The following is a 188,819-nucleotide window of genomic DNA, read 5'->3' as shown; positions in this document are numbered from 1 at the left end:
GACGGCACCCGGCTCGCCACCACCAGCTATGACCGCACCACCCGCCTGTGGGACCCCACCACCGGTCAGGAAACACTGCACCTGACCGGCCACACCGACGGGGTTACCGCTGTGGCCTGGTCCCCCCACGGCACCCACCTCGCCACCACCAGCCGCGACGGCACCCGCATCTGGGACCCCACCACCGGTAAGGAAATCTTGCACCTGACCGGCCACATCGGCGGGGTTACCGCTGTGGCCTGGTCCCCCGACGGCACCCACCTCGCCACCACCAGCCGCGACGGCACAACCCTCCTGTGGGACCCCACCACCGGCGAGGAAACACTGCACCTGACCGGCCACACCGACGGGGTTACCGCTGTGGCCTGGTCCCCCCACGGCACCCGGCTCGCCACCACCAGCCGCCACACCGCCCACCTGTGGGATCCCACCACCGGTCAGGAAACACTGCACCTGACCGGCCACACCGACGGGGTTACCGCTGTGGCCTGGTCCCCCCACGGCACCCGGCTCGCCACCACCAGCCACGACGGCACCACCCGCATCTGGGACCCCACCACCGGGAAGAAAACACTGCACCTGACTGGCCACTTCGGCGGCGGAGTTACCGCTGTGGCCTGGTCCCCCGACGGCACCCACCTCGCCACCACCAGCCGCGACGGCACCCGCATCTGGGACCCCACCACCGGAAAGGAAACACTGCACCTCACCGGCCACACCGACCGGGTTACAGCTGTGGCCTGGTCCCCCCACGGCACCCACCTCGCCACCACCAGCCATGACCGCACCACCCGCATCTGGGACCCCACCTCCGGTAAGGAAACCTTGCACTTGAACGGCCATACCGGCGGGGTTACCGCTGTGGCCTGGTCCCCCGACGGCACCCGGCTCGCCACCACCAGCCGCGGTACCGCCCGCCTGTGGGACCCCACCTCCGGTAAGGAAACCTTGCACTTGAACGGCCATACCGGCGGGGTTACCGCTGTGGCCTGGTCCCCCCACGGCACCCGGCTCGCCACCACCAGCCACGACGGCACCACCCGCATCTGGGACCCCACCACCGGCGAGAAAACACTACACCTGACCGGCCACACCAGCGGGGTTACCGCTGTGGCCTGGTCCCCCGACGGCACCCGGCTCGCCACCAGCAGCCACGACGGCACCCGCATCTGGGACCCCACCACCGGCGTCCAACTCGTCCGATTCGTTTGCTTCAACGACGGTGAGTGTGCGTCATGGCATCTAGTCGAGAACCGCGTCTGTCACGCGTCCCCCGGCGCATGGCGCTGGCTCCGCGCCGCCCTCTGGGACTCCGCCGGCCGTCTGATCTCTATCGAGCCATACGAGAACTACTACTAGACCTCTCCGATTAGTGGCCGCTCTACGGTGGAGGGTTCGCGATGGCGCCCCTGCCTCTAGATTGTCATCGTCGCAGGCGGGGGTGACCGTCGAGGCGCGCATAGTCTCCCCACAAACCCTGCTGAGATCGCCAGGGGTCGATCATCCAGGTTCGCCAGGGTGTCGCTAGTGCGTCGATGTCCAACGGAAACCATTTCCGACTCGGATGGTGGTGGCGGGTCGAGGGTTCATCGCGCACCACCTGGGCACTGCGCAACGGTGCGATAAATATCGCCGTCGCCCGCCACCGCGACGACCCCCTACACGGAGCGGCGGCGGGGCGGCAGCGGAGGCAGGCCAACCCTCTGCCGCGTCACCGCCCACATCCCGAACCCCGACGGACTCGGCTACGACCCGTTGAGATCGGCCGAACCGGCACCGAGCAGTTGCAACACATTCTGGATCAAGTCACATCCACCGGGCACAACAACGGGCTACTCATCACAGGCCGAAACTGGCACGGCCGCTTCAGAAGTGGCATGGACGTGGGCACTGGCACCACCGCCAACACACTGGCCAACGTGGCTACCGCGACCGATCCCCTCCCGAAAATACCTCAGTAATCCGCGCTTTCGACCTTTGGCTCATTGCAAAGCCGCGCGGATCACGCTACTCGGACGCCGCCCCAGCCTCCAGCCCCGTTGCGGGGCCATCGGATTTTCATGGTCGCGTTTTCGCCAGCACAGAGGTCGGGGTATCGCATCGACACCGCCTCAGCCATCCTCGGTGTAGAAGCAATTGGGACAAAGTCGAGTTCGTCGTGGACCGCACCCAGCCCGGTGAAGGGAACCCTCGTCAGCGGTCAGTGCGGATCTTCCACCGTCGGACGGCTGGCCGAGGTCGACATGGACGTGGCTGCCGGAGATGCTCGGCGGCAACATGATCGGCGTCTACAGCCTGTCCGAACCGCAGGCGGGGCGCGAGGACTGTGGGCCATCGACGCCCAGGAGACCTTGCACATTCTGAACGTCAACATCGTCGGCGCACCATACGGGATCAAGGCCGTAATGCCGCAGATGAGGGCATGGGCTCGATCCTCAACATCTCTTCCGCGGCCGGGCTCGTTTGAAACCGAGGGCTTGCCGCCTGCGTTGTCGATCGAAAATCACCATCTCGTCGGCTAGTACCATTCTACGAGCGCACGAGGAGCTCGCCAGCCATGTGATTGGCGCACTCGCCAATGGTCTCACTCGCGAAGAGATCGTCGAGGCGATCATCCACACGGCCGGGTATTGCGGTGCGCTCACAGCGCTTTCTGCCATGCGGATCGTGCAGCCAATATTCGACACCGTCATCGAGTAGGCGAGTCGATCACCACATGCCGCCCAATCACCCATCACAGGTGACTTACGGTATTCAGTCGAGGTAGCCGAGCAACGGAAACGAGCGCGCCGGGTGGCACAGTTTCGACAAAGTCTTCGCCTCGATCTGCCGGATCCGCTCGCCCGTCACGCCGAAGATACTTCCGATGTCGTCGAGTGTTCGTGACCTGCCATCAACTAGACCGAACCGCAACCTCATGACAGTGGCCTCTCGCTCGGTCAGGGAATCGAGCACCGACGCCATGTGACGCTGCATGAGAGCGAACGACACAGCCTCGACAGCGACCGCACCTTCAGAGTCCTCCACCAGATCACCGAGGCTCGTGTCCGCATCATCACCGATCATCTGGTCCAACGAGACCGGTTCGAGCGCCAATTGTTGTAGCTCCTGCACCTTCGCCGGACCGATACCCATCTCCGCGGCGAGTTCCTCGGTCGTCGGTGCGCGGCGAAGTTCTAGCACAAGGGCGCGCTGCACACTGCCGAGACGGTTGATCACTTCCACCCCATGCACTGGGATGCGAATGGTGCGTCCCTGGTCGGCCATCGCGCGGCTGATAGCCTGGCGTATCCACCATGTCGCGTATGTCGAGAGCTTGAAGCCCTTCTTGTAATCGAACTTCTCGATAGCACGAACGAGGCCGAGGTTTCCTTCCTGGACCAAGTCCAGGAAGTCCAGGCCACGCCCGTTGTACTTCTTGGCAATCGAAACCACAAGTCGCAAATTCGCCTGTAGCAGATGATCTTTGGCCCTGATGCCGTCTCGCACGAGCCACACCAAATCTCGCCGCATGGCAGCACTGAGAGACTTCATACCTTCTGAGACTTCCTGCAACTTCGCAGCGGCGACCAAACCTGCCTCGACGCGGATTGCCAGATCCACTTCCTGCTCCGCAGCCAGCAAGGCCACACGCCCGATCTGCTGAAGGTATGCCCGTGTCGAGTCCACCTCAACACTGCTTTCACCTCGAACACCACTGCGTACTCTTGCTATTGGCTTTGTTGCCATTTCGACCTCTTAAGATCTACGAGCGGCATCGCGACGTGAGAGCACGATCGCAGAGAGGCCGTGGAAGGTCCTCAGCCATTACGAAGACGGTGGCGGATATGCCTGCTAATCCGTTAAGCCACAGCCCGCAGCGGCCTTTCGATATTTAACTCACCGATCACCAATCAATCGAATTCCGGCACTCGTGGTGCTCCTCAGCTCGACGATCAACCCATCCACGGTCGTGGCTTGGATCATCTGTCGAGTCTCTCGGTCAACAGGTGCACAAACAACCAACCGACAGCACAGTATTCGGGGATCAAAAATGGGCGCAGCGCCCAATCCATCACAGCCAGGCAACCGACTTCGGCGATAGGCGGCCGCATATCCACACCTTCGTCACTGGCGAGCTTCGGCCGCCGTGCTCGCCGCTACGTCTTCTCACCGACCGTAGCGGCGAGATAGGCGGTGCGGCCACCGTTGCGGGCGATCTCCCGTGCGATCCTCGGATGCGTGTCGCGATCGTCCGTGTCGAACAGCCCATCGCTGGTCCGCGGGAGATCTCTTCGCGTTCGGCCATCGTCAGGTGCTGGATCCGCCCAGCATGCACGACGCACTCGCCATAGTTGAATACGAGATCTCACCAGTCGGCTACCACAAGCGGGCAGGTCGACCGACCGGGCCCGCGACGCGGGGCGGGCCATCGCGACGATGTGCACCGCGCTCTCCCAATGGTTCCGGCTCGACGGCCCGTCCTCCCCCGAACAGATCGCCACCGCGTACGCGGATTTCGCCCTCGGCCTGCTCGGCCTGGCTAACGCCGATAAAGGAACGGCTGGATCACCCAGAGACCGACAAACAGCACAGCCGCGACAATTCCCGCGATGACGCCCGCGGCGGTGCCGATGACCATATCGAAAATCAGCACCGCCATGCCGGTCAGCGCGACGCCGAGCAGCGCGATTCCCACGAGTGCCAGGCGGTGGGCGCCGATCACGAGCACGTCGAGACGATCGCGGCGGAAACCACCACGAGATGGACAACGCGCGACGGGGTGCTCAGGGTGTCGAACCTCGATTGGAACGGCAACGTCAGCAGGAAGCCGGTCAGCACCTGGACGCCGGTCTGCAGGACGCGCAATTCCTGCAGGAGCGGGGACCAGTTCCGATCGAGGCGCTGGGTGGTGTTCTCACCGCGCACTCGCACGTTCCACGCGGCGTGTCCATTCATCGCCGCTCCTCGCCACCGGAATAACTTCCGACCGATTCCGAGCAGACAGACCAGCGACGCACGGAAATACCCCCTTGCGCCGCTGATGGTCGAACGTCAGTTCACCGCGTACGGATGACGTGTCGGAGCGAGCCTGGAACGACAGGATCCGCCACCACCTTCAACTATGAGTCCTCCTTCGAGGACCCGCCGTTGAATCGGTGCCCTACCTCGCTCCACGTCAATGGAAGCGCTGTCGGGCGACCTCAGTACGAACACCCTCGACGGGCTTTTCCTGCCAATTCCACTTACGCCACCGCGTCAGCGCCCGGACACCGACGGTCCGGAGGCCTTCTGGCCGCTGCGACGCCCGGACGCGGGTGGGATGCGGTGGTGCATGACCTGCTCCCACCACGATTGCAGCGGGCTGGGGTCTGGCCATGACACGAACGCGGTATGGATAGGCGGTGCCGGTGAACGGCCTATCCGATATGACATGACGATCCTCGCCCGAGCAGTTTGGGTAAGTGCGAGTACCAACTCCGTGTGATCCCAATGTCGGCAAGCACGCGCTGTGGCAGCCCACCCCTAGCTGGAACTCCTCGGGACCTACGTCTGCACCGACGCCAATGCTCGGGCGCGACGCCGGTGAGACCGTCAAGCGAACAGGCCCTACGTCATCTGAGGTGGGATGACACGGCGAAAAGAGATCACATGCCGGTGGATCGACTGTCGGCCGAAACGGGCCGGAGGATTGTCGAACGCCCTCCTTCCGGAGTTATCCTCGGTAGAGGCGATCGCAACAGCGCACCGCCAGCGGGCGTCACCGAATCGAGCCGACATGGCTAACAACTCGCGGACACAGCGCAGCTCGCCCTCGGGGATCGGGGCCGAGCTGACCGCCGAGGGCTTCGAGGACGCCGAGGAGATCGGGCGCGGCGGATTCGGCGTGGTGTACCGCTGCGTGCAACCCGACCTGGACCGAGTCGTCGCCGTGAAGGTGCTGACATCCGAGCTTGATCCCGACGGGCTGCAACGGTTCGTGCGCGAGCAGCAGGCGATGGGCAGGCTGTCCGGTCACCCGAACATCGTTGCTGTCTTCCAAGCCGGCACCACGCACGGCGGACACCTCTACCTGGTGATGCCCTATCACGCGCGCGGATCGCTTGAGCAGCACATCCACACCATCGGACCACTCAACTGGACCGCGACACTGCGGCTAGGTGTCAAGATGGCGGGGGCGCTCGAGACCGCGCATCGTTCCGGAATTCTACACCGCGACGTAAAACCATCGAACATCCTACTCAGCGACTACAACGAACCAGAACTCACCGATTTCGGGATAGCAAGGACCCCAGGCGGGTTCCGCACGACCACCGGCATCGTTACCGGCTCCCCCGCTTTCGCCGCGCCGGAGGTACTGCGCGGTGGTTTGGCGACTCCCGCTGCCGACGTATACGGCCTCGGCGCCACCCTCTTTTGCGCGCTCACCGGTCATGTCGCCTACGAGCGCCGAATCGGCGAGAAGGTGCTGTCGCAGTTTCTGCGCGTTTCCGCGCAGCAAGGCCCCGACATCACCGACCAGGACATACCCGACGAGGTCCGCGCCGTCATCGAGCACGCAATGGCCACCGACCCCGCCGATCGGCCGGACAGTGCCGCCGCCTTCGCCGCGGAACTGGTTGCGGCCCAGCGCAGTACCGGCACACCGGTAGACATTCTCCGCGTTCCGAGCGCGCAACTGCGTGCCATGGCGCCCCTCGCGCCGTCGCCACGGCTGCACGGACGAACCACTGCACCAGCTTCGCCGACCACGAAGTACCGTCCTCCGACGCCTGCCCGCGCCACCTTCGCCAGGGAACGCTTGCTCGAGCACCTGCGCACCAGCGGCCACACGCGACTCACCGCCATCCATGCACCCAGCGGTTTCGGCAAGACCACGCTAGCTGCGCAGTGGCACGACGAACTGGTCGCACACGGTGCCGCGGTCGCGTGGCTAACTGTCGACGAGGATGACGACAACGTCGTCTGGTTCCTCACCCACCTCGTCGAATCGATCCGGTCCGCAGTCCCCACGCTCGCCAGCGATCTCGACCAGCTCTTGGAGGCCGATCCCGACGAACCAACCCGCGTCGTGCTGACCGCGCTCATCGACGGATTGCACACCGGCGATCAGCGTGTGACATTGGTGCTCGACGACTGGCAGCGGGTCACCGAGCCCGCGTCGGTGGCGGCGGTCCGGTTCCTGCTCGAGCACGGCTGCCACCATCTGCCCCTGGTCCTCACCAGCACCGTCCGACTCGAGTTGCCGCTGAGCAGGCTGCGCATTCATGGCGAGCTCACCGAAATTTATGCCGCCACTTTACGTTTCGATCAGGAGGAGGTGCGAACGTTCCTCGCCGAGGCAGGTGGTGTGCACCTGACGGCCGCCGAGATCGCCGCTCTCGCTCGCGCGACCGACGGCTGGGTCGCGGCGCTGCAGTTGGCTGTGCTGTCCCTGCGCGCGGGCGAGGATCCGGCGCACTTGCTCGAGAGCCTCGCTGTCCGCCCTGACATCGGGGATTTCCTCGCCGAGAACGTGCTCGACGGGCTGGATCCGGACACGCTCGACTTCCTCATGACGACCTCGATCTGCGAGCGGATCTGCGGCGGCTTGGCAACCGCGCTGACCGGGCGCATCGACGCCGCCGAGATTCTCGCCGACATCGCCGACCGTGGTCTGTTCCTGCTACCCGTGGGCCCGGACCGGGACTGGTATCGCTACCACCAATTGTTCGCGGGATACCTGCGCCGCAGGTTAGCTCAGGACCGGCCGGAGGAGATGGCATCACTCCGTCTACGGGCGGCGGATTGGTTCGCGCGTCACCATCTGCTCAACGACGCGGTCGAGCAGGCACTGGCCGCCGACGATCCCGAACATGCGGCCGATCTCGTTGAAAAAGGCGCAGCCTACCTGCAGGAACGGTCGAGAATGATGCTGCTGCAGGGCATCTTGGCCAAACTTCCCCCAGGCGTGTCCCGGGCCAGACCCCGCATCCAGCTGTTCAGCGTCTGGGCCAACCTGGCCTTGCGCAGAACCGCAGCCTCCCTCGCCCGCTTCGAGACCGCCCTGGCCTCGGCCGAACTCTCCGAGTCCGAACGCAACAGTCTGCGTGCCGAAGCCAATGTCGCGATCGCTGTCCGGGAAATGTTCGCCGACCGGGTATCGGAGCTGGAAGGCCTGATCGACGAAGCGTTGGCCAGGCCAGATGCTTTCCCTCCGCGAGTCCCAGGCGTGGCAGCCAACGTCGCCATCTATGCGGCGATCCAGCGCTTTGACTTCGACGAGGCGCGACGTCGGCAGCTCTGGGCGACACCGTATCACCAGGCGACGGGCCCGTTCCTGTCAATGTACGGTCACTGTTTCGCCGGGCTGGCGGCCAGGGAACAGCTCGACATCGCGGGCGCGGAGGACCTGCTAACCGACGCGTTCAACACCGCCAGCGCCACGATGGGCCCCGCCTCGCACGCGACCCGCGTCGCATGCGCCGTCCTCGGCGACCTACGTTACGAGACAGGCGATCTCGCTGCTGCCGCCGACCTCCTTGCGCAGAGCAGAGAGTTGTCCACCGAAGGCGGCGGCGGTGTCGACTTCATGCTGGCGACCTACGCGACCGGCGCCCGGGTCCGCACCTTACTCGGTGATCGCGAGGGTGCACGGGAACTTCTCGAAGAGGGCATGGAGCAAGCCGAACGCCTCGACCTGCCTCGCCTGGCCTCTCGGATCCACAACGAAGAAGTGCGGCTCGGCTTCGCCCTGGATCCCGGTGTGACCGCGATGCTTCTGTGTCCACGCCAGATCCGGCGCGACGACGGCATCGCCACCACCATCGATGAACTCGACGAGGACTCCGCGATCCGGCTGCTGCTGGCCGAGCCCGGCGCCGATCAGCACCGACTCGCCGTCGACCGGGCGATCACCCTCCTCACGGGTATCGACGCGGACCGCAGGCCGATGGCCGCGCTGCGCGCAGGATTCCTACTCGGAAGCGCACTGCATCGGGCAGGCAACGCGGCCGAAGCGGAACTCACACGCGCACCGTTGGTGCAACGCTGCGCGAGCCTCGGCCTGGTACGCCTGCCCACGGACGCGTCCGCATCCTGAACATTTTACGCGTGGGGCTTGCGAAAATCCGGCCCCACCCGTGGCTGCACACATTCGGTCGGCGCCAACAGAGGGGTGTGAGTCTGCGGCGATGGTGTTCACGTAATCACGGGCCGTCGACCTGGCCATTCTGAATGGCCGCCTGGTCTGACGTGCTATCACGATGGTCTCCGTCCAGTAGCGTCTGGACGATATCGCCGAAACGTAGCAACACCTGATCGAGATGAGCGGCAGAACTGGGCGCGCGGAAGATGCGCAGGGTGACGGCGAGGCCCATCAGCGCACTTACCGCCAACTCCGACCTCAATTCGGCGTCGTCACCGCCGCCGAGCCGTATGGCCAACGCATCGAAGTAGCCGCTGGCGAACTTCTCTTCGATCGGGTCGGGGTCGGGGGCGGTGAGCCGCAGCATGATCGCGCGTCCCATGGGTTCCACCGCGTTCGCTTGCATGCGTTCGATGATGTTCTGGACTAGTGCTCGGCCGAGTTCTTCGTCAGGTATTCCGGCAAGCTCGAGTGGCTGTACCTCGGCCACCTCGTGAAAGAGTTGCGCCTTGCTTCCCACTGCTTTCATCACCATCGCGGGCGACAGCTCCGCGGCCAGCGCGATATCTCGGATCGTCACATGGCGATATCCTCGCTCCGCGAACAGTTTCGTCGCCGCTGCCAGCGCGGCGGCCCGAGCTCGAGTCACGGCGCGGATACTGCGTCGATGTTCCGTGCAGTCGACCCCTGCACGGGGGACTCGAGAAGCTCGATGTCGATGGTACGGCCTGAACCCCAGATCGTGACCGCGTGCGCGGTCGCCAGAGAGCTTGTGAACGCGGTGATGATGTATCTCCCGTTTTGAGGAAGTGGCATTCGGTAATCTCCGATCGTACCGGTTTCGGTCGTGCCTACGACCTCGCCGGTCTGCCGGGTGAGTACTACATTGGCACCGCATACCGGCCCGCTCGCATCGACCACTGTGCCCGCCATCATCAATCGCTCTTTCAGTACTATCGCATCAATTCTGCCACCGGCCTCTATATCTATCAGGCGGGAGTCCGGCGTCCACCCGTCGGCTGCGGTGACCAGGAGGTAGCGGCCCGGGCCGGGAACGGCGACTGAGAACTGGCCCGCCGAGTCCACCTGACCCCAATCGATATGGTCTGCAGCGGGGGTGAATACGGTTACCACCGCGTGACGGATCGGGCGATCCGATTTGCTCATAACCTGCCCACCGACCACCGATTCATGCGATTGCTCGGAGTTGTCGAGTTCCTCGGTGAGCTCATCTCGCGGCTCTCGAAGTTTGGTCATCGCCAAGGCGATGATCGCTGTTGCGCAGCAGGCGCCTGCGGATATCCAGAACAGGACAGTGAAGGCCCCGAAGGCGGGAAACACCTCGTCAGCGACTCGGATCGTTGTCATGGTGGTCACTGCGGCCATGACTGCGCTGGACAAGGCCGTGCCGATGTAGCGCAGCAGGGTGTTCAGTCCGTTTGCGGACGCGGATTCCGTCAGCGGAACGGCCCGTATGATCAGTGTGGGGAGGGCGGCGTAGGTCATCGATGTTCCAGCACCGACAAGCACAGAGCCGACGACGATCTGCCAGAGATTGTCGCTGAGATACACGCGAGCTACGTAGGAACCAGCCATCACGAGTGTGCCGACCATGAGAGTCGCCACTGGACCGAATCGTCGAATGACCCTTGCGGACACCGGCGCCATCACGCCGAAAACCAAAGCGATCGGCGTCATCCACAGCCCGGTATTCAATACATCGTATCCGAGGCCGTAACCCGAACTCACTGGCAGTTGGAGCAATTGGGTGGTGACGAGCATATTCGCGAACATGGCGAAGCCGAGAAGCAGTGAGGCCACGTTCGCCAACAAGATCGTAGGTCGAGCAGCGATCCGGACGTTGACGAGCGGATTTCGGACTCGAAGTTCGAGAGGCACCCATGCGATCAACAGCGCTACCCCCGCTCCCGCACAAGCGAGAGTGGTGCCGGAGGTCCAGCCCCAATGTGCCCCTTTGGACAGCGCCAGCATCGCTGCCGTCAGGGCGACCGATCCTATGATCGCGCCCCGGTAGTCGAACGAACCGCCGGTCTTGACCGGAGACTCGCGGATCACCCGCCAGACGGCGGCAAGGACGACAGCGCCCACTACTCCGGTGACCCAAAATATGGCATGCCAGTCCAGATGCGCTGCTATCAGGCCCGACAACGGGAGCCCCGCACCGGAACCGATCGCCAAACTGGCACTCATCAGCGCTACCCCGAGCGGGATGCGGTCGCGAGGCAGCTCGTCGCGAAGAATCGCTATACCTACAGGGATTAGCGAAAGCCCAACGCCCTGCATAGCGCGAGCGATGACTATCGGGACAAGGTCGGTGCTGGCAGCGCCGAGAACCGAGCCGAGCACCATGACGGCGAGTGCAACCATCATCATCCGCTTCTTCCCGAACATGTCGGCGAGCCTGGTGACGGTGGGAATCGAAACCGCGCCGAAGAGCAAGGTTGCGGTCACAAGCCACGACGCGTTGTCGGCAGTCGTATTCAGCAGACTGGGAAGTTCTGGCAAGAGAGGGAGGACGAGCGTTTGCTGAAGGGAAACAACCGTGCCAGTGAGCGCTAGTGTCGCCATCACGGTCCTACTCCGTGAGCCTTCGAACTTTGTGCTGCGATCTTGCACACTCACGCGCGACCCTCTCGTTCGAGGTGAACAGACGTTCACCTCATGAGTGAACCAGTGTTCACCACATTGAGTCGAGCGTCGAAGGAGGATTGTGACGAATATAATCTCGGCTTCGCTGCAGACCCTGAACCTACGTATGGGAAGCCGAGGCTTCGGCTGGCAAATTCGCTCAACTCGGCCTGCGCATGTAGCCAGCTTGGCACCATCGGACAGGAACTGGCATGGCAGTTAGTTCCTGCATTCATTCGCTCCGCGCCGCCGTCGGCTCTGTGGCGCAGCGAAGAACCCGCCGACTCCAGTGGCGACAGCTGCATCTATGGGCGGGCGTGGCCAACGGGCTTGCTGTCCGTCCGCCAACGCCGAAGTCGCCTTCATACGTCTGTGAACGCTCCTATGCTCGGCCTCGCCCGGGCGGTCGATGACCGGAAGCGCACTGACGATCGGTGGTCGCCGCTACGCTTACACACAGCGCTGGTTGCGTTTTCGAATCGGTCGGCCGGTCCGGAGCTTGCGCTGCTCGGCACATTCTGGGGCCACCGCGTCCCGATACCCGTCCCGCCCGCCGTTTCAGTCGATCTCTCGGCTCACGGTCGGTGGCGAGCGTCCGAAATCAGTGGCGATCGTTCGAAACGACATACCGGCGCCGACTCCACGTGAGATCGTCTCTCGCTCTCCGATATTCAGGTGGCCCGCCCGCCCTCTGGCCGCTAGGGGCACGATCCCGCGGTGATGCTTGAGCACTGTGGATACCGATCCTGGCGACTCAGCCAAGACGCGCGAGAACCTGCTGTTCGGCTCACCTAGTCCTCCATCGTCGTCACACGTCGGCCTGCACCGCATCTGACAGCCCGGCCGACGAAACCTCGCCAAAACCCGACGCCATCAGCACCCGTTGCGTTGACCCGTTGAACCAAGCACTCCAGCTCGTGCAGATCACGAATCTCGGCCAGCATCCGCACCGCACGCTAACGGGGACAGGCCAACGCGTCCTAGTAGGATTCAGGCATGGTCGAAGTAAACGGTAAATCGGTCCGCACGAGCCGAGATATCGCGAAGCTCTCTGGCGTGTCACAGAGCACCGTGTCCCGAGTGCTCAGTGGTCACCCCAACGTCTCAGCCAAGACCCGTGAGGCGGTCACGCGGGTGCTCGATGAGACGGGGTTTGTGCCGAATGCAACAGCTCAGGCCATGCGGACTCATCGCACGAGGACGATTGGCGTCGTTGTGGGAACCCCCGTCAACCAGTACGGGTTGGAGGTGATGGGACACGTACATGAGCACATCGCCCCTCACCGCCTGCAATTGAGTGTGTGGTTGGCAGAAGAGGATGGCTATGCACCCGATGCCTTGCAAGCGCTGCGCGAGCGGTTGGTCGACGGGTTGATCTATACGACAGCGGTAGACCGGATGCCCAAGCTCGAAGCTGCGATCGACGCCGGTGCGCCGATCGTGCTCATGGGGCGCACTATCCGCGGTGTGGGAACGGACACGGTGGCAGGAGCGAACGTCCAAGGTGGTGCACGCGTAGCGGAATATTTAATGCTGAACGGCCGAAAGAAGGTCGCGCTGGTCGGGGGACGAGCCTTCAGTCCGGGACGCGAAATCGAGGATGGGTTCCGGCGACAGTTAAAGGTCCACGCCGTGCCGCTGGACGATAATCGTGTTGTCTACGGCGACCTCTTCTATGATTCCGGTGAGAAAGCGCTCGAAAAATTGTGGGAAGAAGATGACAAGCCTGATGCGATCTTCTGCGTCAACGATCTTATCGCCTACGGGGTACTCGATGCTGCTCGCGTGAGAGGGATTCGGGTCCCGGAGGATCTCTGGGTGATCGGATACAACGACATTCAGATGTCGACGTGGGCTCCATACGACCTGACCACTGTGCGACAACCGATCGGGCAAATGGCGGATCTGTGCGTCCGACTGCTCATGAAGCGGATTGACGGCCGGCCGACCGCGCCTCCGCAGCGACGGCGACTGGAGGGAAAGCTCATCATTCGGGGATCCACGGGGCACGCGCCCGCAGTACCGGAAGTAGGCGAGAACGGCCAACTGGTGCGCTGAGTCGTTAATTGACTTACAGAACTTATGCGGGTGTATTCGTTGACCTGTATGGCGCGCCCCAGGTCGACAGGTTGCTCAGACCCTGTTTCCGGATGCGTTGTGAGACATCATAGAACCACTGCTACCCAAGTTCACTTCCGCAGGGCGGTGGGACAGCCCAGCGGACGAGCGGTCGTTGGAGACTGCTGCGGCTTTGCGACTCCTAGCCTAGAGACCGCTTGGTCTCTCTTCTGTGAGTGCGGTGCGCGTTGTAGCATGCACAGCCGCTGCACCCGGTTCTCTTCGGCTGGTAGCCGAGCGTCGAGGGCCGCGTTGATCAGATGTGCCAGTTTGCGAAACATAGGGTCTTTCCGTCATTTCTCCCACTGGTGAGCCTTCGCCGTGATGACCCGCCAGTGGGAGAAGACACGGGATGGCACAGCCTCCTGGTGCGCAAGACCACCCACCGACTCGGCGGTGACCCAAAAACCTTGGGCGCCTGCGTGCAACGCGCTCGTAGGTTCGGCGATCTCCTGCCTGGATGCATCGACCGACGCCTGGACTACCACCGACGGATCCACACCGTCGTCCGAACTACTCGACCAGGCCGTGGGTGTGCTGGTACAGCAGTACTCCTCGCGCACACGGAGACCCTTGTGTCCGAATCTCGACACCGGCTCACCTGCACGATCGCCTCGAACACCTACGCGGGATCGCGCTCCGGTTCCGCTACCCCAGCCACCATCTCTTCCGAGGGAGCCGGATTGCGACGGCGACTCGTTGTGAGGGCACCCACGGCAGCCATCCCGGCCGCGGCGACCACCGCCGGAATCACGGCCAGCAGAAAGATCGTTTTCGCGGGCAACTGAGCCGCTAGCAGCGCCCCACCGATCGACGGACCGACCACCGATCCAATCCGCCCGACCGCGGTGAGAAGGCCCAGGCCGGTCGCCCGCAGCCAAGCCGGATAGATTTCGGTCGTCACCGCAAAGACACCCATCTGGGTGCCGGTCGAAAATGCGCCCACGACGAACAACGAGATCATCATCACGACCAACGAGCCCAGCGACAGGGCTGTCACCACAATCGCAACAGCGGCGACGAGGAAAGCCAGGCTCAGGATCCGATACGGATACCTACTGCGATCGATCCGAGTACCCAAAATTATACCGCCGATCATCGCGCCCAGATTGCAAATCGACGAGGCGAAGACGGCCTGCTCGGTCGAAAAGCCAGCATCAGTGAGGACCGACGGTATCCACGACAGCAGGAAATACATCAAGAGAACCGCACCGAAATAGACCACGCAGAAAAGCAGCGTAACCGAAGCGAATTCCCGGGCGAAAAGCAATCCGATCGAGGGTTTGTCGCCCTTGCGGGGGATTTCCACGGTCAGTGGCCCGGCGGAGGAGTCAACGGCTCGCGCGTCCACCGAGCGTAGGATGGACCGGGCCTCCTCGTGCTTGCCGGCGAGCGTCAAGAACTGAACAGTTTCCGGAAGCCAGCGCAGCAAGGCCGGAATCAACAGCAGCGGAAGCGTTCCTCCGATCACGAAAACCGTCCGCCATCCCAGCGACGGCACCACAGCACTTGCCACCAGACCGCACACGAATGCACCTGCCGTCGCACTCGCCGCGATCATCGTGACGACGGTGGCGCGAATCCGGCTCGGGGCGAACTCCGCCCCGTAGGCAAAACCATTCGAGATAACCGCTCCGAGCCCGATCCCTGCAAGGAAGCGCAGGGCAACGAGCTGCTCGATGTTCTGTACGGCACCAACACACAGAGTCAGTACTGCGAAAATCGCGACGCCGACGATCAGCACCGGACGCCGGCCATAGCGGTCGGCTCGCGGTGCCAGAAAAATTCCACCGGCGATCGTCCCGATCAAAGAGGCAACTATCGCGGGTGTCAAACTCGCCGTGGTCGTACCCCATTCCGCGGCAATCGAAGGCGCGGTGATCGCCATGACGAGAGCATCGACACCATCGCAGAAAAATGCCGCCATGGTCATCGCAATCGCCTTGCGCTGAACCGCGGACAGCGGCGCGTTGTCGATGATGCGCTGGACATCCAGCAAAGGGGGGGTAGGCATAGGCACGTGTCGGTCCTCCACAGATGATCAAATAGACTTCGGCGCATCCACCGAAAAGGGATTGGGACAAGCCGCACTCAGAAACCGGCGACTCACTTGGTATTCGTCGAGCGTCGCCGCAGGCTCTGGTCCCGTTGAATCCGTATGCATTACTTCCGGAAGGCTTCGTCAAGTCAGGGCCGATCAATACTCACGAGAGATAACCCGGGCCAATCCTCTGTCACGACGAGTGGATTCCCCTTCGACCGAGATCGGTTTGCGAGCGATGTGGGAGTAGAGCTCCTAGCTCCTACTCCCGGTATTCAATGGCTGCGGCGCAGGTGGTCAGGAGCCTCTGGAAGTTCACCCAGTCCTGCGTAGAGATATTCGGAGCCGGTTTCCGCCGTCAGTTACCGCCTCGCCGTCTCCTTTGTTGCAGCAATTCCGCCCCGCGTACGTATCAGGGTCGGACAAGAATTAGCCGTCAGGACAGTCACAGTGTCGGCGATCTCGAGAACTCGGGGCAATCCCGTCCCACCGGAGACCACATTTCGTTTACCGGCTTCAAGCGTTCCCGACCTCCTGCGCAATCCTCCCCAAGTCGCTCACGAACTGGCGCGTCGCACTGTCGTTCAGCATCGCAGGCAACGAGTAGACAACTCGGTCCAGTTCGAGGTCGACGTACCGCTCGACGGAGTCGAGCCGGCCCAAGTTAAGGGTGACCTCCATGTGCTTGCCAATGGCCGCCGCACGCTCGCGCAGTTCCGCGATCCGGTCGCCCAGGCTGTCGAAACTGTCGTCGGTGTGACCGGGGAACCAGGCGTCGGCGTGAGTCAAAGTTCTGTCGAGCACGGTGGCACCCATGCCACCCATCAGGATGGGCGGGTGCGGCTGCTGCACAGGTTTCGGCCACTGGAAGATCGGATCGAAGTCGACCTGTTTTCCGTGGTACTCCGCTCGTTCCTGGCACCAGATCTGCTTCATCGCGTCGATGCGTTCCAGCATGAGGCCGGTTCGGGTCTTAAGGTTCACCCCGTGGTTCTCGAGCTCTGCGGCGTTCCACGCCGCTCCCGCACCAACCCCGAATAGGAAGCGTCCACCAGTCAAACGGTCGATAGTAGCGATTTCCTTGGCCAGGATGATCGGATCGCGCTGGACGACAAGACAGATGCCTGTGCCCAACTGGAGTGTCGAGGTGACCGAACCCATCATCGCGAGCGAGACCAGCTGGTCGTAGTTGCGGTAGTACTCGCGAGGCAGGCCATTGGGCGACGGTGACTTGGCGAAGCGTCGCGCTCGCTCGTCCTCAACGCCACCATAAGCGGGCATGTTCTCGCCAATCACGCGCGAAGCCGCTGGAACGTGGGAATGGTCCGGTAGCCAAATCGACTCGATGCCGTTGTCCTCGACCATCCGGGCAAATTCCAGGGGCGGAAAGGTTTCATCAGTGTTGTAAAACTTGATGCCGGTCTTCACGCGCACTTCCCTTCACAATGACTTCTCCGCTGAGCTTTATCGGCTGATGCTCATACGGCTTCGAGTAGTCGGGGCCCGTCTGTGTTGCGAGCGAACTCCCTAGCAGCGCCGTGGAGCTGCACTTCATCGGGCGATCGAATCCTGGACAAGAGTCGCTTCAGTCCACGTGGCCAGCACCGCTGGTGCTCTGGCCACTGTGTTGTTGTCTTTCCATAGGCTTGGAGGCGTACAGTTCCAGCCTCGACTACTTGATCTTCTCGGCGAAGCTGTTGTCGATGGCATCAGAGGCGGGGACCTCGATGGATGCATCTGTGTTCGCTTCGGCCACCTCGACTATGGCGTCCCAAGAGGCGTCAGAGGTGCTGAAACTCTCCTGGAACAGGCTCTGCACCTGCGAGATGGTGTCGTTGTAGACCTTGTCGTCCATCTGTGATCCCACAAGCTTCTTCAGCGATGCGGCTTCCTCCGGTGACAGCCCCTTGAGGATGGACTGCTGTGCATCATGTAGGGCGCCGAGGAAGGACGGGATCATTTCAGAGTTCTTCTTGATGGTCGCATCGGAGGTTACTACGTTCTGATACGGCACTAGCTGGAGCGCCTCGCTGCCCTTCATCTTTGTCAGGTCCCAGACCACGCCAGCACCCTGCGCTACCGCTCCAGTCGCTGACCCTCCAAGCGCGCTGGCGAGCCCGTCCACCCTGCCGTGGGACAGCGCCGCCACCTGGGACGCGACGTCCGGCATGGCCTGGAGGGTGATGTTATCCCGTTCAGGGTCGATCCCGTACTGCGCCAGCAAGTACCGGTACGTGGCGGTGATCGAGGACCCGACCGGGCTCGTGCCCAAGGTCATTCCTTTGAGTGCTGCAAGAAGATCGGAGACAGACGAAGCTTCCGAAAGCCCTCGGTTCCGCAACGCCTTGTCGGTTTCAGGCGTGAACGCAATCTGAAGTGGAAAGGGAGCTTGGTGGGTGGCGACGATCGTCAACTTTCGTCCCGCGGCGCGAGCACTCGCCACGAGGGTTCCCGTGGCCATCGCCAGATCGGCACTATCGTTCATGACTGCCTGCGCCAGGTCTGACGCGTAGAGCGGTGGGGTCAAGGTGACGTCAAGCCCGTTCTTCTTGAAGAAGCCGCCCTCGATCGCCCACGCCAAGTCCGCGGATGTTGGAATCATGCCGGCGCTGGCCACGCGAACCTTGGTCAGACCGTCCGCGTTTACGGACTTGTCCTCACCACTGGATCCGCACGAGCTCAGCATAAGTGCCAGCAGGGTCGCCATCGATAAGCCGAGCACCCTCACCACACGGGACCGCATAGTACGTTTAATCACGTTCTTCTCCTTGAGAATTGCCCCTGGGCGGACCTCAGGGGACCGGCGCAGACCTACTTGCGGCACGCCGTGGATTGAGAGGGCTTACTCTCAGCAATAATTCGATTTCCTCCGCAGTCGAGGCTCAGCGTTCGCGGCCGATCCGCTCCGGTTTCCACCGGAGCAGACGCGACTCGAGAAGCCGTATCGCTCCCATGAGCAGGATTCCCATGATCATCAGCACGACGATGCACGCGAACACACCCGCGGTGTCGAACTGCGTCGACGAACGAATCAACAAGAAACCCATGCCACGATTGGACGAGAACATCTCAGCCGTCACGGCAGAAACAAGCGCGAACGGCCCGGAAACGCGCAGACCTTCGACTATGAAACTGGCCGCTGAAGGCAGGATCGCTTTCTGATAAATGCTGAATCGACCAGCACGCATCAACTTCATCCGGGCGATGACCTGGGCGTCCACTTCCTTCATTCCAGCAAAAGTGGCGTAGAAGACCAAGAAGAAGACGATACTCGATACCAGTGCGAGATTCGCACCGTCACCGATCCCGAACCACAAAAGGAAGACAGGCACCAGCGCCAACCGCGGGGTAGAGTACAGGGCCCCCAGAAAAGGAGACAATACATCCGCGAGATAGCGGCTCGACCCCAGAACAATACCTGTCAAGAATCCCGCGATGGCACCGATGGTGAAACCCACAATAGTGATTCGATACGACACCAGGAGGTTGCTCCAGAGTTCGCCGCTCTCCGCGAAGCCCTTCAACACCTCCCATATCGCCGACGGTTTACTGACCGTGTACTCATCGAGGAACTTGCCTGACTCACCTGTTTGCCCCGTGCCGAATTCCCAAACCACCAGGATCACTGCCAGTAGAGACAACTGCGAAACGAGGACCAGCACGCGGCGGCCGAACCACCTGTTGCCACTCCATCGGCTCGCGCGGCCGCGACGAGGCGGAGCCGCGCTCGGCTCACCCGCTCGCTCTCCAGCTGCTTGCCCTGCGCGCGTATGAACGGTTGTCATCACTGTGCTCCACTCGCATCGATCTGCGTCTCCAGCAGATGCCACAATCGCTTCCACATGTCGACGAACTCCGGCGTGGACCGCAATTCCATCAAATTGCGCGGCCTGTCGAAGTCCACGTTTTCCACGTGCAGTATGCGTCCCGGAGCAGCACCGAACACCACTACACGGTCAGCCATGAGGATCGCTTCCTCGAGATCGTGGGTGACGAACAGGATCGTCTTGCGGTCCCGCTCCCACATCTCCAGCAAATCCTCCTGGAGTTGAGTTCGAAGAAGCGCATCCAACGCCCCGAACGGCTCATCCATCAACAATGTGTGCGGTTCATACACCCATGTCTGCGCGAGCATGGTGCGCTGACGCATCCCACCAGACAACTGGCTCGGATAGTGATCGGCGAACTTCTCCAGACCGACTCGCCGCAACATCTCGGACACACGCCGCTTGCGTTCGACCTTCGAGACCTTGTGCAACTCCAACGGAAGGGCGACGTTCCGCTCCACGGTGCGCCACGCCAGCAAGGAATCCTTCTGGGTTACGTACCCCACATCAGTGTTGATCTCTCGGACCGGCCTGCCCGAGTAGGAGACCTCTCCTTCGCTGGGAGTCAGCAACCCCGCCGCCATGTTCAGCAGCGTGCTCTTGCCACACCCACTCGGTCCGATGATGCACACGAATTCACCAGCGCGGATCTGCAAGTCGATGTCTGTCACAGCAACAAAGGACCCCGTAGGACCATTGAAGGTCCGCGCAACTGACGCGTACTCCAGCTGCAACCACTCATCCGACACAGCTGCCCCCCGGGTCTCTGTTGAAGCCACAGGCATAGCAGCCGACTCGGATGTCAGCTCCGCCGCTAGGAGATCCACGTTTCTTCTCATGACCGATCCGTTCATATGGATTTGGACTCGCATCTATGAAGTCGTTGAGGCATCTTCACGCGCCCTCAGTGACCCTCATCACTCTATGGACGGTGACCGTATCGGACATTGGGTACGATGTCAACGAATGTTAGATACGTACCCAACCGCTGCCTGTGGGTATCTGAAAAGGGTTGCCGGGGAGCCCTGGTCAGTCGTCACGCGCCCGTTGGCGGCGTTGAATCGACCGAGGACATGAGGCAAGATCCAGGCAGAAAGTGTCCGAGGGGCTGAGTGAGCTAACCGCTCCGATAGCGGTGCAGTCCTCGACAACTCGGCCACCATGCCGCGCGATCGTACGAGTGGCCGAGCAGCACAAACGCTTCCCGCGGCCATGCGGAATGAGAGCCGAGTTCGACACCGCTTTGCCAAGGGTGATGGCACCACCCGATTGCCGGAGGTTAGGGACCATCGTCGCCAGGCGCTCGATCTCGGCGTCGACGGTGATGTCCAGGCGCGCCGGGCGGACCGGTTTGCCCGACCGCTCGATAGGACACCATACGACGGCGGATCGCCGTGGTATCCAACAGTGTTGCAGGACAGCTTTTTCGCCACTAAGGGTCCGAGGTTGATAGCAGCCAGGTGGGCGTCGAAGGATCGCAACGAGGTCAGATCTCGAGCAGCTTCCGGTCGTCGCAACGCAAGGCTTCGGGGTTTCAACTGTCGAACTGCATTGTGGGATCGAGCCGACTTCGGTTTCTCGCAAGGCCGCAGAACGCGATTCACATACAGCGAGGCAGGACATGGGCGCGCTCGCCATCGCACACCAGGGTCGGAGCGAGAGTTGCCGCGGCCGTCCCGGTGACTGGCAGCACTTATACGTTCTGTCGGCCGATGACGCCGCCTGGTTTGTCGGCAGCACGTGAAAACTGACCACCGCGCGGCAACTCAAAATGGATCACCTGGTCGGTGACCCTGGCTCTATCCGAGCCAGGGAGGACCGAAGGGATGCTTGCTGTGGAGGATTGGGCTGAGATTCGTCGTTTACACAGGTCAGAGGGGATACCGATCCAGGCAGTCGCCCGGATGTTGGGCGTGTCCCGCAACACCGTGAAGCGGGCCCTGGCATCGGACAGGCCGCCGAAATACCAGCGCCCGGCCAAAGGCTCGATCGTTGACGCGGTCGAGCCGCAGATCCGCGAGTTACTCAAGGCATATCCGAGCATGCCGGCGACGGTGATCGCCGAACGGATCGGCTGGACCCATTCGATCCGGGTGCTCTCGACCCGGGTTGCTGAGTTGCGGCCGGCGTATCTGCCGCCCGATCCGGCATCGCGGACCGCTTATGTCGCCGGTGAGATCGCCCAGTGCGATTTCTGGTTCCCGCCGATCGAGGTGCCCGTCGGGTTCGGGCAAATCCGCAGCCCGAAACAGCTACCGGTGTTGACGATGGTGGCCGGCTACTCGCGCTGGCTGATGGCGATGCTGATCCCGACCCGCCATGCCGAAGACCTCTTCGCGGGGTGGTGGGCATATTCATGGATTAGGTTCGGTCCCAAAGGTTTTGGTTTGGGATGGCGAGGGGGCGATCGGCCGTTGGCGCGGTGGTCGCAGCGAACTGACCACCGACTGCCAGGCCTTCCGCGGGACATTGGGCACGAAGGTCATCGTCTGCAAGCCAGCCGATCCGGAAGCTAAAGGCATGATCGAACGAGCCCACGACTACCTGGAACGATCGTTTCTTCCGGGCCGAACATTCACCAGCCCAGCCGATTTCAACAACCAACTCGCCGAATGGTTGAAGTTGGTCAATGCCAGACCGCGTCGCGCGCTGGGATGCGCGCCGACCGACCGGATCGCCGCAGACCGCCAAGCAATGCTCGCGTTGCCGCCGGTCGCGCCGCAGACCGGGTGGCGGCGATCTGCGAGGCTCCCACGTGATCACTACATTCGGTTCGATTCCAACGATTATTCGGTGCATCCCTCGGTGATCGGGCGGCGGATCGAGATCGTCGCTGATCTGGGCCGGGTGCGGGTGTTCTGCGAGGGTCGGGTCGTCGCCGACCACGAACGGATCTGGGCATGGCATCAAACTCTCTCCGATCCTGAACATGTCGAGGCAGCGAAGATATTGCGACGCAGTCGAATCGGTGTCGTTCGTCCCGCCGCCGAACCGCAAGTCGAACAGCGGTGCTTGACCGACTACGACACCGCGCTGGGCATCGTTGATATCGAAGGCGGGGTGGCGTGATGCCCGGCCGAACCCGAACTCCCGCGAAAACCACCACCACGACAAGGGATTTCACTGCCGAATTGAACTTCTTGACTCGCGCGTTGAAGGCGCCGTCGTTGCGCGAGGCCGCGCAACGGTTGCCTGAACGCGCTCGCGCCGAGAACTGGACCCACGAAGAGTTCCTGGTCGCCTGCCTGCAGCGCGAAGTCTCGGCCCGTGAGTCCCACGGCGGCGAAGGCCGGATTCGATCCGCTCGGTTTCCCTACCGGAAGTCGTTGGAAGAGTTCGATTTCGGTCATTCCCGCGGATTGAAACGCGACGTGATCGCCCATCTGGGGACTTTGGATTTCGTCACCGCGAAGGAGAACGTGGTCTTCCTCGGCCCGCCCGGAACGGGGAAAACTCACTTGGCGATCGGGTTGGCGATCCGCGCGTGTCAGGCCGGGCACCGGGTCGCGTTCGCTACTGCGGCCGAATGGGTCGCCCGTCTGGCCGAAGCTCACCACGCGGGCCGACTACAGGCCGAGTTGATCAAGCTCGGCCGTTACCCGTTGTTGGTGGTCGACGAGGTGGGCTATATCCCGTTCGAGAACGAGGCCGCGAACCTGTTCTTCCAGCTGGTGTCCTCACGTTACGAACGCGCCTCGCTGATCGTGACGAGCAACAAGGTCTTCGGCAGGTGGGGCGAGGTCTTCGGCGACGACGTCGTCGCCGCAGCCATGATCGACCGCCTCGTCCATCACGCCGAGGTCATCGCCCTCAAAGGCGACAGCTACCGGCTCAAGGACCGCGACCTCGGCCGCGTCCCCACGGCCGGCACAACTGAAGACTGAAACCATCAACCCCGCCGACCAGGTGGTCCAGATTCATTTGCCGTCAGGTGGTCCGGATTGGCGTGCTGTTGACATGGTTTGCCAGTCGGTGGCCCGGCCGCCGACTCCTCAAACGACCAGCGATCACTATCGGTTGCGATGAGCGCGGCGCTCGATGAGCCACCGGTGCCGGAGCGGGCCTGACAGCGATGAGGCAGCGCGCAGGACGGCGGCGCGAGAACGGATCAATCGTTTTTCGCGGCACACCCGCGAGTAGCGCATCAGATCGCTGACAACAGCGAAGCTCACTACGGACGCATAGTAGTAGCCGGCCCCTCGGATCGGACACACCACAGCAGTTTCACGCACCACGGTCCGGTCAGGAGGCCAGTTCGGCAGCACGACGGCGAGGCACTGGACACCCTGGTCGACGCATGAGCGGCCGCAGTCGTTTCGACGTGCTCACCTATAGCTCTGATAGGCGGGCACGCCAACGAGTGGCTCGCTTGCCTGCGGACCGCGATGGCGGAGGTTGACGCCGCTAGCCGCGGCGCTGAACCTCCAGCGCACATGCCGTGCCGACGGTCGGCCAAACAGCCACCTCATTCTTTCCGTCAGTGAGTCGCGATCTCGCGCGAACGTGTCGGGTCGTATGCGGAAGCAAGTGCCTGGTCAGGCTTGCGGACTTCCGGCATTCCGATTCCCCGCGTGGCCAGATCCTCGAGGACTTCGTCCGGAGTGCTTCGGTATGGGCTGATGACGGCCTCTGACTTGGCAATTCCCACACTGCGCCGAAGATCGACCAATGATTCGGCAAGTTTGATCATTGCTGGCAATGGCGTCACTACCGGCACCCCCGTGTTTGCCACTTCGTTGTATCCGACTTTGGACAGCGCGGTCCCATACGGCATGCAGCCACAGATGACAACATCAGCTCCGTCGCGCACGCACGCCAAGGCGTGCTTTTCGAACTCTTCGATCAGCCGATCGGGCTTGCCTTTGTATGCCTCAATCAAGAGGGAGGCCAAGGGCGGCAGGAACGGGCGTACAGGTCTATTCTTGATTGCCCTGTTCTCCCAGCCGAGAAGTCTGAGGTTCTGCTCTACTACATTATGTCCATACACAGGACCCTGAATATGGACGTCTTCCGTTGCCATGGTCACCACGGCGAAGTTCGCGCCTATGAGCTGCGCCATCACCATTGCTGATTCAGCTGGGCCGACAACAGGGATTTTGACCGCTTGGCGTGCGTCTTGCAGGAAAAATTCCCCATAGCAGACCCCCGGGAACGCTGCGTCGAAACCATCGAGCTCAGCCTGCTTGACTCTTTCCAGTATTTCTACTGCCAGAAGCGCTCGATTATAGCGCATATATCCCGCAAAATGCTTACCAACCGCTCTGTTCGGGAAATCCATGACAATCTCTGTCGTAGGCCGAGCAACGCTCTTCGCAAATTCGAGCATATTTTTCAGGATGAGTTCTTTGTCCTCCGCCGAGCTACCACCGCCGGTCTGCTCGAAGGTCGAGTCATATTGCCAAAGAATTTTGGTTTCCATGTTTCAATCTCCATCCCTGAATCGAACAGGCAGTCACCCTGATGGGGTGGGTGGTTGACCGCTATCTTCGAGCGTCCAACACGTTTCTCTCGCGGAATCCCTGGACCTGCGACCGCAATCAGGCGGCCGCATTGAAGATGCCCAAATCCTGCGCGAGGTCGCGATATAGTTCGACGGAAGGCTGCCTTGTACCGGCCAGTAGCTGGATGGCGACGTGGTCGGCGCCGGCCGAGTGATGTCCGCCCAGCCGTTCGGCTACCTCAGCCGAGGTCCCCTGCAACACGAGATCATCGATCAGCCGGTCGCTTCCTCCATCACGCAGCTCGTGTTCGGCGTACCCGAGCGTCACAAGGTTCTTCCGGTAGTTCAGCCGTTGCAGGTATGGATCGTCAACCGCTGATCGACCGACCGCCCGGGTGGATTGAGAGTCGGATCCTAGAACGACTTTCTGCTCAGGAGCCAGGAGCGGATGTGGACCCAGTAGATCCCGGGCATGCCTCGTGTGCGACGGCGTGGTGAGGTAGGGGTGAGCGCCCAGCGACCGGCGGCCCGACAGCCGCACCATGTCGTCGCCCAGGGCGGCTAGGACGCGCCGCTCCTGTGGGACGTCGGCGGCGTCCAGGCGGTCAAGGTAATGCTTCACTGCCGTGTAGGGCTTGTCGTAAGCGGTCTGATTGGACTCCCGGTGGCCGGCACCCACCCCTAGCAGGAACCTGCCGGGATAGCGTCCTTCGAGCCGGTGGAAGGCCTGACCCACGACATCTGGATCGGTAGACCACACGTTGATAATCCCTGTCGCAACGACGACGGAGCTTGTCGCCTCGAGCAGTTGCTCTGCGACGAGCAGTTCGCTGTCTTTCGAGCCTCCGATCCACAGGGCCCCATAACCCAGTGACTCCAACTGTTTCGCCAATGTTGGAGACCAGGTGTTTTCGACCTTCCATACCCCATAGCGCGACACTTGGTCTTTCATGCTTCTCCTTGGCGTATCACCCCGGCGACCCTGCCACCCACGAAGACACCGATTTCCCGTAGTGTCTCCCGTGCCTCGGACAAGAACGCCGAGAACAGCGGCCAGACATGCACCATGTCCTCGTACTCGCGAAAGTCGACGTGCACCCCTTCGCGCTCGAGCTTGACGGCCAGGTTGCGTGAGTCGTCGAGCAAGACCTCCGCGCCTCCCACGAACAGTAGGCAAGGCGGAAGCCAACCGAGATCGGACCGCATCGGAAACGCGGCAGGAGCATCCTCCGGCCCTCGCCCAGCGAGGTAGAACTCCGCGGCACGTTGAATCCCTTTGCGCGAGACGATCGGGTCGATGTCGGCGCGCTCGACGTAGCTGGCGTTCGTGACCGTCAAGTCGACCAGTGGCGAGACGAGGACGACGCACGCAGGCAACGGTCCGCCTTCGCGCCGCAGCTCCCACAGAGCACTGAGTACCAGGCCCCCTCCCGCGGAATCACCGATGGCGAAACACGATTGCGGTCCCACCTCATCCATCACCGCGGCGAAGACCGCGCGCGCATCCTCGATGCCCGCCGGGAACGGGTGCTCGGGAGCCAGCCGATACTCCGGAACGAAGACCCGCGCATTGGTCACCCGGGAGACCTCCGCGGCATACGCGCGATAGCCCTTGGCCGATCCTATGATGTAGCCGCCACCATGGAGCATGACGCCCACACGTCCGTCCGCCGCGCCGGCGGCCCGCACCCAGTACCCGTTTACACCTCCCACCGTGTCCGCAGTGATCGCCACATCACCAGGGATCGGCAGCCCGGCGAGCATCGCCTCGAAACCCTCCCGCCGCTCCTGGAGGGTTCCTCCACCCGCGGTCGGCAGCGCCTCGCGATACATCGCCGCTGCCCGGTCGACCGGAACCGGAGCCCTCACGTCAGTCTCTTTCACGACTACACACTCTCCTGACGAGCCGCCGACGCGGCCTGAGAACTCGGCAGCTCCTCCGGGATCGCTGATCCCGTTTGGATGCGCGGGCTGACCTCGACTTTTCTGACATCCAACGTCACGGTGTGCGTCCTATCAGATGACGGCGGCGACATCCATCGAACATTTCAGCTCCCGGATGGACGAACCGATAACGATGACTCTGCTCGGCGCCGTCGCTCATTCCGCCTCGCCCAATTGAACGCCGGTGTAGGCGACTTGGCTGTTGGGGACGTGGCGCCATTTATGGTTCTGGTCCTGTTCCTCGAGGAAGTGCGCGGCCAGCGAGAGTGATCTGGGCGCCATCAGAATGGGGCGGGCCAGGCGTGGGTCGAGGTCAAGGTCCGACAAGAGTGCGGCAGAGACGCCGTCGATGTTCGCTGCGATCCTTCGTCCGACCGCCGCCTCGAGCTCGTCCTCAATACACTCGAGTAGCAGGCAGTGATCGCCATACACACCGTGGCTCTTGCTGATGTCGATCAGCAACGGCACTCGCGGGTCCACATCGTGGTGCGGATGGCCGAATCCCTCGATAGGTTCGCGCGCCGCGCGTTTGTCCGCGACGAACCTCCGTGCCCTCTCGCGGATCGCGTGCGGTCGATCCTCCCCCGTCGTCTCGACGTCGGCGACACCGTCGCGGAGCCATCCAGCGATCTGTTCGCCGGCACCGCCGTGGTAGTCGCCGACCGTGAGCAGTCCGGCAGCGATGCCGACCTGGATAGGATTTCCGTAGGAAGCCATCATGCGCGTGACGGTTGTAGTCGGCGAGATGCCGTGCTCCATGACCGCAACCATGATGGCCTCCAGCACATGAGCTTGGCCTTGGGATGGCCAGCGACCACCGATGACGAGGAAAGCGAGCTCACCAAAACTGCGTTTCCCGATCATCGCTGTCAGCAGATTCCCGCGGATGAGGACGTCGTCGTCTCGCACTTCGGCGATCGCTGTCGACCATGTGTCGGTTGTTGAGGCCATGGGTTGTCCTCTCGGTGAGATGGCTGGACTTCCGGTTTGGGATCAGGAGACCGGTTCGCCTACGAAAGGCCTGCGAAACGACTTACCGTGGGCAGCGAGTTCGGCTTCGAAGACGGGGATCGCGCGGGAGCCGATCAGGTCGAGATCGCCGAGGTAGTCGTAGAGGTTGAGGCAGATCCCGTCGATGTCGTGCTCGATAGCCCACTGAGCCAATTGGGCACCGACGTCTTCGGCGCTTCCTACGATCGCGTCGCCGAGCAGGTAGTCGTGCACCGCACCGGGGGTGTTCAAGCGATCTTCGGCGGACTCGGCGGTCTCGGCGCCGCTGGTCACCCACATGTTGCGCAGTGCCCCTCGGTCTGCACCGCCGACGATCTGCTCGGCGCGGCGCTCTGCTTCTGCGGTGGTGGCGGCGATGATCACCGACTTGGTGCCGATGAACCCGCAATCGCTGCCCACCTCTGCTCGGATTTCGCGGAACTTCTCGGCGCGTTCGCCGTAGCAGAAGATGTAGTCAGCGCGCTCGGCCGAAAAGCGCATGCCGGTGTAGGACTGACCGGCATTGACGACCAGCGGTGAGACCTGCATGGGCCGAGGGCGCCCTGAGGCCTTGTCGACCTTGAAGTACTCGCCATCGAGAGACGCCTCACCGTCGCGCCAGAGCATCTCGACGATGTCGAGCCACTCGCGGGTGTATCGGTAGCGCTCCTTGTGATCGAGCAACTCCACGCCCATCGCCGCGAACTCGTGCGCGCCCCATCCGCTGACCACGTTGAGACCCCAGCGTCCGGCGCCGATGTGATCGAGGCCGACGCCGTACTTCGCGGCGACCACCGGGTTCAACAGGTTGGTGTTCACTGTGGTCAGGAGGGTGATGTGCTTCGTAGATGCCAACAGCGCCGCCGTCAACGTGATGGTGTCGAGGCTGGCCCCCCGCCACACGATCTCGTCGCCGGGCAGGCCGGCCCAGCGCGCGGCGGGGAACGCGAAGCTCATGCCGATCGCCTCCGCGGCGCGCACCGTGGCGAGGTTGTACTCGAAGGTCCACTCCGTCGGATTGGGCGCCAGCGTCGGCCACTCCCCGAACGCCTGGTTAGGCTGGAAGATGCCCAACATGACCGAGTTCTCAACGTTCGGCAGGGCCCGCTCGACACAGTGCTCGAGACCCGGCCGGGTGGCCGGATCGGCGTTCTCAGGGTAGTACCGCATCAGGAACCTCGCTAGAGTCGAAGGGGCTGTCAATTTGATCGCGTGAGCCATTCACGCCAGGTGTGCTGCGAAGGATGAAGTCCTCGCGGAATCCGCCGCGTTGGCGCCAGGAGTCGATCTGGTCGCGGAACTGGATCGTGCCGCCCGGATAGCCGGCGGCGACGACAGGAACACCGCCGCCAACACTTCCCTCATTGTTGTAATAGCCGGGTGTGCAATCGAGCATCACCTTCGCGATGTCCGCGCCACCGCGGAGCGTGTCTTGGAGTTCGCCCCAGGCCAGCTCGGCCTCGCGTGTCACTTCCATCGACGTCACGCCCGACTTGGACAACTCGGTGATCATCTCGACCACATGATTTACCTGGATGTACATCCGGTACGGGATATTGAACGTCGCGGCCGACTGACGGCTGCTACCGATGACGAACATGTTGGGAAACCCGTTGGTGTAGAGGCCGTGAAGCGAGGCGAACGCCTCCCCGCCCCACTTGTCGTCGAGCGTCACACCATCGCGCCCGATCACGTTGTACCGACCCGACTGCGACGGCGACTTGGCAAATGACTCAAACCCAGTCGCGTAGATGATGCAATCCACCTCATAGGCGGTACCGCCGAAGTGCACGGCGTGCTTGGAGATGCGCTCGGGTCCTTGACCTTCGGTGTCGATCAGCGTCACGTTCGGCCGATTGAAAGCCGGCAGGTAATCGTCGCTGAAGCAGGGCCGTTTGCAGAAACGCCCGTAGTACGGCATGAGACCTGCGGCGGTCTTCTCGTCGAGGACGATATCGGCGATTCGCTGACGAATCCGCTCCATCTGCTGGAAATCGAGGGCTTCCATCGCCTGCGCGGTTTCCTCCGGCGACATAGACCGCGCGTCCGGACGACCCCACATGTGCCCCCACTGATCCTGAACCAGGACACGATCGGGGCTCTTGCCCTCCAGCACAAGGTCGAAGTTCATCTGGCGGTCGGCCTGCCAGCCCTCGGTCAAACTCGCCCACCATTGCGCGTCTGTGGGCCCGTTACCTCGGGAATCAATGATCGACGGGGTCCGCTGGAAGACGTAGAGCTCCTTGGCCGACTCCGCGACACGCGGCACCACCTGCACCGCAGATGCCCCCGTACCGACCAGGGCGACCCGCTTGTCACCAAGGCCGTCCAGGCCACCGGTGTTATCACCGCCGGTGTAGTCGTAATCCCAACGACTGGTGTGAAATGAATGACCCTCGAAGCCGTCGATGCCGGGGATCCCAGGAAGCTTGGGGCGGCTGAACATCAGTCCCGAAGCCAGCACGACGAACTGCGCGATGATCTCGTCGCCGCGATCGGTCGTCACCGCCCACCGCTCATGCTCCTCATCCCAACGCAGCTCAGTAACCCGGGTATGGAACAGCGCGTCCTTGTACAAGTCGAAGTGGCGCCCCATCCGGCGGGCATAGTCCCAGATCTCATCGGTGCGGGTGTACCGCTCGGTCGGCATGTAACCGAGGTCTTCGAGCAGCGGCAGATAGATGTAGGATTCGATGTCACACCGCGCGCCCGGATAGCGGTTCCAATACCACACACCGCCGAAATCACCTGCGTCTTCGACGATCGCCAGATCCATCTGCCCTGCTTTGCGCAGCAGCGCACCAGCGGTCAAACCACCGAACCCGCCCCCCACGATCAGCACCTCGACCTCACGGGTGACTGCACCACGCTCGACATGAGGAGTGAACGGATCCTGCAGGTACTCCGAAGACGGGTCCAGCGTGACGTATTGCCCCGTGCCTTCCTGACGAAGCCGTTTATCCCGCTCCTGCAGATACCGCTCCCGCAGTCGCTCTCGCTCCTCCTTCGGCGGCACACCCATACCCTCTGCAATCATTGAAAACCTCCACTTATCGCGCTCATTGCCTCGTCATTCATTGCCTCGCCGCTCAGGCGACCTTCGCCGCCGGGATCCGTCCTGCCAGAACGCTCGATCGAGAGACTTCACGTCTCAAACGACCCAGCGCAGAGTCGATCTCGTAAGGCGACATGGTTTTTCGGATACCCGCGTGAGCTGACTGTGTCGATGTCATCGAGCCCGCAGACCCGCCTCGACCATCAGCGGCAGAATGTCGTCCTCCATCTGCTGCAGACCCTCGTCATAATTGACCCAGGACAGGGCCAGACCATCCAGACCAGCCTCGGACAACTCGACCATCGACGAGACGATCTGCTCCGGAGTACCGACCAACGTCAAAGCACCACGCCCAGCAGCCAACCGCTCGATCTTCTGCCAGTGCTCCTCCTGGCCGACCTCGAGACTCTTCGAGTTCGCCGAACTGGTCTCGAACAACCGCTCGATCGCAGCCACGTCGGCCTGATCACGATGAACCCACCGGAAGTACTCCCGAGCCTCGACCTCCGTCGAGCGACACACCACATGCGCCCGGCCGAAGACCCGAACCTCACGACCATGAGTCTCACGCGCAAGCTGCTTGATCTCCGCGATCTGACGCGTAGCGGTCTCGAGATCCTGCAGAGAGGCGAAGATCAGATCACTGTGCGTGGCCGCGAAGTCCCGCCCAGCACCACTGGTACCCGCGTTCATCAGCACCGGATAAGGCTCCTGCAACGGATGCGGATCCGAGAACGCGTCGACAGCGGTGAGGTGCTCACCGAGGAAATCGCGCGGACCGTCGCTGGTCCACAACTGCTTGAGCAGCCTCGTCCACTCATCGGCGTAGGCGTAGCGCCCCTCATGATCCTTCTGAGTGATCCCGAACATCGCGAACTCCTCGGGAAACCAGCCCGCTACGACGTTGACTCCGAACCGGCCACCGGAGACATGATCGGCAGTGGCCGACATCTTCGCCGCAAGCGTCGGATGGAAGATCGGCACATGAACGGTGGCGAACACCTGGATCCGCTCGGTCCGCGCCAGAAGCGCCGTGGCCCACGTGAACGGCTCGAAACTGCGGCTGGACAGATCAGCCTCGCCACCGAACCCACGCCAGCGCGCCACCGGGATCACGGCATCGAAACCGATCCGATCCGCATGCTGAGCCAGCCGCAGACTCTCCTCCCAACTGCCCACCACCTTGCCCTCGACATTGGCAAGGGTCACACTCCCGCGCATGTTGGTGGCAAACGTGGCCAGCTTCAACCGGTTCTCCTCGTTCAGCACCGGCGTCGACCACTTATCGACACGAACATCCACCGCCTCAGACGGCACGCTCCCCGCTGCCCCCAACGATCCCACCGTATTCGCTGACAATGTCTCCCACCTTCCCTAACGCTCCGCATACGACCGGCCCCGGCTCACTCCGAGCGCCACCTCGCCGCACCAAATGGTCTTTGAATACGATACCATAAACGCTTGGAACCGATTCCACAATGCCTTCGCGGCACTCACATCGGGTGATAGACCAGCCACCCAACAGCCGGGAGGCATCGCATCCCACGCCGATTCGCCTCCGATCGAGGAGATAACGCGGGCCAAGAGCAAGTACGCGTACAGCGCCGACCACCACAACTGGGACGACTTTGTCGGCCACCAACGAGCGCGTCCTAGCGCCACGTCGGCGTGTCTCAAGGCAATGGCTCCGGCACCGAGCGGCCGGCCATCGGGCGCGATGCGATTCGCGCCTATGCCGCGAGCACTGGTTCCATCGTGATCTGCGAAGTCACCGATCGGTAGATCCTGACGTCCTCCCTGATCCGAAGATGTTCGTATCGGCGGATTTTGACGTCGTGATCTTGGTTGCGTTCCAGACGAAGTACGGGGTCGGCTGGCGCGCAGTGAGCCGCGAGAATGCCGCTCGGCCGAACGAGCGCGGGAAGTATCCGACGCGAGGCTCCAAGCTCGACTCGTTCAAGCCATTCAATCGACGAAGTCCTGCGCGCGGATGTGCGGGCACCACGCAAGCAGCCCCGCACCATCAAATGTCTGCATGCCCGGCTGCTCGACGAACACGCATGGACGATGTCGCCCACCAAACGCTGCGCGACTACGTCGCCGAGCGAAAACCGCAGGTCCGTGCCGAGGAAGGCAAAGGCCCGGCGGAGGTCTTCATCCGCCAAACCCACCGCTTCGCAGAAGAAGCCGAGGTCGACTTCGGCGACGTGACGGTCCGGCCGCGCGGCAAGCTGGTGGTGGTGTGCTCGTTCGCGTTGCGGATGTCGTTTTGGGGCAAGGCCGTTCACCGGTGCTTCCTCTCCGCTGGTCAGGAAGGGTTCTTCGAAGGACACGTCCACGCCTTCGAGGTGTTGGGTGGGGTGCCGTTCGGCAAGATCCGCTACGACAACCTGCGGGCCGCGGTCGCCCGGGTGATCGGATTCGCCCGGCTGCGTGAGGAATTTGACTGTTGAACCACATTCCCAGTCGCACTATGACTTCGACGTGTTCTATTGCCGACCGGGTATCGAGGGCGCCCACGAGAAGGGCGGCGTCGAGGGCCAGATCGGGTGGTTCCAGAAATCACTTCGTCCCGATCCCCGAAGTCGAGTCGATCGACGAGCTCAACGAACTGGTCGACGCCTGGGACCTGGCCGACGAACAGCGCCGCATCGGCGCCCGACCCCGCACGATCGGGGACCTGTTCGCTGCCGAGAAATCGCTGCTCAAGCCACTGCCCGACGAACCACCCGAGACCGGGCGCTGGTTCACCCCGCGGGTCGACAAGTTTTCCCAGATCACCGTCCGCACCAACCACTACTCGGTGCCGGTCCGGTTGATCGGGCGCCAGGTCCGAGTGTTGTTGCACGCCAGCCACCTGGTCGTCTTCGACGGCCGCACCGTCGCCGCCCGCCACGAACGACTGCCCGCCAAGGGGCAGACACGCCTGGATCTGGATCACTATCTCGAAGGTCTGCTGCGCAAACCCGGTGCTCTGCCGGGCGCGACCGCGCTCGATCAGGCCCGCGCCGCAGGCAAGTTCACCCCGGTCCACGAAGCATGGTGGTCAGCGGCCCGGCACGCCCACGGCGAACGAGACGGCACCCGAGCGTTGATCGAAGTGCTTCTACTGCACCGATATCTGCCACACGACCACGTCGTCGCCGGCCTCGCGGCCGCGTGACCGCCGACGCGGTCGCCTTGGAAGCCCGAAAGATCGGCGAAACCCGCACCGGCGAGCCTGCGGTGGTCGAGTTCGACGAACCGGGCCCGGTCCCCTCGCTTACACAGCGCTGGCTGGCCGCACCCCACCGGATCGGCGGCCGCTCCCCTCGGTCGCGGCCTATGACCAATTGCTTGTCCGAACTCCGTCCACGACGAAAGGGAGCACCACAGCATGAGCATCACCGCACCACGACGCCACGGCCTGACCGATCAAACCGCCGACGCCGACGCCGACCAAGTCTGCCGAATGCTACGACTCCCCACCATCCGGGCCCGGTTCAACGAGATCGCCGAGGGTGCCACCCGCGAACAAACGACCTACCGAGCATTCCTGGCCGAGCTGCTCGTCGCCGAATGCGACGACAGCGCCCGACGGAGCAGCGAACACCGCATCCGAGCGGGGTTCCCGCGCGACAAGTCGTTGCGGGCGTTCGATTCCGATGCCAATCCCAACGCCGATCCCGCCACGATCCACACCTCACCAACGGCGAATGGATCAAGAAGGGGTTCCCGCTCTGGCTGATCGGTGACTCCGGCACCGGCAAATCCCACCTGCTCATCGCGTTGGACACCGAGGCCGCCATGCAAGGCCACCGGGTCAAATATACGCTGGCCACGAAACTGGTCAACGAGCTCGTCGAGGCCACTGACGGCAAACAACTCATCAAGATGATCGCCCGGTACGGGAGCGTCGACCTGCTCTGCATCGACGAGCTCGGCTACATGGAACTCGACCGCCGCGGCGCGGAACGCTGTTTCAGGTCCTGACCGAACGCGAGGAAAAGAACTCCGTCGCGATCGCCTGCAACGAATCGTTCTCCGGCTGGACCAAATCCTTCACCGACCCCAGGCTCTGCGCCACGATCGTCGACCAACTCACCTTCGGCGGCCATATCATCGAACCGGCACCGACTCCTACCGACTTGCCCGCACCGCCCAAGCCAAAGTCGCTGCTGGTAAGTGATGTCGCTATTCGCCGATAGTTCCCAGGTCAACACCCAAGAATCGGCCCGTCGCAAACAAGTGCCAGATGCTCGTTGTCAGCGAATCTGAGCCATTCAGATTAGTGCTGGTCACCGGAGCTGGTTAGCGACAAGTCGTCGGCCCCGCATCGCCTGGGTTCTCTGCACGTCGACCTCGCAGCCTAGCGAGGCCGGATCGAAACCGTGCTCAACCAGTCCGCCTGTGCGTGGAGTGCAGCTGATATGTGGTGGTACTTGGTAAGTGACAGAACGGAGGCGCCCCGGGGAACCGCCGGCTCCCCGGGGCGCCTCCGTTTCGGCCGATGGCCGGTGACGAACGATCGTCGCGGCGCTACCTGAGGAAAGGCTGAAAGAGCCGATTGACGGCGCCTACATGCGGTCCCTCACCAAACCACTTATGGAACACGGCTTAGAAAGAATGTGGCTCCACCAAGTCTACGGCGAACCCGATCCAGACCGGGTTCGGCAGAGCAGTGAGACCTTTTATCGAAGAGTTCAGTCGACGACAGCCGCGGGCCATGGCGCTTCCTGGCCGGTCTCCAGCACCTTGATCAGATCAGACCACAGCATTTCCATGAACTCGCCGTGATCAACTACCCAGGAATCCGGAGCAACGTCGGTGATCCACTCGAACCGACAGCGTCCGTCGCCGGTATCGAAGACCCGCATGGACCCGTGGTGATAGGTCGCTTCCCAGATCTCGGGCAGCGTGTAGGAAGCGTACCTGTGCTCGGGGTCTACCGTGATGTTCAGTTCCGAGTACTCGACGCCTCCACCGGACGTCACGGTTCGCAGGGGACCGTCTATGCGCAGCGCTTCGATGATGCCGAACACGCGAATGTCGGCCCGCATGAAACGATCAACGATGCCCCAAGCGGCGTCCGGAGAGACGCTCAGGTTTGCTGATTGCAGAATGATTGCCACGGGTGGCCTTTCGATAGCCCGACGAGGCGGGATTGGTCAGATTTGTGAAGTATTTCGCTGGGGACGAGCAGTGTTTCGGGTGGCTATGTCTAGTTCTGCCACTCTGCCTCCTGATTGCTGTCAGCTACGGATGCCCGGCTCGTGGGGAGCCGAGCACCCGTCGGGACCACCGCCGTGGCTTGTCGCGAACGGGTGTGGTCAGGCCTCGCGGCTTCCCGGTCCATCACCGCGGCGCACTCCGCTGGTCACCGCATCCGGCAGCTGCTTGCCCGGGTCCATGGAGATCGTGCGGCTGTGGAGATACTCGTCGACAGCCGTCGGGCCGTGCTCGCGTCCGATTCCTGACTTGCCGTACCCACCGAACGGCGAACCCAGATCGGATGTGATGGTGTTGACCGAGAACGTCCCCGTTCGGATACGCCGCGCTACCTCGAAGCCGTGGGCGTCGTCGGCGGTGAACACCGATCCCGCCAGGCCGTAGGGGCTCTCGTTCGCGATGCGGATGGCATCTTCCTCGCCATCGTGCGGTATGAGCACAGCAACCGGGCCGAAAACCTCCTCGCGGGCGACCTTCATATCGTTGTGAGCATCCGTGATGAGCGTGGGCTCGTAGTACCATCCCAACGGCAAGTCCGCAGGCCGCTGCCCACCAGTAGCCACCGTGGCACCCTCGCGGCGGGCCTCTTCGACGATCGACTCCACGCGATCTCGCTGCCTGGCTGAAACGAGCGGGCCGATCACGGTGTCCGGCTCCATCGGATCGCCGACCTTCAGAGACGAGAAAGCTTCCGTGAGCGCCTCGGCGTACACCTGATACTGCGCGGCAGGCACGATGAACCTGCTCTGCGCAACACAAACTTGTCCCGAGTTGGCACCGACGCTGGCGCCCACCAGCAGGGGTACGACTTCTTCCGGCCGCGCGTCGTCAAGGACGATCGCCGCAGACTTACCTCCCAATTCGAGCACGACCGGCCGAACCAACGCACCACAAGCGGCCGCCACCTTAGCGCCAACCGCATCCGATCCGGTGAAACTGACCATGTCGACACCGGGGTGCTCGACCAAGTACGCCGACTCGTCAGCGGCTGCAGCTACGATGTTCACGACCCCAGGGGGCAGACCCGCTTCCTCAAGGATCTCACCGTAGACGAAGGTGGCGAGCGGATTGGGCTCCGGAACCTTGAGCACAACTGTGCACCCTGCGATCAGCGCTGGACCGAGCTTCTGTCCGACTGCCGCAAAGGCAAAGTTGTAGGCGGGGAACGACGCCACCACGCCTACAGGCTCACGGACGACGAGGCTGTTGCCCGCCATGGGGACCGTGAAGCCACCCGTCGAACCACCGGTGAAAGGCGTGAGATCACTGACCCGCACCTCCTCCAGTTCCAGCGTTCGCCCGACTTCTGCGAAGTAGTTGAAGCTCATCACGGGCGCTACCGTCATGTAGAACTGTGAAAGGGGCAGAGTACAGCCGAGTTCCTCGGAGATGAGTGGCGCCAGTTCGTGCTGGCGCTTCTCGATCCCTGCAGCGATGCGGCTGAGGTACTCCGCCCGCTCCCCCGGGCTCATCCGCGGCCAAGGCCCGTCGTCGAAGGCGCGCCGCGCTGCGGCTACCGCGTCGTCGATGTCGGTTCGCGATGCGGCGGGAACACGTCCGACCCGCTGTTCCGAGCGTGGGGAGATAACGTCGAATGATCGATCGGACTTGGCGGCGCGCCAAGCACCGTCGATGAAAAAGGACGTGTGGTCAGTCGTCTGCATCAGTGCTCCGAATCATTTTTTGGTTCATTAGAATGTCGCGGCAGATCGCCCTCAGCCCTCTTTCGCGGGCTTGCCGGCGTCGGCCGTCAGCGCGCCCGTGTTGAACTTGGTGTGCTCGGAAGACACCCACAGGACCGCTCGGACACGTCGTTCGGTTCGCTCGAAGGCATGTCCGGCATTGCGCTGGGGGGAGGCGAACGCACCTCGTACGTAGTCGGAAGGAACAGTGCGTAAGCACCAGCTGTGTGGCACCGACCACGTCTTGCAATCGTATTCATAACTCCCGTGAGTCCGCAAGTACTTTCAGAATTCGTACCAGCTGGTGCCTGTTGGCGCCCTCCAACGACACGGTGCCTCCACCCACCTATTCGTACGCCGTGATGACTACACTCGACAATCCGAGTCTGCGGATGGCCCACTGCTCGCGGCGGGCGAATCCTGATCTCTCCAATTGGAATCGACTTGCAGATCACGCGTTTCGTGTATGGTGCATACCGGTGATGTGCGCATCGGCTGGCAACCCGGACCATCAGATTTGCCGTCTGTGGCCGGGTGAACGCTACAGTCGCGCTCTGTTGGCACCCGTTAGTCGATCAGTGCATGCTCAGCGGCTCGCTCGGCCAGGATTCTCGACTGGCGTCAAGTCAGGGCGACTCGGGCTCCTGCATAGAAGCAGCCAAGGGCCTCGTACTCAAGGTACTCGCCGAACACTTCTGGGATGCCCGCCTCTTTGTCAAGCTGCGAATCAATGCCGATGACAATCACGGAGCACTGGCCCTCGCGTGTGGGAATGGGATCCGCGGCGGACAGGGCCCACTTCAAGCACCTTGCCCATCCCGCGGTCACACCGCTCCCTTCAGTCACGCCGCGAACGCCGACCGGAGCGCGGTGTTGTCGCCGAGATTCGGCATCGCAAGTTGCCCCCGCGATCGCCTGGTCACGAACGAAGACTTTGCAACCTTGCGCGACTACCTGAAAGAGCGCCGACGCAGCCAAATCCTGGTACCGGGGCAGGTACCCAAATTCATCGATGACCGACAGTGTCGAACCGCATCGCTGTCCATGCCCGATAACACCGAGCAGCAAGACTCGCGTAAGTGGTGAAGTAGGTTCGACACGCAGGCTGCTGCACAGCACATGCCAACCCGAACGACTGATGCGTCCTCCGCACCCGCAAGTGCTCCGACGCAGCACATTCGTCGCGGTCTTCAATGATGTGCGAGTCGCGAAGTTAGTCGATGAGTTTCTTGTCGGCTTCGGCGGTTGCCATACTCGACGTTCTCCGTCTACGTGTTGAACACTCGATGCAGCTGCACCATGTAGTCCGCAGGACGGACAGGCGTCGGATCCCGCAAAATCTCGCGGTTCACCTCAACCATCAGGTCGCGCCGGCGGATCGACCGCGAGATGTCCGCCGCAGCGAGCACATCACTGATTTGATCCTTGGTGTGATCAGTACAGAAGGCCGGCGTCCCGGGCTGTTGCCGCCACGAGTTCTCAAGAAGCCCGGCATCGAACGCGTCGAATCCCGTCTCGTTGACCAGCGACATCGCCACAGCGCGATGGGCATCGTTATCCCCCGCAACGGGGATCGCGACGCGTGCAGGATCCCCAGGCGGCACCGCCTTGGAGTCGAATGAACCGGTAAAGATGGCGTTCCATGCCTTCGTCACCCTGCGGCCGAACTGTTCGCTTACCCACAAGCTTTCAACCTGACCACGGTCGACAGCGTCGATATTGCCATCACGGTGCGGGTAATAGTTTGACGTGTCTATGACAACCGCATCGTCCGGAAGCAGCTCGATCAACGTCCTGATTTCTGGGACCCTCGCAAATGGAACCGACGTGACGAGGACTTGCACATCTACGACGACCTCGCTCGCGGTGACGCCCGTCGCGCCCGTGCTCAACGCACGGGGCGGCAAGGTTTCAGGGCCTCGGGAGTTCGCGACCTTCACGTGGTGGCCTACCGAGGCGAGGCGGTTAGCCAAAGTGGTACCGATGTTGCCGACACCAAGGATTCCGATCTTCATAATGCTCTCCTATCAGTAAGCGGTCGATTAGTGACGAGGTACCGGGTGGACGAGATCGAGACCGATAACGTTCAGACCCTCGCTCGAAACGGGACTGTCCTGCACCATCCGGGACTGGGTGCCCCGAAATCGCACGGACGCTAGGTGCAATGTTCTAATTGCGTGACTCCCTGTCGCGCTGGCGGCGCGCGTCCAACGAGAGTACGTACAGGCCTCTGCGCGAGCACTTCCCGAAGGGCAGCAACCTCAACATCCACTCCGCCGCATCTGCAGGCCGTCGAGAACGAACTCGACCAAAGCCCGAGAGGTGCTTCAAGCCCGTTGTCCCGCAGAACTATTCGCCGTGCTGCTAGCCTCCGGACGAGCCAGTCCGACGTGCGACAATGACCAGAGAACCGCCTCGGCAGAATCCGATCCGTATTCAGTCAGCACCGACACCGCCTCCCGCCCGAGAGGGCATCAAATACGTTCGGGCCTCGATGCTGAACCAATCCAATGTTGCGCTCTACGAAGCCAAGCCGGCCGAGCGTTCACTGCCACTGTGCTCCTGGTGTTCGCAGCTCATGACCGTATCTTCACGCTTCTTTGGACGAACTCCGGTCTCGAACCGATGGCGTCGCCGTCGTACGCCGAAAACCTTGGCGAATCCGAAGATTGTTGCCCACTAGATCACCCACTCCGTTAGCGAAGGCCCATGCACGCGTGGCCTCTACATCCAAACGTAATTGACGAACCAGAGTGAGATCGTCGACGTACTTACGCTGCGGACGCAGTCGGGAGTGCAACTCTATGCGGACGCGCCTGCCATACAGGTCGCCTGAGAAGTCCAAGAGGTGAGCCTCGAGGAGCCGCAATGCGTTAGCGCCGTAAAATGTGGGGCGGTGCCCCACCGAGACAGCCGCGACGTACGACGGCCCGTCGTCGGTGGGTCCCACGTGAAGTATGCCTGCGTAAACACCATCGAGTCGGACAGCGTCGGGGTCATGGATGTTCGCAGTCGGAAACCCGAGCTCACGCCCGCGTCTATCGCCGTGCTGCACTTTACCTTCAACCACCGCAATCAGGTTATTTGTGTGAGACTCGATTGTCATCACCACCCTTCTCAACAAAGCTACGGCCGGGGCACTCTTCACTGTGGCCAGGGATTTAATCCGCCCGCGATAAATCGCGCCTGGCATTCGTACTACGACAAATCGGTGATGGTGGATCAGGACACGATCGTTGAGTCATCGCCTTGCCATACTGCCAGCACCTGGGGCGCAATCTTGGCAGCCTGTTGAGGTCCCACCATAAGATGATTCAACGCGATACGCGCATTCGCATTGAGCCGAGCAAAGATGCTATCTTTCGGGATTACGTCAGAACCCGCCCACAGCAATGCCGTTGACACGATTTCATCAAGGGCTCGATGAAGATGCAAGTTCGCCTGCTCGATCCGTACGGTGTGCAGATCAGTAACGCGACCCGCAGTAGCTGCATCCCACACCTCCCGGAACGCGTCGAGGACGAGCGCACGAGCAGCTTGGTACGACGACTCGATACGGACGAAATCGGCCTGAAACAGCGGGTACTGGTCCAGGGCGGGCACGTCTCCACGGCGCCGACCACGGGCCGACTTCGCGATCTCCTCGATAATTCGCTTCGCCAGTCCGAGGCCTACGCCGGCGTGATGCAGACTGGAAACCGGCGTAAAGCCCTGGGTGAAGGCCGGGTCATCGATAGCCCTTTTTCCAGTGTCTGTGCCCATCCACTTCGCTTCAAGGACGTGCTCTTTGATCCGGTAGGAACCCGAGCCGGTGCCCTCTAGGCCAGAGGCGTTCCAATCGTTGAGCCACTCGACGTTGGACGGGTCGACCCAGATGTAGACAACGATCGGGTTGCCATCGTCACCGATCGTCATCTCCTCGTTGTCATCGACCAGGGCGACCCGAGCCACCACTCGGTTTGCGTACTTCGAGCCGGAGCCGAACGGTCTAGGGCTCGTCTGCACGAGGTAGCCGCCATCGACCCGCTTCGCCGTGCCGAAGTTTCCACTAGGCGCGCCAGCGCCACAGGCGATGCCGTCACCGTTCGGGCCGAGCAACTCGCGGAAGGTCTCTTCACTCAGAAGCATCCCGGGGAACAACGTGCCTGTCTGGTGGTTGGCGTACACCCATCCCGCTGAGGCGTCCTGCCGGGAGATCTCCTCCGCGATCTCGATATAGGTGACGTTGTCCACGCCGCCACCTCCGAGATGCGTGGGCAGCAACACCCCGTACAGGCCGGCATCTTTCCAGGCCTGGACAACCTTCGGCGTGATGATGGAGTCCTTGCTGGCCTGCGGCACCTCGGACTCGACCAGCGAAGCGAGGGATCGCGCGATGTCGACCCACTTCCGTGCTGCATCGAATTGTGAGCGATGGGCTGCGCTAGTAGGTGCTTGAGTCGTAGTCGCCATAGTGCGGTCCTCCGTTGGACGAATATGTGTTGCTCGAGCGCATCCGCGAGGGAAGCTAGGCTGCTACCTGGACGAAGCGTCGGGGCAGGTGGTCGAGGGGTGGTTCAGCACGGAATAAGTAGCAAGGCCGCGGCAAATATTCCGACACGCTTGCCGTGCGGCTCAAGTTCTGGGACTACCGCACTGTCTTTTTCGATGTGTATGCGTCACCCTCACTCTTGGTAGCGGGTGGCCAGATCGCCCCAGTCGGGGTAGCGGATCGTTTCTTGGACGAACTTGACTGTCTCGGAATAGTCCCCGGCTACAGTGCCTGCGCTCTTGAGCTCCGCGAGTGTTTTGATGACCGCACCGTAGATCGCATAGGAAACCGGGACCGGTTCGAGCAGTAGCTTGACTCCGCCGCGGCGCGCGTGTTCGAGCTCCTGGGGAGTTGAGCTGCCCAGTCGGATGGGGACCATCATCACTGGTCGGCCGCACGCTTCCACCGCCTCCGCGGCGTCTTCGAAGGGAAAGTGCGTAGGCTTGATCACATCCGCCCCAGCATCAGCCAACAATCGCATCCGGATAAGCGACTCCTCCTTGGAAATCAGGGCGCCATCAGTCCGTGCAATAATGACCGTGGCGGGATTGCGTCGCGCCTCTACCGCCGCCCGAATCCGCTGCACCGCCGCCTCCCGCGACAGATGATGATTGTCCTCGAACTGCATGATCTTCCCCAACTCTTTCGGCGGGGTATGCTTAGGGTACGTGAAATCCGTGTCTTCGATCATGACGCCCGCAATGCCCGCCGCCTCCGCCAACTGTACGGCGTGTCGGACCTGGAGCGGATTACCGCCGCCATCGTCGAAATCCACGATCAGTGGAATATCAATTGCACGGGTAATTCCACGTGCCACATCAATCACATCTCGCGTTGAGATCATGGTCATGTCGGGTACCACGTGATATCCCACAGACACCGTGACTCCGCCACCCAGCGCCACCGCCTGAAAGCCCATCTCCTGTGCTGCCCGAGCCGAGAAAGGATCGTAAATGCCGGGAATCTGCACCAGCCCTTCCCCGGCGAGGAGATCCCGCAACCGGTGCGCTGGAGACACAAACTTTGGAGTTAGGTCACTTACCGACATTCCACATTCCCTTTCCGAGACGCGCGGGTTGGTCGCGCTGCCAGCGTGGACACGGTTGGTCTGTGCACGCCATCGCCCGGAGTGTGACGGCATGCGACGTCCTGTTTCGGGTATCTGCGAGCTGACTGTGTCGATGTCATCGAGCCCGCAGACCCGCCTCGACCATCAGCGGCAGAATGTCGTCCTCCATCTGCTGCAGACCCTCGTCATAATTGACCCAGGACAGGGCCAGACCATCCAGACCAGCCTCGGACAACTCGACCATCGACGAGACGATCTGCTCCGGAGTACCGACCAACGTCAAAGCACCACGCCCAGCAGCCAACCGCTCGATCTTCTGCCAGTGCTCCTCCTGGCCGACCTCGAGACTCTTCGAGTTCGCCGAACTGGTCTCGAACAACCGCTCGATCGCAGCCACGTCGGCCTGATCACGATGAACCCACCGGAAGTACTCCCGAGCCTCGACCTCCGTCGAGCGACACACCACATGCGCCCGGCCGAAGACCCGAACCTCACGACCATGAGTCTCACGCGCAAGCTGCTTGATCTCCGCGATCTGACGCGTAGCGGTCTCGAGATCCTGCAGAGAGGCGAAGATCAGATCACTGTGCGTGGCCGCGAAGTCCCGCCCAGCACCACTGGTACCCGCGTTCATCAGCACCGGATAAGGCTCCTGCAACGGATGCGGATCCGAGAACGCGTCGACAGCGGTGAGGTGCTCACCGAGGAAATCGCGCGGACCGTCGCTGGTCCACAACTGCTTGAGCAGCCTCGTCCACTCATCGGCGTAGGCGTAGCGCCCCTCATGATCCTTCTGAGTGATCCCGAACATCGCGAACTCCTCGGGAAACCAGCCCGCTACGACGTTGACTCCGAACCGGCCACCGGAGACATGATCGGCAGTGGCCGACATCTTCGCCGCAAGCGTCGGATGGAAGATCGGCACATGAACGGTGGCGAACACCTGGATCCGCTCGGTCCGCGCCAGAAGCGCCGTGGCCCACGTGAACGGCTCGAAACTGCGGCTGGACAGATCAGCCTCGCCACCGAACCCACGCCAGCGCGCCACCGGGATCACGGCATCGAAACCGATCCGATCCGCATGCTGAGCCAGCCGCAGACTCTCCTCCCAACTGCCCACCACCTTGCCCTCGACATTGGCAAGGGTCACACTCCCGCGCATGTTGGTGGCAAACGTGGCCAGCTTCAACCGGTTCTCCTCGTTCAGCACCGGCGTCGACCACTTATCGACACGAACATCCACCGCCTCAGACGGCACGCTCCCCGCTGCCCCCAACGATCCCACCGTATTCGCTGACAATGTCTCCCACCTTCCCTAACGCTCCGCATACGACCGGCCCCGGCTCACTCCGAGCGCCACCTCGCCGCACCAAATGGTCTTTGAATACGATACCATAGTGGGATGAATCCGATTCCACAATGGCGCGGCGCCACTGGGTCAGCAAGCATCTCGCCGGTCCAAGGTTTCACCTCACGGATCGCGCATGAGGTCAGCGCATTGCGCTACGAAGATCTGTCACCTCAGACCTTGGCGCGCGCGAGACACATGTTGCTCGATTGGCTCGGAGCTACCATCGCTGGATCGGTCGAACCAGCTGGACGGATTGCACAGGCCGTCGCACTCGAGGCCGATTGTCGGCCCGTGGCCAAGATCGTGGGAACCAACCTGCGCAGCTCGCCTCGTGATGCCGCACTCGCAAACGCTGTCGCCGCTCATGCTCTCGACTTCGACGACTCGAGCATGTGGGCCGAGGGCCACACCTCGGCAACGATCGTGTCGGCCGCGGTCGCGCTCGGGGAAGGGATGCAATCGACCACCGCGCAAGTGGTTGAAGCGATTGTTGCCGGTCTGCAAGGGCAAGTGCGCATCGCACTCGCAACCGGTCCATCAGCGTACGAGAAGGGCTTCCACGGCACGGGTACCTATGGGACTTTCGGCGCCACGGGCGCCTGCGCACGCCTCTTGGGGCTCGATGCCGAAGGGCTCGCGCAGGCCTACGGTCTGGCAGCCACCCAGGCGGCCGGCCTCAAGATCAGCTTCGGAACCATGGGCAAACATCTCAACGCAGGGAAAGCAGCAACCAACGGCATGCTGGCGGCTCAGCTGGCAGCAAAGGGCTTCACAGCACCGTCGGACGCGATCGAGGGGCGTCAGGGCTTTGCGTGGACCCAGAGCACATCCTTCGACCCGGCGCGGCCTCAGGAGGTCATGGGCGACCGATTGGCAATCGAGTCGGTCCTCTTCAAACGGCACGCCTGCTGTCATGGGACACATTCGGCGATCGACGGCATCGCCCAGATCCGCACCCAACGCTCGTTCTCCGACGATGACATCGTCCACGCCCGATTGACAGTATCCGACAAGATGCTTGACATCTGCTGCATTGCCGATCCAGTCACAGGACTCGAAGGCAAGTTCAGCGTGCGCCATGCCGCAAGCCTGGCGCTGGCAGGTTTCGTCACCGGTCCCGATGCATTCACGGACGAGCGCGTCCGCGATCCGCGGCTCGTCGCCCTGCGCAATCGAATCGAGGTGGACCCGAGGCCGGACAGACCCTTGGTCGGGCCGACACACGTCGTCGTCAATCTCACGAGTGGCGAGCGCCTCGAGGCCGAGGTCGACGTCTTCCAACCGTCCACCGACGCCGAGCTTCCGGCTGAGTGGGACGCGCTCGTGACTAAGTTCGAGGCGCTGGCGTCCCCAGTCGTCGGCGGATCAATGACGCAAGACCTGGTGCGACGCATCGCCCGATTGGATCCGGACTGCCCGATCGACCAGCTGCTTGGACTGCGAGACATCGCGTGATGCCCGATGCCGGGTGTCCCGACACGTACGCGGAATCGGCGGCGACCCGTCCGGCGACCACGTCGGCGTCCAACCCACGGGCGATCATCGTCGCTGCCGACCCCGCTTTAGAGCGTGTCTCATGTGGCGTTGCGTGCCATGTAGAGCTTCTTGTAGCAGGTCAGTGCCGCTGCCAGGGTTAGGAACCCACAGTAGTGGGTGCCCTTGCAGTCGTAGCGAATCGAGAGCCGGTGATAGCCGCCGAGCCAGGCGATGGTGCGTTCGATGACCCACCGATGGCGGCCGAGGTGTTGGCTGGATCGATCCCTCGCGGGCGATCCGGACACCAATTCCTCGATCGCGCACCCAATCCCGCAGTTCGCAGTGGTCATCCGCGTGCCACCCGCCGCACCACATCACCTTTGACTAGGAAACCCTTCATGCATGAAGGGGGTCGAATCGTCCAGTGAACCTTCCACCGCGTTGCGAAATGTGTTGCACGCCTTTGCTGTTCACCATGCCAGAGGGCATACCGGCGCCAGGACCGTAAGCTACGAACCGTCCTCGCTCACTCCCGAGCACAACGCCGAGGTCCTCGACATCCACCACCGGATCGACCGGGAGATTCGCGAACTCGTCGAGCGCGGCGTCACGGCGGGCGCCTTCGACACCCCCAGTCCGCGCATGGCCACAGTCGCCCTGCTCTCGCTGGGCATCGACATCGCCCGCTGGTACCGCGACGAGGGCGAACGGAGTCCTGAGGACATCGCCGCCGCCTATGCCGACATGGCTCTACACATCGTCGGGGCGCGCTGAGCCAGCCGCGAAGTCCCGTTTAGAGATGTTCGACAACGCGGTCAACGTGGCCAAAAACGATGTGAGCGGCATCGATCGGCGATATTGCCGATCCCGCGCGAGCTGTCGTGCGTGCGTGCGTAAATGCGTTCTGCGAAGGCCGTTTCCAGCCCCGAGTCACACATCCTTGACGGGGTAGTAGGGGCTGAAGTCGACAGCCGCAGCGCGTCCTCAGCTCGGGACCGCATCATGCAGTCCTCCGCGCTACACCCTACGGCGATCATCAGGAAGGCCATCGCCGCGAACGGCGAGTAGATCGGCCCAGGATCATCGTGGCAATCATGGACCTGGCCGTCGGCATCGAGTGGATCCGGCGAGGCCATCAGGGGATCACCCAGTTACGTTCACAGGGAAGGCGCGGCAACAACAATGCAGCGGTGTCGGCGCACATGGTGGCGATACCGTCGGTGTGAGTGGCGTTGAACGCCACGACAAACCGGCATGCGGCGCTGACACAAGCCTCGTAGAACAGATCCAATACCTCGCCCCCGATATCAGACCAGTGGATCCGGACTATGACATCCGGCTCTGCGATTTTTGGTGTGAAGTGCTCGACCATGGTGTGACCAATGAGAGTAGTTGCCGAGACATGGGCACATGTGGCGATGCCACCGTGCGTCCCGAACGCAGCGGGTCGCCGCCGAGAGGGCTCTCGGCGGCGGTGTTTGGCTACTTCGCCGGAGTGTAGGGCTGATTGATGGTGGTGAAGTACTGCACTGCCGCCATCACCGCTACCGGAGCGGTCACCAACAGCTGACCTGCCACCGTGCCAAGAGCGCCGATCGCGACGATGCCGCCCAGACACCCCACTGCCGCCGCCGGAATGAACGGACCGAAAAGGCCGACGATCGTCGCGGCTGCCACTGTCGCACCGGCGATTCCGCCGAGCACACAGCCCACTGCGGCGCCCCCGATCCCGCCGACCAAGGTCCCGACCGTCGCACCCACACCGATAGTGCTGGTCAGCCGATTCCATGCGGCTTGTTCACGGTCGTATTCGCTCTTCCAGGGTGCCTTGTCCTCGTAAGGCAGCGCGACGGGCCGATACACCGCGCTCTCACGGTCGAACTTCGGCGTCAGGGTCGCCACCCGTCCCGCTACGTCAGCGGCAATCGGAAAAACGAAATCGTCTACGCGGAAAGACAATTCAGTTCCCGCCAGGACCGCACCGGCTGCCGATCGGACTGTGAACACACCGTTTTCGACGCCCAATGATCCACCATCGGTAGAAATGATGGTCGATGTTTCGGATGTCGTTGCTGTGAAGTTCACCGCGGGGTCGGCATTCGGTGTAGCTCCAGCCAAACCTGCGGTCACGCCGAAGGCCGCGATCAACACAGACGATACGGCAGTGAATTTCCTCATCTTATTTCCTTTTCTAGCGAACAGTGAAGGTCGCCGGTTTTCCGGCGGACAATGGTCGAGCCCTGGTCGTCTCACACAAGGACAAAAGACACGATTAGCATCAGTCGCGACCGCGGCCAATTGAACGAGAGATCGCCGATATCGATGAGGCGCCGCGCATCGACGGCGACATACTCCGCCAATCCGCCGTCCCGCCCGAGGGCGGCGATAAAGGCATCATCACGCGCATCGCAGTAGTTCCAAGCACCGTCCACACAGCTGGCGCAGTCCAGGCAGCCTGTCGGGGCGTAGACCGCTGCTCTCATTCCGTACAGGGAAGGAGAGACACCTGCCCCGTCTCCACGACCACTCCGGCAATCTCGTGCCCGAGAGTGAAGGGAGCAAGGTCATCGAGGTGCGGCAAGGACGAGGTACCGTGAGCGACGTGCACGTCGCTGTGGCAGACGCCTGCCGCACCGACCCGGAGCAGAACCTCGCCGTCACCAGGCAACGGGCAGGCGACATCCTGCAACGCGACGTTACTGGGACCGATGTAGCGCAGCGCTTTCATCGTTTCGTCGGTCATACAGTTCCTAACTTAGGCAGGTCGTCGGCGAATAACGCCTCGAGCCGGTCAATCTGTTCACGGGTGACTCGGAGAATGCCGTGCGTCCTCTGGCCGAGCTAGCGCAGAGCGAAGATTCGTGCGTTCAGCGGCTCACGACGCTCATAGCGAATTTGGCGTACTGGTCCTCGACTTCGTGGCGCTCGAGGCGCCCTCCGTCGTGGAACCACCGGGCGATGGAAAAGATCGCATCGCAGATGAACTGTTGCGCCATGCGCGGGTCAATACTCGGATCAAATGCGCCAGAACTCACGCCTCGCTCGATGACGCCTTTCCAGTGTCTACGAAACTCCTGCTCGAGGTCTCTGACGCGCGAGGAAGTACCGAGGCCCGAGCGTTCACTCTGGAACAATATGGCTGCAGCGGCATAGTCGCGCAGAGACTCCAATGACATCGTGATCAACGACTGAAGCTGCGCTTGGGGAGACCCCTCCACATCAACGGCGCCACCGAATCGACCCAAGAGAACCTCGAGGAATCCGATGAGGAGCCGCTCCACGATTTGTTCACGGCTCTCGATCCACGCCTGGGATTCGAACGCGTCGAGGTTCAGGAGGTCGGCTACTTCCTCAGCCAACCTGGCCGGCGCAATCTCCACCGCGGCAGCCTTCGCCTCAGATACTGGAGACAGCTGCGGAAGGTGTAGCTGCGCATAGCCACCGCGCAGAAACGTCATCGGTAACTCGTCGGATTCAACGGAAAGATCAACTACACGCCCCACAACGATCTGATGATCGCCGGAATCGAACACCTGCTCGATCTCACAGTCCACCCACGCCACTGAGCCACTCAGAATAGGAGAGCCGGTTGCCCCCGGCCTCCAATCTGCACCTTCGAACTTGCGGCCTCCTTTCACCGAGAATTGTCGGCACAGCTCCGCTTGGTGCACGCCCAAGACGTTGACACAAAAGGCACCCGACGAGCGGATCTTGGGCCAACTCGTGGACGACTTCGCCGGCATGAACGACACCAACGCCGGCTCTAGGCTGAGCGACGTGAACGTACCGACCACCAGCCCGACCGGTCCCTCGGCGGCGGAATTTCCCGACACTACCGAGACCCCCGTCGGGTAGTGACTGAGCACTTTTCTGAAGGTATCGGCGCCGATATCGGACTCTTTGGTACTCATTTACTTACTCCTTCGTGGTCCACTACTTTGCGTACGAACATCAATGTCGGCAGCTGAGCACAGCTGGGCAGCCGGTCTGCGTGAACGCAAACCTCAGCTCGCCCCGACGACCCGGTCACCTACGAATGCACCGATCTCCCGCAGTGCCTCCTGCGCCTGGGGCAGGAACTCCGAGAACAACGGCCAGACATGCACCATGTCCTCGTACTCGCTATAGGTGACGTGCACTCCCTCGTACTCAAGTTTGCGAGCGAGATTGCGCGAATCATCACGCAACACCTCCGCGCTCCCCACGAGCAGTAGACAAGGCGGAAGCCAATCAAGAGCTGACTGCATCGGAAACGCAGCCGGAGCATCATCGGGTCCCCGCCCCGCCAGATACATCGCCGCGTTTCTTCGAGTACCGTTGCGCGAGACGATCGGGTCGATGCCAGCGAGCTCGTCGAAACTGGCGTTCGTGACTGTCAGGTCGACTAGGGGCGACACGAGCACAAGGCATTCAGGTAACTGCCCGCCTTCGCGGTGCAACTCCCACAGAGTGCTCAGAATAAGTCCCCCACCCGCGGAATCGCCGATGGCAAAACATGACGGCGGGCCCACCTCGTCCATGACTGCGGCGAAGACGGCGCGCGCATCCTCGACGGCCGCCGGGAACGGATGCTCCGGAGCCAGGCGGTACTCCGGGACAAAGATCCGCGCATTGGTCACGCGGGAGACCTGCGCGGCGTACGCGCGATAGCCCTTGGCCGACCCCATGGTGTATCCGCCACCATGCAGCATCACGCCTACACGTCCGTCGTCCGCACCTGCCGCCCGGACCCAGTATCCCGCGACGCCGCCCACCGAGGCGGCCCAGATCTCGGCATCGCCGGGGATCGACAGACGGGCGAGCAACGCTTCGAAGCCCTCGCGTCCGTCCTGCAGGACCCCTCCACCCCTGGCCGACCGCACATCGCGAAACATCGCTACGACCCGGTCGATTGGACGAGCAGCACCGGTGACAGTCTCTTCCACGACTACGCCTTCTCCCTGCGGGCCGCCAACGCGGCCTGATAACTCGACAGATCTTCTGGAATCTCCGCGTCCCGCGGCTCGGCACCAGGCACGCGAACGCGCTGCCGACCAGACAGGCTCCGTCCCAACTCTTCGTGGGTAGAGAAGTACTGGTAGCGCATTTCGCGGCGGGCGAAGAGCCACTGTCCCTCAACACAGCGATACTCATCGTCGTAGCGGTAGGCGGCCACCACCCGTTGGCCCGCCATTTCGAGCTCGCCGTGGCCCATCTGCACACCGACGGCGAAACCCGCGCCCGGCGCCAGGTCCACCACGTGCTGGTGACCGACATGGGCCGCCATCGAATATGTGGCCATGATCTGGGCGTAGAACCGGCGCAGTTCCTCTCGACCTATGTGGACATGTCCAGCTCGGTGGAAAGTTGCGTCCTCAGTGAACAGCGCTACGAGATGTTCCAGGTCATGGCTGTCGACGAGGATCGGATAGATGGCGACTAGTTGACGGATGGCGTCCAAATCGACCAACCGTTGTAGGTGTTGGAGTTCTGATCCCGCTTCGACGCGCGGACTGGAGTTGATGTTGCCGACATCCAGCGTCATGGTCTGCCTCCTGTAGGTGTCCTGCGTTCCCCTTCGATCAGCTGGCTGGAATACCAATAGACGACCTCGGCGACAACGACGGGCTTCTCGACGCCTTCGGCTTCGACGACCACCTTGAGTGTCACCTGGGTTCCGCCCGTCTTCGGGGCCGCGTCGATCATCGAGGCCTGCAGCCGCAGCCTCGAGTCGACCGGGATCGGGCTGGTGAACCGCACGCGATTGCTGCCGTAGATGAGCCCGACCGCGACGCCTTCGACCTTGTAGATCCGGTCCATCAGCCGCGGGATCATCGACAGCACCAGATCCGCCTGTGCGATCGTGCCGCCGAACTGGCTCTCCCGAGCGCGAATCGGGTCACTGTGGATCCAATCGTCACTGCCAGTGATGGCCCCGAACTCATCGATCATCGCCTGCGTGATCACCGGGCCATCGACACTTCCGAGCTCGGCGCCGACCTGCCTAGCGAACTCGTCGATGCTCGCGAATGTGCGCGGCATCAGACCGCTGCCTTTACCGACGAGTAGATGACGTCTCGCTTCTGGAGAACATCCACCTCATCCTGTGTGAAGCCGAGCTCGTTCAGCAGCTCGAGTGTGTCCTCTCCGAGAGCTGGCGGTCGGTACGACGCAACTCGTGTCCACGTGCTCGATCGATACGGGGTTGCCGGCAGCCAGTGCGGTTCCGTCATGTCGTTGTCGACCTCCGCAAAGTCGCCGAGGCTGCGAAGCACCGGATCGGTGACGACCTCCAGGTGGGAGCGGACCGGCGCGGCGATGATCCCCGCCTCGGCGAGGGTGCTGGCCCATTCGTCTCGCCCCCGGGGAGCGAAGATTGGGGCGAGGACCTGCTTGAGTTCCTCTTTGTGTGCGATCCGATCCGCGTTGGTGACGAAGCGGGGATCATCGCAGAGCTCTGGGACACCGAGCAGATTGCACAGCTTGATCCACTGGTCCGGGAAGTAGGCGACCACCATCAAGAAGCCGTCGGCGACACGGAACAAGTCGGTCGGCGCGCCCAACGCGCCGGCAGTGTTTCCTGGACGCTCGAGCTCGCTGCCGAACCTGGAGGCAATCGCGTATGCCGAGCTCTGGAGATAGGTCCCTACTTCGAACAGCGACAGCTGCACATGCGCGCCGACGCCAGTCGTCGTGCGTTGCAGCAGCGCGGCAAGGATCGCCTGACCGAGCGCGAGGCCGGTCCCGGCGTCGATGATCTGGACGCCCACCTTGTAGGGATCGCCGTCCTCTGGACCGGTGACCGCCATCAGACCGCTCTCCGCCTGTAGCACTGCGTCCGTGCCCGGCCGATCGCGACCCGGCCCATCCGTGTTGTAGGCCGACAACGACGCATAGACCAGATTGGGATGCGCCGCGTGCAACGCCTCGTAGCCGAAGCCGAGGCGCTCCATTACCCCCGGACGAAAATTCTGTATCAGGACATCGCTGGTCGCGACCAACCTCGAGATGACCTCGCGGCCCTCAGGCGTGGACATATCCACGGCAAGCGCCCGCTTGCCGCGGTTATAGGCGGCGAACGTGGCCGGCACACCGATTTCCGGTCCCACCGTCCGTCCGAGCTCGCCTGCAGGCCGCTCGATTTTGATGACTTCGGCTCCGAGGTCCGCAAGCATCACACCGGCTGCGGGCCCCGCGATCAACTGAGAGAAGTCCAGCACGCGGTACCCGGCCAGCGGCGCGCTATTAGATGACGCAATATTCAATTTCCTGTACACCCTTCATCATCGGCCTTCAAAGGACGGTGCCCCGTCCCGATGCAGAAACGCCTGACGCGCGACCTCGTGATCACGGGTCACAGCCGCCGCAGATTGGCTTGTCGCCTCGAGCTCCAGCGCCGCGTGAACCCCGAGCGTGGGACTTCGGTCCAGCATCCGCTTGGTGAACCCCAGCGCGACGGTGGGGCCAGCAGCTAGCCGCGCGGCCAGCTCCATAGCGCGATCGAGGACCACGCCCGGCGCACACAACTCGGTGACAAGTCCCCAACGCTCAGCCTCCTCGGCCGTCAGCCGACCTTTGAGAAGCGCAAGCTCTTTCGCTCGTGCCCCACCGACAAGCCGGGGCAAAGTGAACGACAGGGCGAAGTCCGGGACGAGCCCCAGACGGCTGAACGCGAAGACGAAGTCCGCCTTATCGGAAACCACGCGGAAGTCGCAGGCAAGCGCGATGCCTACTCCGGCACCTGCCGCTACCCCGTTGACCGCAGCGAAAGTCGGCTTGGGTAACTCGAACAGGGGCAGAACCAACGTCTCGTTGATGCGACGCATCGTCGCTTCAACAGACTCCCGAGTCCGCGGTTCCTGCATCGCCTTGATATCGCCGCCTGCACAGAACGCCTTACCAGATCCCGTGATCACTACGCTGCGGACCTCGGGGCTCGACGCCTGGGCGAATGCTTCACCCAAGGCGGCCTTCATATCCGCCGTCATCGCGTTGCGATTCTGCTCCTGAACCATCTCGATCAAAAGCACCGCATTGTGCCGCGACAATCGAACGTGCTGTGTAATGCCCTGGCCCCGCCCCTCGAAGTCCTCATCAACCCGCGGCAACGCAGCGTTTGGAGTTACGTCACTTACCGACATTCCACATTCCCTTTCTGAGACGCACGGAGTGATATCGCCGCCAGCGTGGACATCGCTTGGCCTCTTCGCGCAACCGCCGCGAGCGTGACGGCGCGAACACGAAACCGCTTCGGGTATCTGCGAGTTGGCGGTGTGGGCATCATCGGGCGTGGTCGGCCGTGGCGACATTTTCGCCGCAAGCGTCGGGTGGAGGTTCGTGACGCGGACGGTTGCAGGCAAGCGTGCCACCGGGGGCGAACGGTGTCGAAGCCGATCCGATCCGATCCGCGTGCTGAGCCAGTCGCAGACTCTCTGCCCAACACCTTGCCTTCGACATCGGCAAGGGTCCCACTCCCCCGCATATTGGTGGCAAAGCGGACAGCTTCAACCGCGACCCCCAACGGTCTCACCGCTTTCGCTGGCAATGTCTCTCACCTTCGCTTCGCGGACGACGGGCCCGACTCATTCCGAGTGTCACACGTCACACCATTTGATCCTTGAATACGATACCATAGATGTATGAATCCGATTCCACAACACCTTGACGGTGCCCCGATCCGGTGATAGACCAGCCTCACGCGCCAGTCAGCAGTCAGCAGTCACCGCCCAGGCCGCTCCGCCGGAGCTGGGATCGAGAGGAACCGAGACAATGTCCACACCGCTCGCCCTGAGCGCCATCGAGCAACTCCCGGTCATCGAGGAGATCCGGCCGGTCAAAAGTAGGTACGCGTATAGCGCCGACTACTACAACCACGAGACGTTCTTTCGTCTCAAGGATGCCGATCGGAGTCAAGCCGCTCGCGCTCAGGCCTGCGTGGAGCGCGGCGAGGAGGCGCCTCAGGCGCTCTTAAACCTGCGAGCCGTCAACCGCACCTGCTCTGACAACAGCGACGTCGATCCGATCGTGACCCAGCGCGGGATTCAGCGAGGGCCGCTCACCACCGACCCTGCGGAGATGATGCATCGGCCGCGTTGAACCCACGGGAGCATGGGACAGGTCGCTTTCACGTTCGTCCCGGATCCATTGCATGCCTTACATATTCAGAAAGTGGTACCAAGGATGTCAACCGAAACCCTGAGCAAGGCGCGGGAAGCTGGACACCTGCGCGTCGAAGCGGCCCTTACCGCCCTACGCGCGGGTCGGCTGATCCTGGTGGTCGACGACGAGGACCGGGAGAACGAGGGCGATCTCATCATGGCCGCTGAGCACGCCACGCCCGAGGCGATGGCCTTCATGATCAGGCACACCACCGGTCTGCTCTGTGTAGCGCTACCTCAGGAGCGCGCCGAAGAACTCCGACTGCCGCTCATGGTGAGCGAAGGCAGCGATCCCCGAGGCACCGCCTTCACCGTATCCGTGGACGTGCGCGAGGGCACGACCACCGGCGTGTCCAGTTCGGACCGCGCGAAGACCGCACGGGCACTGGTCGATCCAGGCACCAGGCCCACCGACCTCACCCGGCCCGGCCACGTGTTTCCCTTGGTGGCGCGGGATGGCGGAGTGCTTCGCCGCGCCGGTCACACCGAGTCCACGGTGGACCTCTGCCGCCTGGCTGGGCTCGAGCCCGTCGGGGTCCTGGCTGAAGTGATGAACGACGACGGCACGATGGCGCGGCGTCCCGATCTGCATCGGATGGCCGACGAGCACGACCTGCCGATGCTGTCGGTGGCCGACATCATCCAGTATCGGAGCCACCAGGACTCTCTCGTCCGGCGGCGCTCGAGTGGCCGGGTTCCGACACCGCACGGGACCTTCACGGCGGTGTGCTACGACTCGGTAATCGACGGCACCGAGCACGTCGCGCTGGTCCTCGGCAACGTTGACCAGCGCACGGGCGACCCGTCGCCCGTGCTCACCCGCGTGCACTCAGAGTGCCTGACCGGCGACGTCTTCGGCTCGATGCGGTGCGACTGCGGGGAGCAACTCGACGCGGCCATGGCTCGCATCGCCGCAGCCGGCCGCGGCGTCGTAGTGTATTTGCGCGGGCACGAAGGCCGCGGCGTGGGGCTCTCGCACAAGCTGCGGGCCTACACGCTGCAGGATGCGGGGCTGGACACCGTCGACGCCAACCTTGCCCAGGGCCTGCCGGTCGACGACCGCGACTACGGCATCGGCGCGCGTATCCTCGCCGATCTCGGAGTCGGTCGAATCGGCCTGATGACGAACAACCCCGCAAAGTACCGCGGCCTGTCGGGCCACGGCCTGGAGATCGCCTCCCGCGAGCCGATCATCATCTCACCCAACGCGGAGAACCTGCAGTACCTGCGGACAAAGCAGATGCGGATGGACCACACGCTGGACGTCCACCCGGAGAATGGCCCCGCGAGTCTGATGGAGAAGCGGCAATCGCCCTCAGTCACCCGTTCGGCGTAGCCGGCGCCCGCATCACCGCGACTTTGCTCAACAACCTGACCACCCATGACAAGCAGTTCGGCCTCGAAACAATGTGCGTCGGAGGCGGACAGGGCATGGCGATGATCCTCGAACTCCTCAACTGACAAGAGAAGAAAACATCAATGGGCAACATCACGTACGACTTCACCGGCAAATCAGTCATCGTCACCGGCGCCGCCCGCGGCATCGGGCAAGCCCTGGCACGGCACTTCGCCGAGGCCAAAGCAACGGTGTTCATGGTGGACTTCGACAAGGACGAACTCGACAAGGCTGCCCGTGAGGTCGGCGCAATCGGTATCCCTGCCGACGTCAGCAGCACCGGAGACATCGAGAACGTCGTTTCGACGGTCATCGCCGAAACCGGGCGGATCGATATCCTCATCAACAATGCCGGCATCCTGCGCGACAAGGTGCTTTGGAAGCTGACCGACGACGATTGGGACTCGGTCCTGAACGTGCACGCCGGGGGCACCTTTCGCTTCACCAGGGCATGTGTACCGCACTTCCGGAAGCAAGAATTCGGGCGAGTCGTCAACATCACCTCCTACACCGGACTGCACGGCAACCGCGGCCAGGCCAACTACGCAACCGCCAAGGCCGGGATCATCGGATTCACCAAGACCGCCGCGAAGGAACTGGCGGCGTTCGGTGTCACTGTCAACGCGATCTCGCCGAACGCCGCCACCCGAATGACCGCCTCGATCCCGAAGGAGAAGATTACCGAACTGACCGGGCCGATCTCGCGGTTCGCCGACCCGTCCGAGATGGCCGATGCCATCTGCTTCCTGTCTTCCGAGGAAGCCGGTTACATCACCGGCGTCGTCCTTCCGGTCGACGGCGGCGTCTCCATCTGACACCACCTTCTGAACGGATGAACCAATGACCGACGTCCTCTCTCGGCGCGACCTCGACTTCATGCTCTACGAATGGCTCGACATCCTCTCACTGACCTCACGAAAACGTTTCACCGAACACTCGAAAGACACATTCGACGCGGTGCTCGACCTGAGTGCGGATATCGCGCACAAGCACTTCGCCACGCACAACAAGAAGTCCGACGCGCACGAGCCCGCCATGCGCCCCGACGGCACCGTCGAAATGATCGACGAGGTCAAGGCGGCGCTGGACGTCTATGCGTCGGCGGGACTGATCGCGGGGCAATTCGACGAGAGCGTCGGAGGCATGCAACTGCCCACCACGGTGGCACGGGCGGCGATGGCCTGGTTCCAAGCCGCCAATGCCGGCACAGCCGCATACCCATTCCTGACGATCGCCAACGCCAATTTGATCGCAGCCTACGGCACCGAACAGCAGGTCGACGACTACGTCCGTCCGATGCTCGAGGGCCGGTACTTCGGTACGATGTGCCTGTCGGAACCCCAGGCAGGATCATCGCTAGCGGACATCACCACTCGGGCGGTGCCACAGCACGACGGTAGCTACCGATTGACCGGCACGAAGATGTGGATCTCGGGAGGCGACCATGAGCTCACCGAGAACATCGTGCACCTGGTGCTGGCGAAGACCCCGGGTGGCGGTCCCGGGGTCAAGGGCATCTCGCTGTTCATCGTCCCGAAGTTCCTCCCCGGTGCCGACGGGGGCATCGGTGAGCGCAACGATGTCACGCTGATGGGCCTCAACCACAAGATGGGCAATCGTGGCACTACCAACACGCTGCTCGCATTCGGTGACGGAACACATTCCCCAGCAGGGCAATCCGGAGCAGTGGGGTTCCTCGTGGGGCAGGAATATCGTGGCCTATCGCATATGTTCCATATGATGAACGAGGCCCGGATCGGTGTCGGATTCCTCGCGATCGCCCTCGGCTACGTTGGTTACCTGAAGTCGCTCGAGTATGCAAAGGTCCGAACCCAGGGCCGCCCGCTCGGAGCGAAGGACCCATCCTCTCGGCCGGTATCGATCATCGAACACGCCGATGTCCGCCGAATGCTGCTGGCACAGAAATCCTATGTCGAAGGCGCTCTCGCGCTCGGCCTCTACTGCTCACGGTTGGTCGACGAGCGGGATACCGCGGAGCACACGGCGACGGTCGAGGAAGCAACATTGCTCCTCGACGTCCTGACCCCGATCGCGAAGAGCTGGCCGTCGCAATGGTGCCTCGAGGCCAACAGCCTCGCGATCCAGATTCACGGAGGATACGGCTACACCCGCGACTACGACGTCGAACAGTACTACCGCGACAACCGGTTGAATCCAATACACGAAGGCACGCACGGCGTTCAAGGACTGGATCTATTGGGCCGCAAGGTCACCATGCAGGACGGTGCCGGATTCTCACTGCTCGGATCGAAAGTTACCGCGACCATCGAACAGGGCCGAGCGGTCGGCGGCGACACCGCCCGCTACGCGGCCGAACTCGATGTCGTGTGGAACCGGATCATCGAGGTCACCGCGAGACTGTGGTCGGCAGGCGACACGACGACAACGTTAGCGAACTCGTCGGTGTACCTGGAGGCGGTCGGGCATACGGTGATCGCGTGGATGTGGCTCGAACAGCTCATTGCCATCGGCGGCAAGGACGGCGACTTCTACGACGGCAAACGGCACGCCGCCCGCTACTTCTATCGCCATGAGCTGCCCAAGGTCGCACCGCAACTCGATCTGCTGGCAAGCCTGGACCGCACCATTCTCGACATGAATCCCGGTTGGTTCTGACCAGGAGACATTGCACATGAGTGTGCTCGACAAATTCCGTCTTGACGACTGGGTCGCCATCGTCACCGGGGCGTCGTCTGGACTGAGCGTCGCTTTCGCCGAGGCCGACGCGCTCACGGCGCGCCGCGTCGACAAGCTCGATGACACAGTTGCATTGGTTCGCGGGGCGGAAGCCGCGCTCTTGCCGTGGCCACCTACATCGCTCACCCGAGCCAATGCACCGCAAGACTGGTGTGGCTGGCCTGGGATGCCGCCGGTTACGTCACAGGACAGTCGCTCGCGGTCGACGTCAGCGTCACCATCACTTGACTGATGGCGTCCGTCCGCCCCTACCCACCGCTAATCACTTCACTTCTCTAAGAGCAGGTAACCATGCCCACCACGATCGACGACGTCGACGCCCTCCACCGCCTTCTCGGGCAGCAACTCGAAAGCAGCGACTGGTTCGACATCACCCAAGACCGGGTGAAAACCTTCGCCGACGCCACAGAAGACCACCAATGGATCCACATAGACGTCGCACGCGCCAACGCCGAAAGCCCCTTCGGCGCACCTATCGCCCACGGCTACCTCACGCTGTCATTACTTTCCGCCATGGTCCTTCAAGTTCTCACTGTCCGACAGACCTCGATGGCCGTGAACTACGGCCTGAACAAGGTTCGATTCCCCGCACCCGTTCCAGTCGGATCCAAGATCCGACTGGAAGCCGAAGTTACCTCGGTCGAAGACATCGCTGGCGGTGTCCAGATCACGCTTCGCGCAACAGTGCACTGCACCGCGGTCAACAAGCCGGTCTGCGTAGCCGAACCGGTCTACCGCTTCTACCGATGACCGCTCGAACCGGGCGATGGTTCACCGGTTGACCGATCAATGGTCGGTCGACGAGCAAGACCGGACGCTGTCAGCCAGGACCAGAAACCACTTCGCTCCAATATGGAAGTAGACACGATCGAGGAATCCAACGAGATTGTCGATTCCGGGGCACGCCGCAGATAACCACCGCCGGATCGATCCCGGCCGCGCACGCTCGGGGAGACGTTCACTGCGGAGGCAACGTTGCTGCACCCACTGCCCGAACGAGCTGTTCAAGCCCGACCGCGGGTTAACTCCACGGGTCGGCCACCGAATCAAGATGTCCGGCGCCCGCCTAGGCACCGACCAGACCACTCGCCCACCGGGCGAAGCTGAAAGGTCACCGTCGAAGGACTACCGTAGCCGCTTCGTTCAGGGTGTGCCCTCCTACTATGGGCGGGGTTCGGTCACTTTCTCGAAGCACCGATCCGGAGGTCGAGTCCGTACTGCGCAGGCGCGCCGAGATGATCCCGCATCTTCGTTGATGTCGATGGAAACCCAGAAACCGTCGCAAGCGCCCGCCTCGAACCACTCCTGCAGATGGTCCGCTGTCACCGATGCAGTACCGACGGGGGTGGGGTGGAGTCGATAACGCCGTGGGCGAGGATGTCTCGGATCGTCCAACCGTCGCGGGCGACCTCTAGCGCACGCACGATGCGCGGGTCGAAGGGACTGGGACTCGCCTCGCCTCCGCCAACTGCGCGGGCGTGAGGGGCTCGTCGAGGTTTGCTGACGTTCAGCGTCGCAGGCAGATTCTGCATGGCGCCCAGGTATGGCGCTCGAGCGCGGTCGGTGAGCTCACCGAGGGCCACTCGACGGTCCAGCGCCTCCCGCTTGGTCGCCCCGATGGCCGGCGACACGCCGGCGAAGAACTTCACCTCATCGGGATCGCGGCCTGCCCCGCGCGCCGCTTCGCGCTGGTTGCGGGCATCCTCGATCGTGAACACGGCGCCGATGACCCCGCTGGCGTACCTACCGGCGAGCTCCGCGCCGTTGCTGCCGCCACCAGCAGAGAAAAATGACGGGCTGTCCCTGCCCGGACGGGAGGGATGGCCAGCGGGCCGCACGAGACGAAGGCAGAGTGGGCGCCGAGGGTCTGCGGTCCAAACCGCCCACCCGCCGCAGAGAGCGTAGCAATCGCGTTGCAATGCAATCCTTTTGCACTCGGTGTACCCAAGTGGAGTGGCTATCCGTTCGCTGTGCATCCAGCCCGCCTCTCCTACGGCCGTTTGAGTGGGCAGTCACAACTGCCATCACCGTAGGCCTCCCGGATCAACACCGAGTTGCCCACCAGCGACCCACTGGTCGAGGACATCACCGGATCGAGTCCCTCACCGCAGATCGCCTTCGCCTGTACCAACGAGATCGGTTCGATCTATGGGCGGCGGTGGCGCGGAGACTCCGATGTGCAGCCCGTACGTCGGCGAAGAACAGGTCCTTGCCCACTTCGGGCTGACCAATCTAGTCGAGCTTGGGCCCAACTCCTACCGGATGCGTTCAAACCCGACCCTGACAGTCGCGGATGGCTGCGAGTGCCCCCTCGCAAGACCTCGTCCTACGTGTTCCGGCGCAGGACGTCATCAGAGACGACAAACAGACTGCAGAGCTGGCAGAGATAGCGACCGAACTCGACGTCACCCAGGCATTAAAGGGTTCTGCTTTCACCGATGCGGGTCGGAATCCCGGTAGTCGTCGAGAGCTCGTCGATCCTCATCCTTTCCTGAGCTTCTGCTACTGGGCGCGGTCCTCGCGAGAGCACCGACTCCGAGACCCGAAGGCGTTCGCTCCCACCATTATCAGGTGGCCTGCTGCAGGGCTCGGCGGGACGGTTACCTCTGGCCGGACTCGGCCTCGGCGGACAACTCGGCCCATTCCTGCCAGCCCTTGACCCGGTCGGCGTAGAGCTGCGGGACGATCTGGAGGGGGAATGTGCCGAAGAAGATCCGGGACGGCGGGGTTTCGGCGTCGACAACTTTCAGCAGCGCGGCGCCGACACCCGCCGGGTCGGGATTCGGGACGTCGGCGAAGCTGGCGTGGACCGTCTCCCGGTAGCTGTCGTAGGCCGACAGCGGTGCGGAATGGGCGGAGGACGCGTTGAACTCGGTGCCGAAGGGACCAGGCTCAAGAACTGTCACCTTGATACCGAAGGTTGCTACTTCCTGGGCAAGGGAGTCCGAAAGCCCTTCGACTGCCGCCTTGGTGGCGGTATAGCCGCCCGTAGTGGGAAAGGCAGCGAGGGCGAGCAGGCTGGTCACGTTGATGATGTGGCCACTGCCCTGAGCGCGCAGGTAGGGCAGTGCCGCCTGGACGACCCACAGGGTGCCGAAAACGTTCGTCTCGAACTGGGCGCGGACGTCGTCCTCGGTCAGCTCTTCGACCATGCCGAACAGGCCGTATCCGGCGTTATTGACGACGACGTCCAGGCGACCGAAGTGCTCTTGTGCCTGCCGGACGGAATCGGTCACGGCAGCTTTGTCCGTGACGTCCATGGACAGCGGCAGGATCGCGTCGCCATGGGCGGCCACCAGGTCGGCGAGCGCGTCGATGTTGCGAGCGGTCGCCGCGACCTTGTCACCGCGAGACAGCGCCGCCTCCGTGAATCGCCGACCCAAGCCGCGCGAAGAACCAGTGATGAACCAGATCTTGCTCATGAGAAGTACTCCTCGATAGGGAAACTAAGACAACAAAAGAGATCCTATCCCATTATGGGATTGAGTACCACTTGCGCTCAGTTGTACTAGACTCACGACATGGCCGAGACATCCAGGGCCGCGCCTACCACACTGCGGGAGCGGACACGAGCCGCGATGCGCGATGAGGTCGTCGAGACAGCGTTCCGGCTCTTCTCCGAACAAGGCTTCGACAAGACAACGGTTGAACAGATCGCCGCCGAGGCCGGGTTGTCGCGGACCACCTTCTTCCGATACTTCGGCACTAAGGAAGAACTGATCCTCGGCAAAATGAGTGAGTTCGGCCCTCGGATCGCCGCTGCGCTCGCCGCCCGCCCCATCGACGAACGTCCCTGGGAAGCGCTACGGCGTTCGTTCGACGTGATCACCCAGCCGATGGCTGACGAGCGCCAGCCGTTCCTGAATCTGATGCGACTGCTCGATGACGCCTGCGGCCTGATGACCCGTCAGTGGGAGAAGACGCAAGGCTGGCACAGCCTGCTGGTGCCCGTGATCACTCGCCGGCTCCGCGATGACCCGGAATCCGCGGCCGACCTGCGCGCCAACGCCCTCGTAGGCTCGGCACTCTCCTGCCTCGACGCCGCCACCGACGCCTGGACCGCCACCGACGGAGCCACGCCGCTGTCCGTACTACTCGACCAGGCCATGGAAGTACTGGTCGAGCCGACCGAAAAGCTGGACTAGGCCGCGACCGCAGAGCCGATGCGCCCATGTCCCGGACCACTTCGCCAACGCGGTCGCCACGCATCCCTATGCGGGATCACTCTCGGGCTCCGCGATTCAGCCACAACCTCTTGCGGAAAGGTCAGATTGCGTCGGCGTCTCGTCGCGAGGGCCCCACGCCAGCCATCCCAGCTGCGGCGATCACCGCGGGAGCCACGGCCAACAGAAGAGAGAGTTTTCGCGGGCTGAGCCGCCAGCAGCGCCCCCGATCGACGGACCGACCACCGGCTCATGTCATGAACCCCAGGGTCGCGGCGCTTGTCGGGATTGTTGGACAGCAACAGGATGCGTCGCATCCCAATGTCCGCGACAAGGTCGGCGCTGACGTGATGGTCGCGCGCGTCGGCACCGTGGCCGTCCTCGATGGAATGCGTCGAAGGCGTCAACGCATTGATCCTGAAGGTTCTACGCCCGCAAGCGTTCGGACTGATACCCAACGATGCCTGTTGACCGACTGATCACGCTCATCCCACACGCCCTAAGCGCCGGTTCACAGCTCACGTATCAGTGACCCAGGCACACAAACGCTGCCCGCCTGACGCTAGCTCCGATTCCTTGAGTCCCGTCTCCAGGTGTCCCTACTCAACTTCTCCAGGTGTCCCTACTCAAGGAGAAGCGCAGACCGCGCAGGCACATCAGCGAGGCTCCCCCACAATACCGGCCTGAGCTCCCAGCAAAGCGGCCGTCCAGCCGCAACCGAGACCGTGCCCAACAGAAAGCAGTGATCGACCCGCCTATTTGACCGGATGCCACCTCCGCTTTATGCTCGAACCCATTCGGAGGCAGCATCCGTTTCTATGCGAGCGCGGGACTGCCAGAGGCAGGAGGGTGCATGAACGCCGGTGAACAGCGAGTGCGCAAGCCCCGTGCGGACGTCCAGCGCAACCGCGCAGCCCTGCTCGAAACCGCGCAGCGCCATTTCCTACGGAACGGGGTCGGCACCTCCCTCGACGCGGTAGCTAGGGAGGCGGGCTTGGGGCCCGGCACCCTGTACCGGCACTTCCCCACTCGGGAGGCGCTGCTGGCGGCGGTACTCCAGAGTTTGCAGACATGTTCCGAGGAGCTGGTGGCCCGCCAAGCCGAGATTGATCAGTTGAGCGATGCCGACGAGGTGTTGGAGCAGTGGCTGCGGGCGATGGAGGAGTACTTCAGCACCTTCAGCGGGCTCTCGGACCCGCTCATGGCCGCGGCCCAGGCCCAGGCTCCAGACGACCCGCTCAGGATCCCCTGCGACATCTTCATCTCCGCCACCGACAAGTACGTGAAAGCCGCGCAGAGCGCAGGGCACGTGCGCACGTCGATTCGGGGGTATGACCTGTTCCTCGCGGCCTGTTCCATTGCCTGGATCAAAAGCAACGGCGCCAACGAGCAGTCGCTCGACCGGCTCCGCACGCTCCTCGCGAGCGGCTATCGCGAGCGGGATGAGAAGGCCTAAATCGCCGGGCGCCGCGGCTCACTCAGTGATCCGACAATGCCCGAAACCGCAATTTCTATCAAGGAGGATATTTATGAGTCATTCGCCAAGGGTCCTGCCCGCTGACGCTCGCCGCATTGTGGCGCAGGGTGATCTCGGCTACCTCGAGGCCGCCCGTTGGCATCGTGGGGCGCTGTGGTTCTCGGACATGACCCGGTGCAAGATCAATCGCCTGTTCCCCGGCGAACCACTCGAGGTTGTCGCCGATGTGCCTGGGCGCCCCTCGGGTCTCGGTTTCGGTCCCGACGGGGCACCGATGGTTGTTTCCATCGACGATGGCCGACTGCTGCGCGTGGGAAGCAACGAGTTGGAGGAACTCGCCGACCTCGCTCCGGTCGCGTTCCATCCCAATGACATGGCCGTGGACCGAGAGGGCCGCGCGTACATCGGTCCGCAGGGCTACGTTTTCGGAACCGATCCCATCGGCGTGGGTTTGATCATCCGCCATCCCGATGGCCGAATCGAGACGGGCGGCAAGGACCTCATATTCCCCAACGGCATCGCCATCTCAGGCAATGGACGCACTCTGGTCGTCGCGGAATCGTTTCGGGCGCCACGGACCAGACTCACCGCGTTCACCGTGACCGACGACGGTGCGCTGACAGACCAGCGCGTGTTCGCTGAATTCCGGTCACCGGATACAGAGGCCATCGATGGCATCGCCATCGACAGCGAGGGTGCGGTCTGGGCGGCTTTCCCGTGGATCGGTGAATTTCGGCGTGTCCGCGAAGGAGGCGAGGTCACCGACGTCATCCGGATAGACCCGGACACCGCGACATATCCCGACGGCGGCACTTTCGCGGTGGATGCGGTACTCGGCGGACCGGAGATGAAGACCCTCTACCTGCTCATCTCGGACACAAGCCCCACGCGCCTCGTCAATGGCATGGATGCCACAGGCCGGATCGAAGCTATCGAGGTAGAGGTAGCAGGAATCCGGGACTGACGACAGACTCCTGCGTCGGCGACAGCGTCTTCACGGCAGCGTCCCGGAGCACTTCGTGCCCTCCCAGCGACAGCCATCCTGGAGGACGTAGCGGAGATGAAATCGCGCGACCCACCGCCGACCCGCCCGCCGCCCTCATGCGCGAAACAGCATGAAGGCGGCATTGGCGGCGCGTCAGAACACCTACGAGCGAACACGAACAGCGCTCAGTCTCCCCGCGCGCGGTCGCAGCCCTGCTGGCATCGGCACGTTGTCGGCTTTGGCAAGGTGCGCCCTTCAGCTGACCTTACGACGGCGGCACTCCCGGCAAGGCCAATTGCCCCATGCCCGGCCACGATGACGGCGACTGCGCGCCATGGAAATGAAACGCCTTGTCCGGCACAGCATCCCTCTTCACCGACCTCGCGCGGCCCCCGGCAAATTCATGCCCGCCCCCTCGAGATCGATGCCGACACCGTCCACGCGGTCCTGGACGTTCCCGAGGATCTCAAGCTGCCGTTCGGCATCTCCTTCGGTACGGCCGACCCCGCGGCACCGGTGAACGCGTTCGGCAGCACACGCATCCCGCTCCAGCAGAGCATGGTCCTCACAACACTCCTGGCGTCCTCGACGGTCAATAATCCGTCCGCCCGCTGCCGCCCACCCAGCGCGTGGGTGGCTGCCACTCGGCCGACTGGACCAGGAGCCCGCGCCCACGCCTTCGTTGCCGCCCTCCTGACCCTCGCCAGATCCCGCCCTTGACAATTCGGAGGATGCCTCCGTAATTTGGAGAAGACAATCGGAGGTCGCCTCCGCTTTTCTCGCCTCGCTTGGAGGAGCAACAATGACAAGCCGACAGATGGTTCTGGGAATGCAGTTCAGCGGCGGTTACGGGGCCGAGCCCGGAGCCTGGCGGCTGCCGGGCGCGAACCTGAACAGCTACACGGACATGGACCAGTTCGTGCGGTACGCACAGACCGCCGAGCGCGGCAAAGTCCAGCTGCTGTTCATCGCCGACACCCCGGTCCTGGATATGGACCTCACCCACCACGCTCCGCGCCAGGCCATCGAGCCGCTGCTGCTGCTGACCGTCCTCGCCCGCGAGACCAAGCGGATCGGCCTGGTCACCACCGCCTCCACCACTTTCACCGAGCCATACAACCTCGCCCGCCAGTTCAAGGCCTTGGACGTCATCAGCCACGGCCGCGCCGGCTGGAACGCAGTGACAACCTCCACCCCAGCCGCCGCAGCGAACTTCGGCAGCCGGATCCCGCCGCGCGCGGAGAAGTACGAGCGCGCCCACGAGGTCATCCAGATCGTGCAAGCGTTGTGGGGTAGCTGGGAAAAAGACGCCTTGCTGCTCGACGTCGAGAACAAGCGGTACGCCGACATGGACAAGATCCGGCCGGTCGGCCTGCAGGGCCGCCACGTCGCCTCTCGCGGCCCACTGCCCATCCCCCCGTCCGAGCAGGGCCAGCCGGTCATCTTCCAGGCGGGCGGCGGCGATTACGGCCTCGAGATCGCGGGCCGTTACGCCAGCGGGGTCTACGCCAACCCGTACACCATCGAGGACGCCCAGGCACAACGCCAGGCTCTGCGGGACGCCGCCAAGCGCGCCGGTCGCGACCCGGACGAGGTAAAGATGCTCGCCGGCTTCATGCCGACCATCGCCTCCTCCCGCGGGGACGCTCTGCAGCGGCGCCGCTTCCTCGACGAGGTCGTCGACCTGGGCCAGCGCGTCCGTTACCTCGGCACCATGATCGGCCTCCCGCTCGACCCTGACCAGCTCGACGAGCCGCTGACCACGCAGCAGTTGGCCGACGCCGTGCCCAGCCCGCACGACCCGCGCTCGGCCCGCGCCCTCGAAGTGGCCCGGGAAGGCTGGAGTCTGCGCGATGTGCTGGCCCACGGGGTGATCGACTACCACCCGGTGATCGCCGGCACCGCCACCGACGTGGCCGACCACATGCAGGAATGGTTCGAGGCGGGGGCCTGCGACGGCTTCTCGATCGCGCTGGACGGCTTCCACGACGGTTTCGACGCCTTTGTCGACCAGGTCGTCCCGATACTGCAGGAACGCGGCCTGTTCCACGAGGACTACGAAGGCCCCACGCTGCGTGAGAACCTCGGCGCCCATGAGCAGTACGGCCTCGACCCGCGCGTCTCCGAGCAGGCCCGGCCGTGACCACCACGCCGCCTGCCACCATCGCGGCCTCCGGCACCGCCAGCCGCCCGACACCGCAGGCGTTCCGCGACACGCCATGGCCGCTGCCGCCTCCTTGGTCGCTGCGATCACCTCCATGGATGGGACGCCGCGCATGGCACCACCGTCTGGGCAATCGCCTCGCACTCGCTGACGTCGCCGCAGGTGCTGGTCTTGCCGGACAACCAGCTGCGAGCTCCTCGCCCTCGTCCGTCGTACCAACCGCTTCGAACTCGACCTGGGCCAATCTCGCCACGGCCTTCGGCCTCGAGGTCCCGGACAGCACCGACAGAGCGCCGCCTGGACGGCAGACCGGAACTGTCGACGACCACACCGACCTTCTCGCCCACCTCACCGCCGCAGAGTCAGGCTCGGACGACCCGAGCCCTCAGCTACCACCAGCGTTCTCCGGCATGCACACCCAAGCCACCTGACGGCAGGCGCCACCTGCCGTAGAACGCCAACTTCCGCGGCCATTCATAGGCCCACCCGACGATGAAACGCTCGCTCGACGAACTGGCCGACATCGCCGCCGGCAGCGGCAAAGAGCAGAGCGACCGACCATTCGCATCACACCCCCGAGGACCCCCGCGCATGAAGCAAGCCTTTCTGGCCACCGACCGTGGCACTTTCCGTGAAGACCAGCTGCCCCCAGGTGACGCGGCAGTGTCGGCATCGATCCATCCGGCCGCCGGGACTCCCGCAAAAAGCGGGCTCGTGCCCGTCCTCGCATTCAGCGGCATCGTCGTCGCGGTTATGCAGACCCTGCTCGTCCCCGTCGTCGCCGATCTCCCGCGTCTGCTGGACACCACGGCGTCCAACGCCGCCTGGGTGATCACCGCGTCGCTGCTGTCCAGTGCCATCGCCACTCCGGTGTTGGGGCGGCTCGGCGACCTCTACGGCAAGCGCCGCCTTGTCCTCGTCAGCCTCGGGCTGATGGTGGTGGGCTCGCTGATCTCCGGATTCACCTCGGACCTCATGCTGATGGTCGTGGGCCGCGCCGTGCAGGGCTTCGCGTTGGGCGCGATACCGCTCGGCATCGGCCTCATTCGGGACGAATTGCCATCTGAGCGGCACGGATCGGCCATGGCGCTGATGAGTAGCTCTCTGGGCGTCGGTGGCGCGCTAGCCATACCGCTGGCCGCGATCATCGCCCAGAACGTCGACTGGCACTGGCTGTTCTTCGCCGCTGCCGCGCTAGGTGCGGTGGCCATGGCCGCGATCTTCGCTGTCGTTCCCGAGAGCGCGCAGCGCAGCCCCGGACGCTTCGACGTGATCGGCGCGCTCGGGCTCGCGCTCGGGCTCGTCGCCCTGCTGCTGCCCGTGTCCAAGGGCGCCGACTGGGGCTGGGCAAGCGCCACCACACTGGGGTTCTTCGCCGCCGCCGTCGCGATCTTCCTGCTCTGGGGCCTCTTCGAACTACGCACCAAGGACCCGCTGTTGAACCTGCGCACTGCCTCGCGGCGTCAGATCCTTCTCACCAACCTGGCCGCGATCGCCGTCGGCCTCGCGTTCTTCGCGGTGACACTCGTCCTGCCGCAGCTGCTACAGCTGCCCAAATCCACCGGTTACGGGCTGGGGATGTCCATGGTCACCACCGGCGTCTGCGCGGCATCCATGGGCTTCGCAATGATGATTGTCTCCCCGCTCTCCGCCCGGCTGTCAGCCGCGCGCGGGCCCAAGGTCGCGCTGATGACGGGGCTCGCGCTGCTCGCTGTCGCATATCTGGCGGGGACGATGCTGCTGGGCTCCGTGTGGCAGATCGTGCTCGTCGCCGTCCTCGCGGGCAGCGGCGTAGGCGTCGCCTACTCGGCGATGCCAGCGCTCATCCTCGGCGCTGTCGACCCGTCGGAATCGGGCGTGGCCAACGGGCTGAACTCGCTGATGCGTTCCATCGGCACGTCGATGTCCAGCGCCGTCGTCGGTGTCGTCCTCGCAAGCACGGCGCAGCGGATGGGCAACACCGAGATACCCACGCTGGACGGCTTCCGCACCGCATTCCTGATCGCGGCCGGAGCGGCGCTGCTTGGCCTCGCCCTCGCGGCGTTCCTGCCGGGGCGTCCGCGACGTGACACGACACAACAGAGCCCGAGTTCGTAACCGCTCCCATGCCGGGGTGCGGTGCGGCCTGCGGTGTTGTCACCACCGCCGAGCAAGCCGTCGCCGACACAGCCGTAATCGAGCATTCGCTCCCGGGCGACATCGCAGCTGTCGGCGGTGTTGGCATAGAATCGCCGACACTGGTCTCGATGTGGCAAGAGCGACCAGAGATCAGGAGGGTGCATGAATGCCACCGAACAGCGAGAGCGCAAGCCTCGCGCGGACGTCGAGCGCAACCGCGCAGCCCTGCTACAGACCGCGCAGCGCCACTTCCTGCGGCACGGGGTCGGCACCTCGCTCGAGGCCATAGCCAAGGAGGCGGGCGTAGGGCCCGGCACCCTGTACCGACACTTCCCCACCCGAGAGGCGCTACTGGCAGCGGTTCTCCAGACCCGTTCCGAAGAGCTGGTGGCCCGCCAGTCCGACATCGAACAATTGAGCGATGTCGGCGAGGTATTGGAGCACTGGCTGCGGGCGATGGAGGAGTATTTCAGCGCCTTCAGCGGGCTCCCGGATCCGCTAATGGCTGCGGCCCGGGCGCAGGATTCGGACAATCCGCTCACGATCCCCTGCGACATCTTCATCACCGCCACCGACAAGTACGTGGAAGCCGCCCAGCTCGCGGGACACGTGCGCGCGACGGTGCGAGGGTACGACCTGTTCCTCGCCGCCTGTTCCATTGCCTGGATCAAAGGCAACGGCGCCGACGAGGAGTCGCTCGACCGGCTCCGCACACTCATCGCAAGCGGCTACCGCGATCGCAACGAGAAATCGTAGATCACCGCTGGTCACGGTGATCGCCCATTTCGATCCAGCACCGCCGCGTCGTCCAGAAAAAGGAAGCGTTCGCCCGAGAACGCTGCCCACTGGCGCTCGCCGTGTGGTGCCCCAGAATGGTCTTCGCACTTCAGACCCTCATACACGTCACCTACAACCAACAAGACATGAGCAATCGGAGGCCACGCGGCTGCGGCCGACTCGAACGCGTAACACCGTCGCCCAGCGCGAGCGTCGCCTCCGCTCGGACGAATTGCACGACTGCCAATCGTCAAGGTCGACACGGCCTGAGGTGGCCAGGGTACGACGCCAGCATAGCTGTGCGTAGAGCGCGGCCCGAGGGCACCGCGTCCCGTCGATACTGGCCCGCAGGTCCGCCCCGCGCTCGCACGAGGCGGCGAGTTCTCCGGCCCACTACCTGATCCGGGTCTGGGCCGAAGCGAGTGGAGCTGGACGACTTACTCCACCGCGATATCGCCCACGAGCCACCGAGGTGAGCTAAGACACTCTTGCCCCGCGTGACGACTCTTCGAGAACGAGCGTCAGTAGCCCGGGGAAGCGTCGGTCGAGCTCTTCGCCGCGGAGCCAGTTGCGATGCTTGTTGCCTTGCGCCTCTTGCCTGATGAGACCTGACTCGCGGAGTATGCGCCAATGGCGGGTCAGGGCGGATTTCGACACGCCATAGTCCGCATTGCTGCACGCTCGGCCCGGCTCTTCTGCGAGCTGGACGACAATCGCTCTCCGCACCGGGTCGGTGAGCGCCGACATCACCTCGAAGAGGTCGAACTCCTCCTCGGTCGGGATGGTGAGCGGGTTTGCCAATCGACTGGCCATGGGTTCGATCCTGTTCTGCATACGAAAGATGTACCGCTTTGCGCGTACATCATCTACAGTGGATGTACAGCGAAGCACGTACATCCAGTCTGCTCGCTTGTGCGCGGAACGACAAGCCCCGTCACCACAACTCTCTGAGCGCCGGTTGCGCTCGACACGAACGAAGGAGGATCGGGAATGAAGGTTTCAGTCATCGGTGCCGGAGCAATCGGCGGCAATATCGCGCGCCTGCTCAGCGAAGCCGGGCACGACGTGTTCATCGCGGACGCGCGAGGGCCGGAATCCGTGGATTCCGCAGTGACCGCGGCGGGTGCGCGGCCGGTCGAGCTCACTGCTGCGGCAAAGGAGCGCGACGTCGTCGTCCTGGCGATTCCGTTCGGGGTGCAGCCCGAGCTCGAAGAGCTTGTCAAGGCTGTACCGGGAAGCACCGTGGTCGTGGACACCTCGAACTACTACCCCTCCATGAACGGGCACATCCCGGCCGTCGACGAGGGACAGGTCGAGAGCGTGTGGAGCCAGGAACAGTTGGGGCGCCCGATCGTGAAGGCCTGGAACGCGGCCTTGGCCGAGACGCAGCGAAGCAAGGGCAAGCCCGCCGGTAGCGCCGACAGAATCGCGATCCCGGTCGCGGGCGACTCCGCCGAGGCCCGTGCGACAGTGATGCGTCTCGTCGCCGACACCGGTTTCGACGCCTATGACGCCGGCCTGCTCACGGAGTCGTGGCGCCAGCAGCCCGGAACACCGGCGTACTGCACCGAGCTGGGCATGCAGGATCTCGGGCGGGCTCTTGCTGCAGCGGAGAAGGACAAAGCGCCTGCCACGCGCGATGGCCTGATGGCGCACTTCGGCTCCCTCGCCGCGATGCCCTCCCACGAAGAGACCGTCAGGACCAACCGCGCCGCCCACCGATAGCTCACTTCTACTCATGCACCGAACGAAGGACACCATGACAACCGGGAAACAGATGATCCTGGGGATGCACCTCGGCAATGGTTACGGCTCGCAGAGTTCTGCGTGGCGAGCACCAGGGGTAGACCCCGCGAACTACACCAGCTTCGATGCCCAGGTGCGCTACGCCCAAGCCGCCGAGCGGGGAAAGTTCGCCTTCCTGTTCCTGCCCGACTTCCTGGGCGAGCAGGCCGACCTCACCCGAGAATCACTCATGATCACCCTCGAACCGATGATGACGCTGGCAGCGATCGCCCGTGAAACGACGCGAATCGGCCTCGTAGCGACCGGTTCCACGACATTCAACGAGCCCTTCAACATCGCACGTCAATTCAAAGCCCTCGATGTGATGAGCCACGGCCGCGCGGGGTGGAATGCGGTCACCACCAGCGACCCGGTCGCTGCCGCGAACTACGGACAGGCCATCGCACCGCGGCCGCAGCGCTACCAGCGCGCTCACGAGACCATCCAGATCACCCAGGCTCTCTGGGGCAGCTGGGGCAAAGACGCCTGGGTGAAGGACACCGAGACCGGGCACTTCGCTGACCCGGCGAAAATCCAGCCGATCAACCTGCAGGGCGAGTACGTCGCCTCGCGCGGCCCGCTGTCCATCCCCCCGTCCGAGCAGGGACAGCCCGTCATCTTCTCCGCCGGTGGTGGGGCGAACGGCGCGGAGATCGCCGGTAGGTACGCCAGCGGAGTCATCGGCGCCGTGTTCACGATCGAGGACGCCCGCAACCAGCGCGAAGAGCTGCGCGAGGCGGCCCGGCGAGCAGGCCGCGACCCTGATGAGGTGAAGTTCTTCGCCGGCGTGATGCCTGCCATCGGGGCAACCAAGCGGGAGGCGCTGGACCGTCGAGTGGCTCTCGGTGAGCTCACCGCGCCCGCCCGAGTGCCCTACCTGGGCGCCATGCTGAATCTACCCGCGACGCTGAACGTCAGCCAACTCGACCAGCCCCTCACGCCCGCACAGTTGGCTGCGGCGAGCCCCAACCCCTACGACCCGCGCAGCGTGCGCGCGCTCGAGGTCGCCCGCGAAGGCTGGACGATCCGCGATATCCTCGCCCACGGCGTCATCGACTACCACCCCACCCCCGTCGGTAGTGCATCGGTGATCGCGGACCATATGCAGGAGTGGTTCGAGGCGGGCGCCTGCGACGGTTTCTGGGTCTCCATCGACATCAATGAAGATGGCATCGACACCTTCGTCGAGGAGGTCGTGCCTATTCTTCAGGAGCGCGGACTATACCACGAGGACTACGAAGGCGCCACGCTGCGGGATCACCTCGGCGTGCCTGCGCAATACGGACTCGACCCCCGCATCGCTGCTTCGGCGGAATGACCGAACCCTGCCCACAACAGGAGGAAGCGACCGTGTCGTGACCATGATCAATTGATGATCTCGTCGTTCGTCGTGGGTGCATTTTCGACTGACACTCAGATGAGTGTCATGGTGGCGAACGATATCTATCCGGCCTGGCTGCGGGCAGCCTGCCTGGGCTTTCTCACCGGAGTCGAGCGGGTCGGACCGTCGATCGGTGGGCTCTGCTGGCGGCTCGGTTGCCGGCGACTCAATTTTTCTGAGGGCCGTGATTCCCGCAGTGGTCGCTGTGGCCAGGATGGCTGCCGTGGGGCTCTCGCATCGAGCCGCCGACGCAAGAGGTAGTGGCTGGTTTCCGCGTCGCGACCGAGGCCAGTTATGCCGTCGGTTCGACCAGCACACCCATTGCCTGGTCGAGAAGCTCGGACAACGGTGCGGCTCCGCCGGCGGCGGTCCAGGCGTCGGTTGCGGCGTCCAGGCAGGAGATCGCCGAGCCTACGAGGGCATGGGCGCGCAGGTCGCCCGTGGATTGCGGGTCACAGCCGAGCCGGTGGCTGATTTCCGGCACCAGGAGGCTGTGCCAACCCTGCGTCTTCTCCCACTGACGGGTCATCAGGGCGCAAGCGTCGTCGAGAAGCCGCATCAGATTCAGAAACGGCTGGGGCTCGGCCACCGCCGGTTCGGTGATCACGTCGAAGGAACGACGCAGTGCCTCCCAGGACCGCTCATCGGCGGGGCGGTCGGCGAGCGCCGCGGCGATCCTGGGACCGAACTCGCTCATCTTGCCGAGGACGAGCTCCTCCTTGGTGCCGAAGTACCGGAAGAAGGTGGTCCGTGACAACCCGGCCTCAGCGGCGATCTGTTCGACCGTCGTCTTGTCGAAACCCTGTTCGGCGAAGAGCCGGAACGCGACCTCGCTGACCTCGTCGCGCATGGCGGCTCGCGTCCGCTCGCGCAGCGTGGAGCGCTCGGTCCTGGATGCTTCGGCCATGCGGTGAGTCTAGTACACCGACTCTTAATGGTACTCAGTTCCATATAGGGATATAGTCTCTTGCGTTGTCTCGGTATCCCTATCGAGGAGTTCTTCTCATGAGCAAGATCTGGTTCATCACTGGTTCCTCGCGCGGCTTGGGCCGCCACTTCACCGAGGCTGCGCTCTCGCGGGGCGCGACAAGGTCGCGGCAACTGCCCGCAACGCCGACGCGCTCGCCGATCTTGTCGCAGCCCACGGCGACGCGATCCTGCCGTTGACCCTGGACGTCACGGCAAAACCGCTGTGACCGATTCCGTCCGGCGCGCTCACGAGCACTTCGGACGCTTGGACGTCGTCGTCAACAACGCCGGCTACGGTCTGTTCGGCATGGTCGAAGAGCTGACCGAAGACGACCTCCGCGCCAAGTTCGAGACGAACGTCTTCGGCACCCTCTGGGTCGTCCAGGCGGCACTGCCCCACCTGCGCGCTCAGGGCAGCGGCCACATCATCAACGTGACCAGCCTGCTCGCCCTTGCCGCTTTCCCAACCACGGGTGGCTACACCGCCACCAAGGCGGCAGTCGAGGGGCTCTCGGACTCGCTGGCCCAGGAAGTCGCCGGCTTCGGCATCAAGGTCACAGTCGTCGAGCCCAGACCGTTCGGCACCGAGTTCAACGCGTCCTCCGCCCATTCCGCGCCGCTGTCCGCCTACGACAGCTTCCGGGAGACGGTCAACGCCAGCTTCGCCACCATCCCGAACCCCGACCCTGCTGGCGTCGGCCACGCTCTGCTGAAGGTCGTCGACGCCGACACCCCACCCTCCCGGATCTTCTTCGGCACCTTCCCCCTCCAGATCGTCCCGCAGCTCTACGCGGACCGGGTCAAGGGCTGGCAGGAGTGGGCCGAGCTGTCGTCCGAGGTCGAGGCCGGCCCGCGGTGACCCCGCGCGGGTAGGCGGGACGGGTGACTACCTACCCGAAGGGTCGGTGGCTGCCGCCGAGTTCAACCGGCCGAGCGCATCGGCCGGCGCCGGATTTCGGTGGCAGCTCGTCGCCGGGACTCCCAAGGCCGCCACCCCTGCCGCAGAGACGACTCCCCCACGCCCACGAAGGCGGCTTCTCGCCCGTGACCTGGATGCCCAGACGAACAAGCCTGGCCGACTATCAACGCCGTGATCGCCTGGACGGCAGAGCACTACGGGCTCGCGGTCGATTCGACGCGCCGTCAAGTCGACCCACCGACGCCGAACTGGCCGTGCTCGACCTAGGAGCTACCGACCCTTACGCGACGCGACACCCTGCGCTATCGCGAACCAGGAACCGTCTCCACAGCCCGGCGCGCTCGTCAGGAAAAGGGGCAAGCACCGAAGGGATTGTCGAGCATGATCTTCCAGCTGTCATCGGCCTGGTGACGCAGGGTCGCCACCGACAGTCAGGTCTGGGCGATCGGCGTGCCGTCGGGAGCGGTGCCGCTCATCGTCCACGGCGCGATGTGCACGGCGATGTCACCGGTGAGCATGACCTCGTGTCCGTTGTCGTAGCGGAAATCGGGTTTCACCGCGGCGAAGGCGGCGAACCCGGCGCGCAGTTGCTCCTCGCCCCGCACCGGCGCACCTGGTTCGAAGGCGACGACCGCGTCGTCGATGCAGAAGGACATGTCAGTGTCGATATCACCGCGTTCCAGCGCCGCAGTCATCGCGGAAACGGTGCTAGTTCGACAGGAAGCCGCGTAACGCGTCGATCGTCTGACTGGGGACTTCCTCCGGGAGGAAATGCCCGCTGTCAACACTGTGCCCACGGACGTCGTCGGCGTATCGCCGCCAAACCTCGAGCACGTCGTAGCGGGTTCCGACGAAGCCCTGCGCGCCCCACAGGACCAGCAGTGGGCAGGTGATGCGGCGGCCTGCGGCGGCGTCGATCTCGTCGTGTTCGAGATCGACGGAGGCGGCAGCTCGGTAATCCTCGCAGCTTGCCCGGATGGTCTCGGGATCGCTGAAACAACGCACGTATTCCGATACCGCCGCTTCATCGAATACCGCGTCCGGGCCGGACCATTGATCGAGCTTTCGGCGTAGGAAATACTCGGGCGCCCCTCCGATCAGAACTTCGGGCAGATCAGGTTCCTCGGCGAGGAAGAACCAGTGGTCGTAGACAGTAGCCAAGGCACGGTCCACGTTCGCGAAAACATGTCGGGTCGGGGCGATGTCGAGGACTGCGGCTCTTTCGACCCGATCAGAGTGGTCGAGGCACAGCCGATGAGCGACTCGGGCACCGCGGTCGTGACCGACGATCGCGAATCGGTCGTACCCAAGAGCTGTCATCAACCCGACCTGGTCGGCAGCCATCGCGCGCTTGCTATACGACGAATGGTCAGTGTCCGAGGCAGGCTTGCCCGAGTCGCCATACCCACGTAGGTCGGACACGACGACGGTGTGTGATTTGGCCAATGCTGGCGCTACATCACGCCACATCACATGGGTCTGGGGGTAGCCGTGCAGCAGCAGCACTGGTGAACCTTCACCGCTTGTGCGCGCGTGGATGCGGACACCGTCGATATCGATCTCGTGGGTCGTGAAATTGGTGAACATACAGGCGACCTCCTATCGGTTCGGCCGGTCTCGGGGCAGCAGAACTGGCGAGATTCCCCGAGACGGTGGCTGCAGGTCCTCGGCCAGCCCCGAGTGCCCACTTACCCATCAGAACGCACAGTGCCCGATCCCGCTAACCTACTTGGCGGCGACGGACACGGACCCTCGATGAGTCGAGTCAGATCAAAGGAGACGCGAATGGCTGCGACGGACGGCTTGGGGGCACGTGAGGCGAAGCGTCTCCAGACCCGGGAGCGCCTCATGGGTGCGGCGATCGGGGAATTCAAGCGGACCGGGATGGCCGACGCCGACGTCGGTGCCATCGTTGCGGCCGCGGGGGTCGCGCACGGCACGTTCTTCTTCCACTTCCCGACCAAGCAGCATGTCCTGCTCGAGCTCGAACTGCGCGAAGAGCAGCGCATGGTCAAGCAGCTCGGCCGTTTCCTGCGCGGCGACCGCGATCTGACGGAGCTACTGAACGAGGCGATCCGCCTGATCTTGGACCTCGAGCATCGCCTGGGTGGACTGCTGTTCAAGGACTTTCTGGCGGCCCACTTCTCGCAGACGCGCCCGCCCGACGACGGTAGGGAGCATCCGCTCATCGATCTGGTGGCCCAGCGGATCGAACTCGCGCGCGACAGCGGGGCGATCGACCCGGAGGTCACCCCGATCAACAGTGCGGTGTTCTTCCTGCTCGGTCTCTACGCGCTGCTGATCACCACCAGTGGGTGGCCGAACCGACGGGCGCTGGTCGAGGACTACCTCATCCGAACGATGCGCAGCCTCGCACCGGCCCAATGAACGCCCGTACGGCTGCGCGATCGCCATCTTGTTGACTTGAGTCAGTTTTGATACCTTTGTGAGTGCCAGATCGGCCTTCGCGCGCCGACCCTCGTTCACAGGGGAGATCGATGTCGATTCCCGGCAAACCCACCAAGCGCCTCATTGCCCGAGCCGATGCGGATGCAGCGAGCGCGGCCCTGTCCCTCGACGAGCACGCCAGGCGATCGCGAGTGGCGCAGCGGCGCGCCGACAAGTGGTTGATCAGCGGCAGCATCCTGATCGGCACTGCCGCGCTGGGGGTCTTCGGCCTTCCGCTGTTCCTGTACGGCATCCGACTCCTGCGACGCGCCCAGCGTGACGGGCTGACGGTTCGGCCGATGCTGGTCACTCTGCTGGGCTATCTGGTCATCGTCGACGCCGCACTCAATACGGTCGGCTGGGCGCTGGACCTGGTCGCCAATCACACCTTGCTGGCCCGCGTGCTGTTGAACGGGTGGGGCAACATGTTCGACGCCGGCTACTTCTGGCACTACAACGAACTCTGGATCGGCGGCGCGGCGGGCCCCGGCGAGAAGGCGTGGGAAGTCGGATTGATCCTGACGGTGTTCTCCATGCGCATCGCCGCGGCGATCGGATTTCTCCAGATGAAGCGCTGGGGCCAGCAGTGGATGATCGTCACCTGCTGGATGGGCGTGGTCATCTGGGTCGGATATGTGTTCAACATGACGATATACGCCGATGTCCGCTACGCCGGGGTCGTGTTCCCCGTCGTCGGCTGGTGGCTCTACGACATCTTCTACATCAGCCCATTCCTGGCCATCCCCTACCTCCACTCCGTCAACCGCGAAATCTTCTCCGACTGAACGACTGTCGAGGCTGGACCAGCACGGGTGACAACCAGGTGCAGGTCCGAATTGCGGGCACCGGGTTCGGTCGGGGCGGGGTCCTGCCGCGCCATATCAGAGATTGACTTGACTCAGCCAATCTTGTTCAGGTCAGGCCTTCCAACGAAAACTCCTAGGTTCTGATCAAGCGTTAAAGCGATGCTACTGACTGTAGACAGCAGCTCTCACACCATTTAGATTGACTTGAGTCAGCTAACTGCACGGATGGGAGGCCTGATGATCGCGACGGCCGGTCTCGAACCTCTGGACCTATCTCCCACGCCGCGAGGTGCATCCCACCGAGTGCCGGAACGGCGGCAGCGTCCGCTGACATTTGGTCATCCAATCGAGGTCAGGAGCTGGGGCCATGGGCTATCTGTGGGAAATCGCGCGTTACGCGGCGGCGTGGGGCGGCACGGTCGGGATCATCGCATTCTGGTACTGGATGTTCTCCAATATCGGCACATTCTGAGAGCTGCGCGGGTGAGTCATCGCGGGCCAGTAGGTGCGCGATGAACCGACTATCGGATACGCACTCGCTGATGGTCGAGCGCAGTTGCGCGCTGACCGCGGTCGTGTTGAGCGACCGCCGCCGTGACGGTGTCGTACTCGTCACCGGTGAGCATCGTGTGTTCGGGCTGAACCCGAGCATGACAACCGTCCAGGTGCCCCATCCGCCGCTCGCACGGGACTGGTCTCGGCGCACTCTGACATGCGGGATCGCCTTGCAGTGCGCACCGTCGAAGGAACGACTCACCGAACATCGGCTCAACGAACTCAGTGGCGGTGAGCTTCGCGCACTCGCGATCATCGAGGCCGAGGTCGCGTTCGGCTGGATCGGGATCAGATGGCCCGGGCTGGTACCCGAAATCCTGCGCGTAGTCCCCGATCTGGAGATGGCGGCAGCGGACATGGCGGCATCGGCGATGCTCGAACGGGCCGTGACTACGGCCGCGAAGGGGCGTACTCGGACACCGCACCCCCTACTGGGACTGCTGCCTACCGCATATACGCGCTCACTGACCGTGACCGACAGGTTGCGCCGCAGCTTCGGGCGGATGCCGTGGACCACCACGCAGAAGCGGCTGCCCCGACCGTATTCGACGCCCGTGGGCGGTGACGGCGGCGTACGCAATCCCAACCTCCCGCCCCGGAGCCGACCACACGACAACGATCTCGACCGCACCCCCGAGCATCGTCCCGGGATCGCGTATCCCGAATGGAACATGTGGACGCGGCGATTCATGCCCGGTCACGTGGCGGTGCTCGAACAAGCCCACACCGCCCGCGGCCCACAGGCGGTTACCGTCACCGCGGATCTGCGCAAGTGGTTCGAGCAACACACCCACCGTGAAATGACCGACCGGCTCGAAGACGGCTCGATGCTCGATGTCGACCGATACATCGGCCACTACACGGATCTGGCGACCGGCAGCGCGGCCGAGCCCCGGATCTTCCGCGAGTTGATGCCGCGCAGCCGCGATGTCGCCACCGCACTCCTGCTGGATGGCAGCTCCTCACTCGGTGTGCACGGCGGGCAGATCTTTCGCCTCGAACTCGCGTGCGCCGATGCCCTGTCCCACTCCATGCGCCGCGCGCATCAACGCCACGGGATCTTCGTGTTCACCGGCAATACCCGCCATCGCGTAGAAGTGCGGCGCCTGAAGGACTTCGACGACGCGCGGTTCACACCGCCAGGCGGGCTCGGACTGGAGACCGGCGGCTACACCCGCCTCGGGGCACCGCTGCGGCACCTGACCGCGCGACTGCTCGCCCAGCCCGCCGAGCACCGCCTGCTGATCATCATCGGCGACGGCCTGATCTCCGACGAAGGCTACGAGGGCCGCTACGCCTGGGCAGACACCGCACATGCGGTGCAGGAAGCCGACGAGGCGGGAGTGACCGTGTACTACATCGGCATCGGACCGGTGCGGGTCGACCCGCTGCCGGAGGTCTTCGGCCCCCGCCGCTCCCAGCGCATCGGGCAGCTGGCGGACCTGCCACGGGTCCTGGCCCACGTCCATCGCGCGCTCGTCGCCGCCTGAGATCACCGCGGATCGGAGGAACTTTGACCATCGACACCTATGTCGCCGCCGGTAACGAAGTCCAGATGTTCGAGCTGGCTTTCGGCCGGCGCGCTCCGGTCATGCTCACCGGCCCGACCGGCTGCGGGAAAACGCGCTTCGTCGAGCACATGGGCGTGCTCCTGGGCAGGCCCGTGGTCACGATCAGCTGCCACGACGACCTCACCAGCTCCGATCTGGTCGGTCGGTTCATGATCGCCGGTGGTGATGTCGAGTGGATCGACGGGCCACTGACGCGCGCGGTGAAAGCGGGCTCGATCTGCTACCTCGACGAGGTGGTCGAAGCCCGCCACGACTCGCTGGCCATCCTGCATTCGCTAACCGACCACCGCCGCACGCTCTATCTCGACCGGGCCCAGGAAGTAGTGCAAGCACCGCCGACCTTCATGCTCGTGTGCTCCTACAATCCCGGCTACCGCAGCTCGCTCAAAGAACTCAAACCCTCGTTCCGGCAACGATTCATCACCCTGGCGATGACCTACCTGCCGCCCGTGCACGAAGCCGAACTGCTGGTCTCCGAAACCGGAGTAGACCCTGCGGCTGCCCGCCGACTGGTCGCGTGCGCAACGTCGATTCGCCAGGCCGACAGCGCCTTCCATTTCGAACCGCCCTCGACCCGGGTACTCGTCACCGCCGCGGCCATGATCGCGGCGGGCGCCCCCGAGATCGCCGCGGCCGAGGCCTGCGTTCTCGCGCCGCTGAGCAGTGACGGCGCGATCACCGACGGACTACGTGAGATCGCAGCCGCCACCCTGCTCGCTCCCGAAACCTCGTCCACGTCATAGAAAGGTGCGGCCAGCATGGACCAGAAGGAACGTAAACGAAAGAGGGCGCTGATCGTCTTCCAGATCGTCATCTACGGCTATCTGCTGATGATGTTCTGCATCCAGCTCTACATGTCCTTTGCCCGCGGGTGGTGGGACTTGTGACGACGTCACAACCAGCGGCCGCCGACACGCCACCGCTGTCGCTGGAAGACCACCACGAACAGTCCCGTCTGGCTCAACGCCGCGCCGACAAGTGGATGATCACCGGTGCCGCCCTGATGGGCATGTGGGCACCAGGGCTGATCGGACTGCCGATCTTCCTGCGCGGTGCCTGGCTGCAACGTCGAGCCGAGCGCGCGGGTCTGTCGGTGCGTCCGATGGTCATCACCCTCATCGGGTATCTCGTACTGATCGACGGCTGTCTCAACAGCCTCGGCTGGGCGCTGGATCTGGTTGCCAGCCACACCCTTATCAACCGCGTGCTGCTGGTCGGGTGGGGCAACATGTTCGACGCCGGATATTTCTGGCACTACAACGAACTGTGGGTCGGTGGCGCGGCAGCCCCCGGCGAGAAAGCCCTGGTCGCGGGACTCATCCTCACGGTGTTCTCGATGCGCGTCGCTGCGGCGATCGGATTCCTGCAGATGAAGCGCTGGGGCCAGCAATGGATGATCGTCACCTGCTGGATGGGTGTGGTCATCTGGGTCGTCTACGTGTTCAACATGACCATCTACGCCGATGTCCGCTACGCCGGAACCGTCTTCCCCGTTATCGGCTGGTGGCTCTACGACATCTTCTACATCACCCCCTTCCTCGCCATCCCCTACCTGCACACCGTCAACCGCGAAATCTTCTCCGACTGAACGATATTCGAGGGATACCATCGTGACCACACCGGCTTCGACCGACACCGAACCCGCCGACGACCTCCCGGCGGGCACCACTCCCTACTACGCGCGCATGCACACCTGGATCAAAAGAGCCGTCCTGGTATGCCTGATCGCCCTCGTCCTCGAGGGCGCGTTCACGCTGCCGTTCATGGCGATCTACTACGGCTACCCGACCCTGAGCCTGACCGAGATCTGCAGCGAACTGTACAAAGTGCGGTACTCCGACGACACCCTCGAGTGCAAATATCCCTACCCCCCGCTCGGGCCACCAGAAGGCGCACAAGGCAAGGACACCGCTCAAGACGAATGGGGAATCCAGCCCACCCCGAAGTACCACCGGCTCGGCTTCCGCGAACTCGTACGCCTGCACGACGAACGCGAAGCACGCACGGCTGCCACGCAACAACAAGGTGCGCCCCGATGAGCATCCAGGGTCCGTGTGACCCACAAAGTCGGCAAGCACTGCGATCGCCGCTGCGGCATCCCGCCCCGACCTGGAACTCATCGGGGTTCGTCGTCCATAACTGGCCGCGAGCTGCGCAATTGCTCGGCGAAAGTCGGGTGGTTTACTGTCGCCGGAGGTCTTCCGCGACCACTTCCTGACCTGCTTCATCAGCGACCCCGTCGGCGTCGCGCTGCGCCACCGGATCGGCATCGACAACATCGCCTTGAAAGCCGACTACCCGCACAGCGACTCAATGTGGCCGAACGCACCAGAAGAGCTCGGCGACACCCTCACCGGCGTGCCCGACGACGAGATCGACAAGTGACACACCTGAACGCGATGCCCTGGTACTCCTTCGACCTCTTCACCCGGGCACAGGGGCATCTAGCTGTGATGTCCAGCGGTCACCCGATCGATGCGCGAGAGCCGGTTGATCCGGCAGCCACCCCGCGATCTGGGCCGGGCCGAGTCGATGCCGCCACCGCAGCCGGACCACTTGCCAGACGACGGAGATCGGGTATCTTCGCCGGGCTGCGGTGTGGGCGCGAGTTGCGGTCGACCATCCCGGCCGGGCCCTCGCTGCGGTAGCGGTCGGCACACTTGCGGGCTGTCGCGGTGGCGACCATGAACATCTTCGCTGCTGTCGAGCAGGTCCATCCCTGCTCGACGATCAACCGTGCCAGCCTCAAACGTGTACGCGGGGTCAAAGCGGCGTTAGCGTGGACCACGAAGGCCTCCTGGATGGTGAAGCGGTTACTCGACATCTCCACTTCACAACCGGAGGCCTTCACCGGTCAGTGGCCAGGCTGACTCGACATGAACCCGACACAACCTCCCTGGACATCATAATTAGCCGCCGGGTCCCCACGGCACGAATAATCTTCCAGTTTCGACCCTTTTGCCATGTCGCCACCCGGAACACCGCGGCGGCGTTCCAGCACCTCGACAAGGAGATTCCATGGCCGCGCCCGCCGGTTGGACCGCACAGCTCGAGATCCACAAATTCGCCAGCGGCAGTCTCGAGGGATTCGTCGTCCACGGCACCGCACCGACCGACACCATCGGCCAGACCTACAGCATCAGCGTCGTGAAAGACGTACCCGAAGCCGACAGCGCCTATACCGAGCTCCTCGACGGTGACGTCACCATCGAAGAGCCGGGTCGTTTCGAGCTCTCCCGGAACGTCGGATGCGAAGTCGGCCGCAACGCTACCTACGGCCCGGACTACTCCTACGAAATCTCCGCCTCACAACCAGACCCCGACCATTGGGGTATGTGTGTCGAGGTCGGAGTCATCGGCCGCGGGAAAACCAACGTCAACCTGTAGGCCCCCGCCTACCCACCGACGGTGCAGGTCTGGACTGCGGCGTACCCGGGGTCTGAACCTGTGCTGGCCACCCGTTTTGCTGGCTGATTACCCGGGGGGTAAGCGCCGATTCGGTCCACTTATTGGGCATACATCTAACAGGCCGGGAACTGCCCAGTCCTACTGGTCGGACCTGATCACCACCGGACAGCTCAGATTTTCCCACCGTCACACGAGCTTGCTCGGTGGACCGACCTCCGCGCCGAATGCCGGACCGAGATGCCGTCGCCGATATCTTCGACGGACTGATCGCGCATACCCGAGCATCGATGACGCCGCACACGACACAGAAATGTTGAAACTACACGGACAACCTGTCGGACAGGTTGAGTCGTCCGATTATCGGACAGACGCCGGGTCGAAATGCACGCTCATCGGCTGTAACTTACAGCGATCGATAGCGGTGTAGTTGCAGCGTCAGGTGGCGTCTATGACGAGCGTAAGGAATTCCCGCACCACGGCGACGACCTCGGCTGGGCGTTCGATGTTGGGTGAGTGGCCGGCGTCCTCGATGATGGCGGTCCGGGCACCGGCCGCGCTGTAGCGGGCGATGGTTTGGGCGCAGTCGTATAAGCGGTCTCGTCGGCCGTGGATAGCCAGGACTGGGATGTCGATGCGGGCGATGCGGGCGTCGAGTGGGTTGGCGGCAAGCTCGCGGCGGCGCTCGACCAGGGCGACTCTCGGACCTATGGGAGCCAGATTGCGGAAGTCTCGGACCACTAGGTCCGCAGACCCGGGGACATCGGAGTAACGGAATCCCGGGGCGAAGGCGCGGCGCATGGCCAGCTGGATGGTGAACGCCGGCGCGATGCGTTGTGCGAGAGCGACCAACGATTTCCTCGTGATGAGGCTCAGACCGGGCGGATAGGTAGCGCACCGGTAGTCCGGTGCGGAGTCGATCAGCACGAGCGAGCTCACGCGTCCGGCCTCGGCCAAGTCCACTGCGGCGTCGGTACCGAAGGAGTGGGCTATCGCTGCGGTCCGGTCGATGCCGAGACCTGCGTGCGAGCCCTACGATAACCGTGTTACTCTCCATCCATCACTTCTACGACCTGCGAAACCCAGTGATATATCAATGCCAGCGGCAGACCCGACCTGCCTCCGGTCGATACGGCACGCGAACATCTCGCATTTGCCGTATCCGGCGATAGATCATCGACAATCGGCGACGCCACGCGGCCATTGGCTTGCCGCGCACGTCCGAACACGTTCACCACCACGCACAAAAGGGCAACGCATGAACCCAGAGCCAGCGCGCAGATCGTTCACAGCGACAATTACCCAGCAGCCGCTGGCAACAGCTGTGGACGGTGACGGTCCGGATCTGGCGGATGCCACCCCCCTGCGGTACTCGACCCGGTCTCCGGCCAGGTCGTTGGCATCTCTACCCGCCGGATCCGACCGCCGTATCGACTCCACCCCTGGCGATTCGATCTGGTTGCACAACGTCTTTGTTCTTACCCCCGGAGGCCGGGGAAGGTTCTGATGTCACTGCGTCGATCTCCACGTCCCGCCGAAGCCGACACTCACCTACGAGTGATCACGGGTGGCCTGGTCGTCGATTTCTGCGGTTGCCGTACCGCGGTGCGGAACTTTTTGCACGACTGGCTTTCCCATCCTCACCCCTCTATCACTGCCAGCGAGATCAGCGATGGGTTCCTCCCCAACCGACGAATGCCCTGCGAAACGCTGTGGCTAGACCCGTAGTCGAGCCACAACTGACAGATATCGGTGCATCGACGGTTGATACCACCACGGCCTCAGTCGCGAATAGCGAGATCGTCACGCGCACAGCGATACAGCGCTAGACAAGACTTCCGACGACGGTCACCTCATCGCACTACGCGACGACATTCGTTCGGGCACTGATCAAGAGACGCTCGAGCAGTCCCAAGCGCAAGTATCGTCGTTGGTAACCCTGTCCGCGCCACTTTGCAATGGCCCTCCGATACGGATCCTGCTCAATAGCGTTCGGAACGCCCCGGGCGCGCGTGCCGGATTGTGGGCGTTGCTGGTGTCGCACCGTCGGATCCGCCGTGCGGTGGGGTCTACGCGGACCTCGCGGAAGCCTCGACCGCCCTATACGCCCGCGACGTCGCCAACTAGCTCGGGTTCGAGCCGACGGCAGGTTGACTGTTAACTATCACCTGTAGAAATGACACCAATCCCAGATCGATGAAACTCGACGGACAGCTACGACCTGTCGTCACAAGCTTTTGCGGCTGACCACCGTATGTTCTCCAGAACGCGCATGCCTCATGAGCCATGCGTAAAGGCGGTGGAAGGTCGGGAATCCGAACTGCGCGCCGTTGTCCGACATGCCCATGATCTCGACCCGCGCCGAGGTTGGTCGAGATGAACGCCAACCCTGTCACCCATGCGGGTAGCGACCGACCGGACAAGAAGAGATCGACACTGGAGGAAATCCGCGGCCGTACCGGCAGCCCGCACCGAGGACGAAAAGAATTACGGCCCTGCCAGGGAGCGTAGGCGCCCGGGCGGCACCGAGACGCGGACCTGGGGCGCAATCGAGGCTCACCTGCTGCGCAAGTGGCAGCGTAGATGTCGAAACGAGTGAATCGGCAAGCGGCACAGCGTCTTCCCTACTGGACGTGGCGGTGTGTCCGGCAACCGGCTTGGCTGTGAATTCCGAGGGATGAGTCATTGAGGCGCTCACCGACGTTGGAGCTTCTGCCTCACCCAATCCACGACGGGTCGCTGTTGAGGGAGGGTGGGGTGCTGGAACGCGGAGCCTGGCCACAGTTCATCGGCGTACCGATTCTCGACACCGGGCTCGTCGATGAACGACGCTGTCCCGCCAGGGGAAACAACAGCGTCGTCGTGCAGGGCGAGAATGTGGTAATTCACGCCGGTTGCCGCGAGCGGGGGTTTGTTGTTCTTCTGCCGGTATGCCGAACCGATCGCCATATCCGCGCAGGCCGGGCAGACAGTGGCGCGCAACATGTCGTCGACTGTGGCTTCGATGCCCACATCGTGAAGTAGGTCGGTGGTTCCGCTGAGGCCGGCGCCGTGGGTGGCCGGTGCCAACAAGACCACCGTGTGTACGCCACTGGGGCCGAGTCGCCGGGAGAGAGCACCGGCGAGCAAGCCTCCTTCGGAGTGTCCGACGAGGTCTACTCGGGCGGAGGCGGTGCGAGCACGAACTTCGTCGATGAACAGTGACAGCTCGTCTTCGGACTGCGCCAAGGGTGCGAGCCCGTTGAGTGCGTATCCGGTCGAGGCATGCGCACCGTAGTTCTCGGCGAACACGCAGGCGCCGCGTGCGGTGAGGTCATCGATCTCCGCTCGCCAGTTCTCGATGTCGCCGAAGATGCCGTGGATGAGGACGATCGGCCTGGGAAATGCGCTGTCGGACAACGGTTTGCAGTTCCAGTTGTTGACAGAAGGGATCGGCTCCGCTGTCGCGGTGGCCGAGACCGGACTGGTGAGTACCAGGGCCGAGCAGGCCAGCGTGACCAAGGATCGATGCTTCATCAGGGATTCCCTAAGGTTGTAGGTGTCTGGGGTTGGCGCCCTGGATGCCCAGGGCGGTGGGGTGTAGCTGATCAGGGTTTGCCTTTGTTGAGGCTCCAGGAGACTGGCTGCCCCGCCGTACTGGACGCTCCGGCCGCTGATTGAGAGCTGTTGCGGGTCGTCGCTGGTTAGGGATCTGACGGCGAAGTTGTCCACGGGCTCAACAACTTCAGAGCAAGGAGCACGTGGGTGAATACTCGCCCGGAGATCTGGGTCGGGATCGACGTCGGCAAAGCCTCGCATCACGCGTGCGCGATCGACGGCAACGGCAAGACGGTGTTCAGCCAGAAAGTCGGCAACGACCAGGCCGCGATCGAGGCGTTGATCGCACGCGCCGATCAGGCCGCCGATCGGGTGCGGTGGGCGATCGATCTGACCTCCCCGATGGCGTTGCTGCTGATCACAGCGTTGTTGTCTGCTAACCAGCCGGTGACCTATATTCCGGGGCGAGTGGTCAACACGATGACCCACGCGTTCCGCGGTGAGGCAAAAACCGACGCCAAGGATGCGCGGGTGATCGCCGAAACAGCCAGGATGCGCAACGATTTCAACGACATCACGATGCCCGATGAGCTCGTGGTCAGGTTGACCCAGCTGACCGGGTACCGCACCGACTTGATGAGCGACTGGGTCGCCGGGATCAACCGGCTGCGTGACTTGCTGGGCTCGATCTTTCCGACGTTGGAAGCCGCATTCGACTACTCGTCGCGGACCCCGCTGATCCTCGTCGCCGGCCTGTGCACCCCGACCGAGATCGGAAACACCGGAATCGACGGTGTCACAACTTATCTCACCGAGAACGGGGCATGGCGTCCCGGGATCGGAAAGACCGCGGCCACGGCCGTCGCGGCCGCGCAGCGGCAGACGCTGACTCTGCCCGGTGAAGCCGACACCGCGATGCTGGTCAAACGCATCGCATCCAAACTGCTCGATCTCGATCGTGAGATCAAGGAAACCGACAAACTCATCACCGCTCGGTTCCGCGCTCACCCGTGGGCGCGGATTTCGAGTCTATGCCCGGCATGGGACCTGGATTGGGTGCGGAATTCCTCGTCGTTACCGGCGGTGACCTGGCCAATTTCGGTAGTTCCGGCCGTTTGGCGTCCTACGCGGGACTGGTTCCGGTTCCACGCGATTCCGGCCGTGTCAGTGGCAACCTGCACCGCCCGAAACGCTACAACCGGCGCCTGCGCCGGGTGTTCTTCATGGCTGCCCTGTCGAGCCTGAAAGTCGCCGACGGCCCATCGCGGCGCTTCTACGAGCGCAAACGTAGTGAGCGACTCATTCATACCCAGGCACTGCTTGCTCTGTCCCGCCGTCTTGTCGATGTGCTGTGGGCCCTGCTGCGAGACGGACGGGAATTCACCCTTAACACACCGGCCCCGCTCGCTACTGCGGCTTGACACGGTCATTGAGAGTCTCCTGCTCAGCCCGAAAGGGGTGGTGGGTGCCAGAGACTCGTCAGCGTGGCTCGACCGACACCGGATCGCCGCAACTGGCGGGCAGCGCGATCAGTGAGCACGGTGCCGGTTGGCGCGTCGGCCGGTAAGTGGAGGGAACCCCGTGGTGTTCGGTCATCTCGCGGTAGGCCGCCACCGCGACTGTCGGTCGGCGGGTCAGGGCAGGGTCGTGGACGGTATCGACGCTGTAGAGACCGAATCGGGGACCGTATTCGCCCCATTCGTAGTTGTCGGTGAGGCTCCAGTAGTTGTAGGAGACGATGTTGATGCCGTCTCGGCGTGCGCGCTGAATCCAATAGATGGTGTCGCGGAGGTGGTCGTCGCGGCGGTACCCGTCGGCCCGGTTCTGATTCGCGTCGGTAGCCAATCCGTTCTCGATGACCCGCAGCGGTTTGTTCGGATATTTGCCGGCGAAGTAGCGCAGCACGTAGTACATGCTCTCCGGTGATTGCGGCAGATTCCAGAACGAGCCGCCCGAGGTGGCAAACGACGGCAGTTCCGACGGCGCGATCGAGTAGTACTGGTCGACGCCGATGAAGTCGAAGGAATCGACCATACGGTCGGAGAACACGGCTTCCAGCGCCGGCTCCACACCGGGCAGTGGGATGTAGGCGATGTTCGAGGAGACCTGGCCCCCGGGCTGCACGGCATGGATGTGGGTCGTGATCGCCCGATGCACCGCGATGATCCCGTCGACCATGAGCCCGGTGTTCGTCGGCGCCAAACCACCGTAGGTCAGTTCCCGCCGGACGTATTCGCTGGGTTCGTTGAATGTGATCCAGATCGGCTCGGCCCATCTGTAGCGATCAACGACACGTCGCCCGAAAGCGGTCAGGGCTGCGGCCATGTCCGGGTTGTTCCACCCCCCACGATCGACCGCCCAACCAGGATGGACCCAGTGATTCAACGTGATCATGGGGCGCATGCCCGAGGCCACGATGCGGCCGATCACCGCATCGTAGAACGCCCAACCGGCCGCGTCGTCGACACCGGGCCGCGGTTCGATGCGCGACCACTCCACCGACAAGCGATAGTTGTCCACCCCGATCGAGGCCGCCCTGTCGACGTCGCCCTCGTACTGGTGGAAGAAGTCCACGGCGTTTCCCACCGGCTCGTGCAACTTCCCTTCATTGCCGTAGCGCAGGTAGTTCGAGTCCTGGTTGAAACCTTCGGACTGGAAACCGGATTGAGCGACCCCGAACTCGAAGTCCGCCGGTAACGCGGGAAGGTCTTCGGCCGCTGAGGGCGCCGCAAGGGCGGTGAGAGCCAGCACCGAGACCACTGCGGACAGCATCGCGGTGACAGTTGATGATTGACGCATAACACAACTTTCTGTTCGGCGACGAGCGGCGCACTTTCGACCCGTAGGTCGAGCTCGTAGGTGGGTTTCCGCAGGGGCTCGGTACGTTCCGGCTCAGTGACCGGTGTAGACGCCGGCGCGGCGCTCTTCGAACGACCGGACGCCTTCGGCGGCGTCATCGGTACCGACGATCTCGGTCCGCAATCGGGGAACGGTATCGAAGGCTGCCGAAATCCCCGCCTCGGCGGCGCGGCGGGAGACGGCCAGCGAGTAGCGAACGCCTATCGGTGCCGCGGCCGCGATCTCATCGGCTAGCCGCAGTGCCCGGTCGAGGAGTTGCTCCGCCGGAACCACCTCCTGAACCAAGCCGATCCGGTGCGCCTCCGTGGCATCCAGGTGGTGGCCGGTGAGTAGATACCGCTGCGCGTTCGCGTAGCCGACGCTCTCGACCCAGCGCGCCGCGCCGCCGAAGAAGGCGAAGACGCCGCGCAAGACCTCGGGCTGACCGAACAGGGTGCCTTCGGCGGCGACGACGAATTCACCGCTCAGGGCCAGCTCCAGCCCTCCCGCGAAACAGACGCCGTGCACGGCGGCGATCAACGGCTTCGACAACCTGATGCCCGCGATACCGAAAGGGTCGTAGTCCCCTTCGTCGTAGACAAGCGCGCCACTCTCGACGAGTTCCTGCAACTGCGTCATATCCACGCCCGCGCAGTACACCCCGCCCTCGCCGTAGAGCACCGCACAGCGCAGATTGTCATCTCGGTCGTAGCGCTCATACGCCTCGGCCAGTGCCTGGAACATCTCTCCAGTCAACGCGTTCTTCTTTTCCGGCCGGTTCAGGCCGATCAGAAGCACATTTCCGCGCACTTCGGTCTTGACGACATCGGACTGAATGCTCGTCGTTTCGCGCACCTGCTGCCGCTCCTTCTTTGGGATCAATCGCCGCCAAGTGAGAGCAGCGCTGATATATGAGTGCCGTCGTCTATATACGTGTCAACAAGCGGGGGAACGAGAGTCCGCGAGCATGGATAGTTGGATCGCATCCGCCATTGCCTGATAGCCGGCGGGGTTGGGGTGTAGGCGGTCCGGGCTGGCATAGACGTCTTGTAGGACAGTCGGATTGGCAGGGTCACGGAGGGCAGTGTCGAAGTCGACGATGCCGTCGGCGAGGGTTTGGTTACGTATCCAGGTGTTGATCTGCTGACGGTCGGTCTCGCTGCGCGGGGCCAACATGACGCCGTTGACAACGGCGTCGGAAGCTGGGAGCAGTGTGCCGATCCACACCTTCTTGCCATGCTGGTTTGCTGTGGTGATGAGCCGCTGATACCCGGCGATCATTGTTGCCGCGTCGGCCTGCGGTGGCAGACCGAGGTCATTGATTCCCTCTTGGAGAAGGACTCCGCCCACTCCAGCTTGTTCGAGCACGTCTCGCTCGAACCGGGAAAGGCCACTGGGGCCCAGAAGTAGCGGTTCGCCGCTAGTCAGGAGTCGATTGCTGCCGATCCCGGCGTTGACGACCGAAAGGGGAATGCGAGCGGCGTCGAGGCGACGTTGCAGCAAGTCCGGGTAGCGTCCGTTGGTGTCGGCCACCGCGCGGTCAGCGGGGACAGCGACCGCGGTGGTACCGACGAAGCCATCGGTGATGGAGTCGCCGAACGCGACTATGGCTCGGGTCTCGGCGGGTGCGAGCACATCCAGCGCATTGACATAGAACCAGGCGTTGGTCGTGGAGGTGAACCGCGCGGGGTCGGATTGTCCTGTCAGGTCGCCACTACCGGCGCGGGAATAGTACGAGGTGGCGTTGGAATTCCAGTGTTTCGTCGGCGGACCGACTGAATCGGCTACGTGGATACTGACCGCCAGCGGACTGAACGAGGCGACAGTGAACGGCACTGGGTCGCTCAGCGCATCGGCTCCGGCAGCGAGCGTGATCGAAGGCTTACCGTCGAACAGAACCGGTGCGATGTTCGCTGCGGCCGCACCCGAGACCTGATCACCGACGCTGACCGTGTCGAAGGTGACAGGTGTGAGCCCGAATCGGTTCGTCAGGCGGACACGTACCTGTGTTCCGCCCAGATGTGGGGTAATGACCATTCGAAAGGTTTGATTGTTCACAGTCAGCGGAACGGGCCCACCGGATGCGTCCAACGGCGTGACCGAATCAGTGGGGCTGGCCGCCCAGGACGCTACGAAATGCTCTCCACCGCAACCGGATTCTCGGGCTTGCGCGAGGGCGGGTTGTATCGCGAGGACGGGTTGTATCGCGCCCAAGACCATGGTGCCTGCTGTAGCGGCGATAGCGAAGGGCACGCGCCAGGCCGATGAGACCCGTTGCCGAGGAAGGTGGGTTGTCATATCGGAGAATTTCATCATCGAATTCCTGCTTCACATCGTGTGATTCGCCGCGCTGCTACGCACGACATGGCATCGGTCGTATCTGAATTGCCATTGAGGCGGGCGGCTGCCGCATTCCCTGTAGTCACGGGTCAGATGAGGGTGCCGATATCGCGGGCGACGATATTGTCCAGTGCCCGTTCGGCGACCGCGGCGATGGTCATAGACGGGTTGCAGGCCGCGGTATTACCGGGCATCAATGCACCGTCGAGGACGTAAAGTCCAGGTTGATCGTGTACGCGGCCATCGAGGTCGCAGACCGCGCCCATGCTCGCCCCACCCAAGGGGTGCCAGGTGGACGGGAACAGTGCGTTGGTATCGAGGAGCATGCCGTCAGGTCCGGCGATGCGGTGCACGGCGGGGTCGATGTGAGCGTTCTGAATGTAGCTGTCGCCGTCGGCTGGCCAGTGCAGGATCGCGTCGTCGCGACCCGAGTCGTAGGCGAAGGCGCCGCGGCTGTCGCTGACTCCGAAGCCGACCATCATGGTGCTGCGCGGGTCCAGCGACAGCGGCGGCAGGGACGCCTGGATGACGGTGTGCGCCGAATGCGGATCATCCCAGTTCTTACTGCCATAGACCACCGGACCGCCCTGAGGTGCACCGAATTCGGCCGACGGGTCGGTCCAAACGTAGATCCGGTCGGCATTGGTCCCCCACCCCTGGCCGAGTCCGTCGGGTAGATCGGGTATCTGCCCCTTGGCGCCCGCGCGAACCAGCAAGCGAGTCGTGTTGAGGCTGCCCGCGGCCATGATCAGGGTGCCCGCGGTGAGGATCTTGTTCTCGACCACCGCGCCGGTAGTGTCCAGGCGCAGCACGTGCACGATCCACCGGCCGTCGGCGGCGCGTTCGACGTCGGTCACCTCGTGCAGCGTCTCTACCTTCACCAGCCCCGTGGCCTCGGCGGCCGCGATGTAGGTGACGTCGACCGAATGCTTGCCGCCGTTGTTCACGCCCATCGCGCCATCACCGTTGGTGTAGGACGGTTTCATCTCCCCGCGCAGTTCAGCGAGCGCGAAATCCCAGTCGATGGGCATGGGGATCTTCGACAGCGGCATGCCGGCGCGCTGCACATGCTCGGCGAAAACCCTTGCCGCTCGGTAGCTCTCGCTCGCGACCAATTCGTCGGGAGCCTCGGCCAGTTTCAGCATCCTGGCCACCCGCGGATAGTGCACCCGGTCCATCAGCGCCCAATCGAGTTCGGCCGGGAAGTGGGTGTCGAAAACCTCCCTGGTCGGCTGGAGTGACATCCCCTGGTAGACCAGGGAACCGCCGCCGACGCCCGCCGCACACAGGGCGGTCATGTTCACTCCCGCCACGGCTTCGACCAGGCCGGTGTAGGGCTCGAAGATCATAGGGCGGCCGAACAGGTTCGGACTGGAGCGATACCAGAGAAGTCGTTTGTCCGGAGATGAGGCCCGGGGAAAGGTTTCGGAGTTCGGGCCGGTGGGCCAGCGCAGTCCGCGTTCGAGCACCGTCACCGGCACCCCCGCCTGCGCCAGCCGCAGCGCGCTGACACCACCACCGAATCCCGAGCCGATGACCACGACCCTGTGCTCTTCGCGCGTCAGCGGGACAGTGCCGGGCTGCGCGGCGACCGGGGCAGCCGAATTGACCGAGCGTGCGCCAAGAGCGAGGGCACCGGCCGCGGCAACACCGCCCAGCAGGGAGCGGCGCGAGAATGCGGGCATCACGAGATCCTTCATCTTTGTCTGACCAAGCGGGCAGAGCGGGTTTGGTTGTTCGGGACTTCTTGCGTTCCGCGGATCAGGTCCGCGGCATGGTGTCGATCAGCGGAAAGTACGGCTGGTGAACGGCTGTGCGGGAGACAGCCGAGCAGGAAGGTGATCTCGTAGTCGAGGCCGAGACCATCGATCCCTTCATGACCACTGTCGAGCCATCAGTTCGACTCGCGGCAGCGATGATGGGTTCGCGGTGTTCCTGCACGTCGCGCCCGGGTCGGCGCCGCGAGATCGCAATCGGTTGAGTCCGGACGGCCGCCGATACCTGCTCGAGCATTCGCACGCGGGGTGGCCGGAGGCGTGTTGGCGGTGTCGGCCCCGACCGCCGACACCGCGGCCGTACGGCGAATAGTCACCACTGCGCCGAGCCGTCCTGCCATCGCGAACTCGCGCTGACTCAACCGACACATTCGACACGCTCCATGTACGCCACCCGCTTGCTTCATTGCTTCGGTGTGCTCGTTTGCTGTCGACCATGAGGTGCGTCACAGCAAAGCCGTCGTACAGTAACACGGTTACTTGAGTTGCACCGGGTTCCAGATCTGAACGAACTGAACACAGGACCAAGTTGGTCAACTGTTCATTTAGCGGCACCGCTCGGGTAACCGCGCCGCCCTAGGTTCGGTTCGCGGGACTCGCCTGCCACCGTTCTAGCCCGGAGACACCGCATGCAATTGCCACTGCCCCGTCTGGCCGCCGCCATCGGCTCGCTCACAGCGCTCACACTGATCACGGGCGCGCTGTACGCCCCGGGGGTCGCTCGGGCCGACATTGTCGAAACACTCGCGGCCACCCCGATCGCCGAGGCCGAGCAGATGTGCACCAGTGGCGCACCGACATTCGACGATGTGGTGACCGCTGCGGCGTCGGTCCTGCGCGGCACGGTCGGGCCCGACCATCTCGCCGGCTACGACCAGCAGGTCGCCGACTTCCGCGCCTCGATCGCCGCGGTGCGAGTGCATCGAGACGGATTGCCGATGCGTCCGGAACTGGTCGGGACCCGGACCGCCGAGATCGACGATCCAATCGTCACCTACCTCGTGAACGGCCTCGATGCGGTGCGAACCGGTCGGATCGACGAGACGATGTCGGTCTCGCACCTCACGGTCAACGACGCGATCGAGGTGTTCGTGCTCGCGACGGGCATCGTGAAGATCCCCGCCAAGCTCGCCGCCGGGATGGTGCCCACAGTCGGAATCTTTCTCAAGCCGGTAGTCAGCGCGATGTTCAACGGGACAAAAGCACTGGCACGCGCGGTACAGAATTCGATCGACGCGGGATGCGTCGCACCGAATGTGTATCCGCCGCTGGTGCTCGACGAAGCCGTGATCGAACCGGTCCAGGTTCCGCCGGCGGCCGAAGCGTTGGCCGCGATGGTCATGTCCGCGAACGGCAGCTGCACACCGGTCGCCGAACTGACCCTGGCCACGGTCGTCGAACGTGCACGCGCCTATCTCGACTCCGGCGCCGTGCAGATGGACCGGGTCACGATGCACGAGACCGCCGACGCGTTGCAGAGCTTCCTGGCGAGCAACCGGGTGGCCAAGGTGATGCTGATGCGCCGCGCTGATGATCTCGGACCGCTGGTCGAGGCCCTCGATATGGGTCCGGTGACCTTCCTGGCCAACCTCGGCACCGACCTGGCCGAGGGCCAGGCACTGCAGACCGTGCCGCTGGCGCAGGTGAAGGTGGAGAATGCTTTCGATCTGGCGACGCTGACCCTCGACATCACCAGCCTGCTGTTCTCCGTGGGTACCACCGTCGCCGGTTTCACCGGAGTCGGTGCGGTGGTCACCACGCCGTTGTCGATCGTCCAGGACTTGGTGTTCGCGCCGACCGATTACGGCGCGCCGATCATGCGCGGTGTGATGCAGTCGATGTGCGCGGTCTAGATTCGGCGCCGTCGCGACAGTGTCGATTGTCCTGCGCAAGGCGAACCCACTCCCCCGCCGAAGCAAAGGTTCCGGGCGCTACTCAGCTCAGCGGCGAACGTCCGTCATTCGCCGAGAGACGATGCCCAACAGCGAATCCTGCCGGTTCGTGGCATGCTTGAATCTTGTCGGTCGGATCGGTTTTCCGAATAGGGTGCCACGCCATGAAGTATCCGGAGTCCCGGTGGGTGATCGGTGCGCTGCTGTCGGCCATGATTGCGGGATCAGTTCTGGTTGCCGGCGCAGTCGCACTGGAGCGTGGTTCCGATCAGGTCGGCGCCTCGCCCCAGGAACGTCGATGCGCGGAGCGCGGATGGCGATCCGCCGTCCTCGACGTGTCGGGCAAGCCGCGTGACGTGCAGTGGAAAGGCCCGGCACAATCTTGGGCACAGGGCGCGATCATCGTCATGCACGGCGGCGGTGGCGAGCATGTCCAGTGGTGCGGGTCGAATTTCGGCTCGGCGGCGGCGCAGGTCCGTTTCAGTGAGCTTGCCGTCGAAGAAGGTTTTGCCGTCTTTCTGCTGAATTCGTCGAGCGAGGTGAGCGACAACCAAGGTCGTATCTGCGGCAAGATCTGGGACGACGAGGTTCGAGACCGCCCGAACCTGGATCTGCCATTCATCGAACAGGTTATGCAGCAGGTGATTCCGTCGCTGCGGCCTGCCGACAGCGAGGACGCGATCTACCTGACCGGCCTGTCTTCCGGCGGGTATATGACCGTTCGGGCAGCTACGCATTTCAACGCGATCGTCACTGCTTTCGCACCGGTTTCCAGCGGAGATCCCTACGGCTGGCATCGGAGTTGTGAAGCAGGACTGACAGCGCGCATCAAGGTCGAAGGCGCGGGATACGACAACGAGACCGGCAAGCAGATCATCGAGCGGAATTCCTGTCTGTCGCAGAGCTACCCGAACGAGGCCGTCTGGGACGAAGGGCAGGCACCGACCAAACCGACCTTCCGGCTCTTTCATCACGAGATGGACGGGATCAACGATGTATCGTGCGCCGACAAGGTCACTCGCCAGCTACGCTCGCACGGCTATCCGGGCGAACCAGACTTCCTGCTTCGCGGAGGACGGCGCAGTCTGGCGAATCATCTCTGGCAGGACGAGTATAACCGCCCCATCCTGGACTTCTTCGCGAGCAGTCCCGATCGATGAAAGACCCTGCTTCTCTGAGGAACTGGCCGCGAAATGGGACTGGCGCACAAATGAAAATGGGACTCTATCTACCGAACTTCGGTTGCTGCGGGGAAGCCGCTGTCCTGGCCGAGCTCGCGCGTGAAGCCGAGGACGCCGGCTGGGACGGAGTCTTCATTTGGGACCACCTGCAGGTGGTCGAACCGACAGCTGACCCCTGGATAGCATTGACCGCCATGGCAGTTGCCACATCGACGATCCGCCTCGGCACACTCGTCACTCCCGTGCCACGTCGCCACATCGCTAAACTTGCCCGGGAAGTCAGCACGCTGGACCAACTGTCCTCGGGTCGCGTCGTACTCGGCGCCGGTGCTGGGTACTCAGCACTGCCCGACTACTCCGTATTCGGAGACACCGGCACCGCCGCGGAGCGGGCGGCCAAACTCGACGAGTCGCTCACTGTTCTCGACCAGCTCTGGAGTGGCAACCCCGTCGAACACGACGGCCCCCATTACCAAGTGAAGACCGACGGATTCACACCGACTGTGCAGCGTCCCCGCGTCCCGATCTGGACAGCGGCAACGAAGTCTGCAGCCAAGCCCCTGGCCCGCGCGGCTCGCTGGGACGGCCTGATCTGTGCCGACGCATACAAGTTGGAGGTCGAACCGGACGACCTGAAAGTGATGGTCGAGAAAGTCTCGGCTGCGCGCAATCTCGATACACCTCTGGATGTGATCCGATTCGGTCGCACCGAGAACCCCAAGGAAACCTCAGTTGTCGAGGCCTGCGCCCTGGCAGGCGCCACCTGGTGGATGGAATACACCTTCCCGCACATCACCGACATCGAAGGAACACACAAACGCGTCCGCCAAGGACCTCCTAGGGTCGCTTGAATCACTCACGGCTACGCCGTCCCATTCCCGTCATAGACCGGATCGTTGATCATCGATGAACAGGCCGGCACCTGCCGCGGCCTGCGCTGCCCGTACCACTCGTGGACCTACAGTCTCGAAGGGGTTCTCAAGCACGCACCAGGCCTTGGCGATTACAGCCGTGAAGAGTTGTCAGGGCTCGGGAAAGACCTGCTCCTGGTGCCTTGCGGGGTCCGCGAGGGTCTGATCTTCGTCCACCTCGGAGACCTGGCGAACTCACCCACCCTGGACGCCTACCTCGGCAACTACATCTCCGCTGTCGCGGCCCCACACCAGACCGCGCAAATGATCGCGGTCAACCAGCGCGAGTACGTTCTCGATTCCAACTGGAAGCTGTATGTCGAGGTGGACATGGAGACGTTGCATACCAAGCACATCCACCGCGGATCGATCGGCGGGCAACCGGTCACCGTCCCGGTGTCCGAGGGCAGCTGGATCGGCGTCTACCACGAGTCGGAGCACACCCCAGCGCTCTACCCGGGTGAACAAGATTCCGGGTTCCCTCATACCAGTGGCCTGACCGGCGCCGCGGCCAAGGGAGCCCACTTCTCCATCCTGCTGCCCGGTTTCTTCCTCGTCACCGCGCAGGATGTGATGTGGTGGATCCACAAGATCCCTGACTCCGCCACCCGCACCAGAGTCCGCGTCGGATACTCCTTCCCCGCCTCGACGATCGAACGACCCGACTTCGATGAGGTGTCCAAACGCTATTACCAGCGTCTTGACCAGGTCATCGAAGAGGACGACTGGATCACCGAGCATCAACAGAAAGGCCTCAACCGCTCCGCGCCGGGCAGCTACCTGCCCGAGGAACATGTCGTGCACCGCCTCGACAACTGGATCCTGGATCAGGTTCTCGGTGCCTAGCCACCGCATACGCGTTCTGACCGGGTCGTCGGTGCTCGCGGGTTGCTTTCTGCTCGGGTTCTTCCATCGGTTCGCGCCCGCGACCTCTGCCGATCTGGGTGCCGACGGGGCAACCCTCGGTGCCCTGGCCGCGTGGCATTTCTGGATGTACACCGTGGCGCAGATACCAGCGGGGATGTTGGTGGACCGCTATGACACCCGGTGGTGCGTCGCGGTCGGCTCTCTGGTGACCGCAGCAGGGTCCTTCGCCCTAGCCAGTGCGCAGAGCGTAGTAGTGGCCTCGGTGGGGCCGGTGCTGACCGGCGCCGGTCTGTCCGTGGTGTTCGTCGGCATCATGAAATACAACGCCGCGTGGTTTCGGCCGGAAAGCTATGGCCTGGTCACCGGCGTGACGATGCTGCTGGCCACCTGTGGGGCGGTCATTGCGGGTTCGCCCACAGCCTGGTTGCTCGAGCGCTACAGCTGGCGGGAAGTCTTTGCGATCGCCGCGGCCGCCGGAGTTGTCCTATCGGTCGCGGTGGCTGTCGTGGTTCGTAACCGGCCACCGCAGTGTCCCGTTGAGGCCGGCATCCCGAGCGGTGGGGCATGGGCAGGTCTGCGCACCGCCCTGCGGCGACGCGAACTGTGGCCGTTGTTGTTGGCGACTGTCGGCACCAACGGCACCTTTTGCGCCTTCGCCCGACTGTGGGGCGTTCCGTTGCTCACCGAAACCCGCGGCCTGTCCAATACCGCTGCTGCCGGATATACTACCGCCGCGTTGGCCGTGTATGGCGTGGGTTGTCTGGCTATCGGTGTGTGGTCGGACCGGGTTGGGCGGCGCAAGCCATTTCTGTTGGCCACCAGCGGTATGGCCGTGGCGGGTTGGGTCGGCCTTGCTGTGCTGCCGTGGGATTCGGGCTGGCAGGGCATAGGCTTGTACACCTTGGTGGGTGCCGCTGCCTCTCATGTGACCGTGTCGTTCGCGGCGTTGAAGGAGTCCGTGCCAGCCCATATCGCGGCGACGGCTCTCGCGGTTCTCAATGCCGGCGTCTTCGCCGCATCCGCGGCATTACAACCGCTGTTCGGCCTGGTTGTCGACAGTGGATCAGGTTGGGGTTGGGCGCTAGCGCTCATGGTGGGTGTCGCTGTCGTGGGTCTAATTGCCGTCCGCTACTCACGCGAGACATGGTGCAGCCCACTGCCCACCGACTCAGATCGGGCTTAGTGGTCCTGCCCGTAAGTCTGTCGGGGGTCAGTGGTTGAGGTAGAGGTCACAGGCGCAGCCGAGGGCTTCTTGGGGACGTTGATGGGTAGCCTGGAGGGGCAGGATCTGGTCCTGGTATTTGCTGTTGCTGGCCAGGTCGAGCCCGAATTCCCCACAACCACGCCGACGAGCCGTATCGCAGCAGCGGTAGCCGGTTCCCGTCGGCCAGGTCGGCTTAGACGACGAGGCGTACGGCCGGCCCGTCGTTTCGCCGTAAGTCGGTGTCCAACCGGCCCGCGGTTGCATGCGAATCCTCTCCGCAAAGCGCGATTACGACGCGTCGGTATCGCTTCCCGGCAAGAACGGGGAGCTGAAGCCTGGGGTCCATTCAAAAGGGGGAGCAAGCGGGACGGGAGTTCGTTCGGCGGCTGCGGCCAGCGGAGCGTTGTTCTGTGTCAACCGGCCGATAGTGCGTTCGAGCGCGGGCAAGATCTCGGTGATCGCGAAATCGCCGTGCGCGAAACGTCCCAGCAGGGCATAGATCATATTGGTCAGGACGAGCGCGAGATCGGCGACGTAGTCCTCGTCGAGACTTGCGAACATCGTGCTCACCGCGGGCAACACCGCGGCGAAACCCTGCGCATCGAGTCGCTGCCCGCCTGGACCGGAGCGGGCATGGTAATAGGCGGCCAGCATCCGGGGGTGACGCTCCCACGGCTCGAATACGTAGCGGGTCAGCCGTTTCAACACGTCGGCGAGCGATTCATCGGCTCGCGGCGGGTCGAGTTCTGTGTAGGTGTTCGTGGCCATCCACTCCGCGATCGCGCTGAGGACGAGTTCGTCGCGGGTGGGGTACAGCTTGTAGACCGTGGTCAGCGACACCTGGGCGACGCGGGCCACCCGCCGCAGCTGAACTGCGTCATACCCCTCCGATTCGAGCAACGACAGGGTGGCTTCGATGACCTTGCGCGCGGGATCAGCGGCACCTCTACTCACCACGACGCCATCATAATCCCTCGACTTGTCGTGCCTCCGCAGCGATTCGAGCTGAGATCCAGATTCCGAAATCCTCGGCTACGAGGTGGCACCACAACAATCGCTTGTCCGGGGTGCGCGGAGAAGACCTCGCAATATGAACCACTGCACCAATGGGCCACCGTCGACTCACTCCAAAACCATCACTGTGACACCGGCCTGCGCCTGACACCACCGCCAAACCCGACCCGATCACCACCACTCGATAGCTTCATAAGTCAGCGCAATCACGGTGGGCCCGCAGGGCGATCGGCGCACCCGTCGAACCACCGAGGAGCAGCCCACTCGTCGTTGCCTCGGCCGTCAGTATCGAGCAGGGCGAAAAGGTTCAACACAGATCCGCATCTAGTCGATGCTGCAGCCGGAGACCGGCTTGTCCGCAAGGCGATCGAGAAGATAGGCGAACGCGTTGTCGGGACCGAAACCGTCGATGATCTCCGGCCCGAAATGATTCGGGATGGTGGTTCCGGGCAGGATCGGCGGCAGGTCGTTCGTGCGGAAGGTGACCGTCGCGCCCTTGGCGCACCAGTCTTCGGCGAGTCTGCGAGCCTGCCCGTACGGGACGGTGTCGTCGTTGAGACCGCTCGTGATCAGGACCGGCGTGGCCGGGGTGGAGTTGCCGATGCGTAGTTCGGCCAGTACCGGTGCGGCTTCGGGCATTTCCCTGAGATGCTCGGTGAGCGAGCGACCATCGTTGGTCAGCGAGTTGGTCTTCAGGAAGGGATAGGTGGTGATCAAGTCGACGATGCAGGCGTTGCTCAACGTATCGAGCATCGCGCGCCCGCCCGGACTGGTGACCTTATCGACCGCACGACGCATTTCGGGGTAGCGCGCGAGCATGCCGTTGACGGCAAACCCGATCGCGCCACCGATCAGCGCGCCGTCGATCTTTTCCAGGATCGCGGGCAGGTCGGCTACCGGCCCACCGGCCCAGGTGCCTTTGAGGTTCAGTTCCGGCGCGTAGCTGGGCTGCATCTCCGCGGCGGCCGCGGTAGCGCCACCGCCCTGGGAGTAGCCCCACAGCACGACCGGTGTCTCCGGTCCGACCCCGCCCAGATTGTTGGCCGCGCGAACACCGTCGAGAATCGCATGCGCGCTCTCGAACCGGTTGGCGTAGGTGTGGATGCCGGGTGTGCCGAGGCCGACGTAATCGGTCACCAGCACTCGCGCGCCCAGCCCGCTCCACACCACCGACGACGGCAGCTCTTGGTTCGCCGAGAGCCCCAACGGCTCGGTGGATACCGTCATCCCTGTCGAGAACGCCATCGACATCGCGCAACGGTCGCCCTGACCCGAGGTACCGGGACCGATGACCACCGTCGGCCGTGGGCCCGCTCCCTGCCACGGAACGGTCGGTTCGATGTAGGTCCCGCTCACGGCGACGGGGGACCCGTCCTGCAGCTTCGTCGTGTACATCACGTGCTGCGCCCGGCCCGGCCATCCCTGCTCGGTCGGGGGAGTCAGAACCAAGGTCATCGGCGCGGTCTTGATGATCGCGCCCGGTTCCTGCGGAATCTGGTCCGGCGGCGTGTAGAACGAGCTCATCGGCTCGGCCGAGACCTCTCCCGCATCCGTCACCACGCCGGCCACCGCCGTAGCGCAAGCCAAGACCAACACCGCGACGATGCGCCCAGCCTGCGGCCGCATCCGTCGAAGATCCTGTCGCTTCATCGCAACCTCTCAGTCGACACCACTGCCTGCGTCGTCGCCGCAGTGACTCAGGTCGCCGGAGATGCAGATGATGATGCCTGTCACACCAGCGCCGACAGAGAGTAACACGGTTACCTGCGGTCGATTCAGCCGGGATCCCCGGCCGCAATCTCCCGTTGTGCGTTGCCAGGCTCCGTAACGACGGCCGGGATGACGCGGCGTCTGCCTGGCGTCCACACTGCAACGAGACCGGCACCTTGAACCGGCATTTCGACAACGCGATGCAACTTCGACCGGCCACCACGCGGCGCCGCGGTGCTTGACCTCGCAGGCGATCCTTTCGATCTCCTCACTGCCCTGCACCCCGAACAACTCGGCGAACAACTGGCGCCGCTCCTCGACGGTGCCTCGGTCCGTACCCGAGCACTCGACATCGATGCCCTCCCGACCGCCGCCGCCATCGCCGCCATCCTCATAGCCAATGCGTTCCCCTCAGAGCCGTCGGAAGCGGCCGAGAACTGAGTACGACGCCGAATCCTCGACACCCCAAACAGTGCCGGTTCGTAGACCTGCCCCCGCAATGTCCAACTGCCCGCTCGATGAAGTCGTCTATGGATCATCGGTGTCGACGATGCATCGGGCATCTCGGGTAAGCCGACCGCCCTGCCCGGACTGGCGCCAGGCACCACCCTCACCCCAGTCCTAACTCAGCGATGCCAGCGCGAGCAGAATGATCGGTCCCGCAAGGACGAGGGCGATGACCAGCAGAAATTCGACTCGTTGTATCAGCGGCTTGCCCGGCTGCATGGGGATGCGCGGTCCGCCAGGAATCGGTGGCGGCAGTTTGGTCAGCGTCGAGCGGGGGCCGAGATTGATCAGCATGGTGACGGGATTGATCACGAAGGACAGCAAGCCACCCAGCCGATCCACATGCTCTCGACCGTCATCCTGCGAAGGTCGCAAGTCCGCAATCGCGGCAGAATGGGCCGGAGGACTTCAGGCACTGAGCCGTCTCACAACAGGTGTTTCGTGTCGGACATGACAGGTTTACAGTCGGACATCGGAATGCCATCAGCGCGTCACCGCAGCATCGAAGTTCAAGGCGCACAATGATTTCCGCACCCGGCACCGAATGGACGTCCACACCGCATTACTCGGCGTCGCGTATCCGATCCGAGCTCGTCTCCAGCGCGTGCATCGACCACGGGATGTCGCGCGCCTTCGTCGCCGAGTGCACTCCACCCGCAGCTCGGAGGTCCCTGTGTTCGAATCATGTTGTTCCCCTCATGAATCCGCCCATCTGCTCCGGGCGCGTTACGGGCTACCCGTAGAACTGTTCGCCGATCGGCTGTATCTGACCACCGGACACGACGTGGAAGCGATCGTCGTACCCAGCGGGCTGAGCGAACAGGTCCGCGCCCGGCTCGCCCATCCCCCACAAGCCACACCCGCCATCGTCGACCCCCGCAACCGCTACTGCACCTTCCTGACTGCACCGATGATGCCGTATCACACTGTGACCCAGGCGATTCAGCGCCAATTGGGATTTCAGGGAATCACTGTTCCGCAGCCTGGATCCCGTGTCATGCTGCCCCGTTCCGACGATCAGTTCGGCTGGCATTGGGCCTGCGAACCCACACCAGGGCGACTGCGCCTACCGCAGCGCGCGCTCGTACTGGCCGCCATCCGCCTGTCGATATACGAAGGCGCGGACGTTGTTCCGGCCTGAGCACGCGCCAGCGCATACGCGACTGCCCGATTGGCACGAATTGCTGGCTACGTTCGGTTGCCGCCGCAGCGAGCAGCCCGGCGATCATCCGATGCTCCGCTCGGCACGCACGCTGGCGGAACTCCACCACGATCGGCCGCGAACAACCCGCCAGAGCCGCCGAGAGCCGCCAGCGAATTGGGTCGACCAGCGGCCTCACGCGCGAAGTCCTGGCCACGCGCCGGTCTCGGCGTTCGCCGCGCCGGCCGCGGAGCCGGATTCACCGCCGCGCGAGGGCAGCGTCGACGAGGGTTGTCGCGGCGGCCAGGGCTGCGCGAGCGACGAGCCTACTGTCCCGCATTTGGGCTTGCGCGATGGCTCCGTCGAACAGGATGGCCAGGTGATCGGCAAGGCTGGTCGGGTCGGCGATTCCGGCGTCATGGGCCAGGACACGAAATTGGTCGCTGGTGGCGGTTTTGTGCCGCTCGGCGACGGCACGTGCGGGGTGTCCGGGGTCGGCGAGTTCCAGGCTGGCGTTCATGAATGGACAACCGCGGAATCCCCTACTGGTGAACCAGGTCTCCAGCAGGGTGAAGCCGCCGAGCAGGCGGTCGCGGGCGGTGCCTGTCACGGTCGCGGCGGCCAGCATGGCTTGTGCGGGCTCGTCGCGAGCTTCCAGGACCGCCACGACCAGGTCGTCTTTGGTGGGGAAATGACGGTAGAGGGTCATCTTGCTGACGTTGGCCTCGGCGGCGATGCGGTCAACGCCGACAGCGCGAATACCTTCGCGGTAGAAGAGTTTCGAGGCGGTTGCCAGGACCCGCTCGCGCGGGGTCACGGCGTGAACACCAACTTGGTGTAGGCGTGCGCGGTCAGGGCATCGGCGGCGTCGGCGAAGGAGACAACGCGAGTGGTGACGGGTGTGTGTGGTCGAAACGTCCGGAGGCGAGCAGGTCCAGCAGCGCCGGGGCGTCGCGGCGGGCGTGGATGCGGCCGGTGATGAAAGTCGAGTTCATGGTGTACAGCGCGAGAAGAGGGAGCCGGGGTTGTGAGGCTGGATCGAAGTAGATAGCGGTGCAGGTGCACACACCGTCGCGGTCCAGGCTGGCGAGCGCGAGGGACAGGCCACGGATGTCTCCGGACGCGTCGACGGTGATCGGGAACCTGGCGTCGAGCCGGTCCGGGATGTGGTCGAGGGTTTCGACGCCGTAGCTCTTTGCCACGGCCCGGCGGGCGGGGTCGGTGTCGAGGTAGAGCACCCGTTCGCTGGCCAATGCTTTGGCTTGGGCTGCGGCGTAGAGACCGATCGACCCGGATCCGGCGCCACCGACGACGAGTACGGGCGCTGCGGGGCGCTGGGCCAGGTGGGGCGCGACGGCGCGGAAGCCATCGGTGAGGTTGTCGGAGGCTCCGGCGGCGGCCGTGTCGACATGCCCACTGACGATGTCGGCGGACCCCACCCTGGAACGCGACTTCCCTAGCTGGAAGTCGTCTGCCCTGATACCCCGCCCATCCTCGGCAAATCAGCGGCGAGGGCACTACTGCGCTTCCTGGTTCATCAGCGCAACAACACATCTGCGCCGAAAGGCCCCGACACCGAGGAGATCTGATGGCCACCGCCGACAACGAATGGGCCGTCCTCGACGACCTTCTCGGCCTCGAGAAAAGCAACGACCTCGAAGTCGGTCACGAAGACCTCGCGTTCTACGGACCCTGCTCCACCGAGGACAGCCAAGACCCCGAAACCTCATATCAGTGGCAACTCGGCAACGCCGAGAAATTCGTCGACGGCAAGATCGTCACCAGCTACTTCGATATCGGCCAATCACGTTCAGTCCCTCGGCATCGCCGCACCCACGCGAACCGACTGCTCGAAGATCTCCGCAACCCCGACCGGGGGTGGACCGGCATCGTTGTCGGAGAAGGCACCCGCTGCTGGTTCGGTAACCAGTTCAGCCTCGTCGCTCCCCGCATCCACGCCTACGACGTCTCGATCTGGGTTCCCGAACTCGGCGGACGCTACGACCCCGACAACGTCACTCACTCGATGATGATGAACATGCTCGGCGGGCTCAGCGAGTCCGAAGGCCAGCACGTTCAGCAACGCACCCGCGCCAGCATGGATGCCCAAGTCCTCAACGAAGGCCGCCACCAAGGCGGGGGCCCGCCCTACGGCTACCTCGTCGTCGATGGACCACCGCATCCGAATCCGAACCGCGCCGCGGACAACCTGAAGCTGCGGATCCTGTCCATCGACGCGGCCACGGCACCGGTCGTGCAGCGCATCTTCCGCGCCTACCTCGACGGGCGCGGCCATCGCGCCATCGCCACCGAACTCAACCGCGACGACATCGTCTGCCCGTCGGCGTATCGACCCGAGCAGAACCGCCACCGCAGCCGTGACGGCTGGCAAGCATCCGCTGTGGCCGCGATCCTGCAGAACCCCCGCTACACCGGCTACGCGTTCTTCGGACGCTGGACCAAACACGAACTACTCCTTGACCCGGACGATGTCGCCGCCGGGCACGTCGTACGGTTCAAACGCTCACCCACAGACCGCATTGTCCGCTCACGGCGACCCTCCCGTCCCGCGATCGTCTCCGTCGAGACGTTCACCCAAGCAACCCTTCTCCGCAAGCAACGCGCCGAGATGAGCAACCGAACCCGTAGCCAACGCGAACGCACCACCACGATCCGATCCGATCCGGCAACATCTACCTGTTCCGCGGACGAATCCACTGCGACATCTGCGGCCGGAAAATGCAGGCGGAGATCCTTCGCGACGCGGTCTACTACCGCTGCCGCGCACGCACCCTTGCACCCGGCAGCCCCGTCCAAGCCGCCCATCCCGCAACGATCAACCTCCGCGAAGCAGAACTGATCGAGCCCCTCGACAACTGGCTGTCGACCCTGTTCAACCGAGAACATGTTGACGAAACCATCGCCACACTGCTTGCAGCGCAAGACAACGACGGCGCCGACACCCGCCGTGTTGCCCTGCAGCAGCGGATCGAACAGGCACAAACCCGGATCGGTCGCCACCTCGCTGCGATCGAAGCTGGAATCGACCCGCATGTGGTCGTCGAGGCATTGAACTCCGCGCAAGCCGACAAAGCCGCCGCGCAAGTCGAGTTGAACAACGTCCCCGCAGCGGAACGGTTCACCGAAAGGGAGGTCCGCAAGCTTGTCGTGTCATTGGGAGATGTCGGCTTGGTCCTCGCGGGAGGAGCTCTCGAACACAAAGCAAGAGCTCTATAACGCAATCGGGCTCCAGGTTCGCTATGCGCACCTGGAGCATCGAGCTACTTTGAACGTTTCCCCTGTTGGGGCTAACGTGCGTGCCAGGAGGGGGACACGACCTGGCGGCTCAGAACCAACTGTCAGCAAGCAGGTTCTGGGAGCGCTGCCGCACTGCGGGGTCGTAGGCGTAGGTAACGGTAATGAGCTCGTCCGCGCCGGTGCGCTCGACGAACTCTTCCAGCTCCCGAACAACCTTCTGCGGCGCGCCGACTGCCTTGATACGCAGCATCGAGTGATCACGACCGCCCTGGGCAGCAAGCTGTTCGGGGTCGACGGGCGGCTGGAGCTTCCGTCGCCGGCCGCTCTGGACATCGAGGAACATCTGCTGCAGTGTGGTGAACTCTCGCTCGGCCTCCTCGTTCGTCGGTGCCACCATGACGTTGATGCCCGCCATCAGGTACGGCTCGGCGATCTGCGCGGTGGGGGCGGAGCTGGAAAACGTGTCCCGGTAAACCTCGGCGGCCTCGTCCAGCTGATCGGGCGCGAAGTGCGAGGCGAGGGCGAACGGCAAGCCGAGCTGGCCGGCGATGGAGGCTCCGTTGACCGTGGACCCCAGGACCCAGATGGGGACCTCGGTTCCTGCGGACACAGCTGAGACGATCGGGGTGGTCCGGGCTGTTCCGTCTGCGCTGAACCAGCCCTGCAGATCGAAGATGTTCTCCGCAAAAGCCTGCGGCTCGCCGGATGACCGGCTCAGTGCGCGAGCGGTCATCATGTCCGTACCCGGGGCACGGCCGAGACCCAGATCGATTCGGTCGCCGTACATATTAGCGAGAGTCCCGTACTGCTCGGCAACCATCAGCGGCGCATGGTTGGGGAGCATCACACCGCCGGATCCCACGCGGATCCGTTCGGTCACCGAGGCAGCCTGAGCGATCAGCAGCGACGTGGCGCTGGCGGCGAGAGCGGCAGTATTGTGATGCTCGGCGAACCAGAGCCGATGGTAGCCGAGACGGTCCGCTTCCCGAGCGGCCTCCATCGAAGCGGTGATCCCGTCGCGGGCCGTTGAGCCTTCGGGGATGGCGACCAGATCAAGAATGCTCAGTGGCACGGACAATGTCGCGGCTTCCTCACGTTGACGACGGTAGATATTGCCGGTGTCAACCATCTGAGCCTGGGTGTCTATTCCTCGATCGCTTCGAACCGAGGTCCCAGCCGGTCCTACCGTTGTTCATACAAGCATGAAGGGTCTGTTGGACGATGCGCAGCGCTCAGCACCCGAACCATCCGACGTGGACCACCACCGGCGACCTGGGATACTCGATGACGGTTATCGGCGGTCAGGCCGCCGGTCGACCTCCGGCGTACGGATCGATTTGCCGATCTCTCTGTCCGGCCCCCCTACCCGCGTAACGCCGAAGGCCCCGAGCTCGCAAGTAATGAGCTCGGGGCCTTCGTGATTGGGTAATCGGCCGCGCACAGGCTTGATGCAAGCTAATGGTTGACGTTTCCCAGTGTAGACGTGGCGGGCGGATATCGGACGGTCACGAGTCAGTTCCCGACGATGATGCTCGTCACCGGCCGACTGGCATGTCGTGTCGCCCAGTTCCACACCAACCCGACATACGTCGTTCTCGTCGTTCTCTTCGCCGTCTATACTGAGGTGGGAAAGAGCCATTGATCACCGACGAAAAATTGGTGTGTCATGTCTTCTTCCGATTCCTCACCGTCGGCCCGACGCGACGGTTCGAGCAGCTCTCGTCCTCACACGGCTTCCGGCGACGAAACATGGCTCAGCACTGCTGAACTCGCCACCCGCCTGAAAATTCCCGTCAAGACCCTCGCGGCATGGGCCGGCTCCGGTCGCGGGCCTCGTTATGCCCGCATGGGGCGCTACCGGCGCTACCGACTCGGTGACGTCCGTGCCTGGGAGGACCAACGTTTCGCCGACGGCGGCGGCAGTCCCTAGCCCCGGTCAGTCGCGACGACTTCCGTGCATCCCTCGAATACGCATCCGCCTCATCACCGCTTCGGCGGACCTGTCACGCGCATAGCACCTGCATCCAGCCGCCGCTTCGCGTGCGGTCCGCGCTGCCCCGATCACTGCGTCCGAATTCAAGGAAGGTAATCATGGCCGGGCGAGTCCCTCATCCGGTCGGCACCTTCGGCCGACCCACGCCGCCACGCAAACAACGCAACGGCACCTGGCGCACCACCACCCGCTACTACGGCGCCTGGGGTATCCAGTACATCGAACGCACCGGCCCCACCGCAGGCGAGGCACAAAACCGCCTCGCTGAAGCGATACGCGACTTCTGGCCTCCGCCGGAACCGGACCGCGCTTCGCCCGGATGGGCCGCTACCGCCGATACCGACTCGGCGACGTGCGTGACTGGGAAGCTCGGCAACTGTTCACGCGCCGCGATAGTCGCTGACCGAAACACCCACACGCGGCGGACTTTTCCGTGCAAACACATCACACATGCTCGCCGACGATGCCCTGCGCATCCGAGGCAGTCCTGCGCGTCCACCAGCCTGCCCTGCAGCGCCCCTTCCCCCAACTTTGCGAGCTGTCGCGCGCCGAGTATTCGGGCTGCCGGGCTGCCGCCGAAACACGAATGAGGAGACCATGACAGGCCGCCGCCCACGTCCCGTGGGCACGTTCGCGACTCCGTCCAAACCCAAGAAGCAGCGCAACGGCTCGTGGAAAGCAACGGTTCGCTTCTACGGGGTCTGGGGCACTCCCCAGATCACACGATTCGGCAAGACCTCCGGAGAGGCAAGCGACCGACTGGCCGAGGCCATGCGCGATTTCCGCGAGGTTCCGCGCAACAGCCAGATCACACGAAGCACCACCCTCACCATGCTCGCCCAGGAACTCTTGGCCGAGATGCGGGCCGATACCGCCTGCTCCGCAGGTCTGGTCGAGGACTACCGACGCGAGATCGAAGTCTCCACACACCGCCTCGCGAATCCGAAGACGATCAAGATCGACAACTCCATCGGTCGCCTCCAGATCTGGCAAGCCACTGCCGGCGAACTCGACCGCCACATCAAACAACTGACCACACTCGGACTCCGACGAAAAGCCAAGCAACACAAAATCATCCTGCGAGCGATGATGCAAATAGCCGTCCGGCACGGCGCCCTCGACGCCAACCCTATCGATGGCGTGGCAGCGTTCAGGAGAGTTGCCAAACCCGCCCGCGGCAAGATGGCCGACATGGAATCCTTGCCGGCATTCCGTGACCAGGTCCGCGCCTGGGCGCGGGGCGAGGAAGTTCCCGGAACACCGGCATACATCAGCGGGCCGAAACGGGACTGGACCATGGTCTGGGTCGTCGATGTCATCACCGGAACCGGCATCCGCCCCTACGAAGTATTCGCACTGTTGCTCGACGAGATCAATCTCGACGCGCCTGTCCCCTATTTCGACGTCACCGGCACCCTCGTGGAAGTCAAAGGCGCCGACAACGGCGGATGGGTACGCAAGCCCACACCGAAGACCGAGAACGGATGGCGCCGAATCCTGTTACCTCAGCACACCGTTGAAGCCATCGGTGAAGCAATCATCGATCTCGAGATCACCCGATGCCCGAACCCGATGGGCCTGCTGTTTCCTGCCCGCAACGGATCACTCCGCAATCCCAACGGATCTCGTCACGAAGTCGCAATATTGCGCTCAAACCACACAATATGTGACGTCCACCACAAACTCCCGGGGGGGAGAGAAAAAATTGAACGAACGAATTGCACGGCCCCACAAGGGACGCCAACGTCGACGCACCCCCAACCGACCACAGGTCTCGATCCCGGACCTCGCCACCACAATCCGGTGGATCCGGGAAGATCTCGGACTCACCCAGGCCCAAGCAGCCGCAGAGGTCAACTTCAGCGCCGTTCATCTGGGGCGTTTCGAACGCGGCGAGTCCAAGCCGCCCCCTGACACTCTCGAAAGAATCATCAGCGGATACCGCCTGGATAAGGCGATGGCCTCCCACCTTCGTGAGCTCGCGGGGCCCGCGATCATGCTGGCACCTCCCGACGCCTTGCGCATGTACGTCCGGGCCGAGAAGTCCCTGAGGCTCAACCTCGAGCGGTTCCAAGCCCGCGCCATCCCAGCCGCCTTCATCGATCCGTTCTGGAACCTGCTGGCGCACAACAACTTGTTCGCCGAAGCCCTTCCCGGCATCGACGACAGCGGCTCGATATCGGTGTGGATGTTCAGCGATTACAGCAAGACCGTGGTCGCCGACCCTGAAAGCGAAGGTTGCTGGACGGTCGCGATGCTGAAATCGGCTCTGGGAAGGCACCGGAATTCAGCGCAGGCAAAGGATCTCGTTTCCACCTTGGCACCGATTAGCGATGCTCGGCGACTGTGGGCAGCCAGCGTGAACGTCTCCCACGGGCGCGACTCGCAGTGTCCGTTGCACGCCTACGACGCCAACCACAGACTGGTCTCCTACCAGCTGGCGCTGACCGACGGCATGCTCGCTCACCATGTCCAGCTCGTCACGGCCACACCGGAGGCGTACTCCGGCCCCGAACTCGTCTAGCTACCAAGTACATCCGGCCGGCGCAGTGACGACCGATCTGCTTGCGCCGGTCGGAGCTTTGTGATCATTCACAGGGCGATTGCTTGTCGCACTGTGCCTGAATCGCCACCAATTTCTCGGTACCAGCAGAAAACTGGTGGCGAACATCGCCGAATTTGTGTTTTCCTGTATATGGGAAAGAGCCACTGATCGGGCCGAAAGGTGCCCGATGCAATTTCATACGACTGCCATCCCGCTCCCGGGGCGCGAGGATTCTTCAGCGCTGCCGTCGCGAGCTGTCTTCGCCTATCTGCTGTGGCATTTCCGGTGCCACACCGGCTCTGACAGTTGCCGTGTCTTGAGCGCTGCCCCGCCACGTGATCACAATTCTGTGCGCTGTGGCCTCCGCCGACTCCGAACGAATAGCCGTAATTCTCTGGGCGATTTCCGCCCTCCTCAGACGCGGCGCGTACAGCACTGCGCATCCGTGATCCACGTCGACCGCGACCGGAGGCACGTCGGTGAGCGATGAAGTCTCGACCCCGCCTCCACCGCCGCTTCGCCGGTGGGTCAACACCCGATCCGCTGCCGCCCACATCGGCATCCATCCCGAAGTGCTGCGGCGCTGGGCCCGCCAACCAGGCAAGCACACCTGGCTACCCAAACCCATCCGAGTCGGAAAGGAATTCCGTTGGGACATCGACGCACTCGAAACCGCCTTGGCGGACCTGGACGACCGATCACAGGAGGACGACGATGAGGCGCGGTAGGCCGCCCCGGCCCCTCGGTGTACCAGGAAAGGTCATGCTGACGGAGCTGGCTCCGGGGCGCTGGAATGCGCGTGTGTTGGTTCGCGACTCATCCGGTCGCCGCCGCGAGATCGCGCGCGTCTCCCCGCGCCAGGTCGACGCGCGGGGGCGCCCAGTGCCCGATCGACACGGCCGGCGAGCCACCGATGCGGTCTTGGCCGCAGCCGCGGCCATCCGAGTCGATCTCGGCGGTGAGCTCTCCGAGAGCATGACTGTCAAACAGCTCTGGGAGGTGCACCTCGAACGTCTCGTCGCTCAGGATCGAACGCAAGGAACCCTTGATCGATACAGCTTCTTCGCTAAACGGCTCGACACCGCCTTCGGCGGTCGACGGCTGTTCGAGGTCACTACTTCCGTTATCGAAGAGTTCTTGACCGAACTGGGTCACGCCCATGGGCCCTCCGGGATGCGCAGCGGCCGCGGCGTTCTGTCCGGCATGTTCCGCTATGCCGTACGTAAGGGTGCGCTCACTGTAAATCCGGTCCGGGAGGCAGAGATCGCCCGCAACATCCAGCCCAAAGGCCGGACTGGCGGTGCGCGCGACATCACGGTCGACGAGCTGCGCGTCATCCTCGCGGCGGTCCGTACGTCCCAGCTTCCCTGCCCACGCAAGCTGACAACCGCAGAACGCAAGAGGGCCAACCCACTTAAGCCAAACATTCCACCGACGGTGGCCTCCTATTGCGAGAGCGCTGACCTGGCCGATGTCATCGCGCTGTTTGCTGCCACAGGGCTGCGCCGGTCTCAGCTACTCGGACTGTTGTGGTCCGACATAGACCTCGATGCCCGGACCTTGCGTAGCACAGGCAAAGTCGTGCGAATCAGAGGCAAGGGACTGGTCCGCGTCGTCAAGGATCAGGACCCCAAGAATCGAGCCGGGACGACGGCCCTTCCCGACTTCGCCGTCCAGATGCTGTCCCGCCGAAAGATTGTGCTCACCAAACGACGTCAGTCCGAATCGGCTGACCCTGAAGCTGCGGGGTTTGATGCAGTGTTTCCTTCCACGGTGTGGACCTTGCGTGATCCCCAGAACGTCGCGCACGAATGGCAGCGTGTTCGCGAAGCGCTCGGTCTACCGGTCGACATCAGCCCGCACAGCTTCCGCCACGTCGTCACCACTATCCTCGATGACGCCGGATTGTCAGCCCGCATCACCGCCGATGTTCTCGGCCATGCCGACCCAGCAATGACCCAACGTCACTACATGGCACGCGGGCGCACGCACCAGGCAGCTGCCGATGCGCTCGACCGCGCCGTGCAAGGCGTCGAGGAGTAGGCCTCGACTCCGCTGAATGGGCAATGGAGCAACACCGTAGAGCCCAACCGACTCATGCAATTTCCTTGGGCGTGCTGCCGCTCGCCGGCTGCGAGTCGCCGCCCGACATCGAGCGCCGCACATACATCGCGTCGATGCGACTGATGTCCTATATCCTTGCCCGGACACAGGGCGGACCGCATCGACGTTGTGTGGCGTTCGACGAATTAGCTGGGACTTAGTTGGGAAAACGAGTCAGGCCGGGTTTCGAAGTGATCTTCGAAACCCGGCCTGACCTGCTATTTCTGTGGAGCTAAGGGGACTCGAACCCCTGACCCCCACATTGCCAGGTTCGAGTCCGTAGCAAGCCGCTAATACCGAGGACCACAGCTGCCGCGGGCCGTGGGCTTGGATCAATCCCCGTTCGTGCGGGTTTGCACGGCCCTCCTCGCTTCGACCGTGCCACCGGCGAGTTGGTCGGCGAACGCGGACTGGGCCGCGGCGATCCGATCCGCCGAAACGACGAGTGTGGCGTCCATGATCTCGAGTAGCACGTCCTTCACATCACTGTTGAGGGATAAGTGGGCCCGGCCGCGACCCTGCTGGGCTTCACCGAGTGCCCATTCGAACTGTCGACGCAGCATGGCGTTGGTGCGCGGCCCGGAGGTCGGCGTATGACCATGGCGTCCTCCGTGAAATTTTGATGCGGAGGACGGACAGGGCCTTGCTCGGTCACTGGTTCGCCCTAATCTTGCCGATGAGCCCTCCCCTTTTTTTGGCCACCGGCGACTCGCCTCGACCTATAAGCCGGTCGAGGCGAGTCCTTCCCCGTGCACCCACGCGCCGCCGCCACGTCGCGGGGCGCGGTCCAGCCTAGGCTCCGCAGGGCCACCGCCGCAGGAGCCGCGCCCGCCGAATGCATATCGGATCTACGGTCGCTTGATAGCCACTGCCACAAGCGACTTCGCGGATCGCTCTGCCGCCGCACGTGATACGAAGGCCGAGCTTCGCGATTCGCCATAGGGAGTAGCGACTTCGGCTGTATCAGCGCAAACCTGACATCGAGAGACGGCGCACGGGACCACTCAGAGTCCAGTTCGACTCACACGCGCGGACCACCCAACAGGTCGGACGGTTGGCGGCGTCGCATCGATCCCAGGCGCGTTGCGGCATCGGTCGGGGCGGAGCGGGACTCCGCCGCACAGGTCGGCGTTTACGACGGACGTGACGAAAAACTGCACCTGAGCGACCGCACGGACGGGCTCGCCCAGCAACCCGGCGGAGGGGAATCACGGGGCACTGGACAGGTGATCAGATTCAAAACTGTGGAGTTTGGCCAAACCACGTCAAATCTCCACGACACAAGAAACCCCCTCCGACCGAGGTCAGAGGGGGTTTTTCCTGTCGGGCTGACAGGATTTGAACCTGCGACCACCTGACCCCCAGTTCAGCCGGTGGGCGAAATCGCCTGGTCAGAAGCATCTTTCGCTGGTGCACCGATCGGCGCTGACATGGGGGTTGTTCGGCATCGTTCGTAGCGTGTGGTCCCGTTCTGGTCCCGTCACTTTCTCCTGATCACGCACTTCCGTCCTCGTCCAGTTCAGTGACTTCGTATTGGTCTTCCGACTCCGACTCGAAAAATTCCGGATACTTAATCCGGATAAATGAGTATACGAATCCAACGTCGGAATACATCTCTACCTCGGCAAAGTCATTATCCTCATCCAGGATACGGTCGATTGCTTCGCTTTCCAAGAGTTGATCCATCGTCTCGCGAAGGCGATCTGCGAGTTTCCCGATCGACCTGATACCAATCGCCGCGAGCGAATCGACTAGGGATGAATACTCATAGTCTTTTGACCTGTCGCGATCCGGGAACTCAGCCCTCAGGAAAGCCTTTAGCGTGCCGCGGTCGATGCTAATATCCGTAGCAGCCTGAAATGTACCCTCTTTCATGTGTCGTTCAATAAGGTCAGAAGCCTCATCTTCTAGCGCCTCGATGTGATGGCGAATCTGCTGAAATTGCTTGTCTGCAACATGGAATAGGCCCACCAATGCACTGAAGTCTCTGCGAAGCTCGTTGGGAATACTCTCTCGCCCCTTGTAAGCAAGGCGATGCTCAATGACCGCCCAAGCATCCTGCAAGATCGTTCTTACCTGAATTTCGAAAATGATGCCCTTTATGCCGTCATAGTGTGGCCCGGAGTAGGAATTCTTGATCATGCACTCATAGTGAACCGATTGGTATCGCAGGAGCTCCGGATCGACTCCCTCTGACTTGTCCTCCTTGGCGTGGACATCGAACAATTCGTGCAGAATTTCGTCCGCAATCTTAAGGTCTTCCAAGAACATGCAGACCACTCTGGCCCCGACGATGTCAGGCATCTCGCCAAATGGATCGGTGTAACCTTTGCGTTCGATCTTATCTATAAAGCTGTCGAGTTTCTTTACCCGAGAAACTATTTCATGGGTCTTTAATCGGTCCTTGAAACCCGAGTAAAGTACCTCGGCCACCTCGTCGCGAAGGTCGTCGTAGGCGGTCAGCCGATCGTAGTACTGGATCGCCCAATCTGGGTTGTCTTGTGTCGCAGGCACCTCGATATCTTGTAGGAGTCGACGCATTTTTGAAAGCCCTGGAATCTCAACCGGACCTATGGGCATCTCTGGACCGTGCGGGTGGCCCTGTTCTGGGTTGGGTTGCACACACCAGGGGCTGGCTCACCGCCTGCCCGATACGGCCTGCCGTTCACGCGCAGAGGCTCACAGGTCAAGGGTTGCTCAGCAATCAGCGAAGCTGACGCCATCGGCGCCCTTGAGGTGTGAGGGGCGCGGGATCACAATGCAGGCCAACCCAGAACAGGGCCACGCGGCCACCGGTCGCGATACCACCACCTCGCCGCGGCTTCCTTTGCTCGGCAACTCACCCCCTACCTGCCATCTGGTGACCCGGAACTACGCGAACGGCGACTCTGAAATCCTCTGACCTGCGTATTCGGTGCTCGTCGTCCAGGCGGTGACGGACCGATTTTTCGTTCAGCAATTCGGCGGGCAGGTGTGCCGGGCCTGGGGTCGACGTCGTTGGCGACCCGCTACCGGCTTCGTTGACGGCGGACCGGGAACCAGGGGCCGAAGCCCCCGGCCCGAGTGCTATCCCCAGCGTTCGAGCATGTCGAGGAACTCCGGGTCGGCGACCTTGTAGGTGAACCAGCAGCGGTTGCAGTAGTCGCCGTAGTCGGTGGCGATCTGGTCGGCAGGCTGGAGGCAGTTTTCGCACTGGTGGAGGCGGACGCCGTAGGTGATGTTGACCATTTGAGGAGGACCTTTCCGGGGAGCGGGTCTAACTGAGGGCGTCTCGATCACGGCTGTGGTGGGTGTCCAGGGTTGCAAAGCAATCACGTAGTGACGCCGTAGGCGCTCTGGACACCCACCACAGTCGTGATAGCCCTCGAGTCAGTTAGACCTGCTCCCCGGAAAGGACCGGACAAGGGCGGTAGCTGCGGCGTCTGCCGACACCAGTGCGAAAACTGCCGGACCCGACCAGATCGACACTGTCGGCGACTACTGCAACCGCTGCTGGTTCACCGGTAGCGACCACGTCGGCCCCGACATGCTCGAACGCTGGGGATAGCACTCATCCCGGACCCGCTTGAACCGGACCACAGCCAGTCGACCCGACAAGTAGCCGGCCTATTCGTCGACGACTGCGGGAGGTCGATCGGGGACGGCTCCCGTCGTGCCCACACTGCTCGGTTGTTGCAAGAAGCGGCCAGATAGAGACAGTCGCCTTCCGGTATGCGCGTGCTCGTCGCCGACGTGCCGACGGGCCGCGCGACTCGCCCTTTGTCGCGCGCTGCGCGTCGCAGCGCGGCGGCGGCGCGCACGCGCCGCCGCTGGCGCCCTTGACTCTATATAGCCGAATTCAGCAACAACTTCGTGAAGTGACGGGCGCTCAGCAACTCGGGAACGTTCACCGACTGTGCTGCTCCGTGATCGAAGTGACGACGGGCTGAGACTCGTTGGCTCGGTGGTGATTGTGCTGGGTGGTGATTGTGCGGGAGCTGCGGCCACCGGCCACGTGCTCGGTCGCGGTAGCTCGAAGAGTCGTTCGCCCGTCGAGAACATGCCTCGGATGCCGGAAGTGTCTGGAGTGCAAACGGTTCCGTGTCGTGATGCCTCGAGTACGCTGGCATCACCTCCAGCTCAGGGGCGGTACGGGACCTGGTCACCGTGCCGTGCCGGGAAAGGAGGTGGTGGGAGATGGCAAAACATCGCCGGGACATGAAAGAAACCCCGGTCGATTACGGTCTGCTGCTTGCGACAGCTTCCGTGATCGCCGGGGCTCTGTTCCTGGTCAGCCGAGTTTGGCGGGCTAGCTAATCCCATCAGGGTGGGCCGTCGCTCCAACGGCGGTCCACCCGCTCAGCATCACTCTCGTGATGGCTTCGATGGTACTTGACAATGCCCCTGGTGTGTAGTGTCAACGTGTCCAGCCGACTGACAAGGTTATCTCCGAGCAATCGGCAATTGGCCTATCCAAAGCGTAGGATGGACAACGTGAACGACGAGATGGCGAAACTTCTAGCGCCGCTTACGGATTCGCGTCGCGCCCATTCGATCGCGGTTGGTCGACGCATGGAGAGTGTTGCGGAACTATTGCCAGAACACCTACGTGCCGACGCGGTGACAGCGGCATATCTGCATGATGTCGGCTACGCCGTGCCCGGTTTGGGCTTCCATCCGATCGACGGCGCGCGACTGCTGCGGTCGCTGGGATATTCACCGGTGGTCTGCCATCTCGTCGCCTTCCACACGGCCAGCGTCGTAGAGGCCGATGTGCGTGACATCGACCCGGAGGTGTTCGAGGAATTCGAAGTCGAGAATGTTGCCGGGTTGGCGCTCGCTAACGACTTCATGTGGTGGGCCGACTTGTCGACGGGACCGAGCGGTCAGACGTTCACGGTAGACGAGCGTATCGATGAGATCCTCTCCCGCTACGAGACGGGAAGCATTGTCCACACGGCGATCAGCCGGTCTGCTCCACTGCTCAGAGCTGCTGCTCAGCGTGCAGCAGGATCGATGTAGGGATCGCTCTGCGTAAGCGCCCAGTCGAGCCGTTTCCGCTGGCTGGGGTCCATCTTGAGCGTCGGAATGCGATCGATCGGCACCCATTCGACGAGCGTGCTTTCGCTGCTCGGGGTCGGGGCTCCGCCCACCGCGTCCGCTCGATAGATGACGGTGAATTCCTGCCGCACCTCGTCGTTGCTGGTGTAGTGAATGACGTGATCCGGATCGGTGAAGATCCCGACAATGCCGGTCAGCTCCACGGCGACGCCGGTCTCTTCGTCTGTCTCGCGAACAGCGGTCCGGCTGAGTGATTCACCGGGATCGTGTGCGCCTCCGGGCATTGACCAGTTGCCATTGTCGGATCGGCAGATCAGGAGCACCGTGTCGCCCTGGCGAACGAATGCGCCGGCACTTGGGCGGACGCTGTTAGCCGTAGGTGCGTTCGGGTCCTGGTGGTAGTCGATTCGTCGTCCCATCACCTCACACTAGCTTGGGTTTTCCCAATTCCCAGACCGCCTCGAACGAGTCCATGTAATAGCTGAACAGGCGGCCTCCTCGGACCTGCTGGAAGTGCTGAACGGGTGACTTCGCGGCGTATGCGCCGTAGCTGTGCGTATTGACCAGCATTGAATCATCGAAGCGGTAAAGGCTGTTGTACAGCGGCGTTTTGTGGATGCGGATCTGCACATTCGGCGACTTCGTCGTTTCCGCCAGGTACTCCCAGGTCGACTGGCAACGCTGAGGAAGCGACAGCAGTCCCTCCTCCTCGGCACGCTTCTTGACCTCCCAGCACTCCGGATCGCCGAGCAGGATGCGGATTTCGACTCCCTCGGCGGCCTTCTGCTTCACGACGTTCACGAAGTCGAGTGACTCCACCAAGAACCCCCCGGCGTAGACGAGCACGTCAATCCGGTTGGTCGCTTGACGCATGAGGGAGCGCCACACCTCATGTGGTACCTCAGGCCGAGTGGGCCAGATCTGCACCAGCTCCGAGAGCGAAGCATTCGCAGATCGACTGCCCGCCAACAGTTCTGGCCACAGGTACGTCTCATCCCGACTGAGTACCTTCGCGACCTTCAATCGCATGCCTGGATGCGGACAACGCTCCTGCGTGATCCATCGCTCGACCGTCTTAGTTGAGATCTCCAGCTTGTCGGCCAGTCCGTTTTTGGTGAGATTCGCGGCGTCCATCGCTCCGCGGAGTCGCTCGTTCGGCATATGTCCATCATATCGCAAAGTGTCCCCGAATGTCCCCAATCTTGGGTTTTTGTGTCCCTATATGTCGCGGGACTCTTGATGCACGGGGCACAGAGACGAACCGAATCGACATCCACCGAAGCCCCCCAGCACACAAGGAGACAGACCATGGCACTTCAGCGCGGTTACCGCTTCCCCGTCTCGCAGGCCGAGGCGTTCCCGATGGGCTTGCTGCTCAACGGTCAGATCGAGGCTGCGATCAAGTACAACCCGGACCGCAACGCGATGCCGGAGCAGTTGCGCGACTACAACCCGAAGACCAACGAGGGCACGGGCCTGCTGATGTGGAAGGCCAACGTCACCGATCCGCACGAGCCCAAGGCCAAGCGCAAGAGCTTCGAGCTGATCTTCCTGGCCGAGAACGTTCCGGCGGTCACGGGTGAGGAGCTGGCTCCCGGCACGGGTCTGCGCATGCTCCAGGTGGAAGGGCTGATGGCTGAACCGAAGGTGATGGGGCAGGGCGAGTTCAAGTACCTGGGCTACCAGTACTTCGCGGGTGCGATCAAGGGCGATAACTCCGGTGCCCGCAACGTCACTGCTGACCGCAAGGCCGCGTGATCGTCATGTCCTTCATGAGCACTCACACTTCGTCGCGGGGCATCGTCGTGAGCTACTCCGCTCCGCGTCCGGCCGCCTATGACGAGAACCTCACCATCCCTGCCTACTTCGATGTTGAGCTCGATATGGAGTACGGCGGTGCACGATTGGCCCTGTCGGTCGAGGATGCCCGGGTTCTGCTCGAACGGCTTCCGCGTCTGGTGATGGAACACGATGCCGCCGAGCATGTCCGCGCCGAGCAGGTGGCCGCTGAGAAGTCCGCGACTGAGTCCAAGGCGGCGTGACCGTGAGTACGGCGGATCAGCAGCCCAAGAGCGTTCGGTGGGCTCGCTGGTCCGCCGTTCTCATCGTTCTTGTTATCGGTGGGGCCGCGTTCGTTCTCTCGTTCGCGGCTCTGCGTGACCTCGCGGTCCGGGCCCACACACCTGCTCATCTGGCGTGGCTGTTCCCGGTGATCGTGGACGGCACCATCATTCAAGCCACGATCGCGGTCCTGGCCCTGGCCGACAGCCCCGAACGAACCTTCTTCACCCGCGTACTGATCGCCGGGGCCACGGTCTCGATCGGCGGCAACATCGCTCACGCGCTGGTCTCGGGTCACGGCGCTCTGGCTGCCATCCTCGCGGTGATCGCCCCCGCTGCCCTGTTGCTCGACACTCACGGCCTGGCGGTGCTGCTGCGCTCCCGCAACACCCCACCGACCGAACCCGCTCCCCCGGCCGTCGCGGTCGAAGCGGTCGAACCCTCTGCTCCCGAACCTGTTTCGGCACCGATGCCGACGAGTTCACCGATTCCCCCGGCACCTGTCCGGCCGACCACACCGCCACCTGTGCGGGTGGTCCAACCTTTCCAACCTCCGCGACCTGTTCCGGTCGCGGTCCCTTCAGGAGGTAATTGACATGCCCGAGATGTCCCCGTTCATCGTGATCCACGATGGCAGCGGCGCGGATGGCCGCAATCCCCGCACGTTCGGCGAAAGCTTCGATGTGGTGTATCTGCCGATGGTCGGCGTCGTGGCGGTCACTGTCGGTAAAGGGTCGGTGTTTCTGGACCCGTCACACACCGCTGCACTGATCGACAAACTGACAACCGCGCTGGACGCCTACGCCGCGACCTTGACGGCGGTGGCCTGATGCTGCACCAGCGTGAGGGCTACTGGGAGACCCGCAAAGAACCCACGTGGTCGCGGGGATGGATGTTCGACGCCGACAACACCCGCAACGTTCTGCACGCCGAGGGTGTTCTCGGGGTCCGCTATGACGCCGGTCTGTGCGATGAAACCCCCGGCATCGTGATCGCGTTGGGTCACGCTCCCAGCGGGCTCAATCTCGAACTCGCTGTCGATGAGGCAATGGAACTGATCGAGATGCTGGCCGCCGCGATCGGCGAAGCGCACGGGGTGCCACAGCCTTCCATCGACGTCACCGGCGAGCGGTGCCAGTGGGCGTGCTGCAACCCCAAGGCGGTGCGGTGATGGGCACCACCGTTGTCGCGCTGTCGACGATCCTGGCCACCGGGGTGATGCTTCTGTGGCGTCGCCTCGACGGGGTGAGCTCCGCGGCTTCGGTCTCGGCGTCGGACGCCGATCCGTTGGCGCATGTGCCGGCCGAATTGCGAGTAGCGGTCATGGTGATGACCGACTCCCGCCAGCTCGCCTACATGTGGGTCGCACTCGGCCTCGGAGGCCCGGACGGCGGTTGGCCGAACGTGCTGACCATGACTCGGGTGCCTTCCGGTGCTGTCGCTGAGGTGCAGATGCTCGGCGGTCAGAAGCTCTCGGACTGGACCAACGAAGACACCCGCGACCAGCTCGCCCAGTACCTCGGTGTTCCGAAAGTCCTTGTCACACAGATAGATCCGGGATTCCTGACTCTGGATCTGCGGTGCTGGGACACCTTGGCCGATCCCGCTGTCGTTCATCCCGATGCGTTCACAGCGACCGGTGTCGACCTGTCGGCGGTTCCCGTGGGTGTGCGTGAGGACGGTCGGGTGTGGCTGGTCCGGTTGCTCGGTGTCCACATCCTGCTCGCCGGGGCTACCGGGTCGGGTAAGGGCTCGGTGTTGTGGTCGCTGGTCGCCGGGATTGCTCCCGCGATCAAGGCTGGATACGTCGATGTGTGGGTAGCAGATCCCAAGGGCGGCATGGAATTTTCTCGCGGTGAGGACCTGTGGACCCGCTTCGAGTGGACCGCTGGCGGGATCCTGGGGATGCTCGCCGAGGCCGTGGCGCAGATGCAGGAACGCACCGCCCAGCTCAAAGCCGCACGTGTTCGCAAGTTCACCCCGTCGCCGGACATGCCGTTGGTGTGGATCGTCATCGACGAAGGCGCGGCCCTGTCCTCGTTCGCTTCCCGTGAGGAGCAGGAGCAGTTCCGCCAATACACCGGGCTGTTGCAGTCGCAGGGTCGTGCGGTCGGCTACTCGGTGACGGCGGCGGTGCAGGACCCGTCGAAAGAGACGATGCCCAACCGGCAACTGTTCAACGTCCGCATTGGTCTGCGCCTCGAGGAAGTCACGCAGATCCGCATGGTCCACGGCGATTCCGCCAAGGACCGTGGGGCACGGTGCGACGAGATCCCCGCTGACACACCTGGTGTCGGCTATGTCGCCGAGGACGGCAAGGACGGGTTCGTGCGGGTGCGGGCGTTCATGGTCACCGATGACGACATCGACGCCCTGGTAGCCGCGTACGGGCCTGAGAAGCCGGACTACAGCCCACAAGCGGACTACACCGACTTCGACCCCGACTACATCCCCGGCGAAGACGACGAGCAAGGGATGGCGGCATGAAACGCGGCATGGTCACCGAATCCCACGTCGTCATCTACTGCGACACCTGCGGCGACATCCTCACCGACTCTGACGGGGAATCGATTTGCTTCGACTCCACCAACCAAGCCGCGGCTTTCCTCACCGCCGACCGCGCATCCGGCTGGGACTACGACGGCGACCGCATCACCTGCTTTACCTGCCTCGCGGTCGCCAAGTGCTCGGCAAACGGTCACGACTGGCCCAAGTCGATCTACCCATGTGTCGACTACGACCTCCCGTGCGAGGTCTGCGGCATCACCCAATACGAACTCACCAAGGAGAAATGACCATGGCACGCAAGAACACCACCCGCACTGATAACCGTCTCGCTGACGTCATCGACTTCGCCGCCCGTAGCCGGTGCCGCTCGGAAGCCCGTGGCCTGGACCCGATCGCCGTGGCGGTGACGATGCTCGCCGAGACCGGTACCGCGCCGGCATGGAACGACTACGACGATGTCGCCGGTTGGGATGACGCGGCATGAACAGCGCAGTTCGGCCCCGCCTGCTGGACCTGTATTGCAAGGCCGGTGGCGCTTCCATGGGCTACCACCTGGCCGGTTTCGATGTCGTCGGGGTGGATATCGAGCCGCAACCGCGGTACCCGTTCGCCTTCCATCAGGGTGACGCTCTTGAGTTCCTGACCGCTCACGGCGACGAGTTCGACGCCATCGCCGCATCTCCGCCCTGCCACGATCACACCCCGTTGTCCTCCCGTGCCGGGATCAACGGTTCAGGCTGGCTGCTCGGCGCGACCCTCGATCAACTCGCAGCACAGCCGGTGCCGTGGGTGGTGGAGAACGTTATGGGTGCCGACATGCGCGCTGATGCGGTGCTGTGTGGGTCGATGTTCGGGCTGCGGACCTACCGGCACCGCAAATTCGCCATCGATACCCGGATCCCGTGGTTGCCCGCTGTGCCGTGGCATCCAGCGCATACCGCCCGTACCTCGACCAAGAAGCGTCGCCGGGACTTCGACGCCGGCATGAACATCTCGATCACCGGCGATGTCGGGTCCTGGCTGGGTCCGGCGTGCATGGGCATCGACTGGATGACCGGTTCCGAACTGGCCCAAGCCATCCCACCCGCATACACCCACCATCTTGGCCTGCATCTGCTCGACCACCTCGACAACACCACCGGTCTGGAGGCGGCATGAACACCGAAGAAGCATCCAAACCTGTTCGCAGACAACCGAACCCGGTAGTGGCTGCTGCTGCCAAGACCCGCAAGCGTCGCAAGAAGATCGTCACCTTGCCGACCGATCCCACGCCGGGACAACTGCCGCTGTTTCCCGTATCCGACCTCGATCCGGAGGCCCACTGATGAACAAGACCACAACCACCACGACGACGAACGACACCGACTTCGCTGACGTGATCATGGAAATGCTCGGCAACCTCCTGGTCGCCATCGTCACCGCCGCCTTCCAACTGATCTGGTTGGCGATCCTGTTCCCACTGCTCTCGGTCCCCGCCGGCCTTTCTGTCGCGGTCGGATGGTTCTACGGCTGGCCGTTCGGGATCGGGGTGGCTGGTGTGGCTGTCGCGGGGATGGTGCTGTGGCGAGTGTCGAGCCCGCAGACCTTCGAGCGCTGGCTCACCGGTCGCATCCGGTCTCGCTGGTTGGCCTGGTTCCGCTACCGCCGCCGCTGGGCCCCGGTCATGGATGCCTGCCTGCTGACCAAGAAGGACGGCGACCGGGTGAGCGTCCCGCGGCTGATGGGTGTGCGGATCGGGGAATCGTTGGACACGGTCCGAGTGAAGATGCTGCCCGGACATGCCCCCAGCGACTGGGAGAACCGCGTCGAGCACCTGGCCCACGCCTTCGGTACCCGCCACGCCCGAGTTGCGATCGTCGGCGCCAGCCTCGTCGAGGTCACCTTCCGTCGCTCCGATTCGCTCGCTGAACCGATCGTCGTCGACTTCGAATCGATGGCCGGTTTCAAGACCTTGCCGCTTCGCAAGGCCGCATGACCACCACTGACAACCACCTAGCTGAGGGAGGCCACACCATGGACAACGCCACCAACACCGCCGAATCCGCCCCCGTGGCTTCCCTCGGCCGGACGACCGCCGCCCAGCGTCGGGCTATGCCTTCCCTGAAGGACATCGCCGAGTCGGCAGCAGAGAAGGAAGGCGTGTGCGCTCGGGTCGTTCCCATGCGTGCCGTCGACGACTCCACCGGCAAGATCTCCTACATCGGTGCCCCGTGCAAGTGCCGCTTCGAAGCGATCTGCCCGGCGTGTGCCAAGGCGTACCGCACCCTGCGAGCCAACCAGCTCCGTGAAGGGTGGTGCCTGAGTAAGGAACCGGTCGATGAGACCGTCGAGCCGACTCAGGAACAAACAGACTTGCTCAGTGCCCGCGCGCACCTGTTCGACCAGTTCCGCCAGGCCCGCGACGAGGAAAACGACGAGCTTGCCGACGACATCCGTACCTTGGTCACCGAGATCGACGCCGAACTGCGTGACCTCGGTGTGAAGGGTCGGTTCCCGTCGTTGGATGGGAAGCCACGCCGTAAGGCCAAGTCCACTCGCCGCCGCCAGGACGTACCGAACTTGCCTCGTCGCAAGGTTGAAAAGCGGACCTTGGGCCAGGTCTACAACGGCTATCAGCCCTCCACGTTCCTGACTGTCACCCTGGACAGCTACGGCGCGATCAATCAGGTGTGGGACCCCAAGGCGGGCAAGAACGGCAAGGGCGCGATGGTCTCGGATGGTTCCCCGGTCGACCCCGAAACCTACGACTACGCCCGTGCTGCTCGAGACGCTATCCACTTCGCCGCGCTGATCGACCGGTGGGTGCAGAACCTGCGTCGGGCGGTCGGCTGGGACGTGCAGTACTTCGCCAGTGTAGAACCGCAGAAGCGTGGCGCTCCGCACCTGCATTTGGCTATTCGTGGGTCGGTGTCGAACAAGATGCTCAGGGCGGTCACCGCGGCGACCTACCGGCAGATCTGGTGGCCGCATTTCGACAAGCCGGTCTATCACGACGGGGCGATGCCCGAATGGGATTACGTGGCCGGTACTTTCGTCGACCCGCAGACCGGTGACCCGCTGACCTCGTGGGATGACGCCCTGGCGGTGATGGATGAGGTGGACGACCTCGAACCCGCGCACGTGGTCCGCTTCGGCGTGCAGAAGAAGCCGATCCAGATACTCGGCGGCACCGACAAGATGGAACGACGGGTGCGTTACCTGACGAAGTATCTGACCAAGAGTGTCGCTGACCTGCTCGAACCGGACTCGCGTCGCGTCGCCGAACACTATGACCGGTTGCACGCGGAGATGTGCGTGACGCCGTGCTCGCCGAAGTGCGGGGTGTGGTTGCGCTACGGCATCGTCCCGAAGGGTGCCAGCGAGAAGACTCAGCCCGGCTACTGCAAGGGCAAGGCCCACCGCCGCGACACCCTCGGCCTGCCCGGTCGCCGGGTCCTGAACTCGAAGAAGTGGACCGGCAAGACTCTGCCCGACCACAAGGCCGAACGCGCGGAATTTGTTCGGCAACAGCTCGCGGCCGTGGGCATCGTCAAACCCGACACCTCGCATGTGCGCGTGTACCCGGTCCCACCGGGCGATCCGGACGCACCACCGCGCGAACACCTCGTGATGGCGCTGGTGAACGCCCGCTCGAAATGGCGGGTCGAGTACACCGCTGCTCGCATGGCCCTGGGCGACAACCCACCAGACCCACCGACTTTCGTTCAGCAATCGGCAGCGTAGGAAGGAAGATGATGACTCACCTAGTAGGCGGTCGGTGGTACACAACAGCCCAACTCGCCGACGTCCTCGGGATCGACAGTTCGAGTCTGCGACGCTGGCGTACCGCGAATCCACCTTGCGGACCGGCATACGTCCGGGTATCCCCCCGCGTGGTGAAATACAGCGCGGCCGACGTGGAGGAATGGCTTCAAAGCCTGCGCACCGACCCGACCAAGGCAGCAGCCTGATGGCGCAGCGCGTGAATATCCCTGTGGGCGTGAAGCTTTCAGCGGATATCGAAGAACGAAGCGACTACGGCAAGCGACCGTTTCGTGCCCGAGTGAGGTGGACTGAACCGGCGACGAAGAAGCGGCCGACCGTCTCCGAGCCGTTCGAAACTCGCGAAGAGGCCGAGGCGTGGATCGACCGGATGCAACGTTTGGCCATGCAGGGCATCGACCCGAAGACCGCGACGATGTCGTTGGCAGACTACGGAAACGCCAACATGGACCTGGCGCTCCGCGGCCTCGAGAAGAAGACCACCGACCCCTACGGCTGCGGATGGCGGATGCGCGTTGTGCCGTCGTTGGGGCATATCCCCATCGGGATGATCACCAATGGCGCGATTGACCGTGCGGTGGTCGGGTGGATCAATGATGGTTCGGGCAAGTCGAGCGTCAAAAACACTCTGGCGGTGCTGGTTCGAGTCATGGAACAGGCCAAGCGTGACGGACTGAGGACGGACAACCCCGCCCAGGTCCGCGGATGGCAGAAGCTCTACGCCCAGATCGAAGACGAACTCGATGACCCGCGGTCGTTGGCGCTACCGGACTGGTCGACCCTGGTCACGCTGGCCAATGCGTTGGTGGCTCGATCCGCCGACGAGTACCAGGGCTGGGGTGATGTCGTCACCTTCGCCGCGTGCACGGCGTCACGGATCGGTGAGGTGTCGGGGTGCCGGGTCGGTGATATCGATACCGCGACGTGGACGTGGACCGTTCGCCGACAGACCACACCCGGTCCCGGCGGACTCGACGACAAAGGAACCAAGGGCAACCGCCGCCGCTACGTGCCGCTGATCGAGGAAGTTCGACAACTGGTCCTCGACCGCATTGCCCTCGTAGGTGAAGACAACACCGATGCCCGATTGTTCGTCGGCCCCCGCGGTGGACGGATCGCTACCGGCGTCCTTCGCGACGCCACGCACTGGGACGAAGTGGTCACCAAACTCGGCTACGAACACCTGCGACGCCACGACCTCCGGCATACCGGACTCACCTGGATGGCCGATGCCGGGGTGAGCCTGCACCTGCTCCAGAAGATCGCGGGTCATGCCGACAGTCGAACAACTGAGCGATACCTACACCCGGACCGCCGGGAGGTCACCGATGCCGGCGACAAGCTCTCAAACCACCTTCGGTCCCGTTCTGGTCCCGCTCTCCGTGTGGTGGGCTAACAGGAAAACCCTCTCCGACCGAGGTCAGAGAGGGTTTTCTACTGTCGGGCTGACAGGATTTGAACCTGCGACCACCTGACCCCCAGTCAGGTGCGCTACCAAGCTGCGCCACAGCCCGTTCTTGCCCCCGTCTCCGGGTGCTCGAAAAGATTACCTCACCTCTTGGTGAAGGTACTAATCGGCTGGTAGACGTACCTTTTTGTCGATCTAGATGAGCGTCGGCAGTGTCCCGGTGGAGCCGACGAGGGCGCCGAGTTCGTCTCGGTCCCATTCGGTTCCGTGAAGTTTCTCAGCCTGGATGCGCGGGGTTCCGTGCTGAGCACTGGCATGCCAGACTGACAGGAGGCGGCGTCGAGTTCTTCGGCGCTCGACCGATTTCGGCTGCGGTGAATATCGACCCGCATCACCCTCCTCAGCGCGCATGCTGCGACGAGCACGCTAGATTCCCCCTCCCCCGGGTTCGCCTCCAGTACTGGACGCGTTGCGCCAGCCACCGGGCCGTGCCTGCCGACTACCCAGACACCCCCGAGCCTTCGATCAGCAAGAGAATGGAGTGAAAGTCCATGGTTACCACCACGATTACCACCGGCACCGAGCGAACGATCATCGAGAACACACTCGATCGCAACCGCGAAGCGCTCATCGCGACCGCACGAGGACTGTCCGATGCCGACTCTCGGCGACGCCTTGTCGCGTCGTTGACGACACCGATCTCCTTGATCAAACATGCCGCCGCGGCGGAGCGGATCTGGTTCCAGCGGTTCTGGGCGGGGCTAGACGAAGCCGAATGCGACGGGTACTCGAGGCGCGACGAGGGCACGTTCGCCGTGGCGGACGACGAGTCGCCGGCCGATGTGATCGCCGAGTTCGAGCGCGCGAGCAACCGATCACGGGAGATCGCCGCCCGGTTCGACCTGGACGACACCAAGCACAATCCCCGCGAGGGGACCATCAGCATGCGGTGGACTCTGCTCGCCATGATCGAGGAATTCGCCCGCCACGCAGGTCACGGCGACATCCTGCGCGAGCAGATCGATCAGACGGCGACACTCTGAGAACAGCAAATATCACTCACATGGCTAACTATTGGCTACCTTGCTGGACGTGCAGTTCAGAATGACCATCCCGCTCACCGCCGCGAGCAAGCGCACACGCGGACCACTAGCGCTCGGCCGATATCCCCCGAGTCAGTCGTCGAGGCTATCGGCGAGCAATCTGTCGCTGACGCGCAGACGCTCGGCCATCGCGACGAGGATGTCCATGGCCTCACTCGATAGACCGATAGCCCGCAGCAGCAGGGCGCGCGGTTCTTCGAGTTCGAGCGCCCGGATGAGCGTGTGATCGTCGACGCCGGGATGATGCGCCGCGAAGAAGAAGTAGTCGGGTGCGACCTGGAAGTACTCGGCCAGCGCCGCAACAGTTTTCGCCGAGGGATTCTCGCGATTCCCGGACCGTAGCTGGGACAGGTACGGTGCGGAAATGCGGTGTCCGGCCGCCTGGAGCATGCGCGCCACCTGGCGGTTTGTGCACTGACGCACGTCCGGACCCGAGGGGTTGTCGAAAAGTTCGTTGAGGCGGGCGGCGAAGTGCGTCACAGCAGTTCCTCGGCGTCAAGTTGGTCAGAAGACCATCATGAGACGCCGACTGTGTTCCCGGCAATAGACCTAGCAAACTTGCGGCGCTCGTCACAAAATCTCTACCAGCAGACTGTTCGACGTAACCACCGCCGATTCGCACCGATCGGCGCGGAAGACGCAGGTCAGCGACCGCGTTGGCCTCATCTGCCCGAGCCGATGTCCTGTTCTATGCAATACTCCATAGCATGCGTCTGAGCAGCCCGGAATCCGATGACAACACCGCCGAGACCGCGCAGTGGCGCAAGACGGCCTGCATTCTCTGTGAATGCAATTGCGGTCTCGAGATCCAGACCGATGGCCGCAACCTGGTGAAGATTCGTGGCGACAAACAACATCCGGGGTCGGCGGGCTACACGTGCGAGAAGCCGCTGCGCCTCGACAAATACCAGTCGGGCGCGCACCGCATCGACGCTCCGCTGCGGCGCACCGCGGACGGCACGTATGAGCCGATCGACTGGAATACCGCGCTCGACGAGATCGCCGCCAAGCTCGCCGGGGTGCGTGACGCGCACGGCGGCCGGTCGATCTTCTTCTACGGCGGGGGCGGGCAGGGCAATCACCTCGGTGGCGCCTACGGTCGGGCGCTGTATCACGCGGTCGGTGGCCGGTATATGTCGAATGCGTTGGCGCAGGAGAAGACCGGCGAATCCTGGGTCGACTCCCAGCTCTACGGCAATCACACCACCGGCGACTTCGAGCACAGCGAGGTCGCGATCTTCGTCGGCAAGAATCCCTGGCAGTCCCATGGCATCGCGCAGGCGCGACCGGTGCTGCGCGAGATCGCGCGGGATCCGAACCGGACGATGATCGTCATCGACCCGCGCGTCAGCGAGACCGCGGCGCTGGCCGACTATCACCTGCAGGTCAAGCCGGGCACCGACGCCTGGTGCGTGTCGGCGATCGCGGCGACGCTGGTGCAGGAGAACCTGCACGACGAGGGGTGGTTGGCCGAACACGCGACCGGTGTCGAACCGGTGCTGCGTGCGCTGCGGGCAGTGGACATCAGCGCGAACGCGCACCGCTGCGGTCTCGACGAGACGCTGATCCGCACCGTCGCGCGCCGGATCGCCACCGCGAAGAGCGTCGCCACCTATGAGGACCTCGGGGTGCAGCAGTCTCCCAACAGCACCCTGGTCGCCTACCTGAACAAGATGCTCTGGATCCTCACCGGCAACTTCGCCAAACCCGGTGGAGTGCATATTCATTCATGGATGTTTCCGCTCGCCGGCCGCTGGCATGCCATCCCGAAGGAGGCCGGGGCGGGTAGGGCACAGCGCGTGCGGCGCGGCGTCGCGACCGTGGCGATGCGCTACGGCGCCACGCCCGCGCGCCGGTTGATCGCCGCGACCGCTCGGCGTGGCACGATCTCGCGGAATGTGGCCGGGCTGACGGCGAGCACCACCCTCGATGTGTTCTTCGACGCTGTCGCGGTGCCGATCGCTCGTACGATCGCCGACAAGCTGAGCATGGCCGACAGTCCCACGCGCACACCGGTTTCCGGGGCCCGGATTCTCAACGGACTGATCCCGTGCAACTCGATCGCCGACGAGATCCTCACCGACCACCCCGACCGGTTGCGGGCCATGTGGATCGATTCGTCGAATCCCGCGCACTCGCTGGCGGATTCGGCGCGATTCGTGGCGGCGATGCGGTCGCTGGAGCTGTCGGTGGTCGTCGATGTGGCGATGACCGAAACCGCTCGCCAGGCCGACTATGTGCTGCCCGCGGCGAGCCAGTTCGAGAAGTACGAGGCGTCGCTGTTCACGCTGCACTTCCCGCACAACAGCTTTCAGGTGCGCGCGCCGTTGATGGCGCCGCTGCCGGGGACCCGGCCCGAACCCGAGATCTACGGGGCGGTGATCGACCGTCTCGGCGTAGTCGAGCCCCGGCTGCTGGAGGAGTTGGCCGCGGCGGCGCGGGTGAGCCGGGAGGCGTTCGCGCTCGCACTGTTCTCCACGTTGAAAGCGCGCCCCGAACTGGCCGGACTGACACCGTATCTGCTGTATCGAACCTTGGGCGCGAGCCTTCCCGACGGGGAAGCCGCGCTGGCGCTGGCATGGGGATTCGCGCTGCTGTGCGTGATCTCCCAGCCCGACGCCGTGGCCAGGGCGGGGTTCACCGGATCCGGGTTCGGGCAGGCCGAGGAGTTGTTCGAGGCTGTGCGCGCGCACCCGGAAGGGGTGATGTTCTCCGATGACCGTTACGAGGACGCGTGGCGCTACATCCAGCACGCCGATGGCAAGATCCACGCCGACATCCCGGAACTTCTCGACGAACTGCGCGCGGTCTGCGCGGTCGACCCCGACTACACCAGCGAGGAGTTCCCGTTCACCCTGTCCGCCGGTGAGCGGCGCGCGTTCACGGCGAACGTGATCATCCGCAACCCGGACTGGCGCCGCCGCGACCGTGAGGGCGCGCTCCGGATCGCGGTGGCCGATGCCGAGCGGCTCGCGCTGAGCACCGGCGATAGGGTGCGTGTGGTCACCGAATCCGGTTCGGCGACCACGTCGATCGAGATCAGCGAGATGATGCAGGCAGGACACATTTCACTCCCCAACGGCATGGGTGTCGCCTATCCGGGCGCGGACGCTGTCGTCGGTGTCGCGCTCAATACGCTGACTTCGACGTCGCGACGCGACAAGTTCTTCGGCAGCCCGTGGCACAAGAACGTTCCCGCCCGTATCGAGGTGCTCGCGGCGCCGGTGAAGGAGGCCTGACGGTGGGAGCACGTACCAACACTCGGCAGAAGATGCTGTGCAGTGCGATCGAACTGCTGCGGGAAAGGGGTGCGGCGGGCGTGACCGTCGACGCGGTACTCGCCCGCAGTAGCGCTCCGCGGGGCTCGGTGTACCACCACTTCCCCGGCGGACGCGCCCAGATCATGACCGAATCGCTCACTCTCGCAGGCGATACGATCAGCGCCCTCATCGCCGAGGCAGCCGAGCAGGGCGCCGCCGGGGTGCTGGCCGGGATCGCCGAATTCTGGACGACGATCCTGCTGACATCCGATTTCGAGGCGGGCTGTCCGGTGGTGTCGGTGGCGGTGGGCGGGTCGCCCGAGGACCGCCACCTACAACCCGAGGTCGCCGCCATCTTGCAACGTTGGCACGACACCCTGACCGTCGCGATCACTGCGGAAGGCGTCGCACCGGCTCGCGCCGAGCGCTTGGCCACCATGGCGATCGCGAGCGTCGAAGGGGCAGTGATCCTGTGCCGCGTCCACCGCTCGACTACCGCGCTCGACGAGGTCGTCGAAGAATTGCGCGTCCTGCTCGCCACCGCCGTCGGCACCTGAAGTCAGTACGTCGGCCAGGGTCCACCCCGGACCGGCTTGGTGGCGGTGACACGCTGCTCGTTGTCCCGGAAGCGGGGTTCGTAGTGGGTGAAGAACACCTTGGCGACCAGGTCGCGACGACTGTGGACGCCGGTTTTGTCGAAGATGCTCTTCAGATGCTGCTGCACGGTGTGCGCCGAGACGGTCATGTCGTGGGCGATCTGCGAGGTCGAGGCACCCTGGAGCACCAGTCGGGTGACGTCGCGTTCGCGCTCGGTGAGCCCATAGGCCGACATCAGCAGTGGGTAGATGCGGCTGGGGTGGGCGGGTTCGATGATCACCGCGACCCTGGTCTGTGCTGACGAGGTCAGGCGGGCGCCGTGCAACACCACCCAGGTTCCCGACCTGGTCAGCGCTCGCGACACGAGTACCTCGCCGGGTCGGTCGTCCGCCGCGTTGCGAAACGCGCGGGCAGCGAGGGTCACCACGGCGCTCGGCAGCTTCTCGCGATCCCAGTCGCCGTCGGGCAGGTCGCAGAGCCAGCGCCGCACACCGGCGCTGGCCGATTCGATCTCGCAGGCGGAGTTGAGCACCAGCAGACCGGGCGAGTCCCCGTATTCGGGTTCGCCCGCCTGCCCGATCAGCAGGGCCCGGCGGACGCCGTCGGCCAGGGTCGGTGCCACCGTCGCCACGAATTCCTTCTCGGCGGGGTCGAACATCGCGGCGCCGGGTTCGCGATAGAGCGCGAGCGCGCCCCATACCTCGCCGGAGCGGGTGCGCAGTCGGGCGATCAATTCCTGGTCCCCACCCATCGTCATATTGCGTTGCCACCGTTCGCTGTTCGAGGGGCCTCCGCCTGCGGTGTCGTGCAGCGTCGACAATCCGGTCGCCGACTTGACGACGTCGACGATGCCGTTGCGTTCCTCGCCGTACTCGGCGGCCAACCACTGCGGCGGAAACTCGGCGAGACCGAGATGGAAGTGACTGGTCATCAGCAGCGACGCGGGATCGAGGGTGTACCAGCACGGCGTCCAGTAGTGCGGGACGGCGGTGGCCAGCACCTCCGTCGTCTCCTGCCACAGCGACACCAGATCGTGCGGCTCTCGGCACAAGCGCCCGATCTTGTCGGCGGCGCGTTGCATCGCATCCGTGCTCACAGTTCAACGGTAGGCCGCGGCCGGACCAGGGGAAATACCAGATTTGTGGAATGTCGCGGCGACCGGGGAATTCCTAGCCTCGACGTATGACGAATACCGGAACCGCGAATGTGCGCCTCAGTCCGCCGCCGCCGGAATTGATGCGACTGATCAATCCTGTCGTGCGGCGTATCTTGGCGACGCGATTGCTCGGCCGTCGCATTCGCCGGCAGGGAATGGTCGAATTCACCGGCCGCCGCACCGGCCGCACGCTGCGGATCCCGGTCTGCCTGCACCACGTCGATGACGAGACGCTGATCTTCACCGAGCGACCATGGCGCCACAATCTGGTCGGCGGCGCACCCGTCACCATCACCCATCGCGGGCAGATCCGCCACGGTCGCGCCGTGCTCCTCGATGCCGCGCCTGCCCGAGTCGGCGCCGCGATGCGAGCGGCGATGGACGACGGCGCCAGCCCGTTCGAACTCGGGCTGAAGCTCACCCGCGGCTACGACCCGACCGCCGACGACCTCGCTGCCATCGCGCGCTCGATCATTCGAGTCGATTTCGAGGATTGAGGAAATACCATGCGTATCAATCGAATCCGGCACGACATCACTGTTCTCGCCGACGAACTCGAGGTCCCCGGTATCGGCCATTTGCCGGTCAACGCCTACGTTCTGCACGCGGCAGAACCCGTCGTCGTCGACACCGGACTCAGCCTTCCCGACCGCGGGTTCATGGCGGCACTGAGTTCGATCGTGGATCCAGCCGACGTGGAATGGATGTGGCTCACCCATCCCGATCGCGACCACACCGGATCGCTGTTCGACCTGCTCGATGCCGCCCCGAACGCCCGGCTGATCACGACATTCGCCGGCCTGGGCATCATGTCGTGCGCTCGACCGGTCCCGATGAATCGCGTGTACCTGCTGAACCCGGGGCAGTCCCTCGATGTCGGCGACCGACGTCTCACCGCGTTTCGCCCACCGTTGTTCGACAATCCGAGCACTGTCGGGTTCTACGACGAACGCAGCGAATCATGTTTCACCTCGGACTGTTTCGGCGCTCCGATGCCCAGCGCCGAACTCGCGACCGCCGACGACGTGGGTTACACGCCGCCGGCCGCGATTCGTGCGTCGCAGCATCTCTGGGCGGCCGTGGACAGCCCGTGGGTGCACGTCGTGGACGAGAGCAAGTACCTCGCCACCGTGTCGGCGATGCGCGCCTTCGACCCGCGAAGGATTCTCAGTACGCACCTTCCGCCCGCGCGTGTCCGCACGTCGGAGTACTGGGACATGCTTGCCGAGGCGCCGCATGCCGCGCCGTTCGTCGGTCCCGATCAGGCTGCGCTGGAACAGATGCTGGCGAGCTTCGAACCCTGATTGTCAGGCGGCGCGCAGGATTCTCAGTGCGGCCCGCTCGATGCGGTCGGCGATTTCGGTGTACGACTCGTAGCCCATGCCTGCCCGCACCAGCGCGCCGGCGTAGATGATCTCGAGCCATTCGATGACCTCGGTGTCGGCGTCGGGGCCGAGGGCGCGCGCGAGTCGGCTGCGGATCTCGATGCCGATGCGGGTGCGCAGGTGTTCGACATCCGGGTCCGAGCCCAGCAGTGCGCCGGTGACCGCGCCGGACAGCTCCTGTTCCTCGGCCACCAGCAGCGCGATGTTGCGCAGCTCCGCGAGTACCCGCACTGTCGAGTCGGGATCCTCGCTCGCGGGTGAGTGGGAGGCCAGTAGGCGACGCCAGAAGATCTCGGCGACCAGGTGCTCCTTGGAGGAGAAGTAGGTGTACGCGGTCGCGGTGGCGACGCCCGCCTCCGCGGCGACCAGCCGGATCGTCATGCCGGAAAAGCCATCGCGTGTCAGCACTACCAGCGCGGCCCTGGTCAGCCGTTCGACGGTGTCGGCCTGCTTCCCGGTCAATCGACGCCGGGTCGCTTCGAGACTGATGGAATCGCTTTCAGACATGCGTCCGGATGTTACTCGCCAGTCCCGCAGCGTCGGTGAACCACACCACGTCGGCGCGGGGGTCGGGGTTGATTCGTAACCATGTCCAGAATACAATCTGGACACATGTCTGATGCATTGAACACGTCGTCCACCGCGGGCAAAGTAGTTGTTGTCACCGGCGGTGCGCGCGGCATCGGACGTGCGGTCGCGAGCGAACTGGCCGGGGCCGGGGCGGTGGTCGCCCTCGGCGACATCGACGCGAGCACGGTCGCGAGCACCGGGACCGAGATCGGCGCGGCCATGGCGCGCCACCTCGACGTCACCGATCCCGCGTCGTTCGCGAGTTTCCTCGCCGAGGTCGAAAAGACCTGCGGCCCTGTCGATGTGCTGATCAACAACGCGGGCATCATGCCGGTCGGCCGGTTCACCGAGGAGTCCGACGAGATCACCCGCCGGATTCTCGACATCAATGTCTACGGCGTGCTGCTCGGCACCAAGCTCGCGCTGCCGCCGATGCTCGCCCGCGGCCGCGGCCACATCGTGAACATGGCCTCGATGGCGGGTGAGAATCCGACGCCGGGAATGGCCACCTACTGCGCGAGCAAGCAGGCCGTGCTGAGCTTCACCGAGACCATGCGCCTGGAACACCGCGGCACCGGGGTGCGGTTCTCCGCTGTCCTGCCCACGTTCACCCGCACCGAGATGATCGCCGGCACTCGCGCTCCGCGTGCGTTGCTCGCCGAACCGGCCGACGTCGCCGCCGCGGTCGCCGCCCTGATCGCCCGGCCGCGCCGACGTGTCTCGGTCACCCGCACGGCGGGTGTTCTCGCCGCCTTCAACAAGCTGACCCCACGCCCGCTCGGTGAGTTCATGGCTCGGCGGCTGGGCGTGCACCGCACCTTCATCGATGTCGACCGCGATGCCCGTCGTGCCTACGACGACCGGCTCGCGGCCGACTGAGGACTCAGGTGCGCGACAGGATCACGACGGGAATCTCGCGTTCTGTCCAGGACTGATAGGCATCGAAATCGGCGTAGAGGCGGGTCAACAAGGGCCACAGGCGCTGACGCTCGTCGGCATCGGCCACGCGGGCCACCACCGGGTAGTGCTCGCTGCGGATGCGGACATGGGCGTTCGGATCCGCGAGCAGATTCCGGTACCACTGCGGATGATTCGCGAGGCCGCCCTGGGAGCCGACGATGACCAGATCCTCGCCGTCGACGAGATAGAGCAGCGGCGCGGCGAAGATCTTGCCGGACTTGCGACCTCGATGTTCGAGCAGCAGCGTCGGCACCGGGCTGCGGAACCCGGCACCGATGCGCCAGGTACCGCCGACGCGGCCGTTGGTGCGGCGATAGACCCACGCCTGTGCGCGCGACCCGTAGCGGATGATCCGGGTCGTCATCGGCGAGTTCAGCCCTTTCGGCTGATTCTTCGGCATAACCATCGTTCGCACGCTACAGCGATCGCGGATCGGCGATAACGGTGTCGATCATTTCTTGCGACGCTCCTGCGCGATCACCTTGCCGACGGTGCCGTCGAGCTTGGTCCCCGCGGGCCAGCCGACGTAGTGGCACAGGAACAGGGCGATCTCACGCAACTGCTCCTCGGACAGCTCCCCATTGCGCAGAGCGGCGCCGATCTGGATCTCGGCGACATCGACATTGCCCTGCGCGGTGAGCGCCCCGAGCAGCAGCAGTCGCCGCTCCCGCACGGTCAGCGCGGGCCGCGACCAGATATCGGCGAACAGGTGGTCGGCGGTGACAGCGAAGTGCTCGCCGGGGCCGTCCTCGAATTCCCAGCCGTAGACCTCGGTCATCTTGGCCAGGCCGCGCTTGCGGACCTCGGCGGGGGTTTCTGCGTTGGTGGTCATAAGATCTCCTTGTCGAGCACGGGTTCGGCGACGCCGAGTCCGTCGGCCAGTCGGGCGAGGGCGAGTTGCGCCAGTGGCAGGTCGACCGCGAGCCGGTCGCCGAGGTCGAGCGCGAGCGCGAGATCCTTCTCGCCGAGATCGCGCACATGGCCGAGGATGGGGAACCAGAAGTCGTCGGGGTCGATCGGCGCGGTGGTGTCGCGCAGCATGATCGCGCCCGGCCCACCGGTCACCGCGTCGGAGTGGCGGACCACCTTGCCGAGTGCGGTGAGACTGAGCCCGGCGGCCTCCGCCAGGCGCTGCGCCTCGGTGGCGGCAGTGAACGAAATGAAGTGAAGGAGATTGCGCGCCAACTTCATTCGTGTTCCCGCACCGACCGGACCGGCGTGCACTATGAGGTCGGAGAAGCACCCGAACGGCGGCCGGATCCGGTCCACCGCGGCGGCGCTACCGCCGACCATCACGGCCAGGCTCCCCCGGGTCGCACCCGGCGCGCCGCCGCTGACAGGTGCGTCGACGAATTCGACCTGGTGCTCGGCGCACCGGGCGGCCAGCTCCTGCGCCGTCCGGTCGCTGATGGTGGAGTGCACGGCAACCACCGTGCCCGGCGCAGCGGTACTCAGAATGCCGGAAGGGCCGGTGAGCACCTCGGTCACCTGCGCGTCGTCGATGACCGTCACACAGATGATCCGCGCGTGCGTCGCGACCTGCGCCGGCTCGGCGACCGCACGCGCACCCGCGGCGACGAACGGCTCGATGACCTCGGGCCTGACATCGCAGACCGTGAGCCCGCCCGGCCAGTCCAGCAGCCGCCGCGCGATCGGCGCGCCCATATTGCCCAGACCGATGAATCCGACCGGAGCACTGGCGGATTCGGTCGTCATCGGATGATCTGCCCGCCGTCGACGTTGAGGATCTGGCCGGTCACCCAGCTCGCCTCGTCCGACAGCAGATACAGGCAGGCGCCGACCAGGTCCTGCGGGGTGCCCATCCGCTTGATCGGGATGCGCTTGACCATGTCCTTGACCATGTTTCCGGGCGTGACGGTCTGGGTCGCCTCGGTGTCGATCGGGCCGGGCGCGATGGCGTTCACCCTGATCCGCGAACCACCCAGCTCGGTGGCGAGCTGCTGGGTGAGGCCGTTGATACCGACCTTGGCCAACCCGTAGAACCCCGAGTACAGCCATGCGGCGGTAGATGATTGGTTGACGATCGAGCCGCCGCCTGCCGCGATCATCGGCTGCCAGACCGCGCGCGTCACATTGAGCGCTCCGTCGAAGTTCACGCCCATGAACTTCTTGTAGTAGTCCCACGGCACGGTGAGCAACAGATCGAGCTTCATCTCGCCGTAGATGGCCGCGTTGTTGACCAGGTGGTTGATCGCGCCGAACTCGGCGACGGTGAACTCCGCCAGTGCGACAGCGGATTCGGGATCGGCGACATCGACGCGGCGGAAGGCCGCGATCCCGCCGTCGGCGACGATCTGCTTGGCCACCTCCTCGCCGCGCTCCGCATTGAGGTCGGCGACAACGACATTGGCGCCTTCGGCGGCCAGTGCGCTTGCGTAGACCGCGCCGATGCCCTGCGCGGCTCCGGTGACGATCGCGGTGCGACCGGTGAAACGTGCCATGGTGTTCAGCTCCTGAGTGTGGACGATGTCGGTGAGGTCAGGCGGGGGTGGCGATCAGCTTGGTTTCGAGGTATTCCTCGAAACCGGCGACGCCCATCTCCCGGCCGATGCCGGACTGCTTGTAGCCGCCGAACGGCGCGTCCGCGTGGTACCAGAGGCCGCCGTTGACGCTCAGGGTCCCGGTACGCACCCCCGAGACGACCCGGTCGAGCCGATCGGGGTCGGTGCCCCACACCGAACCCGACAGTCCGTAGGGCGATTCGTTGGCCAGCCGGATCGCGTCGTCGTCGCCGTCGTGTGGAATCACGACGAGCACCGGCCCGAAGATCTCCTCCTGCGCGACGGTCGCGGTGTTGTCGAGTCCGCTGATCAGCGTCGGTTCGATGAAGTACCCGCGTTCCTTGTCCGCGGGCCTGCCGCCGCCGACCTCGATCCGCCCGCCTTCGGCGCGCGCGATCTCGAGGTAGCGCTCCACCCGGGCCCGCTGACGCTCGGAGATCACCGGCCCGCAGACGGTTCCGGGGTTGGTCGGGTCACCGGCGGCGAGCCCGCGCAGCGCGCCGGCCGCGGCGGTGACCGCGGCGTCGTAGGACTCGCGCGGCACCAGCAGCCGGGTGGTGAGGGCGCAGCCCTGGCCGGCGTGGACGGCGACGGTGAACGCGGTGTAGCTCGCGGCCGCCGCGATGTCGGCGTCGTCGAGCACGATGGCCGCGGATTTGCCGCCCAGTTCCAGGAAGGTGCGCTTGAGCGTGGCCGACGCGCCGACCATCACCGAGCGGCCGGTCTGGGTCGAGCCGGTGAAGGTGATCATGTCGACCCGCGGATCGAGGACCAACTGGGCGCCGAGGCCGTGATCGGAGGAGGTGACGATATTGATCACCCCGGCCGGGATGTCGGTGTGCTCGGCGATGAGCGGGCCGAGCACCGCCGCGCACCAGGGTGTGTCCGGGGCGGGCTTGAGCACCACGGTGTTGCCTGCAGCGAGCGCGGGCCCGATCTTGGCCAGGTTGATCTGGTGCGGGAAGTTCCACGGCGTGATGGCCCCGACGACACCGACCGCCTCGCGCCGGATCACCCGGCGACTGGCGATACCCATCAGGTCCCTGGTGCCGAGATCGGTTTCCCACGTGTAGTTCTCGGCCAGATCAGCGGCGTAGGACAGGTCCGCGATCGGCCCTTCCAGTTGCGGCCCGCTGGTCAGCATGACCGGTGTGCCGACCTCGGCGATGGTGATCGCGCGCAGTTCCTCGAGGTGCTCGCCCAGTACGTCGCGCAGTTGGCGCAGGCAGTGCGCCCGAAACTTCGGATCGCGTGACCACTGCGTCTCGTCGAAGGCGGCGCGCGCCGCGGCGATGGCCGCCTCCATGTCGGCGCCGGAGGCGTCGGCGGCGTAGCCGAGCACCTCCTCGGTGGCGGGATTGATGGTCGCGAAGACACCGGAGCCACCCGGGATCAACTTGCCGCCGATCAGCAGTGGTGTGCCTTCGGCGGGGACGAGGCCGTTCATAGTGAGGCTCCGATACGTGTCTGGACAGGTGTACGGAATATAGTTCGGTTTATCGATCAGACGCAAGACCATGGTTCGTTCATTGGTCCGTACACCAGGCTGTAGTACCATCCAGACACATGTCCGAAATCGCGCCTACCGGCATCGAAGCAACTCGACGACGCTTGACCGAAAAGCAGGCCGATACGGTGGACCGCCTGACCGTCGCCGCCGTCGACGTGCTGTCGCGCGAGGGCTATTCGGGGACGACGATCCGCCTCGTCGCCGCGTCGGCGGGCGTCGGCACCGCCACCGCCTACACGTATTTCTCCTCCAAGGAACACCTGATCTCCGAGGTGTTCTGGCGGCGACTGGTCGCCATGCCGCCGCTGGCGACCGGCGAAGCCGACCGGACCGCGCGCGTGGTCGCCGTTCTTCGCCAGGTCTCCATGCTGGTGGCCGATGAACCCGCCCTCGCCGGAGCGGTCAGCAGCGCCATGCTCGGCGACGATCCCGATGTGCGCCACCTCCGGGTGCGCATCGGCCGCGAGATCCGCCACCGACTCGGCGAAGCCCTCGGCACGAAGGATCCAGAGAGCCTGGCCGCGCTCGAATTGCTGTACTCCGGGGCGCTTCTCCAGGGCGGGATGGGCCTGCTGTCCTACGCGCAAGTGGCCGATCTGCTCGAGATCTGCGCGCGCCGATTACTGGCCACGCCCGCCACCGACAGCTAGCGCACGGTCCGTCGGATTCGGTCCGAACCTTGTCGCACATCCGGAAACCGTAGTACTGTCCCGACACATGTCCATTTAGTGTCTGGACAGTATTCCGGGAAGGACTTTCCAATGACGCTGGTCAAACCGCAGCGCGTGTCCGGAGGCGAGGACGAACACGGGCACCTGGCCGAGTTCCGCACCGATCCGATCGCCCTGATGCGGCGTGTTCGCGCCGAGTGCGGCGATGTCGGATCCTTCGAGCTCGCCGGACGCGATGTCGTCCTGTTGTCCGGCGCCGAAGCCAACGAATTCTTCTTCCGGGCCGGCGACGACGATCTCGACCAGGGCGCGGCCTACCCGTTCATGAAGCCGATCTTCGGTGAGGGTGTCGTCTTCGACGCACCCCCCGAGCGTCGCAAGGAGATGCTGCACAACCAGGCACTACGCGCGGATCACATGCGCGGGCACGCGGGCACCATCGCCCGTGAAGTGGATCAGATGGTCGCGCAGTGGGACGACGAGGGCGAGATCGATCTGCTCGAGTTCTTCGCCGAGCTGACCATCTACACCTCCTCGGCCTGTCTGATCGGGGTGAAGTTCCGCAATCAGCTCGACGGCCGGTTCGCGCATCTCTATCACGAGCTCGAGCAGGGCACCGATGCCCTGGCCTACGTGGACCCGTACGCGCCGATCGAGAGTTTCGTCCGGCGCGACGCGGCGCGCGCGGCGTTGGTCGAGCTGGTGCAGGCGATCATGGATCAGCGGGAGGCGAATCCGCCCACGAGCAAAGACGATCGCGACATGCTCGATGTTCTCATCTCGGTGAAAGACGAGAACGGGGCGCTGCGGTTCTCGGCCAGCGAGATCACCGGCATCTTCATCTCGATGATGTTCGCCGGCCACCACACCACGTCGGGTACGGCGGCCTGGACGATCATCGAACTGCTGCGCCACCCCGAGACGCTGGCCGGGGTGGTCACCGAACTCGACGAGCTCTACGCCGACGGCGCCGACGTGAGTCACCATGCGCTGCGCCAGATTCCGAATCTGGAGGCCGCGCTCAAGGAGACGCTGCGACTGCATCCGCCGCTGATCATCCTCATGCGCCTGGCGCGCGGTGAGTTCGAGGTGTGCGGGCACCGCATCGCGCCGGGCGACATGGTGGCCGCCACCCCCGCGGTCTCCAACCGGATTCCGGAGGACTTCCCCGACCCGGACTCGTTCGATCCCGCGCGCTATCTCGACCCGCGCCAGGACGACATCCTCAACCGCTGGACCTGGATTCCGTTCGGCGCGGGCAGGCACCGCTGTGTCGGCGCGCCGTTCGCGCTCATGCAGCTCAAGGCGATCTTCTCGATTCTGCTGCGGGACTGGGAGTTCGAGCTCGCGCAGCCGTCGGACACCTACCGCAACGACCATTCGAAGATGGTGGTGCAGTTGCAGCAGCCCTGCCGCGTCCGCTACCGCCGCAGGCAGCGCTGAGCGCGAGCGGAGGTCACTGTGTCCGCGACATCCATCCCCGCCGGATTCGATTTCACCGATCCGGCCCTGTGGGAATCCCGCAACCCCGTCCAGGAATTCGCCGAGCTCCGCCGAACCTCGCCGGTGTGGTGGAACGCCCAGACCGACGCGCAGTCGGGCGGTTTCCGCGACGGCGGCTACTGGGTGGTCACCAAACACGAGGACATCAAGGAGGTTTCGCGCAATCCGGAGCTGTTCTCCTCCGAGCGGAAGGGCTCGGTCATCCGGCTGCCCGGCGAGGTGACACCCGAGCAGATCGAACTCACCGGCGCCCTGCTGCTGAACATGGATCCGCCCAAGCACACCAAGATCCGACGCATCATCTCCAAAGGGTTCACGCCGCGCGCGGTCGAGGGGTTGCGCGCGGCATTGACCGAACGGGCGGGCGCGATCGTGGCCGCGGCGCGCGCGACCGGTGGTGGTGATTTCGTCGAACAGGTGGCGTGTGAGCTTCCGCTACAAGCCATCGCCGAACTCGTCGGTGTCCCGCAGCAGGACCGCCGCAAGCTGTTCGACTGGTCGAATCAGATGCTCAACTACGACGACCCGGAGTACGGCGACGCCACGACCACCGATGCCTCGTCCACCGCGGCGATGGAGATCCTCGGCTACGCCTGGAACCTGGCCGAGCAGCGCCGCACCGATCCCACCGACGACATCGTCAGCAGGCTCGTGCACGCCGATCTCGACGGGGAGGCGCTCGGCTCCGACGAGTTCGGGTTCTTCGTGATCCTGCTCGCGGTCGCGGGCAACGAGACCACCCGCAACGCCATCACCCACGGAATGAAGGCGTTCATCGACAATCCGGATCAGTGGGAGCTCTACAAACAGCAGCGGCCACGGACCGCACCCGACGAGATCGTGCGCTGGGCGACGCCGGTGACGGTGTTCCAGCGCACCGCGACCGCTGACACCGAGCTCGGCGGACAACTCATCCGCGCCGGTCAGCGCGTCGGATTGTTCTACAGCTCCGCCAATTTCGACGAGGATGCCTTCGAGAGCCCGTTCCGCTTCGACATCTCGCGCGACCCCAATCCACATCTGGGCTTCGGCGGTACCGGCGCGCACTTCTGTGTCGGCGCGAACCTGGCCCGGCTCGAGATCGAGCTGATCTTCAACGCCATCGCCGACGTGATGCCCGATTTGTCACAGATTTCGCCGCCGCAGCGGCTGCGATCGGGTTGGATCAACGGCATCAAACACTGGCAGGTCAGCTACGAGTCGGGAACGGTGCATTGATGCGGATCGCGCTGCTGTCATATCGGAGCAAGGCGCATTGCGGTGGGCAGGGTGTCTATGTCCGGTACCTGAGTCAGGGGCTCGTCGATCTCGGTCATCAGGTCGAGGTGTTCTCCGGCCAGCCCTATCCCGAGGATCTCGACCCGCGGGTGCGGCTCACCGAGGTACCGAGCCTGGACCTGTACCGCGACGAAGACCCTTTTCGCACACCGCATCCCCGCGAGATCCGGGACGGTGTCGACCTGCTCGAGCTCGCCACCATGTGGACGGCCGGGTTCCCCGAACCTCGCACGTTCAGCTTGCGTGTGGCCAAGCTGCTGGCCGCGCGCGCCACGGAATTCGATGTGGTGCACGACAATCAGTGCCTGGGCTACGGCCTGCTCGCCATCGCCGAGCGGTTGCCGCTGGTGGCGACGGTCCATCATCCGATCACCCGCGACCGCGCGGTGGACCTGGCGGCGACGCCGTGGCGGCGCAAGCTGTTCGTGCGGCGCTGGTACGGATTCCTCGGCATGCAACAGCAGGTGGCACGCCGGATTCCGGACCTGATCACCGTCTCGTCGTCCTCGGCCGCCGACATCGCCGAGGACTTCGGGGTGCGCCCGGGACACCTGTACACGGTCCCCCTCGGTGTGGACACCGAGCTGTTCCGGCCGCGCTCGACACCACGGGTGCGTGGGCGGATCGTGGCGGTCGCCAGCGCCGACAAACCACTCAAGGGCATCGCGCATCTGCTGAAAGCCGTTGCCCGGCTGCGCCATACCCACGAGGTCGAGCTCCGGCTCGTCGCGAAGCTCGAGCCCAACGGCCCGACCGAGAAGCTGATCGCCGAACTCGGCATCGCCGATATCGTCACCCCGGTCAGCGGAGTCAGCGACGAACAGTTGGCCGAACTGCTCGCCTCGGCCGAGATCGCCTGCATTCCCTCGATGTACGAAGGGTTCTCGCTGCCCGCTGTCGAAGCGATGGCGAGCGGAACGCCCCTCGTCGCCAGCCGAGCCGGGGCACTGCCCGAGGTCGTCGGCGACTGCGCCGAACTGGTCGCGCCCGGCGACGTGGACGCCCTGACCCGGGTGCTCGGCGAACTGCTCACCGATCCCGAGCGGCGTGCCCGCATGGAAGCGGCCGGGCGTGGCCGCGTCCTCGCCCTGTTCAGCTGGGCGGCCGTCGCGGCGCAGACCGTCGCGATCTACGAACAGGCCATCGCCCGACGCTGCCCGACCACGATCCCTTCCCACCCTTTTCCGGAGGCTCCATGTTGACCGTCGATTTCGACCGCTTGGGCGTCGGCCCCGGGTCACGGGTGATCGACATCGGCTGCGGCGCGGGCAGACACTCCTTCGAGGCGTATCGCCGCGGCGCCGACGTCGTCGCCTTCGACCAGAACGCCGCCGACCTGGCCGACGTGGACGTGATGTTCCAGGCCATGGCCGAGGCGGGCGACGCGCCCGAGTACGCGAAGGCCGAGACCGTGCGCGGCGACGCGCTCGACCTGCCCTACGGCAACGACGAATTCGATGTGGTCATCGCCTCGGAGATCATCGAGCACATCCCACAGGACAACCGCGCCGTGATCGAGCTGGTGCGGGTGCTCAAACCCGGTGGCGCGCTGGCGGTCACGGTGCCGCGCTGGCTGCCCGAACGCATCTGCTGGGCGCTGTCGGACGAATACCACGCCAACGAGGGCGGCCACGTGCGCATCTATCGCGCCGACGAATTGCGCGACAAGATCACCGCGCGCGGCCTGCGCTACCACCACCAGGACTTCGCGCACGCCCTGCACTCGCCCTTCTGGTGGCTCAAATGCGCTGTCGGCGTGCGCAACGACGACCATCCGCTGGTGAGCGCCTATCACCGCATGCTGGTGTGGGACATGATGTCGGCGCCCGCGTTGACGCGCACGGCCGAACGTCTGCTGAACCCGCTGGTCGGCAAGTCCGTCGCCCTCTACTTCACCAAACCGGCGGTGCGCAGCGATGCCCGCTGACCTGCCCGCTGTCGCGGGGGTCGTCTCCGCGCGCGAGATCCGGCGCACCGCCGAATCCATCGCCGCCGCACAGGAACCCGACGGTGCGATCCCCTGGTTCAACGGCGGCCACACCGATCCGTGGGATCACATCGAGTCCGCGATGGCGCTCACCGTGGGCGGATTGTGGGACGTGGCCCGTGAGGCCTACATCTGGTCGGCGAAATCGCAGCGGTCCGACGGGTCGTGGCCCATGCAGGTGCGAGCGGGCGTGGTCGAGAACCACGACGCCGACACCAATTTCTGTGCCTATCTGGCCACCGGTGTTCTGCACGCCCTCACGATCACCGGTGACACCGGGTTCGCCGCGGAGATGTGGCCGACAGTCCGCGCCGGCATCGACTTCGTCCTCGGACTGCAACGGGGCGTCCACGGCGAGATCCATTGGTCGGCAAACGAATCCGGTTCGTCGGGGGAAGCTCTGCTGACCGGCTGCTCCAGCATCTTCCACAGTCTCGGTTGTGCGGTGACCCTCGCCGAGCGGGTGGGCGACCCGCGACCGGATTGGGCGGTGGCTCGCAACCGGCTCGGCAACGCTCTGCGCTGTCATCCGGAAGCGTTCCTGGACAAGAGCCGTTACTCCATGGACTGGTACTACCCCGTCCTCGGTGGCGCGGTGCGCGGCGCGGCGGCACAGGACCGGATCGCGCGCCACTGGAACGAATTCGTGGTCGCCGATCTCGGCATTCGCTGCGTGTCCGACGCACCGTGGGTCACCGGCGCCGAGACCTGCGAACTGGTGCTCGCCCTCGATGCCATCGGCGACACCGCCGCCGCGAGCACGCTGTTCGCCGCGATGCAGCATCTGCGTGAATCGGACGGATCCTATTGGACCGGACTCGTTTTCACCGATGGCAAGCGCTGGCCCGAGGAGCGCACCACGTGGACAGCGGCGGCGGTCGTGCTCGCCGCCGACGCCCTCAGCCGCACCACCGCGGGCAACGGCATCTTCCGCGACGCGCTCCCCCGGTGATCCGGCTCAGTTACAGGCGGCGGTTCGCTGCAGGATGCGCAGCGAACCGGTGACCGAGAGTTCGCGGAATTTGCCGCTGTCGATCGCGCGTCGGTAGATGTTGAACGGCGCGCGACCACCGTCGGCGGGATCGGGGAAGACGTCGTGAATGGCGAGCAGCCCGCCACCGGCCACCCAGTGCACCCAGTTGTCGTAGTCGCGCTGGGCGGCTTCCTCGGTGTGGCCGCCGTCGATGAACAGCATGCGCAGCGGGGCCCGCCAGATGCGTGCGGCGGCACTCGACGTGCCGATGATCGCGGTCACGGTGTCGGTGAGACCCGCGCGAATCATGGTGCGCCGGAACGTGGTCACGGTGTCGAAGACGCCGGTCTCCGGGTCGATCATGCTGGTGTCGTGGTACTCCCAGCCCGGCTGGTGTTCCTCGGAGCCACGGTGGTGGTCGACGGTGCACACGGTGGCACCGGTTTCGCGGGCCGCGGCGCCGAGATAGACGGTCGACTTGCCGCAGTAGGTGCCGATCTCCATGATGATTCCGTCACCCGCGTACGCGCGGGCGGCCGTGTAGAGCGCCTGTCCCTCATCCGGCGGCATGAATCCGACGGTCTGTTCGGCGAGCGCGAACAGGTCGCCGGCGCCGGTGGAGATCTCGTCTACAGCTCCCATGCGGGTGACGCTAACACATGACCTGGAATACAATCCGGACTACTGTCCGGAAACATGCTCGGATAGCCGGAACCGAAGGAGAACATCGATGAAGACTCGCCTCAACTGCCCCTGCGGCGTCAGCATTCGCGGCACCGACGAGGCCGATCTGATCAAGCAGACCCAGGAGCACCTGGCCGCGAACCACCCCGGCCACGACTACACCCCGGACGAGATCCTCTTCATCGCCTACTGATCATTTCGTCGGCAGGGCGTTCTGCAGGCCACCCACCTCGGTGATCTGCCAGTCCGAGTTCCGGTCGACGGTGAGCGAATAGGTGACGGTTGTCCGCGTTCCCTCTGGCGTCTGGGCGCTGGTCGAGACCACGTCGAGGTAGGCATTGACCTTGTAGATGCCACCGGCCTCCGAGATCACCTTCGCCGAGAGCGGGGTCGCCTTCGACGTCCATTGCAGCGGAAGCAGGATCTGCTCCAATTGCGGTGCGGTGGCGTCGAATTTGGCGGCCAGAGACCCTGTGGTGCCGGTCTTGAGCCGGGCGAACCAGGCAGGCACATCGCGGTAGTCGATCGTGGACGCGCCGAGCCCGTAGCCGGTCGCGATCTGCTCCACGCGCTCGGCGTCGGCCACGCGGGCGTCGCGATCGGCGATCGTCGCCCGCGCGGAGAAATACAGCGCCGCGAAGGTGACGACCGCGGCGACGAGCACCCCGATCGTGCCGCTGACCAGAACGGTCGAGAGCCGGACGGAGACGGTGCGCGGCGCCTGCTCGTCGGCTGTGGTGGCCGGGGTGGCTGCTGTTTCGGTCGCTGTACTCATGGTCAGTCCTTTGTCCGGCTATTTGACGCCGAGGCGGAAACGCACGGTGCCGTCGGTGTCCACGTTCTGCAGTGCTTGGTCGATCAGGGTGCTGATGTCGATGGCCGGCGCGCGATGCACCGCATCGGTGACCACCGGGCCGAGAATCTGTCCCAGCGGGGCGATACTCGGGCCGATCTCGGTGATCAGGGCGGTGAGGTTGTCGAGGAAGGGGACCAGACCGTCGCCGGTGAAGTAGTCCTCGACCGGACGGCTTTCCACGAGCTCCGAACCGGACTCCACGATCGCGTTCAGCGTGACACCGAACTCGCCGAACAGCGGGCCCGCGGTAGCGAGCGACGGGCCGAGCCACGCCATGTCACCGCCGAGGGCTTGGATGTCGGCGAACAGCTGCCGAATCGCTTCGGTGCGGCTGAGCAGGGTCGCCGCGAGTAGCGTCGATGACCGCTGCAGGGTCCCCATCGCGGCGTCGGTCCCGGTGAGCGCGCGATCGAAGGTGTCGACCAGGTTCGCGATCGCCTCGGGACGGATCTGGTCGAGCAGCTCGACCAGCCGGGCCGAGAGCGCGGTGATGGTCGTCGGCAGGTGGACACGGTCCGCCGCGACGACCTGGCCGTCCTCGAGATACGGCCCTGCCCCCGACTCCGGCGCGAAGGCGATGTAGGGCTCGCCCAGCGCCGACAACTGCTCGATGCGGACATCGCTGGACACCGGGATGCGGTAGCGACTGTCGATCCGCAACCGGACGAGCACACCGTCGGCCTGTTTGCGCACCGACTCGGTGCGCCCGACCTGGACACCGGAGAGCAGGACCGGTGAGTTCGGCGCCAGCCCGCCCGAGTTCGCCAGCCGCAGATCCGCGGTGCGGTAGCTGATTCGCGGATCGAGCCGGAGCACACCGAGCGACATGTACCCGACCCCGAAAATCAGCACCGCCATGATCGCCGAGAGCGACACTGTCGCACGAAGGTTCATCGCACCAGACCGATCATTCGCAGGGAGTCGACGATCCGGGCGGTGTGTTCGCCGGGCGTGATCGACAGGTCGACCTTCGGTCCGTGTCGCGCGAACGGGACCAGGTCGGTGTTGATCAGGTCGATGAGCGCCTTCATGTTCGAGGGCGCGTCGGTGTCGAGGGGGTGGCTGCCGAGCAGCATGGGGACCACGGCGCGGGTGGTGTCGTCCAGGGCGGACAGCAGCGGGCCGAGCCACTGGACGCTCGGCGCGACCGGGCCGAGCGCGGTCAGCACGAAGATGACACTGATCTGGGTGTTCACCGCGTCGGTGGTGTGTTGGACGCCGTAGGGAGTGAGCAGCTCGTCGAGAATCGGCACGTTGTGCCGCATCCCGTCTTCGACGGTGGCTTCCATGCCGTCGAGCAGGGCGTCGACCGAGTCCAGGTGGTTGCCGAGGTCGGTGATGTCGGCCCCGAGAGTGTCGGCGATTCTGGCTGTTTCGCGCGGATCGTCGGGGAATACGCCGTTCATAGTGCGCACGATGTCCTGGAAATCGGTCACCGCACCGCTGCCGACGAAGGTGGACAGTCCGGCCAGGATGTCCTCGATCGGCGGCGACTGGGTGGTGTCGGCGAGCGGGATGGTCGCGCCGGCTGTCAGCTCGCCCGCGGTCGTGTCGGCGGGATCGCTCAGGGCGATGTGGACGTCGCCGAGCGGTGTCTCCTGGCGCAGTTCGGCGGTGGTGCCCACCGGGAGCCGGACCGACTGCCGGATCTCGACATCGACGACGGCATACCCCGGCACGGCGGCCCGGTCCGCCGTGCCGGGGACGGGATCGACCAGGGTGACCCCGGTGAGCCCGCCGACGCGGACACCCGCCGCGATCACCTTGGCGCCCCGCGGGAGATTGAGGACGTCGGCGAACTCGATCCGCAGCGGGTAGGTGGGTCCGCCGACGGCGGCGCCGGGCACGGGCAGATCGGCGGGCTGGAATCCGCACCCGGTCGCGGCGAGCAGCACCGCGAGGGCTAACAGGGCGGCACGTTTCATCGGGCGCTCACCGCTCCCAGCAGGACGGGCATCGCGGGAATCGTCATCGCACCGCTCTCCGAAGGCAGGCACAGCTGCCCGGTGACGATCTGCACGGCCGCGCAGATCTGGGCCGAGTCCTGCTGGGCAAGTGCGAGTTTCGGCGGTGCGTAGCCGATGGTCAGCGCGCCGGTGGCCGGGTCGACTGCGCCGGCGAAGCCACTGGCGACAGCAGGCGCCATCGCGATGACGTCGGCCAGCGAGCCGACTCCCGCCGCGATCATCCGCGACAGATCGGGCACCGCATCCAGTGCGCGCAGTGCGGGCGAGCCGAACATCATGATCACATCGTTGAGCTGGGGCAGCAGATCGGCGAGGGTGGCGACGATCGCGATGACCGGTGGAAAGGCGATGGTGACGATGTCGTCGAATGTCTGCGGCAACCCGGTCACCGTCGTCTCCACCTGCGACCAGCCGCCGCGCGCGCGGTGCGCGAGCTCGGTAAGCGCGTCGAGCAACTGCCCGAGGTGACCGATCGCCGCATCGGGCGCGGCCAGCGCCCGGCTCAGCGCGACGATGACGTCGTTGATCTGCTCGCCCGTTCCCGCGGTGGCGCGTTCGAGGGCAGTGATCCCGGCGCCGAGGGCGGTCCGCTGCGCCGGATCGCCCGCGCCGTTGAGCTGGTCGGCCAGACCGGCGAGGGCGTCGAAGGTCTGTGTGAGGCTCTTGGGCGTCAGGGTTTTGGTGATGCACGCGCTCGAATTCCAGCCCGGCCCGACAGGTTCGTTGCCGATGAGGGCCAGTCGGCGGTCGGCGATCACAGTGTCGCTGACCGTCACCGCCCCGACCTCGAGCGGCAGCTTGCGGTCGGCGCGGACGGTGAATTCGACGCGTGCCGACGCACCGTCGACGCTGATGTCGGTGACCCGCCCGACCGGCACCCCCAGCACCGTGACGGCGCTGCCTTCGTAAAGTCCGATGCTGTCGGGCATGTCGGCGCAGTAGGCCCGCACCGGCGGGTTCGGCGTACTCAGTCGCAGACCGAGCGCGCCGGCGAGGACGAGAGTCAGGACCACCGCGACCGACATCAGCCCGCGCGATCCGAGTACCTGTTTCGATATCAACAGCCGCCTCCTGACAGTGGCACGCAGACCCCGGGTAGCTGGATCGTCGCCCCGGACTGATCGACACTCACCCCACCGTCCGGTGGGAGCAGCGGGAGCAAGCGCTGCTCCAGTGCGCGCACGGAATCGAACAGGACGCCCAGGCGCGTACCGAGCTCTTCGAGCGCGGGGACGGCCGCGGCGAGCGGGGCCACCCGCTGCTGGAGCGAGGCGTCCCACGCCCGCCCGAGCGGCGTGACCTGTTTCAGGACGACCGACAGATCGATCAGGGAATCCGCGACCACCACCTTGTTCGTCTGGATGATCTGCTCGAGCGTGCCGAGGGTGATGATCAGGTTCGCCAGCACATCGGCGTTGGCCCGCAGCGCGCTGAGGTACTCGTCGGCGATGGACAGGGTGCGCGAGATATCCGCGTTCTGCTCGTCCAGGATCGCGACCACGTCACCGGCGGCGCGCACGGCCGACCGCACCGCGTCCGGGCTCTTGTCGATCGCGGTGGACAGCGCGGCGAGGTCACGCCGGAAGACCTCGCCGTCGATGCGGCGCACCGGCTCCACCGCGTCCTGGAATGCCCGGGTCAGGTTGTAGGGCACGATCACTCGCTGCGCGGGCAGCACCGCATCACCCAGCGGTTGCGTGCCCGCGGGCAGTACCGCCACGTAGTAGCCGCCGACAAAGGTCAGCATCCGGATATCGAGGGTGGTCTGATCGCCGATGAACGCGTCGGCGGCGACGGTGAACCTCATTCTGACCCGGTCGGGCAGCAGGTCGAGCGAAGTCACTTTCCCGACGGGTATCCCGGCGAGCCGCACATCGTCGCCGACGCGGACCGAACCCGCCTCGGTCATGTCGGCGCGATAGGTTCTCTGCGAGGTGGTTCCGGTGACATAGACGAGACCGATCGCGACCAGGAGCAGTACCGCGGCGCACATTCCCGCTATCCCCCACCGCAATTCGCCCGCTCGGGGATCGTGGGTGGCGCGTCGGCGCGTTATCGGTGACACAGCACGATCCCCTGTCCGGCGATGAGCACTTGCAGCGGTGGCGGTGCGGTGGCGTCACCGTGCGAGCAGGTGAGGTCGGGCCCGGTCTGGGGAATCGCGCGCGTCATCGACTGGATGAGGCCGGGCAGGCTCTCGAACGCGGCCACCGCCTCGTACGGATCGGGGAAGGCCCTGGTGAGCGCCGCGTCGAGATCGCTGTTCGGCTCGCCGGTGACCCCGAAGACGGTCAGCATGCTGCGCAACGGTTTCAGCACACCGGGAATACCGATCGAGAAGTCGACCAGCCCGGGCAGTTTCGCCGTGATGGCCATGAACAGGTTGGTCAGATTGGTCAGCAGCGTGATGGCGTTGCCCGACTTTCCGTCGAGATGATCGGCGACCTCGGCGAGGTTGCGCGCCAGGGTCGACAGGACCACCTGACGGTCGGAGGCGAAGCGGCTGAGCTTGTCGATGGCACCCAGTGCCTGTCCGAGACCTGTTCCGTCGCCCTGGATCACCGCGAGGATGCTGGTCGCGAACTGGTTGAGATCCTCGGGTGAGAGTTCGGCCAGCACCGGCTGCAAGCCCTTGAACAGACGGGTGATGTCGAAGTCCGGCACGGTCTCCGCGGTGCTGAAAACCGACGCCGGATCCCGTCGGCCCGTCGGCTGGTCGGGTTGTTCGACGCCCAGATATCGGAAACCCGTGAGGTTCTGGTAGCGGATGGCGATCCGGGAGTTGATGAACAACGTCCGATCCCGCGCGACGGTGAAACGCACGCGGGCGAGCGCGCCGTCGAGCTCGACGGCCACCACCTTGCCGACCTGCACACCGTAGAGGCGCACGTCGTCACCACCGCGCAGCCCGTTCGCGTCGGTGAACAGCGCTGTGTAGGTGTCGGTTTCGCCGTCGACGGGTCGCTCGATCACGCGCAGGACGCCGACCAGCACCACTGCCATCAGCGCGACCGCCGTGGCTACCCGGATCAGCAGGGCACGTGTCGTCATCAGCGCCCGCCCCCGAGCATCGCGGCCAGCGGCGCCGCCAGACCCGGTACACCGTCGAGCGCGACCTCGGCCCGGAGCACCGGGCCGTCGGGTGTGTCCCGAAAGGCGGTGTCGAGTCGGGTGAGCAGCTCGCTCAGCTGCTGCGCCGAGCGCTGCGGGGTGCTGACCGAGGCGGCGAGCCGGTCGAGGACGAGGCTGAGCATGGGCAAGATCTCCCCGAAATACTGCTGAGAGGTGCTGAACAGTCGGGTGACCGTCGGCAGCAGTTGGTACTGCACGCCCTCGAACATCCGGCCGAACCGTTGGAGCTGATCGGGGACCGCCAGGTATTTGTTCGTGTACTCCGCGTTCAGCAGCGTCAGGCCGCCTGTCAGCATCGGCGGCAGACCGGTCAGCGCCGAACCGAACTGTTCGAACAGCACCGAGGGCGGTAGCTGCCTGGTCTCGGCATAGGAGCGGGCGGTCGCGCCGATGGCTTCCAGCAGCGGCGTGAACGCCGTCAGGTCGCGGGAGACGGTACTGAGCAGTGCGACGAGTTTCGGTGTCAGCACCTCGTCGGTGAGCTGTCCCGTCGCTTTCAGCAAGGCGGAGAGCGTGGCGTCGTGTATTCGAGCAGCGTCGCGACCGGTCAGGTCGACGGTCGAACCGTCGACCAGCTCAGCACCGCCCATCGTCGAGTGCAGCTCGATGGCGCTGATGCCGAACAGGTTTCCCGGCGCGTAGTCGACGGCCAGCGCGTCGGTCAGACCGAACAGCTGAGACCCGCTCAGCGTCAGCTCGATTCGCTGCTTGCTCCGGCCGGCGAAGTCGATCGTGTCGACCGAGCCGACCCGCACGCCGTCGAGCCGGACATCGGTGCCCTCCCCCACTCCCTCGCCGACCTCACCGACCAGCAGCGCGACCCGGATCTGGTCGGCGGGCTCGCTGTCGGGCACCCCGCGCCAGACCAGCACGGCCAGTAGCGCGAGCGCGATGGCGAGCGTGCCGAGGATCCGGGCACGCAGCGGACCGACTTCGGTTCCCGGCAGGGCGTAGGCAGGCATGGCATCACCCGGTGAACGTGACGGGGGATTGGAATCCCCACAGTGCGATGGTGGCGACCATGTCGAGCGCGATGATCGCCACCAGGCTCGCCCGAATGGCGCGCCCGGAACCGATGCCGACGCCTTCGGGGCCGCCCGTGGCGAAATAGCCCTGATAGCAATGGATCAGCACGACGGCGATGGCGAACACCATCACCTTGACGGTCGCGGCGAACACGTCCCAGCCGACCACGAACTGATCGAAGTAGTGGTTGTAGGTTCCGGTCGGTGTGCCGTGGACAGTCGTCACGATCAGGGCGCAGGAGGCGTAGCTCAGGATCAGTGCGACCACGAAAGCCGGTGCGACGGCGAAGATCCCGGCGATGACCCGGGTCGTCACGACGAAGGGCACCGACCGGATCCCGAGTGATTCCAGCGCGTCGATCTCCTCGGAGATGCGCATCGAACCGATCTCCGCGGTCATCCGGCACCCGGCCTGGGCCGCGAACCCGATCCCAGCCGCGATCGGCGCGAGCTCACGGGTCACCCCGAAGGCCGAGATCAGACCGCTGAGCTGACCCAGTGACAACAGGTTCAGCGCGCTGAACGCCTCGATGCCGATGGACGCGCCCATGGCGGCGCCGAGCAACAGCATCAGGGGCACCACGCCGCCGCCGATGATCACCGAACCGCGACCCCACGTCATGTCCGTCACCATCGTGACCGTCTGCCGCCGGTAGTGCACGAGCGTGTAGGGCACCGACGAGAGGACCTGCCAACCGAAGCCGATCACGAAGCCGATCGACTCGATCGGGCCGAGCGGATGGATGCGGCGGCGCCGGAGTCTGCCCACCCAGCGCAGCCCGACGGGATAGTACGGAGCGGCGCTCATCAGGCCATCCTCACCGGGAAGAACATGGTGACCACCTGGGTGATCACGGTGTTCAGCACCACGGCCGCGGCGATCGACATCACCACGGCCGCGTTGACCCCGTCGGCGACACCGCGCGGTCCGCCCTTGGCCTCCAACCCGCGCTGACAGGCGATCACGACCACCAGAAAGCCGAAGATCAACGCCTTGATCAGCGAGACCCAGACGTCGATCGAGGTGGTGAAGGAACCGAAGGACTGCCAGTAGCTGCCCGGGGTGACGTTCAAGGCCGATACCGCGACCACGAACCCGGAGCTGATGCCGACGAAGATGATCAAGATATTGAGCAGCGGCGCGACCAGCATCATGGCCGCGATGCGGGGCACCACCAGCCGTTGCACCGGGTCGATGCCCATCACCCGGAGGGCGTCGACTTCTTCGCGGATGGTTCTCGCCCCCAGATCGGCGGCGATCGCGGCGGCGCCCGCACCGCCGAGCAGCATCGCGGTGGCCATCGGCGCGCCCTGTTTGATGACGCCGAGACCACCCGCGGCACCGATCATCGAATCGGCGCCGAGCTCGGACACGATATTGCCGACCTGGGCGGAAACGATGACACCGAACGGGATGGCCATCAAAATGCTCGGCACCGCGGTGACTCTGATCAGAAACCAGGCCTGCGCGAGAGTTTCGTGTATCTGGAATCGCCCACGAATGGCGTCGTTCGCCCCGAGATAGACGGCCCCGGCGCCCATTCGCAATGCCCGGCCGAGCGTCGCCACGCTCGAAAGGACGGTATCGGAGAAGTTGCGTCGAATTATCCGGGCCGCGCTCGCCTGTTCGGCCTCCGGCACATCCGGGTCGCCCGCGTCCGTCGCACCGATCCGAGCCGGTGCGACTTCGCCGTCTACCCCTGCCATGGCGGTGACCGTACCATATGACTTGGACCATATTCCAGACACTGGTCCAGATTTCTGACCAGCCCCTGAATCTGCCGACTTCGGCCGGTAGAAGCCCTCCTTCGACCCCGAAACCGTTGTGTTGAACTTGTGTCGATGGTACCGTCCAGACACATGTCCAGCTACCTGTCTCCTTCGGTGCGACCGACCCCAGCACCCGGCGGCGACGACCTATCGAAACCGGGGTATTCATGATGACGAGCGCCGCTGTGGAACCCCTGACTTTCGACCCGTACGACTACGGATTCCACGAAGATCCGTATCCGACTTACCACCGCCTGCGCACCGAGGCGCCGCTTTATCACAATCCCGATCTCGATTTCTGGGCCCTTTCCCGGCATTCCGATGTGATCGCGGCATTTCGGGACAGCAACCGGCTCTCCAGCGCCAATGGCGTCTCCCTCGATCCGGCGGCCTGGGGTCCGCACGCGCATCGGGTGATGTCGTTCCTGGCGATGGACGATCCGCGGCATATGCGGATGCGCAGGCTCGTCTTCAAGGGATTCACGCCGAAACGCGTCGCCGAGATGGAAGTCCGCATCCGCGAGATCACGCTGGAGCATCTCGAGCCCGCCCTCGCGCGCGGCAGCTTCGACTGGATCGACGAGGTCGCGGGCAAATTGCCGATGGACGTCATCTCCGAACTGATGGGTGTGCCCGCACCCGACCGTGCCGAGATCCGCCGGTTGGCCGATCTCGTGGTGCACCGCGAAGAGGGCGTCCTCGATGTGCCCGTCGACGCGATCGACGCCTCGATTCGACTGTTCGGCTACTACGCCGACATGGTCGCCCAGCGCCGCGCCGCGCCCGCCGACGACCTCACCTCCGCGCTGCTGGATGCCGAAATCGACGACGACACCCTCACCGACGAGGAGATCATCGGCTTCATGTTCCTGATGGTCGTGGCCGGAAATGAAACCACCACAAAGCTTTTGGGCAACGCGCTCTACTGGGCGGCCGCCAATCCCACGGAGTACGCCAAGGTGGTCGCCGAGCCGGAACTGGTGAGCGACTGGGTGGAGGAGACGCTGCGCTACGACACCTCCAGCCAGATCGTGGCCCGCACCGCGGCGGTCGATCTCGACTACCACGGCGGCACCATCCCGGCAGGCGCCAAGGTGCTGCTGCTGATCGGCTCGGCCAATCGCGACGCGACCGCTTTCGACGACGGCGACAGCTACGTGATCGACCGCAACGACAGCAGCGCGCTCGCCAGCTTCGGTGCGGGCGTGCACTTCTGCCTCGGCGCGCACCTGGCCCGGCTCGAAGCCACGATCGTGCTCGGCGAATTCGCCTCGCGCGTCGCCAGATACGACGTCGACGCCGACGGCATCGAACGGGTGCACTCCACCAACGTCCGTGGCTTCGCCAAACTCCCCATCACAGTAGAGGTCAGCTAGTGCCCCGATTCGAACCCCATCCCGACCGCAGACCCGCGCTGATCGCCGGCGCGTCCTCCGGTATCGGCGCCGCGACGGCCGTCGCGCTCGCCGAGCTCGGCCATCCGGTGACATTGGGCGCGCGCCGGGTGGAGCTGTGCGAGGAGATCGCGGCCAAGATCCGCGCGGACGGCGGCCAGGCGTACGCCCACCGGCTCGACGTCACCGATGCCGACTCCGTCGACGAGTTCGTGACGGCCGCCGAGGGCACGCTCGGACCGACCGAGATTCTCGTCTCCGGCGCGGGCGATATCGAATTCTCCCTGGTCGGGGAGATGGACCCGGAACGCTTCCTGTTCCAGGTGCAGGTCCATCTCGTCGGCGCGCAACGTCTCGTGCACCGGGTCCTGCCCGGGATGACCGCGCGGCGGCGCGGCGATCTCGTCGTGATCAGCTCCGATTGCGCCGACAACCCGCGGCCACGGTCCGGCGCCTACAGCGCCGCGAAGAACGGGCTGGAGGCAATGGTCGGTCAGTTGCGAATGGAACTGGAGGGCACCGGAATTCGCGCCTCACTGGTACGACCCGGTCCGACTCTCACCGGGATGGGCATGGATTCGACCCCCGAGATCGTCGGGCCGGTGCTGCAGGACTGGAAGAACTGGGGCTTGGCCCGCCACCCCTACATGCTGCGACCGCACCACCTCGCCGACGCGGTCGCGACGGTGGTCTCGGTCCCGCGTGGGGCACACATGGTGCTGGTCGAGGTGCAGCCCGAGGCGCCGCTGCGGCCGACGCCGGACGGAGGCGCGTCATGAGAATCGTGGTCGACCTCGACCTGTGTCAGGGACACGGCGTCTGCCAGGACGAGGCGCCCGCGGTCTTCACCGTGCCCAAGCGCGGCCCGGTCCAGATCACCGACGCCACCCCGGGCGACGCGGAGCGTACGGCCGTCGAGGCCGCGATCCGCTACTGCCCCACCCGAGCTCTGTCGATCGCCGACGGTGGCGAATCCGACTCCCCTGCGAAAGGCACAGACTGATGGCAAGTTTCGAGCGGGCCGAACTCGACGAGATGATTCGGCGCTGGGTCGTGGAGAACCAGCGATGCGAGGAGAAGGGCGACTGGAAGCCCCTCGCCGAGATGTACACGACCGACGCCACCTACGGCTGGAACTACGGCCCCAAACAGGAGTTCATGGCCGTCGGCCGCGACGAGATCCGCGACTACGCCCTCGGCCAGGAGATGCTCGGCCTCGAGGGCTGGACCTACCCATATCAGGAGTTCGTCGTCGACGAGCGCAGCGGCACCGTCATCGGCTTCTGGAAGCAGATCAACGAGGGCAAGCGCGCCGACGGCCGCCACTACTCCCCCGAGGGCATCGGCGGCAGCTGGTTCCGCTACGGCGGCGACTTCCAATGGTCCTGGCAGCGTGACTTCTTCGACTTCGGCAATGTCTCGGCGATGTTCCTCGACATGATCACCGACAACGCGCTGTCGCCGGGCATGCACAAGCGCATCGAGCGCTCCGTCTCGCGTGACCCGCTGCCCGGCTGGTACCCCATCGGCGAATCGCCTGCTTCCCTGTGGTGACGTCGATGAGCAGGTACGCGGAGCTGTCCCGAGACCAGCTGGCCGCGCTGGTCCCCGAACTGCTGCTGTGCGGTCACCTCATCGACCGGTCCGGGATGGCGCACACCATCGCCGCCTTCGGCCGCGAGGGAATGACGGCGGTCGCGATCGAGGAGTGGCAGCTGGCCAGTCCGATCTACACCCGCCGGATGCAGCGAGCGCTGCGCTTCACCGGCGACAGCGTCGAAACCATCTTCAAAGGGCTGCAACTCGACATCGGCGCGCCACCGCAGTTCATGGACTTCCGGTTCCGCGTCGACGACCACGACCACGGCGAGTTCTGGCTAGATCACTGTGGCGCGCTGGCCGATGTGGAGCCGATGGGCGAGGAGTTCGTGGTGGCGATGTGCCACGACATCGAGGACCCCACCTTCGATGCCACGGCGCTGGCCACCAATCCGCACGCCCAGGTGCGACCGGTACACCGCCCACCGCGCAAGCCCGCCGACCGGACCCCGGTGTGCGCGTGGACGGTCGTCATCGATCCCGCGCATGTCCCGCCCGAGGTCCCCCGCAATGCCGCGCTCCTCGCGAATTCCGCTGCCGCGCAGCTGGAGTTGGCCGACATCGACACGGGAGGGGAGGGCACGGCCGACTACACGGGTCCGCTGCTGAGCGATCTGCGGTTCGCCGATTTCTCCCATGCGGCGTTGCGGCGAATGGCCGACGAGATCTGCCTGCAACAGCACCTGCTGACCCTCGGGTTCATGATCGCCATCGGGGAACGCGCCGATGCGGCGACCGCCCTCGGGATCGGGCGCAAGCAGTTCGCCGGGATCGCCGGGCTGACCTCCGAGCGCATCCGCGACTGCCTGAACCTCGGCCGCGATCCGGACGCGCTGGCCAGGGTCTTGCGTGTGCATCCGGCGCTGAACCCGCTGGGCTACACGGGAATCGACATCTCGGTAGTGGACTCCGGTGTGCGGCTGCGGTTTCCGCATGCCAGCGGGGCGCGAACCGACGGCGCGTGGCCCTCGATGCTGACGCCCGAGGACCTCCGGCCGCTCGATGCCCTGGTGCGCGGGGTCGACCCTCGGTTCGTCGCGCGGGTGGCCGCTACCGACCAGCACGGCTGGACCGTCGAGATCGACCGGGCCGAACAACCGTTCCGTGAAGCGTCCGAGGTCGCGGTGACCCGCTTCAGCACCGGTGCGGGCTTCGCCTTCACCGACCGGGGGAAACCCCTGCCGCTCACCGTCGTGTGAGAGATCGTCGAGAGATGGATTGACATGGCCAACAACTTCGCCGACCTGTTCGAACACTCCGTCGACGCCATGCCCGACCGGATCGCGCTGATTCAGCGCGATCGTCGAGTGACGTTCCGGGAACTGGACATTCGCGCCAACCGGCTCGCGCACCAGCTCGCCGAGTCGGGCGTCGGCCACGGCACCCACGTCGGATTCCAGATGCACAACAGCATCGAGACCATGGAGACGTTGATCGCCTGCTTCAAGCTGGCCGCCGTCCCGATCAATATCAACTACCGGTACGGCCCGACCGAGCTGGCCTATGTCTACAACAACGCCGACCTCGAAGTGCTGCTGTACCACGCCTGTTACGCCGAGACCGCGCGTGCGGGGCTCGCGCTCGCTCCGGGGGTGCGCCTGTCGATCTGTGTCGACGACGACCGCGACGTCGGTGCATCGGAGAGCGGCGCGGTGCCGTACGAGCAGCTCGTCGCAGCGGGAAAACCGTTCCGTCCCACAGTCACACGGACCGCCGAAGACCTGTTCATGATGTACACCGGCGGCACCACCGGCATGCCCAAGGGCGTCATGTGGCGGCAGGAGGACATGTGGCGCGTCCTGGGTGGCGGCATCGACTTCTACACCGGTGAACCGGTGCGCGACGAATTCCAGCAGTCGGCGACCGGCACGCAGGGGGTGCCCAGCATCTGGTTCGTGCTCCCACCGCTGATCCACGCCGCGGCCATGATGCCGACCTTCAACGCCCTGTGGTCGGGCAACAGCGTTCTGTTCGAGCCGCGCTTCGACCCGGAGCGGATCTGGCAGTCCGTGGCCACCCACAAACCGCACGTCATGGTCATCACCGGCGACGCGATGGCGAGACCGCTGATCGATGCCTTCGACGAGGCCCCGGTGGATGCCGCCTCGCTGCTCGTCATCGCCTCGGGGGCGGCGCTGCTGTCGCAACCGGTGAAGAACGCACTGCTGGAGAAGTTTCCGACATCGATGGTGTCGGACTCGATCGGGTCGTCCGAAACCGGTTTCGGCGGTATCGGTTTCGCGCAGAAGGACGACGATCCGGCGCGTGGACCACGCGTGCAGACCGGGCGAGGCGCGGTGGTCGTCGACGAGGACGGACGGCCCGTCGCCCCCGGCGCGGAGGGGTGGCTGGCCAAGACCGGCGCGGTCCCGCTCGGCTACTACAACGACCCCGAGCGCACCGCCCGGCTGTTCAAGACGGTGGACGGCGCCCGCATCGTGGTCACCGACGACCGTGCCCGCGCCGAGATCGATGGCTCGATCACCCTGATCGGGCGCGGCAACATGGTGATCAACACCGGCGGGGAGAAGGTGTTCCCCGAGGAGGTCGAGGCCGTGGTGAAATCCCACGACGCGATCTACGACGCGGTCGTCATCGGCGTCGCGCACGAACGGTGGGGCCAGCAGGTGGCGGCGATCATCTCGATCGCCCCCGACCGCACCCTGGACTTCGACGCCGTGCGCACCCATCTGCGCCCCCACCTCGCCGGGTACAAGATCCCCAAACGCATCTGGGTAGCGGACACGATCTCCCGCTCCCCCAGTGGCAAACCCGACTACCGCTGGGCCAAGGACTTCGTCACCGACCGAACCCCCGACCATCAGTCCGAGTGAGCATCGCCGCGCTCGTCAGATGATCTTGGCGTCGATCAGCAGCTTCCAGATCTCGCCCTGGTCGACGACCTCGACGCCGAGCTTCTCGGCCTTGGCCAGCTTGCTGTCACCGACTCCCGCGCCGGTGATGAGCATGTCGGTGTTCGCCGAGACCGAGGACGCCGCCGTCGCTCCCGCCTGCTCGCACAGGCGCTGGAACGTCGGGCGGGCCACCTTCTCGCCGGAGCGTGGGTCGCTGATCGCACCGGTGATCACCACGGTTTTGCCTTCGAGGGGTGCGCCTGCCGCGATGACCGGCGGCAGGTCCTCCTCGCGCACATCCAGCGAGACACCGAGTTCGCGCAGGCGGTCCAGTTCCGGACGCAACCGTGTCAGGTGGGCGACCAGGGAGGCGGCGACCTTCGGGCCGATGTCTTCTACCGCCACGAGTCGTTCCTCGCCCGCGTCGGCGACTTCCTCCAGGGAGCCGAAGCCCGACCGGGCCAGGCGCGCGGCGGTGCCGTCGGAGGCCATCGGGATGGCGAGGCCGATCAGGGCGCGGCGCAGGCCGACCTGGCGGCTGGCGTCGATCGAATCGATCATGCGCGCGGCGGAGACCTCGCCGATGCGGTCGAATTCGAGCAGTCGTTCGTTGGTCAGCGTGTAGAAGTCCGACGGGCTTTCGAGAATGCCTGCCTCGGCGAGGCGTTCGATCCACACTCCCCCGATGGCGTCGATGTCGGCCGCCGCGCGCGAGGCCCAGTGGATCAGCCTGCGCACTGTTTGGGCGGGACAGGCGACGTTGGTGCAGAACAGTTCTCGGCTGTTGCCCTGCTCGGTGACCGGCTGAGCGCACGAGGGGCACTCGGTGGGCGAGATGATCTCGAGCTCCTCGCCCGTGCGCTTGGCGGCGTCGAGCACGCCGGCCACGAACGGGATGACATCACCGGCGCGGCGCACCAGCACTGTGTCGCCGACCTTGATGTCGCGGGCGCGGATCACCTCTTGGTTCGCCAGCGTCGCCTTCGTGACCGTCGTGCCGCCGACGAACACCGGCTCGAGCCAGGCGACGGGAACGATCTTGCCCGTCTTGCCGACATCCCAGATCACCTCGCGCAGCAGCGTGGTCTTCTCCTCGGCGGCGAACTTGAACGCCAGCGCACCGCGTGGGGAGTTCGACCGGGTTCCGGCCGCCGCGTAGGCGTCACGGTCGGCCAGCCGTAATACCGCGCCGTCGATGTCGTAGTCCAGATCGTTGCGACCCTGCTCGATCTCGGTGATCGCCGCCTGGGCCCGCGCGGCGTCGGCGCACAGCCGCATCTGCGCACCCGCTACCCCGATCGCCCGCAGTCCTTCCCCGAGGTCGTGCGCGGCGTCGTCGGCGGCGGTGTCCAGGTCGAAGCCGAAGAACTGCAGGCGCCGTTCCGACACGGTCGCCGGGTCTTTCGCGCGCAGGGTGCCCGCCGCGGCATTGCGCGGATTGATCAGTGGCTTGTCGGGGTGTGCGGCGTTGTAGGCCAGGAAGGTCGAACGCAACATCACCGCCTCCCCACGTACCTCTACGCGACCCGGCAGGTCGATCCGCTCGGGGACCCCGTCGACGAGGGCACGGACCAGTGGGGTCACGTCGTCACCGGTGGTGCCGTCACCGCGGGTGACCGCACGCGCCAGCCGCCCGTTCTCGAAGACCAGAGCCAGCGACAGGCCGTCGAGCTTGGGCATCACGACCACCGACTGGCCGGGGAATCGGTCGAAGAACGCCTCGACCTGCTCCGGCTTGGTCGCCTTCTCCAGCGACAGCATCGGCCGTGAGTGCCGGACCGGGGCGTGCAACACCGCGGGCGCACCGACCTGCTCGAGCGGATTCGGGTCCGGCGCGAGGTCGGGGTGCGCCTCGATCAGGGCGCGCAGCTCGTCTTCGATCGCGTCGAATTCCGCGTCGGCGACCAGCGGCGCCCCCTGGTAGTAGGCGTCGCGCAGCGCCACCATCCGGTCGGCGAGTTCTCGGATACGTTCCCCTGTTTCCACGGACAAGACGCTACCGATACCCACCGACATCTACGGGCCGACATTCTCGAGCTGACAGGATCGGGGTGACGCTCAGCCCATTCGGCCGAATCCGGTGAGCGGCAGGTGTCGCCGATCGAACTGGTCGCAGCGCTACTTCGAATGGTTGCCGGTGAACGCCACCGAGACGCCGAGCCCGATCATCGACAAGCCCCCGACGGTCCCGAGCGTCTCCTCGCGTCGCGGAGACCGGCTGAACCAGTCGCGCAGCCGTGCGGCCAGCACCGCCCAGAGGCTGTCCGACACCAAGGCGATCACGACCGCGATCAGGCCGAGCAGCAAGATCTGAAGCTGGACTTGCCCGGCGCCTCGATCCACGAACTGCGGTACGACGGCGGCGGCCAGGATGAACGACTTCGGGTTCGACGCGCCGACGACGAAGCCCTGCCGCACCGAGGTCCGCCACGGCAACGCGGAGCGTTCCGGGTCCAGGTCTCCCGCTCCGAACGCAGCGCGGTGTCGGATCGCGTTGACCCCGAGGTAGACCAGGTAGGCCGCGCCGGCGATTTTCACGATCCAGAACACTGTGGCCGACTCGGCGACGATCGCACCCAGTCCGACCGCGACCAGCGCCAGCACCGTGAGCAGACCCAGGGTGTTGCCGGCCACGCTGGCCAATGCGACGGACCGACCGTGGGCGAGAGCCCTGCCGATGGCGAAAACCACGCTGGGGCCGGGAATCACGATGATGATCAAGGCCGCCACGCCGAATGTGACCAGCTGTTCGAGACTGAGCATGCGACCACGCTAGACCGGGGAGAACCGATCTCGCGGCGTTCCTACTTCGCATCGCCGTAGCACTGCACTACGGCGGTGGTGAACGGGAACCGGACCGGCGTCTGCCCGAAGGCGATCCGGCCCGCGGTGTCGGCGGCGGTGGCGATCGCTTCGGCCACCGCGGCGGCTTCCTCGGTCGGGCAGTGCACGATCACTTCGTCGTGCTGGAAGAAGACCAGTTCCGCGTGGAGGTCGCGGATCGCGTGCCGGATTCCGGCCAGGACCAGCAGGGCCCAGTCGGCGGCGCTGCCCTGCACCACGAAGTTGCGGGTGAAGCGACCCCGGGCACGGGCGGCGGAATCGGCGCCGAATTCGGTGCGGGTGTCCTGGGGTGTGTCGGTGTCGTCGAGCGCGACCGACAACGGCGTGCAGGTGCGCCCCAGCCAGGTGCGCACGAGACGGCCTTCCTCGCCGGCGCGCGCGGCGTCGTCGACGTAGGCGACGGCGGCGGGATAGCGCCGGCGCAGACCCGCGAGGTGGGTCAGGGCGTCGCCGGAGGTCTGGCCGTAGATGGCGCCGAGCAGCGCGATCTTGGCTTGATCGCGGTCGCCGCCGAATCCGCGAGCGGCCAGGTCCGCGTAGAGGTCGTCGCCACGACCGGCCGCTTCCATCAACCCGGGATCACGCGAGATCGCCGCGAGGATCCGAGGCTCCATCTGGTCGGCGTCGGCGACGACCAGCGACCAGCCGGGGTCGGCCCGGATCGCTTGCCGGATGATCTTCGGAATCTGTAGTGCGCCGCCACCATTGGTGGTCCAGCGCCCGGACACTGTGCCGCCGGGTAGGTATTCGGGGCGGAAGCGGCCGCCGTGCACCCACTGTTCGAGCCAGGACCAACCATGCGCCGTGTAGAGGCGATACAGCGATTTGTAGGCCAGCAGCGGGGCGACCGCCGGGTGGTCGATCCGCTGGAGCTCCCATTTCCTGGTGGAGGACAGCAGGATTCCGGCGCGACCGAAAGCCCTGATGATGTCGGCGGGGAGATCGGGCCGGACTCGGACCCCCGTCCCGAACGCCCGCGACACCTCCTCGGCCAGTTCCGCCATCCGGCGCGGTTCCGATCCACCCGGAAAGCGCTCTCCCAGCATCGAATCCAGGAGTTCGCGGTGGACGTCGGCGCGCCACGGAATTCCGAGCTGCCCCATCTCGACGGCGACGAGCATGCCCGCCGATTCGGCGGCGAGCAGCAGTCGCATGCGCTCGGGATGCTCGGCGCGAGCGGTGCGCGCGACCTGTCCCGCGTACACCGCCAGCAGGGCGGTGAACTCGTCGACCCCCGGCGGCAGTGGCACCGGGCCGGACTCGAACAGCGACGGCTGCGTCTCGGCGGCCCGCACCGGCGCATCCGGCGGGACGGCCAGGTTGTGCAACCGGGCCCAGCCCGCCGCGAGCGAGCGCGCCTGCCCCGACTGCCCTTCCTCGTGGCCGATCAGCAGCGACTCCGCCGCCTGGACGTCGTAGCAGCGTTCCACCCACACACCCGCTGCCAGCAACGCACGGTAGATCTCGGCGGTGGACCGCCACACCCACCGCTCCACGTCCGGGCGGGTGCGCACCGCATCGACGAGCGAGGGCTCGTCGAGCACCGGTCCCGCCGGGTGGCCGTCCTGATCGAGCGGACACAACCGGGCGCCGCCGTCGCCCGTCTCCGTTATCGCCCATCTCACCTGCCAGAGTCTGACACCGGGGTCCGACAACCAGCGGCACCCCGCACGCCGACGACCGGCAAAGACCCTACGAAACGCCGACCGCGGCCTGTTCTCGACGCTCCCGCGAGGGCATCGCCAAGGTCAGCACCGCCAGCACCAGCGCGACCGCGGCGATGGCGCCCATCATCATGATGCTGCCGCCGAGGCTGTGCGAGCTGAAGAACACCGTGGTCAACACCGCGAGTCCGACCGCGTTGCCGACCTGTTCGATGGTCGGCAGCACACCCGAGGACTCGGCCATCCGATTCGCGTCCAACCCGGACAGCATCATCGGCTGCAACTGCACGCCGAACAGGCCGACACCGAATCCGGCCGCGAACACCGGACCGGCGCAGAGCAGCGCGTTCGCCACCCCGTCGACCAGATACAGGTACACCCCGCCCGCGCCGATACATCCGCCGAACAACGCGATCCCGGCGGCCAGCGCCCAGATATCCCAGCGCGGAACCAGAATCAGCGAACCGAGGGCACCGGCGCCCGCGCCGAGGGCGAACAGGGTCATCACCATGCCGGTGAGCAGCGGCGAATAGCCGAGTACGTCCTGCATGGTGATCGAGGCGGCGAACACGAACGCGGTGAACAGCCCGAAGAACGCGCCGACCAGCACCGAGCCGATCCGGAAGCCGTGGTTGCCGAACAGGTCGAGGCGCACGAGCGGGCTGGCACCGCGCGCGGTGCGGGTGCGCTGCTGGGCGAGGAACACCGCCGTGAGCACGAGCCCGGCGCCGGTGACGGCGAGCAGGTCGAGCCGCCACCCGTGCTCCTGGATCTGAGCCATGCCCGCGATCAGGGCGAACAACCCGAGCCCGGACAGCGCGGCACCGACCAGATCGAGTTGGTGACGACCGACCGGACTGCTCCGGTCCAGGAACTTCCAAGCCAATCCGAACGCGAACAGCCCGATCGGCAGGTTGATCAGGAAGACCGACCGCCACCCCCAACCACCGATATCGACTGTGAGCAGCACACCGCCGACAATGGGCCCGAGCATCCCGGCGAATCCGGCCACTCCCCCATAGAGCGCGAATACCAGGGGATGGCGTTCGCGCGGAAAACCGGCCGTGAGAATGGCGATCGTCTGGGCGGCCATACCCGCCCCCGCCGCACCCTGGACCACCCGCGCGAGCACGAGTTCGGTGGAGCCAGAAGCTAATCCACACCACACCGAGGCCGCGGTGAAAGCGACCACCGACACCAGGAACATCGTGCGCCGACCGACCATCGCACCGATCCGCGCGGCGGTGACCAGGGTGCAGGCGAACGCCAGCGCGTACCCGGAGATCACCAGCAGCTGTGCCGACCTGGACGCACCGAGGTCGGCGGTCAAACTCGGCAGCGCGGTGTTCACGATCGTCACGTCGATCATCTGCATGAACACCGCGATCAGACAGGCGCCGAACGCCAGCCACGCGCCGAGCTCGGGCACCTGTGCCTTCGCGACCCCGGTGGTCTCGCTCACGAGACCAATTCCATCGTGGCGCGCGGGGCCGACATCGACATCTGGGTCGGGAAACTGAGCTGCACCATCCGGTGCGGCGCCGCCACCTCGAACAGCGCGATGAACGGCGGCACCACCGAGCCGACCATCTTGTCCAGCATCCCGTTCACCTGGTCGAAGCCGGGCCGCAACCGCACCTGCCAACACGGGAACACCCCGGCCGGTCCCGCGAAGACGACCTGCTTCTCCACCCGGACGAGCAGTGGCCAGTGCACGGACGCCGCGAGCCACACGTCGACCGTTTCGACCAGCCCGTCGGCGAAGTCCAATCCACGCAACATCGTCAGCCCACCGGCGATCGGCATCACATTCGGCGGGAACGGACCGGGCAGGCCACCGAATTGCAGATGCACGGTGTCGACGAAATCGACTTCCTCGCGCGAAACCACCGTCGATCCCGAGCGGGTCCGCGCGCGATAGCTTTCCGCGTGCAGTCGACCGTCGATGCGCCCTATGCGCTGCTCGACGGTCATGACCAGTGCGCGGTCGCGCCCACTCTTGTCTTCCGGGCTCGCCTCGAGTGTCGTGTGGTAGCCGCCCCGGTCGTGCACGACGACGTGCGATATCTCGAAGCCGCCGGGCTCGCCGGCGATGCCGACGCGGTATCTCGACTTCTCGCCATCGGGAATGCCGGGGTCACGAAAGATGGTCGGGACGAATTCTTCTCGGATCATGGGTGCTCCGCGGCGCTGTCGATGATGGCTCCGAATACGGACTTCATGGTGGCCAGGTAGCGGCGCACCGACTCCTGCGCGATCGCGGTGTCGGGGAAGATGACGCTCAGCGACGTCCGCCCCGGTAGCCGGTTGATCCAGATGAGCGCTTCCTCGGAGGCCGCGCGGTTGGCGAAGACCCCGGCGTTCATGCTGTCGAACAGCTCGTTGCCCAGGAAGTCCCTGGCGTCGATGAACGAGATCATCGGGGTGACCCACCCCGGCTCGGCCTTGATCTCGGAATCGGCGGGCAGCAGGTCGAGAACACGATGAAAAGAGGTGGGCGCCAGCAGGAGTCCGCTGTCGTAGGCCCGTTGCGCGAGCGCGAGCGCGCGGGCGACCGTGGTGCGTTCGCTGAGCGGGAACGCGACCGGAACCAGCGTCACGTACCAGCCCACGGAATTGTTCTCGGCTGCGGTGGTTCTGGTGCTCACCGGCGTCATGCCGAAGTAGTAGTCCGACCCGACCAGCTCGCGTTCGGCCAGTGCGGCCGCGGCGAACACACCACCGACGAATTCGGCCCCGTTGGCGCGGCAGACCTCCTCGAATCGATCGGCCTCGTCGTCGTCGAACAGCACGACGCTGCGGTGGGCGCTGCGGTGGTATCCATCGGTCTTCTTGCCGAGGTCGAGTGGGAAGACCGGCAGCTGGTTGTCGTTGCCGCCCACCAGTGCCAGCCATTTCCTCACTCCCGGTGAAGACAGGCTCTGCTGATCGCTGAAGAACCGCTCGTTGCGGCAGTAGTCGAGATAGCTCGCCGCGGGCGCGAGCGGTTCGGCCTCGTCCCACAGCTGCGCGGCGTAGAGCTGGGCGAAGTCGGCCGCGGACAGGTACTGCCCGAGGCCGTCGGTGTGCAGGTGGTCGACGGCCAGGTACACGGTGGTGGAATCGCCGTGCTCGATGGTGCCGAACGTGAAGCAATCCCACTGGAACGGGCCGGGTGTCGTCTTCTCCACGTGCCGGCAGATCGCCTCGGGGTCGTCGATGTGGCCGTAGTCGACCGGCACGAACTCGACATCGGCTTCGGGCACCAGATGTCGGCGCACAGTGCCACCGGGTTCTACAGCGAACCACGTGCGAAAGGTGTCGTGGCGCAGTAGGAATGCGTGGATCGCCCGGGTGATCGCGTCGCGGTCGAGGTCACCGGTGGGGATCTCGGCGGTGACCAGGCACAAGCCCGAGAACCGGAAATCCGCGCCGGCGTGGCGGTCGGCCAGGCGCAGATACTGCTCCTGCTGGAGCGAGGGCGGTGCCGGATGGGCCGGCGCCCTGGCCGCGCGCGTGACCGAGTCCGCCGAGGCGAACCACGTCACGAGCCGACCGGGCGCCGGGCGCCATTCGTCGATCAAGCCGAAGTCGACCATCAGCGCGATCCCGCCATCGAGACTTCCGCCGGTCGCTCGACGGTCCACTGGTCGGGCACCTCGACGATCTGCGGGGCGGATTCACTGGGCACGGCCTCCGGAAGTGGCGGTGTGACAGCGGGTTCGGAGGCCAGGATCAGCTCCGCGACCTTCGGACCCGCCTGTTCCAAACTGAACGAGCGGCCCATCTGCATCGACATCAGGTCGATGCCGAGCGTCTTGGTGACCCGCGCGCCCAGCTCGACCGCCATCAACGAGTCGAGCCCCAACTCCGGCACGGGCACCGTCATGTCGATCGACTCGACCGGCACCCCCATGACCACGGCGAGTTCGTCGGCCATCTTGCGGGCGATGGCGGGTCCGCGCTTGGCTTCCTCCATCGCGGCGAGTTCGGCACGGAGCTTGGCCAATTCGGAGGTGTCCTTGGCCGAGGATTGCGCCAGGGCGGCGGTGCGGCCGGTGCGCACCAGCTGCGGGAAGGTCCCGGTCAGCTTCGCCCAGTCGGTGGGGATGATCGCCGCGTTCGTCACGCCCAGGCGCAGGGTCTGTTCCAGGTAGGCGGTGGCGTCGGCCATGTCGATCGGACCGAAACCCACCAGGTCCAGATACTTTTCGGCGGTTTCGTCCGATGCCATGCCGCCCGACGCGCCGGACAGGTGGCCCCAGCCGATGCACAGTGCGCGCTCGCCCGCGGCGGCCCAGCGCCGTGCCAGGGTTTCGACGGCGACGTTGGCGGCGCAGTAGTTGTATTGACCGTAGATCCCGTACATCGAGCCGCCCGAGGAGCACAGCACGAACATGTCGAGGGCGATGCCCGCGTCGGCTACCGCCTGGTGGATCACTTGCGCACCATGGACTTTGGGGCGATAGACCCGGTCGAGTTCGTCGCGCGCCATGCTGGCGAGCCGGTTGTCGGCCACCGCGCCCGCGGCGTGGAACACCGCGCGCAACGGGTGTCGTTCGCTGTGCGCGCGGGCCACGATCGCGGCGACGGCGGCGGCATCGGTGACGTCGGCGTGTTCTTCGATCACCTCGATGCCCACCGCGCGCCACACCTCGAGCTGGCGGCGCGCCGTCTCGGTGGCGGCCCCGCTGCGCCCGAGCAGCACCAGCCTGCGCGCACCGCGCAGCGCCAGCCAGCGACCGATCGCCATGCCGAAGCCACCGAAGCCACCGGTGATGAGATAGCTTCCGGCGCTGTCGATGTCGAGCGGCGGCAGCGAGGGCCGCACCGGCGGCAGCGGGTCGTCCATCCGCAGGGCGACCCGGCCGACGCGTGAGGACCGCAGTGTCTCCTCGAACGCCTGGCTCACCTCGTGTGTCTCGAACATCTGGTACGGCAACGGGGTGTAGACGCCTTCGGTGACCTTCTCGAACACCCGCTCCAGCAGTCGCGACAATCGTTGCGGGCGCACCGCCACCAGGCGGTCCAGATCCATCGAGTAGTAGGCGAGGTTCTTGTCGAAGTTGGCCAGTTCCAGCAGCCCGCCGGTGTAGATGTCGGCCTTGCCGACCTCGACGATGCGGCCGAATTCGGCTGCGGCGTTGAAGTTCTGGCGCAGGATCTCACCGGGTGCGCTGCTGACGATCACGTCGGCGCCCGCGCCGCCGGTCAATGCGAGGACGTCGTCGACGAAGTTGAGCGAACGCGAGTTCACCGCGAAGTCCGCGCCCATGGCCAGGACGTGTTCGCGCCGCTCGGGCGAGCTCGCCGTGCCGATGATGCGGGCACCGATCGACTTGGCCACCTGGATGGCCGCGGTGCCGACACCGCCTGCCGCACCGTGGATCAGCACGGTCTCGCCCGGTTCGAGGCGGGCCAGGTCGTGCAGGGCGTATTCGGCCGTGCCGAAGGCGATGGTGCTGGTGCAGTAGCCGGGATCGGTGTCGGCGGGCACGATCACGGCCAGCGCCCGATCGACGACGGCGAAGCGGCGCATCATGCCCTTGGACGCCACCGCGACCTTGTCGCCGACCGCGACGTCGGTGACCTCGGCGCCGACCCGCACCACGGTGCCGATGCCCTCCATGCCGGGCACGGTGCCGAAATACGTCGGCGCGAGTTCGCGTTCGCCGAGCAGTCCGATGACCTTGAGCGGATCCTTGTAGTTCAATCCGATCACCGCCATCGCGACCTCGATCTGGCCCGGGGCAGGCTCCGGACGGGGGCACTGCCGCCATGCCACCTGCGAGAGCACCCGCGTGCGTGGCATGTCCAGTTCGAAGTTCGCCGCCGGATCGGCCAGCGGGTGCGATGTCTCGAGCGCTTCGATGCGCTCGGGCAGCGGCTTGGTCACCATCGGCGCCCAGCGCTTGCCGCCGCGCAGCAGCACCTCGTCGCTGTTGTCGAGGGTGAAGGCGCCGGGCACGGCGAGTTCGGCGAGGAGTTCGGCGACTGTGGTGCCGGGCTCGGTGTCGACCAACCGCCAGCGCAGCGGGGTCTGTTCGTTGAGCAGCACCCGGCGACCGCCGGCGAGCGCGGCCTGGCGCGGGTCCGGTTCGACATCGCTGCCGGGAACCGTGAAGGCGGATTCGGTCACCAGCGTGGCGTGGACGTTGCCGTCGCCGAAGCTGATCTGCGGCGGGGCGCCTTCCACGGTCGGGGTGACGTACTCCGACACCGCGACCGCGACGCGCTTGAGCGTCCACAGGTCGGCGACGTCGTCGGTGCCCGCACCGACCACAACACAGACGTGGGTGCGCTGCGTTTCGTCGGCTTTCGCCGCCTCCAGATTCGCGACGAGATCGGACTCCAGTTCGTCGCTGTTCGGGTCGACGAGCAGCACCCGCGCACCCGGCATCGCGGCGGCCAGCTCGGCGGTGCGCGGGCTGTCACCGAGCGCGACGATCACTGTCGACACCGACCCGGCTTCGGCCAGCGCCGCGGGGTCGATCGGGTCGCGCTCTTCGAGCACCTCGGTGTAGTAGAAGTCGGCCATCCGGTGCAGCGGGCTGTCACCGGGCTTGAGCGCACCGATCTGCAGGCCGGTCAACCGCGCCACCAGGTTTCGGTCCCCGTCGAGCAGGTCGACATCGGCGCGCAGGCGGGCACCGGGGTCGCGGCGGGCGATGACGGTGATCTGTGCGGGGAGTTCGGCGAGCAGCCGTACCGCGTTCACCCCGACGGGCACCATGACGCCCTCGTTGATCCGTTCGTCGGTGAACAGCATGGCCGCGCACTGCATCGCGGCGTCGACGACGGCTGGATGCGCCAGATGCCGCGAACCTTCGGCGATGCTGCCGTCGACGGTGGCCAGTACCACGTCGCGTCCCACCCGCACCGAGGTCACCCGCTGGAACGTCGGACCGTACTGCAGCCCGGCCGAGGCGAGGCCCGCGTAGAACATCGCCGGGTCGACATCGACACCGACCTCGATGGTGGGCAGCTCGACTGCTGTCTGTTCGTGACTGCCGGTCAGCGTGCGCCCGGTCGAGTGCACCGTCCACGCTGTGCCGGTCGCGCTGCGCGATCTGATCATGAAGCGACCGCTGGCCTCCTCGACGCTCATCGCGACCAAGGGCACATCGGGGGCACCCATGATCAGCGGCGCGACGAACCGAACTCCCTCCAGCGCAACCTGTTTGCTGCCGATCCGCGCGGCGGTGGCGCTCAGCGCGGCGTCCAGGTACGCCGCGCCGGGCATGATCTTGACGCCGTTGACGACGTGGTCGGCCAGCCACGGCAGCAGTTCGGTGCCCACCTGCAGCAGCCACTCGGGGCGGCCCTCCACATCCGGGTCGCCGAGCATCGCGTGCCCGCCGGGTGTGCCGAGGCGGGCCTGCTCGAACAGCGGCAGCGCCGAGTGCAGGCGGGTGCGCTGCCACGGATAGCGCGGCAGCGGCACGTGCGCGGTGACACCACGCTCGGCGGGGAACAGGAGTTCACGGTCGAGTACCCCGGCGGCATGCAGGCCGATGAGGGTGCGCCGGATGCTGTGCGAATCGGACTGCTCGCGGTCGAGGGTGGGCACCGTGGTGCCGTTCACGTCCGCGTCGACCAGGGCCTCGCGGATATTGCCCGACAGCACCGGGTGGGGGCCGACCTCGAGGAAGATCCGGTTGCCTGCGGCGATCAGGCTCCCGATCGCGGCGAAGAACCGCACCGGCTGACGGACATTCGACCACCAGTACTCGGCGTTCCAGTCGCCGTCGGTGACGAGTTCGCCCGTCACCGAGGAGTACAGCGCCACCGTGGGCGCCTGCGGTGCCAGATCGGCCAGCGCCGTGCGCAGATCGTCGTGGATCGGATCCATCAGGCGACTGTGATACGGCACCTCTACCCGCAGTCGACGCGCGAATATACCGTCCTCCGTGAGCTTTTCGGCGATCTCGTCGAGTCGGTCGACGTCGCCGGACAGGGTCAGGGAGGTGGGGCTGTTGATCGCGGCGATGTCGACGCGCGGATCGTCGGCGACGAGTGCGTCGGCCTGTTCCTTGGTCAAGCCGACGGCGAGCATCCCGCCGGTTCCGGCGGTCGTGGCTTGCAGTCGCGCCCGGTGAAAGGCCACGCGCACCGCCTCGGGCAGTGTCAGCATGCCGCTGATGTAGGCCGCCGACACCTCACCCACACTGTGTCCGACGATGGCCGCGGGAACGATGCCGTATTCGGCCAGCTCACGCACCAGACCCACTTGGACGAGAAAGTTCGCGGGCTGAGCGACTTCGGTGCTGGTCACCCGGGACTCGTCTTCCGGCTTGCTCAGCTCCTCGATGATCGACCAGCCCGCGATCGCACGGAATTCCGTATCGATCTGCTCGGCGGTCTCGGCGAACACCCCACCGGCCGCGAGCAGACCACGGGCCATCTTCCAGTGCTGCGGCCCCATCCCGGAGAACACGAACACCGGCTCGGCGGCGCTGGAGGACACCGTGCGGCCGGCGTCGCGCCCGGTACCCGAGGCGTACTCGTGCAGTTCACGGACCAGGTCGTCGGTGGCACCGTCGAGCAGTACACCGGTGCGGAACGGGTGGTGCGCCATCCGGGTCCACGCCGCTTCGGCCAGCTGATCCGGGTCGGCCCCCGCGGTGATCAGGTCGGCGAACCGACCTGCCAACGCGCGCGCGGCACCCGTACTGCGGGCCGAGATGGGCAGGATGCCGAGGTGGCGGGCCGGTTCGGTCGGCGATTCGGGCGCGCGGAACTCCTGCAGGATCGCGTGGGCATTGGTGCCGCCGTAGCCGAAACCGTTGACCGCCACCGACATCGGCGCCGCGTCGGCGGGTAGCGGTTGCGCCTCGGTCTGGACGTGTAGGCCCAGCTCGTCGAACGGGATGTCGGGGTTCGGATTGTTCAGCCAGCCCTGCGGCGGCAAGGTGCGATGTCGCAGTGCCAGTGCGGCTTTGATCACGCTGGCCACGCCCGCGGCGGCCTCGGTGTGACCGATCGTGGCTTTCACCGAGCCGACACCGATGGTGCCGGTGCGCCCGGACGGGGCACCGAACACCCGACCGAGAGCGCGCAATTCGACCGGGTCGCCGACCAGCGTGCCGGTGCCGTGCGCCTCCAGGTAGGTGATCTCGTCGGGCGCCAAACCCGAGCGTTCGCACACGGTGCGGGCCAGCGCCTCCTGCGAGTCGGCGTTGGGCACCGTGATCGCGGTCGTTCGCCCGTCCTGATTGGACCCGGTGGCCTTGATCACCGCGTAGACGCGATCGCCGTCTCGGACAGCGTCTTCGAGCTTCTTCAGCGCCACCATTCCCGCGCCTTCGCCGCGACCGTAGCCGTCGGCGGACGCGTCGAAGGACTTGCAGCGACCGTCGGTGGCCAAGAAGCCGCCCTTGCACATGAGCACGAAGGTTTCCGGCTGCAGCATCACATTGACCCCGCCCGCCAGCGCGACCTTGCAGTCGTCGTTCTCCAGCGCCTGGCAGGCCAGGTGCAGCGCGACCAGCGACGACGAGCACGCGGTGTCGACGGTGATCGCCGGACCGACCAGGTTCAGCGCGTAGGCGATGCGGTTGGACAGCATCGTGTAGGAGGCGCTGGCCGGGGTGTGCATGTCGGTGTGGAACAGCGCGGGGCCCACCACGCCGATCACCGACTGGTCGACGACGAAGCCGCCCACATAGACCCCGACCTGCGCGCCTGCCGAGCGCCCCGCGATCCCAGCGTCGTCGAGAGCCTCCCAGGTCACCTCGAGCATCAACCGTTGCTGCGGGTCGAGCACCGTGGCCTCCCGCGGCGAGATCCCGAAGAAGTCGGGATCGAACTCCCACGGATCGTTGGTCATGAAGGCGCCGCGTTTGGTGTAGCTGCGCCCCGGGGTTCGCGGTTCGGGGTCGTAGTAGCGGCGCCAATCCCAGCGATCGGCGGGCATCTCCACGACGCCGTCGCGCTTGTCGACGATAAAGTCCCAGAACGATTCCGGGGAATCGATTCCGCCCGCGAACCGACATCCGATTCCGACAATGGCAATATCCGACACGCAATTTCCTCCGGCTCGACCGGCCTGTGGCATGTGACCGTTGGTGTCAACGTAGAAGCCCACGACCGTAGCGATCGTGGCGATTACCGACCTCTGGAATTTCGGACGGGTAATCGCGTGGTCTCCTGTGACCGGACCCAGGACGCGAAGTCATGGCTCACAACAGAATTCCGAGAATCGTTGTGACCGGCCGCAACATTGCACGGTAGCGACCGAAAAGACCGGCGACTCCTGACAAGTTCGACCACATCGCGAGCAGTTGGGAGGCGAATGTGTTCGCCGAGTTGACACAATGGGCAGACACCGTCGTGCGGCGGCGATATCCGGTGATCTTGATAATGGTGACCGGATTGCTGGCACTGGGCACCTACGGGCTCGGACTCGGCGCGGATCTCAGTTCGAAGGGGTTCGACGATCCGTCCTCGGAATCGGTGCGCGCGGCGCACGTGCGCGACAACGCGTTCGGCCGTGATCACAGCAGCGACGTGATCCTGCTGGTGCGGGCGCCCGAAGGCACCACCATCGACGATCCGGCTTTCGCCGCGACGGTCGTGGCGGGCCTGAACAGTCTGCCGCAGCGGTTCCCGGACGAGATCGACCGCGTCAACGGCGCGTATTGGCCGACCGATACCGGCGTGGCGATTCCCGAGGTCTTCGGTTCGCCCGACCGTGACTACGCGTTCGCCTCGGTCGCGGTCAGCGGCCTCGACCCCACCGAGCAGGGCCGCAACTACCGCAGGATCGCCGAGGAGTTCGTGATCCCCGGAGTCGAGGTCGAGCTCGCCGGCGGACAACCGGTCGCGCTCGCGTTGAACGACACCATGGTTCAGGATCAGCGCCGCGTGGAGTTGTTCGCCGTCCCCGCGGTCGCGATCCTGCTGTTCTTCCTGTTCGGTGGCGTCGTCGCCGCGGCGCTGCCGCTGATCGTCGGCGGACTCACCATGCTCGGCGCGTGGGGACTGCTGCGCTGCCTCACCGCGGTCACCGAGGTGAACTCTTTTGTCTCCCCGGTTGTTTCGATGATCGGGCTCGGCCTGGCGATCGACTACGGACTGTTCGTGCTCAGCCGGTTCCGCGAGGAACTCGCCGACGGACGCACTGTCGACGATGCGGTCCGTCGCTCGGTGACCACGGCGGGACGCACCGTGTTGTTCTCCGCCTTGATCGTGGTGGTCGCGGCAGCCGGGATTCTGGTGTTCCCGCAGGGCTTCCTGCGATCGTTCGCCTACGGCGCGATCATCACCATCTCCCTGGCCGCACTGACCTCGATCACCCTTCTCCCCGCGATGCTGGCTGTCCTGGGCAGGCGCGTCGACTGGCTCGGCGTCGACTGGTTCCGCAAACCGGTCGCGAGCGATCGTGTATCCGACAACGGCTGGGGCCGATTCGCCGCGGGAGTCATGAAACGCCCACTGGTGGTGGCCGTTCCGATCTGCCTCGGTCTGCTGCTGCTCATCGTCCCGATCCAGAATCTGGCATTCGGTTCCATCAACGAGCGGTTTCTCCCGCCGACCCATCCGACGCGCCTGGCCCAGCAGCACTTCGACGAACTGTTCCCACTGCGCCAGATCGACCCGATCGACCTGGTCATCGTCACCTTCGACCCCGCAACCGCCGATACCGTGCGCGCCGACGCCAACCACGCCCCCGGCCTGGCCGCGCCGTTCGCCGAACCCATGCGGTCGCCGTTCCAGCCCCAGGTCCTCACCACCCAGACCGTGCTCGACGGATCCGACGACGCCGAGGCGACCATCGACTATCTGCGTTCGATGCCGTTGCCGCCCGGCACGACGCTGATGGTCGGTGGGCAGCCCGCCGTGGAGAAGGACAGCATCGACGCGCTGGTCGAGCGGATGCCGCTGATGATCGCGTTCGTTTTCCTGGCCAGCACGCTACTGCTGGCGCTGACATTCGGTTCGCTGGTGCTGCCCCTCAAAGCGGCCGTGCTGAATCTGCTCGGGCTCGGCGCCACCCTGGGCGTGCTCACCTGGGTCTTCATCGATGGGCACGGCGCGGGGGTGTTCGGCTTCACCCCGCAACCGATCATGTCGCTGGTCCTGGTCGTGATCGTGTCGGTGGTCTACGGGCTGTCGACCGACTACGAGGTATTCCTGCTCTCGCGCATCGTCGAAGCCAGGGCCGCGGGTGCCTCCACCACCGAAGCCGTGCAGGCGGGTATCGCCCGGACGGGCCGCATCATCACCGCGGCCGCGGTGATCCTGCTGGTGGTCACCGGCGCGTTCGCGCTGTCGGATCTGCTGATGATGCAGTACATCGCCTTCGGCATGGTCACCGCGCTGTTCATCGACGCCACCATCCTGCGGATGGTGCTGGTCCCCGCGTCCATGCGGCTGCTCGGGGACGCCTGCTGGTGGGCGCCGGCGTGGCTCGAACGCCTGCGGCCCGCGCCCGAACACGAAACCCTCGCCCACCCGACACCTTCCGGAGCTGCTCCGACGCCAGTGCGCGGCGACCGGGACTGAACCCGCGGAGTACCACCATGAACGTCCGGAGCGGCACCGTCGAGGTGCCCGCCGCCCCCACCCGCACGCTGCCGGCCTTCGCGTGGCGCGAGGTGTCGATCGTCGCCGCCGTGGCCGCGACCCTGTTCCTCGCCAGGATCGACCGCTATCGGATCGGCGGTGACGAACTGTATTTCCTTGCGGCCGGACGACATCCGTCGGTGAGCTATGCCGATCAGGGCCCGTTGGTTCCGCTGCTGGCGGCACTGTCGGACCATCTCGCACCGGGATCCACGGTCGCGCTTCGATTGCCCGCGCTGCTGTTCACGGTGCTGGCCATCGTGCTCAGCGCGGTGATGGCCAGGGAGTTCGGCGGCGGCCGACTCCCCCAGACTGTCGCCGCGCTCGCCTACGCGACCACGCCGATGGCGGTGATGCAATCGGCGATGCTGAGCACCTTCGCCCTCGACATCACCTTGACGGCGGTGCTCGCCTGGCTGCTGATCCGCTGGGTGCGCACTCGCGAGGACTACCTGTTGGTCGCGGCGGGGTTCGTCGCCGCCGTCGACTTCCAGGTCAAATGGCTGATTCCGATCATCTGGGCGGTGCTCGCGCTCGGCGTGGCCGTGTTCGGGCCGCGGGAGATGCTGCGCAGGCCCGCGTGGTGGCTCGGCTCGAGTCTGCTCGCGGGGTCGGCGGTCCCGATTCTGTGGTGGCAGCACAGCAATGGCTGGCCGCAGTTGGCGATGGGCGCGATCGTGCGCGATGAGCAACTCGCCACCGCCGGGGTACTCGCGGCGCCATGGACGATGATTCAGGTCACCGGGGCGGCCGGTCTGCTGTTGCTCGCCGGGATGTGGGCCGGGCTGCGCGCGCCGCGGTTCCGTCCGTACTACTTCCTGATCCCGATGATCGCGATCGGGCTGGGCGCGGTCGTGCTCGCGGGTCTGCGCCCCTATTTCGTGGCCGGTGCTTTTCCCGGCCTGTTCGCCGCGGGCGCGGTGTATGTGGCAGACCGGGGTTTCACGCGACGCGGCGCGATCATCGGCGGCGGTTTCGGCGCGCTCGCGACCGCGATCTGCGTCGCGCTCGTCGTCGTGCTGCCCCTGCCGGAGTCGGCGTTGCGGCAGTCGACGAACGACTATTCGCAGATCCACTCGCGCAGTGTGCTTTTCGGGCCGAGCGGTTGGGACGACCTGGTCACCGCGGTTGCCGAGGCCTACGACCGGATTCCGACGCCACAGCGCGCGGACCTGGTGATCGTGACCCAGAACTATTGGCAGGCAGCGGCACTCGACGAATTCGGTCCTGCCGCCGGCCTCCCCGCGGTGTTCAGTCCGAATCGCGGCTACGGCTGGTTCGGCACCCCGCCCGACACCGCGACCACGGTGCTCTACCTCGGGGTCGACGGTCCCGACACCGCGCTGCGCACCCGTTTCACGCAGTCGACGCTGCTGACCCGCGTCGACGAACCCCTCGGCTTTCCCGGCGTGAACCGCGGCGTCGCGCTGTGGCTGTGCGACGGACCGGGGCAGCCGTGGTCGGCCCTGTGGCCCGACGCCAAGGAGCTCCGCCTGGTCGACGGGACGAGTCGGCATGGGCGATGACGACCCAGCAGTGAACGGAGACAAGACAGTGCGCAATTCGATGGTGCGACGGCTGGCGCTCACGGTGGCGGTCGCCGCCGCGGGCCTGCCCGTCGTCGCGACGGCGCAGGCGGCCCCGGATCTGGTGGCCGCCCGTGCCATGGCGGCGGCTCTGCCCGCGCCGAACGGGTCCTACGCCGTCGCGGCCGTGGCGAACGGGCGGGGCAAGGTGATCGATGTGACCGTGCACTCCGCGGCGATGAATCGACCGGTCACCGTCGCGGTCATTCCCGCCGCCGATCCCGAGGCGCCCGCCGGCTCGCTGTATCTGATCAACGGCGTGGACGGGGGCACCGACACCCCCGACTGGCGCGAGGGCAGCAACTGGTTCACCAAAACCGACGCCCTCGACTTCTTCGCCGCGAAACAGGCGAACATCGTGATGCCGATCGGCGGTGCGGGCACCTTCTACACCGACTGGCAGGCCGACGATCCCGGTACCGGACGCAACCGCTGGCTGACCTTCCTCACCACCGAACTACCGCCGATCATCGATTCGGCCTTCCACGGCACCGGCCGCGACGCGGTCGCCGGATTGTCGATGGCCAGCTCGGCGGTCTTCCGGATGGCACAGCAGGCACCGCTTCGGTTTCAGATGGTCGGCTCGTTCAGCGGCTGCATCCAGACCAGCAACCCGGCCGGACAGGCGATGGTGGCCTCGATCGTCACCGCGCGCCGCGGCAACCCGCTGAACATGTGGGGACCACCCACCGATCCGGCCTGGACGGCCAATGACGCGGCCCTCAATGCCGAGAAACTGCGCGGGGTTCAGGTGTACGTGAGTACGGGCAACGGCCTGCCCGGTCCGCTGGATACCTTGAACGGCCCTGGTATCCAGCGCAATCCGGTGAAACTGCTCGATCAGCTGCTCATCGGCGGCGTGCTCGACGGGATCACCGTGGTGTGCACCGCGTTGCTGCGCGAGCGCCTGGCCGCACTGGATATCCCGGCGACCTTCGATTTCCGCCCGGCGGGCACGCATTCGTGGGGCTATTGGGAACAGGACATGCACACCTATTGGGAACGTGCCGCCACACTGCTCGTCCCCTAGACACACGAAAATCGGGTGCACCGCGGCCAAGCCGTGCCGCGATGCACCCGAATCGTCTCCTCGTCTACAGGGAACCGCCACCGCCGATCAGCCACGGGTTGAACGTGCAGGTCAGGTTCGGGTTCTGCACCGGATCGAGCGCCCGCAGCGCGATCGACAAAGCACGCGGCGAGTACATCATCGTCAGGTGATCGGAGATGTCCTGCTCGCAACCTTCCTGCAGCACAACGTTGTTGACCGTCGAGCCGGGGCCCTGGTCGAGGAACGTCAGCTCGTACGGGTTCGTCACCTCGTCGTAGCGTGTGCCGACCACGGTGTAGTCGATACCGGGAACGGTGTCACCGTTGGCGTTGAGCGTCTTGACGAAATCCGAACCGACGGTCTGCTGGATACCGGCGTGGCCGACGAAGATCTCGATCGGACCCAGCACATCGATGCCCAGGTTGTTGACCATGCGGCCCAGGGCGCCGATGCCGTCGAGGCTGGTGCCGTGGTGGGTGGCGCCGAAGGTGATCAGCTTGTTCACCTTGGCCGCGCCGCCCTCGAACTTCGTGTACCAGTTCGCCATCGACCCACCCTGCGAGTGCGCGATGATGTCGACCTCGTCCGAACCCGTCGCGGCGAGCACGCGATCGACGAACGCCGCGGTTTGCTCGGCCGAATCCTGGATGTAGCCGGTGCCCATGACACCGGGCAGGAACGAACCGAGCCCGCCGCCCTCGACGATATTGGAACGGCCGTAGTTGAACGTGAAGGTGCAGTAGCCGGCGTCCTTGATCGGCTGACCCATGTAGGCGTAACCGTTGTAGGCGTTCATCCAGGTGCCGTGCAACAACACCACCGGGCGTGGATGCTGCGCGGTCGGCTTGCAATTCCAGTCGTTGGTGCCCGGAGCACCCGCGTCGGGATTGAGCAGGCCGTAGCCGAACGCGGGCAGGAACGCCGTCGACGCGGGGCCGATAGCGCCCGGGTCGGAGGAGTAGCCACCCGAGGAGCCCGAGCTGGAGCCGGAACCACCGAGGCAGTCGCCGGAGCCGTTACCCGAGCCCGCACCGCTACCGGAGGTACAGGCCGAACCCGTGCCGCCGAGCCCGCCATCGGTTCCCCAGGCCACGTCGCGGCCCTGGTAGATGATGTCGGCCAGCTGCTGTTCGGTGGGTTCGGACGCCGGGTCAGCCGCCGCCCCCGCCCCGGAGAGGGCGACAGCGACAACGCTGACGCCCATCAGTATTGCCGCACGCACCGAGCGTGTGCGGCCACGAGTAATGGTCATGCAAGGTCTGCCTTTCCGAATGCGAAAAAGGAATCGGCTCGTAAGCCGCCCCGAACGTATGCCGGAAAAACCGGTACGGAAATCGCTTCCGGCCAGGTGTGTGCACCTCACCATTCACCGTCGCGGAACACCATGGCCGCGCACAGGAAATATTATTCCGCGCAATGCGGACCACCTTTCGGAATATTTCCACGAGAATCAGTGCAGCAGATGGCCGAAAGGAACACCGATGCCACCGAAACCCGTCGACCGGCGAATCCGGCCGAAGCAGGAGCGGGCGAAGGCGACCCGGGAACACATTCTCGACACCGCCGCCGAACTGTTCGGCGAGCGGGGAATCGACAACACCTCCACCAATGTCATCGCGGCGAAAGCGCACGTCAGCATCGGCACGCTGTACCGCTACTTTCCGGAGCGGTCCTTTCTCGTCGACGAACTCCTCGATCGGCTCATCGCCGATGTCGAGCAGGAGTTCACCCAGCGTGTCTTCAGCATGCCCGTGGCGACGTCACCGAAGAGCAGCGAGGACTACGTCGCCATCGCGGCCGAGATACTCGAGGTCTTCGCCGACGTGCTGATCGCGAAGTCGGACCTGGTGCGCGCGCTCGTGGGCAGTGTGCAGTTCTACAGCAGCGGGCTACCCGAATTCGAGCCGCGATTGCGAATGCTGGTGAAGCTCATCGTGATCCAGTTCGTCGGGCCCGGCGACGACCGAGACAACGACATGATGTCCTGGGTCCTGGTCAACACCGGATTCGCCGCGGTCGTGCGCGCCTCGGCCGACGACGTCGCCGACGGCGACCGCGCCGCCGCCATCGACATGACCGCGCGGATGATCGGCACCTGGCTGTACGGCGAGACGCAGGGCCGCGAATAGCACGGGGGTTACACGGATACCTCGTCGCGAGACTGGAGGTCGGCGAGTACCAGGCGCAGCAATTGTTCGGCACGGATACGCTGCCAGCCCAGCATCGCGTGCGGACTGAACCTGGCTTCCTCGAACAGCGCGACCAGTTCGTGTGCGCCGTCGTCGTGCAGCACGCCGCTGTCGAAAGCCCGCTCCAACACTTCCCTCGGCGTATCCGAGATCAACGGCGCCGCGGCACGATCCGCGGCCAACCCGGCCTCCATGGCCACATAGCAGGCGATCACCGCGGTGCGCGGATCCTGACCGGGCGCGTTCATCGCGGCCAGTCCCATCTCGGCGGCTCTGGTCAGCGAGTCGACCGTGTTCGAAACCTCCTCCTCGGTCAGTTCCACGCTGTCGGCCAGCGGCGCCCGCCCGGCGACGGTGACGCCGACGAGACCGGCCACCGCGATGCCGATCAGCACGATCGCCAGGCCCGCGGCTCCCAGCAACGCCATCCCACTCAGGCGCGACGAGTCGACCGCCGAATCGACCACCTGCACATCGACAGCGGCGGGCGCTCCGGGCTGCCCGGTTTCCGCCGGTGTCACCGAGGCGACCGGTGTCGGCTGACGGCGGGCGCCCGGCAAGACGAACAGCATGGTGATACCGACCGCGAACGTCAGCGCGACGGTACTGAGCGCGATCGGGGCCAGCACCGCGAACCGCTTGAACGACAGCCGAACCCGCAGACCGTGCTCGACGGCCGGCATCGCCAACGGCAGCCGATGCTGGCTGACAATGACGCCCGCGAGCAAGATCACCACCGATACCAGTAGCAATACCGGCATCAACGCGACAGCGACCGGCGAAGTCCCACCGGTTCCACTGGGAACAACGGTCCCAGGTAAACGCCCGTGCAGCGCGATAATCGCCGCGACAATCAAAACGACTGCCGCGACCAGACGACCTATTGGCGCCAATATTTTTCCCACAGCCCTACCGCCGAACCCCTGGAAGCCACCCGAAATGCCCACATAGTGGCATTTCCCCCGGCCATCAGGAACCGACCGCACAAGATTTGGTCGAACTCCCTCAGCGTCCCCGGATTCCTTGTATCCGGCAACATTTCCTACCGCGAGGCAATGAATATCGCGGTGCGGTCATCTCTGCTGGGGGCGTCCCCACACCGTCGGGTCCGGCGGGGGCCAGCCATCTGCCCCCGGGAGCGGAAGGTCTGGCACCGCACTCGATCGATCGGGACTCGACGGATCGGCAACCCGCTGCCACCCACCTCGAAGCCGGCGCGGTGTCGGCGACGGAGGCGTCGCGGAGATCGGAGGCGCCACGACAGGAGGGGCCACGACCGGTGGCGGTGTAGGGCGCGGGCGTTGGCTCGGCTCGGTGCGACGCGAG

General features: G+C 64.7%; 165 protein-coding genes, 1 tRNA gene and 13 pseudogenes. 90 read left to right on the top strand and 89 right to left on the bottom strand.

The window, feature by feature from the left end; all coding sequences use genetic code 11:
- Together ACFVJ5_RS27740 and ACFVJ5_RS27735 are read left to right on the top strand one after the other, a co-directional pair.
- On the top strand, positions 1-1,359 hold a 1,359-nt coding region (locus ACFVJ5_RS27740; protein WP_379224440.1), incomplete at its 5' end, for a WD40 repeat domain-containing protein.
- Between the two features lie 1,164 nt (positions 1,360-2,523).
- A pseudogene (locus tag ACFVJ5_RS27735) lies at positions 2,524-2,700 on the top strand (carboxymuconolactone decarboxylase family protein); the annotation flags it as partial.
- A gap of 54 nt (positions 2,701-2,754) precedes the next feature.
- Here the strand turns inward: ACFVJ5_RS27735 and ACFVJ5_RS27730 are convergent.
- Positions 2,755-3,666 (bottom strand): annotated as a pseudogene (locus tag ACFVJ5_RS27730) (RNA polymerase sigma factor); the annotation flags it as partial.
- Between the two features lie 388 nt (positions 3,667-4,054).
- The gene (locus ACFVJ5_RS27725; RefSeq protein WP_379224439.1) at positions 4,055-4,318 is read right to left on the bottom strand and encodes a helix-turn-helix domain-containing protein; all 264 of its coding nucleotides are present in this window, start codon (positions 4,316-4,318) and stop codon (positions 4,055-4,057) included.
- 101 nt (positions 4,319-4,419) lie between these two features.
- Here ACFVJ5_RS27725 and ACFVJ5_RS27720 point away from each other — a divergent pair, with 101 nt between their 5' ends.
- Positions 4,420-4,596 carry a hypothetical protein gene (locus ACFVJ5_RS27720; RefSeq protein WP_379224437.1) on the top strand — a complete coding sequence of 59 codons (177 nt, stop codon included), beginning with the start codon at positions 4,420-4,422 and terminating at the stop codon, positions 4,594-4,596.
- On the opposite strand, the pseudogene ACFVJ5_RS27715 reads toward ACFVJ5_RS27720, so the two are convergent.
- Positions 4,523-4,938 (bottom strand): annotated as a pseudogene (locus ACFVJ5_RS27715) (DUF6328 family protein). The gene ACFVJ5_RS27720 and the pseudogene ACFVJ5_RS27715 overlap by 74 nt on opposite strands.
- A gap of 820 nt (positions 4,939-5,758) precedes the next feature.
- Here ACFVJ5_RS27715 and ACFVJ5_RS27710 point away from each other — a divergent pair.
- Positions 5,759-9,061: a protein kinase gene (locus tag ACFVJ5_RS27710; protein WP_379224435.1), complete on the top strand. Its 3,303-nt coding sequence runs from the start codon at positions 5,759-5,761 to the stop codon at positions 9,059-9,061.
- Between the two features lie 106 nt (positions 9,062-9,167).
- On the opposite strand, the gene ACFVJ5_RS27705 is transcribed toward ACFVJ5_RS27710, so the two are convergent.
- The 3 genes from ACFVJ5_RS27705 to ACFVJ5_RS27695 all read right to left on the bottom strand — a co-directional run bounded on the left by ACFVJ5_RS27705 (position 9,168) and on the right by ACFVJ5_RS27695 (position 12,586).
- Positions 9,168-9,755 (bottom strand): TetR family transcriptional regulator, encoded by a 588-nt coding sequence (locus tag ACFVJ5_RS27705; protein ID WP_379224433.1) that lies wholly within the window; start codon positions 9,753-9,755, stop codon positions 9,168-9,170.
- Complete coding sequence (locus tag ACFVJ5_RS27700) at positions 9,752-11,695, bottom strand: MFS transporter (protein WP_379224570.1); 1,944 nt, start codon at positions 11,693-11,695, stop codon at positions 9,752-9,754. The genes ACFVJ5_RS27705 and ACFVJ5_RS27700 overlap by 4 nt, the downstream gene beginning before the upstream one ends.
- 618 nt (positions 11,696-12,313) lie before the next feature.
- A complete protein-coding gene (locus ACFVJ5_RS27695; protein ID WP_379224568.1) occupies positions 12,314-12,586 on the bottom strand; it encodes a helix-turn-helix domain-containing protein in 273 nt (90 codons plus the stop codon).
- Positions 12,587-12,751: 165 nt separating this feature from the next.
- Here ACFVJ5_RS27695 and ACFVJ5_RS27690 point away from each other — a divergent pair, with 165 nt between their 5' ends.
- Positions 12,752-13,813 (top strand): LacI family DNA-binding transcriptional regulator, encoded by a 1,062-nt coding sequence (locus ACFVJ5_RS27690; protein ID WP_379224431.1) that lies wholly within the window; start codon positions 12,752-12,754, stop codon positions 13,811-13,813.
- 682 nt (positions 13,814-14,495) lie between these two features.
- On the opposite strand, the gene ACFVJ5_RS27685 is transcribed toward ACFVJ5_RS27690, so the two are convergent.
- The 5 genes from ACFVJ5_RS27685 to ACFVJ5_RS27665 all read right to left on the bottom strand — a co-directional run bounded on the left by ACFVJ5_RS27685 (position 14,496) and on the right by ACFVJ5_RS27665 (position 20,412).
- Positions 14,496-15,887, bottom strand: a complete 1,392-nt coding sequence (locus ACFVJ5_RS27685; protein WP_379224429.1) for an MFS transporter — start codon at positions 15,885-15,887, stop codon at positions 14,496-14,498.
- Positions 15,888-16,430: 543 nt separating this feature from the next.
- Complete coding sequence (locus ACFVJ5_RS27680; protein ID WP_379224427.1) at positions 16,431-17,342, bottom strand: LLM class F420-dependent oxidoreductase; 912 nt, start codon at positions 17,340-17,342, stop codon at positions 16,431-16,433.
- A 244-nt stretch (positions 17,343-17,586) separates the two neighbouring features.
- Positions 17,587-18,672, bottom strand: a complete 1,086-nt coding sequence (locus ACFVJ5_RS27675; RefSeq protein WP_379224425.1) for an ABC transporter substrate-binding protein — start codon at positions 18,670-18,672, stop codon at positions 17,587-17,589.
- A gap of 124 nt (positions 18,673-18,796) precedes the next feature.
- Positions 18,797-19,576, bottom strand: a complete 780-nt coding sequence (locus ACFVJ5_RS27670; RefSeq protein ID WP_379224423.1) for an ABC transporter permease — start codon at positions 19,574-19,576, stop codon at positions 18,797-18,799.
- A gap of 122 nt (positions 19,577-19,698) precedes the next feature.
- On the bottom strand, positions 19,699-20,412 hold the full coding sequence (locus ACFVJ5_RS27665) for an ABC transporter ATP-binding protein (protein ID WP_379224421.1): 714 nt from the start codon (positions 20,410-20,412) through the stop codon (positions 19,699-19,701).
- Positions 20,413-21,567: 1,155 nt separating this feature from the next.
- Here ACFVJ5_RS27665 and istA point away from each other — a divergent pair.
- A pseudogene (gene istA / locus ACFVJ5_RS27660) lies at positions 21,568-22,810 on the top strand (IS21 family transposase).
- On the top strand, positions 22,810-23,625 hold the full coding sequence (gene istB, locus ACFVJ5_RS27655) for an IS21-like element helper ATPase IstB (RefSeq protein ID WP_379224419.1): 816 nt from the start codon (positions 22,810-22,812) through the stop codon (positions 23,623-23,625). The pseudogene istA and the gene istB (ACFVJ5_RS27655) overlap by 1 nt, the downstream one beginning before the upstream one ends.
- 593 nt (positions 23,626-24,218) lie before the next feature.
- Here istB (ACFVJ5_RS27655) and ACFVJ5_RS27650 read toward each other — a convergent pair.
- From ACFVJ5_RS27650 to ACFVJ5_RS27620, 7 genes are all read right to left on the bottom strand, one after another.
- Complete coding sequence (locus tag ACFVJ5_RS27650; RefSeq protein WP_379224417.1) at positions 24,219-25,160, bottom strand: aspartate/glutamate racemase family protein; 942 nt, start codon at positions 25,158-25,160, stop codon at positions 24,219-24,221.
- Positions 25,161-25,278: 118 nt separating this feature from the next.
- Positions 25,279-26,133, bottom strand: a complete 855-nt coding sequence (locus ACFVJ5_RS27645) for an LLM class F420-dependent oxidoreductase (protein ID WP_379224415.1) — start codon at positions 26,131-26,133, stop codon at positions 25,279-25,281.
- Positions 26,130-27,065: an alpha/beta hydrolase gene (locus ACFVJ5_RS27640; protein WP_379224413.1), complete on the bottom strand. Its 936-nt coding sequence runs from the start codon at positions 27,063-27,065 to the stop codon at positions 26,130-26,132. Before ACFVJ5_RS27640 ends, ACFVJ5_RS27645 begins: the two co-directional genes overlap by 4 nt.
- A gap of 216 nt (positions 27,066-27,281) precedes the next feature.
- The gene (locus tag ACFVJ5_RS27635; RefSeq protein WP_379224411.1) at positions 27,282-28,076 is read right to left on the bottom strand and encodes a citrate/2-methylcitrate synthase; all 795 of its coding nucleotides are present in this window, start codon (positions 28,074-28,076) and stop codon (positions 27,282-27,284) included.
- Positions 28,077-28,118: 42 nt separating this feature from the next.
- Complete coding sequence (locus ACFVJ5_RS27630) at positions 28,119-29,285, bottom strand: LLM class flavin-dependent oxidoreductase (RefSeq protein ID WP_379224409.1); 1,167 nt, start codon at positions 29,283-29,285, stop codon at positions 28,119-28,121.
- Positions 29,269-31,152, bottom strand: a complete 1,884-nt coding sequence (locus ACFVJ5_RS27625; RefSeq protein WP_379224407.1) for a flavin-containing monooxygenase — start codon at positions 31,150-31,152, stop codon at positions 29,269-29,271. The genes ACFVJ5_RS27630 and ACFVJ5_RS27625 overlap by 17 nt, the downstream gene beginning before the upstream one ends.
- A gap of 192 nt (positions 31,153-31,344) precedes the next feature.
- Complete coding sequence (locus ACFVJ5_RS27620; protein ID WP_379224389.1) at positions 31,345-32,472, bottom strand: LLM class flavin-dependent oxidoreductase; 1,128 nt, start codon at positions 32,470-32,472, stop codon at positions 31,345-31,347.
- Positions 32,473-33,230: 758 nt separating this feature from the next.
- On the opposite strand from ACFVJ5_RS27620, the gene ACFVJ5_RS27615 reads away from it, so the two are divergent.
- From ACFVJ5_RS27615 to istB (ACFVJ5_RS27605), 3 genes and pseudogenes are all read left to right on the top strand, one after another.
- Positions 33,231-33,623 carry a hypothetical protein gene (locus tag ACFVJ5_RS27615; protein WP_379224405.1) on the top strand — a complete coding sequence of 131 codons (393 nt, stop codon included), beginning with the start codon at positions 33,231-33,233 and terminating at the stop codon, positions 33,621-33,623.
- A gap of 20 nt (positions 33,624-33,643) precedes the next feature.
- Positions 33,644-34,333: a hypothetical protein gene (locus ACFVJ5_RS27610; RefSeq protein ID WP_379224403.1), complete on the top strand. Its 690-nt coding sequence runs from the start codon at positions 33,644-33,646 to the stop codon at positions 34,331-34,333.
- Between the two features lie 213 nt (positions 34,334-34,546).
- A pseudogene (istB, locus tag ACFVJ5_RS27605) lies at positions 34,547-35,338 on the top strand (IS21-like element helper ATPase IstB).
- Positions 35,339-35,852: 514 nt separating this feature from the next.
- On the opposite strand, the gene ACFVJ5_RS27600 reads toward istB (ACFVJ5_RS27605), so the two are convergent.
- The 7 genes from ACFVJ5_RS27600 to ACFVJ5_RS27570 all read right to left on the bottom strand — a co-directional run bounded on the left by ACFVJ5_RS27600 (position 35,853) and on the right by ACFVJ5_RS27570 (position 44,903).
- A complete protein-coding gene (locus tag ACFVJ5_RS27600; RefSeq protein ID WP_379224401.1) occupies positions 35,853-36,281 on the bottom strand; it encodes a hypothetical protein in 429 nt (142 codons plus the stop codon).
- A 198-nt stretch (positions 36,282-36,479) separates the two neighbouring features.
- Entirely contained in the window at positions 36,480-38,042 is a 1,563-nt protein-coding gene (locus tag ACFVJ5_RS27595; RefSeq protein ID WP_379224399.1) for an aldehyde dehydrogenase, read from the bottom strand.
- 1,286 nt (positions 38,043-39,328) lie between these two features.
- Positions 39,329-40,075, bottom strand: a complete 747-nt coding sequence (locus ACFVJ5_RS27590; protein ID WP_379224397.1) for an NADPH-dependent F420 reductase — start codon at positions 40,073-40,075, stop codon at positions 39,329-39,331.
- A 575-nt stretch (positions 40,076-40,650) separates the two neighbouring features.
- Complete coding sequence (locus ACFVJ5_RS27585; RefSeq protein WP_379224395.1) at positions 40,651-41,166, bottom strand: riboflavin kinase; 516 nt, start codon at positions 41,164-41,166, stop codon at positions 40,651-40,653.
- A gap of 116 nt (positions 41,167-41,282) precedes the next feature.
- Positions 41,283-42,512, bottom strand: a complete 1,230-nt coding sequence (locus ACFVJ5_RS27580; RefSeq protein WP_379224393.1) for an acyl-CoA dehydrogenase family protein — start codon at positions 42,510-42,512, stop codon at positions 41,283-41,285.
- A gap of 212 nt (positions 42,513-42,724) precedes the next feature.
- The gene (locus tag ACFVJ5_RS27575; RefSeq protein WP_379224391.1) at positions 42,725-43,639 is read right to left on the bottom strand and encodes an oxaloacetate decarboxylase; all 915 of its coding nucleotides are present in this window, start codon (positions 43,637-43,639) and stop codon (positions 42,725-42,727) included.
- A 136-nt stretch (positions 43,640-43,775) separates the two neighbouring features.
- Positions 43,776-44,903 (bottom strand): LLM class flavin-dependent oxidoreductase, encoded by a 1,128-nt coding sequence (locus ACFVJ5_RS27570; protein WP_379224389.1) that lies wholly within the window; start codon positions 44,901-44,903, stop codon positions 43,776-43,778.
- Between the two features lie 159 nt (positions 44,904-45,062).
- On the opposite strand from ACFVJ5_RS27570, the gene ACFVJ5_RS27565 reads away from it, so the two are divergent.
- Complete coding sequence (locus tag ACFVJ5_RS27565; protein ID WP_379224387.1) at positions 45,063-46,466, top strand: MmgE/PrpD family protein; 1,404 nt, start codon at positions 45,063-45,065, stop codon at positions 46,464-46,466.
- Between the two features lie 119 nt (positions 46,467-46,585).
- On the opposite strand, the gene ACFVJ5_RS27560 is transcribed toward ACFVJ5_RS27565, so the two are convergent.
- Entirely contained in the window at positions 46,586-46,837 is a 252-nt protein-coding gene (locus ACFVJ5_RS27560; RefSeq protein WP_379224386.1) for a transposase, read from the bottom strand.
- Positions 46,838-46,889: 52 nt separating this feature from the next.
- Between ACFVJ5_RS27560 and ACFVJ5_RS27555 the strand changes: the two genes are divergently transcribed.
- Positions 46,890-47,261: a hypothetical protein gene (locus tag ACFVJ5_RS27555; RefSeq protein WP_379224384.1), complete on the top strand. Its 372-nt coding sequence runs from the start codon at positions 46,890-46,892 to the stop codon at positions 47,259-47,261.
- 361 nt (positions 47,262-47,622) lie between these two features.
- Here the strand turns inward: ACFVJ5_RS27555 and ACFVJ5_RS27550 are convergent, their stop codons facing one another.
- The 9 genes and pseudogenes from ACFVJ5_RS27550 to ACFVJ5_RS27510 form a co-directional block, all read right to left on the bottom strand.
- Positions 47,623-47,859 carry a hypothetical protein gene (locus ACFVJ5_RS27550; RefSeq protein ID WP_379224383.1) on the bottom strand — a complete coding sequence of 79 codons (237 nt, stop codon included), beginning with the start codon at positions 47,857-47,859 and terminating at the stop codon, positions 47,623-47,625.
- A 110-nt stretch (positions 47,860-47,969) separates the two neighbouring features.
- The gene (locus ACFVJ5_RS27545) at positions 47,970-48,665 is read right to left on the bottom strand and encodes a hypothetical protein (RefSeq protein ID WP_379224566.1); all 696 of its coding nucleotides are present in this window, start codon (positions 48,663-48,665) and stop codon (positions 47,970-47,972) included.
- A gap of 71 nt (positions 48,666-48,736) precedes the next feature.
- Positions 48,737-49,215, bottom strand: a pseudogene (locus ACFVJ5_RS27540) (alcohol dehydrogenase catalytic domain-containing protein).
- A 139-nt stretch (positions 49,216-49,354) separates the two neighbouring features.
- Positions 49,355-50,398 (bottom strand): flavin reductase, encoded by a 1,044-nt coding sequence (locus tag ACFVJ5_RS27535; RefSeq protein ID WP_379224381.1) that lies wholly within the window; start codon positions 50,396-50,398, stop codon positions 49,355-49,357.
- Positions 50,399-50,491: 93 nt separating this feature from the next.
- The gene (locus ACFVJ5_RS27530; RefSeq protein ID WP_379224379.1) at positions 50,492-51,412 is read right to left on the bottom strand and encodes an alpha/beta hydrolase; all 921 of its coding nucleotides are present in this window, start codon (positions 51,410-51,412) and stop codon (positions 50,492-50,494) included.
- 2 nt (positions 51,413-51,414) lie between these two features.
- Positions 51,415-52,011, bottom strand: a complete 597-nt coding sequence (locus tag ACFVJ5_RS27525) for a nuclear transport factor 2 family protein (RefSeq protein ID WP_379224377.1) — start codon at positions 52,009-52,011, stop codon at positions 51,415-51,417.
- Complete coding sequence (locus ACFVJ5_RS27520) at positions 52,008-52,508, bottom strand: MaoC family dehydratase (RefSeq protein WP_379224375.1); 501 nt, start codon at positions 52,506-52,508, stop codon at positions 52,008-52,010. The genes ACFVJ5_RS27525 and ACFVJ5_RS27520 overlap by 4 nt, the downstream gene beginning before the upstream one ends.
- On the bottom strand, positions 52,508-53,743 hold the full coding sequence (locus ACFVJ5_RS27515) for a CaiB/BaiF CoA transferase family protein (protein WP_379224373.1): 1,236 nt from the start codon (positions 53,741-53,743) through the stop codon (positions 52,508-52,510). The genes ACFVJ5_RS27520 and ACFVJ5_RS27515 overlap by 1 nt, the downstream gene beginning before the upstream one ends.
- A 6-nt stretch (positions 53,744-53,749) precedes the next feature.
- Positions 53,750-54,607: an enoyl-CoA hydratase/isomerase family protein gene (locus ACFVJ5_RS27510; protein ID WP_379224372.1), complete on the bottom strand. Its 858-nt coding sequence runs from the start codon at positions 54,605-54,607 to the stop codon at positions 53,750-53,752.
- Between the two features lie 628 nt (positions 54,608-55,235).
- Between ACFVJ5_RS27510 and ACFVJ5_RS27505 the strand changes: the two genes are divergently transcribed.
- The 7 genes and pseudogenes from ACFVJ5_RS27505 (at position 55,236) to ACFVJ5_RS27475 (ending at position 60,488) form a co-directional block, all read left to right on the top strand.
- Positions 55,236-55,562, top strand: a complete 327-nt coding sequence (locus ACFVJ5_RS27505) for a hypothetical protein (RefSeq protein ID WP_379224370.1) — start codon at positions 55,236-55,238, stop codon at positions 55,560-55,562.
- Positions 55,563-55,646: 84 nt separating this feature from the next.
- Complete coding sequence (locus ACFVJ5_RS27500) at positions 55,647-56,960, top strand: bifunctional 3,4-dihydroxy-2-butanone-4-phosphate synthase/GTP cyclohydrolase II (protein WP_379224368.1); 1,314 nt, start codon at positions 55,647-55,649, stop codon at positions 56,958-56,960.
- Positions 56,930-57,085 (top strand): annotated as a pseudogene (locus tag ACFVJ5_RS27495) (acetyl-CoA C-acyltransferase); the annotation flags it as partial. The gene ACFVJ5_RS27500 and the pseudogene ACFVJ5_RS27495, both read left to right, overlap by 31 nt.
- Before the next feature lie 18 nt (positions 57,086-57,103).
- A complete protein-coding gene (locus ACFVJ5_RS27490) occupies positions 57,104-57,835 on the top strand; it encodes an SDR family NAD(P)-dependent oxidoreductase (protein ID WP_379224366.1) in 732 nt (243 codons plus the stop codon).
- 25 nt (positions 57,836-57,860) lie between these two features.
- Positions 57,861-59,657, top strand: coding sequence for an acyl-CoA dehydrogenase (locus tag ACFVJ5_RS27485; RefSeq protein WP_379224364.1), 1,797 nt, complete (start codon positions 57,861-57,863; stop codon positions 59,655-59,657).
- Positions 59,658-59,673: 16 nt separating this feature from the next.
- Positions 59,674-59,882, top strand: a pseudogene (locus tag ACFVJ5_RS27480) (short-chain dehydrogenase); the annotation flags it as partial.
- Between the two features lie 147 nt (positions 59,883-60,029).
- Positions 60,030-60,488, top strand: coding sequence for a MaoC family dehydratase (locus ACFVJ5_RS27475; protein ID WP_379224363.1), 459 nt, complete (start codon positions 60,030-60,032; stop codon positions 60,486-60,488).
- A 572-nt stretch (positions 60,489-61,060) separates the two neighbouring features.
- On the opposite strand, the gene ACFVJ5_RS27470 is transcribed toward ACFVJ5_RS27475, so the two are convergent.
- Both ACFVJ5_RS27470 and ACFVJ5_RS27465 read right to left on the bottom strand, forming a co-directional pair.
- Positions 61,061-61,714, bottom strand: a complete 654-nt coding sequence (locus ACFVJ5_RS27470; protein WP_379224361.1) for an LLM class flavin-dependent oxidoreductase — start codon at positions 61,712-61,714, stop codon at positions 61,061-61,063.
- Between the two features lie 624 nt (positions 61,715-62,338).
- Entirely contained in the window at positions 62,339-63,160 is an 822-nt protein-coding gene (locus ACFVJ5_RS27465) for an SDR family NAD(P)-dependent oxidoreductase (RefSeq protein ID WP_379224359.1), read from the bottom strand.
- Positions 63,161-63,259: 99 nt separating this feature from the next.
- On the opposite strand from ACFVJ5_RS27465, the gene ACFVJ5_RS27460 reads away from it, so the two are divergent.
- On the top strand, positions 63,260-63,883 hold the full coding sequence (locus tag ACFVJ5_RS27460; protein WP_379224357.1) for a TetR/AcrR family transcriptional regulator: 624 nt from the start codon (positions 63,260-63,262) through the stop codon (positions 63,881-63,883).
- On the opposite strand, the gene ACFVJ5_RS27455 is transcribed toward ACFVJ5_RS27460, so the two are convergent.
- Positions 63,880-64,308, bottom strand: a complete 429-nt coding sequence (locus ACFVJ5_RS27455) for a hypothetical protein (protein ID WP_379224355.1) — start codon at positions 64,306-64,308, stop codon at positions 63,880-63,882. The genes ACFVJ5_RS27460 and ACFVJ5_RS27455 overlap by 4 nt on opposite strands.
- A 446-nt stretch (positions 64,309-64,754) precedes the next feature.
- Here ACFVJ5_RS27455 and ACFVJ5_RS27450 point away from each other — a divergent pair, with 446 nt between their 5' ends.
- The 5 genes from ACFVJ5_RS27450 (at position 64,755) to ACFVJ5_RS27430 (ending at position 71,401) form a co-directional block, all read left to right on the top strand.
- Positions 64,755-65,357, top strand: coding sequence for a TetR/AcrR family transcriptional regulator (locus ACFVJ5_RS27450; protein ID WP_379224353.1), 603 nt, complete (start codon positions 64,755-64,757; stop codon positions 65,355-65,357).
- Positions 65,344-66,342, top strand: coding sequence for an SMP-30/gluconolactonase/LRE family protein (locus tag ACFVJ5_RS27445; RefSeq protein WP_379224352.1), 999 nt, complete (start codon positions 65,344-65,346; stop codon positions 66,340-66,342). Before ACFVJ5_RS27450 ends, ACFVJ5_RS27445 begins: the two co-directional genes overlap by 14 nt.
- Positions 66,343-67,165: 823 nt before the next feature.
- A complete protein-coding gene (locus ACFVJ5_RS27440; RefSeq protein ID WP_379224350.1) occupies positions 67,166-68,506 on the top strand; it encodes an NtaA/DmoA family FMN-dependent monooxygenase in 1,341 nt (446 codons plus the stop codon).
- Between the two features lie 612 nt (positions 68,507-69,118).
- Positions 69,119-70,624 carry an MFS transporter gene (locus tag ACFVJ5_RS27435; RefSeq protein WP_379224348.1) on the top strand — a complete coding sequence of 502 codons (1,506 nt, stop codon included), beginning with the start codon at positions 69,119-69,121 and terminating at the stop codon, positions 70,622-70,624.
- A gap of 183 nt (positions 70,625-70,807) precedes the next feature.
- Positions 70,808-71,401 (top strand): TetR/AcrR family transcriptional regulator, encoded by a 594-nt coding sequence (locus ACFVJ5_RS27430; RefSeq protein WP_379224346.1) that lies wholly within the window; start codon positions 70,808-70,810, stop codon positions 71,399-71,401.
- Between the two features lie 498 nt (positions 71,402-71,899).
- On the opposite strand, the gene ACFVJ5_RS27425 is transcribed toward ACFVJ5_RS27430, so the two are convergent.
- On the bottom strand, positions 71,900-72,235 hold the full coding sequence (locus tag ACFVJ5_RS27425; RefSeq protein ID WP_379224344.1) for an ArsR/SmtB family transcription factor: 336 nt from the start codon (positions 72,233-72,235) through the stop codon (positions 71,900-71,902).
- A 177-nt stretch (positions 72,236-72,412) separates the two neighbouring features.
- Here ACFVJ5_RS27425 and ACFVJ5_RS27420 point away from each other — a divergent pair, with 177 nt between their 5' ends.
- Positions 72,413-73,147: an NADPH-dependent F420 reductase gene (locus tag ACFVJ5_RS27420; protein WP_379224342.1), complete on the top strand. Its 735-nt coding sequence runs from the start codon at positions 72,413-72,415 to the stop codon at positions 73,145-73,147.
- Positions 73,148-73,181: 34 nt separating this feature from the next.
- Positions 73,182-74,525, top strand: coding sequence for an NtaA/DmoA family FMN-dependent monooxygenase (locus ACFVJ5_RS27415; RefSeq protein WP_379224340.1), 1,344 nt, complete (start codon positions 73,182-73,184; stop codon positions 74,523-74,525).
- A gap of 355 nt (positions 74,526-74,880) precedes the next feature.
- On the opposite strand, the gene ACFVJ5_RS27410 is transcribed toward ACFVJ5_RS27415, so the two are convergent.
- Complete coding sequence (locus ACFVJ5_RS27410) at positions 74,881-75,495, bottom strand: TetR family transcriptional regulator (protein WP_379224338.1); 615 nt, start codon at positions 75,493-75,495, stop codon at positions 74,881-74,883.
- A gap of 98 nt (positions 75,496-75,593) precedes the next feature.
- Between ACFVJ5_RS27410 and ACFVJ5_RS27405 the strand changes: the two are divergent.
- Positions 75,594-76,416 (top strand): annotated as a pseudogene (locus ACFVJ5_RS27405) (SDR family NAD(P)-dependent oxidoreductase).
- A gap of 491 nt (positions 76,417-76,907) precedes the next feature.
- Here the strand turns inward: ACFVJ5_RS27405 and ACFVJ5_RS27400 are convergent.
- Both ACFVJ5_RS27400 and ACFVJ5_RS27395 read right to left on the bottom strand, forming a co-directional pair.
- Positions 76,908-77,171, bottom strand: a complete 264-nt coding sequence (locus ACFVJ5_RS27400) for a YybH family protein (RefSeq protein ID WP_379224337.1) — start codon at positions 77,169-77,171, stop codon at positions 76,908-76,910.
- Between the two features lie 13 nt (positions 77,172-77,184).
- Positions 77,185-78,063, bottom strand: a complete 879-nt coding sequence (locus tag ACFVJ5_RS27395; protein ID WP_379224335.1) for an alpha/beta fold hydrolase — start codon at positions 78,061-78,063, stop codon at positions 77,185-77,187.
- A 198-nt stretch (positions 78,064-78,261) separates the two neighbouring features.
- Between ACFVJ5_RS27395 and ACFVJ5_RS27390 the strand changes: the two genes are divergently transcribed.
- The 8 genes and pseudogenes from ACFVJ5_RS27390 to ACFVJ5_RS27355 form a co-directional block, all read left to right on the top strand.
- Positions 78,262-78,864: a TetR family transcriptional regulator gene (locus ACFVJ5_RS27390; RefSeq protein WP_379224333.1), complete on the top strand. Its 603-nt coding sequence runs from the start codon at positions 78,262-78,264 to the stop codon at positions 78,862-78,864.
- Between the two features lie 110 nt (positions 78,865-78,974).
- Entirely contained in the window at positions 78,975-79,709 is a 735-nt protein-coding gene (locus ACFVJ5_RS27385) for a hypothetical protein (protein ID WP_379224331.1), read from the top strand.
- A 533-nt stretch (positions 79,710-80,242) separates the two neighbouring features.
- Positions 80,243-81,775: a nitric oxide reductase activation protein NorD gene (locus tag ACFVJ5_RS27380; protein ID WP_379224329.1), complete on the top strand. Its 1,533-nt coding sequence runs from the start codon at positions 80,243-80,245 to the stop codon at positions 81,773-81,775.
- A 23-nt stretch (positions 81,776-81,798) separates the two neighbouring features.
- Positions 81,799-82,599: an AAA family ATPase gene (locus ACFVJ5_RS27375; protein WP_379224327.1), complete on the top strand. Its 801-nt coding sequence runs from the start codon at positions 81,799-81,801 to the stop codon at positions 82,597-82,599.
- Between the two features lie 15 nt (positions 82,600-82,614).
- Positions 82,615-82,743, top strand: coding sequence for a hypothetical protein (locus ACFVJ5_RS27370; RefSeq protein ID WP_379224325.1), 129 nt, complete (start codon positions 82,615-82,617; stop codon positions 82,741-82,743).
- A gap of 95 nt (positions 82,744-82,838) precedes the next feature.
- On the top strand, positions 82,839-83,444 hold the full coding sequence (locus tag ACFVJ5_RS27365; RefSeq protein WP_379224564.1) for a hypothetical protein: 606 nt from the start codon (positions 82,839-82,841) through the stop codon (positions 83,442-83,444).
- A 19-nt stretch (positions 83,445-83,463) separates the two neighbouring features.
- Entirely contained in the window at positions 83,464-83,895 is a 432-nt protein-coding gene (locus tag ACFVJ5_RS27360; protein WP_379224563.1) for a hypothetical protein, read from the top strand.
- Between the two features lie 139 nt (positions 83,896-84,034).
- Positions 84,035-84,339, top strand: a pseudogene (locus ACFVJ5_RS27355) (amidohydrolase); the annotation flags it as partial.
- On the opposite strand, the pseudogene ACFVJ5_RS27350 reads toward ACFVJ5_RS27355, so the two are convergent.
- Positions 84,319-84,590: pseudogene (locus ACFVJ5_RS27350) on the bottom strand (leucine zipper domain-containing protein); the annotation flags it as partial. The pseudogenes ACFVJ5_RS27355 and ACFVJ5_RS27350 overlap by 21 nt on opposite strands.
- Here ACFVJ5_RS27350 and ACFVJ5_RS27345 point away from each other — a divergent pair.
- Both ACFVJ5_RS27345 and ACFVJ5_RS27340 read left to right on the top strand, forming a co-directional pair.
- Positions 84,541-84,726 carry a hypothetical protein gene (locus ACFVJ5_RS27345; protein WP_379224576.1) on the top strand — a complete coding sequence of 62 codons (186 nt, stop codon included), beginning with the start codon at positions 84,541-84,543 and terminating at the stop codon, positions 84,724-84,726. The pseudogene ACFVJ5_RS27350 and the gene ACFVJ5_RS27345 overlap by 50 nt on opposite strands.
- A gap of 148 nt (positions 84,727-84,874) precedes the next feature.
- Positions 84,875-85,243 carry a hypothetical protein gene (locus ACFVJ5_RS27340; protein ID WP_379224324.1) on the top strand — a complete coding sequence of 123 codons (369 nt, stop codon included), beginning with the start codon at positions 84,875-84,877 and terminating at the stop codon, positions 85,241-85,243.
- A 456-nt stretch (positions 85,244-85,699) separates the two neighbouring features.
- On the opposite strand, the gene ACFVJ5_RS27335 is transcribed toward ACFVJ5_RS27340, so the two are convergent.
- The 3 genes and pseudogenes from ACFVJ5_RS27335 to ACFVJ5_RS27325 all read right to left on the bottom strand — a co-directional run bounded on the left by ACFVJ5_RS27335 (position 85,700) and on the right by ACFVJ5_RS27325 (position 88,777).
- On the bottom strand, positions 85,700-86,272 hold the full coding sequence (locus ACFVJ5_RS27335) for an alpha/beta hydrolase (protein ID WP_379224561.1): 573 nt from the start codon (positions 86,270-86,272) through the stop codon (positions 85,700-85,702).
- A 1,270-nt stretch (positions 86,273-87,542) separates the two neighbouring features.
- Positions 87,543-87,729, bottom strand: a pseudogene (locus tag ACFVJ5_RS27330) (Na+/galactose cotransporter); the annotation flags it as partial.
- A 226-nt stretch (positions 87,730-87,955) separates the two neighbouring features.
- The gene (locus ACFVJ5_RS27325) at positions 87,956-88,777 is read right to left on the bottom strand and encodes an esterase/lipase family protein (protein WP_379224322.1); all 822 of its coding nucleotides are present in this window, start codon (positions 88,775-88,777) and stop codon (positions 87,956-87,958) included.
- Positions 88,778-89,005: 228 nt separating this feature from the next.
- Between ACFVJ5_RS27325 and ACFVJ5_RS27320 the strand changes: the two are divergent.
- Positions 89,006-90,219 (top strand): annotated as a pseudogene (locus ACFVJ5_RS27320) (IS110 family transposase).
- A 58-nt stretch (positions 90,220-90,277) separates the two neighbouring features.
- On the opposite strand, the gene ACFVJ5_RS27315 reads toward ACFVJ5_RS27320, so the two are convergent.
- The 4 genes from ACFVJ5_RS27315 to ACFVJ5_RS27300 all read right to left on the bottom strand — a co-directional run bounded on the left by ACFVJ5_RS27315 (position 90,278) and on the right by ACFVJ5_RS27300 (position 95,661).
- Positions 90,278-91,570, bottom strand: a complete 1,293-nt coding sequence (locus tag ACFVJ5_RS27315; protein WP_379224320.1) for a family 1 glycosylhydrolase — start codon at positions 91,568-91,570, stop codon at positions 90,278-90,280.
- A 120-nt stretch (positions 91,571-91,690) separates the two neighbouring features.
- Positions 91,691-92,491, bottom strand: a complete 801-nt coding sequence (locus ACFVJ5_RS27310; protein WP_379224319.1) for a crotonase/enoyl-CoA hydratase family protein — start codon at positions 92,489-92,491, stop codon at positions 91,691-91,693.
- Between the two features lie 81 nt (positions 92,492-92,572).
- Positions 92,573-93,673, bottom strand: coding sequence for a GDSL-type esterase/lipase family protein (locus ACFVJ5_RS27305; protein WP_379224317.1), 1,101 nt, complete (start codon positions 93,671-93,673; stop codon positions 92,573-92,575).
- A gap of 392 nt (positions 93,674-94,065) precedes the next feature.
- Positions 94,066-95,661 carry a GMC oxidoreductase gene (locus tag ACFVJ5_RS27300; RefSeq protein WP_379224315.1) on the bottom strand — a complete coding sequence of 532 codons (1,596 nt, stop codon included), beginning with the start codon at positions 95,659-95,661 and terminating at the stop codon, positions 94,066-94,068.
- A gap of 719 nt (positions 95,662-96,380) precedes the next feature.
- Here ACFVJ5_RS27300 and ACFVJ5_RS27295 point away from each other — a divergent pair.
- The 5 genes from ACFVJ5_RS27295 to ACFVJ5_RS27275 all read left to right on the top strand — a co-directional run bounded on the left by ACFVJ5_RS27295 (position 96,381) and on the right by ACFVJ5_RS27275 (position 101,785).
- Positions 96,381-97,604: a hypothetical protein gene (locus ACFVJ5_RS27295; protein ID WP_379224313.1), complete on the top strand. Its 1,224-nt coding sequence runs from the start codon at positions 96,381-96,383 to the stop codon at positions 97,602-97,604.
- 203 nt (positions 97,605-97,807) lie between these two features.
- A complete protein-coding gene (locus ACFVJ5_RS27290; RefSeq protein ID WP_379224311.1) occupies positions 97,808-98,803 on the top strand; it encodes a hypothetical protein in 996 nt (331 codons plus the stop codon).
- A complete protein-coding gene (locus tag ACFVJ5_RS27285; protein ID WP_379224309.1) occupies positions 98,800-99,675 on the top strand; it encodes an LLM class flavin-dependent oxidoreductase in 876 nt (291 codons plus the stop codon). The genes ACFVJ5_RS27290 and ACFVJ5_RS27285 overlap by 4 nt, the downstream gene beginning before the upstream one ends.
- Before the next feature lie 45 nt (positions 99,676-99,720).
- Positions 99,721-100,581, top strand: coding sequence for an aromatic ring-hydroxylating dioxygenase subunit alpha (locus tag ACFVJ5_RS27280; protein ID WP_379224307.1), 861 nt, complete (start codon positions 99,721-99,723; stop codon positions 100,579-100,581).
- Positions 100,529-101,785: an MFS transporter gene (locus tag ACFVJ5_RS27275; RefSeq protein WP_379224305.1), complete on the top strand. Its 1,257-nt coding sequence runs from the start codon at positions 100,529-100,531 to the stop codon at positions 101,783-101,785. Before ACFVJ5_RS27280 ends, ACFVJ5_RS27275 begins: the two co-directional genes overlap by 53 nt.
- Before the next feature lie 309 nt (positions 101,786-102,094).
- On the opposite strand, the gene ACFVJ5_RS27270 is transcribed toward ACFVJ5_RS27275, so the two are convergent.
- Both ACFVJ5_RS27270 and ACFVJ5_RS27265 read right to left on the bottom strand, forming a co-directional pair.
- A complete protein-coding gene (locus ACFVJ5_RS27270; RefSeq protein ID WP_379224303.1) occupies positions 102,095-102,763 on the bottom strand; it encodes a TetR family transcriptional regulator in 669 nt (222 codons plus the stop codon).
- Positions 102,764-103,144: 381 nt separating this feature from the next.
- Positions 103,145-104,446 (bottom strand): lipase family protein, encoded by a 1,302-nt coding sequence (locus tag ACFVJ5_RS27265; RefSeq protein WP_379224301.1) that lies wholly within the window; start codon positions 104,444-104,446, stop codon positions 103,145-103,147.
- Positions 104,447-104,764: 318 nt separating this feature from the next.
- Between ACFVJ5_RS27265 and ACFVJ5_RS27260 the strand changes: the two genes are divergently transcribed.
- Positions 104,765-104,971, top strand: coding sequence for a hypothetical protein (locus ACFVJ5_RS27260; RefSeq protein ID WP_379224299.1), 207 nt, complete (start codon positions 104,765-104,767; stop codon positions 104,969-104,971).
- Positions 104,972-105,151: 180 nt separating this feature from the next.
- Here ACFVJ5_RS27260 and ACFVJ5_RS27255 read toward each other — a convergent pair whose 3' ends face one another.
- Positions 105,152-105,379, bottom strand: coding sequence for a hypothetical protein (locus tag ACFVJ5_RS27255; protein WP_379224297.1), 228 nt, complete (start codon positions 105,377-105,379; stop codon positions 105,152-105,154).
- Positions 105,380-105,710: 331 nt separating this feature from the next.
- Between ACFVJ5_RS27255 and ACFVJ5_RS27250 the strand changes: the two genes are divergently transcribed.
- Positions 105,711-106,178, top strand: a complete 468-nt coding sequence (locus ACFVJ5_RS27250; protein WP_379224296.1) for a hypothetical protein — start codon at positions 105,711-105,713, stop codon at positions 106,176-106,178.
- A gap of 259 nt (positions 106,179-106,437) precedes the next feature.
- Here ACFVJ5_RS27250 and ACFVJ5_RS27245 read toward each other — a convergent pair whose 3' ends face one another.
- Both ACFVJ5_RS27245 and ACFVJ5_RS27240 read right to left on the bottom strand, forming a co-directional pair.
- On the bottom strand, positions 106,438-106,995 hold the full coding sequence (locus ACFVJ5_RS27245; RefSeq protein ID WP_379224294.1) for a TetR/AcrR family transcriptional regulator: 558 nt from the start codon (positions 106,993-106,995) through the stop codon (positions 106,438-106,440).
- A gap of 34 nt (positions 106,996-107,029) precedes the next feature.
- Positions 107,030-107,617 (bottom strand): hypothetical protein, encoded by a 588-nt coding sequence (locus tag ACFVJ5_RS27240; RefSeq protein ID WP_379224292.1) that lies wholly within the window; start codon positions 107,615-107,617, stop codon positions 107,030-107,032.
- Between the two features lie 149 nt (positions 107,618-107,766).
- Here ACFVJ5_RS27240 and ACFVJ5_RS27235 point away from each other — a divergent pair, with 149 nt between their 5' ends.
- Positions 107,767-109,038 (top strand): recombinase family protein, encoded by a 1,272-nt coding sequence (locus tag ACFVJ5_RS27235; protein ID WP_379224290.1) that lies wholly within the window; start codon positions 107,767-107,769, stop codon positions 109,036-109,038.
- Between the two features lie 486 nt (positions 109,039-109,524).
- Here ACFVJ5_RS27235 and ACFVJ5_RS27230 read toward each other — a convergent pair whose 3' ends face one another.
- On the bottom strand, positions 109,525-110,565 hold the full coding sequence (locus ACFVJ5_RS27230; protein ID WP_379224288.1) for an LLM class flavin-dependent oxidoreductase: 1,041 nt from the start codon (positions 110,563-110,565) through the stop codon (positions 109,525-109,527).
- A 537-nt stretch (positions 110,566-111,102) separates the two neighbouring features.
- Between ACFVJ5_RS27230 and ACFVJ5_RS27225 the strand changes: the two genes are divergently transcribed.
- From ACFVJ5_RS27225 to ACFVJ5_RS27205, 5 genes are all read left to right on the top strand, one after another.
- On the top strand, positions 111,103-111,366 hold the full coding sequence (locus ACFVJ5_RS27225; protein WP_379224286.1) for a helix-turn-helix domain-containing protein: 264 nt from the start codon (positions 111,103-111,105) through the stop codon (positions 111,364-111,366).
- A gap of 684 nt (positions 111,367-112,050) precedes the next feature.
- On the top strand, positions 112,051-113,343 hold the full coding sequence (locus tag ACFVJ5_RS27220; protein WP_379224574.1) for a hypothetical protein: 1,293 nt from the start codon (positions 112,051-112,053) through the stop codon (positions 113,341-113,343).
- Positions 113,228-113,953, top strand: a complete 726-nt coding sequence (locus ACFVJ5_RS27215) for a helix-turn-helix domain-containing protein (protein WP_379224559.1) — start codon at positions 113,228-113,230, stop codon at positions 113,951-113,953. The genes ACFVJ5_RS27220 and ACFVJ5_RS27215 overlap by 116 nt, the downstream gene beginning before the upstream one ends.
- Positions 113,954-114,453: 500 nt before the next feature.
- Entirely contained in the window at positions 114,454-114,702 is a 249-nt protein-coding gene (locus tag ACFVJ5_RS27210) for a hypothetical protein (protein ID WP_379224284.1), read from the top strand.
- 34 nt (positions 114,703-114,736) lie between these two features.
- The gene (locus tag ACFVJ5_RS27205; protein ID WP_379224282.1) at positions 114,737-116,017 is read left to right on the top strand and encodes a tyrosine-type recombinase/integrase; all 1,281 of its coding nucleotides are present in this window, start codon (positions 114,737-114,739) and stop codon (positions 116,015-116,017) included.
- Positions 116,018-116,409: 392 nt separating this feature from the next.
- Here ACFVJ5_RS27205 and ACFVJ5_RS27200 read toward each other — a convergent pair whose 3' ends face one another.
- The 3 genes from ACFVJ5_RS27200 to ACFVJ5_RS27190 all read right to left on the bottom strand — a co-directional run bounded on the left by ACFVJ5_RS27200 (position 116,410) and on the right by ACFVJ5_RS27190 (position 119,305).
- Positions 116,410-116,640: a hypothetical protein gene (locus ACFVJ5_RS27200; RefSeq protein WP_379224280.1), complete on the bottom strand. Its 231-nt coding sequence runs from the start codon at positions 116,638-116,640 to the stop codon at positions 116,410-116,412.
- Between the two features lie 931 nt (positions 116,641-117,571).
- Positions 117,572-118,657 carry a GTP pyrophosphokinase family protein gene (locus tag ACFVJ5_RS27195; protein ID WP_379224278.1) on the bottom strand — a complete coding sequence of 362 codons (1,086 nt, stop codon included), beginning with the start codon at positions 118,655-118,657 and terminating at the stop codon, positions 117,572-117,574.
- 486 nt (positions 118,658-119,143) lie between these two features.
- Positions 119,144-119,305, bottom strand: a complete 162-nt coding sequence (locus tag ACFVJ5_RS27190) for a hypothetical protein (RefSeq protein WP_379224276.1) — start codon at positions 119,303-119,305, stop codon at positions 119,144-119,146.
- A gap of 1,245 nt (positions 119,306-120,550) precedes the next feature.
- On the opposite strand from ACFVJ5_RS27190, the gene ACFVJ5_RS27185 reads away from it, so the two are divergent.
- Complete coding sequence (locus ACFVJ5_RS27185; RefSeq protein ID WP_379224274.1) at positions 120,551-121,078, top strand: HD domain-containing protein; 528 nt, start codon at positions 120,551-120,553, stop codon at positions 121,076-121,078.
- Here ACFVJ5_RS27185 and ACFVJ5_RS27180 read toward each other — a convergent pair.
- Together ACFVJ5_RS27180 and ACFVJ5_RS27175 are read right to left on the bottom strand one after the other, a co-directional pair.
- A complete protein-coding gene (locus ACFVJ5_RS27180) occupies positions 121,054-121,536 on the bottom strand; it encodes an NUDIX hydrolase (protein WP_379224272.1) in 483 nt (160 codons plus the stop codon). The two genes, ACFVJ5_RS27185 and ACFVJ5_RS27180, sit on opposite strands and share 25 nt — an antisense overlap.
- A gap of 4 nt (positions 121,537-121,540) precedes the next feature.
- Positions 121,541-122,278, bottom strand: coding sequence for an XRE family transcriptional regulator (locus tag ACFVJ5_RS27175; RefSeq protein WP_379224271.1), 738 nt, complete (start codon positions 122,276-122,278; stop codon positions 121,541-121,543).
- A 147-nt stretch (positions 122,279-122,425) separates the two neighbouring features.
- Here ACFVJ5_RS27175 and ACFVJ5_RS27170 point away from each other — a divergent pair, with 147 nt between their 5' ends.
- From ACFVJ5_RS27170 to xerC, 14 genes are all read left to right on the top strand, one after another.
- Positions 122,426-122,875 (top strand): hypothetical protein, encoded by a 450-nt coding sequence (locus tag ACFVJ5_RS27170; protein ID WP_379224269.1) that lies wholly within the window; start codon positions 122,426-122,428, stop codon positions 122,873-122,875.
- Positions 122,876-122,889: 14 nt separating this feature from the next.
- Positions 122,890-123,159, top strand: coding sequence for a hypothetical protein (locus tag ACFVJ5_RS27165; protein ID WP_379224267.1), 270 nt, complete (start codon positions 122,890-122,892; stop codon positions 123,157-123,159).
- A gap of 2 nt (positions 123,160-123,161) precedes the next feature.
- Complete coding sequence (locus ACFVJ5_RS27160) at positions 123,162-123,773, top strand: DUF2637 domain-containing protein (protein ID WP_379224266.1); 612 nt, start codon at positions 123,162-123,164, stop codon at positions 123,771-123,773.
- A 1-nt stretch (position 123,774) separates the two neighbouring features.
- Entirely contained in the window at positions 123,775-124,008 is a 234-nt protein-coding gene (locus tag ACFVJ5_RS27155) for a hypothetical protein (RefSeq protein ID WP_379224264.1), read from the top strand.
- A complete protein-coding gene (locus ACFVJ5_RS27150) occupies positions 124,008-124,349 on the top strand; it encodes a hypothetical protein (protein WP_379224262.1) in 342 nt (113 codons plus the stop codon). Before ACFVJ5_RS27155 ends, ACFVJ5_RS27150 begins: the two co-directional genes overlap by 1 nt.
- Positions 124,349-125,665, top strand: a complete 1,317-nt coding sequence (locus tag ACFVJ5_RS27145) for an FtsK/SpoIIIE domain-containing protein (protein WP_379224261.1) — start codon at positions 124,349-124,351, stop codon at positions 125,663-125,665. The genes ACFVJ5_RS27150 and ACFVJ5_RS27145 overlap by 1 nt, the downstream gene beginning before the upstream one ends.
- Positions 125,662-125,973, top strand: coding sequence for a hypothetical protein (locus ACFVJ5_RS27140; protein ID WP_379224259.1), 312 nt, complete (start codon positions 125,662-125,664; stop codon positions 125,971-125,973). Before ACFVJ5_RS27145 ends, ACFVJ5_RS27140 begins: the two co-directional genes overlap by 4 nt.
- Positions 125,974-125,975: 2 nt before the next feature.
- Positions 125,976-126,170 (top strand): hypothetical protein, encoded by a 195-nt coding sequence (locus ACFVJ5_RS27135; protein WP_379224257.1) that lies wholly within the window; start codon positions 125,976-125,978, stop codon positions 126,168-126,170.
- Positions 126,167-126,844, top strand: a complete 678-nt coding sequence (locus tag ACFVJ5_RS27130; protein WP_379224256.1) for a DNA methylase — start codon at positions 126,167-126,169, stop codon at positions 126,842-126,844. The genes ACFVJ5_RS27135 and ACFVJ5_RS27130 overlap by 4 nt, the downstream gene beginning before the upstream one ends.
- Positions 126,841-127,011: a hypothetical protein gene (locus ACFVJ5_RS27125; RefSeq protein WP_379224255.1), complete on the top strand. Its 171-nt coding sequence runs from the start codon at positions 126,841-126,843 to the stop codon at positions 127,009-127,011. Before ACFVJ5_RS27130 ends, ACFVJ5_RS27125 begins: the two co-directional genes overlap by 4 nt.
- A complete protein-coding gene (locus ACFVJ5_RS27120) occupies positions 127,011-127,661 on the top strand; it encodes a hypothetical protein (RefSeq protein WP_379224254.1) in 651 nt (216 codons plus the stop codon). Before ACFVJ5_RS27125 ends, ACFVJ5_RS27120 begins: the two co-directional genes overlap by 1 nt.
- A gap of 38 nt (positions 127,662-127,699) precedes the next feature.
- Complete coding sequence (locus ACFVJ5_RS27115) at positions 127,700-129,409, top strand: replication initiator (RefSeq protein WP_379224253.1); 1,710 nt, start codon at positions 127,700-127,702, stop codon at positions 129,407-129,409.
- A complete protein-coding gene (locus ACFVJ5_RS27110) occupies positions 129,322-129,636 on the top strand; it encodes a helix-turn-helix transcriptional regulator (RefSeq protein ID WP_379224251.1) in 315 nt (104 codons plus the stop codon). Before ACFVJ5_RS27115 ends, ACFVJ5_RS27110 begins: the two co-directional genes overlap by 88 nt.
- A 92-nt stretch (positions 129,637-129,728) precedes the next feature.
- Positions 129,729-130,844, top strand: a complete 1,116-nt coding sequence (xerC, locus tag ACFVJ5_RS27105) for a tyrosine recombinase XerC (protein ID WP_379224249.1) — start codon at positions 129,729-129,731, stop codon at positions 130,842-130,844.
- A gap of 44 nt (positions 130,845-130,888) precedes the next feature.
- Here the strand turns inward: xerC and ACFVJ5_RS27100 are convergent.
- A tRNA-Pro gene (locus tag ACFVJ5_RS27100) sits at positions 130,889-130,962 on the bottom strand.
- A 445-nt stretch (positions 130,963-131,407) separates the two neighbouring features.
- On the opposite strand from ACFVJ5_RS27100, the gene ACFVJ5_RS27095 reads away from it, so the two are divergent.
- A complete protein-coding gene (locus ACFVJ5_RS27095) occupies positions 131,408-131,899 on the top strand; it encodes a DinB family protein (protein ID WP_379224247.1) in 492 nt (163 codons plus the stop codon).
- Positions 131,900-132,031: 132 nt separating this feature from the next.
- On the opposite strand, the gene ACFVJ5_RS27090 is transcribed toward ACFVJ5_RS27095, so the two are convergent.
- Entirely contained in the window at positions 132,032-132,439 is a 408-nt protein-coding gene (locus ACFVJ5_RS27090; RefSeq protein ID WP_379224245.1) for a helix-turn-helix domain-containing protein, read from the bottom strand.
- A gap of 227 nt (positions 132,440-132,666) precedes the next feature.
- On the opposite strand from ACFVJ5_RS27090, the gene ACFVJ5_RS27085 reads away from it, so the two are divergent.
- Both ACFVJ5_RS27085 and ACFVJ5_RS27080 read left to right on the top strand, forming a co-directional pair.
- On the top strand, positions 132,667-135,198 hold the full coding sequence (locus ACFVJ5_RS27085) for a molybdopterin-dependent oxidoreductase (protein WP_379224243.1): 2,532 nt from the start codon (positions 132,667-132,669) through the stop codon (positions 135,196-135,198).
- A gap of 2 nt (positions 135,199-135,200) precedes the next feature.
- Positions 135,201-135,776: a TetR/AcrR family transcriptional regulator gene (locus tag ACFVJ5_RS27080; protein WP_379224241.1), complete on the top strand. Its 576-nt coding sequence runs from the start codon at positions 135,201-135,203 to the stop codon at positions 135,774-135,776.
- 2 nt (positions 135,777-135,778) lie between these two features.
- Here ACFVJ5_RS27080 and ACFVJ5_RS27075 read toward each other — a convergent pair whose 3' ends face one another.
- On the bottom strand, positions 135,779-136,912 hold the full coding sequence (locus ACFVJ5_RS27075; protein ID WP_379224239.1) for a helix-turn-helix transcriptional regulator: 1,134 nt from the start codon (positions 136,910-136,912) through the stop codon (positions 135,779-135,781).
- Between the two features lie 86 nt (positions 136,913-136,998).
- On the opposite strand from ACFVJ5_RS27075, the gene ACFVJ5_RS27070 reads away from it, so the two are divergent.
- On the top strand, positions 136,999-137,469 hold the full coding sequence (locus tag ACFVJ5_RS27070; RefSeq protein WP_379224237.1) for a grhN: 471 nt from the start codon (positions 136,999-137,001) through the stop codon (positions 137,467-137,469).
- A 9-nt stretch (positions 137,470-137,478) separates the two neighbouring features.
- Positions 137,479-138,276, top strand: coding sequence for an MBL fold metallo-hydrolase (locus ACFVJ5_RS27065; RefSeq protein ID WP_379224235.1), 798 nt, complete (start codon positions 137,479-137,481; stop codon positions 138,274-138,276).
- A 3-nt stretch (positions 138,277-138,279) separates the two neighbouring features.
- On the opposite strand, the gene ACFVJ5_RS27060 is transcribed toward ACFVJ5_RS27065, so the two are convergent.
- Complete coding sequence (locus ACFVJ5_RS27060) at positions 138,280-138,864, bottom strand: TetR/AcrR family transcriptional regulator (protein ID WP_379224233.1); 585 nt, start codon at positions 138,862-138,864, stop codon at positions 138,280-138,282.
- A 105-nt stretch (positions 138,865-138,969) separates the two neighbouring features.
- Between ACFVJ5_RS27060 and ACFVJ5_RS27055 the strand changes: the two genes are divergently transcribed.
- Positions 138,970-139,806: an SDR family oxidoreductase gene (locus tag ACFVJ5_RS27055; protein ID WP_379224231.1), complete on the top strand. Its 837-nt coding sequence runs from the start codon at positions 138,970-138,972 to the stop codon at positions 139,804-139,806.
- 4 nt (positions 139,807-139,810) lie between these two features.
- Here ACFVJ5_RS27055 and ACFVJ5_RS27050 read toward each other — a convergent pair whose 3' ends face one another.
- From ACFVJ5_RS27050 to ACFVJ5_RS27030, 5 genes are read right to left on the bottom strand one after another with little or no spacing between them, the layout of a single operon-like run.
- Positions 139,811-140,287, bottom strand: coding sequence for a nitroreductase family deazaflavin-dependent oxidoreductase (locus tag ACFVJ5_RS27050; protein ID WP_378631430.1), 477 nt, complete (start codon positions 140,285-140,287; stop codon positions 139,811-139,813).
- A 51-nt stretch (positions 140,288-140,338) separates the two neighbouring features.
- On the bottom strand, positions 140,339-140,719 hold the full coding sequence (locus ACFVJ5_RS27045; protein WP_379224229.1) for a carboxymuconolactone decarboxylase family protein: 381 nt from the start codon (positions 140,717-140,719) through the stop codon (positions 140,339-140,341).
- Positions 140,716-141,603 (bottom strand): NAD(P)-dependent oxidoreductase, encoded by an 888-nt coding sequence (locus tag ACFVJ5_RS27040; protein ID WP_379224227.1) that lies wholly within the window; start codon positions 141,601-141,603, stop codon positions 140,716-140,718. The genes ACFVJ5_RS27045 and ACFVJ5_RS27040 overlap by 4 nt, the downstream gene beginning before the upstream one ends.
- A complete protein-coding gene (locus ACFVJ5_RS27035; protein ID WP_379224225.1) occupies positions 141,600-142,349 on the bottom strand; it encodes an SDR family oxidoreductase in 750 nt (249 codons plus the stop codon). Before ACFVJ5_RS27035 ends, ACFVJ5_RS27040 begins: the two co-directional genes overlap by 4 nt.
- A 37-nt stretch (positions 142,350-142,386) precedes the next feature.
- Positions 142,387-143,856 (bottom strand): aldehyde dehydrogenase, encoded by a 1,470-nt coding sequence (locus ACFVJ5_RS27030; RefSeq protein ID WP_379224223.1) that lies wholly within the window; start codon positions 143,854-143,856, stop codon positions 142,387-142,389.
- Positions 143,857-143,975: 119 nt separating this feature from the next.
- On the opposite strand from ACFVJ5_RS27030, the gene ACFVJ5_RS27025 reads away from it, so the two are divergent.
- The 6 genes from ACFVJ5_RS27025 to ACFVJ5_RS27000 all read left to right on the top strand — a co-directional run bounded on the left by ACFVJ5_RS27025 (position 143,976) and on the right by ACFVJ5_RS27000 (position 150,310).
- Positions 143,976-144,569: a TetR/AcrR family transcriptional regulator gene (locus tag ACFVJ5_RS27025; RefSeq protein ID WP_378656840.1), complete on the top strand. Its 594-nt coding sequence runs from the start codon at positions 143,976-143,978 to the stop codon at positions 144,567-144,569.
- Between the two features lie 111 nt (positions 144,570-144,680).
- Positions 144,681-146,033 carry a cytochrome P450 gene (locus ACFVJ5_RS27020; protein ID WP_379224221.1) on the top strand — a complete coding sequence of 451 codons (1,353 nt, stop codon included), beginning with the start codon at positions 144,681-144,683 and terminating at the stop codon, positions 146,031-146,033.
- Between the two features lie 18 nt (positions 146,034-146,051).
- Positions 146,052-147,311: a cytochrome P450 gene (locus tag ACFVJ5_RS27015; RefSeq protein ID WP_379224219.1), complete on the top strand. Its 1,260-nt coding sequence runs from the start codon at positions 146,052-146,054 to the stop codon at positions 147,309-147,311.
- The gene (locus tag ACFVJ5_RS27010; RefSeq protein WP_379224217.1) at positions 147,311-148,573 is read left to right on the top strand and encodes a glycosyltransferase family 4 protein; all 1,263 of its coding nucleotides are present in this window, start codon (positions 147,311-147,313) and stop codon (positions 148,571-148,573) included. Before ACFVJ5_RS27015 ends, ACFVJ5_RS27010 begins: the two co-directional genes overlap by 1 nt.
- Positions 148,567-149,298: a class I SAM-dependent methyltransferase gene (locus tag ACFVJ5_RS27005; protein ID WP_379224215.1), complete on the top strand. Its 732-nt coding sequence runs from the start codon at positions 148,567-148,569 to the stop codon at positions 149,296-149,298. The genes ACFVJ5_RS27010 and ACFVJ5_RS27005 overlap by 7 nt, the downstream gene beginning before the upstream one ends.
- Entirely contained in the window at positions 149,288-150,310 is a 1,023-nt protein-coding gene (locus ACFVJ5_RS27000; protein WP_379224214.1) for a prenyltransferase, read from the top strand. The genes ACFVJ5_RS27005 and ACFVJ5_RS27000 overlap by 11 nt, the downstream gene beginning before the upstream one ends.
- 6 nt (positions 150,311-150,316) lie before the next feature.
- Here ACFVJ5_RS27000 and ACFVJ5_RS26995 read toward each other — a convergent pair whose 3' ends face one another.
- The gene (locus ACFVJ5_RS26995) at positions 150,317-150,973 is read right to left on the bottom strand and encodes a class I SAM-dependent methyltransferase (RefSeq protein ID WP_379224212.1); all 657 of its coding nucleotides are present in this window, start codon (positions 150,971-150,973) and stop codon (positions 150,317-150,319) included.
- A gap of 88 nt (positions 150,974-151,061) precedes the next feature.
- On the opposite strand from ACFVJ5_RS26995, the gene ACFVJ5_RS26990 reads away from it, so the two are divergent.
- Positions 151,062-151,208 carry a DUF1059 domain-containing protein gene (locus tag ACFVJ5_RS26990; RefSeq protein ID WP_378630312.1) on the top strand — a complete coding sequence of 49 codons (147 nt, stop codon included), beginning with the start codon at positions 151,062-151,064 and terminating at the stop codon, positions 151,206-151,208.
- Here the strand turns inward: ACFVJ5_RS26990 and ACFVJ5_RS26985 are convergent, their stop codons facing one another.
- The 9 genes from ACFVJ5_RS26985 to ACFVJ5_RS26945 are packed head-to-tail and all read right to left on the bottom strand — an operon-like array spanning position 151,209 to position 159,702.
- Positions 151,209-151,790, bottom strand: a complete 582-nt coding sequence (locus tag ACFVJ5_RS26985; protein ID WP_379224210.1) for a hypothetical protein — start codon at positions 151,788-151,790, stop codon at positions 151,209-151,211.
- Positions 151,791-151,808: 18 nt separating this feature from the next.
- Positions 151,809-152,765 carry an MlaD family protein gene (locus ACFVJ5_RS26980; protein WP_379224208.1) on the bottom strand — a complete coding sequence of 319 codons (957 nt, stop codon included), beginning with the start codon at positions 152,763-152,765 and terminating at the stop codon, positions 151,809-151,811.
- Positions 152,762-153,796 (bottom strand): MlaD family protein, encoded by a 1,035-nt coding sequence (locus ACFVJ5_RS26975; RefSeq protein WP_379224206.1) that lies wholly within the window; start codon positions 153,794-153,796, stop codon positions 152,762-152,764. Before ACFVJ5_RS26975 ends, ACFVJ5_RS26980 begins: the two co-directional genes overlap by 4 nt.
- A complete protein-coding gene (locus tag ACFVJ5_RS26970; protein ID WP_379224204.1) occupies positions 153,793-154,899 on the bottom strand; it encodes an MlaD family protein in 1,107 nt (368 codons plus the stop codon). The genes ACFVJ5_RS26975 and ACFVJ5_RS26970 overlap by 4 nt, the downstream gene beginning before the upstream one ends.
- Complete coding sequence (locus ACFVJ5_RS26965) at positions 154,896-155,903, bottom strand: MlaD family protein (protein ID WP_379224202.1); 1,008 nt, start codon at positions 155,901-155,903, stop codon at positions 154,896-154,898. The genes ACFVJ5_RS26970 and ACFVJ5_RS26965 overlap by 4 nt, the downstream gene beginning before the upstream one ends.
- Complete coding sequence (locus tag ACFVJ5_RS26960; protein WP_379224200.1) at positions 155,891-156,889, bottom strand: MlaD family protein; 999 nt, start codon at positions 156,887-156,889, stop codon at positions 155,891-155,893. The genes ACFVJ5_RS26965 and ACFVJ5_RS26960 overlap by 13 nt, the downstream gene beginning before the upstream one ends.
- Positions 156,889-157,932, bottom strand: a complete 1,044-nt coding sequence (locus tag ACFVJ5_RS26955) for a hypothetical protein (protein WP_379224198.1) — start codon at positions 157,930-157,932, stop codon at positions 156,889-156,891. The genes ACFVJ5_RS26960 and ACFVJ5_RS26955 overlap by 1 nt, the downstream gene beginning before the upstream one ends.
- A gap of 4 nt (positions 157,933-157,936) precedes the next feature.
- Positions 157,937-158,803, bottom strand: coding sequence for an ABC transporter permease (locus ACFVJ5_RS26950; protein WP_379224196.1), 867 nt, complete (start codon positions 158,801-158,803; stop codon positions 157,937-157,939).
- Entirely contained in the window at positions 158,803-159,702 is a 900-nt protein-coding gene (locus ACFVJ5_RS26945) for an MlaE family ABC transporter permease (RefSeq protein WP_379224194.1), read from the bottom strand. Before ACFVJ5_RS26945 ends, ACFVJ5_RS26950 begins: the two co-directional genes overlap by 1 nt.
- Positions 159,703-159,935: 233 nt before the next feature.
- Here ACFVJ5_RS26945 and ACFVJ5_RS26940 point away from each other — a divergent pair, with 233 nt between their 5' ends.
- The 6 genes from ACFVJ5_RS26940 to ACFVJ5_RS26915 are packed head-to-tail and all read left to right on the top strand — an operon-like array spanning position 159,936 to position 165,592.
- Positions 159,936-161,141 carry a cytochrome P450 gene (locus ACFVJ5_RS26940; protein ID WP_379224192.1) on the top strand — a complete coding sequence of 402 codons (1,206 nt, stop codon included), beginning with the start codon at positions 159,936-159,938 and terminating at the stop codon, positions 161,139-161,141.
- Positions 161,141-161,938, top strand: a complete 798-nt coding sequence (locus ACFVJ5_RS26935) for an SDR family oxidoreductase (protein WP_379224190.1) — start codon at positions 161,141-161,143, stop codon at positions 161,936-161,938. Before ACFVJ5_RS26940 ends, ACFVJ5_RS26935 begins: the two co-directional genes overlap by 1 nt.
- Positions 161,935-162,162, top strand: coding sequence for a ferredoxin (locus ACFVJ5_RS26930; RefSeq protein ID WP_379224188.1), 228 nt, complete (start codon positions 161,935-161,937; stop codon positions 162,160-162,162). The genes ACFVJ5_RS26935 and ACFVJ5_RS26930 overlap by 4 nt, the downstream gene beginning before the upstream one ends.
- Positions 162,162-162,713: a nuclear transport factor 2 family protein gene (locus tag ACFVJ5_RS26925; RefSeq protein WP_379224186.1), complete on the top strand. Its 552-nt coding sequence runs from the start codon at positions 162,162-162,164 to the stop codon at positions 162,711-162,713. Before ACFVJ5_RS26930 ends, ACFVJ5_RS26925 begins: the two co-directional genes overlap by 1 nt.
- Before the next feature lie 5 nt (positions 162,714-162,718).
- Positions 162,719-163,957 (top strand): hypothetical protein, encoded by a 1,239-nt coding sequence (locus ACFVJ5_RS26920; protein ID WP_379224184.1) that lies wholly within the window; start codon positions 162,719-162,721, stop codon positions 163,955-163,957.
- A gap of 24 nt (positions 163,958-163,981) precedes the next feature.
- Complete coding sequence (locus ACFVJ5_RS26915) at positions 163,982-165,592, top strand: acyl-CoA synthetase (RefSeq protein WP_379224182.1); 1,611 nt, start codon at positions 163,982-163,984, stop codon at positions 165,590-165,592.
- Between the two features lie 15 nt (positions 165,593-165,607).
- Here the strand turns inward: ACFVJ5_RS26915 and ligA are convergent, their stop codons facing one another.
- The 7 genes from ligA to ACFVJ5_RS26880 all read right to left on the bottom strand — a co-directional run bounded on the left by ligA (position 165,608) and on the right by ACFVJ5_RS26880 (position 180,124).
- The gene (gene ligA, locus ACFVJ5_RS26910; RefSeq protein ID WP_379224180.1) at positions 165,608-167,599 is read right to left on the bottom strand and encodes an NAD-dependent DNA ligase LigA; all 1,992 of its coding nucleotides are present in this window, start codon (positions 167,597-167,599) and stop codon (positions 165,608-165,610) included.
- Positions 167,600-167,731: 132 nt separating this feature from the next.
- A complete protein-coding gene (locus tag ACFVJ5_RS26905; protein ID WP_379224178.1) occupies positions 167,732-168,376 on the bottom strand; it encodes a LysE family translocator in 645 nt (214 codons plus the stop codon).
- Between the two features lie 41 nt (positions 168,377-168,417).
- Positions 168,418-170,082 carry a bifunctional 3'-5' exonuclease/DNA polymerase gene (locus ACFVJ5_RS26900; protein ID WP_379224176.1) on the bottom strand — a complete coding sequence of 555 codons (1,665 nt, stop codon included), beginning with the start codon at positions 170,080-170,082 and terminating at the stop codon, positions 168,418-168,420.
- Positions 170,083-170,149: 67 nt separating this feature from the next.
- Positions 170,150-171,583 carry an MFS transporter gene (locus ACFVJ5_RS26895; protein ID WP_379224174.1) on the bottom strand — a complete coding sequence of 478 codons (1,434 nt, stop codon included), beginning with the start codon at positions 171,581-171,583 and terminating at the stop codon, positions 170,150-170,152.
- A complete protein-coding gene (locus ACFVJ5_RS26890) occupies positions 171,580-172,296 on the bottom strand; it encodes a hypothetical protein (protein ID WP_379224172.1) in 717 nt (238 codons plus the stop codon). Before ACFVJ5_RS26890 ends, ACFVJ5_RS26895 begins: the two co-directional genes overlap by 4 nt.
- On the bottom strand, positions 172,293-173,747 hold the full coding sequence (locus ACFVJ5_RS26885) for a condensation domain-containing protein (protein WP_379224170.1): 1,455 nt from the start codon (positions 173,745-173,747) through the stop codon (positions 172,293-172,295). The genes ACFVJ5_RS26890 and ACFVJ5_RS26885 overlap by 4 nt, the downstream gene beginning before the upstream one ends.
- Entirely contained in the window at positions 173,699-180,124 is a 6,426-nt protein-coding gene (locus ACFVJ5_RS26880; protein WP_379224168.1) for a type I polyketide synthase, read from the bottom strand. The genes ACFVJ5_RS26885 and ACFVJ5_RS26880 overlap by 49 nt, the downstream gene beginning before the upstream one ends.
- A gap of 272 nt (positions 180,125-180,396) precedes the next feature.
- Between ACFVJ5_RS26880 and ACFVJ5_RS26875 the strand changes: the two genes are divergently transcribed.
- Genes ACFVJ5_RS26875 through ACFVJ5_RS26865 form a run of 3 tightly spaced genes read left to right on the top strand, consistent with a single transcriptional unit; the run spans position 180,397 to position 185,283 of the window.
- Positions 180,397-182,607 (top strand): MMPL family transporter, encoded by a 2,211-nt coding sequence (locus ACFVJ5_RS26875; protein ID WP_379224166.1) that lies wholly within the window; start codon positions 180,397-180,399, stop codon positions 182,605-182,607.
- A gap of 17 nt (positions 182,608-182,624) precedes the next feature.
- Positions 182,625-184,193: an ArnT family glycosyltransferase gene (locus ACFVJ5_RS26870; RefSeq protein WP_379224164.1), complete on the top strand. Its 1,569-nt coding sequence runs from the start codon at positions 182,625-182,627 to the stop codon at positions 184,191-184,193.
- 28 nt (positions 184,194-184,221) lie between these two features.
- Positions 184,222-185,283, top strand: a complete 1,062-nt coding sequence (locus ACFVJ5_RS26865) for an alpha/beta hydrolase (RefSeq protein ID WP_379224162.1) — start codon at positions 184,222-184,224, stop codon at positions 185,281-185,283.
- Positions 185,284-185,347: 64 nt separating this feature from the next.
- Here ACFVJ5_RS26865 and ACFVJ5_RS26860 read toward each other — a convergent pair whose 3' ends face one another.
- Positions 185,348-186,556 carry an esterase/lipase family protein gene (locus ACFVJ5_RS26860; RefSeq protein ID WP_379224160.1) on the bottom strand — a complete coding sequence of 403 codons (1,209 nt, stop codon included), beginning with the start codon at positions 186,554-186,556 and terminating at the stop codon, positions 185,348-185,350.
- Between the two features lie 229 nt (positions 186,557-186,785).
- Here ACFVJ5_RS26860 and ACFVJ5_RS26855 point away from each other — a divergent pair, with 229 nt between their 5' ends.
- Positions 186,786-187,433 carry a TetR/AcrR family transcriptional regulator gene (locus ACFVJ5_RS26855; protein WP_379224158.1) on the top strand — a complete coding sequence of 216 codons (648 nt, stop codon included), beginning with the start codon at positions 186,786-186,788 and terminating at the stop codon, positions 187,431-187,433.
- Positions 187,434-187,441: 8 nt separating this feature from the next.
- On the opposite strand, the gene ACFVJ5_RS26850 is transcribed toward ACFVJ5_RS26855, so the two are convergent.
- Positions 187,442-188,254 carry a DUF4129 domain-containing protein gene (locus ACFVJ5_RS26850; RefSeq protein ID WP_379224157.1) on the bottom strand — a complete coding sequence of 271 codons (813 nt, stop codon included), beginning with the start codon at positions 188,252-188,254 and terminating at the stop codon, positions 187,442-187,444.
- Between the last annotated feature and the right edge of the window lie 565 nt (positions 188,255-188,819).

Source organism: Nocardia sp. NPDC127606 (assembly GCF_042671725.1).
GTDB lineage: Bacteria > Actinomycetota > Actinomycetes > Mycobacteriales > Mycobacteriaceae > Nocardia.
Note: the sequence above shows the minus strand (reverse complement) of the source record. Positions and strands in the feature narration are given on the sequence as shown.

Excerpts from the sequence above, each read along its gene's own strand:
- ACFVJ5_RS27175 (WP_379224271.1), bottom strand. The coding sequence starts at position 122,278 with ATGCCGAACGAGCGACTCCGCGGAGCGATGGACGCCGCGAATCTCACC.
- ACFVJ5_RS26940 (WP_379224192.1), top strand. The coding sequence starts at position 159,936 with ATGACGAGCGCCGCTGTGGAACCCCTGACTTTCGACCCGTACGACTAC.
- ACFVJ5_RS27525 (WP_379224377.1), bottom strand. The coding sequence starts at position 52,011 with ATGACGCTGGATGTCGGCAACATCAACTCCAGTCCGCGCGTCGAAGCG.
- ACFVJ5_RS27040 (WP_379224227.1), bottom strand. The coding sequence starts at position 141,603 with ATGACGACCGAATCCGCCAGTGCTCCGGTCGGATTCATCGGTCTGGGC.
- ACFVJ5_RS26905 (WP_379224178.1), bottom strand. The coding sequence starts at position 168,376 with ATGCTCAGTCTCGAACAGCTGGTCACATTCGGCGTGGCGGCCTTGATC.
- ACFVJ5_RS27645 (WP_379224415.1), bottom strand. The coding sequence starts at position 26,133 with ATGAAAGACCAAGTGTCGCGCTATGGGGTATGGAAGGTCGAAAACACC.
- ACFVJ5_RS26860 (WP_379224160.1), bottom strand. The coding sequence starts at position 186,556 with ATGACCATTACTCGTGGCCGCACACGCTCGGTGCGTGCGGCAATACTG.
- ACFVJ5_RS26980 (WP_379224208.1), bottom strand. The coding sequence starts at position 152,765 with ATGAACCTTCGTGCGACAGTGTCGCTCTCGGCGATCATGGCGGTGCTG.
- ACFVJ5_RS27445 (WP_379224352.1), top strand. The coding sequence starts at position 65,344 with ATGAGAAGGCCTAAATCGCCGGGCGCCGCGGCTCACTCAGTGATCCGA.
- ACFVJ5_RS27205 (WP_379224282.1), top strand. The coding sequence starts at position 114,737 with ATGCTGACGGAGCTGGCTCCGGGGCGCTGGAATGCGCGTGTGTTGGTT.
- ACFVJ5_RS27370 (WP_379224325.1), top strand. The coding sequence starts at position 82,615 with ATGGACCAGAAGGAACGTAAACGAAAGAGGGCGCTGATCGTCTTCCAG.
- ACFVJ5_RS27180 (WP_379224272.1), bottom strand. The coding sequence starts at position 121,536 with ATGGGACGACGAATCGACTACCACCAGGACCCGAACGCACCTACGGCT.
- ACFVJ5_RS27430 (WP_379224346.1), top strand. The coding sequence starts at position 70,808 with ATGAATGCCACCGAACAGCGAGAGCGCAAGCCTCGCGCGGACGTCGAG.
- ACFVJ5_RS27615 (WP_379224405.1), top strand. The coding sequence starts at position 33,231 with ATGGACGATGTCGCCCACCAAACGCTGCGCGACTACGTCGCCGAGCGA.
- ACFVJ5_RS26850 (WP_379224157.1), bottom strand. The coding sequence starts at position 188,254 with ATGCCGGTATTGCTACTGGTATCGGTGGTGATCTTGCTCGCGGGCGTC.
- ACFVJ5_RS27285 (WP_379224309.1), top strand. The coding sequence starts at position 98,800 with ATGAAAGACCCTGCTTCTCTGAGGAACTGGCCGCGAAATGGGACTGGC.
- ACFVJ5_RS27165 (WP_379224267.1), top strand. The coding sequence starts at position 122,890 with ATGAGCACTCACACTTCGTCGCGGGGCATCGTCGTGAGCTACTCCGCT.
- ACFVJ5_RS27690 (WP_379224431.1), top strand. The coding sequence starts at position 12,752 with ATGGTCGAAGTAAACGGTAAATCGGTCCGCACGAGCCGAGATATCGCG.
- ACFVJ5_RS27380 (WP_379224329.1), top strand. The coding sequence starts at position 80,243 with ATGAACCGACTATCGGATACGCACTCGCTGATGGTCGAGCGCAGTTGC.
- ACFVJ5_RS27575 (WP_379224391.1), bottom strand. The coding sequence starts at position 43,639 with ATGTCGGTAAGTGACCTAACTCCAAAGTTTGTGTCTCCAGCGCACCGG.
- ACFVJ5_RS27170 (WP_379224269.1), top strand. The coding sequence starts at position 122,426 with ATGGCACTTCAGCGCGGTTACCGCTTCCCCGTCTCGCAGGCCGAGGCG.
- ACFVJ5_RS27150 (WP_379224262.1), top strand. The coding sequence starts at position 124,008 with ATGCTGCACCAGCGTGAGGGCTACTGGGAGACCCGCAAAGAACCCACG.
- ACFVJ5_RS27585 (WP_379224395.1), bottom strand. The coding sequence starts at position 41,166 with ATGACAATCGAGTCTCACACAAATAACCTGATTGCGGTGGTTGAAGGT.
- ACFVJ5_RS26925 (WP_379224186.1), top strand. The coding sequence starts at position 162,162 with ATGGCAAGTTTCGAGCGGGCCGAACTCGACGAGATGATTCGGCGCTGG.
- ACFVJ5_RS26920 (WP_379224184.1), top strand. The coding sequence starts at position 162,719 with ATGAGCAGGTACGCGGAGCTGTCCCGAGACCAGCTGGCCGCGCTGGTC.
- ACFVJ5_RS27590 (WP_379224397.1), bottom strand. The coding sequence starts at position 40,075 with ATGAAGATCGGAATCCTTGGTGTCGGCAACATCGGTACCACTTTGGCT.
- ACFVJ5_RS27155 (WP_379224264.1), top strand. The coding sequence starts at position 123,775 with ATGCCCGAGATGTCCCCGTTCATCGTGATCCACGATGGCAGCGGCGCG.
- ACFVJ5_RS27110 (WP_379224251.1), top strand. The coding sequence starts at position 129,322 with ATGGCGGGTCGAGTACACCGCTGCTCGCATGGCCCTGGGCGACAACCC.
- ACFVJ5_RS27710 (WP_379224435.1), top strand. The coding sequence starts at position 5,759 with ATGGCTAACAACTCGCGGACACAGCGCAGCTCGCCCTCGGGGATCGGG.
- ACFVJ5_RS27545 (WP_379224566.1), bottom strand. The coding sequence starts at position 48,665 with ATGAGGAAATTCACTGCCGTATCGTCTGTGTTGATCGCGGCCTTCGGC.
- ACFVJ5_RS27415 (WP_379224340.1), top strand. The coding sequence starts at position 73,182 with ATGACAACCGGGAAACAGATGATCCTGGGGATGCACCTCGGCAATGGT.
- ACFVJ5_RS26930 (WP_379224188.1), top strand. The coding sequence starts at position 161,935 with ATGAGAATCGTGGTCGACCTCGACCTGTGTCAGGGACACGGCGTCTGC.
- ACFVJ5_RS26955 (WP_379224198.1), bottom strand. The coding sequence starts at position 157,932 with ATGCCTGCCTACGCCCTGCCGGGAACCGAAGTCGGTCCGCTGCGTGCC.
- ACFVJ5_RS26975 (WP_379224206.1), bottom strand. The coding sequence starts at position 153,796 with ATGAAACGTGCCGCCCTGTTAGCCCTCGCGGTGCTGCTCGCCGCGACC.
- ACFVJ5_RS27555 (WP_379224384.1), top strand. The coding sequence starts at position 46,890 with ATGAAGGGGGTCGAATCGTCCAGTGAACCTTCCACCGCGTTGCGAAAT.
- ACFVJ5_RS27235 (WP_379224290.1), top strand. The coding sequence starts at position 107,767 with ATGGCCACCGCCGACAACGAATGGGCCGTCCTCGACGACCTTCTCGGC.
- ACFVJ5_RS26855 (WP_379224158.1), top strand. The coding sequence starts at position 186,786 with ATGCCACCGAAACCCGTCGACCGGCGAATCCGGCCGAAGCAGGAGCGG.
- ACFVJ5_RS26950 (WP_379224196.1), bottom strand. The coding sequence starts at position 158,803 with ATGAGCGCCGCTCCGTACTATCCCGTCGGGCTGCGCTGGGTGGGCAGA.
- ACFVJ5_RS27095 (WP_379224247.1), top strand. The coding sequence starts at position 131,408 with ATGGTTACCACCACGATTACCACCGGCACCGAGCGAACGATCATCGAG.
- ACFVJ5_RS27385 (WP_379224331.1), top strand. The coding sequence starts at position 78,975 with ATGTCGATTCCCGGCAAACCCACCAAGCGCCTCATTGCCCGAGCCGAT.
- ACFVJ5_RS27290 (WP_379224311.1), top strand. The coding sequence starts at position 97,808 with ATGAAGTATCCGGAGTCCCGGTGGGTGATCGGTGCGCTGCTGTCGGCC.
- ACFVJ5_RS27420 (WP_379224342.1), top strand. The coding sequence starts at position 72,413 with ATGAAGGTTTCAGTCATCGGTGCCGGAGCAATCGGCGGCAATATCGCG.
- ACFVJ5_RS27490 (WP_379224366.1), top strand. The coding sequence starts at position 57,104 with ATGGGCAACATCACGTACGACTTCACCGGCAAATCAGTCATCGTCACC.
- ACFVJ5_RS27365 (WP_379224564.1), top strand. The coding sequence starts at position 82,839 with ATGATCACCGGTGCCGCCCTGATGGGCATGTGGGCACCAGGGCTGATC.
- ACFVJ5_RS26995 (WP_379224212.1), bottom strand. The coding sequence starts at position 150,973 with ATGGGAGCTGTAGACGAGATCTCCACCGGCGCCGGCGACCTGTTCGCG.
- ACFVJ5_RS27010 (WP_379224217.1), top strand. The coding sequence starts at position 147,311 with ATGCGGATCGCGCTGCTGTCATATCGGAGCAAGGCGCATTGCGGTGGG.
- ACFVJ5_RS27130 (WP_379224256.1), top strand. The coding sequence starts at position 126,167 with ATGAACAGCGCAGTTCGGCCCCGCCTGCTGGACCTGTATTGCAAGGCC.
- ACFVJ5_RS27045 (WP_379224229.1), bottom strand. The coding sequence starts at position 140,719 with ATGACCACCAACGCAGAAACCCCCGCCGAGGTCCGCAAGCGCGGCCTG.
- ACFVJ5_RS27460 (WP_379224357.1), top strand. The coding sequence starts at position 63,260 with ATGGCCGAGACATCCAGGGCCGCGCCTACCACACTGCGGGAGCGGACA.
- ACFVJ5_RS27520 (WP_379224375.1), bottom strand. The coding sequence starts at position 52,508 with ATGCCGCGCACATTCGCGAGCATCGACGAGTTCGCTAGGCAGGTCGGC.
- ACFVJ5_RS27700 (WP_379224570.1), bottom strand. The coding sequence starts at position 11,695 with ATGGCGACACTAGCGCTCACTGGCACGGTTGTTTCCCTTCAGCAAACG.
- ACFVJ5_RS27315 (WP_379224320.1), bottom strand. The coding sequence starts at position 91,570 with ATGCTGTCCGCAGTGGTCTCGGTGCTGGCTCTCACCGCCCTTGCGGCG.
- ACFVJ5_RS26945 (WP_379224194.1), bottom strand. The coding sequence starts at position 159,702 with ATGGCAGGGGTAGACGGCGAAGTCGCACCGGCTCGGATCGGTGCGACG.
- ACFVJ5_RS27345 (WP_379224576.1), top strand. The coding sequence starts at position 84,541 with ATGAACATCTTCGCTGCTGTCGAGCAGGTCCATCCCTGCTCGACGATC.
- ACFVJ5_RS27145 (WP_379224261.1), top strand. The coding sequence starts at position 124,349 with ATGGGCACCACCGTTGTCGCGCTGTCGACGATCCTGGCCACCGGGGTG.
- ACFVJ5_RS27195 (WP_379224278.1), bottom strand. The coding sequence starts at position 118,657 with ATGCCCATAGGTCCGGTTGAGATTCCAGGGCTTTCAAAAATGCGTCGA.
- ACFVJ5_RS27510 (WP_379224372.1), bottom strand. The coding sequence starts at position 54,607 with ATGTCGGTAAGTGACGTAACTCCAAACGCTGCGTTGCCGCGGGTTGAT.
- ACFVJ5_RS27000 (WP_379224214.1), top strand. The coding sequence starts at position 149,288 with ATGCCCGCTGACCTGCCCGCTGTCGCGGGGGTCGTCTCCGCGCGCGAG.
- ACFVJ5_RS27120 (WP_379224254.1), top strand. The coding sequence starts at position 127,011 with ATGAACAAGACCACAACCACCACGACGACGAACGACACCGACTTCGCT.
- ACFVJ5_RS27535 (WP_379224381.1), bottom strand. The coding sequence starts at position 50,398 with ATGAGTACCAAAGAGTCCGATATCGGCGCCGATACCTTCAGAAAAGTG.
- ACFVJ5_RS27070 (WP_379224237.1), top strand. The coding sequence starts at position 136,999 with ATGACGAATACCGGAACCGCGAATGTGCGCCTCAGTCCGCCGCCGCCG.
- ACFVJ5_RS27410 (WP_379224338.1), bottom strand. The coding sequence starts at position 75,495 with ATGGCCGAAGCATCCAGGACCGAGCGCTCCACGCTGCGCGAGCGGACG.
- ACFVJ5_RS27685 (WP_379224429.1), bottom strand. The coding sequence starts at position 15,887 with ATGCCTACCCCCCCTTTGCTGGATGTCCAGCGCATCATCGACAACGCG.
- ACFVJ5_RS27025 (WP_378656840.1), top strand. The coding sequence starts at position 143,976 with ATGTCCGAAATCGCGCCTACCGGCATCGAAGCAACTCGACGACGCTTG.
- ACFVJ5_RS27650 (WP_379224417.1), bottom strand. The coding sequence starts at position 25,160 with ATGGAAACCAAAATTCTTTGGCAATATGACTCGACCTTCGAGCAGACC.
- ACFVJ5_RS27005 (WP_379224215.1), top strand. The coding sequence starts at position 148,567 with ATGTTGACCGTCGATTTCGACCGCTTGGGCGTCGGCCCCGGGTCACGG.
- ACFVJ5_RS27300 (WP_379224315.1), bottom strand. The coding sequence starts at position 95,661 with ATGCCCGCATTCTCGCGCCGCTCCCTGCTGGGCGGTGTTGCCGCGGCC.
- ACFVJ5_RS27115 (WP_379224253.1), top strand. The coding sequence starts at position 127,700 with ATGGACAACGCCACCAACACCGCCGAATCCGCCCCCGTGGCTTCCCTC.
- ACFVJ5_RS26915 (WP_379224182.1), top strand. The coding sequence starts at position 163,982 with ATGGCCAACAACTTCGCCGACCTGTTCGAACACTCCGTCGACGCCATG.
- ACFVJ5_RS27035 (WP_379224225.1), bottom strand. The coding sequence starts at position 142,349 with ATGGCACGTTTCACCGGTCGCACCGCGATCGTCACCGGAGCCGCGCAG.
- ACFVJ5_RS27695 (WP_379224568.1), bottom strand. The coding sequence starts at position 12,586 with ATGCGGTGCAGGCCGACGTGTGACGACGATGGAGGACTAGGTGAGCCG.
- ACFVJ5_RS27465 (WP_379224359.1), bottom strand. The coding sequence starts at position 63,160 with ATGAGCAAGATCTGGTTCATCACTGGTTCTTCGCGCGGCTTGGGTCGG.
- ACFVJ5_RS27425 (WP_379224344.1), bottom strand. The coding sequence starts at position 72,235 with ATGGCCAGTCGATTGGCAAACCCGCTCACCATCCCGACCGAGGAGGAG.
- ACFVJ5_RS27020 (WP_379224221.1), top strand. The coding sequence starts at position 144,681 with ATGACGCTGGTCAAACCGCAGCGCGTGTCCGGAGGCGAGGACGAACAC.
- ACFVJ5_RS27625 (WP_379224407.1), bottom strand. The coding sequence starts at position 31,152 with ATGATTGCAGAGGGTATGGGTGTGCCGCCGAAGGAGGAGCGAGAGCGA.
- ACFVJ5_RS27475 (WP_379224363.1), top strand. The coding sequence starts at position 60,030 with ATGCCCACCACGATCGACGACGTCGACGCCCTCCACCGCCTTCTCGGG.
- ACFVJ5_RS27135 (WP_379224257.1), top strand. The coding sequence starts at position 125,976 with ATGGCACGCAAGAACACCACCCGCACTGATAACCGTCTCGCTGACGTC.
- ACFVJ5_RS27580 (WP_379224393.1), bottom strand. The coding sequence starts at position 42,512 with ATGGCGACTACGACTCAAGCACCTACTAGCGCAGCCCATCGCTCACAA.
- ACFVJ5_RS27505 (WP_379224370.1), top strand. The coding sequence starts at position 55,236 with ATGTCCACACCGCTCGCCCTGAGCGCCATCGAGCAACTCCCGGTCATC.
- ACFVJ5_RS27500 (WP_379224368.1), top strand. The coding sequence starts at position 55,647 with ATGTCAACCGAAACCCTGAGCAAGGCGCGGGAAGCTGGACACCTGCGC.
- ACFVJ5_RS27125 (WP_379224255.1), top strand. The coding sequence starts at position 126,841 with ATGAACACCGAAGAAGCATCCAAACCTGTTCGCAGACAACCGAACCCG.
- ACFVJ5_RS27340 (WP_379224324.1), top strand. The coding sequence starts at position 84,875 with ATGGCCGCGCCCGCCGGTTGGACCGCACAGCTCGAGATCCACAAATTC.
- ACFVJ5_RS27050 (WP_378631430.1), bottom strand. The coding sequence starts at position 140,287 with ATGCCGAAGAATCAGCCGAAAGGGCTGAACTCGCCGATGACGACCCGG.
- ACFVJ5_RS27295 (WP_379224313.1), top strand. The coding sequence starts at position 96,381 with ATGCAATTGCCACTGCCCCGTCTGGCCGCCGCCATCGGCTCGCTCACA.
- ACFVJ5_RS27720 (WP_379224437.1), top strand. The coding sequence starts at position 4,420 with ATGTGCACCGCGCTCTCCCAATGGTTCCGGCTCGACGGCCCGTCCTCC.
- ACFVJ5_RS27055 (WP_379224231.1), top strand. The coding sequence starts at position 138,970 with ATGTCTGATGCATTGAACACGTCGTCCACCGCGGGCAAAGTAGTTGTT.
- ACFVJ5_RS27595 (WP_379224399.1), bottom strand. The coding sequence starts at position 38,042 with ATGCAGACGACTGACCACACGTCCTTTTTCATCGACGGTGCTTGGCGC.
- ACFVJ5_RS27065 (WP_379224235.1), top strand. The coding sequence starts at position 137,479 with ATGCGTATCAATCGAATCCGGCACGACATCACTGTTCTCGCCGACGAA.
- ACFVJ5_RS27560 (WP_379224386.1), bottom strand. The coding sequence starts at position 46,837 with ATGACCACTGCGAACTGCGGGATTGGGTGCGCGATCGAGGAATTGGTG.
- ACFVJ5_RS27395 (WP_379224335.1), bottom strand. The coding sequence starts at position 78,063 with ATGTTCACCAATTTCACGACCCACGAGATCGATATCGACGGTGTCCGC.
- ACFVJ5_RS26990 (WP_378630312.1), top strand. The coding sequence starts at position 151,062 with ATGAAGACTCGCCTCAACTGCCCCTGCGGCGTCAGCATTCGCGGCACC.
- ACFVJ5_RS26870 (WP_379224164.1), top strand. The coding sequence starts at position 182,625 with ATGAACGTCCGGAGCGGCACCGTCGAGGTGCCCGCCGCCCCCACCCGC.
- ACFVJ5_RS27450 (WP_379224353.1), top strand. The coding sequence starts at position 64,755 with ATGAACGCCGGTGAACAGCGAGTGCGCAAGCCCCGTGCGGACGTCCAG.
- ACFVJ5_RS27265 (WP_379224301.1), bottom strand. The coding sequence starts at position 104,446 with ATGCGGCCGCAGGCTGGGCGCATCGTCGCGGTGTTGGTCTTGGCTTGC.
- ACFVJ5_RS27030 (WP_379224223.1), bottom strand. The coding sequence starts at position 143,856 with ATGAACGGCCTCGTCCCCGCCGAAGGCACACCACTGCTGATCGGCGGC.
- ACFVJ5_RS26985 (WP_379224210.1), bottom strand. The coding sequence starts at position 151,790 with ATGAGTACAGCGACCGAAACAGCAGCCACCCCGGCCACCACAGCCGAC.
- ACFVJ5_RS27435 (WP_379224348.1), top strand. The coding sequence starts at position 69,119 with ATGAAGCAAGCCTTTCTGGCCACCGACCGTGGCACTTTCCGTGAAGAC.
- ACFVJ5_RS27225 (WP_379224286.1), top strand. The coding sequence starts at position 111,103 with ATGTCTTCTTCCGATTCCTCACCGTCGGCCCGACGCGACGGTTCGAGC.
- ACFVJ5_RS27060 (WP_379224233.1), bottom strand. The coding sequence starts at position 138,864 with ATGTCTGAAAGCGATTCCATCAGTCTCGAAGCGACCCGGCGTCGATTG.
- ACFVJ5_RS27550 (WP_379224383.1), bottom strand. The coding sequence starts at position 47,859 with ATGGTCGAGCACTTCACACCAAAAATCGCAGAGCCGGATGTCATAGTC.
- ACFVJ5_RS27630 (WP_379224409.1), bottom strand. The coding sequence starts at position 29,285 with ATGCGGTACTACCCTGAGAACGCCGATCCGGCCACCCGGCCGGGTCTC.
- ACFVJ5_RS27610 (WP_379224403.1), top strand. The coding sequence starts at position 33,644 with ATGACTTCGACGTGTTCTATTGCCGACCGGGTATCGAGGGCGCCCACG.
- ACFVJ5_RS27140 (WP_379224259.1), top strand. The coding sequence starts at position 125,662 with ATGAAACGCGGCATGGTCACCGAATCCCACGTCGTCATCTACTGCGAC.
- ACFVJ5_RS27230 (WP_379224288.1), bottom strand. The coding sequence starts at position 110,565 with ATGGTTGACACCGGCAATATCTACCGTCGTCAACGTGAGGAAGCCGCG.
- ACFVJ5_RS27470 (WP_379224361.1), bottom strand. The coding sequence starts at position 61,714 with ATGCACAGCGAACGGATAGCCACTCCACTTGGGTACACCGAGTGCAAA.
- ACFVJ5_RS27635 (WP_379224411.1), bottom strand. The coding sequence starts at position 28,076 with ATGGCCTCAACAACCGACACATGGTCGACAGCGATCGCCGAAGTGCGA.
- ACFVJ5_RS27440 (WP_379224350.1), top strand. The coding sequence starts at position 67,166 with ATGACAAGCCGACAGATGGTTCTGGGAATGCAGTTCAGCGGCGGTTAC.
- ACFVJ5_RS27305 (WP_379224317.1), bottom strand. The coding sequence starts at position 93,673 with ATGGTCATTACCCCACATCTGGGCGGAACACAGGTACGTGTCCGCCTG.
- ACFVJ5_RS27325 (WP_379224322.1), bottom strand. The coding sequence starts at position 88,777 with ATGAAGCATCGATCCTTGGTCACGCTGGCCTGCTCGGCCCTGGTACTC.
- ACFVJ5_RS27275 (WP_379224305.1), top strand. The coding sequence starts at position 100,529 with ATGTCGTGCACCGCCTCGACAACTGGATCCTGGATCAGGTTCTCGGTG.
- ACFVJ5_RS26960 (WP_379224200.1), bottom strand. The coding sequence starts at position 156,889 with ATGACGACACGTGCCCTGCTGATCCGGGTAGCCACGGCGGTCGCGCTG.
- ACFVJ5_RS27485 (WP_379224364.1), top strand. The coding sequence starts at position 57,861 with ATGACCGACGTCCTCTCTCGGCGCGACCTCGACTTCATGCTCTACGAA.
- ACFVJ5_RS27085 (WP_379224243.1), top strand. The coding sequence starts at position 132,667 with ATGCGTCTGAGCAGCCCGGAATCCGATGACAACACCGCCGAGACCGCG.
- ACFVJ5_RS27190 (WP_379224276.1), bottom strand. The coding sequence starts at position 119,305 with ATGGTCAACATCACCTACGGCGTCCGCCTCCACCAGTGCGAAAACTGC.
- istB (WP_379224419.1), top strand. The coding sequence starts at position 22,810 with ATGCCCGGCCGAACCCGAACTCCCGCGAAAACCACCACCACGACAAGG.
- ACFVJ5_RS26890 (WP_379224172.1), bottom strand. The coding sequence starts at position 172,296 with ATGATCCGAGAAGAATTCGTCCCGACCATCTTTCGTGACCCCGGCATT.
- ACFVJ5_RS27565 (WP_379224387.1), top strand. The coding sequence starts at position 45,063 with ATGAATCCGATTCCACAATGGCGCGGCGCCACTGGGTCAGCAAGCATC.
- ACFVJ5_RS27390 (WP_379224333.1), top strand. The coding sequence starts at position 78,262 with ATGGCTGCGACGGACGGCTTGGGGGCACGTGAGGCGAAGCGTCTCCAG.
- ACFVJ5_RS27200 (WP_379224280.1), bottom strand. The coding sequence starts at position 116,640 with ATGCTGCGTCGACAGTTCGAATGGGCACTCGGTGAAGCCCAGCAGGGT.
- ACFVJ5_RS27400 (WP_379224337.1), bottom strand. The coding sequence starts at position 77,171 with ATGACTGCGGCGCTGGAACGCGGTGATATCGACACTGACATGTCCTTC.